The sequence below is a fragment of the Sorangium sp. So ce1504 genome, assembly GCF_051521635.1.
GTDB lineage: Bacteria > Myxococcota_A > Polyangia > Polyangiales > Polyangiaceae > Sorangium > Sorangium cellulosum_B.
Genome location: NZ_CP150365.1, coordinates 10,853,014 through 11,082,764, shown reverse-complemented (window position 1 = coordinate 11,082,764; position 229,751 = coordinate 10,853,014). Strand labels below are relative to the sequence as shown.

At 71.0% G+C, this 229,751-nt stretch carries 188 protein-coding genes, 1 other RNA gene and 4 pseudogenes (2 of these 193 only partly in view); 97 read left to right on the top strand and 96 right to left on the bottom strand.

What is annotated here, in order from left to right:
- Window positions 1-489 carry the 3' portion of a serine/threonine protein kinase gene (locus tag WMF39_RS41755; RefSeq protein ID WP_437742011.1) on the top strand. It extends 825 nt beyond the left edge of the window, so 489 of the gene's 1,314 nt are visible here — the last part of the coding sequence; its start codon lies beyond the left edge, outside the window; its stop codon occupies window positions 487-489.
- A gap of 397 nt (window positions 490-886) precedes the next feature.
- Here WMF39_RS41755 and orn read toward each other — a convergent pair whose 3' ends face one another.
- Window positions 887-1,450, bottom strand: coding sequence for an oligoribonuclease (gene orn / locus WMF39_RS41750; RefSeq protein WP_012240261.1), 564 nt, complete (start codon window positions 1,448-1,450; stop codon window positions 887-889).
- 120 nt (window positions 1,451-1,570) lie between these two features.
- On the opposite strand from orn, the gene WMF39_RS41745 reads away from it, so the two are divergent.
- Together WMF39_RS41745 and WMF39_RS41740 are read left to right on the top strand one after the other, a co-directional pair.
- Window positions 1,571-2,803 carry an acetyl-CoA C-acetyltransferase gene (locus tag WMF39_RS41745; protein ID WP_437742010.1) on the top strand — a complete coding sequence of 411 codons (1,233 nt, stop codon included), beginning with the start codon at window positions 1,571-1,573 and terminating at the stop codon, window positions 2,801-2,803.
- Window positions 2,800-3,912: a cation diffusion facilitator family transporter gene (locus tag WMF39_RS41740; RefSeq protein ID WP_437742009.1), complete on the top strand. Its 1,113-nt coding sequence runs from the start codon at window positions 2,800-2,802 to the stop codon at window positions 3,910-3,912. Before WMF39_RS41745 ends, WMF39_RS41740 begins: the two co-directional genes overlap by 4 nt.
- Window positions 3,913-3,942: 30 nt before the next feature.
- Here the strand turns inward: WMF39_RS41740 and WMF39_RS41735 are convergent, their stop codons facing one another.
- From WMF39_RS41735 to WMF39_RS41720, 4 genes are all read right to left on the bottom strand, one after another.
- Entirely contained in the window at window positions 3,943-5,478 is a 1,536-nt protein-coding gene (locus WMF39_RS41735) for a hypothetical protein (protein WP_437742008.1), read from the bottom strand.
- Window positions 5,475-5,858, bottom strand: coding sequence for a hypothetical protein (locus WMF39_RS41730; protein WP_437742007.1), 384 nt, complete (start codon window positions 5,856-5,858; stop codon window positions 5,475-5,477). The genes WMF39_RS41735 and WMF39_RS41730 overlap by 4 nt, the downstream gene beginning before the upstream one ends.
- The gene (locus WMF39_RS41725) at window positions 5,858-8,323 is read right to left on the bottom strand and encodes an Hsp70 family protein (RefSeq protein ID WP_437742006.1); all 2,466 of its coding nucleotides are present in this window, start codon (window positions 8,321-8,323) and stop codon (window positions 5,858-5,860) included. The genes WMF39_RS41730 and WMF39_RS41725 overlap by 1 nt, the downstream gene beginning before the upstream one ends.
- Window positions 8,324-8,488: 165 nt before the next feature.
- Window positions 8,489-9,646, bottom strand: a complete 1,158-nt coding sequence (locus tag WMF39_RS41720; protein ID WP_437742005.1) for a CAP domain-containing protein — start codon at window positions 9,644-9,646, stop codon at window positions 8,489-8,491.
- A gap of 105 nt (window positions 9,647-9,751) precedes the next feature.
- On the opposite strand from WMF39_RS41720, the gene WMF39_RS41715 reads away from it, so the two are divergent.
- The 3 genes from WMF39_RS41715 (at window position 9,752) to WMF39_RS41705 (ending at window position 13,980) form a co-directional block, all read left to right on the top strand.
- Window positions 9,752-11,224 (top strand): MlaD family protein, encoded by a 1,473-nt coding sequence (locus tag WMF39_RS41715; RefSeq protein WP_437742004.1) that lies wholly within the window; start codon window positions 9,752-9,754, stop codon window positions 11,222-11,224.
- Between the two features lie 65 nt (window positions 11,225-11,289).
- Window positions 11,290-12,966 (top strand): multiheme c-type cytochrome, encoded by a 1,677-nt coding sequence (locus tag WMF39_RS41710; protein ID WP_437742003.1) that lies wholly within the window; start codon window positions 11,290-11,292, stop codon window positions 12,964-12,966.
- A 96-nt stretch (window positions 12,967-13,062) separates the two neighbouring features.
- Window positions 13,063-13,980, top strand: a complete 918-nt coding sequence (locus WMF39_RS41705) for an alpha/beta fold hydrolase (RefSeq protein ID WP_437742002.1) — start codon at window positions 13,063-13,065, stop codon at window positions 13,978-13,980.
- Between the two features lie 113 nt (window positions 13,981-14,093).
- Here the strand turns inward: WMF39_RS41705 and WMF39_RS41700 are convergent, their stop codons facing one another.
- The 3 genes from WMF39_RS41700 to WMF39_RS41690 all read right to left on the bottom strand — a co-directional run bounded on the left by WMF39_RS41700 (window position 14,094) and on the right by WMF39_RS41690 (window position 18,551).
- A complete protein-coding gene (locus WMF39_RS41700; RefSeq protein WP_437742001.1) occupies window positions 14,094-16,082 on the bottom strand; it encodes a hypothetical protein in 1,989 nt (662 codons plus the stop codon).
- Window positions 16,083-16,215: 133 nt separating this feature from the next.
- Entirely contained in the window at window positions 16,216-16,821 is a 606-nt protein-coding gene (locus WMF39_RS41695; RefSeq protein ID WP_437295507.1) for a hypothetical protein, read from the bottom strand.
- Between the two features lie 101 nt (window positions 16,822-16,922).
- A complete protein-coding gene (locus WMF39_RS41690; protein ID WP_437742000.1) occupies window positions 16,923-18,551 on the bottom strand; it encodes an AMP-binding protein in 1,629 nt (542 codons plus the stop codon).
- Between the two features lie 62 nt (window positions 18,552-18,613).
- Between WMF39_RS41690 and WMF39_RS41685 the strand changes: the two genes are divergently transcribed.
- Both WMF39_RS41685 and WMF39_RS41680 read left to right on the top strand, forming a co-directional pair.
- Complete coding sequence (locus tag WMF39_RS41685) at window positions 18,614-19,393, top strand: ExbD/TolR family protein (protein WP_437741999.1); 780 nt, start codon at window positions 18,614-18,616, stop codon at window positions 19,391-19,393.
- Between the two features lie 735 nt (window positions 19,394-20,128).
- Complete coding sequence (locus WMF39_RS41680; protein WP_437741998.1) at window positions 20,129-21,184, top strand: hypothetical protein; 1,056 nt, start codon at window positions 20,129-20,131, stop codon at window positions 21,182-21,184.
- 3 nt (window positions 21,185-21,187) lie between these two features.
- Here the strand turns inward: WMF39_RS41680 and WMF39_RS41675 are convergent, their stop codons facing one another.
- The 10 genes from WMF39_RS41675 to WMF39_RS41630 all read right to left on the bottom strand — a co-directional run bounded on the left by WMF39_RS41675 (window position 21,188) and on the right by WMF39_RS41630 (window position 32,177).
- Complete coding sequence (locus tag WMF39_RS41675; protein ID WP_437741997.1) at window positions 21,188-21,760, bottom strand: DUF2085 domain-containing protein; 573 nt, start codon at window positions 21,758-21,760, stop codon at window positions 21,188-21,190.
- Between the two features lies 1 nt (window position 21,761).
- Window positions 21,762-22,853, bottom strand: coding sequence for a uracil-DNA glycosylase family protein (locus tag WMF39_RS41670; RefSeq protein ID WP_437741996.1), 1,092 nt, complete (start codon window positions 22,851-22,853; stop codon window positions 21,762-21,764).
- Between the two features lie 10 nt (window positions 22,854-22,863).
- On the bottom strand, window positions 22,864-23,823 hold the full coding sequence (gene trxB / locus WMF39_RS41665) for a thioredoxin-disulfide reductase (RefSeq protein WP_437741995.1): 960 nt from the start codon (window positions 23,821-23,823) through the stop codon (window positions 22,864-22,866).
- Between the two features lie 170 nt (window positions 23,824-23,993).
- Window positions 23,994-25,565 carry an OmpP1/FadL family transporter gene (locus tag WMF39_RS41660; RefSeq protein ID WP_437741994.1) on the bottom strand — a complete coding sequence of 524 codons (1,572 nt, stop codon included), beginning with the start codon at window positions 25,563-25,565 and terminating at the stop codon, window positions 23,994-23,996.
- 41 nt (window positions 25,566-25,606) lie between these two features.
- Complete coding sequence (locus tag WMF39_RS41655) at window positions 25,607-27,370, bottom strand: MXAN_5187 family protein (protein WP_437741993.1); 1,764 nt, start codon at window positions 27,368-27,370, stop codon at window positions 25,607-25,609.
- Between the two features lie 3 nt (window positions 27,371-27,373).
- Window positions 27,374-28,216 carry a hypothetical protein gene (locus tag WMF39_RS41650; RefSeq protein WP_437741992.1) on the bottom strand — a complete coding sequence of 281 codons (843 nt, stop codon included), beginning with the start codon at window positions 28,214-28,216 and terminating at the stop codon, window positions 27,374-27,376.
- Window positions 28,217-28,480: 264 nt separating this feature from the next.
- Window positions 28,481-28,673, bottom strand: a non-coding RNA gene (ssrS, locus tag WMF39_RS41645) — 6S RNA.
- A gap of 240 nt (window positions 28,674-28,913) precedes the next feature.
- Window positions 28,914-29,786 carry an inositol monophosphatase family protein gene (locus tag WMF39_RS41640; protein ID WP_437741991.1) on the bottom strand — a complete coding sequence of 291 codons (873 nt, stop codon included), beginning with the start codon at window positions 29,784-29,786 and terminating at the stop codon, window positions 28,914-28,916.
- Entirely contained in the window at window positions 29,783-31,270 is a 1,488-nt protein-coding gene (locus WMF39_RS41635; protein WP_437741990.1) for a UDP-N-acetylmuramate--L-alanine ligase, read from the bottom strand. Before WMF39_RS41635 ends, WMF39_RS41640 begins: the two co-directional genes overlap by 4 nt.
- A gap of 265 nt (window positions 31,271-31,535) precedes the next feature.
- Complete coding sequence (locus tag WMF39_RS41630) at window positions 31,536-32,177, bottom strand: ComEA family DNA-binding protein (protein ID WP_437741989.1); 642 nt, start codon at window positions 32,175-32,177, stop codon at window positions 31,536-31,538.
- Window positions 32,178-32,506: 329 nt separating this feature from the next.
- Here WMF39_RS41630 and WMF39_RS41625 point away from each other — a divergent pair, with 329 nt between their 5' ends.
- Complete coding sequence (locus tag WMF39_RS41625; protein WP_437741988.1) at window positions 32,507-33,607, top strand: DUF362 domain-containing protein; 1,101 nt, start codon at window positions 32,507-32,509, stop codon at window positions 33,605-33,607.
- A 120-nt stretch (window positions 33,608-33,727) separates the two neighbouring features.
- The gene (locus tag WMF39_RS41620; protein ID WP_437741987.1) at window positions 33,728-34,426 is read left to right on the top strand and encodes a hypothetical protein; all 699 of its coding nucleotides are present in this window, start codon (window positions 33,728-33,730) and stop codon (window positions 34,424-34,426) included.
- A 108-nt stretch (window positions 34,427-34,534) separates the two neighbouring features.
- Here the strand turns inward: WMF39_RS41620 and WMF39_RS41615 are convergent, their stop codons facing one another.
- The 3 genes from WMF39_RS41615 to WMF39_RS41605 form a co-directional block, all read right to left on the bottom strand.
- A complete protein-coding gene (locus WMF39_RS41615) occupies window positions 34,535-35,704 on the bottom strand; it encodes a serine/threonine-protein kinase (RefSeq protein WP_437741986.1) in 1,170 nt (389 codons plus the stop codon).
- A 280-nt stretch (window positions 35,705-35,984) separates the two neighbouring features.
- A complete protein-coding gene (locus tag WMF39_RS41610; protein ID WP_437741985.1) occupies window positions 35,985-37,712 on the bottom strand; it encodes an acyl-CoA dehydrogenase family protein in 1,728 nt (575 codons plus the stop codon).
- A gap of 65 nt (window positions 37,713-37,777) precedes the next feature.
- Window positions 37,778-39,694, bottom strand: coding sequence for an HDIG domain-containing metalloprotein (locus WMF39_RS41605; protein ID WP_437741984.1), 1,917 nt, complete (start codon window positions 39,692-39,694; stop codon window positions 37,778-37,780).
- Between the two features lie 514 nt (window positions 39,695-40,208).
- On the opposite strand from WMF39_RS41605, the gene folP reads away from it, so the two are divergent.
- Genes folP through WMF39_RS41590 form a run of 3 tightly spaced genes read left to right on the top strand, consistent with a single transcriptional unit; the run spans window position 40,209 to window position 43,382 of the window.
- Window positions 40,209-41,147, top strand: a complete 939-nt coding sequence (folP, locus tag WMF39_RS41600; protein ID WP_437741983.1) for a dihydropteroate synthase — start codon at window positions 40,209-40,211, stop codon at window positions 41,145-41,147.
- Window positions 41,140-42,447 carry a diadenylate cyclase CdaA gene (gene cdaA / locus WMF39_RS41595; protein ID WP_437741982.1) on the top strand — a complete coding sequence of 436 codons (1,308 nt, stop codon included), beginning with the start codon at window positions 41,140-41,142 and terminating at the stop codon, window positions 42,445-42,447. Before folP ends, cdaA begins: the two co-directional genes overlap by 8 nt.
- A complete protein-coding gene (locus tag WMF39_RS41590; RefSeq protein WP_437741981.1) occupies window positions 42,444-43,382 on the top strand; it encodes a CdaR family protein in 939 nt (312 codons plus the stop codon). The genes cdaA and WMF39_RS41590 overlap by 4 nt, the downstream gene beginning before the upstream one ends.
- Window positions 43,383-43,511: 129 nt before the next feature.
- On the opposite strand, the gene WMF39_RS41585 is transcribed toward WMF39_RS41590, so the two are convergent.
- The gene (locus WMF39_RS41585; RefSeq protein ID WP_437741980.1) at window positions 43,512-43,997 is read right to left on the bottom strand and encodes a nitrate reductase associated protein; all 486 of its coding nucleotides are present in this window, start codon (window positions 43,995-43,997) and stop codon (window positions 43,512-43,514) included.
- Window positions 43,998-44,097: 100 nt separating this feature from the next.
- Between WMF39_RS41585 and WMF39_RS41580 the strand changes: the two genes are divergently transcribed.
- Together WMF39_RS41580 and WMF39_RS41575 are read left to right on the top strand one after the other, a co-directional pair.
- Window positions 44,098-44,799, top strand: coding sequence for a hypothetical protein (locus WMF39_RS41580; protein WP_437741979.1), 702 nt, complete (start codon window positions 44,098-44,100; stop codon window positions 44,797-44,799).
- A 1,161-nt stretch (window positions 44,800-45,960) separates the two neighbouring features.
- A complete protein-coding gene (locus WMF39_RS41575) occupies window positions 45,961-47,415 on the top strand; it encodes a carbohydrate porin (RefSeq protein ID WP_437741978.1) in 1,455 nt (484 codons plus the stop codon).
- A gap of 96 nt (window positions 47,416-47,511) precedes the next feature.
- Here the strand turns inward: WMF39_RS41575 and WMF39_RS41570 are convergent, their stop codons facing one another.
- Entirely contained in the window at window positions 47,512-48,297 is a 786-nt protein-coding gene (locus WMF39_RS41570) for a UPF0158 family protein (RefSeq protein WP_437741977.1), read from the bottom strand.
- Between the two features lie 276 nt (window positions 48,298-48,573).
- Window positions 48,574-50,085, bottom strand: a complete 1,512-nt coding sequence (gene glpK / locus WMF39_RS41565) for a glycerol kinase GlpK (RefSeq protein ID WP_437741976.1) — start codon at window positions 50,083-50,085, stop codon at window positions 48,574-48,576.
- Between the two features lie 269 nt (window positions 50,086-50,354).
- Between glpK and WMF39_RS41560 the strand changes: the two genes are divergently transcribed.
- From WMF39_RS41560 to WMF39_RS41515, 10 genes are all read left to right on the top strand, one after another.
- Window positions 50,355-52,238: an adenylate/guanylate cyclase domain-containing protein gene (locus WMF39_RS41560; protein WP_437295481.1), complete on the top strand. Its 1,884-nt coding sequence runs from the start codon at window positions 50,355-50,357 to the stop codon at window positions 52,236-52,238.
- Window positions 52,239-52,360: 122 nt separating this feature from the next.
- A complete protein-coding gene (locus WMF39_RS41555; RefSeq protein WP_437741975.1) occupies window positions 52,361-53,314 on the top strand; it encodes an acetyl-CoA carboxylase carboxyltransferase subunit alpha in 954 nt (317 codons plus the stop codon).
- Between the two features lie 55 nt (window positions 53,315-53,369).
- A complete protein-coding gene (locus WMF39_RS41550) occupies window positions 53,370-53,771 on the top strand; it encodes a hypothetical protein (RefSeq protein WP_437741974.1) in 402 nt (133 codons plus the stop codon).
- Window positions 53,768-54,787: a Gfo/Idh/MocA family protein gene (locus tag WMF39_RS41545; protein ID WP_437741973.1), complete on the top strand. Its 1,020-nt coding sequence runs from the start codon at window positions 53,768-53,770 to the stop codon at window positions 54,785-54,787. The genes WMF39_RS41550 and WMF39_RS41545 overlap by 4 nt, the downstream gene beginning before the upstream one ends.
- A 209-nt stretch (window positions 54,788-54,996) precedes the next feature.
- Window positions 54,997-55,335, top strand: coding sequence for a gamma-butyrobetaine hydroxylase-like domain-containing protein (locus tag WMF39_RS41540; RefSeq protein ID WP_437741972.1), 339 nt, complete (start codon window positions 54,997-54,999; stop codon window positions 55,333-55,335).
- Window positions 55,332-56,099 carry a ribosome biogenesis GTP-binding protein YihA/YsxC gene (yihA, locus tag WMF39_RS41535; RefSeq protein WP_437741971.1) on the top strand — a complete coding sequence of 256 codons (768 nt, stop codon included), beginning with the start codon at window positions 55,332-55,334 and terminating at the stop codon, window positions 56,097-56,099. Before WMF39_RS41540 ends, yihA begins: the two co-directional genes overlap by 4 nt.
- A 207-nt stretch (window positions 56,100-56,306) precedes the next feature.
- Window positions 56,307-58,898: an NADH-quinone oxidoreductase subunit L gene (locus WMF39_RS41530; RefSeq protein WP_437741970.1), complete on the top strand. Its 2,592-nt coding sequence runs from the start codon at window positions 56,307-56,309 to the stop codon at window positions 58,896-58,898.
- A gap of 7 nt (window positions 58,899-58,905) precedes the next feature.
- Window positions 58,906-61,170 carry a complex I subunit 4 family protein gene (locus tag WMF39_RS41525; RefSeq protein ID WP_437741969.1) on the top strand — a complete coding sequence of 755 codons (2,265 nt, stop codon included), beginning with the start codon at window positions 58,906-58,908 and terminating at the stop codon, window positions 61,168-61,170.
- 3 nt (window positions 61,171-61,173) lie between these two features.
- The gene (locus WMF39_RS41520) at window positions 61,174-62,694 is read left to right on the top strand and encodes an NADH-quinone oxidoreductase subunit N (RefSeq protein ID WP_437741968.1); all 1,521 of its coding nucleotides are present in this window, start codon (window positions 61,174-61,176) and stop codon (window positions 62,692-62,694) included.
- Window positions 62,695-62,791: 97 nt separating this feature from the next.
- Entirely contained in the window at window positions 62,792-64,945 is a 2,154-nt protein-coding gene (locus WMF39_RS41515; RefSeq protein WP_437741967.1) for a beta-galactosidase, read from the top strand.
- Between the two features lie 84 nt (window positions 64,946-65,029).
- On the opposite strand, the gene WMF39_RS41510 is transcribed toward WMF39_RS41515, so the two are convergent.
- Window positions 65,030-65,719, bottom strand: a complete 690-nt coding sequence (locus WMF39_RS41510; protein ID WP_437741966.1) for a TM2 domain-containing protein — start codon at window positions 65,717-65,719, stop codon at window positions 65,030-65,032.
- Between the two features lie 143 nt (window positions 65,720-65,862).
- Here WMF39_RS41510 and WMF39_RS41505 point away from each other — a divergent pair, with 143 nt between their 5' ends.
- Window positions 65,863-67,053 (top strand): AI-2E family transporter, encoded by a 1,191-nt coding sequence (locus WMF39_RS41505; protein WP_437741965.1) that lies wholly within the window; start codon window positions 65,863-65,865, stop codon window positions 67,051-67,053.
- Between the two features lie 57 nt (window positions 67,054-67,110).
- Here the strand turns inward: WMF39_RS41505 and mrtC are convergent, their stop codons facing one another.
- Complete coding sequence (mrtC, locus tag WMF39_RS41500) at window positions 67,111-67,935, bottom strand: myxosortase MrtC (protein WP_437741964.1); 825 nt, start codon at window positions 67,933-67,935, stop codon at window positions 67,111-67,113.
- A 240-nt stretch (window positions 67,936-68,175) separates the two neighbouring features.
- On the opposite strand from mrtC, the gene WMF39_RS41495 reads away from it, so the two are divergent.
- The 5 genes from WMF39_RS41495 to WMF39_RS41475 all read left to right on the top strand — a co-directional run bounded on the left by WMF39_RS41495 (window position 68,176) and on the right by WMF39_RS41475 (window position 75,405).
- Window positions 68,176-69,591 carry an extensin family protein gene (locus tag WMF39_RS41495; protein ID WP_437741963.1) on the top strand — a complete coding sequence of 472 codons (1,416 nt, stop codon included), beginning with the start codon at window positions 68,176-68,178 and terminating at the stop codon, window positions 69,589-69,591.
- 191 nt (window positions 69,592-69,782) lie between these two features.
- On the top strand, window positions 69,783-70,775 hold the full coding sequence (locus WMF39_RS41490; protein WP_437741962.1) for a serine/threonine-protein kinase: 993 nt from the start codon (window positions 69,783-69,785) through the stop codon (window positions 70,773-70,775).
- On the top strand, window positions 70,772-72,154 hold the full coding sequence (locus WMF39_RS41485; RefSeq protein WP_437741961.1) for a serine/threonine-protein kinase: 1,383 nt from the start codon (window positions 70,772-70,774) through the stop codon (window positions 72,152-72,154). The genes WMF39_RS41490 and WMF39_RS41485 overlap by 4 nt, the downstream gene beginning before the upstream one ends.
- A gap of 52 nt (window positions 72,155-72,206) precedes the next feature.
- On the top strand, window positions 72,207-73,199 hold the full coding sequence (locus WMF39_RS41480; RefSeq protein WP_437741960.1) for a hypothetical protein: 993 nt from the start codon (window positions 72,207-72,209) through the stop codon (window positions 73,197-73,199).
- Window positions 73,200-73,287: 88 nt separating this feature from the next.
- Window positions 73,288-75,405 (top strand): ATP-dependent helicase, encoded by a 2,118-nt coding sequence (locus WMF39_RS41475; protein ID WP_437741959.1) that lies wholly within the window; start codon window positions 73,288-73,290, stop codon window positions 75,403-75,405.
- 27 nt (window positions 75,406-75,432) lie between these two features.
- Here WMF39_RS41475 and WMF39_RS41470 read toward each other — a convergent pair whose 3' ends face one another.
- Complete coding sequence (locus WMF39_RS41470) at window positions 75,433-77,097, bottom strand: nitrite/sulfite reductase (RefSeq protein WP_437741958.1); 1,665 nt, start codon at window positions 77,095-77,097, stop codon at window positions 75,433-75,435.
- Window positions 77,098-77,182: 85 nt separating this feature from the next.
- On the opposite strand from WMF39_RS41470, the gene WMF39_RS41465 reads away from it, so the two are divergent.
- The gene (locus WMF39_RS41465; RefSeq protein WP_437741957.1) at window positions 77,183-78,379 is read left to right on the top strand and encodes a trans-sulfuration enzyme family protein; all 1,197 of its coding nucleotides are present in this window, start codon (window positions 77,183-77,185) and stop codon (window positions 78,377-78,379) included.
- 77 nt (window positions 78,380-78,456) lie between these two features.
- Here the strand turns inward: WMF39_RS41465 and WMF39_RS41460 are convergent, their stop codons facing one another.
- From WMF39_RS41460 to WMF39_RS41380, 17 genes are all read right to left on the bottom strand, one after another.
- Window positions 78,457-79,014: a response regulator transcription factor gene (locus WMF39_RS41460; protein ID WP_437741956.1), complete on the bottom strand. Its 558-nt coding sequence runs from the start codon at window positions 79,012-79,014 to the stop codon at window positions 78,457-78,459.
- 7 nt (window positions 79,015-79,021) lie between these two features.
- Window positions 79,022-80,494, bottom strand: a complete 1,473-nt coding sequence (locus tag WMF39_RS41455) for a sensor histidine kinase (protein WP_437741955.1) — start codon at window positions 80,492-80,494, stop codon at window positions 79,022-79,024.
- A gap of 193 nt (window positions 80,495-80,687) precedes the next feature.
- Window positions 80,688-81,185: a cytochrome C oxidase subunit IV family protein gene (locus WMF39_RS41450; RefSeq protein ID WP_437741954.1), complete on the bottom strand. Its 498-nt coding sequence runs from the start codon at window positions 81,183-81,185 to the stop codon at window positions 80,688-80,690.
- 15 nt (window positions 81,186-81,200) lie between these two features.
- Window positions 81,201-81,887, bottom strand: a complete 687-nt coding sequence (locus WMF39_RS41445) for a cytochrome c oxidase subunit 3 family protein (RefSeq protein ID WP_437741953.1) — start codon at window positions 81,885-81,887, stop codon at window positions 81,201-81,203.
- Window positions 81,884-83,521 (bottom strand): cytochrome c oxidase subunit I, encoded by a 1,638-nt coding sequence (ctaD, locus tag WMF39_RS41440; RefSeq protein WP_437741952.1) that lies wholly within the window; start codon window positions 83,519-83,521, stop codon window positions 81,884-81,886. Before ctaD ends, WMF39_RS41445 begins: the two co-directional genes overlap by 4 nt.
- Before the next feature lie 19 nt (window positions 83,522-83,540).
- Window positions 83,541-84,485: a cytochrome c oxidase subunit II gene (coxB, locus tag WMF39_RS41435; RefSeq protein ID WP_437741951.1), complete on the bottom strand. Its 945-nt coding sequence runs from the start codon at window positions 84,483-84,485 to the stop codon at window positions 83,541-83,543.
- 30 nt (window positions 84,486-84,515) lie between these two features.
- On the bottom strand, window positions 84,516-85,358 hold the full coding sequence (locus WMF39_RS41430) for an SCO family protein (protein ID WP_437741950.1): 843 nt from the start codon (window positions 85,356-85,358) through the stop codon (window positions 84,516-84,518).
- A complete protein-coding gene (locus WMF39_RS41425; protein ID WP_437741949.1) occupies window positions 85,358-86,014 on the bottom strand; it encodes a hypothetical protein in 657 nt (218 codons plus the stop codon). Before WMF39_RS41425 ends, WMF39_RS41430 begins: the two co-directional genes overlap by 1 nt.
- 10 nt (window positions 86,015-86,024) lie before the next feature.
- Window positions 86,025-87,230, bottom strand: a complete 1,206-nt coding sequence (locus tag WMF39_RS41420; protein WP_437741948.1) for a hypothetical protein — start codon at window positions 87,228-87,230, stop codon at window positions 86,025-86,027.
- Window positions 87,227-87,832: a c-type cytochrome gene (locus tag WMF39_RS41415; RefSeq protein WP_437741947.1), complete on the bottom strand. Its 606-nt coding sequence runs from the start codon at window positions 87,830-87,832 to the stop codon at window positions 87,227-87,229. The genes WMF39_RS41420 and WMF39_RS41415 overlap by 4 nt, the downstream gene beginning before the upstream one ends.
- Window positions 87,829-88,596, bottom strand: coding sequence for a DUF3341 domain-containing protein (locus WMF39_RS41410; RefSeq protein WP_437741946.1), 768 nt, complete (start codon window positions 88,594-88,596; stop codon window positions 87,829-87,831). The genes WMF39_RS41415 and WMF39_RS41410 overlap by 4 nt, the downstream gene beginning before the upstream one ends.
- Window positions 88,586-90,019: an NrfD/PsrC family molybdoenzyme membrane anchor subunit gene (gene nrfD / locus WMF39_RS41405; RefSeq protein WP_437526711.1), complete on the bottom strand. Its 1,434-nt coding sequence runs from the start codon at window positions 90,017-90,019 to the stop codon at window positions 88,586-88,588. The genes WMF39_RS41410 and nrfD overlap by 11 nt, the downstream gene beginning before the upstream one ends.
- A complete protein-coding gene (locus tag WMF39_RS41400; protein WP_437741945.1) occupies window positions 90,016-93,015 on the bottom strand; it encodes a TAT-variant-translocated molybdopterin oxidoreductase in 3,000 nt (999 codons plus the stop codon). Before WMF39_RS41400 ends, nrfD begins: the two co-directional genes overlap by 4 nt.
- A complete protein-coding gene (locus WMF39_RS41395) occupies window positions 93,012-93,707 on the bottom strand; it encodes a cytochrome c3 family protein (RefSeq protein ID WP_437711930.1) in 696 nt (231 codons plus the stop codon). The genes WMF39_RS41400 and WMF39_RS41395 overlap by 4 nt, the downstream gene beginning before the upstream one ends.
- Window positions 93,708-94,040: 333 nt before the next feature.
- Window positions 94,041-94,826 (bottom strand): phytanoyl-CoA dioxygenase family protein, encoded by a 786-nt coding sequence (locus tag WMF39_RS41390; protein WP_437741944.1) that lies wholly within the window; start codon window positions 94,824-94,826, stop codon window positions 94,041-94,043.
- On the bottom strand, window positions 94,823-95,818 hold the full coding sequence (locus tag WMF39_RS41385) for an aldo/keto reductase (protein WP_437741943.1): 996 nt from the start codon (window positions 95,816-95,818) through the stop codon (window positions 94,823-94,825). Before WMF39_RS41385 ends, WMF39_RS41390 begins: the two co-directional genes overlap by 4 nt.
- Before the next feature lie 10 nt (window positions 95,819-95,828).
- Complete coding sequence (locus WMF39_RS41380; protein WP_012240189.1) at window positions 95,829-96,071, bottom strand: hypothetical protein; 243 nt, start codon at window positions 96,069-96,071, stop codon at window positions 95,829-95,831.
- A 129-nt stretch (window positions 96,072-96,200) separates the two neighbouring features.
- Here WMF39_RS41380 and WMF39_RS41375 point away from each other — a divergent pair, with 129 nt between their 5' ends.
- From WMF39_RS41375 to WMF39_RS41360, 4 genes are all read left to right on the top strand, one after another.
- Window positions 96,201-98,216: a SpoIVB peptidase S55 domain-containing protein gene (locus WMF39_RS41375; RefSeq protein WP_437741942.1), complete on the top strand. Its 2,016-nt coding sequence runs from the start codon at window positions 96,201-96,203 to the stop codon at window positions 98,214-98,216.
- A 55-nt stretch (window positions 98,217-98,271) separates the two neighbouring features.
- The gene (locus WMF39_RS41370; RefSeq protein WP_437741941.1) at window positions 98,272-100,377 is read left to right on the top strand and encodes a hypothetical protein; all 2,106 of its coding nucleotides are present in this window, start codon (window positions 98,272-98,274) and stop codon (window positions 100,375-100,377) included.
- Window positions 100,378-100,648: 271 nt separating this feature from the next.
- Window positions 100,649-101,536, top strand: coding sequence for a hypothetical protein (locus tag WMF39_RS41365; protein ID WP_437741940.1), 888 nt, complete (start codon window positions 100,649-100,651; stop codon window positions 101,534-101,536).
- A gap of 98 nt (window positions 101,537-101,634) precedes the next feature.
- Entirely contained in the window at window positions 101,635-102,831 is a 1,197-nt protein-coding gene (locus tag WMF39_RS41360) for a metallophosphoesterase (RefSeq protein WP_437741939.1), read from the top strand.
- Window positions 102,832-102,844: 13 nt separating this feature from the next.
- On the opposite strand, the gene WMF39_RS41355 is transcribed toward WMF39_RS41360, so the two are convergent.
- Window positions 102,845-103,537 (bottom strand): hypothetical protein, encoded by a 693-nt coding sequence (locus tag WMF39_RS41355; RefSeq protein WP_437741938.1) that lies wholly within the window; start codon window positions 103,535-103,537, stop codon window positions 102,845-102,847.
- Between the two features lie 133 nt (window positions 103,538-103,670).
- Here WMF39_RS41355 and WMF39_RS41350 point away from each other — a divergent pair, with 133 nt between their 5' ends.
- Window positions 103,671-105,041: an OmpP1/FadL family transporter gene (locus WMF39_RS41350; protein ID WP_437741937.1), complete on the top strand. Its 1,371-nt coding sequence runs from the start codon at window positions 103,671-103,673 to the stop codon at window positions 105,039-105,041.
- 99 nt (window positions 105,042-105,140) lie between these two features.
- On the opposite strand, the gene WMF39_RS41345 is transcribed toward WMF39_RS41350, so the two are convergent.
- A complete protein-coding gene (locus WMF39_RS41345) occupies window positions 105,141-105,935 on the bottom strand; it encodes a response regulator transcription factor (RefSeq protein ID WP_437741936.1) in 795 nt (264 codons plus the stop codon).
- 59 nt (window positions 105,936-105,994) lie between these two features.
- Between WMF39_RS41345 and WMF39_RS41340 the strand changes: the two genes are divergently transcribed.
- The 3 genes from WMF39_RS41340 to WMF39_RS41330 are packed head-to-tail and all read left to right on the top strand — an operon-like array spanning window position 105,995 to window position 108,439.
- A complete protein-coding gene (locus WMF39_RS41340; RefSeq protein WP_437741935.1) occupies window positions 105,995-107,092 on the top strand; it encodes a DsbA family protein in 1,098 nt (365 codons plus the stop codon).
- Window positions 107,089-107,865 carry a 3'-5' exonuclease gene (locus WMF39_RS41335; protein ID WP_437741934.1) on the top strand — a complete coding sequence of 259 codons (777 nt, stop codon included), beginning with the start codon at window positions 107,089-107,091 and terminating at the stop codon, window positions 107,863-107,865. The genes WMF39_RS41340 and WMF39_RS41335 overlap by 4 nt, the downstream gene beginning before the upstream one ends.
- Window positions 107,866-107,869: 4 nt before the next feature.
- Window positions 107,870-108,439 (top strand): hypothetical protein, encoded by a 570-nt coding sequence (locus WMF39_RS41330; protein ID WP_437741933.1) that lies wholly within the window; start codon window positions 107,870-107,872, stop codon window positions 108,437-108,439.
- Between the two features lie 25 nt (window positions 108,440-108,464).
- Here the strand turns inward: WMF39_RS41330 and folK are convergent, their stop codons facing one another.
- The 6 genes from folK to WMF39_RS41300 form a co-directional block, all read right to left on the bottom strand.
- Window positions 108,465-108,962, bottom strand: a complete 498-nt coding sequence (gene folK / locus WMF39_RS41325; RefSeq protein ID WP_437741932.1) for a 2-amino-4-hydroxy-6-hydroxymethyldihydropteridine diphosphokinase — start codon at window positions 108,960-108,962, stop codon at window positions 108,465-108,467.
- A 112-nt stretch (window positions 108,963-109,074) separates the two neighbouring features.
- On the bottom strand, window positions 109,075-109,440 hold the full coding sequence (locus WMF39_RS41320) for a hypothetical protein (RefSeq protein ID WP_437741931.1): 366 nt from the start codon (window positions 109,438-109,440) through the stop codon (window positions 109,075-109,077).
- A 55-nt stretch (window positions 109,441-109,495) separates the two neighbouring features.
- Window positions 109,496-110,452 carry a glutathione synthase gene (gshB, locus tag WMF39_RS41315; protein WP_437741930.1) on the bottom strand — a complete coding sequence of 319 codons (957 nt, stop codon included), beginning with the start codon at window positions 110,450-110,452 and terminating at the stop codon, window positions 109,496-109,498.
- 81 nt (window positions 110,453-110,533) lie between these two features.
- On the bottom strand, window positions 110,534-111,397 hold the full coding sequence (locus WMF39_RS41310) for an anti-sigma factor family protein (RefSeq protein WP_437741929.1): 864 nt from the start codon (window positions 111,395-111,397) through the stop codon (window positions 110,534-110,536).
- Window positions 111,394-112,029: a sigma-70 family RNA polymerase sigma factor gene (locus WMF39_RS41305; RefSeq protein WP_437545797.1), complete on the bottom strand. Its 636-nt coding sequence runs from the start codon at window positions 112,027-112,029 to the stop codon at window positions 111,394-111,396. The genes WMF39_RS41310 and WMF39_RS41305 overlap by 4 nt, the downstream gene beginning before the upstream one ends.
- A gap of 85 nt (window positions 112,030-112,114) precedes the next feature.
- The gene (locus WMF39_RS41300) at window positions 112,115-112,867 is read right to left on the bottom strand and encodes a polyhydroxyalkanoate synthesis regulator DNA-binding domain-containing protein (protein WP_437741928.1); all 753 of its coding nucleotides are present in this window, start codon (window positions 112,865-112,867) and stop codon (window positions 112,115-112,117) included.
- A gap of 96 nt (window positions 112,868-112,963) precedes the next feature.
- Here WMF39_RS41300 and WMF39_RS41295 point away from each other — a divergent pair, with 96 nt between their 5' ends.
- The 5 genes from WMF39_RS41295 (at window position 112,964) to WMF39_RS41275 (ending at window position 120,506) form a co-directional block, all read left to right on the top strand.
- Window positions 112,964-113,755, top strand: coding sequence for an ABC transporter ATP-binding protein (locus WMF39_RS41295; protein ID WP_437741927.1), 792 nt, complete (start codon window positions 112,964-112,966; stop codon window positions 113,753-113,755).
- A 134-nt stretch (window positions 113,756-113,889) separates the two neighbouring features.
- Complete coding sequence (gene nuoH, locus WMF39_RS41290) at window positions 113,890-115,827, top strand: NADH-quinone oxidoreductase subunit NuoH (protein WP_437741926.1); 1,938 nt, start codon at window positions 113,890-113,892, stop codon at window positions 115,825-115,827.
- Between the two features lie 133 nt (window positions 115,828-115,960).
- Window positions 115,961-117,685: a hypothetical protein gene (locus WMF39_RS41285; RefSeq protein WP_437741925.1), complete on the top strand. Its 1,725-nt coding sequence runs from the start codon at window positions 115,961-115,963 to the stop codon at window positions 117,683-117,685.
- Entirely contained in the window at window positions 117,682-118,851 is a 1,170-nt protein-coding gene (locus tag WMF39_RS41280; RefSeq protein WP_437741924.1) for a trypsin-like peptidase domain-containing protein, read from the top strand. The genes WMF39_RS41285 and WMF39_RS41280 overlap by 4 nt, the downstream gene beginning before the upstream one ends.
- Window positions 118,852-119,015: 164 nt before the next feature.
- On the top strand, window positions 119,016-120,506 hold the full coding sequence (locus WMF39_RS41275; RefSeq protein WP_437739457.1) for an IS4 family transposase: 1,491 nt from the start codon (window positions 119,016-119,018) through the stop codon (window positions 120,504-120,506).
- A 7-nt stretch (window positions 120,507-120,513) separates the two neighbouring features.
- On the opposite strand, the gene WMF39_RS41270 is transcribed toward WMF39_RS41275, so the two are convergent.
- The 3 genes and pseudogenes from WMF39_RS41270 to WMF39_RS41260 form a co-directional block, all read right to left on the bottom strand.
- Window positions 120,514-120,687 carry a hypothetical protein gene (locus tag WMF39_RS41270; protein ID WP_437741923.1) on the bottom strand — a complete coding sequence of 58 codons (174 nt, stop codon included), beginning with the start codon at window positions 120,685-120,687 and terminating at the stop codon, window positions 120,514-120,516.
- 64 nt (window positions 120,688-120,751) lie between these two features.
- Entirely contained in the window at window positions 120,752-121,630 is an 879-nt protein-coding gene (locus tag WMF39_RS41265) for a hypothetical protein (protein WP_437741922.1), read from the bottom strand.
- A 538-nt stretch (window positions 121,631-122,168) separates the two neighbouring features.
- Window positions 122,169-122,938, bottom strand: a pseudogene (locus WMF39_RS41260) (IS5 family transposase); the annotation flags it as partial.
- Window positions 122,939-123,116: 178 nt separating this feature from the next.
- On the opposite strand from WMF39_RS41260, the gene WMF39_RS41255 reads away from it, so the two are divergent.
- From WMF39_RS41255 to WMF39_RS41235, 5 genes are all read left to right on the top strand, one after another.
- On the top strand, window positions 123,117-123,431 hold the full coding sequence (locus WMF39_RS41255) for a hypothetical protein (RefSeq protein ID WP_437741921.1): 315 nt from the start codon (window positions 123,117-123,119) through the stop codon (window positions 123,429-123,431).
- 653 nt (window positions 123,432-124,084) lie between these two features.
- Complete coding sequence (locus WMF39_RS41250) at window positions 124,085-124,360, top strand: hypothetical protein (protein ID WP_012240164.1); 276 nt, start codon at window positions 124,085-124,087, stop codon at window positions 124,358-124,360.
- A gap of 580 nt (window positions 124,361-124,940) precedes the next feature.
- Window positions 124,941-127,322 (top strand): 3-hydroxyacyl-CoA dehydrogenase/enoyl-CoA hydratase family protein, encoded by a 2,382-nt coding sequence (locus WMF39_RS41245; RefSeq protein WP_437741920.1) that lies wholly within the window; start codon window positions 124,941-124,943, stop codon window positions 127,320-127,322.
- Window positions 127,323-127,331: 9 nt separating this feature from the next.
- A complete protein-coding gene (locus WMF39_RS41240) occupies window positions 127,332-128,513 on the top strand; it encodes a thiolase family protein (protein ID WP_437295392.1) in 1,182 nt (393 codons plus the stop codon).
- A gap of 124 nt (window positions 128,514-128,637) precedes the next feature.
- Window positions 128,638-128,895 (top strand): BolA/IbaG family iron-sulfur metabolism protein, encoded by a 258-nt coding sequence (locus tag WMF39_RS41235; RefSeq protein WP_437277255.1) that lies wholly within the window; start codon window positions 128,638-128,640, stop codon window positions 128,893-128,895.
- A 28-nt stretch (window positions 128,896-128,923) separates the two neighbouring features.
- On the opposite strand, the gene WMF39_RS41230 is transcribed toward WMF39_RS41235, so the two are convergent.
- Window positions 128,924-129,445, bottom strand: a complete 522-nt coding sequence (locus tag WMF39_RS41230; protein ID WP_437741919.1) for a DUF4215 domain-containing protein — start codon at window positions 129,443-129,445, stop codon at window positions 128,924-128,926.
- 445 nt (window positions 129,446-129,890) lie between these two features.
- On the opposite strand from WMF39_RS41230, the gene WMF39_RS41225 reads away from it, so the two are divergent.
- The 5 genes from WMF39_RS41225 to WMF39_RS41205 all read left to right on the top strand — a co-directional run bounded on the left by WMF39_RS41225 (window position 129,891) and on the right by WMF39_RS41205 (window position 137,218).
- A complete protein-coding gene (locus WMF39_RS41225; protein WP_437741918.1) occupies window positions 129,891-131,957 on the top strand; it encodes an OmpA family protein in 2,067 nt (688 codons plus the stop codon).
- A 59-nt stretch (window positions 131,958-132,016) separates the two neighbouring features.
- On the top strand, window positions 132,017-132,523 hold the full coding sequence (locus WMF39_RS41220; RefSeq protein ID WP_437741917.1) for a hypothetical protein: 507 nt from the start codon (window positions 132,017-132,019) through the stop codon (window positions 132,521-132,523).
- Between the two features lie 81 nt (window positions 132,524-132,604).
- Window positions 132,605-134,395, top strand: a complete 1,791-nt coding sequence (locus WMF39_RS41215; RefSeq protein ID WP_437741916.1) for an acyl-CoA mutase large subunit family protein — start codon at window positions 132,605-132,607, stop codon at window positions 134,393-134,395.
- A 305-nt stretch (window positions 134,396-134,700) separates the two neighbouring features.
- The gene (locus tag WMF39_RS41210; protein ID WP_437741915.1) at window positions 134,701-136,437 is read left to right on the top strand and encodes an ABC transporter substrate-binding protein; all 1,737 of its coding nucleotides are present in this window, start codon (window positions 134,701-134,703) and stop codon (window positions 136,435-136,437) included.
- 133 nt (window positions 136,438-136,570) lie between these two features.
- Window positions 136,571-137,218 (top strand): hypothetical protein, encoded by a 648-nt coding sequence (locus WMF39_RS41205; RefSeq protein ID WP_437741914.1) that lies wholly within the window; start codon window positions 136,571-136,573, stop codon window positions 137,216-137,218.
- A gap of 43 nt (window positions 137,219-137,261) precedes the next feature.
- Here WMF39_RS41205 and WMF39_RS41200 read toward each other — a convergent pair whose 3' ends face one another.
- From WMF39_RS41200 to WMF39_RS41190, 3 genes are all read right to left on the bottom strand, one after another.
- A complete protein-coding gene (locus WMF39_RS41200; RefSeq protein WP_437741913.1) occupies window positions 137,262-137,933 on the bottom strand; it encodes a c-type cytochrome domain-containing protein in 672 nt (223 codons plus the stop codon).
- Window positions 137,934-138,116: 183 nt separating this feature from the next.
- Complete coding sequence (locus WMF39_RS41195) at window positions 138,117-139,346, bottom strand: AAA family ATPase (protein ID WP_437741912.1); 1,230 nt, start codon at window positions 139,344-139,346, stop codon at window positions 138,117-138,119.
- 65 nt (window positions 139,347-139,411) lie between these two features.
- Window positions 139,412-140,350 carry an FKBP-type peptidyl-prolyl cis-trans isomerase gene (locus WMF39_RS41190; RefSeq protein ID WP_437741911.1) on the bottom strand — a complete coding sequence of 313 codons (939 nt, stop codon included), beginning with the start codon at window positions 140,348-140,350 and terminating at the stop codon, window positions 139,412-139,414.
- Between the two features lie 190 nt (window positions 140,351-140,540).
- Here WMF39_RS41190 and ppdK point away from each other — a divergent pair, with 190 nt between their 5' ends.
- From ppdK to WMF39_RS41150, 8 genes and pseudogenes are all read left to right on the top strand, one after another.
- Window positions 140,541-143,312: a pyruvate, phosphate dikinase gene (ppdK, locus tag WMF39_RS41185; protein WP_437741910.1), complete on the top strand. Its 2,772-nt coding sequence runs from the start codon at window positions 140,541-140,543 to the stop codon at window positions 143,310-143,312.
- A gap of 202 nt (window positions 143,313-143,514) precedes the next feature.
- The gene (locus WMF39_RS41180; RefSeq protein ID WP_437741909.1) at window positions 143,515-145,059 is read left to right on the top strand and encodes a hypothetical protein; all 1,545 of its coding nucleotides are present in this window, start codon (window positions 143,515-143,517) and stop codon (window positions 145,057-145,059) included.
- A 72-nt stretch (window positions 145,060-145,131) separates the two neighbouring features.
- Complete coding sequence (locus WMF39_RS41175) at window positions 145,132-145,878, top strand: PspA/IM30 family protein (RefSeq protein WP_437741908.1); 747 nt, start codon at window positions 145,132-145,134, stop codon at window positions 145,876-145,878.
- A 282-nt stretch (window positions 145,879-146,160) separates the two neighbouring features.
- On the top strand, window positions 146,161-146,862 hold the full coding sequence (locus WMF39_RS41170) for a hypothetical protein (RefSeq protein WP_437741907.1): 702 nt from the start codon (window positions 146,161-146,163) through the stop codon (window positions 146,860-146,862).
- A gap of 465 nt (window positions 146,863-147,327) precedes the next feature.
- Window positions 147,328-147,540 (top strand): annotated as a pseudogene (locus WMF39_RS41165) (DUF262 domain-containing protein); the annotation flags it as partial.
- Between the two features lie 41 nt (window positions 147,541-147,581).
- Window positions 147,582-147,968, top strand: coding sequence for a hypothetical protein (locus tag WMF39_RS41160; RefSeq protein ID WP_437748156.1), 387 nt, complete (start codon window positions 147,582-147,584; stop codon window positions 147,966-147,968).
- Window positions 147,956-148,315 (top strand): hypothetical protein, encoded by a 360-nt coding sequence (locus tag WMF39_RS41155; RefSeq protein ID WP_437741906.1) that lies wholly within the window; start codon window positions 147,956-147,958, stop codon window positions 148,313-148,315. Before WMF39_RS41160 ends, WMF39_RS41155 begins: the two co-directional genes overlap by 13 nt.
- A gap of 3 nt (window positions 148,316-148,318) precedes the next feature.
- Window positions 148,319-148,582: pseudogene (locus tag WMF39_RS41150) on the top strand (HipA N-terminal domain-containing protein); the annotation flags it as partial.
- A 111-nt stretch (window positions 148,583-148,693) separates the two neighbouring features.
- On the opposite strand, the gene WMF39_RS41145 reads toward WMF39_RS41150, so the two are convergent.
- Window positions 148,694-148,816: a hypothetical protein gene (locus tag WMF39_RS41145; RefSeq protein ID WP_437748155.1), complete on the bottom strand. Its 123-nt coding sequence runs from the start codon at window positions 148,814-148,816 to the stop codon at window positions 148,694-148,696.
- A 574-nt stretch (window positions 148,817-149,390) separates the two neighbouring features.
- Between WMF39_RS41145 and WMF39_RS41140 the strand changes: the two genes are divergently transcribed.
- Window positions 149,391-152,033: a DEAD/DEAH box helicase gene (locus WMF39_RS41140; protein ID WP_437741905.1), complete on the top strand. Its 2,643-nt coding sequence runs from the start codon at window positions 149,391-149,393 to the stop codon at window positions 152,031-152,033.
- An 837-nt stretch (window positions 152,034-152,870) separates the two neighbouring features.
- Window positions 152,871-154,400, top strand: a complete 1,530-nt coding sequence (locus WMF39_RS41135) for a hypothetical protein (protein WP_437741904.1) — start codon at window positions 152,871-152,873, stop codon at window positions 154,398-154,400.
- Between the two features lie 25 nt (window positions 154,401-154,425).
- Here the strand turns inward: WMF39_RS41135 and WMF39_RS41130 are convergent, their stop codons facing one another.
- Entirely contained in the window at window positions 154,426-156,864 is a 2,439-nt protein-coding gene (locus WMF39_RS41130; RefSeq protein WP_437741903.1) for a hypothetical protein, read from the bottom strand.
- A 560-nt stretch (window positions 156,865-157,424) separates the two neighbouring features.
- Here WMF39_RS41130 and WMF39_RS41125 point away from each other — a divergent pair.
- From WMF39_RS41125 to WMF39_RS41115, 3 genes are all read left to right on the top strand, one after another.
- Entirely contained in the window at window positions 157,425-159,200 is a 1,776-nt protein-coding gene (locus WMF39_RS41125) for a S53 family peptidase (protein ID WP_437741902.1), read from the top strand.
- Between the two features lie 70 nt (window positions 159,201-159,270).
- A complete protein-coding gene (locus WMF39_RS41120) occupies window positions 159,271-162,723 on the top strand; it encodes a poly-gamma-glutamate biosynthesis protein PgsC/CapC (protein ID WP_437741901.1) in 3,453 nt (1,150 codons plus the stop codon).
- Window positions 162,720-165,461 carry a hypothetical protein gene (locus tag WMF39_RS41115; RefSeq protein ID WP_437741900.1) on the top strand — a complete coding sequence of 914 codons (2,742 nt, stop codon included), beginning with the start codon at window positions 162,720-162,722 and terminating at the stop codon, window positions 165,459-165,461. Before WMF39_RS41120 ends, WMF39_RS41115 begins: the two co-directional genes overlap by 4 nt.
- 198 nt (window positions 165,462-165,659) lie before the next feature.
- Here WMF39_RS41115 and WMF39_RS41110 read toward each other — a convergent pair whose 3' ends face one another.
- Window positions 165,660-166,997, bottom strand: a complete 1,338-nt coding sequence (locus WMF39_RS41110) for an AAA family ATPase (RefSeq protein WP_437741899.1) — start codon at window positions 166,995-166,997, stop codon at window positions 165,660-165,662.
- Window positions 166,998-167,561: 564 nt separating this feature from the next.
- Here WMF39_RS41110 and WMF39_RS41105 point away from each other — a divergent pair.
- From WMF39_RS41105 to WMF39_RS41090, 4 genes are all read left to right on the top strand, one after another.
- Window positions 167,562-168,650, top strand: a complete 1,089-nt coding sequence (locus WMF39_RS41105; RefSeq protein ID WP_437741898.1) for a PEGA domain-containing protein — start codon at window positions 167,562-167,564, stop codon at window positions 168,648-168,650.
- A 50-nt stretch (window positions 168,651-168,700) separates the two neighbouring features.
- Entirely contained in the window at window positions 168,701-169,525 is an 825-nt protein-coding gene (locus tag WMF39_RS41100; protein WP_437741897.1) for a formylglycine-generating enzyme family protein, read from the top strand.
- A 253-nt stretch (window positions 169,526-169,778) separates the two neighbouring features.
- A complete protein-coding gene (locus WMF39_RS41095) occupies window positions 169,779-175,172 on the top strand; it encodes a hypothetical protein (RefSeq protein WP_437741896.1) in 5,394 nt (1,797 codons plus the stop codon).
- A gap of 206 nt (window positions 175,173-175,378) precedes the next feature.
- Window positions 175,379-176,554 (top strand): serine hydrolase domain-containing protein, encoded by a 1,176-nt coding sequence (locus WMF39_RS41090; protein WP_437741895.1) that lies wholly within the window; start codon window positions 175,379-175,381, stop codon window positions 176,552-176,554.
- A gap of 166 nt (window positions 176,555-176,720) precedes the next feature.
- Here the strand turns inward: WMF39_RS41090 and WMF39_RS41085 are convergent, their stop codons facing one another.
- From WMF39_RS41085 to WMF39_RS41070, 4 genes are all read right to left on the bottom strand, one after another.
- On the bottom strand, window positions 176,721-177,896 hold the full coding sequence (locus WMF39_RS41085; RefSeq protein ID WP_437741894.1) for a WD40/YVTN/BNR-like repeat-containing protein: 1,176 nt from the start codon (window positions 177,894-177,896) through the stop codon (window positions 176,721-176,723).
- Between the two features lies 1 nt (window position 177,897).
- On the bottom strand, window positions 177,898-178,176 hold the full coding sequence (locus tag WMF39_RS41080) for a MoaD/ThiS family protein (protein ID WP_437741893.1): 279 nt from the start codon (window positions 178,174-178,176) through the stop codon (window positions 177,898-177,900).
- Between the two features lie 282 nt (window positions 178,177-178,458).
- A complete protein-coding gene (locus WMF39_RS41075; RefSeq protein WP_437741892.1) occupies window positions 178,459-179,688 on the bottom strand; it encodes a flavin-dependent oxidoreductase in 1,230 nt (409 codons plus the stop codon).
- A 305-nt stretch (window positions 179,689-179,993) separates the two neighbouring features.
- A complete protein-coding gene (locus WMF39_RS41070; protein ID WP_437741891.1) occupies window positions 179,994-181,958 on the bottom strand; it encodes a S9 family peptidase in 1,965 nt (654 codons plus the stop codon).
- A 431-nt stretch (window positions 181,959-182,389) separates the two neighbouring features.
- Between WMF39_RS41070 and WMF39_RS41065 the strand changes: the two genes are divergently transcribed.
- Window positions 182,390-182,827: a hypothetical protein gene (locus tag WMF39_RS41065; RefSeq protein ID WP_437741890.1), complete on the top strand. Its 438-nt coding sequence runs from the start codon at window positions 182,390-182,392 to the stop codon at window positions 182,825-182,827.
- 378 nt (window positions 182,828-183,205) lie between these two features.
- Here the strand turns inward: WMF39_RS41065 and WMF39_RS41060 are convergent, their stop codons facing one another.
- The 9 genes from WMF39_RS41060 to WMF39_RS41020 form a co-directional block, all read right to left on the bottom strand.
- Window positions 183,206-183,814: a GyrI-like domain-containing protein gene (locus WMF39_RS41060; RefSeq protein WP_437741889.1), complete on the bottom strand. Its 609-nt coding sequence runs from the start codon at window positions 183,812-183,814 to the stop codon at window positions 183,206-183,208.
- Between the two features lie 73 nt (window positions 183,815-183,887).
- Window positions 183,888-184,130, bottom strand: coding sequence for a hypothetical protein (locus WMF39_RS41055; protein ID WP_437741888.1), 243 nt, complete (start codon window positions 184,128-184,130; stop codon window positions 183,888-183,890).
- A gap of 284 nt (window positions 184,131-184,414) precedes the next feature.
- Window positions 184,415-184,834, bottom strand: a complete 420-nt coding sequence (locus WMF39_RS41050; protein WP_437741887.1) for a hypothetical protein — start codon at window positions 184,832-184,834, stop codon at window positions 184,415-184,417.
- A gap of 367 nt (window positions 184,835-185,201) precedes the next feature.
- Window positions 185,202-186,065 carry an alpha/beta fold hydrolase gene (locus tag WMF39_RS41045; RefSeq protein ID WP_437741886.1) on the bottom strand — a complete coding sequence of 288 codons (864 nt, stop codon included), beginning with the start codon at window positions 186,063-186,065 and terminating at the stop codon, window positions 185,202-185,204.
- Window positions 186,066-186,607: 542 nt separating this feature from the next.
- Window positions 186,608-186,859 carry an addiction module protein gene (locus WMF39_RS41040; protein ID WP_437741885.1) on the bottom strand — a complete coding sequence of 84 codons (252 nt, stop codon included), beginning with the start codon at window positions 186,857-186,859 and terminating at the stop codon, window positions 186,608-186,610.
- Window positions 186,860-187,117: 258 nt separating this feature from the next.
- Window positions 187,118-187,513: a type II toxin-antitoxin system VapC family toxin gene (locus tag WMF39_RS41035; protein WP_437741884.1), complete on the bottom strand. Its 396-nt coding sequence runs from the start codon at window positions 187,511-187,513 to the stop codon at window positions 187,118-187,120.
- Entirely contained in the window at window positions 187,510-187,749 is a 240-nt protein-coding gene (locus tag WMF39_RS41030; RefSeq protein WP_437741883.1) for a hypothetical protein, read from the bottom strand. The genes WMF39_RS41035 and WMF39_RS41030 overlap by 4 nt, the downstream gene beginning before the upstream one ends.
- Window positions 187,750-188,145: 396 nt before the next feature.
- Window positions 188,146-188,988: a hypothetical protein gene (locus WMF39_RS41025; RefSeq protein ID WP_437741882.1), complete on the bottom strand. Its 843-nt coding sequence runs from the start codon at window positions 188,986-188,988 to the stop codon at window positions 188,146-188,148.
- 202 nt (window positions 188,989-189,190) lie between these two features.
- Window positions 189,191-189,688 (bottom strand): DUF4260 domain-containing protein, encoded by a 498-nt coding sequence (locus WMF39_RS41020; RefSeq protein WP_437741881.1) that lies wholly within the window; start codon window positions 189,686-189,688, stop codon window positions 189,191-189,193.
- Between the two features lie 113 nt (window positions 189,689-189,801).
- On the opposite strand from WMF39_RS41020, the gene WMF39_RS41015 reads away from it, so the two are divergent.
- Window positions 189,802-190,764: a LysR family transcriptional regulator gene (locus tag WMF39_RS41015; protein WP_437741880.1), complete on the top strand. Its 963-nt coding sequence runs from the start codon at window positions 189,802-189,804 to the stop codon at window positions 190,762-190,764.
- A gap of 173 nt (window positions 190,765-190,937) precedes the next feature.
- On the opposite strand, the gene WMF39_RS41010 is transcribed toward WMF39_RS41015, so the two are convergent.
- From WMF39_RS41010 to istA (WMF39_RS40985), 6 genes are all read right to left on the bottom strand, one after another.
- Window positions 190,938-192,044 carry a hypothetical protein gene (locus WMF39_RS41010; protein WP_437741879.1) on the bottom strand — a complete coding sequence of 369 codons (1,107 nt, stop codon included), beginning with the start codon at window positions 192,042-192,044 and terminating at the stop codon, window positions 190,938-190,940.
- Between the two features lie 636 nt (window positions 192,045-192,680).
- Window positions 192,681-192,992: a type II toxin-antitoxin system RelE/ParE family toxin gene (locus WMF39_RS41005; RefSeq protein ID WP_437741878.1), complete on the bottom strand. Its 312-nt coding sequence runs from the start codon at window positions 192,990-192,992 to the stop codon at window positions 192,681-192,683.
- Window positions 192,970-193,221, bottom strand: a complete 252-nt coding sequence (locus WMF39_RS41000) for an addiction module protein (RefSeq protein WP_437741877.1) — start codon at window positions 193,219-193,221, stop codon at window positions 192,970-192,972. Before WMF39_RS41000 ends, WMF39_RS41005 begins: the two co-directional genes overlap by 23 nt.
- 450 nt (window positions 193,222-193,671) lie before the next feature.
- Window positions 193,672-194,499: a TauD/TfdA dioxygenase family protein gene (locus tag WMF39_RS40995; protein WP_437741876.1), complete on the bottom strand. Its 828-nt coding sequence runs from the start codon at window positions 194,497-194,499 to the stop codon at window positions 193,672-193,674.
- Window positions 194,500-194,791: 292 nt separating this feature from the next.
- The gene (locus tag WMF39_RS40990) at window positions 194,792-195,553 is read right to left on the bottom strand and encodes an ATP-binding protein (protein WP_437589685.1); all 762 of its coding nucleotides are present in this window, start codon (window positions 195,551-195,553) and stop codon (window positions 194,792-194,794) included.
- Window positions 195,550-197,037: an IS21 family transposase gene (istA, locus tag WMF39_RS40985; protein ID WP_437741875.1), complete on the bottom strand. Its 1,488-nt coding sequence runs from the start codon at window positions 197,035-197,037 to the stop codon at window positions 195,550-195,552. The genes WMF39_RS40990 and istA (WMF39_RS40985) overlap by 4 nt, the downstream gene beginning before the upstream one ends.
- Before the next feature lie 515 nt (window positions 197,038-197,552).
- On the opposite strand from istA (WMF39_RS40985), the gene WMF39_RS40980 reads away from it, so the two are divergent.
- Window positions 197,553-197,699: a hypothetical protein gene (locus WMF39_RS40980; protein ID WP_437741874.1), complete on the top strand. Its 147-nt coding sequence runs from the start codon at window positions 197,553-197,555 to the stop codon at window positions 197,697-197,699.
- A 732-nt stretch (window positions 197,700-198,431) separates the two neighbouring features.
- Here the strand turns inward: WMF39_RS40980 and WMF39_RS40975 are convergent.
- The gene (locus WMF39_RS40975; RefSeq protein WP_437741873.1) at window positions 198,432-198,968 is read right to left on the bottom strand and encodes a hypothetical protein; all 537 of its coding nucleotides are present in this window, start codon (window positions 198,966-198,968) and stop codon (window positions 198,432-198,434) included.
- 6 nt (window positions 198,969-198,974) lie between these two features.
- Window positions 198,975-199,730, bottom strand: coding sequence for a transposase (locus WMF39_RS40970; RefSeq protein WP_437741872.1), 756 nt, complete (start codon window positions 199,728-199,730; stop codon window positions 198,975-198,977).
- 373 nt (window positions 199,731-200,103) lie between these two features.
- On the opposite strand from WMF39_RS40970, the gene WMF39_RS40965 reads away from it, so the two are divergent.
- From WMF39_RS40965 to istB, 9 genes are all read left to right on the top strand, one after another.
- Window positions 200,104-200,586 (top strand): hypothetical protein, encoded by a 483-nt coding sequence (locus tag WMF39_RS40965; RefSeq protein ID WP_437741871.1) that lies wholly within the window; start codon window positions 200,104-200,106, stop codon window positions 200,584-200,586.
- A 180-nt stretch (window positions 200,587-200,766) separates the two neighbouring features.
- Window positions 200,767-201,348, top strand: a complete 582-nt coding sequence (locus tag WMF39_RS40960) for a hypothetical protein (RefSeq protein WP_437741870.1) — start codon at window positions 200,767-200,769, stop codon at window positions 201,346-201,348.
- A gap of 173 nt (window positions 201,349-201,521) precedes the next feature.
- Window positions 201,522-202,961: an IS481 family transposase gene (locus tag WMF39_RS40955; RefSeq protein WP_437741869.1), complete on the top strand. Its 1,440-nt coding sequence runs from the start codon at window positions 201,522-201,524 to the stop codon at window positions 202,959-202,961.
- Between the two features lie 2 nt (window positions 202,962-202,963).
- Entirely contained in the window at window positions 202,964-203,800 is an 837-nt protein-coding gene (locus tag WMF39_RS40950; RefSeq protein ID WP_437741868.1) for an ExeA family protein, read from the top strand.
- Between the two features lie 14 nt (window positions 203,801-203,814).
- Entirely contained in the window at window positions 203,815-204,096 is a 282-nt protein-coding gene (locus tag WMF39_RS40945) for a hypothetical protein (protein WP_437277946.1), read from the top strand.
- A gap of 829 nt (window positions 204,097-204,925) precedes the next feature.
- A complete protein-coding gene (locus WMF39_RS40940; RefSeq protein WP_437741867.1) occupies window positions 204,926-205,327 on the top strand; it encodes a DUF6968 family protein in 402 nt (133 codons plus the stop codon).
- A 679-nt stretch (window positions 205,328-206,006) separates the two neighbouring features.
- Window positions 206,007-206,378, top strand: a complete 372-nt coding sequence (locus WMF39_RS40935) for a hypothetical protein (protein WP_437741866.1) — start codon at window positions 206,007-206,009, stop codon at window positions 206,376-206,378.
- Entirely contained in the window at window positions 206,375-207,874 is a 1,500-nt protein-coding gene (gene istA / locus WMF39_RS40930; protein WP_437741865.1) for an IS21 family transposase, read from the top strand. Before WMF39_RS40935 ends, istA (WMF39_RS40930) begins: the two co-directional genes overlap by 4 nt.
- Window positions 207,861-208,667, top strand: coding sequence for an IS21-like element helper ATPase IstB (gene istB / locus WMF39_RS40925; protein WP_437741864.1), 807 nt, complete (start codon window positions 207,861-207,863; stop codon window positions 208,665-208,667). The genes istA (WMF39_RS40930) and istB overlap by 14 nt, the downstream gene beginning before the upstream one ends.
- A gap of 887 nt (window positions 208,668-209,554) precedes the next feature.
- Here istB and WMF39_RS40920 read toward each other — a convergent pair.
- The 5 genes from WMF39_RS40920 to WMF39_RS40900 all read right to left on the bottom strand — a co-directional run bounded on the left by WMF39_RS40920 (window position 209,555) and on the right by WMF39_RS40900 (window position 214,709).
- Entirely contained in the window at window positions 209,555-209,959 is a 405-nt protein-coding gene (locus WMF39_RS40920; protein ID WP_437741863.1) for a DUF1428 domain-containing protein, read from the bottom strand.
- A 1,040-nt stretch (window positions 209,960-210,999) separates the two neighbouring features.
- Window positions 211,000-211,884 carry a hypothetical protein gene (locus tag WMF39_RS40915; RefSeq protein ID WP_437741862.1) on the bottom strand — a complete coding sequence of 295 codons (885 nt, stop codon included), beginning with the start codon at window positions 211,882-211,884 and terminating at the stop codon, window positions 211,000-211,002.
- A gap of 294 nt (window positions 211,885-212,178) precedes the next feature.
- Window positions 212,179-212,826: a hypothetical protein gene (locus WMF39_RS40910; RefSeq protein ID WP_437741861.1), complete on the bottom strand. Its 648-nt coding sequence runs from the start codon at window positions 212,824-212,826 to the stop codon at window positions 212,179-212,181.
- 42 nt (window positions 212,827-212,868) lie between these two features.
- Window positions 212,869-213,396, bottom strand: coding sequence for a hypothetical protein (locus WMF39_RS40905; RefSeq protein ID WP_437741860.1), 528 nt, complete (start codon window positions 213,394-213,396; stop codon window positions 212,869-212,871).
- 182 nt (window positions 213,397-213,578) lie between these two features.
- Complete coding sequence (locus tag WMF39_RS40900; RefSeq protein ID WP_437741859.1) at window positions 213,579-214,709, bottom strand: hypothetical protein; 1,131 nt, start codon at window positions 214,707-214,709, stop codon at window positions 213,579-213,581.
- A 280-nt stretch (window positions 214,710-214,989) separates the two neighbouring features.
- On the opposite strand from WMF39_RS40900, the gene WMF39_RS40895 reads away from it, so the two are divergent.
- Window positions 214,990-215,940 carry an integron integrase gene (locus WMF39_RS40895; protein ID WP_437748102.1) on the top strand — a complete coding sequence of 317 codons (951 nt, stop codon included), beginning with the start codon at window positions 214,990-214,992 and terminating at the stop codon, window positions 215,938-215,940.
- A gap of 372 nt (window positions 215,941-216,312) precedes the next feature.
- Here WMF39_RS40895 and WMF39_RS40890 read toward each other — a convergent pair whose 3' ends face one another.
- Entirely contained in the window at window positions 216,313-216,591 is a 279-nt protein-coding gene (locus tag WMF39_RS40890) for a helix-turn-helix domain-containing protein (RefSeq protein WP_437741858.1), read from the bottom strand.
- 168 nt (window positions 216,592-216,759) lie between these two features.
- Here WMF39_RS40890 and WMF39_RS40885 point away from each other — a divergent pair, with 168 nt between their 5' ends.
- The 6 genes and pseudogenes from WMF39_RS40885 to WMF39_RS40860 form a co-directional block, all read left to right on the top strand.
- On the top strand, window positions 216,760-217,413 hold the full coding sequence (locus WMF39_RS40885) for an RNA polymerase sigma factor (protein ID WP_437741857.1): 654 nt from the start codon (window positions 216,760-216,762) through the stop codon (window positions 217,411-217,413).
- 5 nt (window positions 217,414-217,418) lie between these two features.
- The gene (locus WMF39_RS40880; protein ID WP_437748101.1) at window positions 217,419-218,045 is read left to right on the top strand and encodes a JAB domain-containing protein; all 627 of its coding nucleotides are present in this window, start codon (window positions 217,419-217,421) and stop codon (window positions 218,043-218,045) included.
- A 287-nt stretch (window positions 218,046-218,332) separates the two neighbouring features.
- On the top strand, window positions 218,333-218,557 hold the full coding sequence (locus WMF39_RS40875) for an addiction module protein (protein ID WP_437741856.1): 225 nt from the start codon (window positions 218,333-218,335) through the stop codon (window positions 218,555-218,557).
- Between the two features lie 288 nt (window positions 218,558-218,845).
- Window positions 218,846-219,070: a hypothetical protein gene (locus WMF39_RS40870; protein WP_437741855.1), complete on the top strand. Its 225-nt coding sequence runs from the start codon at window positions 218,846-218,848 to the stop codon at window positions 219,068-219,070.
- Window positions 219,042-219,524 carry a DUF6036 family nucleotidyltransferase gene (locus tag WMF39_RS40865; RefSeq protein ID WP_437741854.1) on the top strand — a complete coding sequence of 161 codons (483 nt, stop codon included), beginning with the start codon at window positions 219,042-219,044 and terminating at the stop codon, window positions 219,522-219,524. Before WMF39_RS40870 ends, WMF39_RS40865 begins: the two co-directional genes overlap by 29 nt.
- A 78-nt stretch (window positions 219,525-219,602) precedes the next feature.
- Window positions 219,603-219,794 (top strand): annotated as a pseudogene (locus WMF39_RS40860) (JAB domain-containing protein); the annotation flags it as partial.
- A 59-nt stretch (window positions 219,795-219,853) separates the two neighbouring features.
- Here the strand turns inward: WMF39_RS40860 and WMF39_RS40855 are convergent.
- Window positions 219,854-220,558, bottom strand: a complete 705-nt coding sequence (locus tag WMF39_RS40855) for an NADPH-dependent F420 reductase (RefSeq protein WP_437741853.1) — start codon at window positions 220,556-220,558, stop codon at window positions 219,854-219,856.
- Window positions 220,559-221,462: 904 nt separating this feature from the next.
- On the opposite strand from WMF39_RS40855, the gene WMF39_RS40850 reads away from it, so the two are divergent.
- Complete coding sequence (locus WMF39_RS40850) at window positions 221,463-222,026, top strand: cysteine hydrolase family protein (protein ID WP_437741852.1); 564 nt, start codon at window positions 221,463-221,465, stop codon at window positions 222,024-222,026.
- A gap of 238 nt (window positions 222,027-222,264) precedes the next feature.
- On the opposite strand, the gene WMF39_RS40845 is transcribed toward WMF39_RS40850, so the two are convergent.
- Window positions 222,265-223,071 carry an SDR family oxidoreductase gene (locus tag WMF39_RS40845; protein WP_437748100.1) on the bottom strand — a complete coding sequence of 269 codons (807 nt, stop codon included), beginning with the start codon at window positions 223,069-223,071 and terminating at the stop codon, window positions 222,265-222,267.
- A gap of 147 nt (window positions 223,072-223,218) precedes the next feature.
- On the opposite strand from WMF39_RS40845, the gene WMF39_RS40840 reads away from it, so the two are divergent.
- Together WMF39_RS40840 and WMF39_RS40835 are read left to right on the top strand one after the other, a co-directional pair.
- Window positions 223,219-223,614 carry a winged helix-turn-helix transcriptional regulator gene (locus tag WMF39_RS40840; protein ID WP_437741851.1) on the top strand — a complete coding sequence of 132 codons (396 nt, stop codon included), beginning with the start codon at window positions 223,219-223,221 and terminating at the stop codon, window positions 223,612-223,614.
- Between the two features lie 327 nt (window positions 223,615-223,941).
- Window positions 223,942-224,166: an addiction module protein gene (locus WMF39_RS40835; RefSeq protein ID WP_437741850.1), complete on the top strand. Its 225-nt coding sequence runs from the start codon at window positions 223,942-223,944 to the stop codon at window positions 224,164-224,166.
- Between the two features lie 137 nt (window positions 224,167-224,303).
- Here WMF39_RS40835 and WMF39_RS40830 read toward each other — a convergent pair whose 3' ends face one another.
- On the bottom strand, window positions 224,304-225,083 hold the full coding sequence (locus WMF39_RS40830; protein ID WP_437741849.1) for a hypothetical protein: 780 nt from the start codon (window positions 225,081-225,083) through the stop codon (window positions 224,304-224,306).
- Here WMF39_RS40830 and WMF39_RS40825 point away from each other — a divergent pair.
- Window positions 225,082-225,261 carry a hypothetical protein gene (locus WMF39_RS40825; RefSeq protein ID WP_437741848.1) on the top strand — a complete coding sequence of 60 codons (180 nt, stop codon included), beginning with the start codon at window positions 225,082-225,084 and terminating at the stop codon, window positions 225,259-225,261. The genes WMF39_RS40830 and WMF39_RS40825 overlap by 2 nt on opposite strands.
- 121 nt (window positions 225,262-225,382) lie before the next feature.
- Here WMF39_RS40825 and WMF39_RS40820 read toward each other — a convergent pair whose 3' ends face one another.
- Complete coding sequence (locus WMF39_RS40820) at window positions 225,383-225,577, bottom strand: GxxExxY protein (protein WP_437741847.1); 195 nt, start codon at window positions 225,575-225,577, stop codon at window positions 225,383-225,385.
- 415 nt (window positions 225,578-225,992) lie between these two features.
- On the opposite strand from WMF39_RS40820, the gene WMF39_RS40815 reads away from it, so the two are divergent.
- Both WMF39_RS40815 and WMF39_RS40810 read left to right on the top strand, forming a co-directional pair.
- Entirely contained in the window at window positions 225,993-226,613 is a 621-nt protein-coding gene (locus tag WMF39_RS40815; protein ID WP_437741846.1) for a glutathione S-transferase family protein, read from the top strand.
- Window positions 226,614-226,987: 374 nt separating this feature from the next.
- Window positions 226,988-228,211: an MFS transporter gene (locus tag WMF39_RS40810; protein WP_437741845.1), complete on the top strand. Its 1,224-nt coding sequence runs from the start codon at window positions 226,988-226,990 to the stop codon at window positions 228,209-228,211.
- Window positions 228,212-228,220: 9 nt separating this feature from the next.
- On the opposite strand, the gene WMF39_RS40805 is transcribed toward WMF39_RS40810, so the two are convergent.
- The 3 genes from WMF39_RS40805 to WMF39_RS40795 all read right to left on the bottom strand — a co-directional run.
- Window positions 228,221-229,018 carry an alpha/beta fold hydrolase gene (locus tag WMF39_RS40805; protein WP_437748099.1) on the bottom strand — a complete coding sequence of 266 codons (798 nt, stop codon included), beginning with the start codon at window positions 229,016-229,018 and terminating at the stop codon, window positions 228,221-228,223.
- Between the two features lie 295 nt (window positions 229,019-229,313).
- Window positions 229,314-229,721, bottom strand: coding sequence for an HNH endonuclease (locus WMF39_RS40800; RefSeq protein ID WP_437741844.1), 408 nt, complete (start codon window positions 229,719-229,721; stop codon window positions 229,314-229,316).
- On the bottom strand, window positions 229,718-229,751 hold the end of the coding sequence (locus tag WMF39_RS40795) for a hypothetical protein (protein ID WP_437741843.1). The gene runs 182 nt beyond the window's last position; the window shows 34 of its 216 coding nt (coding positions 183-216); its start codon lies beyond the right edge, outside the window; the stop codon is at window positions 229,718-229,720. Before WMF39_RS40795 ends, WMF39_RS40800 begins: the two co-directional genes overlap by 4 nt.

Here is a 229,751-nt window from a genome sequence, read left to right as displayed (position 1 = left end):
CAAGCTGCGGCCGCCCCGTCGCTGCAGGAGTCGGCGCCAGATACGGAGCGGAGCGTGCCCGCTCCGGTGTCCCGCAACACGCTGCCCACCGGGACCCTCCCTCCGGAGGCCATGCGGCACCCCGTCGTCGAGATCGCCGCGCCGCGCTCGCGCAGCAACGTCCTGCTGGCCGGCGGAGCGCTGCTGCTCGTCGCGCTGACGAGCGCCGCCGTCGCGGTGCCGTTGAGCTCGTACATCGCCCGACATGGGATGCCGCCCCCACCCGCTGGGCCGCCGGCTCACGTGAGTGACTCACATCACAATGAGCCGACAGCTTCCCCGATGCAGTGCGATCCCGGCGCCTCCGAGGCGGCGGGTTCTGCCGTGGAGGCGCCGGCGACGAAGTCCGGGGTGACGCGCCGTGCTGAGCCCGCCCCGCTGGTCGCGACTCCCGCCGTGGAAGCCAAGGGTAGCCCCGGGCAACCGTGGTACGGCGACCAGCTGTTCTAAGGCAATCCCACAGGTCCGGTAGCAAACGACACCCCGGCGGATTGGGGCCGCCGGGGTGTCTACGCCGCAGACCTCGTGCCGGAGGCCTGGACGCATGGCTAGCCTACTCAAAGCATTGCCTCGATCGATCGTATTTTCTCGCATCGAGGACAATTTTTCTTCGATTGCCAGCGGAGCCGCCTTTCCGGCCGGATTTGGGAGGGCGGGCGGGGCGAGTTGCCGGGCGGTGAACCGACCGAGGTTGAGGGCGGGGCGCCGACCGACGGGTGAACCGACCGAGGTTGAGGGCGGGGCGCGGGCGCCGACCGAAGTTGGGGATGCCGGCGAGCGAGGATGCTGAACCGCAAGCCCGAGGACGCGGTCGGCCCTCAGGCTCCCCTCGGCTCACCGCGATCGCTCAGCGGAGCTCGTTCCCCGGGAGCGGCTGGAACACGTTTGCCCGGTACCACCTGAGCTCCTCGATCGACTCGCGGATGTCGTCGAGCGCGCGGTGGATCTCGCGCTTCTTGGGCGCGGCGCGCAGCGGATACCAGCGGCGCACGAGCTCCTTGAGCGTCGAGACATCCACGATGCGGTAGTGCAGGAAGGAGAGGAGCTCCGGCATGTAGCGCTGCAGGAAGGCGCGGTCCTTCCACACGGAGTTGCCGCACAGCACGGCCGTCCCCTTGTCACAATGCGCCTCGAGGAACGCGCGCGTCTCGGACTCCGCGTCGCCGACCGAGAGCGTGGACGCGCGGATGCGCTCGAGGAGCCCCGAGCGCTCGTGGAGATCGCGGACGAAGTCGCTCATTCCCGCGAGGACGCTCTCCGGCTGGTGGATGACGAGGCACGGCCCCTCGGCGACCACGGTCAGGTCGGGCTCCGTGACGATGGTCGCGATTTCCACGATCGCACACGAGCTCTCGTCGAGCCCCGTCATCTCGAGATCGACCCACACCATGCGCTGCGACCGGTCCGTCATCGGCGGCGAGCATAGCCGATCCGCGCCGGCTCAGGTCCACCGAGACCCGACGCGACCAGGCTGCCCCGGGAACGGGCGGTGTGCTAAGCACGGGCCGGACATCGGGCTCGGAGGCCTGTCATGCGAGACGTCTTCATCGTGGATGCCGTTCGCACGCCGCGCGGGCGCGGCAAGGCGGGCAAGGGAGCGCTCTCGGGCGTGCACCCTCAAGAGCTCCTCGCGCAAACGCTCAATCGCCTCGCCGAGAAGACCGGGATCCGCAAGCAGGACGTCGAGGATGTGGTCGTCGGGTGCGTGACCCAGGCGGGCGAGCAGGGCGCGTGCATCGCGCGCACCGCCATTCTCGCGGCCGGCTGGCCGGACGCAGTGACCGGCGTGACCGTCAACCGCTTCTGCGGCTCGGGCGCGCAGGCGGTGAACTTCGCGGCGATGGGGGTCATGTCCGGCCAGCAGGAGGTCGCCGTCGGCGGCGGCGTCGAGAGCATGTCGCGCGTGCCGATGGGCTCGGACGGCGCGCCCCTCGACGGGAACAATCTCGCCCTCCGCAAGAAGCTCGCGATGGTCCCGCAGGGCATCTCGGCGGACCTCATCGCCACGATCGAGGGCTTCTCGCGCGAGGACGTCGACCGCTTCGCGCTGGAGAGCCAGCGCAAGGCCGAGCGGGCCGCGGGCGAGGGGCGCTTCGCGAAGAGCCTCTTCACGGTCGTCGATCTCGACGGCAAGCCGCTGCTCGACAGGGACGAGCACCCGCGGGCCGGGGCGACGATGGAGGCCCTCGCGAAGCTCGAGCCGGCGTTCGGAAGCCTCGGGTCGACGCCGATGGGCCCCGCCGGCGAGACCGTGGATGCGCTGGCGCTGGCGCGCTATCCGCAGGTGGCGTCGATCCGGCACGTCCACACGGCGGGCAACTCGAGCGGCATCGTGGACGGGGCGGCCGTCGTGCTGCTCGCGTCCGGCGACTACGTGAAGGCGCACGGGCTCGCCCCGCGGGCGAGGATCCGCGCCACGGCGACGGCCGGCGCCGAGCCGGTGATCATGCTGACGGCCCCTGCGCCCGCGTCGGAGCGAGCCCTCAAGAAGGCGGGCATGCAGGCGCGCGACGTCGATCTCTGGGAGATCAACGAGGCGTTCGCGGCGGTGCCGCTGCAGACGGCGCGCAAGCTCGACATCGACCTCGACCGCGTCAACGTGAACGGCGGCGCGATCGCGCTCGGGCACCCGCTCGGCGCGACCGGGGCCTGCCTGATCGGGACGGCGCTCGACGAGCTCGAGCGCGCCGGCAAGGCGACCGCGCTGATCACGCTGTGCATCGGCGGAGGGATGGGCGTGGCGACCATCCTCGAGCGGGTGTGAGCCGCTCCGGCGCGGCGATGGGGGTGCGCGACGATCACGGGAGCGCCTCGGACGAGCACCAGCACGGGCGCGGCGCTCGGCGCGGCGAGGGGCACGATCACGGGCATCACCATGCCCCGGGTCACGACCACGACCACGATCACGACCACGGCGACCCGCAGCACCACGACCACAGCCACGATCTCCGGCACGCGCCGCTCCGCCGGCTGATCGCGGCGTTCGCCCTCACGGCGTCGTTCCTGGTCGTCGAGGCGGCGGTCGGGTGGTGGTCGAAGAGCCTCGCCCTGCTGGCCGACGCGGGCCACATGCTCGCGGACGCCGCGGCGCTCGGCATCGCCATCATCGCCCAGCGCATCGCGGCGCAGGCGCGGACGCGCGAGCGGACGTACGGCTTCCGGCGCGCGGAGGTGCTCGCGGCCTTCGCCAACGGCGTCGCGCTGGCGCTGACGGCGATCTGGATCTTCATCGAGGCGGCCCACCGCTGGCGCGCGCCCCAGGCGGTGCACGCCGAGGCGCTGGCGATCACCGCGGCGCTGGGGCTGCTCGTGAACGTGGTCGCGGCGCTGCTGCTCTCGACCGGCGAGCACGGGCACAACATCAACACGCGGGCCGCGCTGGCGCACGTGCTGTCGGACGCGCTCGGCTCGGTCGGCGCCATCGCTGCGGGCGTGCTCATCCTCGCCTTCGGCTGGACGCGGGCCGATCCGGTGATCAGCGCGGCCATCGGCGCCCTCGTGCTCTGGGGCGGCTGGCGGCTCGTGCGGGACACGTCCCGCGTGCTCATGGAGGGCAGCCCGATCGAGATCGATCTCGCCCACGTCGAGGACACCATCCGGAGCGTGCCCGGCGTCGTCGACTTCCACGATCTGCACGTCTGGTCGATCTCCGACGGCTTCAACGTGCTCACCGTGCACGTCGTCCTCGCCAAGGGGCACCACGGCACGAACGTGGCCGCCGCGGTGGCCCGGCGGCTGCGCGAGAAGCACGCGCTCACCCACTGCACGATCCAGCCGGAGCCGCTCCAGGAAGAGCTCCTGGTGACGCTCAGGCGGCCGGGCGGCGGGGCGCCGGGCGGGGACGGGCCCGCGGGCGACCGGAGCGGCGCGTAGGGCCCTACCGGGACAGGCCCTTCGCCCGCGTCAGACCCCGCACTCGACGTTGCCGCGCTGGAGCGCCGTGAGGCGCGAGTCGCCGAGCGCCTCGGCCTCGGCGAGGAGCCACCGGAACATCGCGTTCGCGATCACCCGCTCCTTGCGCGTGTTGAACAGCCAGACGGCCGCGTGGCACACGTCGGCGTGCAGCTTGGGGAACGCGAGGCGGCGGAACTCCCCGCCGACGAGCACCGCCGCGGCCTCGTACTGAGCGCGCAGCGACGTCCACTCGCGCCACTCCGAGAGCGCCGGGAGCTCGCGCCGCTCGTCGACGCGGCGGCGCAGGGCGTCGCACGCGATCTCCACCTCGGACAGGAGCTCGTCGCGGAGGCGCCGGCGCGTGCGGCCGATGGTCGCGCCGAGGTCGTCCCACGCTGCGCGCGGCACGCGCGCCGCGCGCAGCGTCGCCGCGAGGTCCTCCTCGACCGCGTGCGCCAGCGGGCCGAGCGCCGCCTGCGCCCCCGAGGCGCCGAGCGACGCCGCCCGCTCGCGGAGCTCGGCCTGCGCGCGCTCGTCGTCGAGCGCCGCGTCCCACGCGCCGCCGAGCCGCCTCAGGTCGTCGCCCGAGACCTGGCCCCGGGGCCGGAGCAGCAGCGCGGCGTGGAGCAGCACCGCCCGGCTCCACAGATCTCCCTCGGCGACCTTCGCGGCGCAGGGCTCGGGCGCCTCCGGCTCCGGGCGCGGCGCGCCCGCGCCCGCTGCCAGGGCCCGGCGCACGAGCGGGAGCGTGGCGCGGCGGCGGGGCGCGATGAGCCATCGGAGCCAGAGCCCGAGCGCCCCCGGCGCGGGCGCCTCGCCGAGCAGCCGCGCCGCGACGGCGCCGAGCAGCGACAGCGCCCGGCCGCCGCTCACACACGCGTATCCGCTCACGGCCCCCCAGTCGCCGCGGGAGGCCGCCTCGGCTGCGAGCCAGCCCGCGGCGATGCGGCGGGCCTCGTCGGGGCAGGCGCGCTCGTCCAGGCCGGCGACGCTGTCGAAGAGCGCCCGCGCGCCCTCCACGTCGCCGCGGTGCGCCGCGAGCATCGCGCCCGCGGCGATGCCCGCGCCGCGCAGCGGAGCGGCGCTCGCCGAGGAGGGCGCGGGCGCCGCGCCGACGCGCTCGATCCGCTCGCTGACCCAGGCCTCCACCGCGGCGTCCGGCTTCCGCGCGCGGCAGAGCGCCCACGCGGCCGCGAGCGCCGCGCCGCCGCGCCGGTCGGCGCGAAAGGCCCCGTCCGACAGCGACGCGACGAAGTACGCGGCGCGCGGCAGCCCGAGCGGGATGAGCGCGTGGCGAGCGAAGGACCAGGGCGCCATGAGCAGCGCGAGCGGCGCGAGCGGCACCGCGCACCAGAGCTGACCCCCGGCGAGCGCGAGCGCGAGGAGGAGCGCGATCGGCGCGAAGACGAACAGCACGACGACGTTCCAGAGGCCCACGCCGAGCATCTGGGGGCGCGGCGCCGCCCCGGGCGAGGCCCTCCGCGCGGCCGCCTCGCTGATCACCCGCACGAGGATGGCGAGCACCAGGAGGCCGCCCCAGCTCATCGTGCCCTCCAGCCGAGCGCGGACAGCGCCTCGGGCCACGGCGCTCGCGGATCCTCCCCGGGCGGCTCCGGCGGCGGCAGCTCGCCGAGGTCGTCGTCGAGATCGTCCTTCGGCGGCGGCCTCGGGTCGAGCCGCGCCCAGACCTCGTGCGCCAGGCGGCGCTCCGGGTCCCGCAGCGCCGCCATCGCCTGCCGCACCTTGTCGGCCGTCCGCGCGCCGGGGCCGACCGGCGTCGGGTACGCCGCGGCGCTCGCCAGCTTGAGCTCGAGCATCCCGAGCAGCTTCTGCCCCTCGCGCTCGATCTCTGCGCGGCTCGCGCTCGGACGCAGCCCGAGCACGTAGAACGGGTTGTCGCGGATGCGGCCGAGCGCGTCGTCCATCACCGCACCCCCGACTCGTGGCCGAGCCTGCGCTTCTGCGCGTCGACCGGCAAGAGGCGCCAGAGCTCCTCGGTGATCGTCCTGAGCGCCGCCGTGTCGCCGCGCTCCGCCGCGCCGCGCCCGTCGCGCACGAGCCGCTGCGCGCGGACCAGATCCGAGGCCTGGTGCGCCTCGGAGGCGGCGTCCTCGAACATCCACACCCACGCCTTCGGGTGGCGCTGGAACGCCGCGCTGCTCAGGTTGCGGACCAGCCGGAGCTGCCGCTGCAGCTCGACCTGGTTCTTCTCGGCGCGCGCCCGCGCAACGCCCTGCGCGGCCTCCTCGAGGAGCGCCTTCTCGGTGCTCGATCCGAGCTGCGAGATCCACGTCGACGCGCTCGCGACGGCGGCCTGGGCCTCGGCGTCGAGCTCCGGCCAGCGCTTGTCGGCCTCGGCCTGCTCGAGCAGGACGTCGAGATCGAGCAGCGCGCGCCGCGCCTTCTGCCCCGCGTCGGCGTCGCCGCCGCGCGCCGCGGCGGCGTCGCGCTCCACCTCGGCGAGCGCGCACTCCACGTAGGTGACCTTGCCGAGCGCGTGCGGCGCGTCCCTGCGCAGGGCGGCCTCGCGCACCGCGGCGAGCCGCTCGCGCATGGCGGCGATCGAGGCGTCGAGCACCTCCGGCGCCGCCTCGGGGACGAGGAGGTGCGCGACGCGCTCGAACACGAGCCCCTGCGACGGGATCAGCGCGCGCGCCGAGAGGTGCCCGCCCCGATCGAGCTCGAGCGTCAGCTCGATCGCCGAGCCCGCGGGCAGGGTCGCGGTGAGCCCGCTCCCGTCGATCTCGAGCGTCCCGACCACGCGGCAGAGGTGGGCGACGTCGAGCTCGCCCTGCACGACGGGGATCTTCAGCACGCACGCGCTGGAGCCCTTCGGGACGCTCTCCACGCTGTGGTGCACGAACGTCCGCCGGGCCGGCAGCGGCGCGCCCCGCTCGAAGTAAACGCGCACCGAGTTGTCCGCGAGCGCGACCCCGATCGTGCGCGACAGCGGCGGATCGCCGATCGTGAGCCCCTGGACGATCGTGATCGCCTGCGGGTGCACCGGCACCCGCGCGCCGCCGGCCGCGCTCGCCTCGATGTTGAACACGTTCGGCCGGCGCGGCAGCAGGTCGACGGTCACCACGAACGCCCCCTCGGCGTCGAGCGGCGCCTCGGCGCTCGTCCACCCGTCGCCCTCACGCGTGAGCCGGATCCGCTCGGGCGCGGCCCCCGGCCCCTCCATGACGCGGCCGACCACGTGGGGCGTGAGATCGCTCGACATGGCCGGATACTGGAGCCACAGCCGGCGACCCTCCTCCTTGGGCCGCGCGCCCGAGGAGGAGGCCCGCGCGTCGAGCCCCGCCGTCGCCGCGTAGATCGCGGCCCCCTGCGCGACGAGCGTCATCGGATCGAGCCCCTCGCCGAAGGGCGCGCCGAGCGCGTCCCGGACGCGCTCGCGCAGCGCCGGCATCACCGTCGGCCCGCCCACGAGCACGACGCGCGCGAGCTGCGACGCATCGAGCCCGTGCGCCGCGAGCAGCCGCCGGCAGACCTCGACCGAGCGGTCGATGATCGGCGCGCAGAGCGCGTCGAGCGTGGACCTCTGCAGGACCAGGTCGACGTCGACCGGCGCGCCGTCCACCTCGAACGCCGCGGGCACCGCGAGCGCCGCCTCGTCGGCGCGGGTGAGCTCGATCTTGATCTCCTCGACCGCGAGCTTGAGCTTGCGGAGCGCGGCGGCGTGCCGCGGGTCGGCGCGGCTCACGGTGACGCCCTGGGTGCGCGCGATCTCGGCGAGCGCCCAGTCGACGATCGCCCAGTCGAAATCGCGACCGCCGAGGAAGTTGTCGCCGTCGTGCCCGACGACGCGCAGCAGCCCGTCGCGCGTCTCGAGCAGGGAGACGTCGAACGTCCCGCCGCCGAGGTCGTAGACGAGCCAGCTGCCCGTCGACTCCTCGACCGTCCAGCCGGCGGCCAGCGCCGAGGCCACCGGCTCCTGGATCAGCTCGACGCGCTCGAACCCCGCGCGCCGCGCCGCTTCCGACGTCGCCGCGCTCTGGGGCAGCTCGAAGAGCGCAGGCACGGAGATCACCGCCGAGGCCGGCAAGACCCCGAGGTGCTCCGCGACGTCGGCGCGCAGGGAGCGCAGCACCTCGGCGGCGAGCTCCTCGGGCTTCTTCGCGACCTTCGCCGCCGCGAAATCGATCGGCTGGGCCGTCCCCATCAGCCGCTTGAACTCCGCGCGGGTGTTCTGCGGATCGCTCTCGAGGAACCGGCGCGCGCGCGCGCCGACCGTGATCGTCCCGCGCGCGTCGATCCGCACCACGCTCGGGGTGAGCGTCGCGCCCTGGGAGTTCCGGACGAGGGTGACCTTCTCGCCGTCGAAGGCGGCCGCGGTCGAGTTCGTGGTGCCGAGGTCGATGCCGACGTAAAGCGGGCGTGCAGCCATCGCTCGCAAGGATACACGCGCGGCACGGCGGCCGCCCGGCGAGGCATGGAACACGCCCGGCGAAGCCGCTGGCGCGCGGCGGGCGCCCGCCCGCTCGCCGCGAGGCGCGTCCGCCCTCGGGGTACGGGAACAGCGTACGTCAGCGCAGCGCCGCGGCGTCCGCGGTCACCCTGCGAACAGCTGCGTCACCCAGACCCGGCCGGTCGGGTCGCGCACGACCGCCACGCCGGTCCTCCGGTAGCGCCGGTCGAGCAGGTTGCCCCGGTGCGACGGGCTCGCCCAGATCGCGCGGTGCGCTCCCTCGGTCGTGCCCGAGCTGGCCACGTTCTCCCCCGCGATCGTCGCCTCGTACCCGGCCGCCCTGAGGCGCGCCGCCGGATCGCCCGAGCCCACGTCGTGGCCCACCATCTTCGCCTTGATCATCTCCTCGGAGTGCGCCCGCGCCAGCGCGGAGAGCGCCGCGTCGCGCGCGAGCGCGGGCAGGCGCTCCGACGCCCGCGCGGCGTTCATCATCCGCAGCATCGCATCCTCGCCGCCCTGCGCCCCCTTCGCGGCCTCCTCGCCCGGCGCCGCCGCGCGGACGAACCGGCCCGGCGGAGCGCTCCCCGCGAAGATCATCGCCTCCAGCACGGGCCTCGGCCCGGTCGACACCGTGGCCAGCACCTGCACGAGCCAGCTCCCCGGCTGGTCGACCGCGAAGCTCGAGCGGAGCCGCGCGCCCGACAGGGAGCTCAGCACCGTCTTGGGCGCGCCCCGCGGTCCCAGCAGCACCACCTTCGCCGCGGTCGCCGGGACCCGCATCGTCCCTTCGAGGGTCACCCATTGCCCTACCCGCGCGGTCGTCGGCAGCGGCGACAGATCCGCGAGCGCGTCCACCCCGATCGCGGACACGATCACCGTCCCGTCCGGCTTCCTCGCCTGGGCCACCCCACATCGCCGCACCCCGAGGGAGGTCCACCCCGAGAGCCACCCGTCGATCCGCGCCCCGATCTCCGCCGGCCCGAGCCCTCGGCCGGAGATCGACCATCCCCTCGGCCAGGCGTGCGGCGCGCCGGCGGCGCGCAGCGTGAACGCCAGCTCGTCGGGCGGCATGATCTCCCCGCCCTGGAGCTGCCGCTCGACGTTGCGCTGGGCGACCGCGGCGAGCGCCGTGTCCGCGCTGCCGCAGTGCGCCGCGAGCGCGGCGATCTCCGGCGAGACCGCCTTGGGGGGCTGTGGCGAGCGCGTCGTCGCCTCCCACGTGAGCGCCGGCGGCTCCGCTGCCGCCGCGGCCGCGGAGGCGAGCGCCGCGCCGAACACCCCGCTGGCCCACCATGACCGCATTCGACTCGGCTAGCAGCTTTCCCGCCCCGGCGCTCGTTCACCTGCGTCGCCGCGAAAGCCGCGCGGTCCCGCGGGCGGCTCGTGCTACCGTGGCCGTCGCGCAGCATGGCTGAGGTCTCCAAGGCCGCGAAGGTCGGCGTGATGACGATCGTGCTCGCGGGCGCGGCCTACGGCGGGTACCGCTTCGTCTCGCGCGACATCGGCGGCGGGAACGGCTACCGCGTCTGGGCCACGCTGCCCGACGCGATCGGCGTGTCGCCGCAGTCGCGGGTGATGATCTCGGGCATCCAGGTCGGCGTCGTCGACAAGATCTCGCTCTACAACGGGCAGGCGCGCATCGACATCAAGATGAGCCCCGACGTCCCGCTCTACGAGGACGCGGCCATCGGCAAGCGCGCGACGAGCCTCATCGGCGAGTCGTTCGTCGTGCTCTCGCCCGGCACCGAGGGCAAGCCGCGCATCCCCGACGAGGGGAGGGTCCTCTATTACATCGACGAGCCGACGATCCAGTCGATGCAGGGGCAGGTCTCCGAGATCCTGAAGGACGTCAAGACCGTCACCGAGACGCTGAGGAACACCGTCGGCTCCGAGGGCGGGCAGGAGCGGCTCGCGCAGATCCTCGACAACCTCGCCGAGGTCACCGAGCAGATGAACGCGACCGTGCGCGAGAACCGCGCGGGCGTCACGGAGACCATCAACAACATCAACCAGATCACGGGCGACTCGGGCCCGCGCCTGAAGGAGATCCTGCGCAACGTCGAGCAGGTGACCCGCGACATCCGCACGATGACGGCCGCGGCCGAGGTGCCCGGCCGGAACGGGCAGCCCGGGGAGCTCCGGAGCGCCGCAGAGCGCGTGGGTCGCGCGACCGAGAGCCTCGAGTCGGCGCTGAAGCACGTCGACAGCGTCGCCGCGCGCGTCGACCGCGGGGAGGGGACGCTCGGCCGCATCACCCGGGACGAGACGCTGATCAACGAGGTAGAGACGGTCGTCGAGAACGTCGGCGAGCTCGTCGGCGGGCTCAGCCGGTTCCAGACGGTGGTCGGGCTGCGGACCGACTACAACTTCCTGGCGAACACCATCAAGAGCTACGTCGAGCTCAGGCTCCAGCCGACGGAGGACAAGTACTACGTCGTCGAGCTGGTGAACGACCCGCGCGGCAAGACGGACTTCCAGCAGATCGACGTCGACACGACCAACCCGAACGAGCCCGCGCACTACCGCGAGGTCCGCACGATCACGACGAACGCCTTCCGGTTCTCGTTCCAGTTCGCGAAGCGGCTCGGCCCCTTCACGGGCCGGTTCGGCATCAAGGAGTCGACGGGCGGCCTCGGCCTCGATCTCCACCTGCTCGACGATCGGTTCGAGCTCCGCCAGGACCTCTTCGGCTTCGGCGAGGAGCTGTCGCCGCGCTGGCGCGTCGCGCTCGCGTACGAGTTCATCCGGAAGCTGTGGCTGCTCGGCGGGATGGACGACATCCTGAACGCCGATCGCCGGGATTACTTCATCGGCCTGCAGCTCCGGTTCAACGACGCGGACCTGAAGACGGTCCTGCCCTTCGCTCCGTCGGGCTTCTGATCGCGCTCCCGCCCTCTCGGCGCGGCCCCGGAGGTGCGCCCGAGCCCCTGTGCTATAGCGCGAGCATGAAGCGCTCGCTTCTTCGCGGAGTGCGTCGCGGATACGCGCTCTTGATCCCCTTCGTCGCGATCTCCGCGGCGGCCTTCGCTTCGGCCTGTCAGGGGTGCAAGCTCCCTGCGACGGCCGCCGTGAGCGCGGACGCGGACGTGGACGCGAACGTGAACGCGAACAAGCCGACGGTGCGGCTCTACGTGCTCAGCACCGTGGCGGGCGCGCTGGAGCCGTGCGGCTGCACGAAGGATCAGCTGGGAGGCATCGACCACCTCGCCGCCTTGATCGAGGCCCAGCGCGGCGAGGCCCCGGATCGGCTCGTGGTCGGCGCGGGGCCGATGCTCTTCACGGACCCCGAGGTGAAGCCGGAGCGCTCCTCGCAGGACGCGTGGAAGGCCGAGGCGATGGCGCTGGCGGCGAAGGAGATCGGGCTGACGGCGTGGGCGCCTGGCGAGAACGACTGGGCGCTCGGCGCGGAGGCGCTCGGCAGGTACCAGGCGCAGTCCGGGGCGGCGCTGCTCGGCAAGAACCTCGAGGGCGCGCAGGGCGTCCAGGGCGTCGTCGTGCGCGACGTCTCCGGCGTGAAGGTGGGCCTCATCGGCGTGAGCGACCCGAAGGGCCGCGCCGGCGCCTACCCCGAGGGCGTCAAGGCCGGCCCGGCGATCGACGCGATGAAGGCGGGCGTCGAGGAGGCGAAGAAGCAGGGCGCGAGCGTCTTCGTGGGGCTCGCGGCGCTGCCCAGGGGCGAGGCGCTGCGGCTCGCGGACAACGTGCCGGAGCTGCACGTGCTGGTGCTCGGCAAGCCGAGCGAGCGCGGCGACGGCAACGACGGCCCGAAGCCGCCGGAGATCATCGGGTCGACGCTGGTCGTGGAGACGCCGAACCACCTCCAGTCGGTGGCGGTCGTGGATCTCTTCGTTCGAGGCGGCGGCAGCGGCCCGCTCGTGTTCGCCGACGCGGGCGGCGTCGCGAAGGCCGGGGAGCTCATCAGCCTGTCGGAGCGCATCCGGGAGCTCGAGATCCGCCTCAACGGCTGGGAGGGCGACAGGCGGGTGGCGGCGAAGGACGTCGAGGCGCGGAAGGCGGATCTCGAGAAGCTCCGGGCCGAGAAGGCGCAGCTCGAGGCGGCGGAGACGAAGGTGACCGGCAGCTTCTTCCGCTACAGCTCGGTCGAGGTGCGCGAGAAGCTCGGGGCCGACAAGGACGTCGCCGGGCAGCTCCTCGCCTATTACAAGCGGGTCAACGATCACAACAAGCAGGCCTTCGCGGATCGCGTCCCCGAGAAGCCGGCGAAGGGCGAGGCCAGCTACATCGGCATCGACGCCTGCACGAACTGCCACGACGAGGAGCGCAAGGTCTTCGACGGCACCGCGCACGCGCGGGCCTACGCCACGCTGCAGCAGGATTTCAAGGAGTTCAACCTGGACTGCGTGAGCTGTCACGTGACCGGGTACGGCAAGCCGGGCGGCTCCACGGTGACGCACAACGCCTCGCTGCAGAACGTGCAGTGCGAGGAGTGCCACGGCCCCGGCTCGCTTCACGCGAAGGATCCCGAGAAGAAGGGGCTCATCGTGCTCTCGCCCCCGCCCCAGAGCTGCGTCACGCAATGTCACCACCCGCCGCACGTGGAGGGCTTCGAGCCCGTGTCCAAGATGCAGCTCATCCTCGGCCCCGGGCACGGCAGGGACTGAAGGAGGGGGGCGCGGCGGCGGCCCTCTCCCGCTGGTTCTTCTGGTTCTGGGCTGCGGCATTCCCGCGCCGTTTCGATCGCGCTACGGAATGCGCCTGTGACGAACGTCCACGCCGTCGTCTCCCGCCTGGGCCCGGTCGAGAGCGCGATCCTTGCGGAGCTCACCGCGGGCGCGCCGCCGTTCGCGGTGCACCGCCGCGCCGCGCTGAGCTCGACGCTCCGCTACCTGGAGGGCGGCGGCGGCTCGCCGGTGGTCCTCCTGCATGGCCGCGGGAACGCCGCGACGACGTGGTTCCCGCTGCTCCCCGAGCTCGCGCGGCGCCACCGCGTCGTCGCGGTGGATCTTCCCGGCTTCGGTCACGCGTCGTCTCCGCCCTTCGAGGGCGGAGGTTTCGAGGAAGGCCTCCGCTTCTTCGCCGATCCCGTGGAGGAGCTCCTCCTAGAGCTGGATCTCGGCGGCGCCGCCCTCGTCGGCCACTCCCTGGGCGCGCTGGTCGCGGCGGAGATCGCGCTCCGCAAGCGCGCGCGCCCGCGGAAGCTCGTGCTCATCGGCGCGATGGGGGTCGGTCCCGTCATGACCGCGTGGAGCCGCGCCTATTTCCGCGCCCCGCCGGAGCGCCTGGTGCGGGTGCTCGGCCCCGCGCTCTTCCGCCGCCTCCGTCCGCCGCGGCCGACCCCGCTCGGCGAGCGTCTGGCCGCCTTGCACGGCGAGTTTTACGCCGTGCCCGACGGCCGGGTCGCGCCCGTCGCCGCGTTCAACGCGCTGTTCCCCGCCCTCGGCGCCGTTCCCCATCGCCTCCCGCGGCTCGGCGAGATCGACGTGGAGACGCTGGTGCTCTGGGGCGAGCGCGACGACGTGTTCCCGGCGCCGATCGGCATCGCCGCGGCCGCGGCGATCCCGCGCGCCACGCTGCACATGGTGCCGCTCGGGCACGCGCCCCACCTGGAGGATCCGGCGCTCGTCCTCCCGGCGCTCACCGCGTTTCTCTCGGCCGGAGCAGCGCCCTCCGCGTAGCCCGTCTGGGCGCCATGACACGGCCGTGCCCTCCAGGAAGGGCCGGTGGGTGTCCAGGAACCGGGAAACGGCGTCCAGGAACGCCAGCGCGCCCCTGTCGAGTCCAGGGCCGCTCAGTGCACGCCGCCGACGAGCCACGCCTGCGCCGGGACGAGCACCTCTTCGGGCGAGCCTCCGCCCTGCGACGCCGGGCCGGTCGCGCTGCCGTCTGCCATCGGCGTCATGCGGAACCCGTGGTCGCCGAACACGAGCAGCAGCGTCCGCGGCGGCAGGCTGGCCATGAACCGCGCGATCACGTCGGCGACCTCCTCCGCGATGGCCTCGATCCGCTCGGCGAACGGCGGCCCGGCGGCGCGCAGGCGCGCCTCCACGAGGTCGAGCTTCATCAGCTCGCGCGACCCGACCCGCTCGCGCCGCAGCGTCGCGACCGCGCGCCCGCGGGCGATGGCGGGCTCCGCCTCGCTCGGGGGCATCGTCTCGCGGAGGCCGTCCGGCCCTCGGGCGAGCAGCGAGATCTGCGCCGTCGTCGTCGGCGGCAGCGCCGCCCAGAGGAGCGATCGCTCGACCAGGATGGCCCGATCCACCAGGATCTCCTTCAGGTGCGCGGCGACCCGCTCGCCGAGATCGAAGCGCATCGCGTCCACGAGCAGGAGCTTCACCCCGCGCGCCCCGTTGAGCCGGGCGATGCGGGCGGCGATGTCCGGGGCGTCGAACACCATGGGCGGCCGCTTGCCGGTCACGCGCAGCGCCGAGAACGCCTCCCGGTAGCTGTGCTCGAAGCTGGTCCTCCAGCTGTCGACCACGCCGCGCACGGCAGCGTCCGTCTCACCGGCGAGCGTCGCGCCGAGCAGCGGCGTGTAGTGGGTCGCGAACAGCTGCTCGATGACCCGGACCGGCTTCGGGCCGCGGGCGTTGTCGAGCTCGACGGCGAGCGCGCGCCACTCCGCCGCGCTGAGGATCCGGTCGCGCGGCGCCTTCCGCTCCCGCCGCGCCTGCGGGGGCGCGTCGGCGTCCGCCTGGGCTCCGTCGACGTTTGGCGCGTTCGGCGCGCTCGGCGCGGCCTCGTGCGCCCCTCGCGGCGGCCTGAGCGTCATCGCTGCGCCGCGCTCCTCGTGCGGCGCCCCCGGCTCGGCGGCCGGCGCGCCCGGCGCGCCGCTGGCGGGCGCCATCGCGGCCGTCTCGTCCGTGGCCGGCGGCGTGCTCGCGCCCGGCGCCCGCGCCGCGACGGCGCTTCTCCCGGCGACGGCCGCCGGCGCGTCCGCGCGGCGGATCCTCGAGGAGCGGGGGGGCAGCACGCCGCGCAACCGCCCGTCCGTCCGCCCTTCGGCGGAGGCGGGCGACGCCGGCGCTCCGTGCGCTTCGGGGGCCGTCGGCTTGGCCTCGTGCGCCTCGTCCGGGGCTGTCGGTCCGGCCTCGTGCGCCTCGTCCACGGCTGTCGGCCTCGCCGGGAGCGCCTCGACCGGGGCTCTCGCGCCGGCGCTCGGCTGCGCCGGCCCGACGGGGCGCTCCTCCCCGCGCGCCGCGAGGCTCCGCGCCTGCCCGCGCGGGGACATGGCGGAGACGCCGCCGTACCCGTCGCGCGTGCTCCTCTCGACGAGGTCCGCGAGGGGCACCGGCGCGAGCACCTGCGCGGACCTGTCATCCGCGTCGAAGACGAGGGCGAGGGGCGCCTCGCGCGCCGCGCCGAGCCAGGCGAGGAGCGTCGCGCTGTCGTCCGGGTGGAGCGCGCGCGGCGAGGCTGAGCGCCCGCCCGCGAGGCGCGGAAGGGCGACGGCGAGGCCCGCGGCGCCGAGCGCCCTGGCCCGGAAGATCTGGTCAGCGATCACCACCTCGACCGGCGCGCCTTCCTGGACCCGCGGCGGCAGCGCGCCGCGCAGGGCCAGCGCGAGCTCGACGGCCTCCTCGATCGTCGCGCGGAGCTGCCCGTCGGGCGCCGCCGGGGCGCTCGCCCAGAGGAAGCGCTGCGACCTGAGCTCGCGCTCGGAGTCGGCGCCCTGCCCGCTCGGGGCGAAGCGGGCCGTGCCGCACGGGGGCGCAGGGGGGGACGTCGGTCGGCCCTCCTCGGAGGCGGAGTCGAGGCGGGAGACAGGATCGAGGCGCATCGCGCGGGACCCTCGCAGAGCTCGCGGAAATGGGCCAAGTTTCGGCGAGCGAGCGCGCGACCGCCGAGCGCGCGACCGAAGGCCGCGCCGGCCGCGGGCCTCTCGCGAGGCCGCGGCGGGTCTCGGGTGGGGCCTAGCGGGACTCGCGCGCTGTCTCGGCCATGAGGGCGAGCAGGGAGCAGGCGATGGCGAACCGGGCGTCGATTCGCCCCTGGTTCATCGACAGGTCGAGCGTGAACTCCTTCACGAACCACCGGAACACCTGCTTCACCTTCGCGACCTCCTGCTGATGGAGCTCGATGTGCCACTTCCCGATGAGGAGCGGGAACATGCGGCGGAGCAGCGCGGCGCCGTCCTCCTGCATCAGCCCGACCGGCTGATCCGCGGGGTCGAGGATGTCCCAGGTGTCGCGGACGATCGATTTGAGCCCGCGCGAGCGGATGGTGCCGACGCGCTCGCCGGTGCGCGCGTCGAGGACGTCGAGGCACCGGTTGAGGGCGATGACCTGCCGCGAGCGGATCGTGAGCAGCGGCTGCGACTCCGACTCGTCCGCGAAGAGGGTGAACTCCTCACGCAGCTTGAGCAGCGGGTGCTTGACGAAGCAGACGAGAGAGCCGTCGGGCGCATAGACGTGGAACTTGCGGCCGAGCAGCGACCAGAAGGGCCGCTTGATCGTGTACGTGGGGTGCGAGAACGGTTGAACCGCGAGGCCGCCGTACGCGGCTTGGGCTTGGACCATGGGGCTGGCAGGCTGCATCGGCGTCGAGTAGGCCGGAGCCGAGCGCGTCGGTCAAGCAGCGACGACCGCGCGTCTCAGCGACGACCGCGCCTCTCGCGCGTCTACCGCGCGAGAGGGCCGCGCTCCTCCACGGCAATGCCCGCTGCGATGGCCTTCACCAGCTCTGGTTTGACGACCTTGCCCATCGCGTTGCGCGGCAGGGCCCGCACGACGATCGACTCGCGTGGGACCTTGTAGGGCGCGAGGCGCTCCTTCGCCCAGGCGCGGAGCGGTCCGGTGGCGCACTCCGCCTCTCGCCCGGGCGCGGCGACGACGACCGCGACGACGCGCTCCCCCCACGCCTCGTCAGGGACGCCGATCACCGCGACCTCGGCGATCGCGCCGTGCTCCCGCAGCGCCTCTTCGATCTCGAGGGCGGACAGCTTGTATCCGCCGCTCTTGAGGATATCAACCGAGGTCCGCCCGAGGAGCCGGAAGCACCCGTCGCTGGAGCGCTCGGCGACGTCGCCGGTGCGGAACCAGCCGTCCTGGAAGGCCGCGGCGGTGGCGTCCTCGCGCCCGAGGTATCCCTTGAAGACGCTCGGCCCGCGGATCCAGAGCTCGCCTCGCGCGACCGCGGCGTCGCGCGGCGCTGGCGGGTCGCCCGGCGGCCGTTCCCCCGGCGGTCGTTCCCCCGGCGCCCACGCGTTGCCCGCGTCGTCCGTGATGCGGGCCTCGACGGTCGGCAGCGGGAAGCCGACCCAGCCTGCCCGCCGCGCGCCTGGATCGAGCGAATTGCTCATGCCGACGCCGATCTCGGTCATCCCGAAGCGCTCGAGCGGGATCGTGCCGGTGAGGTCGCGCCAGCGCTCAGCGAGCGTCACCGGCAGCGCCGCGGAGCCGCTCGTCGCGAGCCGCAGGGCCTTCGCCCCCGCGGCGAAGCCGGGCGCGCCGCCCCGGTCGACGTGCTCGAACAGCCGCTGGTACATGGTCGGCACCGCCATGAACGACGTCACCGAGCGGCGCGCGATCTCGGCGGCGACGCGCTGGGCGTCGAAGCGCGGCAGCATCTTTGTCGCGCTGCCCGCGAGCAGCGACGTCATGAGCGCGATGACGACGCCGTGGAGGTGGTGCAGCGGCAGCGCGTGCAGCAACAGGTCCTGATCCGAGAAGCCCCAGGCCGCGCGCAGGAGCTCCGCCTGCACGGCCAGGTTGCGGTGCGTGAGCAGCGCCCCCTTCGGCTTGCCGGTCGTGCCGCTCGTGTAGAGCAGGAGTGCCGGATCGTCCGCGGCGATGTCGAAGATCGCCGCGTCTCTCCCGGGTGCGGCGCGCTCGAGATCCTCCACGCGGAGCACGGCGCGGCCCTGCGCGATCGGGGCGGCCACGGCGGCGAGCTCGCCGTCGGTGATGATCCGCCGCACGCCCGCGTCGCTCGCGAGCCACTCGAGCTCTGCCGGCGGATAGAGCGCCGACAGCGGCAGCACGATCCCCCCGGCGAGGAGGGCGCCGAGGAAGGCCGAGACCCACGCCGCGCCGGGCGACACGAGGAGCAGGATACGCTCGCCCTCGAGGGAGCCCGGGCTCTCGGCCTCACCCGCGCCGCGCCGCGAGCCGCCGGCGAGCAGCGCGCCGCGGACGCGGAGGGCTCGCTCCAGGAGCGCCGCGAAGGTGGTCTGCCCCCGCTCGTCCTCGACGGCGGTTCGGGCGGACGAGCCGAGCTGCGCGAGCCGTTCGACGAGCGGGGAAGCCATCGCGCGGACTCTCGCACAGCGGAGGTGCGCGGAGCCAGGCCGGTTGGTTACACTGCCGCGCCATGAGAGCTTCCTGCCTCCTTGTCAGCGCCTCGCCGCGCCTCGCGGTCGCCGCGGGCCTGATCCTGGCCGCGGCGGCGTGCGAGAGCGCGCCGAAGCCCGCCGAGCCTGGCGCGGTCGCCACGGCAGCCCCGAGCGCCGAGGCGCCCGTCGCGCCGCCGAAGCCGAAGGGCATGCCCGAGCTGCTCGTCGACTCCATGGGCCCCTACATCGGCGGCCAGCGCGTGGATCTGGCGCAGAAGGAGGGGCCCGAGAAGCTGACGAAGGTGATCCGCGAGCTGCCGATCGAGGGCAAGCCCGTGACGCTGCTGGCCGACAAGAGGGCGAAGCCGAGCGCCGTCGCCGCCGTCGTGACCGAGCTCGGCGCGGCCGGCGCGCCGAAGGTCGTCATCAAGACCGACGGGCGAGACGACCTCCCGAAGGAGATCACGGTGGTCCCCGAGGGGCGCGCGTCGAAGCCGCCCTCCTGCGCCGTCAGCACGATGGTGCTGAAGGACCTCGCGACGGCGATCTGGCCGTTCGGCGGCGGCATGGGCAAGAAGCAGCGCAAGGGGCTCGCCGGCCCGGATCTGTCGAACACCGGCGAGCAGCTCACGAAGGACATCGCCGCGTGCAGCGCGACGGTGGCGTTCTTCTCGGCGGACGACGAGGTGCCCTGGGAGATGGCGCACAACCTGGCCGGCACGGTCATGGCTTCCGACGCCAAGAAGAAGCTCGACACGCTCGTCCTGCTCCGCGCTGCCCCGGTCGCGGGGCGGCCTGTGCAGCTCGGTGGAGGCTGACGTGCGCGGCGCCGGGGGGCTCCATCGCGTGGATCGCCGTGCCTTCGGGGCGCACCGGCCGCAGGGGGCAGCGGGTGCGCTCGGTGCGCATTTTTGCGGAGGGGCTGTCGAACGCGGTGGGGCGAGATCGCGTGTGTGCTCGTTCGAGCGCGGGTAGGGTTGGCTGGGGTGACCGCGGCACGATTCGGCACAGGCGATGGTGCTGCGAAGGCACGGAAATGCGCGGGCGAGCGCTCGCCGTTGGGGTCGGCCTGGATCATGAATAGGGCGAGTCGCCGGTCCCCTGCGCCATCGGGGGCGTGACAATCACGGGAGGATGGTTCGGACATGTCGAAGCGACTTCTTGGATCGGCCCGCGCGAACAGGGGCCGAAGTCTCCGTCCCCGGGCCTCCCAGCCGCGGGTGTCGGCGGCGCCTGAGGGGCCGGCCGTCGCGACCAGGGACTCCGCGAGGCCGGTCGCGAGCGGCTCGGACGTCGTCGCCGAGGTAGCTGAGTGTTCCGCCGCTCCTGCGCTGGCAGCCAGCGCCGCGGACGACGCTCCCGCTGTGTCGCCGGCTCTCGAGGCGCCCGCCGCACCGATCGTCGCGGAGGTGGCCGCGGCTGCACCGGTCGTTGCGGCTGCACCGGTCGCCGTGGCTGCGCCGGTCGTTGCGGCTGCACCGGTGGCCGCGGCTGCACCGGTCGTTGCGGCTGCGCCGGTCGTTGCGGCTGCGCCGGTCGTTGCGGCTGCACCGGTGGCCGCGGCTGCACCGGTCGCCGTGCTCGCGCCGGCGTCCGAGGCGCTCGCCGCGCAGCGCGCCGTTCCAGGCGACACGGACGACGCGGACCCTGACAAGGCGCTGGAGCACGACCCATTGATCATGGCTCCACACGCCGGCGCCCTGAGCCAGCCGGGTACCCTTGCGTCCCCGCCCGATGAGCTGGCGTCCGACGAGGATGCGCTCGATCTGATCGACCCTTCCTCGCCCACGGCGGCGTTCTTTCGGCGCGAGGAGGAAGAGTCGTTCCCGCCGCTCGCCGAGGTGGCCAGCGGCCCCGACGATCGCGCTGACGAGCGCCTCGTCGTGGTTCATCAGCTGTCGCCCGAGACCCTCGCCCGGCGGGCGCGCCTTCGTCGGATCGTCGCGGCGGTCGCGGGGCTCGCCGGGGTGATCTCCGTGGCGGTCGTCGCCAAGGCGGTGTTCTCGAGCAAGCCGTCCTCACCTGCGCCGGTCGCGATGGCCGCGCCGGCTCCGAAGCCAGCGCTCGTCGAGACGAAGCTCCTGGCCGCGGCGGGCGCTCCCTCTCCGGCACGGGCGAAGACGCCTGCGCAAACCGAATCGGCGCTGACGGAGTCCTCTGCAAAAGGGGCCGGCGCCGTTCCCGATCCGGTGAAGGTGGAGGCCGACGCGGAGAAGGCCGAGGCAGAGAAGGCCGCGGCGGAGAAGGCCGAGGCAGAGAAGGCCGCGGCAGAGAAGGCCGCGGCAGAGAAGGCCGAGGCAGAGAAGGCCGCGGCGGAGAAGGCTGAGGCGGAGAAGGCCGCGGCGCCGGCGGCCGGCGCTGTGGACGCGGGCAAGCTGAAGAAGGAGGCGCTGAGCTTCCTCAACCGCGGCAGGTACAAGGACGCGATCGAGGCATCTCGCGCGGCCATCGCGGCCGATCCGAGCGACGCGCTCCCCTATCTCTACCTGGGCTCGGCGCTCCAGGACACGGGCAAGTGGAAGGACGGCATCGCCGCGTACAGCGATTGCGTTCGCAACGCCACGAAGGGCCCCGTCCACGAGTGCAGGGCCATGGGCGGCCGCAAGTAGCGCTCAGAGCGGGCGGCGTGCGATCTGCGCGAGGAACGCCGCGGCCGCGGCATAACCGAAGGCCACGCCCGTGGCGAGGCGGCTCGCATGCCAGACGGGGCGCAGCCCGAGGTCCTGGGTCGCCACGTCGACCGCCATCAGCGCGGCGAGGGCGATGAGGATCGGGCGCCACGCCGTCATCGCCAGGCGAGGGCGCGCGATCGCGGCGCCCGCCGCGAGCCCGGCGAAGATGCCAGCGCAGCGACTGCAGAGCGGCATGACGACGCCGTCGAGCGCGAGGGATCGCTCGGGCATCCGGTGGCACATCGGCGCGAAGACACGATCGAGCGCTGCGCCGAGCTCTCCGAGCGGCGCGCGGCTCCGCGCGACGGGGAGGCTCCAGGGCAGGGCGCCGAGGAGGACCAGCGCGCAGCGCACGATCGACAGCAGCGAGGGCCGCTCGGCCGTGCTCGATTCGCTGGGCGCGTGCGGCTCGGCGCCTGCGCCGACAGCGGCGAGCGCGTGCGGCTCCGCGCCTGCGCGGACGGCGGGTACCTGAGCCGCTGGCTGCCCGCGCCCGGAAGCGCACGCGGCCACCTCAGCCCCTGTCGGGCGCGCTCTTGCCGAGGTGGCGCATCACCTCTTTCAGGTCGCTCCAGACCTCTCGCTTCGCGCTCGGCTGGCGCAGCAGGTAGGCCGGGTGGAACGTGGGCATGATCGGGATCGATCCCTTGTAGAGCTTCCACGTGCCGCGGAGCTTCGTGATCCCCTCGCTCGTGCCGATCAGCCCCTGCACCGCGGTGGCGCCGAGCGCCACGATCACCTTCGGTTTGATCAGCGCGAGCTGAGCCGTGAGATACGGGCTGCAGGCCGCCATCTCGGCCGGCTCCGGCTTCCGGTTCTTCGGCGGCCGGCACTTCACGATGTTGCAGATGTAGACCTCGTCGCGGTGGTACCCCATCGCCGCGATCATCTTGTCGAGCAGCTGCCCCGCCGCGCCGACGAACGGCTGCCCCTGCTGGTCCTCTTCCGCCCCTGGCCCCTCGCCGACGAACACGACCGCGGAGCTCGGGTCGCCGCGCGAGAACACCGTGTGGGTGCGGCCCTCGTGGAGCGGACACTTCTGGCAGGTGCGGACCTCCTCCGCGAGGAGCGAGAGCCGCGCCGCGCGCTCCTCCTTCGTGTCAGGCAGCGTTGCGCTCGCGCGTGCAGCCGTATCCGCGCGAGGTGCCGGTGCGGCGCTCACGGCAGGCCGGGGCGACGGCTCGGGACCTCGCTGCGCCTGCGTCGGCGACCACGCCCCCTGCGACTCGAAGCCGCCGCGCTGCTCCGGCTGCGGAGCGCCACCGCGCTGCTCCGGATGCGGCAGGGAGGCGCTCGCGGCGGCTCCGCGCTGCTCCGGATGCGGCAGGGAGGCGCTCGCGGCGGCACCGCGCGGCGGCGGCGGCGAGAACGCCGCGCCGCTGCCCCCTCGCGCCACCGGCGGCGAGGGCGCATCCTGCCCGGAGAAGCCGCGCTCTGGCCGCCGAGGCGCCGGCGTAGCGCCGTCCGAAGAAGCCGCGCCCAGCGCCTCGTGGAGCGCAGCAGGGTGGCCCGGCATTCCGTCCGCGCCGGTCATTGCGTGCCATTCCAGGAACGCCCGGACCGAGGCGGTCAGATCGGCGAGCTCTTCGCGCAGCGCTTCGACCATGGCCGTCCTCTCAGTGGCCGCCCTGCTGCGCGAGCCAGCGCTCCGCGTCGAGGGCCGCCATGCAGCCCGTGCCAGCGGCCGTGACGGCCTGGCGGTAGTTCCAGTCCTGCACGTCGCCCGCGGCGAAGACGCCCGGGATGTTGGTGCGCGTCGAGCCCGGCACCGTCTTCAGGTAGCCGTTCGGGTGCGTGTCGAGCTGCCCGACGAAGAGATCGGTCATCGGCGTGTGGCCGATCGCGACGAACATCGCCGCCGCCGGCACGAGGTGGCTGTCGCCCGTCTTCGTGCTCTTCACGCGGACGCCCGTCACCATATCGGCCTTCACGTCGAGCACCTCCTCCACCACGTGGCTGTAGAGGATCTTGATCTTCGGGTTCTCGACCACGCGCTGGATCATCGCCTTCGACGCCCGGAACTCGTCGCGGCGGTGCACCAGCGTGACGCTGCTGCAGAGGCCGGACAGGTAGGTGGCCTCCTCCATCGCCGTGTCGCCGCCGCCGACGACCACGACGTCCTGGCCGCGGAAGAGCGCGCCGTCGCAGACCGCGCAGGCGCTGACGCCCTTGTTCTTGAGCTTGTCCTCGCTCTCGAGGCCGAGGTAGTTGGCGCGCGCGCCCGTCGCGATCACGACCGCCTTCGTCAGGTAGAGCGTGTCCTCCACCCAGACCTTGAAGGGGTGGCCCGTCAGCTCGACCTTGGTCACGTCCGCCGTCACGATCTCCGTGCCCTGATGAGCGGCCTGATCGCGAAAGCGCTGCATCAGCTCCTGGCCGGTGATCTTCTCGGGGAAGCCGGGGTAGTTCTCGACGTCGGTGGTGAACATGAGCTGGCCCCCCGGGATCAGGCCGCCGGCGCTGAAGCCCTCGATGAGGAGCGGCTTCAGGTTGGCGCGCGCCGCGTAGATGGCGGCGGTGAGCCCGGCGGGGCCGGAGCCGATGATGACCAGGTTGCGGACGTTCGATTCACTCATGGTGGAGGCATCTTATAGGCGCGACCGCCTTCCGCGTCGACCGCCCCGGCGGTCCGGCGCGCCTCCGCTGCGCCGCGGCTCCGCGCGTCCTGCGCTCCGCTCCACCACGCCGGAGGCACGCCGGAGGCACGCCGGAGGCACGTCGGAGCCACGCCCGAGCAGCCGCCCGCTCAGAAGCGCATGGTTCCGCTCAGACCGAACTCGTCCAGGCTGCTCTCGAAGCGGCCGCCGTTGACGCTCTGGATGCTGCGGTAGCCGCTCAGCGCAGCGCCGGATACGGCCTTGAGGCGCCCGTTCCCGCCGTTGTCCAGCGCACCGAAGGACGTGTGCTGAAACGCGGCTGAAATGTCGACCGGGCCGACTCGCGCGGTCACGCCGGCCCCGACGCCGATCCGGTAGCCGAGGTGGAAGTCGAGGTTCAGATCGGCGTCGTCCTGCCCCTTGTTCTCGAAGAAGCCGCCGGCGCGCAGCGCGAGGAGGCTCGGGAGCACGACGAAATCGCCGCCGAGCCGGACTCCCAGGACGTCTCGCCAGCGGTGCGGGACGTCGGCGTTGGGCGGCACCGTGCCCACGCTCGTGCCGCGCACGGGGATGCCCTCGCGGAACCGGACCTCGATCGCGTCGACCGCGCTGTTGTTGGCCCAGGTGAAGTCGAGCTCCACATCGAAGAGGTCATCCGCCATCGGGTCGCGGACGCGGGGCTCGGCGGCGGAGGCGCGGCGTGCGTTCACCGCGCGCCGCGCGCCGGCGCGGGGCATGTGGTACCGGAGGCCGAGCTTCGCCTCCATGGGGATCCGCATCCTGAGATCGCCGGCGCCCTGCTCCTCGGTGACGTTGCACTCCGGCGCCTCGCCCCTGCAGGGGTCCTCGTCCTTCGCCCCTGCCGGCGTCCAGTAGCGAGACTCGATGGCGAGATCGGTCTTCGCGCGCACGGCGTCCTGCCACTTGAACCATGCGCCCAGGTCGAGGTGAGCCGCCGCCGCCCAGCGCGCGCCGAGGACGAAGCCAGGGATGAAGAGGTCGGTCACCTCCGCGCGCGTGCGCAGATCGCCGTGCGCCTTGAAGTCGTCGCCCCCTTCGCCCGAGAGCGCCTCGCTGAAGTTGACGAAATCGATCGCCGCCGTGCCCCAGATGAAGCCGGCGCCGAGCGAGACCCCCTCCGCGGGGGTGAAGCCGACCGACAGCGTCGGCATCAACATCAGGGCGTCGAGCGACGTGAGCAGGTACCGCTGGGGCGACGGCTGCGTCATGTCGCCGAAGCTCGGGTGCGTGTACCGGAGCGACTCGGGCCACGCCCGCTCGCCGACGCCGTGCGGGCCGAGCACCGCGACGCCGAGGGCGAGCGCGTCGCTCAAGCGCAGGGTCGCCGCGAGCTGCGGGTTCGGGAACAGGCCGCCCTCGGCGCACACCTCGGGGTCGGGGCCCCCGTCGCTGCCGGGCGCCGGGATCGCCGTCGTGGCGCTCGGCGGGACGGGGCGGCCGCCGGGGCCGAGCCTCGTGAAGCACTGGGCCAGCTGGATGAAGTGGACGCCGCCGTGGGCGCCGCTCCGCTGCGCGGCGAGCCCCGCCGGGTTGAAGTAGGCGGCGAGCGGATCGTCCGCCCGCGCGACCCACGCCCCGCCGCGGCCGAGCTGGAGCACCCCGATGTCGGGCGAGTCGAGCCCCGACGACGCGCGCGCGGCGCCGGCGGCCACCATCGCAGCGAACGCGGCGCCCGCGGCGCCGGCAGATCCTCGTCTCATGACCCCCGTCCCCGCCGCGCGGCGATCCCCGCCGCTCGGCCTCACTTCACCGGAGACGCCTTGAGCGCCGCCTTGCCGTCCTTCACGTAGACCGTGAAGCGAACACGCGAGCAGTTGTGGCGAGCCACGAGCGCGTCCTTGTTGCGCTGCAGGGTCCCCTTGAACTTCTCGAAGGTGAGCGCGTTCGTGGGCTCCCCGCACTGCTGCTTGACCGACAGGAACTCGTCGTAGACGGCGTTCCATTCGGTGAGCTCGTCCGGATCTCCGGCGCCGTCCTGCCGCGCGGCCGGCGCTTCCGGCGCGCTCATCGGCTCGGGGAGCGGGTTCGGCACGGCGGGCGCCCCCGGCGCCCTGGGCGGCGGCGGCGGCGGCGGGCGCCGCGGCGGCGGGCGCCCGGGAGCGCCCGCGGGCTCGAGGGCGGAGATCGCCATCCCCGCGTCCGAGACCTCCTCGATCGCCTCGACCGGCTCCACGGAGTCGCGGGCCGGCGGCGGGCCGCTGAGCGGGTGCGAGCCGGGCCGCCGCGTGGGGCCGCGCGGGCTCACCATGGGCTTCGGGTACGAGGGGCGCGAGTCAGGGCGCGGCTCGCCGGGGCCGAGCGGCACCGAGAACGCGCTCATCGCCGGCTGCGTCGGGATCGGGCCGAGCACCTGCTCGAGGTCGGCGGCCTTCCGGGGCGCGCCGCCCTTCGCGGCCACCTTCTCGACGCCGTCGTTGATGTCGGCCGCGATCTTCCGGTAGGCGCCGCGGAAGCGGCTCGGCGCCAGCACGTCGACCTCGCCCTTGGAGAAGCGCGCCGCCTCGCCGCGGAAGACGTGGAGCGGCCGCGTGTGCTCCAGGAACGAGAGCACCAGCCCGATCGCGGCCATGGCGAGGACGCCGACCAGGATCAGCACCGTGGGCACCTCGCTCTTGTCGTCGTTGTTCGCCTTGTCGAGGAAGTTGAGCGGCGAGTCGACCGACGCCGCGAGGCGGCCGACCGCGTAGCCGGCGCCGAGCTCCCACGCCTCGCCGGGCAGCCGCGCGTAGACCACGCCGAGGTGCTGGCCGATGACGCGGACCTCCGAGCGCCCCTTCTCGATGTAGTCCTTGTTGTCGTCGAGCAGCTTCAGATCCTGCGTGATCTGGTCGAGGTTCGACTTGTCGAACCCCTCGGGCGCGCCGGAGGCGACGCGCGACCCCTCGGCGTAGAAGCCGACCGCGGCGCCGGTGCGCTTCGTGACGGCGCGGGCGAAGGTGTCGTCGATGATCTTGGCGCCGATCACGGCGCCGACCGGCTCGCCGTTGACGTCCTGCTCGACGGGGCGCGCCACGACGCGGAGGATGCGGCCCTTCCAGACCCACGCGTCATCGCGGATCCAGCCGTGGAGGGCGTCGGCGACCAGCGGGTAGCCGCCGAGCTCCCAGTCCTCGCGGTGCTCGAAGTCCACCGACGCCATCACCCGCCCCGCCGCGTCGACGGCCCACACGTGATCGAACTTGAGCTCCGGGGGCACCTCCGCGGTCGCGGTGCGCAGCGCGGTGCGGGCCTTCTCGCGCAGCTCGGCGCCGGGCTTGGCCTCGGCCGACGACTTGGCGAGCGCGGTCCGCAGGGCCGGGTTCAGCGCGACCCGGATGAGCGCGCTCGAGCGCTTCCGGGCGTCGTCGTTGAGGAACCACTCGACCGCGCTGGAGTCGGCGCTGAGCGCCTCGCTCATCGCGCGGTGGCTCGAGCGGTTGTAGAGCTGCGCGGCGACGAAGAGGATGAAGACCGCGGCGCCGAGCGCGAGCGCGAGCACCCCGTACCAGAAACGCGACAGCAGCATGGCCTACTTTCCAGCCTCCGCGCTCGGTCCGCCGGCCTCACCCACGACGACCGGGTCCTTGATGAACTGCTCGTCCGGCCCGGGCTTCACGATCGCCTCGATGGCCTTCCCGACCGGCTCGCCGTTGAAGTAGCCCTGCAGCGTGTACGTGCCGGCCTCGATCTCCATGGCGAAGTTGCCCTGACGATCCGGGTAGGCGACGGCCACCGCCCTCGGCTCGACGACGATCCACGACCGGACGCTCGGGGCGAGCTGGTCGCGGAGCTCGTACTTGCCGGGGCCTGGCGGTGTCCAGGCGCGGGTCTTGGCCGCGGCGATCTCGACCGGCTGGAGCCCTTTGTTGCCGACGTCGTAGATCTTGTGCGGGAACGGGTCCTGGTTCTCGAACTGGATCTGCTGGCCCTCGGCGACGACGAGCGTCACCGGGGAGGTGCGCCCGCCCGCGATGACGATCGAGCGCGGCGTCTTGAGCGGCGCGCCCTTCTCGCCGAGCGCGGCGATGCACAGCTCCTTCGGCGCGTAGCCGAAGAGCGCGCGGACATCGGCGCGGACGGTCGGGGACGGCTCGCGGAAGGTGTACCGGTTCGCCTTCGGGTCCTTGGCCTCGTTCCAGACCGGGTTCAGGAGCTTGGGCATGCCCGTGGCCCGGCCCTTGATCGTCACCGCCGCCAGGGCGGCCCCGGGCACGGTGAGGATCGCGAGCGTCAAGGCCAGGCGCCGGACGAAGCGCGAGCTGCCGGGGAGGCGGCGCGCGAGGTGGCTTGACGACCCAAACCGCGCTGCGCCGACGAGCGGGCGCTGCTCGTCGTGCTGCGCACCTGCAGATCGAGGGGATCTCGTATCCATCGCAGGCCCGAAGCTACCGGAAGGGGGATGAGAACGGAAACAAAAGCCGGGCCGTGCGCCGCGCGCCCCGCCCGCGCCGCCCTCCGGGCTCCCCGTTCCTTGTGCGGTGTGCTTGGCCTTGTCCGGTGCCGCGAGCGCCGCGGCACCGGACAAGGCGGGGGTACCCCCCGCCGTCAGGTGATGCCGCGGTGCGCCGGTCGCCGGGCGCATGTCGAGGGCATCAAAAAACTGCGGGCCGCTTGGACGGCCCGCAGGGGAGAGATGTTCCGTACCGCCGAGGACGTGGGCCGAAGGACTTGAACCCCTAGCATAGCTGCTAGGTGGGAGCCTAAGTACCGCTTCAGGCTTCCCGGTGAATGGTTCCGGGCCTAGCTCACCACGGTATCGTTGTTGGCTCCCTGGTTCTTGCTTACTCGGGATTCAATTGTCCAGCGCCTCACGAAGTCGGCAGAGGGAACAACCATAGGATAGTTCACTGGGCGGCTCCGTCAACAGCTCTTCCGCACGTGCTCATGTTTTGATGGTCGCGTTCGCCGGTCATCGTTCGCGGTTCGCGGTTCGCGGTTCGCATCGCTCGCACGGGTCATGCATGAATCGCGCAAGGATCTCGCCCGATTCACCCGTGAGTCCTGCACGCGTCATGCGTGAGATGCGCGAGAGCCTGATGGCGTACGGGTAGCCCCGAGCTGGCCGGCGCCTAGCAGGTCGGCGAGCCCGGGTGAGAGAACAGCGCGACGATGGGGGCATGGACGAGGCCGTTCGACGCCACGATGTTGCCTGTGTAGTAGTTCGGCGGACCGCCGTCGAGCGCGGTGATGACGCCGCCCGCGCCGCGCACGATCGCGCTTCCGGCGGCGACGTCCCATGCATGCAGCCGGCGCTCCCAGTACGCATCGTAGGTTCCGTCCGCGACCATGCAGAGATCGATGGCCGCGCTGCCGCAACGACGCACGGCCTGCGCGTTGCGCTTGACGGTCATGAAGGCGTCGAAGTTGTTGTCCGGCGCCCGGTCGCGGATCGGCGGGAAGCCGGTCGCCACCATCGCGCGCTCCAGCGACGCCGTGGCGCTGACCGCGCATCGCTCGCCGTTGCGGCGCGCCTCTCCGTCGATCGCCGCCGTGCCCACCGGCGCGCGAGCGGCGCCGCGCGGCCGGAAGCCCGTCCAGCGGAGCCCGAGCGCGGGCGCGACGACGGCGCCGGCGACGGGCACGTCGTCATCCATCAGGCCGACGGACACGCACCAGAACGGATGGCCGTGGACGAAGTTCGTCGTGCCGTCGAGCGGATCGACGTACCAGACGAGCCCGCCGCGCGGCTCCGCGCGGCGCGCGGCGCTCTGCTCCTCGCCGACGACGGCGACGCCGGGCGTGAGCGCGTCGAGCCGCGCGACGAGCAGGTCCTCGCTCGCCCGGTCGAACTCGGTCACGAGATCGTGCGGCCCCTTCTCCTCCACGTGCAGGCCGCGCGGCCCTGCCCGGAACCCGGCCTGGACGAGCGCTCCCGCCTCCTCGGCGACGCGCAGCGCGATCTCGGAGAAATCGAGCAGCTCGGCTGATCCGCGCCCGCTCATCGCGCCCCCGCCGACAGCGCGCCGCGGAGCTTCTCGTAGATGCCGCCGAACGCCCCGTTGGACAGGAGCGCGATCGTGTCGCCCTCCCGCGCGTCGCGCGCGATCGCGGCGACGATCGCTTCCACCGAGGCCGCCGCCTCCGCGCGCTTGCCCCCGCGCTCGATGTCGCGCACCAGCCTGTCGAGATCGAGCCGCTCGCCGGCGGCGATGTCCGGGCGCCCGAGCGGCGCAAGCACGACGCGGTCGGCCGCGTCGAACGCGCGCCCGTAAGGCTCCTGGTGGAGGGCGCGGCACGCGGTCGCGCTGCGCGGCTCGAACACCGCCCACAGCGCGCCTCCCGGGTGCCTGGACCGGAGCGCGCGCAGCGTCTCGTCCACCGCGGTCGGGTGGTGCGCGAAGTCGTCGTAGACGCGGACCCCGCGCGCCTCGAAGAGGAGGTCCTGCCGGCGCCGGACGCCCGCGAAGCCGGCGAGCGCCGTGGTCGCGGTCGAGAGCGGCACGCCGAAGCCCTGCGCCGCGGCCGCGATCGCGGCGATGGCGTTGCGCACGTTGTGGTGCCCCGGCATCTGCAGGGCGAAGCGCCCGGCCAGGACGCCGCCGGCGTACAGATCGAACGACTGGCCGCTCTCGCCGGCCTCCGCGGGCGCGGCGAGCCAGTGCGGCGGCTGCCCGTGCGTGTCGTCGCCCTCGAGCGCGAACCACGCCACCTCTGCGCGCGCCGATCGCGACACCAGCTCGACGACCCGCGGATCGTGCGCCGCCGCCACGAGGAGCCCGGTCTCCGGGATCCGCTCGACGAACCCGCGGAACGCCGCCTCGTAGGACGCGGCGTCGGGGTAGATGTCGATGTGATCGTGCTCCATCGACGTGACGACGCCCACCTCGGGCTGGTAGTGCCAGAACTTCGGCGTCTTCTCGAAGAAGGCGGTGTCGTACTCGTCGCCTTCGACGACGAACGGCGTCCTGCGGCGCCCAGCGCCCGCCTCGCCGAGGAGCGGCAGGCCGCGGCGGTCGCTCGCCGAGGAGGCGCTCCGGGGCAGGCGGAAGCTCGCCTCGAAGTTCTTCGGCAGGCCGCCGATGAGGAAGCCAGGGTCCCTGCCCGCCTCGTGAAGGATCCACGCGCACATCGAGCTCGTCGTCGTCTTGCCGTGCGTGCCGGCCACGACGAGCGGGGAGCGGCCGGTGAGCATGTGATCCGCGAGCGCGTGCGCCATCGTGGTCACCCGCATGCCTCCGTCGATCGCGGCGCGGGCCTCGGGGTTCGTCGGGCGGCAGACGTTGCCGATCACGACGAGATCGGGCCGGGGGTCGAGGTGCGCGGGATCGAACCCGGTCAGGAGGCGGATGCCCCACCGCTCGAGGGCCGGCCCCATGGGCGGGTAGAACGAGGCGTCGGAGCCCGAGACGTCGTGCCCCGCGGCCTTGAAGAGCCCCGCCAGCGCACCCATGCCGGTGCCCGCGACGGCGACGAAGTGGACGTGCATCGCGGCGCAGTGTGCCCGAGCGCCCCGGGGGGGCAAGGGGGCATCCGCGCGAGAGCTCGCCAGACCGCGCCGGTCCCAGGGAGTCGCCGCGCGCCGCGTCCGCGACGTCTGGAGTCGCGCGCGCGATCTCGTTGCGGGGATACCGAAGAGAACGAGCGCGCCTTGACTCGACATCTCGCGCTCCGCGCGTTGACCGGTCCTGGCAGACTCCCTGTCTGGACGGCTCGACCGAGGCGGCGAGCTGCGCTGCGGCTCGCGTCCAGCGTCAAGGCGGATCGACGAGCACGAGCGGCCTCAGCCGCTTCAGCGACCGCCGGCCCAGCCCCTTGACCCGGAGCAGGTCATCGACCTTCCGGAAGCGCTTGAGCTTGGCTCGCAGCGCCAGGATCGCGGCCGCCTTCGCCGGGCCGACGCCGGGAAGGCGCCGGAGGTCCGCCTCGGTCGCGAGGTTCAGCACGACCTTTCCGTCTGCGGTCACGCCGCCGCCCGCAGGAGCGCCGGCCCCGCCATCGCTGGGCGGCGGCGGCTCTACCGCTGCAGCTCCCGCGTCGGCGCCGGGCTCGGAGGTGGCCTGGGGCGGCGGGCTTCCGGCCTGGGGCGGCGGGCTTCCGGCGGAGCCGAGCGGCGCTGGATCGCCGGCGACCATCGCCAGCTCCGCGGTCGGGTCTGTCGGGCGGGCCGGGTTTGCCGGGCGGGCCGGGAGCAGGCTCAGCGCGTGCCCGGAGCCCACGAGCGCCAGCGCGAAGAACCCCGCAATGTAGGCCGCGACCTTGCCGCCCAGCGCGGTCCAGGCCGAGTCCCTCAGCGCTGCCAGCGCCCGCTCTCGCCAGGGGCGAATCACCTCGTTGTCCTGCACTGCATCGGCCGGCCCGGCGGGCGAGCCTGTCTCCTTCGATGTCGCTTGCATCGTGCCGCGTCTCCTTCCGGTCTTCCCGTCTCGTGCCAAGGACGTCGCCCTCCGCGCACCCGTGAGCGGCGTTCGTCTCGTCGGCGTCGCCGCCACCGCCAAGCGAGCGGCGTGCCGGCGCGCGCTTGCCAGGAAACCCGAGCAAATCCCGGGTGGGAGGCGCTCCGGGGCCTGGCGCCGCCATGGCGGAGGCGCGCGGCGCGGTCGACCTCGCCGCCGGGCGGCCGAGCGCCGTGTCTCGAGCGAGAAGCTCGGCTACCATCAGCGCCCCGGGCGCCCCGCGACCGGCGGCATCCGCCACCGCCGCGAGGCGCTCACCACGAGGTCTTATGCCCCACGATCCCCGTCGCTTCGTTGATCCCGGCCCCGCGGGGCGCTCGCGCCGAGGCTTCCTCGGCGGGCTCGTCGCCGGCGCCGCGGGCGCCGCGCTCCTCGGCCCGCGCGCGGCGTTCGCGGAGGCGCCCCTGAGCCTCGCGGCCGCGCCGCCCCCCGGCTTCACGCCGCTCTCCATTCCGGGGAAGATCGTGAAGGTCACGAAGTCGAACTCGATGCAGCCGAACGGCCTCTGGCCCGACGCGTCCGCGGCGAAGGTGATGCTCGAACGGGCGATGGCCGAGCTCACCGGGAAGGCCGACCTCGGGGCCGCCTTCGCGCGGTTCGTCCACAAGGACGACCGTGTGGCGATCAAGACCAACGGGATCGCCGGCCAGAAGGGGGCGACCATGGCCACCAACAAGGAGCTCGTGCTCGAGATCGTGCGCGGGGTGATCGCGGCGGGCGTCCCCGCGGAGAACGTGGAGATCTTCGAGCAGTACCCGTCCTTCCTCGCCGGCACCCGCTGCGCCGACCGCAGCGCCAAGCCGGCGGCCGAGTTCCCGGCCGGGATCCGCGCCGCGGTGCACGAGAACAAGGACGCGGTGATGCCGAGCATCTCGGTCTGCGGCATCCCCACCAAGTTCGTGCGCCCGTTCACCCAGGCGACGGCGGTGATCAACGTCTCGCTGATCAAGGACCACTCGATCTGCGGCTATACCGGCTGCCTCAAGAACATCACCCACGGCGCGACCATCAACCCGCACTCCTTCCACGAGCACACCGCGAGCCCGCAGATCGCGGAGCTCTACGGGCAGGACATCGTGAAGAGCCGTGTCCGCCTGCACATCACGGACGGCTTCAAGCTCATCTACGACCAGGGCCCGCTCGACAAGAACCCGAAGCGGCGCGTCCTCCACGAGTCGGTCTACGCGACGACCGATCCGGTCGCGATGGACGTGATCGGCTGGGGCGTGGTCGAGACGTGGCGCAAGGAGAACGGGTTGCCCACGCTGAAAGAGGCGAGCCGTGAACCTTCGTACATTCGCATCGCGGGCGAGCTCGGTCTGGGCGTCTTCGACAAGAATAAAATCGCGATGCGCGAGGTCGGATTGTAGCGGCGCCGCGGGATCCGCCCGCGTGACCGCCGTCGATGAGGCCGCTCGCCGAGGCTCGTGTTGCTCATGTCCTGCTCCAGGTCGACTGCGCGCTCGTCCACACGCCGGAGGGCCGCGCCGGTGGTCCCGGTCCTCGCGTCCCTCGCGCTCGTCGCCTGCAGCAGCACCCCCCCGACGAGGCCGCCGGGGTTGCCTCCGACGCCGGCGTCGGTCACCCGCGAGAACCCGGGGGGCGACGCGGCAGACCCCGAGCGGGCCGCGCTAGAGCGGCTGCTGGCCGAGCCGTGGGGGAGGCGGCAGGACCGGTTCAACACGCTCGACGTGCCCCTGGTCGACTGGAAGAGCTGGCGCAGGGTGCGGATCTTGACCTACCCGACGCGCGCGACCTTCCGGTACGGCGACGAGCACTACGCCGCCCTGTCGGTCGTCTACACGACCACCACGGGGCCGAGCGACCCCGACAGCTGCCTCGACGAGTTCTGGGCGAAGAACGCGCCGCTCGCCGACGGTTATGGCGTGCGGCTCGGGGAGGCGCAGATCATCCGCACGACGCAGGAGATCGACGGTGAGGTGCGGCCGCTCGTGTTCAAGGTCCTCCAGGGCAGCGTCGACTCGGTGCTTGCGAGCGACGAGTACGTCGGCGCGATCGCCGTCTACGAGTCGTGGCCGGGGACATGCCTCGTGGCCGCGATGGCCGTGAAGTCGACCCAGCACCCCGAGCTCGCGCGCCGGGTGCGCGACCGCTGGATCGACGAGGGCGCCCCGAAGCTCAAGTGGACGTCCGGCATCACCGACGCGCCCACGACCAGCGCGCGGTAACGGCGCCGCCGCGCCCTGGCGATGGCCGGCGATACCGCCAGGGCGGCGTCGCGGCGCCCCGCGAGATCACGGTCCTCCGGGCGCCGGGCTCTCCGCGGCCTCGAGCGATCACGGCGCGCCCTGAGCCACGCTGTGGAAAACAACGCAAGCGGCCGCGATGAGCAGGCCGACGGCGACCATCCAGGGGACCCGGAGCGGCGGCAGGACGCGGCTGTCCAGAACGACCTCGCTGTGCCGGTCGCACGAGGCGGAGGCGGGCTCGACGGCGGCGTCCGTCGCCGTGGGGCCGCCGAGATCGTTCGCCGGCGCCGCCAGCATGGCGGCCATGGTCGTCTGATCATCCATCGCGCAGCGAAGCGGGGCCGCGACCGCGCCTATCGCGCTCCGCTTCACGATGGCGCTCCGCTCGGACGGCGGTGGGACGGGGATCGCCCGCAGCGACTCCGACGACGGCAGGGAGGCCGGCACCTGCACGATCGCGGAGAACGCTTCCATCATCTCCTTGCCCGACTGGAACCGCGCCTCCGGATCGAACTCGAACGTTCGGGCGAAGAACGCGTCGATCCCGGGCGGGAGCTCCGGCGCGAGCTCGGACGCCTTCGGGAACGACGTCTGACAGATGTGCCTGACCAGCTCATTGATGTTGGCGCCCGCGAAGGGACACTGGCCGGTGATCGCGCGGTAGAGGATCACCGCCATCGACCAGAGATCGCTCCTGTAATCGACCTGCCTGGGCGCCATGGTCTGCTCGGGGCTCATGTACCTGGGTGTCCCGAGGACCATGCCCGTCTTCGTGATCCGATCGCGCGAGCAGGACGACTTCGCGACGCCGAAATCGACGACCTTGACCAGATCGTCGCCCGCCGAAGATGTGATGAAGATGTTCCCCGGCTTCAGATCCCGGTGGATCACCCCCGCGGCGTGGATCGCGTCGAGCGCCTTGCCGAGCTGCGTGAACAAGGCCGTCGCCTGCGCGAGCGGGATCCGCTCCTCGCGCTCGAGGCGGCGATTCAGGTCCTCTCCCTCGAGGTACTCCATGACGATGAACGCGCAGCCGCGATCGACGCCGTAATCGTAGGTCTCGATGACATAGGGGCTCCGGACACGCGCGGACGCGCGGGCCTCGCGCTCGAAGCGGGCGATGAGCTCCGGCTCCGTCGCCGCGAAGCTCCGGATGAATTTGATGACGACCCGCCGCCTGAGCTTGATATCGAAGCCCAGCCACAGATCACCCATCCCACCGCCTCCCAGCCTGCGCTCGAGACGGTACTTGTCCATGACGGCACGACCTTCAGCAGTCTCCTTCATGGCTCCGCACCTGCCACCCAATGCTCTAGCCTGGGACAAGTGATCACCTGATTCCTGTCGAAGGGCCCACCCCCAATACTACGCCTGATCAAACTATAGAGCAATCCGTCCGGGCGGTGAGCTGAAAACGTCCCGAAACAGAGCGCAGCTCACAATGAATGAGCATACTGCGCCGAAGCGCGCGTGGCGCGTGTGTGACTCTATGCGACTTGAGGTGAATCGATGTCCGTCGAGGTGCGGCGGACTGCGATTACAGGATGTCGAATGGGTAGGCGCGATCCGCATAAGCTCGCACCGCGATGGCCTTGCGCAGCTCGTCGTCGTTCTTCTGGAAGTCAGCGACGTGCTGCCTCAGCCGCTTCTGCGCGATGCCGGTGAACACGGTCGTGAGATCGATCTCCCGCCGCGCCCCGTCCTCCCCGCGCCGCTCGATGGCCCGGGTCGTGCGCGAAATGCATGCGGCCATGCAGTACAGGTCGATGGCCATCTCCGCGATGCGGCGCTGCGCGTACTGCATCTCCGCGATCTCCCGCCCGTGCTTCCGGAGCATGTCCTCGCTGTGGGTGGCGAGCTCGGAGGTGCAGTCCTCGAAGATCACCGCCTCCCGGCTGAGCAGCGGGTGCGCCTTCGACATCCGCTCGCGCCCGAGCACCGACCGCGCCTTGCGGAGCGCGAAATCGCTGAGCAGCCCGAAGCCCTTGATGGGCTCTCGCATCGCCTTCGCGACGTCCGCGAGCGACTTGCCCGGGCCGCTCATCCCGGAGAGCGCCATGAAACAGCGCAGGATCTCGTTCGTCCCCTCGAAGATCATGTTGATCCGCGCGTCGCGCAGGTGCCGCTCGTAGGGGTACTCCTCCATGTAGCCGATGCCGGCGGCGATCTGGAGCGTCTCGTTGACCACGAACCACAGGGTCTCGCTCCCCATGACCTTGCAGATCGCGCTCTCGATAGAGAAGTCGGGGACCTTGGCGTCGGCGAGGCTCGCCGTCAGGTACGTGATGGACTCGAGCGCGTACGTGTGCGCCAGCATCGTCGCGATCTTGTCCTTGATGAGCCCGAAGTCGCCGATGCTCCGGCCGAACGCGCGCCGCTCCTGGACCCGGTCGAGCGCCATCCGGATCAGCGTGTTGCACGCGCCCACGCACCCCGCCGAGAGCCCGAGGCGCCCGTTGTTGAGCACCTCGACGGCGACCTTGAAGCCCTTGCCGACCTCGCCCAGAACGTTCTCGCGCGGGACCTTCACGTCGTCGAAGAAGAGCTCCGTCGTCGAGGAGCCGCGGATCCCGAGCTTCTGCTCGTTCGGCCCGCTCTTCACGCCCATGCTCCGCTCCACGATGAAGGCGGTGAGCTTCGGCTTCTTGCCCTCCTCGAGCGCCGAGGTCCGGGCGAACACCGTGAAGACGTCGGCGAAGCCGCCGTTCGTGATCCAGATCTTCGACCCGTTCAGGGTGTAGTACGAGCCGTCGGCCGACATCTCGGCGCGCGTCCTGATCGCCGCGGCGTCGGAGCCGGCGCCCGGCTCCGTCAGGGCGAAGGCCGCCATCCACTCGCCGGTCGCGAGCTTCGGGAGATAGCGCTGCTTCTGCTCCTCCGTCCCGAAGAGCTGGATCGCCTTGAAGCCGATCGACTGGTGCGCGCCGAGGGTGACGGCGATCGACGCGTCGAGCCCGCCGATCTCCTGCATCACGCGCGCATACGCCATGTTGCTGAGGTTGGCGCCGCCGTGCTCGGCAGGGATCTGCAGGCCCATCAGGCCGAGCCTCTTCATCTCGGCCAGGACGCCCGGATCGATGGCGTGCTCCCGGTCGATCCGGCTGCTGTCGACGCTCGACGCGAAGAACCTCCGCACGCTGTCGAGCATCATCGACGTCGTCTCCCGGTCCTCGGCGGGCATCTCGGGATACGGGAAGATGATGTCCTCGGCGATGATGCCGTGGAAGAGGGCCTTCATGAAGCTCTGCTCTATCGTGGGAGGCATCGGACCGTCCTTTCCTGGAGCAGGCCGCTCGGCCTCCGCGGGAGCGCGCGGCGCGCCCGGCCTGCTCAGTGCGTCTTCCTCGGCGTCCGCACGGACTCCGCTGGGCTCTCGTCCTTCACGGGCCCACCGGCTTCGTCCACGACGACGGGCGCGACCGCGCCCCGCGCGCTCGAGGAGGACGGCGGCACAGCGCCCCGAGTGCTCGCGGGGGGCGGCGGGACAGCGCCTCGCGCGCTCGAGGAGGGCGGCGGGGCGGCGCTCCCGTCCCGACCCGGCGCGCTGGACGCGGGGACGGGCGTGGGCGTGCCGGGGCGCGTGGGGTGCGGCGTGACCGTCGGCGGCGCAGGCGTGTGCCCGGCGCGATCGCTCTCGCGCTGCCACGGGTACTTGATGCGCCCGTGGTACATGTTGACCAGCGTCGACGCCATCCGGCTCGTCATGATGCGCAGGTCCTCGATCGTCAGCCCGGATTGATCGAGCTGGCCAGACGCGAGCTTCGAGAACATCACCCGCTGGATCATCTCCTCGAACTTCTTGTGCTCGGGCGGCCAGATGGTCCGCGACGCCGCCTCGATGGAGTCGACGAGCATCAGGATGGCCGTCTCCTTCGTCTGCGGCTTCATGCCGGGGTAGCGGAAGTGCTCCTGCGTCAGGTCCTTCGGGTTCCCTTGCTCGACGCACTTGTGCCAGAAATACTCGACGACCTGCGTGCCGTGGTGGGTGTACGCGAACTCGACCACCGGCTCGGGGATGTTGCCCTCACGCAGGATCTTCGTGCCCATCACGACGTGCGCCATGATCGCGTCGGCGCTCACCTCCGGATCGAGCTCCTCGTGCGGCGATCGCTCGCCGGGCGGGAGGTTCTCGATGAAGTACTTGGGCTGCACCGTCTTGCCGAGGTCGTGGTAGTAGGCGCCCACGCGCGTCAGCAGCGCGTCGGCGCCGATCGCCGCGGCCGAGGCCTCGGCGAGGTTCGCCATCGCGCGCGCGTGCTCCCAGCTGCCCGGCGCCTCTGCCGCCATCTTCTTGAGCAGCGGCTGCTCCAGGTCGGTGAGGTCGAGCAGCTTGTCGCGGGGCACGTGCCCCATCGCCCGCTCGGCCGGCTCCCTCAGGCTCCGACCGAGCACGCCGACGAGCAACCCCCCGCCGATGCAGGCCAGCACGTTGGAGCCGAGCCAGCGCTTCAGATCGGCGCCGAGATCGAAGCTCCCCTCGAACAGCACGGTCAGCGCGATGAACCCGATCGCGCCGGCGATGCCCGCCAGGCTGCCCGCGACGAACAGCTGCCGCGAGCCCTTGCGCTTGAAGAAGAACATCGTCGCGGCGATGCCGCGCACGAGCAGCACCGACAGGAGCACGACGTCGAACCGGAGCAGCGACGACGCGATGAACGCGACCCCGACCTCGACGAGGAACGCGGTCCGCCGATCGAACGCGATCGCCACCCAGAGCGGGAGCGCCGCGACCGGCATCCAGAACTCGGGCAGCGCCGTGAAGAGCAGGAGGAGCTTCGCGACGATGAGCGAGCCCGTCATCAGGACGAACATGCCCACCTGCGTGCGGAGCAGCCGCACCCGGTTCTGCCCGAAGCGACGCAGGTAGACCGTCAGCATCAGGCAGACGATGAGGTAGATGGCGTACATGCTCGCGAGGCGCGCGCCGAGCCCGGGCCGCCGCATCCGCCGCACCGTCTCGTACGCCATCGCGGCGTTGTGATCCTCGTTGTGCTCCGAGAGGACCGTGCCGCGCGGCACGATCACGCGCCTGTGCTCGTACGAAAGCGTGAAGCTCCCGTCGTGCGTGTCGCGCACGATCCGCGGACCGTACGGGACGCGCAGCGTCACGGGCGCAGGCATGCCCATCTCGGGGCTGAGCGCAGGGATGAAGAGCTCGCCCACGCCGAGCACGGCGAAGCACGCCGCGAAGAGGGCGCTCAAGACGAAGCCGGCGAGGGGACCTGCCCGGATACGCGTGCGCAGCATGGAACCGCTCGGTCTCGTCCGCTGGTGCAGCCTGAGAAACGGTTGACGGGGCACGCTCGCGCGTGTCCCCGCCCGCACCGGACGACCGCGAGGGGCCGCCGATGTGAATGTGTAGGCGGGACCCTAGCAAAGAAGCAAGGCCGAGTCAGCGGCGCGCGGAGCGTGGGGGGGGGGACCCGGCGCCGCGCGCCGCTGACTCGGCCTTGCTTCCCCTTGCTTCCCCTTGCCTGATTGCCTCCGTTCTCTGCGTACCCTCCGTTCCCTCCGTACCGTTTCTTCCCCATGGTTCGCGCTGAGTCCCCGCCCGAGCGTGGGACGGCCGCCGGGAAGCCGGCGCCCGAAGCGAATGTGGACGCCGGTGCGCCGTCCAACGCCGGCGCGCGCCCGCCGGCCCAGCCGGCGGTTGGCAGAGCGCGACGCGCCGGACCCCCCTCGCGATGTTCCAATTGCTCCTGGAAAACATCGATTCGAGCAGACAATTGCCGTTCGGCGCAAAAGTTGCTACCCACAGGAAATGTCCCCGCTGCGCATGCTGCTCGAACGCCGCAGGAGCGTGGTGATCATGGGGGTCCTGAACCGCACGCCGGACTCGTTCTCCGACGGCGGTCGCTTTGCGGATGAAGATACGGCTCTCGCGCAGATCGATGCGATGCTCTCCGAGGGGGCAGACATGATCGACATCGGCGCGGAGTCGACGCGGCCGGGCGCGCGGCCCGTGCCGGATGACGAGCAGATCGCGCGCATCGGCGGGAGCGTGCGCGACGCGGTGAAGAGGGGAGCGGTGGTCTCCATCGACACGACCTCTCCCGCCGTCGCGGCGCGCGCGCTCGACGATGGCGCGGCCGTGGTCAACTCGATCTCGCTCGACAGCGCGGCGGAGCTCGGCGCGCTCTGCGCTCGGCGCGGGGCGTCGCTCGTGCTCATGCACAGCCGCGGCCCGATGTCGGCGATGGCCGGCTTCTCCGCGTACCCCGACGACGCCTACGACGACGTCGTGGCCGACGTGGCCCGCGAGTGGTCGAGCGCCGCCGCGCGGGCGCTCGAGGCAGGCTTGCCGGACGGCGAGCTCGTCCTCGATCCGGGCCTCGGCTTCGCGAAGAACGCGCGCCAGTCGCTCGAGCTGTGCGCCAGGCTGCACGAGCTCTGCGCCCTCGGCTTTCCCGTGCTCGTCGGGCCGAGCCGCAAGTCGTTCCTGGCGCGCGCCGCGGCCTCGGAGGCCGCGGGGGGAGGCGACGGCGGGGAAGCGCCGCTCGCGCCGCCCCCGGACCGCCTCGGCGGCACCGTCGCCGCCGCGATCGCGTGCGCCGCGCGCGGCGCCGCGGCCGTCCGTGTCCACGACGTCCGCCCCGTGCGCCAGGCCCTCGACGTGATGCGCGCGATCGAGCGCGCGGGCGCCGGCGACCGTCGGCGCCCGGACGGCCCCGTCGCCCAGGGGGCGCGCGGCGATGGTTGAAGGGTTCCTCCGACTCTTCTCGGTGAGGCCGGCGACGCAGGTCATCCGGGACTTCGTCGACATCTTCATCGTCGCCTACGTCGTCTATCGCGCGCTCCTCGTGCTGCGCGGCACCCGCGCGATGCAGATGGGCCTCGGGCTCGGCATCGTCTTCCTCATCTATCTCGGGGCGAAGATCTTCGGCCTGACGACGCTCCTCAACCTCCTCTCCTGGCTCCTCTCCTCGATCATCCTCATCGTGGTCGTCGTCTTCCAGAACGACATCCGCCGCGCCCTCATCCGCGTGGGCGGCAGCAACTGGTTCACGAGCGGCCGCGAGCAGCAGTCGCGCGTCATCGACGAGGTGGTGGCCGCCGCGACCGAGCTCGCCCGCCACCGCATGGGCGCGATCATCGCCTTCGAGCAGGACGCCAACGTGCTGGAGTTCGTCAAGAGCGAGGGGATCCACATCGACTCGGTCGTCACCCGAGAGCTGCTCGTCTCGCTGTTCGTCCCCGAGTCGGTGAACAAGCTGCACGACGGCGCGGTGCTGATCCGCGATCTCAAGATCGCGCGCGCCGGCGTCTTCTTCCCGATGCCGGAGACCAAGATCCTCGACGCCAGCCTCGGCTCCCGCCACCGCGCCGCGCTCGGGATCACCGAGGAGACCGACGCGGTCGTCGTCGTCGTCAGCGAGGAGCGCGGCACGATCAGCTTCTGCTTCAGCGGCAACATCGTCTCGAACCTCGATGGCCAGTCGCTGCGGCACGCGCTGCTCGGGCTCTTCGGCCGCTCGTCGCGCAGGCGGCGCTTCGCCAAGAAGGTCGCCCAGGTCGGCCGCGCGAGCCTCCCCACGCCGGCGGCGCGCGGCCCCGCCGTGGGCGCGACGCAAGGCGCCGGGCAGGCGCACGAGCCCGCCAAGCCCGCCGCCGCGAAGCCCGCGCCGATCGAGGCCAAGCCTGCAGCGCCGGTCTCGAAGACGTCCTCGATGATCAAGGCGGCCGTGGACCCCGACGCGCGGCCGATGGCGCGGATGTCGACGTCCACGCCGATGCGCTCGGGCGCCGAGGCGCGCGCCGCGACGGGATCCAGCGCCGACCTGCGCGCCGCGGCCGGGGCCGGCGCCGGGGGGACGGCCTCGCCGCAGGACGCGGATCGCCCGTCCGAGCGCGGCCGGCCGGCCATGGTCGACGTCCCCGCGGCGGCCGCGACCGACTCCCCCGTCCCGTCACAGCGCACCTTCGTCCCGACCGGGCAGGTCGCGGCGACCGCCGCATCCAAGGGGAGCGCGGAGGGGATGCCCCCGCGAGATGAGCCATGACGCTTGCCGGCATCCGCGAGGCGCTCCGCTCGGCGCTGCTCGACAACCTCAGCCTCAAGCTGCTCTCGATCACCTTCGCGCTGTGCCTCTACGCCTTCATTCACGGCGCGGAGAACGCGCAGCGCACGCTGATGCTCAGCGTCGTCTCGATCCTCCCGCCCGAGTCGAGCAACCGGCAGCTCATGACCCAGATCCCGAACGAGGTGGCGGTCACGGTGCGCGGCTCCCGGACGCAGCTCGACGACCTGCGCGCCGAGAGCCTCGGGACGCTGCGGCTCGATCTCCGCAACGGCACGGTGACGCACATCGACCTCGACGCGTCGATGTTCCACGTGCCAGCCGGGCTGATGGTCGAGCAGATGTACCCGTCGACGATCGAGCTCGGCTGGGACGACGTCGTCACCCGGGCCATCCCGGTGCACGTCCCCCGCACCGGGGACGTCGCGCAGGGGTTCCTCGTGAAGGGGATGGTCTCGGTCGAGCCGCCGATGGTCAGCGCCCGCGGCCCGCGCTCGGTCGTCGACGTGATGCAGCTCGCGCGCACCGCGCCGTTCGACATCAGCGGGCTCACGGAGGGCACCTACCAGCGGCAGCTGGCGCTCGATCGGCCGCCCAAGCTCGTGACGTACAGCTTCGAGAGCGTGATGGCGACGCTCGAGATCGGGCGCGAGCTCGCCACGCGGACGTTCGAGCGCAAGGTCGAGGTGATCGGCATCCCGCGCGCGACGGTCGCGCCGGCCGTGGTGCAGGTGAGGATCACGGGGACGCCGGAGGACGTGGGCGCCGTCAACGCCGACGCGATCGTGGCGCGCGTGGAGCCCAAGGCGGCGAGCCTCGATCTGAGCCAGCCGGGCAGCGACTTCCTCGACGTGCTCGTCGACGTTCCGCGCGTCACCGCGGAGGTCAACCCGTCGAAGGTCATGGTGAAGTGGTGAGCGCGGCGCGCTGACGCTCCGCCGCCGCACGTCAGCGCGAGAGGACCACGAGCTCGCCCCGCGCGAGCCGCGCGGACAGCGCGCTCCCCCGCGCCTTCGTCGCGCCCGGGATCCTCGCCGCGGCCTGGCTCACGGCGAGCGGGCAGCGCCGGCGTCCCGGGACAGCCCGAGCTCGCCGAGCAGCGCGCGCAGCTTCTCGGGCCCGCGCTTCGGATCGGCAAGCTTGACGATGGCGTAGCGCTCCTCCTCGGTCAGCTCCGCCAGGCGGCCGAGCGCGCCCTCGTCGAGCGCGCCGTCCGGGCCGAGCCGTTCGCGCAGCCGCGCGCTGACGCTGTCCCGATCCCAGGCCGCGCGGCGCACCGGCGCGCCCGCGAGGGGGGCGAGGGCGACCCCGGCGCGCTCCGCGAAGCCGCGGAGCACCTCGGCGTAGACGGCGACGTCCTCGTCCGTGTCGGCCGGCAGGTGACACAGGGCGAGCCGCTCCGCGCGCGACAGCGCCTGCCACCCTGCGAGCGAGATCTTGATCTCGGCGAGGTCCAGCTTCCGCCGCACCGAGAGCGGCACACAGTCGAGCAAGGTGTGGACCTCGCCCTCGAGCGCGAACTGCCTGTACATGGTGGCTCCATTCTATACCCGCTGCCCGCGCCCCGGGCGCTCCGCGAGCGCGGCGCTGCCCGGAATGGGATGCGCGGCGCGGTTGCGCTAGCCTGCCGATGTGCGCCGCTCCGGGCTCCTCACGACGCTGCTCGCGTTGCTCACGCTCGCGTCGCTGACGCCGAGCGCCCACGGCCAGGTCGCGCCGTCGGCCGCGGCGCCGGTGCCGCTCGACCGCGTCGTCGTGCGCTGGCATGCGCCGGAGACGGGCGGCGTGCGCCGGCCTCAGTTCATCTTCGAGCGGGAGCTCGCCTTCGAGGCCCGCCTCGAGGCGCTCGCCGATCCTGACGCGGAGCCCGGGCTGTACCGAGACAGGCATGTGCGCGCCGCGCTCGACAGGCACATCGCGGAGACGCTGCTCGCCAGCCTGCCGATCTCGCCGGCGCCGACCTCGGCGGAGGTGGCGCAGCGGGCCGAGGCCGCCCGGATCGCGCTGGAGCAGCGCGCTCGCGGCCGCGCGCGCCTCCTCGCCGCGGCGGCCGCCGAGGGGATGAGCTCCGACGAGCTCGACGCGCTGCTGCGCCGCCAGGCGCGCGCGAGCTTGTACCTGGATCGCATGGTCGCGCCGATGCTCGAGCCCACCGATTTCGAGCTCAAGATCGTCCTGCGCTCCGGCGCCACGCCGTTCAAGGATCAACGCTACGAGGAGGTCGCCCCGGCGCTGAAGCGCTGGTATGTCGGGCAGCGGCTCGCCCAGGCGCTCGACGCGTACTACCAGAACGCGCGGGCCCGGGTCTCCTTGAGCATCACGCCCGCTCGCTGAGCCGCGCCGAGCGACCGGCCAGCTGCGCGCCACGTCGAGCTGCACGCCCGGGCGGCAGGAGAGCAGAAGTCCATCTCGCGGGTCGATTCCACCTCTCGATAGCGAAGGACAGCACCAGACATCGTGAAGAGGGCTCACGAGCCGTTGCTCATGCAGAGGATGGAGGCCTCTCTTTCAACAACTCAGGCGTTCGGTGCGGCGAGCCGGTGGCATCGCGGCGCGCGCCGCTACCGCGCCCGGAGGCCCGCCAGGCACCAGCCGGCCTCGCCGAAGCAGATGGGATGTTTCGGGGCGACAGCGCAACGCCCTTCCTGGACAAGAACATGTCCACCCACGCTGCACTGCAATCGAGACTGACCCGCTCTGGATCTGCGTCGGTCGTTGCGCCGTTACAACGCGATGCGTTATCCTGTCGACCAAGGGCGATCTGCCTGCGCGGCCTGTGCTCCGCGGCATGGTCCTGCGCGCGCGCGCAGGATCCGCTCGCTGGCGCGGCGCGTTCGGTGCGCCGGCGAGCGTCAATGACGCTCAGCGGGGCCGACGGCTCGCCCCGGGTTCAACCCAGGAGAGAGACGAGCACCGCGGTGACGCCCCGGCCGGGTGTCGACATGAAAAGCCAGGTTCGTGGTCCCGAAACACGCGGCACATCGTCGTGCGCGGCGGCGCCATCACGCTGCGAAAGCTGCGAAAGCGCAGCTGGCCGGGGCTCGCCAATGCAGCCTTCCTGTCCGTGTCACGTGCGCGGCGCGCACCCGGTAACGCACCAGGGGGCACCCGTGAATTCTTCTGGCAACACTTCAGGCAGCGCGAGAGCCAGCGCGAGCCTGTTTTTGGTGCGACGCGTCATTCTAGGCCCCCGTTCCTGGCCCGAGGAAGAGAGCGGGTCCTGCTTAACCAAGTGATTTCGATTACTTAATAATAACGCGCCGCAGAAGATGACAAACTGCCGAAGGGTGTTCGGAGACCTTTGACATGAACAGAACGTTCCTGTTAACTGTGCCCCCCGCGGGCCCCGCATGTGTGGCAGCGGGTGGCTCTTTCCCACAGAGTCAACTTAGATTCTCTTGACAGGCCACTACCTCTGCCGCGCTTGGCCATCTGGCCGAATCACCTCCCATCACCCCAAGCACACTCCCAGAGAATGGATAGGAGCGTCGTTCGATGACATCACTTATGAGAGACAGGTCGTCGGTCCCCAGCAAGCGAATCGCGGGTCGGCGCGCCGCTGTCCGAGCCCTCGGGCTGCTTTCCGTCTCCGCCCTTTGCCTCACGGCGGCGCCGCGGTCGGCTCACGCGGTGGGGAGCGAGAATTTTGAGTGGCACTGGTACTCACGCCTCGGCATGGCGTGGTCCCCGGTCTACGGGCAGAACGTCCAGGGCGCGTCCCTGAACCTGCTCGGGTTCGGCATCGGCGGCCGCTACGAAGAGGGCGATTACTCCGAGCCGTCGTTCGTCGCGCACGTGGTGAAGGGCGCGACGCCGGATGACTTCTACGTGAAGTCCGAGATGACGTTCGCCATCTGGAACCAGTACGGCGGGCCGTTCATGCAGCCGTCCTCGAACGGCGGCCAGTCGATCACGGTGCAGTTCAACCAGGCGTACATCGAGGCCGGCAACTTCCTCGTCCCGGGCCTCAGCGTCTGGGGCGGCGCGAAGTTCTTCCGCGAGCAGTACGCGCCCATCGGCGACTACTTCTACCTCGACGATCTCAGCGGCCAGGGCGGCGGTATCAAGTACGGCGGCCTGCAGCTCGCGATCCTCGGGTATCGGGGCTTTGGAGCCACCACCCCCCCCTACAACGTCGACGTGAACGGGGACGCGCCGGGCGGGGGCCTCGAGCGCTTCCGCACCATCTTCGCCGGCAACTACAAGGCGGAGTTCGGCGGCGAGGCCAAGCACCACGTCAAGGTCCACGGCGAGTTCCATGTCCTGCCGGCCGCGAAGCTGGGCGAGGGCTACGCGGTGCCCGACAACGCGCCGGCGGACTTCGGCGGCGTCATCGGCGCGAAGCTGCACCTCGGCCTCGGCCAGGGCAACTTCAGCGACACGGCGGTGCGCTTCGGCACCGGCATCGCCAACGGCGCCGCCGGCGGCGCGAAGACGTACCAGACCTGGGGCACCGCGAACGACGAGGGCACCTTCGCGGGCTCCTTCGCCATCGAGGCGGTCGAGCACCTCGGCTTCCGGCTCGGCGACGCCGCCGCCCTGGAAGGTCTCGCCACCTTCCACTACACGAAGGCGGCGTACGAGGCCGAGGGCGCCGCGCCCCCCACGGCCCTCGAGAAGCAGATGGACTTCTCGGTCCAGGCGAACGCCACGATCTTCGCGCACAAGAACTTCCACCCCGTCGTCGAGGCCTCGTTCCAGGGCCGTAAGGACGGCGACGGCGAGCTGGGCACCGCGGTCAAGGTGTCGGTCGTCCCGACCCTCGTGCCGACCGGCGAGCTGAGCGCCGGCGCGCGGCCGCACTTCAAGCTCATCTACTCGCTGGCGATCTACAACGACGCGGCGAGGGATCAGGCGATGTCCGGCTACCTGCAGAGGACGGGCGCCGGTCCGGGCGTCGGCTCGAAGCTCGGCCAGTACATCGGCGCGCGCACCGACTGGTACTTCTAGACCGCTCGGCGCTCGAAGCCGCCGCTCCCTTCCGTTCCCTCACCCACCCTCAGGCCAGCGCCCCGGCGCCGCGATCGCGGCGCCGGCGGCGCGCCCTCACGCCGTGTCGCTGCGCGACTCGCTCGCGATCTCCTGCGAAGCAGGCCCGGCGTCGTCGTCTACCGGCCCCTGGGCCTCGTGGTAGTGGTGCGCGAACGAGCGCGCCGCGCGGCGCGCCTTCAGGAACTCCGCGAACGCCGTCAGCGTGTCGAGATCCCGCGGACCGAGCGCCTCGGCGATGTCGCGGAGGTTCTTGCGCAGGCTCTCCACGCTCTTGCCGCGGCGGGGCTCTCGCGTCTCCTCGCGCTCGCGCGCCGGCGGCTCCACCGCAGGGACCGCCGGGACGACCGGCTCCGGACGAGACGGCACCTCCGGCACCCAGAGCGGACGAGGGACCGGGTTCAGCGCGTGGGCGCTCAACCACGCCTCCATGAAGATCCGCAGCCGCTCGCTACGGAACGCGAACCAGCGCTCCCGCTCCGGACCGTAGGACATCAACACATCCTTGAAGCGACGGAACGCGCCCTTGCCATCGATCGCCTGGCTGAGCTTCGCCTGGAGATCCATGTCTTCCACCATCGGGATGTAGCGCTCCATCCACCGGTACTGCTCGCGCGAGCTCACGGGATCGATCCGGAGATAGTTCGCGTCTGCCGCGATGCGCGCGTGCATCTGCGGATCCGCCACGCCGTCGACCACCCGCAGCACGTCGCCCGTGCCGAGGTGCAGGTACGAGTGCACCTCTGGGGCGTTGTTCTCGAAGGCGTCCTCCAGCGCCTCCCAGTCGATCGGGATGTCGCGAACGGCCGTCCCGCCGGCTGAAGCATTCTCGGTAGTCGGCATGTCCTCCTCGTCTCCATCGAAAGCAGCGAGGCGGCGGTGGGCTGGCCGCGCGCCTCGGTTCAAGTGCACCAAGTTTGAACGGAAATGCGCCGTCGTCATAGCACTCTACGCTGGTTGGGGGCTTCTGGGCCTAACTCTCGCAACCTAGGGTTGATTCCTTGATCCGGAAGCCCGTTCGGCCGCCGAGCCGCGGCGCGATGACGGCTCGGGAGAGAGCTTCGGAAGACCTGGTTCAAGCGGAAAACAGCGTGGAAATTCAGGGGAATCGGCGAGTGCTCAGCTGCGCTTCGAGCGCGTGCGGGCGACGGCGTCGGCCCAGCGGTGGAGGTGGGCGGATCGAGCCGCCTCGCTCATCTCGACCTGGAAGCTCTGCCCCACACGGGACATGCGGGCCGCGTCCTCCTTCGTGAGGAAGAGGCCGGCGCCGACCCCGGCGAGCATTGCCGCGCCTCGCGCCGTCGTCTCCAGGTCGGTGGGGCGCTCGATAGCGACGTTCGCCACGTCCGCCTGGAACTGCATGAGCAGGTCGTTCGCGGCAGCGCCGCCGTCCACGCGCATCCGGCGCAGCGGGTGGCCCAGGTCGTCGGCCATGGCCCGCACGAGATCCGTCACGGAGAGCGCGATTCCCTCGAGCGTCGCGCGGGCGAGGTGCGCCGCGGTCGTGCCGCGCGTCACCCCGGAGATGATCCCGCGAGCGTCCGGATCCCAGTAGGGCGCGCCGAGGCCCGAGAGCGCCGGGACGAACGTGACGCCCTCGCTCGAGGGCACGCTGCGGGCGAGCGCCTCGATCTCCGCCGCGCTCTTGATGAGGCCCAGGCCGTCGCGGAGCCACTGCACCGCCGCACCGGCGATAAAGGCGCTTCCCTCGAGCGCAAAGACCACCTCGGAGCCGATCTTCCACCCGACGGAGGTGAGCAGGCCGAAGCGGCTCCTGAGCGGGCGATCGCCGATGTTGGCCAGCACGAACGCGCCGGTGCCATAGGTGCACTTCGCGTCGCCCGTCGCGAAGCAGGCCTGGCCGAAGAGGGCCGCCTGCTGGTCGCCCGCGATGCCGGCGATCGGGATGCCGTCGGGCAGGTGCGGGAAGCCGCGAGTCGCCGCGATGCGGCCCGCCGAGCCCACGATCTGCGGCAAGAGCGAGCGCGGGATCTGGAGCATCGCGAGCATCGCGTCGTCCCAGCGCAGCGACGCGAGGCCCATGAGCAGGGTGCGCGACGCGTTGGTGACGTCGGTCGCGTGCACCGGCGAGCCGCCGGCCGCGTCGCCCGAGAGCCTCCAGACGAGGAAGCTGTCGATGGTGCCGAAGCAGAGCTCGCCGCGCTCGGCGCGCGCGCGCGCGCCGGGCACGTTGTCCAGGAGCCACGCGAGCTTCGTGCCGCTGAAGTACGGATCGAGCACGAGGCCGGTGGTCTCCTCGACCGCCTGCTCGTGGCCCGCGGCGCGGAGCTCGGCGCAGCGCGCCGCCGTGCGGCGGTCCTGCCACACGATCGCGCGGTGGATCGGGCGCCCGGTCGCGCGCTCCCAGACGAGCGTCGTCTCGCGCTGGTTCGTGATGCCGATGGCCTTGATCGCGCTGCCGGCCACGCCCGCCGTCCTGAGCGTCTCGCCCACGGCATCCTGAACGCTCTGCCAGATCTCCTCCGGGTCGTGCTCGACGAGGCCCGGCTCCGGGAAGTGCTGGCGAAATTCGCGCGTCGCGCGGCCCAGCGTCGCCCCCGACGTGTCCATGAGGAGAGACGTCGTTCCGGTGGTGCCCTGATCGATCGCGAGGAGGTACGCGGAATCCATGCGGCCGACTAACGCGGCGGCATGTGGGCGCATAGCCGTTCCAGGCGACGCCTCCCTGAGATGCAGGGCCCGGTAAGCTAATCATCCGGTCAGGTATCCATGCGACAGCCGACGACAGCCGCCCCGGGCGGTCGGGCTCGGCGCAGGTGTTTCCAGCGGGCCGAAGGCGCATTTTGCGCGGCCCGGCACGGTCGCCTCCCGCGGCCGGCGCTGGACTTCGGCCGGAAAGATTGTCGGTCCGTGCCCGGCTGGGTAATCTGCCAGAACCGATGGCCCGCCTCATCCTGCAGACCGCCGAGGGCCAGCAGGCGATCGATCTGCGACCCGTGAACTCGCTGGGGCGCCACCCGAACAACTCCATCCAGTTGCTCGACAAGATCGTCTCCAAGGAGCACTGCATCATCGAGCAGCGGGGCGATCACTTCGTCCTGCGCGATCTGGGGAGCCTGAACGGCACGTTCATCAACAGCGAGCGTGTCCGGGGCGAAGCGCCGCTGAAGCACGGGGACGAGATCGCCCTGGGGTCCACGCGTGGCCGCTTCGACGATCCGGCCGCCCCGGTCGCGCCGCCCCTCGTCCCGGGCTGGCCGCCCGTGGTCAACCACCAAGGCGCGGCGCCGGCGCAGCCGCCGGGCCACGGGTATCCGCCGCAGCAGCCGCAGTACCAGCGCCAGCCGCCGCAGCCGCCGCTCCCGGGCACGCCGGTGGCGCCGCCGGTGACGCGGCAGCCGTACGTGCCGCCGCCGCCGCTGGGCGCCGGGCCGGGCGGGACCGCGCCGCTGCCGGGGCGCTCGGGGGCGCACGGAGGCTCGTTCGTCGCGCAGGGCACCCGCATCGACGTGAACGATCAGGCCCGGCAGATCGGGACGCAGATCGCCGCGGTCGACAAGGGGTTCCTGGCGTTCGATCGGATCGCCAACGACATGAACCAGCTGCGCGCCGACTACGAGCGGCTGCGCCTGTCGCACGAGCTGTCCCGCGAGATCGCCGCCGAGCGCGACACGACGAAGCTGCTCGAGAAGATCCTCACGAGCGTGTTCAAGTTCATCCGCGCCGACCGCGGGGTGATCTTCCTGCGCAACGAGAACGGCGAGCTCACCCCGCAGGCCATGCAGCGGCGCGACGGGACGACGGCCCCGATCAGCGTGTCGTCGACGATCCTGAACCACGTCGTCCACGAGCGGGCCGCGGTGCTGACGCACGACGCGGCGATGGACTTCGCGGCGTCGAAGGGCAAGAGCATGATCTTGAACCGGATCAGCTCGGCGATCGTCGCCCCGCTGCAGCACAACAGCGAGGTGCTCGGCGTGCTCTGGCTCGACTCGGAGACGCTCGCGCAGTTCCAGCCCAAGGACCTCGAGCTGGTGACGGCCATCGCCTACCAGGCGGCGATGTTCATCGAGATCAACATCCTCGGGAAGAAGATCGAGAACGAGATCGTCACGCGCGAGCAGCTGCGCCGGCTGCTCTCGCCGAACATCGCCGAGCGCGTGCTGAGCGGCCAGCTCGCCGTGAAGCAGGGCGGCCAGCACGTCGAGGAGTGCACCGTCTTCAACAGCGACATCCGCGGCTTCACGCGCATGGCCGAGAGCAAGCGGCCCGAGGAGCTCGTCGAGATGCTGAACCTGTACTTCGAGCGGATGGTCGACACCATCTTCCAGTTCGAAGGCACGCTCGACAAGTTCATGGGCGACGGGATCATGGCGCTCTGGGGCGCGCCGGTCGCCCACCGGGACGATGCGGTCCGCAGCGTGGAGTGCGCCCTGAAGATGGGCGAGGTGCTCGGCGAGTTCAACCGCGAGCGGCTCGAGAAGGGCGAGCTTCCGCTCGCGGTCGGCATCGGGATCCACACCGGCCCGCTCGTCGCCGGGTACATCGGGAGCTCGAAGGCGCTCAGCTACACCGTGATCGGCGACGTGGCGAACACGTCGGCGCGGCTCTGCTCCATCGCGCTGGCCGGACAGATCGTCATCAGCGAGAGCACGTACGCGCAGCTCGGGGGAAGGTTCGAGACCGAGGAGCTCCAGCCCGCCAAGGTGAAGGGCAAGGACAAGCCGGTCACGATCTACAACGTCATCCGGAGCCGGCCGATGTCGCAGGTCCCGGCGAACGCCTTCATCCACGCCGAGCCGACCAACGCCCTCCCCGAATGACCGAGGTGACGCGGCGCCTCGGCCGATCGGCCGGGGCGTGCGCGCGCGTCATCCCGTGGACGATGCAGCGCGGCAGCACAGCGCCGTAGCCGTCCGCCCGCTGCAGCGTTAGGGTCCGGGCCGTGGCTGCTTCGATCCTACCCTTTGAGAAACCTGTCGCAGAGCTCATCGAGAAGGTGCGGGAGCTGCGCGCGCTCGCCGCGGCGGACCCGCGGTTCGAGCCGGAGCTCGCCCAGCTCGAGGACAACACGGGCCGGCTGGCGCGCGAGATCTTCGCGGGCCTCACGCCGATGCAGAAGGTGCTGCTCTCGCGCCACGCGAACCGGCCGTACACGCTCGATTACATCAAGCGGCTGTTCACCGACTGGGTCGAGCTGAAGGGCGATCGGCGCTTCGCCGACGACTGCTCCATCGTCGGCGGGCTCGCGACGTACCACGGGCGGAGCGTGGTGGTGGTGGGCCACCAGAAGGGGCGCGGCGCCAAGGAGAACGTGAAGCGCAACTTCGGGATGCCGCACCCGGAGGGCTACCGGAAGGCCATCCGGCTCTACGAGATGGCCGACAGGTTCGGGCTGCCGATCCTGACGTTCATCGACACGATGGGCGCCTACCCGGGCATCGGCGCCGAGGAGCGCGGCCAGAGCGAGGCGATCGGCGCCGCGCTCGCCGCGATGGCGCGGGTCGGGGTGCCGATCGTGGCGACCGTCATCGGCGAGGGGGGCTCGGGCGGCGCGCTGGCGCTCGGCGTCGCCAACCGGGTGCTGGTGCTCGAGTTCAGCTGCTACTCGGTCATCTCGCCGGAAGGCTGCGCGGCCATCCTCTGGAAGGACGGCTCCCGCGCCGACGAGGCCGCGGCCCGGCTCAAGATCACCGCGCCGGATCTGCTGCAGCTCGGCGTCGTGGACACGATCGTCGAGGAGCCGACCGGCGGCGCGCACCAGGATCACGACGACGCCGCGGTGCGGCTCGACAAGGCGCTCTGGGCGACGCTCACGTCGATGGACGGGCTCGGGCCGGAGGAGATCGTCGACGATCGGTACCGCAGGTTCCGCGGGCTCGGGTCGTTCGTGGGTTAGGCGGCGCGCCGCCCCGGCTGGCTCTCCTCGAGCGCCGGGGCTATACGGCTCGCGGATGGACTACGGCAAGGCGATGCGGATGCTGCTGCTCGTGGGCACCAGCGCCGCCGCCGGCGGCGCGGTCCTCTGGACGCAATCGAGGTTCAACGCCTCGGACCGCAGGGCGGCGCTCGGCATCGTGCAGCAGTACCGCCCCGAGGGCGGCCGGAGCGTGCCGGAGGCGATCGGCGCGCGGCACCCGGGAAAGGCGCCCGCCTGGAGCGCCACCACCGAGTCGGCCTGCTTCCAGCACGTCCGCGTGCGCGCGACGATCGAGGGCGAGGCGCGCGCGCGGTACGACTTCCTCGTCGACATCAACGGGCCCTCGATCCACCCGGGCAACGCCGAGGGCGAGGCGATCCTCGGCGAGCTCACGCTCCGGCCGGCCGAGTCCGCCGCGGCGCCGGGGGCGCCGTGAGCGCCGCGAACGTCCGGGTCGCGCTGGTGGGCTGCGGGCGGTGGGGGGAGAAGCTCCTCCGCGCGCTGTCGGAGAACGCGCGGGCGCGCGTGGTCGCCGTGGCGGACGTCGACCGCGGCCGCCTCTCGCGGGCGCGCGCGCTCGCCCCGCGCGCGCGGCTCGTGCGCACGATCGACGAGGCGCTGGCCGCGCGCGTGGACGCCGTGATCGTCGCGACCCCCGCGGCGAGCCACGCCGAGCTCGCGCTGCGGGCCCTCGAGGCCGGCGCCGACGTCTTCGTGGAGAAGCCGCTGGCCCTCTCCGCCGCGCAGGCCGATCGCTGCGCTTCCCGGGCTGCGGCGCTCGGCCGGATCGGCATGGTCGGCCACCTGCTCCGCTACCACCCCTCCGTGGTGCACCTCGTCGCGCTCGCGCGCGAGCGGCGCCTCGGCGATCTCGTGAGCTTCAGCGCGGCGCGCCTGTCGATGAGCGCCGGCGCCGCCGGCGCCGGCGGCGGGGCCCGGTCGGCGCTCTGGACGCTCGGGCCGCACGATCTCTCGTTGCTCTCGGCGCTCGACTCGAGCCCGCTCGCCGAGGCGCGAGCCCACCTCGCGCCGTGCGGCGAGCTCGTCACGCTCGAGGCGCGCCTCGAGAGCGGCCTCGCGGCGCGGATCGAGCTCTGCTCGTCGAGCCCGACGAAGGAGCGGCGGCTGCGGCTCGTCGGCAGCGTGGGCGTCGCGGTCTTCGACGACGTGCGCGCGCCCGACCGCATCGTGTTCCTGGACGCGCGCGGCGCCGCGGCGGGCGCGCCGTCCAGCGAGCGCGCCGCGCACCTCGAGCTCGCGCCGGCCGGGCGCGAGCTCGAGGTGCCGTGGCGCGAGCCGCTCTCCGTGGAGATCGAGCACTTCCTCCGCTGCGTCGAGGACCGCGCGCCGCCGCTGACGCCGCTCGACGAGGGCGCCGCGGTCGTGCGGATCCTCGAGCGCGTCGAGGCGACGCTCGCCCCCGTCGGTGCGCGGGTGGTCGCCGCAGGGTGACGTGCGCAGCCGCGGTCCGCTCCCGCTCCGGCTAGCCCGAGGCGCCCGGGAGGGCGCGGAGAGCGCCGGGGCGGTCGAGCCCTGACGGAGCCCTGGAAACCTCGGAGACACCGCGGGATCCGAGAAAAGCGGAGCGGCGCCCGGTGGACGCGCCGCGGCGCTTTGCAGCGCCGGATCGGCGTGGTACTGCCGTCGCCTGGAAGGGCACGATGCCGCAGGATCCGAAGCTGACTCCCACTCAGGTCAAGGCGCCGCACGGCGCGCGGGTGATGGAGATCCACTGGGCCGACGGCCACCGCAGCGTCCTTCCGCACGAGCTCCTGCGCGGGTACTGCCCGTGCGCGAACTGCCAGGGGCACGGCGGCACGATCAACTTCGTGCCCGGCGGCGACCTGAACGTCCGCGAGATCGAGCAGGTCGGCAACTACGCGCTCCAGTTCACGTGGGGCGATCGGCACGACTCGGGCATCTACACCTTCCGGTACCTGCGCTCGCTCTGCCAGTGCGACGAGTGCAAGCCACAGTTCCAGCCGCCCCGCTCGAAGTGACCACCTCCCGCCGCGCCCCCAAGCCTCAAGCTGCTCCGACGGCACGCGCCGAGCGGCAGCTCGATCCGTTCCAGATCGTCGACTCGTCCTTCGTCGCCGGCGCGGGCTCGCTCGCGTCGCTCCCTCCGCCCGTCAGCGCGGAGGTGGCGTTCGCCGGGCGCTCGAACGTCGGCAAGTCGAGCCTCATCAACACGCTCGTCGAGCGCAAAGGGCTCGTCCGGACGAGCTCGAACCCCGGCTCGACGCGGCAGATCAACCTCTACGAGGCGCGGGCCCGCGACGGCGCGGTGTTCCAGCTCGTGGATCTGCCGGGGTACGGCTTCACCCGGCGCTCGAAGTCCGAGAAAGCGGCGTGGGCGTCGCTGATCGAGGGGTACCTGCGCGGGCGCGTCACGCTCGCCGCGGTGCTGCTCCTGGTCGATGCGCGGCGGGGCCTCGAGGAGGACGATCTCGAGCTCATCCGCTTCATCGAGGCGTCCCGCGACGTCGCGCGACGGCCGGTGGAGCTGCTGCTCGTCGCGACGAAGGTCGACAAGGTGCAGCGCTCGTCGGTCCGGCGCGCGCTGGACCAGCTGTCCGCGGCGGCCCCGCGCATGGCGGGCGGCGCTCTCCGCCGCGCGATCGGCTTCTCGTCGATCACCGGCGAGGGCAGGCGGGATCTCTGGCTCGCGATCCGGCGCGTGACGCAGCTCGGCGGCGCGGCGCCGTCATCGAGCGGCGGCGCCGCGCGCGAGGACGATGACCAGCGGACGACCGACGGCTGACCTCGCAGAGGTGCGAGATACGCGCAGAAACAGCGCGTCTCGCCGCGGAACAGGGCCGATGGAAGTATTGACCCGCCCTGTGACCCTCCATTAACGTGCGGCTCCTCCGGTTCCGCGGGGGAGTCACCAGAGCCGACTGACACGTCGCGGGGTCGTTGCAGAGCAAGACGCGCGTGCCGGCCCATGTTCTCACCGGCTGCCCCAACGATGCCCGACTACTCCGGCCAGGTCACGCACGTCCACACGGCGCTGACGCCACTCTGGTGGATTCCGCTCCTGCCGATGCTCGGCGCGGTGATCAACGCGCTGTTCGGCCGCGCGTTGCAGCGGAGCGCGTTCGGTCGCGACGTGTCGAGGCGGCTCCACATCGGGAGCTTCGGCGTCACGCTCGTCGCCGTGGGCGCCATGCTGGGCGCCTTCGCTCTCGGGCTCGCGAGCTTCGTCCAGCTCGTCGGGCTCGCTCCGGGGGAACGCGCGCTCTACAGCTTCGCCTGGCAGATGGTCCGCATCGGATCGCTCGACGCGAACTTCGCGTTCGTGATGGATCCGCTGAGCTGCCTCATGACGCTGATCATCACCGGCGTCGGCACGCTCATCCATGTTTACGCCGCCTCGTACATGGAGGCAGAGCCGGCGTACTGGCGATTCTTTACCTACCTGAACCTCTTCGTCTTCTCGATGTTGCTCCTCGTCCTCGGGGACAACTTCATCGTGATGTTCTTCGGCTGGGAGGGCGTCGGCCTCTGCAGCTATCTGCTCATCGGGTTCTGGTACAGCGACTACAAGAAGGCCTCCGCCGGCATGAAGGCCTTCGTCGTGAACCGGATCGGCGACTGGGGCTTCGTGTGCGGCCTGGCGCTCCTCTTCTGGGGCCTCGGCGCCAGGTGGCTCGACGACGGCCGGTTCCTCTCCGATTACCGCGCGCGCTTCATCGCGGTGGCCGCGGAGGCGCGCGGCGATCACGGCGCCTCCGCCAGGGCGCAGGACGGCGCCGGGGGCAAGGCGGGCGAGCGCAGGGCGAAGCCGCTCGCCGGGGCGAAGGGATACCTCACCTTCACCGGTCATCCCGGCGCGCGCGTGTACCTCGGTATCGCCGACGCCGCTCAGCTCGCCTCGAGCCCGCGGCCGTTCGGCGTGTCCCCCTTCATCCGCAAGGAGATCGACGCCGGGGCGCACTCGGTGGTGATCGTGCCGGGCGACGGCGCCGTGATCGGGGGCGACGGCGTCGAGATCGCCGCGATCGAGCGGATGCGCGTCGAGCCGGGCAAGGAGATCGTGGTGGCGACCGTGGGCTCGACGGTCACGTTCCGCGAGATCCACGATCAGCTCGTCATCAAGGACGCGAGCGGCAAGGCGTTCCTCAAGGATGCCCTCGAGTCGAAGACGGTGTGGGGCGGCGTCGCGCTGATCACGCTGGCTTGCCTCTTCCTCTTCGTCGGCGCCGCCGGCAAGAGCGCCCAGATCCCGCTCCACGTCTGGCTGCCGGACGCGATGGCCGGCCCGACCCCCGTCTCCGCGCTGATCCACGCCGCCACCATGGTCACGGCCGGCGTCTACATGGTCGCGCGCCTCAGCTTTCTGTTCTCGCTGAGCCCGGTCGCAGGCGGCGTCATCGCGCTGATCGGGGCCTCGACGGCGCTCCTCGCGGCGACGATCGGCTTCTTCCAGTACGACATCAAGAAGGTGCTCGCCTACAGCACGGTGAGCCAGCTCGGCTTCATGTTCATCGGGGTCGGCGTCGGGGCGTACTGGGCCGCCGTGTTCCACCTGATGACGCACGCCTTCTTCAAGGCGTGCCTGTTCCTCGGCTCCGGCTCGGTGATCCACGGGATGCACGCGGTGGAGCACGACGAGGCCGCGGCCCAGGACATGCGCAACATGGGCGGCCTCCGCCGCGTCATGCCGCTCACGGCGCGGACGTACCAGGCGGCGTGCCTCGCCATCACCGCCGCGCCCATCCCGTTCTTCGCAGGCTTCTGGTCCAAGGACGAGATCCTCTGGAAGGCGTTCGGCACCGAGAACACCGGCCCGATCCCGGGGCTGCTCCTCTACGGGATGGGCCTCGCGGCGGCGCTCGGCACCTCGTTCTACATGTGGCGGAGCTACTTCCTGACGTTCGAGGGACCCCACGCCCGCAAGGAGATCGAGACCCAGGTCCACGAGTCGCCGCCGGCGATCACCTGGGTGCTCGCGGTGCTGGCGGTCCTGTCGGCGTGCGCGGGCGCGGTGTTCGGCTTCTCCAGCCACTTCGTCGGCGGCCACGGCGAGCCCCTGCTGGAGGCGTGGCTCCATCCGGTGTTCGCTCACGCGGAGGTCTCGTTCCGGCGCCACGGGCTGGGGCTCGAGCTCGCGCTCATGGCGCTCTCCGTCGGCGGCGCGGTCGCCGCCTTCTCGCTCGCGCGCGCCCGCTACGGCGCGCGTCGCTCCGCGCGCTGGGCCGAGGAAGAGCGGCGGCTCCCGGGCTTCCAGCTCCTCTCGAACAAGTACTACGTCGACGAGATCTACGACGCGACGGTGGTGCGCGCCGCCCTCTCGCTGCGCCTCTTCTTCGCCGAGATGGACCGCTGGATCGTCGACGGCATCGTCAACGGGGTCGCGGTCCTGGCCCGGGCCGCCGCCTGGGTCACGGGCGCCATCGATCGGTACCTCGTCGACGGCGTCGTGAACCTCGTCGCCGAGGGCACGCTGAGCGCCGGGGCGAAGCTCCGCTCTCTGCAGACCGGGCGCATCCAGAGCTACGTCTATTTCCTCCTGGGCGGCGTCGCCTTGTTCAGCATCGTTCATTACTTCCTGCGGTGAACGGCCGATGTCGAACCTCTCCCTCGTCAGCATGCGCCGTGGATTCGCCCTCGCGAGATCGGCCAGGTCCACCTCGATGAAGCTCCTGATCCCCCTCCTGGTCGCGCTCTCCGTCGTGCTCGGGGCCGCGCCGCCGGCGCTGGCGCAGGCGCTCGATGCGCCGAGGGCGCCCGGGCCGCGCGGCCAGATCGCGCTGCGCGCGGAGCCGCCCGGCGCGCCGGTCGAGCTCGCCGCGAGCGGGCCGGATCACGTCGGCTCGTTCACGATCGAGAACCAGGGCGACGGCCCCTTGAAGGTGACGCGGGTGATCGTGCGGACGTCCCCCGAGGACCCGCGCGTCCCGCCGGGCGTCAGCGTGGAGCTCGAGGGCGGCGGCACCTCGGCGACCCTCCCGCCGGGCGCGAGCCGGAAGGTCGTGGTCCGGTGGAAGACCGCGGGCGTGCGCGCGCGGGAGCTCTACGGGCACGTCGTCGTCGAGTCCGACGCGGTGGCGGCCGGCGCGGCCGGCGTGCTGGAGGTAGCGCGGACCGTCGCGATGGGCATTCACGCGGAGCGCGGGAGCAGCCTTGGCTTCGTCGGCGACCACATCCTCTCGATCCTGACGTTCCTGCCGCTGCTCGGCGTGGTCGCGGTCTTCCTCGCGCACCTCTTGCGTTACCAGGACGACAGGAAGCTCCGGCTGATGACCGTCGTGCTGATGGGCGTGAACCTCGTGCTCGCGGCGTGGCTCTACGCGCAGTTCGATCGGGGCTTCACCAGGGCCGACGGGAACGACGGCTACCAGTTCATCGAGCACGGCGTGTGGATCCGCTCGCTGAACGTCGAGTACTTCGTCGGCGTCGACGGCGTGTCGATCTCGATGGTCCTGCTCACGGCGCTGATCTCGTTCGTGGGCGCCCTCGCGAGCTACAGCGTCCACGACCAGCTCAAGGGCTACTTCGCGATGTACAACCTCCTCGTCACGGGGATGTTCGGCGTCTTCATCGCGCTCGACCTGTTCCTCTTCTTCGTCTTCTGGGAGGTGATGCTCCTGCCGATGTACTTCCTCATCGGCATCTGGGGCGGACCGCGGCGCGAGTACGCGGCGATCAAGTTCTTCCTCTACACGCTGGCCGGCAGCGTCTTCATGTTGCTCGCGTTCATCTGGTTCTACCTGAACGCCGGCCACACCTACCTGGTCGACGGCCAGGCCACCGAGCGCATCTTCTCGATCCCGGAGCTCTCGCGGGTCGCCTGGGCGGCGCAGGGGCTCACGATCCTCGGCGTCGCCGCGGTGAAGGTGGTCTGGATCTGGCTCTTCGTCGGGTTCGCCATCAAGATCCCGATGTTCCCGTTCCACACCTGGCTGCCGGACGCCCACGTGGAGGCGCCGACCGCGATCAGCGTGATCCTCGCGGGGGTGCTCCTCAAGATGGGCACCTACGGCATCCTCCGCATCAACTTCACCCTGCTGCCCGAGGCGACGCAGTGGGCCGCGCCGGCCATGGCGGTGTTCGGGGTGGTCAACATCCTCTATGGCGCCTTCTGCGCCATGGCGCAGAGCGACCTGAAGAAGCTGGTGGCCTACTCCTCCGTCAGCCACATGGGCTTCACGCTGCTGGCGCTCGGCGCGATGACGCCGCAGGGCATCCAGGCCTGCCTCGTCCAGATGTTCAACCACGGCCTGATCACCGGGATGCTCTTCACCCTGGTCGGCGTGGTCTACGACCGCGTGCACACGCGCGACATCGACAGGTTCGGCGGCCTCGCCTCGGAGATGCCGCTCTACACCGCGCTCGTCGGCTTCGCGTTCATGGCGTCGCTCGGCCTGCCCGGCCTGTCCGGCTTCTGGGGGGAGGCGATGACGTTCATCGGCGCCTTCCCGCGCTACCGCGCCCTCACGATCCTCGCCGCCGTCGGCGTCATCATCACCGCGGCCTACCACCTCTGGGCCCTCCAGCGGATGTTCCTCGGCACGTTCCGCGCGTCGTGGCGGCAGAGCAAGTACCTCGAGCCGTTCGGCGGGAAGTTCCCCGAGATCAGCGGGCGAGAGCTCGCGTCGATCGCGCCGCTCGCGGCGCTGGTCCTCGTCCTCGGCTTCTGGCCGCGCCCGCTGCTCAGCCTCATCGATCGCGGGGCCCTCGACGTGCACCGCCTCGTCGACAGGCCGGGGCAGTCCCAGATCGCCGGCGCGCCAAGCGCAGACAGCGTGGGCGGCGCCGCGTACGCCCGCGCGGGCGCCCCGGAGGAGGGCGCCTCGCCGGGCCAGGGCGCCCTCGCCAGCGCCAGGTAAGCCGTGGAACCCCGCACCCTCGACAACGTGGCGAGCCTCGCCTACTTCGCGCCGGAGCTCGTCCTCATCGCGGCGGCCCTGCTGCTCGTCGTGTGGGACCTCGCGTCGCCGGCGCGCCTCAAGCTCGCCGGCCTCGTGATCCTCAGCCTCGCGGCGCTCGCCTGCTCGGGCGGGCTGGGCGCGTACTTCCTGGCGACGGACGCCGCCCCTCGCGCGCTCTTCCACGGGCTGCTCGCGTTCGATCGCTTCTCGAACCTCTTCCGCGTGATCTTCGCGCTCGTGACCGGGGCGATCGTCCTCTTCTCGGTGCCCCCGCGGGCCCCCGGGATCGAGCCCGAGCTCCGCCGCGACTCGGGCGAGTTCTTCACGCTGATCCTCGTGCTCTCGCTGGGCATGAACCTGATGGCGGCGAGCCGCCACCTGCTGCTCATCTACCTGTCGCTCGAGCTCGTCAGCGTCATCAGCTTCGTGCTGGCGGGCTTCAAGATCAACGACGCGAAATCGAGCGAGGCGGCGCTGAAGTACGTCATCTTCGGCGGCGTCGCGTCGGGGATCATGCTCTACGGGATGAGCTGGATCTTCGGCATCACCGCGTCGATGCGGCTCGACGAGTGCGCGGCGCGGATCGCCGCGCTCACGGCGCAGCAGGGCAAGCTGCCGGAGGTCGTGTTCGTCGGCACGGCCTTCATGCTCGCGGGCTTCGGCTACAAGATCAGCGCCGCCCCGTTCCACATGTGGACGCCCGACGTGTACGAGGGCGCGCCGACCCCGGTGACCGCGTTCCTCTCGGTGGGGCCGAAGGCGGCCGGCTTCGCGGTGCTGATCCGCTTCTTCTCGGACGCGCTCGGCGCCGGGAGCGCGCCGCCCGGCGTCGCGACGCCGTGGCCGGTGCTCTTCGGGTGCCTCGCGATGGCGACCATGACCGTCGGCAACCTGTCGGCGCTCGAGCAGGAGAACGTGAAGCGCATGCTCGCCTACTCGAGCATCGCGCACGCGGGGTACATGCTGCTCGGCTTCTCGGTGTTCAGCGTCGCCGGCGTCGCCGCGATCGCCTTCTACATCGTCACCTACTGCTTCATGAACCTCGGCGCGTTCATGGTGGTGATGGCCGTGGCCGAGGAGAGCGGCGGAGACGAGACGTTCGCCGCCTTCCGGGGGCTCGGGCGCCGCGCCCCGCTCGTCGCCGCGGCGATGGCCGTGTTCCTCGTCTCGCTCACCGGCCTGCCCCCGATGGCGGGCTTCATCGGCAAATTCTACCTCTTCTCGGCGCTGCTCGCCGTCGGGGGCGCGTGGAGCTGGGTTATCGCGATCGTCGGCGTGCTGAACAGCGTGATCTCGCTCTTCTATTACGCGCGCCTGCTTCGCACGATGTATCTCGACAAGAGCGATCGCACCGAGCCCACATCGGTGCGGCCGCTGCTCGGCGCGACGACGTGCGCGCTCGCGATTCCGACCGTGCTGCTCGGGGTCTACTGGGGGCCGGTTTACGACTTCGTGGCGCGCTCTGTGGCGATCCTGCGCTGAGCGCTGTGCCACGGCGCCGACGTCGCCCCATCCGGCGCGCGCTGGGCCGAACGCGGCGGTATCGATCTCCCCGCGATCCTTGCTAGTGTGCGCGCGCGTGGCCACGACCCAGGACGCGATCTCTCCAGAGGAACGTTTCGCGCGGGGGGTACGCCTTGTCCCGGGCGGCCTGGACATCGGCGGCAAGCTGGTCCCGCTGTACGCCGGCAGCGTGCACTACTGGCGGCTCGACCCGCAGCACTGGCGCGCCTGCCTCGAGGCCACGCGCTCGCTCGGCGTTCACCTGATCGACATCTATGTGCCGTGGGCCGTTCACGAGACCGGCCCGGGGCAGTTCGATTTCGGCCGGCTCGATCCGCGCCGCGACGTCGGCGCCTTTCTCCGCCTTGCGCACGAGCTCGGCTTTTACGTCATCGCCCGCCCGGGCCCGCACATCAACGCGGAGCTCACCTGCTTCGGCATCCCTGAGCGCGTCATCTGGGACCCCAGCTGCCAGGCCCGCTCGGCGCGGAACAACCCGGTCGTGCTCCCGATGTTGCCGTACGGGTTCCCGGTCCCGAGCTACGCGAGCAACGCATTCCACGACGAGGTCGCCCGCTATTTCAACGCGCTCGCCCCGGTCCTGAAGCCGCACCTCTACCCGGACGGGCCCATCGTGCTCTTGCAGATCGACAACGAGGGCGCGCTCTACTTCCGCGACGGGGCGTACGACCAGGATTACCACCCGGACGCGATCTCCCTGTACCGCGACTTCCTGCGCGAGAAGTACCGGACGATCGAGGCGCTCCAGCGCGCTTACGCGACGAAGAGGGTGGAGCCCAGCCCGGAGGGCGACGCGACCGAGGACGTCGGCGCGGCGCTCGTGCGCGCGATCGCCCGCGAGCGCGCGCAGGCCGAGGAGGGCGATCTGCGGTTCGCCACGATCACGCCGCCGGTCGCGTTCGACGCCGAGACGCCGGCCGATCTCGCGCGCCACCTCGACTGGAGCGAGTTCCACGAGCACCTCCTCGAGACCGCCATGGGGCGCTTCGCGAGGGCGCTCTCCGCGGCGGGCGTCGACGGCCTGCCCACGATGCACAATTTCCCGATGGGACAGGACGCGACGCCGCTCAACCCGGCGCGCATCTCGCGCGTCGTCGACCTCGTCGGCCTCGACTACTACAGCATCGCGAGCCCGAGCAGCCGGCAGATCATCGCCCGCCGGACGAGCGAGCTCGCCGTGCGCTGCGAGGCGCTCTCGCTGCCGCCCTTCGCGTGCGAGATGGGCGCCGGCTTCCCGCCGTTCTTCCCGCCGCTCGAGGAGCGCGACAGCGTGTTCGTGATGATGGCCGCGCTCGCGTACGGGCTGCGCGGGTACAACATCTACATGGCGGTCGAGCGCGACCGCTGGATCGGCGCGCCGATCGATCCGCGCGGCCGCCCTCGCCCCTTCGCCGCCTTCTGGCGGAAGCTCTCCGCGGCCCTCGAGGCGACGAGGTTCCACGAGCTCCGCCGCCCGGCGCCGGTGCGCATCGTCACGCCGCGCACGGAGCGCCGGCTCTCCCGCGTGATGCATGCGTTCGGCCCGCTCACCGGGGCGTTCTTCTCGATCATGAACTTCGGCGCCCGCGATCGCTGCCTCGAGGACGACCTCGGGCTCGGTTACCCGCTCGCGGTGGAGTCCGACACGTTCGTGCGTGCGTTCGAGGAGGCGCTCGACGCGCGCGGCGTCCCCTACGCCCACGTCGGCGGCGAGGATCGCGACATCTCGCTCGTCGGGGCGCGCTGGGTCATCTGCGCCACCTCGGGCGGCCTGAGCCCGGAGCTGTTCGCGTGGCTGGAGGCGACGTCCCGGCAGGGGACGCTGATCACGCTCGGCCCCCGCGAGCCCACCTTCGACGGCGCCTTCCGCCAGCTGCCGCGGCCCTACGATCTGAAGCGGCTCCTCGCCCCCGGACAGAACCTGCCGGCGCTCCTCCAGGACGACCCCGCCGCGGCCGACGCCGCGGTGTCTCGCGCCATCGACGCGCTCGGCCTGCCGGCCTTCGCGTGTGATCCCGACAGTGTCTTTGCGACGCTGCACGAGGATGCGTCGGGCACGCCGCGGGTGCTCTTCTTGCTGAACCCCGGAGACGCGGACGTGGTGGCGCGCGTCACCGTGAGCGCCCAGCGCGCGCGCGATGTGCTGGACGACGCGCACTTCGAGGCGCGGCGCGGGGCGCTCGAGGTGCGGCTCGTGCCTCGCTCCGTGCGGATGCTCGCGCTGGAGTAGCCCCGTCGCCGCGCGCTGCGCGGCGACGGCCAGCGAGGCTCGGTATCTCCGCTCGCTCCCCTCCTGACCCGGTGTGCCCCTCGATCAGCGCTCGAACCGCAGCGAGTTGCCCTCTGCGTCGCGGAAGCGGCCCATGCCGATCATGAGGATGTCGATCAGCGACCAGATACCGAGCCCGCCGCACGTCAAGAGCTTCGCTATGCCGAGCCCTGTCTGTCCCAGATAAAAGCGATCTGCGCCAAAGTAGCCGAGGAAATAGGAGAGCAAGAACAGCGTGGACTGGCTCTTGGTCGGGTGGCCGACGGGCGCGTCGCGCCTGAGCACGAGCCCCTGGGCGTCTCGCATCGATCCGGTGCCGATCAGGATCGTGTCGATGAGGCTCCAGAAGCCGAGGCCACCACACGTGAACAGCTTGAGGAGCCCGAGCCCCGTCTGGCCGAGGTAGAAGCGATCGACGCCGAAGGTCCCGAGAAACACGGCGAGCATGAAGGCTGTCGCCTGGTCCTTGTCGGAATAGGCCTGCGCCGGGGCGCCGTGAGGCGGTCCGCCGCCGTGAGCCGGCGGCGGGCCCCAGCCGCCTCCAGGCGGCGCGCCGTAGCCGCCGGGGGGCGCACCCCATCCTGCGCCAGGCGGCGGGTATCCGCCCGACGAGGACGCGCCGCCACCGCCGCCCGGCGCCACGCCCTGGCCGCCGGGCGGGCTCGACCCCCAGCCGCCGCCTGCGTTGCCCCAGCCTTCGCCTCCGGGCGGAACTCCGCCTCCGCTCGTGCTCATCCTCGTTCCCTCCAGCTGATGCGGCTGTGGAGGCGGGCCGTGCGCCCCGCGGTCGTCAGCCGAGCCTGACTGTATCCTGGAACCGCGGCGCCGCGCTTGCGCAACGCGGAAATCGCTGGTGGTTGCCGGAGGCCCACCCTACCTTGGCCCACGATGGGCCGCTGAGCGCGGCGCAGGAGCGAGCGCACCCGGCGATGCAGCAAGATTTTCAGTCCGATCGATGGCTGTCGTTCGCCCTCCGGGCGGGGCTCATCGCTCTGTTCTTCTGGATGGTGAAGGGGCTGCTCGTCCCCGTCCTGCTCGGCGGTCTGGTCGCGCTCCTCGTCTCCCCGCTCCAGCGCCGCCTCGCGCCTCGACTCGGCCGCTTCCGCCAGTTCGCGCCCGCGATCTCGACGGTGGGCGTGATCATCCTCGTGTGCATCCCGCTCGCGGTGATCATCATCGAGGCCTCCGCCTCGATAAGCCGCTTTTTCGCGCGCGATTGGTCGAACACGATCGAGCGGGTCCAAGGCCTCCTGAACGACGGGAGGATAACGGCGCTCCTCAACAGGGCTGGTCTGTCCGGGGACGATGTCCGCACGTACGTGAGCAACCTGTTCGAGCGGGTGGGCAGCTCGATCGCCGGCTTCGCGGGCGGCATGGTCGCCGCGGTGCCGCAGACGATCGTCGACGCGTTCCTGTTCGTCGTCGCGCTCTACTACCTGCTCCGCGACGGGGGCCTGCTGCTGCGCTGGCTGCTCACGCAGTCGCCGTTCAGGAACGAGGAGACGGACGTCCTCTTCGCGTCGATCCAGGACACGGTGCACGGCGCCGTCCTCGGCCTGCTCGCGACGGCGGCCGTCCAGGGGACGCTGACGACGATCGCGCTGTTTGTCTGCAACGTGCCGGGCGCGTTCCTGCTCGGCCTCCTGGCCACGCTGCTCTCGCTCGTCCCCATGATCGGCACCACGCCGGTCACGCTGGGCGCGGCCATCTACCTGTTCGTCGTCGGGCGCATCGGGGCGGGGATCGGCATGTGCGCCGCGGCGGTCCTCATCGGGCTCTCGGACAACGTGATCCGGCCGTGGGTCCAGAGCTCGCACGGCGGGATGCACCCGCTCATCGCGCTCCTCGCCATCTTCGGCGGGCTCGAGCTGTTCGGCGCGGCGGGGATCTTCATCGGCCCGGTCGTCGCCGCGATCGTCCTCTGGGCGGTCGACACGCGCGCGGGCATCTCCAGTTCGGGCCTCCCGCTGGGCCCGTACACGTCGCAGCCGCCGCCCTCGCTGACGTCGCCGACATCGCGACCGCCGCCGGCCTCGCGACCGCCTCCGACGTCGCGACCGCCGGTGTGACGCGGCGGCGCGCCGGAGCGCCGCGAAAGGCGCGCTCCGCGCCCTCGAGCGAGGCGCTCACGGCGACAGGCCGTAGCCGCGGGCGAGGGTGAGGGAGAGGAGGTTGCACGCCGCGTGGAACACGAGCGGCGCCCCGATTCCGCCTGTGCGCGCCCGCAGCCATCCGAAGAGGAGCGCGGGGAAGAAGACGGCGAGCCGGGCCGGGTGCTGGATCGTGAGCACGTGGCCGATCGCGAAGATCGCCGACGAGAGGAGCCACGCCGGGCCGAGCGTCGCGCCGGCGACGCGGAAGCGCGGCGGGAAGACGCGGTCGAGGGCGCTCTGGAGGTAGCCCCGGAAGAACGCCTCCTCGGGCAGCGCGACCACGAGCAGCTGCGCGGCGATCTCGTCGGCGAGCGAGGGCGGCGGGCGCAGCACGAACGGCGAGGTCGCGCCCCAGTACAGCCGGTAGCCCAGCCAGAAGAGCGGGAAGACGATCGCGGCGACCAGCGTCGCCCAGGCGACGGCGCGGAGCGCGGCGCGGGCGAGGCGCCTCGCCGACAGCGGCACGGGCTCCAGGAGCCCTCCGAGGGACAGGCCGTGGGCGCGGATCGTCGACTCGTCGTACCTCAGCACGAGCCAGGACGTCGCCGCGAAGAACGTGAGGCCGACGAGCGTGCCGGCGTAGCTCTTCGGCGCGGCGTAAGACACCGCCGTCACGGCGGCGGTCGTGATGCCAGCGGCGAGGAGCGCGCGCGCCGCGGTCGGCTCGGGCGGCCGCGGGCGCTCGCGCTCGTCGACGCCCGCATGCGCGGCGTTCGCGTCTGCCGGCGCGCCAGGTGTCTCGTCGCCCGCAGGTGCGCGTGCGTCTCGGCTCGGTTCGATGGGTGTGGGCGGCTGCAAGGCGTGTTCGTCGCGGAGGGGAGCGCGCGGTGCGGGGGCTTACGCGGGGATCGCGGCGACCAGGGGTCGCGGCCGCGCGCGCTCAGCCTAGCCGCCACGATGTCCCTCCGCGATGGTCAGCGCTCGGGGCGGCGCGATTCAGGTGCTGCACACGGGTCCAGCCACCGCCCATTTTCTAGCCTTCCAGCCCGGCCACGTTAGAGTGCGGCCGCTGTGGCGTTTTCCCGACTTCGCTGTCTGATGAAGCCGTTGGCCTGCGCGCTGCTTGCGTCCGTCGCGACGCTCGGTCCGGCGCCCGCGTCGGCCGCGTCGCCGTTCCTCACGACGCCGGAGGCGAGCGTCGCCGAGGCGTCTCCGGCGTACCGCTACGCCAACATGACGAACGAGGAGGCGCTGGCGGAGCTGGATCGCCGGAAGATCCTGTACCTCAAGGTCGACCACGCGCCTGGGGTGCGCGCTCCGATCCGGCTCACGGGTAGGCTGAACGGCGTGAACTTTCATTCGGTGCTCCCGCCCGAGCAGCGCGTGACGAGCATGTTCGAGATCCTGGACGCGCGCCTCGCGCTCGCCCTCGACGATTTCGCGGCCGTGCTCTCGAGGCACGATATCGACGAGGTCGTCCATTACACGATGTATCGACCCAACGTGCCGATGCGCGGCCGCGAGGGCGTGGACGGCGACGGAGAGCACGGGCACCCGATCGCTCATGCCAAGGCCGCTGACAGCGCGGTGCAACAGGCAGAGGCCGCGGACGGCGCTGCCCGCGAGGAATCGACGAGGCAGGCCTCGCCGGTCGAGCCTGCGCCGCCGGTGGAGCTCGGCAAGAAGGGCGCGCTCGATGGGACGTCCAAGGCACCTGAGGAGCGGCCGCGACGCCTGAAGGAGAAGGGGGCGGCGGAGGCCGCGTCGAAGGAGAAGGGCGCAGCGGAGGCCGGGCCGAAGGCGAGGGCCGCAGTGGAGGCCGCGCCGAAGCAGAAGGGTGCGGCAGAGACCGGGCCGAAGGCGAGGGCCGCCGCGGGGGCTGCGCCGAAGGAGAAGGGCGCAGCTGGCGCCGCGCCGAAGGAGAAGGGCGCAGCTGGCGCCGCGCCGAAGGAGAAGGGCGCAGCGGAGGCCGCGCCGAAGGAGAAGGGCGCCTTGGAAGCCGATCCAGGCGCCGCTTCCAAGGCTCCTGGCCAGCGGACGCGGACGATCGCTGCGCGCAGCGGGCCGGCCAAGAAGGCCGCCGGCAAGGCCGGAGCGCGCCGCGCTGCTCGGCGCAAAGCCGCGGGGCCGACCCGGGCGACAACGTCTCCGGTCAAGCACCGTGGCGACGTCGCGCTTCGCAGCGATGCAGCGCAGAAGCCCCGCGGCACGTGGGCTCCGCCGGGCACGCGGCACCCCGCCGGCCTGGCCGTCGACGTCGGTGCCCTCAAGAAGCGCGACGGCACCTGGATCAGCGTCGCGCGCCACTTCCACGGCCGCATCGGGGACAAGACCTGCGGTGAGGGGGCGCCCCAGCCCGAGCTCCCCGAGGCGCGCGAGCTCCGGTCCATCGTGTGCGAAGCGGCGGACCTCGGGATTTTTACATACGTGCTGACGCCCAATTTCAATGCGGCGCACGTCGACCATTACCATATGGAGATCAAGCCGGGCGTCCGGTGGTTCCTCTATCACTGAGCGAAGGCCGCGCGCCCCTTGTGCAGCCCTGAACGGCTCGCAGCGCGTCCCACTGCACATCCGTTGATTGCGCGTTTTTTGATGATCTGAGCGGTTTGTTCGCGCAACTTCTGCCACGAGAGCGACGATTCCCTTCCCGAACGAAGGCGCCGGCGCTCCGCCGCGCGCCCCCGCGAGGGAGGTCGACGGACATGGTGCAAAAGAAAGACGGACAGCCGCTGCCGGGGACTTCCTACCGTGTGCTCCGTCGGATCGGGGCAGGCTCGTGCTCGGAGGTCTTCGAGGTGACCGGGCGCCGCGGCCAGCTGCGGGCGCTCAAGCTGCTCCGCGCCATGCACGAGGGGTCGAGCGAGATCGGAGCGCGCCTGGTCCAGGAGGGGCGCGCTCTCTCGGCGCTGAGCCATCCCCACATCGTGAAGGTCGAGGAGGTCGGCGTGACGAGCGACGGCCGGCCCTTCCTCGTCATGCCGCGCCTCTTCGGCGAGACGATGCGCGAGCGGCTCGACGCGCGCGGGCCGCTCGCGACGCCCGCCGCCGTGCACATCGCCATCCAGGTGCTCGGCGGGCTCGCGGCGACGCACCGCGCTGGCATCGTCCACCGCGACATCAAGCCGGCGAACGTCTTCCTCGCGCAAGCGAGCTGCGCCGAGCAAGGCGTTGCCGATCTGGAGAGCGCGCCCGGTGTGCCCGAGGCCGAGCACGCCGTGCTCATCGACTTCGGCATCGCGAAGGTGAGCCGCGAGGGGCTGGAGCCGTCGACGGGCTCGAACGTCCTCGGCACGCCGCGCTACCTGTCGCCCGAGCAGATCCGCGGCGAGGAGGTCGACGCTCGCACCGACGTGTACGCGGTGGGCCTCCTCCTCTTCGAGGCGATCACCGGGCGCGGTCCGTTTCCGGTGGTCGACTCGATGGCGGTGATGCGGGCGCACCTCAACACACCGGCGCCGCGGCTTCGTTCGCTCCTCTGGGTGCCTCCGGCGCTCGATCATGCCGTCGCGCGCGCGCTCGAGAAGGATCCGGGGCTCCGCTGGCAGACGGCGGACGCGATGGCCGCCGCGCTCGCGGAGGCGCTGGGCGAAGGCGGGGGCAGGGAGACGCCGGCTCACGGCGGAGCGGGGCGCGCCGCGCCGCCGGACGGCGAGCGCAGCGCGCGGGCGCACCTCGCGGCCGGAGAGGCGCGATGAGCGGCGCGTCCGCCGAGTGCTCCGGGGCGCGCACGCTGCTCTACGCGCGCGGGGTGTCGCTCGCGCCGAGGGCGCCTTTCGCGCGGTCGCTCCGCGCGCCGGGCGAGGGCGAGGGCGAGGGCGAGCCGTCCGAAGGCGCGTGGCCGCTCCGCGCGCCGGGTGAGGGGGAGCCGCTCCCCGGCACACCGTATGTCGTGGTGCGCCTGCTCGGCCAGGGCGGCATGGGCGAGGTGTACGAGGTCGAGCACCGGGCGCTCGGTCGACGGTTCGCGGTGAAGGTGCTGCACCGCAGCCACGCCGGCCGCAGCGATCTCTCGGCGCGCCTGCGCGCCGAGGCGCGCTCGATCGCTCGCCTGCGCCACCCGGGTCTCCCCGACGTGTTCGATCTCGGCGTGACCGACGGTGGCCGCCCCTACTTCGCCATGGAGCTCCTCGAGGGGCGCGATCTCCGGACCGAGCTCGCGCGCCTCGGCGTGGTCGCGGTCCCGACCGCGCTCGACCTGGTCCTGCAGGCCCTGTCCGCGCTGTCGCTCGCGCACGCGGCGGGCATCGTCCACCGCGATCTCAAGCTCGAGAACCTGTTCCTCTGCGACGACGGCACGCTCAAGGTCCTCGACTTCGGCGTCGCGAAGCTCCTCCACGGCAGCGCCTCGCTGACCGCCCCGGACGCCGTCATCGGCACACCCAGGACGATGGCGCCCGAGCAGTGCGCCGCCCAGCCGATCGATCCGCGCGCGGATATCTATGCGATGGGGCTCGTCCTCTACGAGCTCGTCGCCGGGCGAGGCCCCTTCGACGAGCTGCGCGGCCGGGGCGACGCGCTCCGCTTCGCTCACTGCGAGCAGGAGCCTCCTCCTCCCTCGCGCTTCGCGCCGCAGCCGATCCCGGCGGCGCTCGAGCGGCTGATCCTGCGCGCGATCGCGAAGGCGCCCGAGCATCGCTTCCAGACGGCCGCCGACATGGAAGCCGCTGTGCGCCGAGTGCACGTCCGGTTGCACGACGGATCGCCCTCGAGCGCCGGGCCGGTGGTCAGCGCGACCGCGCTCACCCCGACCGCGGCCGACGCCGTCGCGGCCTGCACGCCTGCGCGCGGCGAGGCATCCGCGGAGGCGCAGCGCCGACCGCTGCTCGCCGCGTCGGCCGGCGCCGCGCGCCTCTCGCGCCGCCCGAGGGCGCGCTCGACGCGGCGCGCATCTCCGGCGTGGCCCGTCGCCCGTGCGGCGTCGCGCGCCTCCGCGCTCGCCGTCTGCGCGCTCGCCGTCGCGTCGGCCGCGCTCGGGCTCGCGCTGGCGCAGCGCTGGATCGCGGCGAGTGAACCCCCCGCGCCCGCGCCTCCGTCCGCGCACGCCGGGGCGCAGGCGCGCTCGGCTGTAAGGTAGCCTCGTCGCGCCCGTTCTCTGGTCGACACCGCAAATGCGGAGTGGAGGGACCATGAACCGGATGCGACGAATCGGGCTGGCTTGTTTGGCGATATCGCTCCTCGCGGGCACCGCCGGCTGCGGCGGCAGCACAGCGGCCCGGCCGGCGGATTCCACGGCAAAGGGGGGACGCGCGATCACGGGCGCTCCCGAGCCCTCCAGCGCACAGGGGTTCCAGGACGGCGCCGCGTTCGACGAGCCGGGCGCGCCCGCCGCGCCGCCGTCGCTCGACGCCTCGCCCGCGGCGCCTTCGGCCGAGATCGAGCGGCCCTCCGCCACGGGCGGCGCCTTGCGCGCCGAGGGAGCGGTGCGCAAGGCGCCGAGCAGCCAGGTCGCGCCGGAGCCCATCGATCGCCCGGGCCTCGGCACCGAGTGGGGCGAGACGCGCGTGTCGCGCATCTCGACCGCGCCGTTCGTCCGGGCCGACGTCAACCGCCCCTTCGTGGTCGCGAGCCTGTTCTACAACGACGCCGAGGGCGCCCGCGCCATGGCGAGCGCGTCCGGCTTCCGCCGCACGTCGCCGCAGGCGTTCACCTTGGCGGGCGGCGCCGTCGCGGTCGGGCTCCGCGGCGAGGGCGGCGGCTTCCTGAGCGGCTTCGTCGCCGGCGAGAAGAGCCACGTCATCGGCGAGGCCGGCCAGCGCTACAGCATCGTGCTGCGCAACCTCACGCCGACCCGGATCGAGTGCGTCGTCTCCGTCGACGGCCTCGACGTCATGGACGGCCAAGCCGCGACGTTCAGCAAGCGCGGTTACCTGATCGATCCCCACGGCGAGCTCGAGATCGACGGCTTCCGCCAGTCCGTCGACACGGTCGCCGCGTTCCGCTTCGGCTCGGTCCGCGGCTCCTATGCGAACCAGAAGCACGGCGACACGAGGAACGTCGGCGTGATCGGCGTGGCCCTCTTCAACGAGCGCGGGACGACGCCCTGGACGTTCGACGAGGTCCAGCGCCGCCGCGAGGCGAACCCGTTCCCTGGGCAGTTCGCCACGCCGCCCGGTATCTGAGCCTTTTCAGCGCCCATCCCGCGTCCGCGCCGCGCTCCGGTAAAATCAAGCTCCCGCTCCGCCGCGCGCCGGGCTAGGCCACGGCACGGTGTCGGACTTATTGAACCCGTCTCAACGTGCGGCCGTCGAGCACGAGCTCGGGCCAATGCTGGTGCTCGCCGGCGCAGGTTCCGGCAAGACGCGTGTGGTGACCACGCGGATCGCCCGCCTTCTCGATCGCGGCATCCCGGCGCGCTCCATGTTGGCGATGACCTTCACCAACAAGGCCGCCGCCGAGATGCACGAGCGCGTCGGCAAGCTCGTCGGCTCCAAGGTCGCGCGCGAGCTCAAGGTCTGCACCTTCCACCGCTTCGGGCTCGACGTCCTCGGCGCGGAGACCCGCGCCCTCGGCCTGCGCGGCGGCTCCTTCGCCATCTTCGACCAGTCCGACGCCCTGGGGGTCATCCGCGAGATCCTCCGCGAGCTCCGCGCCGGCAAGAGCTACGACGTCAGCGCGATCCTCTCCCGCATCTCGAACGCCAAGAACGCGTTCCTCGACGCCGAGACCTGGGCCGAGGCGCAGCGGCAGGGCAAGGGAATCGACGAGTACGACGAGATCTCGATGCTCGTGTACCCGCGCTACATGGCGGCGCTGCGCTCGTTCCAGGCGTTCGACTTCGACGATCTCATCTGCGAGGTGGTCCGCCTCTGGCAGGCGCGCGCCGACGTCCTCGAGCGCTGGCGGATGCGCTACCGCTTCGTGATCGTCGACGAGTACCAGGACACGAACCGCGCCCAGCTGGAGCTCCTGCGCCTGCTCTGCGGCGAGCACCGCAACGTGGTGGTCGTCGGCGACGACGACCAGTCGATCTACGCCTGGCGCGGCGCCGACGTGCGCAACATCCTCGATTTCGAGGAGCACTTCTCCGGCGCGAAGGTCGTCAAGCTCGAGCACAACTACCGCTCCCGCAAGCCGATCCTCGACGTCGCGAACGCGGTGCTCGCCAAGTCCGGCGCCCGGCGGCACAAGAAGTCGCTCATCGCCACCCGGGTGGAGGGCGACAAGGTGCGGTCCATCATCTGCGTGGACCCGGACGTCGAGGCGAGCTTCGTGGCCACGGAGGCGCAGCGCCTCCTGGAGCGGGAGGCCGCGCGGCCGAAGGACATCGCCGTGCTGTACCGCTCGAACCTCCAGGCGGCCGCGATCGAGTCGGCCCTCAAGGAGCGGCAGATCCCGATCCGGATGATCGGCGGCCAGCAGTTCTTCGAGCGCAAGGAGGTCAAGGACCTCATCGCCTACCTCCGCGTCGCGCTCAACCCGGGCGACGAGATGTGCCTGCGGCGCATCCTGAACTACCCGGCGCGGGGCATCGGCGACGTCGCGGTGGCCAAGCTCGGCGCCTACGCGACGGCGCACGACGCGTCGCTCTGGACGGCGGTGTCGCGGCCGCACGCCGTCCACGAGCTGACCGCCGCCGCGATCGAGGGCTGCCGCCAGCTGCTCCGGATCATCGAGGCCACGCGCGCGCGGTTCGAGCGCGGCGAGCCCTCCGCGGAGGTCGCCCGCGCGCTCCTCGCCGACGCCGGCTTCAAGGAAGACATCATGGCCGGCTCGTCCACGGCCAACGCCGCGGCGCGCCGCTGGGGCAACATCGAGGGCCTGCTCAACGTCTTCGCGCGCCGCGACGAGAAGGGGAAGGGGGACCGCGCGAGCTTCGCCGAGTTCCTGCGGCTGCTCGCCCTGCGGCAGGACTCCGAGGAAGAGGAGGCCACCGATCGGGTGACGCTCACCACGATGCACGGCGCGAAGGGGCTCGAGTTCCCGTACGTGTTCGTGATCGGCCTGGAGGAGGGGCTGATGCCCCACCAGCGCAGCCTCGACGAGCGCGCCACGGACGCCGCGCCGAGCGGCGCGGAGGGCGGCGACACGGGCGGCCACAGCATCGAGGAGGAGCGGCGGCTCTTCTACGTCGCGGTCACGCGGGCCCGCGATCGGCTCTACCTCACGCGGGCGAAGCACCGCGGCTCGCGCGGCAAGATGGTGCCGAGGACGCCGAGCCGGTTCATGCTCGAGATCCCCCCCGAGCTCCTCGAGGAGCGCGAGGAGCTCGCGCCGGTCGCTCCGGGGATGGAGAAGGTGAAGGCAGGCGCGGCCGGCGTGCTGGCCGCGCTGTCGATGAACCCGTTCGCTGGAGATCCCCCCCTCATCCCGCGCCGCCGCACCTGAGCGGGGCGCGGGACGGCGGGGGTTCGGTCAGACGGCGCCCTCGGCGGCGGCGAAGCCGGCGCGGGTGATCTCCTGCACGCCCTTGCGCGTGACGAAGTCGCGGAAGCTCTCGCCCTCGGCGCGGCCGGCCATGTAGAAGCGCGCGATCGCGGCGATGACCTTGGGCGTCTCCTCCTCGGGGATGCGGCCGTCGAGGCGCTCGCCGATGCGCGCGCTCGGGCCGCAGCAGCCGCCCACGCGGAGCGAGTAGTGCGGGCGCTCGACGCCGTCCTTGCCCTTCACCATCAGGCCCGTCATCCCGATGTCCGCGACGTGGTGCTGACCGCACGAGTTCGGGCACCCCGAGATCTTGATGTCGAACTCGCCGACCGCGCTGACGAAGTCGTCGGTCTCCTGGCGGCTGCCGTTCGGCACCAGGTGATCCCGGATGCGCGCGCCGACCTCCATGCTCTTCGTGATGGCGAGCGTGCAGTAATCGCCGCCCGGGCAGGTCACCACGTCGGTGATGTGCCCCGAGTCCGCCTCGGCGAGGCCGATCTGCGAGAGCTCGCGGTGCAGGTTGAGCAGCTGCCCCTCCGGCACCCAGCGCAGCACAAAGTTCTGGGTGTTCGTCGCCCGCACCTCGCCGTTGCCGTAGCGCCGCGAGAGGTCGGCCAGGCGCCTCAGCTGCTCGCTCGTGATGTCGCCGAGCGGCAGCTTGACCGTCGCCACCCGGTAGCCGGTCTGCTTCTGCGCGATGGTGTTGGTCCGCTTCCAGCGCGCGAACGCGCCGTCGCCGAGCGTCTCCCGCAGCGGCGTGAGCGGGGGCGGAGCGTTCTCCCGGTACCCGGCCACCTGCTCCGTCAGCTCGGCCGCGAGCGCCTCGCCGCGCTCCGCCTTGATGCGAGCGAACTCCTCGTCGAGCCTGCGCAGGAACTCCGCCTCGCCGATCTTGCGCAGCAGGAACTTGAGGCGCGCCTTCTTCCGGTTCTTCCGCTCTCCGTCCCGGTGGAACACGCTCACCACGGCCTCGCACACCGGCAGCAGATCGGACTCCGGGATGAACTCCTTCCAGAGGTGCGCGATCTCGGGCGTCGAGCCGAGCGAGCCGGCCACGTAGACCGCGAAGCCGCGCCCGCGGTCGCCGATCTTCGCGAGCAGACCGACGTCGTTGATCATGATCTGCGCGTGATCGCGCGCGCTCCCCGAGAAGGCCACCTTGAACTTCCTCGGTAGCCGCCGGTTGTGCTCGTGGAAGAGGAAATGCTCGGTGACGGCGAGCGCATAAGGCGTCACGTCGAACACCTCGTCCTCGACCACGCCAGCGAGGTGGGACGCGGTGATGTTGCGCAGCGTGTCCGCGCACGCGCCGACCGTCGTCACCCCCGCGCTCACGAGCACGCGCTGCAGGTCGATCGTCTCCTCGATCTCCAGGTAGTGGAGCTGGATGTCCTGGCGGGTCGTGACGTGCGCTAGCCCGCGACCCCACCGTTCCGTGACCTCCGCGAGGGCTTCCAGCTGCGCAGCCGTGAGCTGCCCTCCAGGAATCTTGATCCGCTGCATGTGCTTCACGTGCGCGAGCTGCGCGTAGACACCCATGGCCAGCCGCAGAGGGCGGAACTGGTCGGGGGTCAGCTCACCACGTTTGAATTGGGCGACGTTCTCGGCGTGTACGTCGATGGCCGCCGCAAGGCGCTCGACTCGTTGCGACATATCCGATGGTATTCCCTATATTTCCGACGCGTCAAGTGCGACAATTATCACTGCCGGTTCCACGAGGTATCCAGCCCCCAGCACCATGAAGACCGCTCTGCCGAACTCGACCGAAGCCGTGCACGCGGGCGTACTCCGCCAGCGCCCCTCCCACACCCTCGCGCCTGCGATCGCGCAGACGGCGACGTACACCTTTGCGAACACGGCGGACCTCGAGCGCTATTTCGCCGGAGGCGACGCGGATCCCGAGCGGCAGGAGTACGGTCGCTACGGCAATCCCACGGTGCGCGAGGTCGAGCAGCGCATCGCGGCGCTCGACCGCGCGGAGGATGCGCTGCTCTTCGCGAGCGGGATGGCGGCGGTGACGACCACGGCGTTCGCGCTCCTCAAGGCGGGCGATCACGTCATCCTGTTCCGCGACGTGTACCGCCGCACGCGGCAGTTCGTGATCAACGTGCTGTCGCGGCTCGGCGTCGAGCACACGCTGATCGACCCGGGCGCGTTCGATCAGCTCGAGGCGGCCATCCGGCCGCGCACCCGCTTCGCGCTCAGCGAGTCGCCGACGAACCCCTACCTCCACTGTATCGACCTGTCCCGCTTCGCCGAGATCTGCAAGAAGGCGCGGGTGAAGACGGTCGTCGACGCGACGTTCGCGACCCCCTGCAACTCCGACCCGATCGGCCGCGGCATCGACCTCGTGGTCCACAGCGCCAGCAAGTACCTGTCCGGCCACAACGACGTCCTGGGCGGCGCGGTCTCCGGATCGAGCGCGCTGATCTCGCTGATCCGCGACATGCGGAGCGTCCTTGGGGGCATCATGGATCCCCACGCCGCGGCGCTGATCGGGCGCGGGATGAAGACGCTCGCGCTCCGCATCGAGCGGCAGAACGCGACCGGCCTCGCCGTGGCGCGCGCCCTCGAGGCGCACCCCGCGGTGGAGCGGGTGTTCTACCCGGGGCTCCCGTCGCACCCGGATCACAAGGTCGCGGCGGAGCAGATGCGCGGCTTCGGCGGCGTCGTGAGCTTCACCGTGCGCGGCGGGCGAGAGGCGGCGTCGCGCGTCGTGGACGGAGCGCGCATCGCCGCGATCGCCCCGAGCTTCGGCGGCGTGGAGACGCTCATCGAGCAGCCCTGCATCATGAGCTTCCACGAGCTCAGCGACGAGCAGCTCGCGGCGATCGGCATCTCCCCCGCGCTGATCCGCCTGTCGGTCGGCATCGAGGAGACCGAGGACGTCGTGAGCGACGTCCTCGGCGCGCTCGACGCGCTCGGCGAGGCCTAGCCCCGCGAGCGAGCGCGCCGCCCGCGCGAATCCGCCGCGAAGCGGCGCAGAAGTCCGACCCTCCCTGGCGGGCGGAGCTAGCCCCCGAGCTTCTTCAGCTTCCGCTGCAGCGTCCGCCGGTCGATCCCGAGCAGCTTCGCCGCGGTGGCCACCACGCCGCCCGACTCCCTCAGCGCGGCGCGGATCGCCTCGCGCTCGAGATCGTCGAGCTTCAGGCTCCCCGGCGGCGGCGTCGGCGCCGCCGAGGCCGAGGGCGGGGGCCGCTGGCGCTCCCGGAGGCTCGCGGCCTCGCGCAGCAGCTTGTCCGCGTCGACGGGCTTGCTGAGCAGCGTGTCGGCGCCCTCGCGCATCGCCGCCACCGCGAGCGGGATGTCCCCGAACCCGGTCAGCATCACGATCGCCGCGTCGGGCTGCAGCTTGCGGTACTGGGCGAGCGCGCTGAGCCCGTCGCCGCGCGGCATGCGGTAGTCGATGACCACGAGGTCCACCGGCTCGTACTCGAGCGCCACGAGCCCCTCGTCGATCGTCGCCGCCGTCCTCGCCACGACCCCGCGGCGGCGCAGCGCGCCCTGCAGGGTGGTGCGGAACGCGTCGTCGTCGTCCACGAGGAGCGCCGTCTCGATCCGTCGCGTCATCTTCACCTCAGGCGGCCCCGGAGCGCTTCAGCGCGCCGGGCAGATCCGCGTCCATGGGGCCCGTGCCCCCGTCGAGGCGGAGGCGCAAGGTCGCCTTCGCGCCGCCGGTCTCGACGCTCTCCATGCGCAGCACCGCGTTCATGCGGGAGGCCATCATCGAGCTGATGTAGAGCCCGAGCCCCATCCCTCCCTGCGACATCTTCGTCGTCTGGAACGGCTCACCGAGCCGCCCGGCGATGTCGGGGTTGAGCCCCGGCCCGTTGTCGGAGACCCCGATCTCGCAGAGGTCGCCGCGCTCGACGACGCTCACCTCGATCCGCTGCTCGGTCGAGTCGGCCGTCGCCTCGGCGGCGTTGGCGAGCAGGTTGACGAGCACCTGGCAGAGCGCCGGCCGCAGCACGTCCGCCTGCACCGGCCGCGGCGTGTCGAACGCGAGCTCGCCGCGGTAGCCGAGCCGCGCGAGCTCGACCTTCGCCAGGTCGCGGACGAAGCGGGTGAGCTCCAGCGGCTCCATCCGCTGATCGAGCCGGATCTGGCCGCGCATCAGCCCGATGATGTCGCTCGCGCGCCGCGCCTCGCCGGCCACGGTCTCGGCCATGCGCGCGGCGTCCTCGGAGCCCGTCTCGCGGGCCACGTCGACGAGGTCCTTGCTCGCGAGGAGGATCGTCGCGAGCGGCGTGCTGAGCTCGTGCGACATCCCGCCGACCATGCGCCCGAGCATCGCCAGCCGCTCGTTCCGCTGGCTCTGCTGCCGGAGCTCCTCGAGCCTGTGCGCGTAGACGACGACGAAGAAGCCGAGGAACAGCGTCAGCGACGTGAGCGACACGAGGTCGCCGAGCCGCCGGATGCGCTCGCCGCCGAGCGGCGCCGCGTCGAGCGGCAGCGGCGTCGCGTACGTGAGCACGGCGATGGCGGCCAGCGTCAACAGGCCCACGAGCACGGTCGTGCGCCGCGGGCAGAGGAGGCCGGAGAGCGCGATGTGGAAGGCGAGGAAGACGGCGAAGGGGTTCGCCAGCCCGCCCGAGAACCAGAGCATCCAGGCGTTCGCGATCACGTCGCCCACGAGCTGGGCGCGCGCGTGATCCTGCGCGGGCTCGCGCGCCGAGGGCTCGCCCCCGTCCGGCCGGCGCGCGCGCCGGACCCGGAAGGTCCAGGCGACGTTGGCCGCCGCGATCGCGGCGATGCCGACGATCAGCGGAGCGAGCCCGAGGTCGGGGACGAGCTTCCTGCCCGCGACCGTGGTCGCGATCATCCCCGCGATCGCCCCCCACCGCAGCTGGATCAGCCACCTGTCGGCGGTGTCCCAGGACGGGGGCTTCGGCCCGGAGAGCAGGACCGCGAGCCGCCGGCGCGCCGCAGGGGGCGCGCCGCTCTTGGCGGGGTCGTGCCCTGCGTCAAGCGACCATGGCTGGAAGGAGGAGTGCATCCGCGCGCGGACAGGGGGGCTTTCCAGGGCGCGGTCGAGGCGTCCGGCGTCCATCCCGGAGCAACCTTCCGACGTTGCCTTGCATCCGCTCCCTTGTACCGCGCACGAAAGCCGCGAGCACGCGCGAGGTGCGCCCCGGCCCACATCCGGGGGGTGTCAGGAAAAACCCCAGCGAATACCGTGACTTGGAATTGTTGGCTGGGTTACGTTCTGCCTCGCGCCGGCGGGGCGCTCGGCCCCGGGCTGGTCACTTGGCCTCTTCGGCTCCGTTGCCGTGCGCGCCGTGCGCGGGCGGCGGCGGCGCCTTGTGCGCCCGCTTCATCCTCCAGTCGTCGGCGGCGCGCTTGCCGTCGAACGGCGCCTTGATGTCCGCCGGCCGCTCGCCCTCGATCCCCTCGGCCCGGCCGCGGTTGGCCGTGTCGAACATGGTGAAGCCGATGAAGATCGCCAGGAAGATGAGCGACGACGCGAAGATCAGGGTGTGGAACTTATGGTCCCACTTGAGGTGCATGAAGATGAGCGCCACGACGCCCGCCTTCATCGTCGCGATGAGGACCGCGATCGCCAGGTTGGCCGCGCCGAGGTCGACGTAGCTCGCGCCCACGGTGACGACCGTGAGCACGAGCAGCGCGAGCCACGTGGCGATGTAGACCTTGAGCGGCAGGACGTGAGGCACGTGGTCTGCGCCGTGGCCATGGCCGTGCCCGTGCCCGTGCGCGCCAGCTGCTTCTGCGTGTGTCGACATGCTGTCCTCTAGGCCTCAGCCCACCAAGTAGAGCAGGGGGAAGAGATAGATCCAGATGAGGTCGACGAGGTGCCAGTACAGCCCCACCCCTTCGACCGGCGAGTAGTAACGGCTCGAGAACTCACCGCGCAGGTTGCGGATGAGGATCCAGGTGATGAGCCCCATCCCGATGACGACGTGCAGCCCGTGGATGCCCGTCATCATGAAGTAGATGGCGAAGAACGTCCCCGCGTGGGCCGTGGTGAAGCCCTGGGCGGTGAAGTACTTCCCGGGCAGGAGGCCGTCGTGGAACTTGTGCTGGTACTCGAAGTACTTGATCACAAGGAACACGGCCGCGCAGAGCAGGGTCACCACGAGCAGCCGGGTGGTGGTCTTCTGATCGCTCCTCTGCGCAGACCGGACGGCGAGCGCCATCGTCAGGCTGGAACAGATGAGCACGATCGTGTTGATGCCGCCCATCACCTTGTCGAGGTGATGGTGGGCTTCCACGAACGAGTCGAAGAACCAGCCCCGGAAGATGGCGAACGCGCAGAACAGCCCGCCGAAGAGCAGGATCTCCGTGACCAGGAAGAGCCAGATGCCCATCCTGCCGGCGTCGAACTGCGTGTCGGCGGAATCGAAATGATGGGCGACGTGGAAGTCGGCAGACAGGGCGGTGCCTGCCTTGTTCGGCCGGTCGGCGGTCTCGGCGTGCGCGCTCATGCGTTCTCCGTGTCGAAGTCGTAGGCGCCCTTGGTCACGACCGGGGTGCGGACGAAGTTCTCGGTGATGGGCGGGGAGGCGGTGGTCCACTCGAGGCTGAGCCCACCCCAGGGGTTCGCCGGCGCCGGAGCGCCGGAGCGCAGCGATTTGATGAAGCAGATGATCATCACGAGGAAGCCGAGGCCCAGGATCCACGAGCCCACGGTCGAGAAGGCGTGCAGCGGCTGGAACTGGTCCAGGTAGTTGTAATAGCGGCGCGGCATCCCGCGGCTACCGAGGACGAACTGCGAGAAGAACGTGACGTTGAAGCCGATGAAGACCAGAACGCAGGAGATCGACGCGAGCCGCTCCGAGTACATCTTGCCCGTGATCTTGGGCCACCAGTGGTGGAGCCCGCCGATGTAGGCGATGACGGTGCCGCCGACCATCACGTAGTGGAAGTGCGCGACCACGAAGTACGTGTCGTGCAGGTGCAGATCGACGCTGAGCATCCCGAGGAAGACGCCGGTGAGCCCGCCGATCGAGAAGAGGATGAGGAACGACAGCGCGTACAGCATCGGCGCGCTGTAGCTGATGGAGCCGCGCCACAGCGTCGCGATCCAGTTGAAGACCTTCACGCCGCTGGGGATGGCGACGAGGAAGGTCAGGAACGAGAACATGATCGCCGCGAACTCGCTCTGGCCGGAGGTGAACATGTGGTGGCCCCACACGAGGAAGCCGACCAGGGCGATGGCGACGCTGGAGAACGCGATCGCCTTGTAGCCGAAGACCCTGCGCCGCGCGTGGACCGAGATGAGCTCGCTGATGATGCCCATGCCCGGCAGGATCATGATGTAGACGGCCGGGTGGCTGTAGAACCAGAAGAAGTGCTGGTAGAGCACCGGGTCGCCGCCGAGCGCCGGGTCGAAGATGCCGATGTGGAACGCGCGCTCCGCGATGAGCAGGAGGAGCGTGATGCCGAGGACCGGCGTGGCGAGGATCTGGACGATGCTGGTCGCGTAGATCGCCCAGAGCATGAGCGGCATCTTGTACCAGCCCATCCCGGGGGCCCGGAGCTTGTGCATCGTGACGATGAAGTTCAGCCCCGTGAGCACGCTGGAGAAGCCCAGGATGAACACGCCGAACGTGACGCTCAGGACCGACGTCGTGGTCACCGTGCTCGAGTACGGCACGTAGAACGTCCAGCCGGTGTCGATGCCGCCCGTGACGAGCGACGACAGCGTGAAGAGCGCGCCGATCCAGTAGAGGTACAGGCTGAGGAGGTTCAGCTTGGGGAAGGCGACGTCCTTCGCGCCGATCATGATCGGCAGGAGGAAGTTGCCGAGCGCGCCGGGGATGCTCGGGATGATGAACAGGAACGTCATCACCGCGCCGTGGAGCGTGAACATCTGGTTGTAGGTGTTCGCGCTCATCAGCGTCTCCTTCGGCGTCAGCAGCTCGAGCCGGAGGACGAGCGCGAACACCCCGCCCATCGCGAACGCGATGAACGTGCTGATGAGGTACATGAGGCCGATCCGCTTGTGATCGACCGTGGTGAGCCACGACATGATCCCGCTCTGGGCCCGGATGTAGTCCGTTCCGTGGCCGGCGTCGGGTGCCGTATTGACGTCGAGGGTTGTTACGGTCTGCGACATGACTGCTTCTCCCCGGCGCTCACTTCACCGACTTCAGATAAGCGATGAGCGCGTCCACTTCTTTGTCCTTGAGGAGCCCCTTGAACGACGGCATCACCGGCGGGTAGCCGCGCACGACCTGGCCGCCGGGGTTGAACACGCTCTCGCGGAAGTAGTTCTCGTCCGCGATGAGCTTGGATCCGTCCGCGAGCTCCTCCTCGCGGCCGAAGAGCCCCTTGAGCGACGGGCCCTGGATGCGCGTCCCGTCGAGCGAGTGGCAGGTCGCGCAGCTCCGCTTGGCGAAGAGCAGCTTGCCGAGCTCCTCGGGCGGCAGGTCGCTGTTGTTGTTGCCCTCGAGCCACTTCTCGAAGTCCGACTGCTCCAGCACCTTGACCGTGGCGAGCATGTCCGAGTGACCGGAGCCGCAGTACTCGGTGCACAGGAGCACCGTCTCTCGCGTCTCCGTCGCCTCGAACCACAGCGACGTGTACGACCCCGGGACCACGTCCTGCTTCACGCGGAACTCCGGGATATAGAAGCTGTGGAGGATGTCCTTCGAGCTCATGATGAGCCGCACCGGGCGCCCCCGCGGCACGGCGAGCTCGTTCACGGTCGTCGTCCCGTCGGGGTAGGTGAACGTCCACAGGTACATCTCGCCCGTGACGTTGATTTCGTAGGACTCGGCCGGCGCGACGGAGGCGTGCACGTAGCCGCGCATGCCCACGAAGAAGAGCGCGATCACGATGGCGAGCGGGATCAGCGTCCACACGACCTCGACCGTCGTGCTGTGGTCGATGGGGCTCGTCTTGTCGCGCTCGCTCCGCCGCTTGTACTTGATGGCGAAGAGCACCGTCGCCCCTGCCACCAGGATGAAGAAGAGGACGGAGACCCAGTAGGCCGCGTCCCAGCCGGCGTCGATGTGCTCAGCGAGCGTCGAGCCCTGGCGGGGCAGCCAGAAGGAGCCGAGTTCGATCGGGTTTTTCATCACCATAGTTGTGGCTCCGCCACCTTGTATCTAGGAAGCCTCGTTTACACGCGCCCTCGTGCGGGAGCGTTCAGTCCGCCAGAAGCGAATGAGCCAGAGCCCGATGAGCACGACGGTGACGACGCCTGACGCCATCATCAGCCGCCTCGTCGCCAGGACGTACCCTCGGGCGTTGGGATCGTAATGGAAACAGAACAAGAGCACCCGATCCCAGGCGCTCCCGACCTGCCCGCTGCCCGCTTCGCGCAGCGCGAGGCCGAAGTTCTTCTGTGGGAAGGAGATGCCGTACAGCGTGCGCGACAGGCGTCCGTCGGGCGTGAAGACGAACGCGCCCGCCGCGTGTGCGTACTGCTTGGTCGTCTCGTCCCACCGGTAGTGGAAGCCCACCGCGTCGGCGAGCGCGCGCACCGACGCCTCGTCTCCGACGAGGAAGTCGAAGCCGTCGCCGGTGACCGGCTTGCCGTACGCCTCGATGTAGTTCGCCCGCTTCTTGCGCGCGGCTTCGGGCGTATCGCGGGGGTCGAAGCTGACGACGAGGGCGCGGTACTCCTCGCCCGCGGTCCAGGCGCTCTCCTTCATGGCCTGGAGCACGCCGTTCAGGACCAGCGAGCACAGCATCGGGCACTCGAAATAACCGAGCACCAGGACGAGGGGCTTGTCGCCCGCCGCATATTTGGCGAGCTCGACCTCTTGCCCCGACTGGTCGCGGAGCCGGAGCTTCTGCGGGAGCAGGGCTCCCGGCCGCTCCTCGATGTCGATGCCGGCGAGCTCCGTCGGAATGGTCGTGTCCGCAGCTCGCGCGCTCCGCGCCGGGGTGACCGTGGCCACCACGAGCGCGAGAACGGCGAGCAGGGCAGACAGCGGGCGGGACATCACTGCTCCGGAGCGGGGGTCGCCGGGGCTGCGGGCTTGGGCGCCGCGCCTGCAGGCGCGGCGGGCTTGGCGTCCGCGGGCTTTTCGGGCTTCACGGCGTCGGCGGGCTTGGCCGTCTCGGCGGGCTTCACGGCGTCGGCGGGCTTGGCCGTCTCGGCGGGCTTGGCGGCGTCCGAGGGCTTCGCCGCGTCCTTGTCGCCCGGCTTCGCTGCATCTTCACCCTTCGAGGGCTCGCCGGCGGCGCCCTCGGCGGGCTTCGCCGCGCCGTCCGTCGGCTGCGCGCCCTCGGTCGTCGCGGCGGGAGCGGCCGCGGCCCTCACGCGCTTCTCCTGGTAGTCCTTCAGGGTGAGCGCGACGGCCTGATCGATCGGGATGCGGACGACGCCCTTCTTCTCGTCAGCCCACTGGTAGCGGCTGAGCCGCTCCTTCTCCAGGGCCCGCAGGGCGCGGACCCCGCTGCTCGGCGGCTCCAGCACCTTGGTCGAGATCTCGCGCTCCATCGTCGACTTGAAGATCTCGTTGACGAAGAGCACGACCACCACGATGGAGAACAGCGTGGCGATCACGATCACGAAGATGAGCGAGTTGTTCGGTCGATCCACCTCGGCCTGGGCCTCGGCGTGATCGGTCGCTGTGTTGTCGGTCGCTTCGCTCATGGCCGGCTCCTTACGGGTTGTCGATCCGAGCCGCTTCGGCAAGGTGAGGGTCGTTCAGGGGATACAGCGGGCTCTTGGCCGCCTGGAGCGCGAGCATCCAGGCTCCCACGCCCAGCGGGCCGAGCAAGCCGGCGAGGTCGATCCAGCTCAGGTGCGCGCCGTGGTGATCCACGTTCGGCATGACGAGCCAGTAGAGGTCGACGTAGTGCATCACGAGGAGGAGCACCGACGCCGCGCCGAGCACGAGCGGGCTCCGCTTCGCGTGCCGCGACAGGAGGACGAGGAACGGAACGACGAAGTGCCCGAACAGCAGGGCCAGGCTCACGACCTTCCACGAACCCTCCCAGCGGTGCTGGTAGAAGATCGTCTCCTCCGGGATGTTCGCGTACCAGATCAGGATGAACTGCGAGAACGCGATGTAGGCCCAGAAGATCGTGAAACCGAAGAGCAGCTTGCCGATGTCGTGCTGGCGCTCGACGTTGCTCACCTTGCGCAGGAGCCCCGCCTTGTGGAGCGCGATCGTGATCAGCGCGAGCGCCGAGAGGGAGCTCGTGGCCGAGCCGGCGAACACATAGACGCCGAAGATCGTCGAGTACCAGTGCGGGTCGATGCTCATCAGCCAGTCGAACGCCGCGAACGAGATGGTCAGGGCGAAGACGATGACGGCCGGGGCGGCCCCGGCGCGCATCCTCGCGGTGGGCCGGAAATCGGCGCTCTTGTCCTGCGCGCGGGAGGTCTTGATGAACCAGAGCGCGAGGCCCGCCCACGCCGCGAGGAACACCACGGCGCGGATGTAGAAGAACGTCGGGTTCAGGTAGGGCGCCTTCTGGTGGAGCACATGATCGTTCGCCGCGTCGGGCCCCATCCAGTGATGGTAGATGTCGTGGGCGAGCACCGCGACCGGGAGGAAGAGCACGATGCAGGCGGGCAGGATGCCGCTCATCCACTCCATGTGGCGGCGCGCGGCCGCCGACCAGCGCGCGCGGGTCAGGTGCTGGATGATCACGAAGAACAGCGCGCCGAGCCCGATCGTCACGAGCCACGTGAAGCCGGTGAGGTACGAGAACGCAAAGCGCTTCGCGTCGGAGACCGCCGCCGCCGCCGAGAGCACCACGCCGACGATCGCCAGCACCATGCTCCCCGAGACGAGCCGCTTCGCGACCGCCGGATCGAGGACCTTCGTGTCCTCGGCCAGAGCACTTCCGTGGGACTTCATGGAGTTCCGCTCTCCTTCGCGATGTTGCCCCGCTGGGCCTCGGGCACGTCGTCGACGCGCGCGTGCTGGCTGTGCTGCAGCACGCGCACCCACGTGACGATCGCCCACCGGTCCTTGACCGGGATCTGCTTCCGATAGGACGGCATGTTGCGCACGCCGTTCGTGATGACGTTGAAGATCTCGCCGTCGGGCAGGCCGAGGGCCCGGTCGGACGCGAGGTCGATGGGGGGCGGGTACCCGCGCTTCACCACCATGCCCTGGCCGCTCCCGCTCTGGTCGTGGCACGGCGCACAGTAGATGTTGAAGCGATCCTGGCCGCGTCGGATCACCGCCTCATCGACGGTGATGGGCGCGAACGCCAGGAACGTCTCGCCGTCCTTGCCGGTGCGGTAGGCCTCGCTCTCGTCGAGCGCTCCCTGCGGCACCGTGCCTTCGACGATCGGCCGCATCGCCCGCCCGTCGGGGAACAGGCGGGTGCCCTCCTCGGGCTGGAACTTGGGCTGCCAGTCCATGTCTCCGAAGAGGTGGATCGGCGGATCGCTGCTCGCCTGTCCGCGGCAGCCTGCCAGGACGACGAGGAGGGGAATGCACCAGCGCTTCACGAGGAGACCTCCCGGATGCCCTGGGCGCCGAGGCGCTGGAGGAGGTTGCGCGTCTCCGTGGAATCGAACTTCGGGTCGCTCGCCTCGACGCTGATGAAGAAGGCGTCGTCGGTCGCCCGCGGGAACGAGGGGTGCGTCATGGTGGGGTGGAACAAGGTGGGCAGGCGCCCGAGCGCGAAGAGCCCGAAGAAGCACGTGAGCGCCGCGAAGAGGACCGTGAGCTCGAAGAAGATGGGGATGAAGGCCTGGTACGAGAACGACGGCTTGCCGCTGATGATGAGCGGATAGTCGTAGTACTGCGTGTACCAGGCGAGCGCGATGGCGCTGGCGAGCCCCGCCGCCCCGCCGCCGAGCACGAGCCACGGCAGCGGAGACGGCTTGAGCCCCATCGCCTTCTCCAGCCCGTGCACGGGGAACGGCGTGTGCGCGTCGAAGCGGCTGTACCCGGCGTCCCGGAGCGCCTCGCACGCGTGGAAGATGTCCTTCGGGGTCGTGAAGAAGCCCATCATCCCGAACAGGGCCGACTCCCCGTCCGCCTCCTGCTCGACCTTGCGCTCCAGCTTGCGCTCGATCGCGAGCGCGGCCTGACCGTGCGGCCCGCTCTCGCGGGGCTCGTCGTACTCCGCGTCGTCCTCGGGCACGTGGCCCTGCGGCTTGATGTCGGGCTGGCTATCGCGCGCGGAGTCCTTGAGCGCTCGTGCCTCCTCGGCCGAGGCGGGCTTCCCGGAGCGCTTCTGGCGTCGAGCATCGCTGTTACGCTGCATGATGAGCCTCGTCGTTGCTGTGCGAGCCGTGAGGATCGGCCGCCGCCGTGACCCCCTTCACCTCGCTGATCGCGACCATCGGCAGGTAGCGGACGAACAGCAGGAAGAGCGTGAAGAAGAGGCCGAACGAGCCGAAGAACGTCGAGATGTCCCAGATGGTCGGGCGGAAGTAGGTCCAGCTCGAGGGGAGGAAGTCGCGGTGGAGGCTCGTCACGATGATGACGAAGCGCTCGAACCACATCCCGATGTTGACCAGGATCGAGATGATGAACATCGCGGGGATGCTGGTGCGCACCTTCTTGAACCAGAAGAGCTGCGGGAAGATCACGTTGCAGCTCACCATGGTCCAGTAGGCCCAGGCGTACGGGCCCAGGATGCGGTTCCGGAAGGCGAACTGCTCGTAGCCGTTGCCGCTGTACCAGGCGATGAAGAGCTCCATCCCGTACGCGTAACCGACCATGGTGCCGGTCGCGACGATGACCTTGTTCATGTTCTCGAGGTGCCGCATCGTGATGAGCCCCTCGAGACCGAACGCCTTGCGCGCGAACACCATCAGCGTGACGACCATCGCGAACCCGCTGAAGATGGCGCCCGCGACGAAGTACGGCGGGAAGATCGTCGTGTGCCAGCCGGGGACGATCGAGACGGCGAAGTCGAACGACACGATCGTGTGCACGCTGAGCACGAGCGGCGTCGAGAGCCCGGCGAAGATCAGGTAGGCCTTCTCGTAGTGGAGCCAGTGGCGGTGCGAGCCGCGCCAGCCGAGGCAGAGGATCCCGAAGACGATCTGCTTCGTCCGGGTCGTGGCCCGGTCGCGGATCGTGGCGAGATCGGGGATGAGCCCGACGAACCAGAAGAGGGTCGAGACCGTCGCGTACGTCGAGACGGCGAACACGTCCCAGAGCAGCGGGCTCTTGAAGTTCGGCCAGATGCTCATCTGGTTCGGGATCGGGAACAGCCAGTGGGCGAACCAGATCCGGCCCAGGTGGGCCACCGGGTAGATGGCGGCGCACGCGACCGCGAAGATCGTCATCGCCTCCGCGGCGCGGTTGATGCTCGTCCTCCACTTCTGGCGGAAGAGGAAGAGGATGGCGCTGATCAGCGTGCCGGCGTGGCCGATACCGACCCAGAACACGAAGCCGGTGATGTCCCACGCCCAGTTGACGGTGGTGTTCAGCCCCCAGATACCGATACCGGTACCGACGAGGTGAACGAGCGAGCCGGCGAGGATGAAGAGGATGCTGATGGCAAGGCACAGCAGGACGAGCCACCCGGGGGGGCGCTTGCTGAGGACGATGCCCGAGATCTTGTCGGTGAGAGAGCGGAAGTCGTCCTTCCCCTGCACGAGGGGCGCCTCGTCCAAGAGGGCGGCGCGGTCCGAGAGCCGGGGGTGGTCGACCTGGAGGGGTGCTGTGGCGCTCATGCGTCGGCGAGCTCCGGGTTCTTGTTGCGGATCTTGGCGAGGTAGGTGACCCGCGGCTTGGTGTTGATCTCGTCCAGCAATCTGTAACCGCGCGGGCTAGCGGCCGTCGCGGCCACCTGGCTCTTGGGGTCGTCGAGGTCGCCGAAGACGATGGCCTGCGTCGGGCAAGCGCCCTGGCACGCGGTCACGACCTCGCCGTCCTTGATGTGCTCCCGCCCCTCTCGCTTGGCGTCGATCTTGGCGTGGTTGATCCGCTGCACGCAGAAGGTGCACTTCTCCATGACGCCCCGCGATCGGACGGTGACGTTGGGGTTGAACTGCATCTTCCGCTCCTCCGAGTCCGGCTGGTTGTACTCGAGGAAGTTGAAGCGACGGACCTTGTAAGGGCAGTTGTTGGCGCAGTACTTCGTGCCGACGCACCGGTTGTACGCCATGTCGTTCAGCCCCTCGGGGCTGTGCGTCGTGGCGGCGACCGGGCAGACCTGCTCGCACGGCGCGTTCTCGCAGTGCTGGCAGGGGAGCGGCTGCGAGATGCTCTCCGGCTCGTTCGGGTCCGTGCCCTGGAAGTAGCGGTCGATCCGGAGCCAGTGCATCTCGCGGGTCTGCCGCACGCCGTCGGCGCCGACGACCGGGATGTTGTTCTCGGCCTGGCAGGCGACGACGCACGCGTTGCAGCCGAGGCAGGCGTTGAGATCGATGGTCATGCCCCAGGCGTGCCCCTGCCGCCGGTTCGGCTCCTTGAACAGGCTGAGGAGCGGCGGCACGTGGACCTGCTTCTGGGCGAACTCCGCGTCCTTCTGGAACTCGGCGAGCGTCCCCTCGCGCGCGAGCGGGCGGCCCTCCATCACGAAGTGCTCCTGGGTGCGCGCGAGCTCGACGACCTCGCCGGTCTTCTCCAGCGAGAAGCCGCCGGCGAGCTCGAAGGCGTCGCTCTTGCGCAGCGGGGTCGTGTCGACGCCGACGCCATGGCCGACCCGGAGCCGCGCGCGCCGCCCCTGGCCGACGGTGATGGCCACCGAGTCGTCCGCCTGCCCCGGCGCGACGAGGACGGGGATCCGCACCGACGCGCCGCTGCCCGTCAGCGTCACGACGTCGCCGTCCTTCAGGCCGAGCCGCGCCGCCGTCGAGGGCGAGAGGTTCGCGGCGCTGCCCCAGGTGAGCTTCGTCATCGGGTGGGGCAGCTCCTGGAGCCACCCGTTGTTCGCGAACCGACCGTCCCACGCGTGCACGTCGGGCCGGAAGGTCACCTCCAGGCCCTCGCCCACGGCGGGCGCGAACGCGCGCAGCGCCTCGATCGCGCCCTGCGCCGCGGCGGCCACCTGCTCGTCCGCGAGCTGGGTCCCCGCGACGAGGCCGTCGTGCAGCGCGCGGCGGAAGTCGTCCTCGGTGCGCTTCGCGCCCTCGGCGGTCAGCCAGGTCGCCCGCACCAGGTCGTACGCCGTCCGCGAGCCACCGAGCAGGAGCTCGATGACCTCGGCGTCGGTCCTGCCGCCGAAGAGCGGCGCGATGAGCGGCTGCGCGATGCTGGCCGTTCCGTCCTCCGCCCGCACGTCGCTCCACGACTCCAGCGGGTGGGCGCGGTTCAGGTGCCAGCGGGTGCGCTCGCTCGTCTCGTCGACGTGCGTCGAGACGTGCACGCTCACGGGCACCTTGGCGAGCGCGTCGGCGAAGCGCGCGTCCGCGGGCGCGTCGAAGGCCGGGTTGCCGCCCAGGACGACCAGCGTCTCGACCTCGCCCTTCTCGATGGAGCGCGCGAGCTCGACGAGCGCCTCGGGGCCCTCGCGCGAGTCGTCGAAGGGCGCGACGAGCCGGACCGCCTTGCCCGTGTTGTCGAGCGCGTGGTTGATGAGGTGCACGAGCCCGTGGACCTCCTTCGGCAGCGAGCGCCCGGCCACGACCGCGCCCTGACCCCGGTTGGCGACGAGGTCGGCGGCGATGGCGGCGACGTGCCGGGTCGCCTTGGCGTCGAGCCCTTCCGATTTGCCCTCGAGCGCGTTGAGCAGCTGCGGGTCGAGCGCGACCCCGCGCTTGCCGAGCTCGGTCGCGAGGGCGAAGGTGAAGGCGGGGATCTTGCGGCTCTGGATGCGGAGCCGGTGATCCGCGGCCGCGCCGGTGATCGTGAAGGTGCTCTCGACGGAGTAGAGGCGGTTCATCGCCTTCGGGTCCTTGTCGACCGCGCGGCCCGCCGTGAACGCGCGCCCCTGCTTGAGCGGGCTGCCGTCGGAGGCGAACAGGTCGGCGTCGATCGCGACGATCACGCGCGCCTTCGTCAGGTCGAGCGTGGTCTCGAGCGGCTTGCCGAACGCGAGCCGCGCGCCCTCACGCGCGGCGTCGCGCGAGAAGGGCTCGTACCGGACGACGCGCGCCTCCGGCAGCGTCTTGCGGAGATCGGCGAGGCGCGCGGCGAGCGTCGGCGACCGGTGCGCCTCGGTCAGGATCGTGAGCCCCTTGCCGCCGCGGCCGCGGAGCTTGTCGCCCTCGGTGCGCAAGAACGCCGCGGCGTCGTCCCACGACTTTTCGGTCGCGCCCTCGCGCGGCGACTTGCTGCGATCGGGATCGTAGAGGTCGAGGATCGTGGCCTGGATGTAGAGCGTGGTCCCGCCGACGCTCTCGGGGTGCTTCGGGTTGCCCTCGATCTTGGTGGGCCGTCCCTCGTGGCTCTCGACGATGACGCCGAAGGCCGTGCCCATCATCGGGAGCGCCGTCGCGAAGAACAGCGGCTTGCCCGGGATGACCTCCTCCGGGGTCCGCGAGTACGGCAGGATCTGCTCGACAGGCCGGCGGCAGCCCACGAGGCCACCGAGCGCGAGCGACGCGCCCATGAGGCTCAGGAACGTGCGCCGCCCCACGCCCTCCGGCGGCTCGAACGCGGCCGGCGGGAACTCGCGCCCGAGCGCGTCGACGAAGTCGGGCGAGCCGGAGAGCTCGTCCAAGCTGCGCCAGTAGGTCTTTCCAGAGAGGTCCTGGGCGAGGGGGAGAGGAGTTCGTTTACTCATCGGTGGCACCCCGAGCAATGAAGCGGCGCCTGCACCTGCCGCCCGGAGGAAGTGACCGCTGGCACGCGATCGTTGTAAGGCTCGTGGCTCGCGGGGATGCCGGCGCCCGCCATGGCGGCCGTCGCGGGTGCCATATCCATCTTGGTGACGTCGGCGGGATTGCGGAGGTTGGGCCCCGGATTGCGGTGGCAGTCCAGACACCATCCCATCGAGAGCGGCTGGACCTGCCGGACCTTGTGCATCTGGTCCACGCGGCCGTGACAGCTCACGCAGCCGACCCCTGCGGCCAGGTGGGCCGAGTGGTCGAAATAGGCGTAGTCGGGAAGGTTGTGGACGCGCACCCAGGGGATGGGTTGATCCGTCGCCCAGCTCTCCTGCACGAGGAGGAGCTTTTCGCTGTCCCGCCGCACCTTGGCATGACAGTTCATGCACGTCTCGGTGGGGGGAACCGCGGCGAAGCTGGATACCTCTACTGTGCTGTGACAGTAGCGGCAGTCGATGCCGAGGTCGCCGGCGTGCAGCTTGTGGGAATAGTCAACCGGTTGATCCGGCTGATACCCGACCTCGAGGTGTTTGTTGGTACCGTAGTACCAGAATCCGCCGATCACAGCGGCGCCGAGGGGCAGGACTCCGAAGAGCAGCCCCAGCGGAACCACTTTGTTGGCCCATCGTGGGAACAGGAACCGAGCCATAGGGTTGTGGTGGGCGTCGGAGGGACGCGCGGGCGCAGTTATGGCTTGCTGGCGGGGTGCGACAAGACGGCAAAGTGCCGCGTGACTGCGGCACTTTGCCGCTGTGGGTAATTGAGGCTCCATGCCGCGGCAGGTCGCCGCGGGGGCGCGGCAAGTTGCCGCGGGTGCAAGCGTCCGTCCTTACGACACGGTGGCGAACTGGATGCGACACCGGATCGAAAAATTCTCGAAACGTCGACGCCGGCCGGGGAACGTTCCGGGGAAGCCAGGGGAAGGGGAGGGCCTGGCGAGCGAGGGGCCGCCGACCGTGCCGAGGCCGCCTGCCCGGGGAGCTCAGAACACCGGCGTGAACGTGCGTGGGGCCTTCTTTTTCCTGAGGCAGCGGGTCGCCCTGCTGATGTAGCAGACGGTGAACGCTCGCCTCGGCTGGCCGCTCCGGTTCACGGCGGAGCAGTGCCAGAGGTAGTTGTGGATCAGCAGGGCCTCGCCCGCGCGCGCCGGCAGCGCGATCTTGCGGGCGTCCGCGTCGGCCGCGTGCACGCGGTCGCTCGGAATGACGCCGCCGAGCGGCGTCGCGAGCCCGTCGATGTGGCTGCCTTCCAGCACCTCCACGCAGCCGCCGCCGGCGGGCGCGTCGTCGAGCGCGGTCCAGATCTGCAGCTCGGGGTCGCGATCCAGCCCCCAGTAGCTGCCGCCGTCCTGGTGCCAGGGCAGCGGCGTCCCTCCGGACGCGGCCTTGTTGAAGAGCACGGCCCGGTAGATGGAGACCTCTCCGTCGATGAGCGCGCGCGCGATCCTCTCGAAGAGCGGGTTCTCGATCCAGGCGAGGAACAGCGGGTCCTTCTCGAGCTTCTCGAGCTTCCGGTATGACGTGCTCGGCCCCTGGTAGCCCTTGCCGTACGGCAGATCCTCGTAGCGGCCCGACGCCGCGTCGTGCTGGAAGAAGAGCCCGGGGTACGTGACGCGCCCGAGCATCAGGTCATCCGAGCGCGCGCGCAGCGCCGCGAGCCCCGCGTCGGTCATCACGCGCCCGAGGCGAGCGTGGCCGCGGGCGGCGTAGTCGGCCAGGGGGCCCGCGAGATCGAGGTCCCTGGCCCCGGGCAGCAGGAGCTCGATCATCGCGCGTAGCTCGCGTCGGTGCCCAGGTGATCGCGGTAGAGCGCGTCCATGCGCCGCGCCGCCTCCTCCGAGAGCGGGCGCCCGACGGCGTCGGCCGCCGCGTCGAGGTGCTCTGCCCGGACCGGGCCGACCAGGATGGAATCGACGACGTCCCGCCCCGCGAGCCAGGCGTACGACAGCGAGAGCAGGCTCATTCCTTCGTCCGCCGCCACCGCGGCGTAGCCGGCCGCGAGCTCGAACATGCGCCTGCTCCAGTACCGGCGCTGGTAGACGCCGTTGCGCTCGAAGCGCGAGCCCGCCTGCGTCGCCTCCGGCCCCGCGTGCCGCCCCGTCAAGAGCCCGCCGGCGAGCGGGTTGTACACCGCGGTGGCCAGCGCGTACCGCCGCGCGAAGGCGGCGTACTCGACGTCGAGCTGGCGGATCAGCGCGTTGTAGAGCACCTGAGAGACGGCGGGGCGCGGCTTCCCGACGGCGTCGCGGCGCGCGATGATCTCCAGGATCTGCCACGACGCGAAGTTGCTGATCCCGTACTGCAGGATCTTCCCCTGCTCGAGCAGGGCGTCGATCGCCGACAGCGTCTCCTCGAGGGGCGTCTCCGGGTCCGGCGCGTGGAGATAGCAGACGTCGACCCGGTCGGTGCCGAGGCGCGCGAGGCTCTCTTCGACGGCGCGGATCACGCGCTCGCGCCCGAGGCCCTCGGGCCTGCCCCGGACGCGGCGCAGGCCGACCTTGGTGGCGATCTGCGCCTCGGCCCGGCGGCCCCGGAGCGCCCGGCCGAGGATCCGCTCGGACGCGCCGTCCTGGTAGAGGTTCGCCGTGTCGAACGCGGTGATCCCTCGCTCGAGCGCGCGCAGGGTGATGCGCTCGGCCTCCTCGGGCGGCGTGCGGCCGCCGAAGTTCATCGTGCCGACGAGGATCGCGGGCGGCGCGCCCGGGCGCCGCTTCGCCGTCATTCCCGCCCTCACGTCGTCAGCCTTCACGTCAGGCGCCACGCCCTGCTCCTCACGCCCGCGCGACGAGGAGCGCGAGCACGTACACGATCAGCCATACAAGCCACAGGGTGCTCGTCCGCCGCCACCCCAGCCGGAAGCCGTACATCGGCGCGAGCGGCGGCACCACCAGCGCGACGAGCCCGCGCCAGCGGGGCTGGCTCCGGAGCGCGAGCCGCGCGGCCAGCGCGACGTGAGTGGTCACCCAGGCGGCGAACGAAAGGACGAGCGTCGCGGTCGCCGCGATATCCTTCACGGGGCGAAGCCTAGCGTCGCCGGCGCGCCCCGCCTCTGGAAAACGGCGACCCTGGGCAGCGCGGCGACCTCCCGGCGCGGCCCGAGCCCCCGCTCTGTCGCGCTACCAAATCCGGGCTAAGCTTGGCCCGTGCCTCTGCGCAACATGCCGTGTTTTCGTCCGGATTCCTTCCTCACAGCGCGCGCCGCCCCGCTCGTGACCCGCAGCGCGAGGGCGATCGCGGGCGCCGCCCGCGCCCTCGTCGACCGCGACGGCCGCCTCATCCCCCTGAGCCTGCTCGCCGGCGCGGTGTGCAGCGTCGCCGTCGGCGTCGGCGCGGCCCAGGCGATCTCCGCTCCGCCCGATACGTTGCCGCTCTCCGAGGTAAAGCCGGGCATGAAGGGGTACGGCCTCACCGTCTTCTCCGGCACCACGCCCGAGAAGTTCGACGTCGAGGTCATCTCGACGCTCCGCAATTTCCGACCGAACCAGGACCTCGTCCTCGTCAAGACGCAGCACCCGCGCCTCGAGGTCGCCCGCACCGTGGCGGGGATGAGCGGCAGCCCGATCTACCTGAACGGCAAGATGATCGGCGCCTACGCGTACGGCTGGCTCTTCGGCGCGGAGGCGATCGCCGGCGTCACCCCGATCAAGTCGATGCTCGACGAGCTCGCGCGGCCGCTCCCGCGCGGGATCGCCCCGAAGGTCGGCGGCCCGCTGCCCGCCCCGGTGAGCCGCGCCGGCGGCGCGCCGCCGCGCGCCGCCGCGCCGGCGCGCCTGCACGGGAGCCGCGGCTTCCTGGGGGCCGTCGACGCCTACGACCTCGCCGGCCACGCCAGCCAGGTCGCCGCGCGCGTCGCGCCGTCGCTCTCCCCGCCCGAGTCGACGGGCCTCGCGCGCGCCTCGACGCCGGTGATGCTCGGCGGGCTCGGCGGGACGTCGCTGCGCATCGCGAGCGATCTGCTCGGCCCCATGGGGCTCGATCCGATGCAGGCCGGCGGCGGCTCGTCCGCGAGCCCGGAGCCGGGCGCGCCGACCAGGTACGTCGACGGGGGGGCGATCGGCGTCGAGCTCGTGCGCGGCGACATCTCCGCGATGGGCATCGGCACGGTCACGCGCGTGTCGGGCGACAAGCTGGTCGCGTTCGGCCACCCGATGATGAACGGCGGCGTCACGAACCTCCCCGCCGCGATCGCGCGGGTCCACTGGATCCTCGCGAGCCAGAACCGGAGCTTCAAGATCGGCGAGGCGGTGCGGCCTCTGGGCACGCTGGTGAACGATCGGCAGGCCGCGATCGTCGTCGACAGCTCGGCGAAGGCGCCGGTCTTCCCGATGCGCGTCCAGATCGACGGCGTGGAGGGCGCGCCGCACCCGACGTGGAACGTCGAGGTCGCGCACGATCAGTTCCTCGCGCCCGCCTTCGTCTCGATGGCCGTCGGCAACGCCGTCGAGGCGACGACGGCCGAGCGGCGGGACATGACCTGGCGGGCGGTGAGCCAGGTGAAGATCGGGCGCTACGGCGCCATCTCGCTGGTCGACTTCGGCGCCGGCAACGGCACCCCGCTCAGCAGCGACGATTTCGTCCGCAGCCGGCTCGTACGGGCGATGGGGGCCCTGCTCAACAACCCCTGGGAGGACGTCTCGATCGAGCGCGTCGACACCCGCGTGAAGGTCACCTTCGATCGCGAGGTCGTGCTGCTGCGCGGCGCGAAGGTGCTCGAGCCGGAGATCGAGGCGGGCGCGCCCGCGCGGATCCGCCTGGATCTCCAGCCTCATCAGGGCCCCATCGAGTCGCGCGTCATCGAGGTGCCGGTGCCGCGCGAGCTCGCCGGCAGCCAGGTGGACATCGATCTCGCGCCCGGCTACGAGGTGGAGCGCCCGATGGCGACCCCGAACAACGTCGCCGAGCTCGTGGCGATGCTGCCGAGCCAGACCCACGACGCGGAGAGCGTCGTCGCGACGTTCCGGCTCCGGGAGAACGGCGCGGCGTACCGCGGCAAGGTCGCCTCGCGGCTCCCCCCGGGCGCGATGGACACGCTGCGCCCGAGCTCCGCGTCCGACGCGCCCGAGACCTTCGGCGCGCAGGTGCAGGTGCCGGTGTCCCTCAAGCGCTTCCTGGTCGGGAAAGACTCCGTGAGCGTCACGGTCCGGCCTATCCTCCGCTGAGCCCGCCGGTCTCCCGCCTCCCTCTCTTCCCTGACCCCCCTCCATCTTGCGACCCATGAGCACAGAGCGCTCTTCTGCCCATTCCCGATCGCCTCACCCTCACGCCGTCCCCTCTCCGCGCAGGCTCCTCGCCGCCGCCGTCGCCGCCGTGGGGCTCGTGGCGCTGCCGGCCCACGCGGTGGGCACGCGCAGCTTCGAGCTCCGATCGCTCGAGGACCTGAAGGGCGGCGATCTCACTGGCGTCAGCGTGGACTCGAACGGCGCCGTGCGCGCCGGGCTGACGCTCGGCGCGACGCCGCTGCCCGACGCGACGTCCATCTGGAGCTCCGTGGTGCTGCCGGACGGGACGGTGCTGCTCGGCACGGGCAACGAGGGGAAGATCTACAGCGTCTCGGGCGGCCGGGTCGCGCTCGTGGCCACGACCGGGCAGATGGCGGTCAGCGCGCTCGCGCTCGCGTTCGATGGCGACGTCATCGCGGGGACCTTCCCCGAGGGCAAGCTCTTCCGCCTGCCGCGCGGCGCGGGCAACGGCGGCCCGGCGAAGGTCTTCGCCGAGCTCCCCGACACCGAGGACGTGTGGGGCCTCGCGTACGATCCCAGGGCGAAGGCGCTCTACGCCGCCACCGGCTCGGAGGGGAAGCTGTTCCGCGTCGACGCCGCGGGCAAGGCCCAGGTGTACTTCGACAGCGACGAGCCGCACCTCATGTGCGTCGCCGTCGGGGACGACGGCGCCGTCTACGCCGGCTCGAACGGCAAGGCGCTCCTCTACAAGCTCACGGCGCCCGGGCGCGCGACCGTGCTCTACGACTTCGACGCCGACGACGTGAAGGCCATCGCCGTCGCGCCGGGCGCGAAGGGCGGCGCGATCTACGCGATCGCCAACAAGTACGCCGAGGCGTTCGCCCCCCCGAAGCGCAACCGGAGCGGGCCGCCGTCGCCGCAGCCGGCGCGCGCGCAGAAGCCCGGCAAGGGCGTGCTCATGCGCTTCGATCGGCGCGGCGTCGCCGAGAAGATGATGAGCGACGACGACACCCACTACGTCTCGCTCGGCCTCGGCGACGACCTGACGCCGTACGTCGGGACCGGCGCGGAAGGCCAGCTCTACACCGTGAGCGACAACCACGTCGCGCGGCTCGTCGCCGACACCGACGAGCGCCAGGTCGGCGCCTTTCTGATGGCGGGGCGGCGCAGGTTCGTCGCGACCACCGACCCCGCGGTCTTCCACGAGGTGAAGGGCGTCGGCGGCGCCGACGCGGTGTGGACGAGCAAGGTGCTCGACGCCGGGCTGCGGGCCACGTTCGGGCGCCTTTCGTGGCGCTCCGACGGCGCGCTGGAGCTCGAGACCCGGAGCGGAAACACCGACGCGCCGGACGGCACCTGGAGCCCGTGGTCCACAGCGCTCGCCGCGCCGGGCGACGTGAAGAGCCCGCCGGCGCGCTTCGCGCAGATCCGCGCGCGCTGGCGCCGCGATCCGGGCGCGGTGCTCCGCGAGGTGAAGCTCTCGTTCGTCACCGACAACGCGCGCGCCGTGGTCACGTCGATCGAGGCCGCGCCGAAGGGGCAGACGAAGCCCTCTCGATCGAGCCTCCCGCCATCGGGCGGGGAGGCGCCGAAGCCCGTGAGCGCGCTCCAGCTGACATGGAAGGTCGACAATCCAGACCAGGACGACCTCCGCTACCGCCTCTCCTACCGGATGGAGGGGCAGTCGACCTGGCGCAGCCTGCTGAAGCCGGGCGAGAAGGTGACGCGCGCCGAGCACGTATGGGACACGACCGCGCTTCCCGAAGGCGAGTACCGCATCCTCGTCGAGGCGAGCGACGAGCTGGCGAACCCGCCCGAGCGCACGCTGCGCCACAGCCTCGAGTCGGGAACCGTCCTTGTCGACAACACGCCGCCGGTGTTCCGGGCGCTCGCGCTGCAGGGGCGCCGGCTCACGGGCGAGGTCGCGGACGGCCTCGGTCCGGTCGCGCGCATCGAGGTCTCGATCGCGGGCCTGGAGGAGTGGCGGCCCGTCTTCCCGAGCGACGGCGTCTTCGACGAGGCCGTCGAGCCGTTTGAGGCGGATCTCGGCGCGATCGTGCCGCCGGGCGCGCACCTGCTCGCGGTGCGCGCCTATGACAGCGCGGGCAACGTGGTCACCCGCGACATCGAGGCGCGGTAGGCGCCATCACGCACCATCGCGCGAGGCCCGGCGCTCGGTGCGACACGGGCGTCATGCTTGCGCCAGGGATGCCCGCAGGCGAGGTGCCCCCGTGTGCGCGGCGCACAGGACGGCGGCGTCCTCACCCAGGCTGCGCTCGGCGCCCTGGCGACGACACACAGAATCGGCACATTCTGTGAATGCAGGAGGCGACATGATACGCTCATTCCGCTTGTGCTTTTCTGGTGGTCCTGGAATGAGCTCACACCGCGCCCGTCTGCTTTCTGGCCTCGTGGCGACCTGGGTTTTCGCGCTCTCCGCGTGCTCGATGGATGACTCGGCGGCGGGTGGGTACGAAGACGGCGGCGGGGTGTTCGGGAGTGGGGGGGGCGAGAGCGAGTCGGCCCAATCGGGCGGCAGCCCTCCGCCCGCGAGCGGCAGCGGCAGCGGCGGTGCCGGTGGCGTCGTGAACGAGGACCTCAACATCCCGGCGGCTCCGGAGGCGCAGGATCCCTACACCCGCTTCGCTTACCTGTGCGGCGATGGCTGCACCCCAGGCGGGGAGCCGACCGAGTGCTCGTCGGACGGCGGCGCGGGCACGGGGACGGGGCTCCCAGCCGCGCAGACGCTGCACTGCCAGCTCGTGCTCGACGACGGCGATGCGATCCCGAGCTGCCAGCCGGCGGGCCGCTTCGAGGCAGGCGGCCCTTGTCACAGCGGCGCCGATTGCGCGGCTGGCCTGGGGTGCGTGGCAGCCGACGGGGAGGGCGGCGTGTGCCGGCAGTATTGCTGTGGCCACGTCGAGAGCTGCGCGGCGGGGACGTACTGCGACGAGCGACCGATGGCCCAGTCGGTCGTCGAGGCGAGCGCTCCGGTCCCGATCCCCGTCTGTGTTCCCGCGATGAACTGCGAGCTCTTGAACGACAGCGTGTGCCCGACGGGCCTCACCTGCACGATCGTCCGCGAGGATGGGACGACGAGCTGCGTGGTGCCCGGCGAGGGGCGGGCCGACGAGCGTTGCCCGTGCGCGCCCGGCTTCGTGTGCTCGATGCTGACGAACCAGTGCAAGCAGCTCTGCCGGATCGACAGCAGGGCGCCGGAATGCGGCGCAGGCGCCAAGTGCCAGGGCGGCAGCGCGATCTACCCCGCCGGGTTCGGCGTGTGCGTGAGCACGTCGTAGCCGCCGTCCGCCCGTCGCTCCGTTAAGAAATGTTGTCGAGCCTGGCTCCGGCGTGGATCGGAGCGGCGGGCGCGCGCCGCCGTGGTCATGCTGGACGCGTGCAGCGGCCTCTTCTCTCCTTCGTCGTCTTCATCGCTGTCTTCAGCGCCATCGTGGCAGGCGTCCACTACTACCTCTGGCAGCGCCTGATCCGCGCGCCCGAGCTCGGCCCGCTCTGGCACCGCGTCGGCAGTGTGGCCCTGGTGGTGCTCGCGTCGCTGGTGCCCCTCGGCCTCTTGCTCACCCGCGCGCTGCCCCGGCACATCGCTGGCGTCGTCGCCGGCGTCGTCTACACGTGGGTCGGGCTCGCCGTCCTGCTCTTCTTCCTCCTGCTCACCTCCGAGTTCGTCCGCCTCGGCGCCCACGGCGTCACGGCGCTGCTGCACCAGCCGCTCGACGGCGAGCGCCGCACCTTCCTCTCGCGCGCCCTCGCGGGCGCGGCCGGAGCGCTCGCCATGGGCTTCGGCGTCGCCGGCGCCGCGAGCGCCCTCGGCGAGGTCGCCGTCCGCCCGGTGCGCGTCCGCTTGCGCCGCCTCCCCGCGGCCATGTCGGGCTTTCGCGTGGTTCAGCTGACCGACCTCCACATCGGCCCGACGATCGGCCGGGCCTGGCTCGAGCGCGTCGTCGCGCGCGTGAACGCGCTCGAGCCGGATCTCATCGCGATCACGGGCGATCTCGTCGACGGCTCCGTGGAAGAGCTCCGCGAGCACACCGCGCCGCTCGCCGATCTGCGCGCCAAGCACGGGGTCTTCTTCGTGACGGGCAACCATGAGTATTACTCCGGCGCCGAGGCGTGGATCGCGGAGCTCCGCCGGCTCGGCGTGACGGTGCTGCGCAACGAGCGTGTCTCGATCGGCGACGGCGAGCACGGCTTCGACCTGGCCGGCGTGGACGACTGGAGCTCCCGCGGCATGGGCCGCGGCCATGGCCCCGACCTCGCGCGCGCGCTCGCGGGGCGGGACCCTTCTCGCGAGCTCGTGCTGCTCGCGCACCAGCCCAAGCAGATCCTGGAGGCCGCGGAGCGGGGCGTGGGCCTGCAGCTCAGCGGCCACACCCACGGTGGCCAGATCTTCCCGTGGAACTTCTTCGTGCGGCTCGACCAGCCCTACGTGGCCGGGCTGTCCTCGCACGGCGACAGCCAGATCTACGTGAGCCGCGGCACGGGCTACTGGGGGCCGCCGATGCGCGTCGGCGCGCCGTCCGAGATCTCGCTGATCGAGCTCGAAGGCGCCGCCGCGGCGGAGGCCGTGGCGTGACCCGACCGGGCGCTCACGGGAGCGGGGTCGCCGGGTCTCTCTTGCAGTTGATGACCGGCGCCGGGTAGCTGCTCGGATCGGCGATTCGCTCCATGGCGAAGGTAGAGCCCTTGAGATTCAGGGGGAGCGGCCTCGCCGTGGTGCCAGTGACAACGCCACAGATGAAGTCGGCGGGCGCGCAGAGGGAGCCGCCGGTCAGCGTGATGGTGGCCTCGAGCTCGCTGCCGGAGATGGGGTTGGCGTCGCCCGGCACGACGAGCGTGGGCAGCTGCGCGGTGAACGTCCCATCGGCGGACAGCTCGAAGGGACCCACATCGAACGGCTCGCCCGTGGGCGTCTTGCGATCGGCGGCCACGAGCGGCTGGAAGGTGAGCGAGAAGCTCAGGCCGCCGTCGCTGGCCTGGGTGGTCAGGCTGGCCACGAAGAGGATAGGGGCCCGCGGGTTGAGATACGCCGAGAGGCTGAAGAGGAAATCGCCGTCGACGGCGCCCGCTTCCGGCAGGCAGTTGTCGCCGCCGCCTCCAGCGCCGCCATTTCCGTCGCTGCCACCACCACCCTCGCCGCTGCTCTGGTCTTCGCGGATCGTGGTATCGCGAGCTTCGAAGTCATCGTATCTGCCTGCCGGGTCGGCGCAGCCGATGAGGAGCGCCGTGGTGGTGAGGGCAGCTGAGGCGAGCGTTGTCCGGATGGTGCGGGAGAAAAGCATTTGACACCGTGCGAAAGGTGACATTTGACTTGATCGGGTAGAACCTTCCGACGTGGCAGGTGTTGCAACCCTACCATGCAGGGTCCGCCGCAGGCGCCGCATTCCTCCGCCCTCAGAACCGAGAACACCGGATATGTCCATCAACCGCCCCTGTTTCGCGATCTCCGTCGGCCTCCTCGGCGGTCTCGCCTGGACCGGATCCGCGCTCGCCGGTGGGTTCGCGACCGCGCGGTTTGGCGGCGAGCACGGCAACCCGATCACGAGCAATCCGACCGCGGTCTACTACAACCCCGCAGGCCTCGCCGAGAGCGAGGGGATTCATCTGTTCCTGGACGGAAATATCGCGCTGCGCGCCGCGTCCTACACGCACTCGGCGGCGGCGACCGATGACGTGACGGTGCCGCGGGCGAACACGGGGGAGGCGAGCCTGTTCAACGTGGCTGCCTCGCCGATGCTCGGCGCGTCGGCCAGGCTCGGCGATCTGGCGCTGGGCGCCGGCGTCTATGTGCCCTTCGGCGGCGCCGCGTCCTGGGACACGAACGCGGCGTTCGAGGGCAATCGCGAGCTCGCCGGGCCGGTGGACGGCGTGCAGCGCTGGCACTCCATCGAGTCTTCGCTCCAGGCGATGTTCTTCACGCTCGCCGCCGCCTACAGGATCCCGGCGCTCCGTCTCAGCCTCGGCCTCTCCGGCAACCTGATTCGAACCCAGGTGAACACCGTGCGCGCCCGCAACGCCTCCGGCGACAACCTCCTTGCGACCGAGGGGCGCTCGCTGCTCGAGGTGAGCGGCTTCCACGCGAGCTTCGGCGTCGGCGCGCTGGTCGAGGCGGTGCCGAAGCAGCTCTGGATCGGCGCGTCGTACCAGTCGCGGCCGAACGTCACGGGGGGAGAGTCGCTCGAGGGCACGCTCACCAACCGCTTCAGCGGCGTGTCGAACTCCCCGAGCGACGTGGAGCTGCACCAGGGCCTGCCGGATATCGTGCGGCTCGGCGCCCGCTTCGTCCCGGCGGAGCGCTTCGAGATCCGGCTCTTCGGCGACTGGACGCGGTGGAGCTCGATGGAAAACCAGTGCCTCACCCAGGTCGGCGCGGCGTGCGAGATCGACCGCGACGGCTTCGCCGGAGAGGGCGCCCGCGTGGTGCAGAACATCCCCCGCCGCTGGAACGACACGTTCGGCGTTCGCGCGGGCTGGAGCCACTGGCCGCGGCCTGCGATCGAGGTCTTCGGCGGCGCCGGGTACGACTCCAACGCAGTTCCGGACGAGACCCTCGATCCATCGGGCGTCGATTTCCACGATGTCTCGTTCGCTCTCGGCGGGCGCTTCCATGTCGCGAAGCAGCTCCACCTCGCCGCGTCGTATACCCACCTGTTCTACGTCAGCCGGGACACCACGGGGGACAGCATCACCGCCGGCCTGCACCCCAACTCGAGGGCTCCCGACTCCGGCGGGCACTACGCGCAGAGCATCGGCGTGATCAACCTCAACGTCGATGTCGCCTTCTGAGCGAGGAACCTGAGCGCGGAACCTGAGCGCGGAACCTGAGCGCGGCGCCCGAGCGCGAGCCCGCGTCGCGGCGGGGCCGCTGCGCCGCGGCGAGGCGCCTCAGGAGGTGCCTCGCCGGGTCCGGCGGAGCAGGCTGAAGATGCGAGCCCCCAGCTCGGGGGCGCGGAAGGGCTTCACCATGTAGTCGTCGGCGCCGCTGGCGAAGGCCTCGACCATGTCCTGCGAGGAGGCGTGCGCCGTCAGGAAGAGGACCGGGAGATCGCGGAGCCCGGGCTCCTGCCGCAGCGTCCGGCACAGGTCGATGCCGGTCATCTTCGGGAGGTTCCAGTCGAGGACCACGAGGTGAAACGGTGAGCCGCGGACCCGCGCCAGCGCCTCTTCGGCGCTGGCGACGGCGACGACGGCGAGCTCGACCGCCTCGAGCATCGCCGACAGGAGCTCGCGGATGTGGGGGTCGTCGTCGACCACGAGGACCCGCGAGCCTTTGCCCTTCAGCCGAGGCGGCGCAGGGGGCGGCGCCCGGCCCGCCGGGCCGGCGCCCTGGACGCCGGATGACGCGGCGGGCCCGGCCCCGTCCGCGGCGCGGAGGAGCGCCGCGGCGTCGGTGTCGGGCACGGATCCGGGGCGGGGCGCCTCCGTCCGCGCGAAGTGGGCGAGGCGATGCCAGTCGCGCGGCTCGAACGTGAGCCGCGCCCCCTCCGGTGAGACCGACGCGCACGCCGCGGCCGACGTCGCGCGGCGGTTTTCGCCCAGCTCGAAGATGGCGAGCACCCACTCGCCATCGGCCACGACCTCCCCCGCGGGCAGTCCGAGCTCGAGGTCACGCTCCTCCGGATCGCACACGATTTGCTCGAACTGCTGCAGATCCGGGAAGCGGTAGAGGACGCTCCGCACCTCTTGACGCTACACCCGCGCTAGCATCTCGCAAGGGGTCCGACTAAGCTCGCGCCGCGATGTCATTCCTGCGCTGGATGCCGCCGCTTCTCGCGTTGCTCGCGATCGGCGCCACGGGCTGTCCTGGGAACCCGAGCTCGAACGAGCCCAAACCGGCCGCGAGCCCGGAGGTGGCGGTCTCGCTGCCGGGCGTGGACACCTCCTCGCTGACCCCCCGCGAGCGCCGGGAGTGGGGGGCACAGGTCTCCGAGCTCCTCTCCCCTTGCCCGGACACGCCCGTGAGCATCGCGCAGTGCGTGAAGGAGCAGCGCCCGTGCAAGGCGTGCCTCCCCGCCGCGCAGCTCCTGCTCGATCTGGTCAAGGACGGCCGATCGAAGAAGGAGCGCGACGACGCGTTCCACATGCGCTTCGACGCGAACAAGGTGAAGACGCTCGCCACCGACGGCTCGCCGGAGATGGGGCCGCCCGACGCGCCGATCACGATCGTCGAGTGGGCCGACTTCGAGTGCCCGTTCTGCAGGCTGATGGCGCCGCTGCTCGAGGGGCTCGTGAAGCGCTTCGACGGGCAGGTGCGCCTCGTCTTCAAGTTCTACCCGCTCTCGGCGCACGTCCACGGCGAGCCCGCCGCGCGCGCGGCGACCGCCGCGCTCAACCAGGGCAAGTTCTGGGAGATGCACCACCTCCTCTTCGAGAACCAGGACAAGCTGGAGCAGGCCGACCTCGAGCGTTACGCGCAGCGGCTCAAGCTCGATATGGTGAAGTTCCGCGCCGATCTCGTCTCGACCGACACCAAGGCGCGCATCGACAAGGACAAGCTGCAGGCCGACGGGGTCGGGCTCGAGGGGACGCCCCTCGTCTTCATCAACGGCCGCGAGGTCAACCTCCAGCTCCTCTCGAGCCCCGGCGAGGACCTCGAGGCGTGGGTCAAGCTCGAGCTGGAGCTCCTCGGCAAGACGCCGCGGCCAGCGCCCCCGAAGCCAGGCGACGCGTCGCCCTCCGGCAGCGCGATCCCCGCGGCCAGCGCGACCCCAGCAGGCAGCGCGACCCCGGCGGCCAGCGCGACCCCCGCCGCCGGGACCAGCGCGCCGGCGGGCGGCGCGGCGCGCCCCGCGACCTCGGCTGCACCCGCCCAGCCCGCCAAGCCGAGGACGCCGTGAAGGTCGCCGACCCGTGCGGCTGCTTTCCGACGGGCCGGCACTACCCTGGGATCGCGCACCTCCTCAAGGTGCGCGCCGTCGGTGTCGCGTCGGAGATCGACGCGGGCAGCGCCTGGATCGACCAGCCCATCGCCTTCGTCGACGTCGAGACCACGGGGCGCGATCCGGCGGGCGATCGGATCATCGAGCTCGGCATCGTCATCGGCCGCTCCGGGGAAATCCTGACGCGCTACAACTGGCTCATCCACCCGGGGCGGCCCATCCCCGCGGAGAGCACCGCCATCCACGGGATCAAGGACGCGGACGTCGAGGGCAAGCCGTCGTTCGCCGAGGTCGCGGAGGAGATCCTCGGCTGCTTCAAGGGGGCGATCCCCGCGGCGTACAACGCCACCTTCGACCGCTCGTTCCTGCTCGCCGAGCTCGAGCGCGTGGGCATGCGCCCGCGCGAGCCGCCGCCCGCCATGCGGCGCGAGGTCGACTGGGTCGATCCGCTCACGTTCGCCCGCGAGCTCTACAAGAACGAGGAGAGCCGCGCCCTCGGCGACATGGCCGCTCGGCTCGGGATCTCGCTCGAGAAGGCGCACCGCGCGACGGACGACGCCGAGGCGGCGCTCCAGGTCCTGTACGCGCTCGCGAAGGATCCGCGTGTGCCTCGCGCCTATGGCGGCCTGATCCAGGAGCAGCGGCGGCTGGTCCGTCTGCAGGACGAAGCGCGGAAGTTCTGGCGGAAGGCTCCCGCCGCGGCGCCGCCCCCGACCTCGAAGCCCAGCTGACGTCATGGGGGACGCGCCGAAGCGACGCCTCCCGGTCGTCGGCAGCAGCGCGGCAGGCGCGGCGCCTCCTCGGGGCGGCGCGGCAGCGCCGGAGAAGCGCAAGCTCCCCGTACTGCAGAGCAGCGGCGACGACGAGGTCGAGGACCGGCCGCCGTGGCACTGGATCGCGCTCGGGACGGTGGCGATCTTCATCGCGTGGCTGCCGCTCGCGGGCCTCGTCAACACGCTGCTGCGCCGGATGATCGAGCGGGCGGGGGACGCCGGGGCAGAGGGCTCGGTGCGGCTCGCGATGGTGGGGCTCAACGCGATCGCGTTCGCGCTCGCCGGGGTCGCCGGCGGCTACCTCGTGGGGCGGTTCGGCGGGCGCGCCGGGCGGCGCGAGGCCGCCGCGAGTGGCGCCGTCGTCGCGGCGCTCGCCTGGGCGCTCGCCCTCGCCGAGGGCGCGCCGGCGGGCGCGCTGGGGTGGGCGCTGCTGCTGATCGTGGTGGTCACGATCGGCAGCGCGGCGTCGTACGCCGGCGGCCGCGCCGGCCTCCGATCCCGCGCCGCATCCGGCCCGCCGCGCTCGCGCTGAGCGCCGCGCCCGCGCGCCGCGTCGATCAGATCGGATCGAGCTTGCGAATGGGCGCGCTCGCCTCGGAGAGCGCGGCGTACGCGATGGCCGTGCGAGGGTCGCGCGCGTCGGGGGCGACGTCGAGCAGCGGCCTGAGCGCGAACACACGGTCGCAGAGCCGCGGGTGAGGCACCTCGAGATCCGGCTCCGCCACGACCTCGCCCTCGATCCAGAGCAGGTCCAGATCGATCGTGCGCGGCCCCCATCGCACCGGATCGGGGCGCGTCCGCCCGAGCGAGCGCTCCACGGCGAGGGTGCGCTCGAGGATCTGGCGGGCGGGCAGCGACGTGGCGACGAGCACCGCGGCGTTCACGTAGTCGCCCTGCGGAGGGCCGCCTGCGGGCGGGGACTCGTAGCGCGACGACTCGAGGATGACGTCGAGATCGGGATCAGCGCCGAGGGCCGCGATGGCGGCGCGGAGGGTCGTCAGGCGATCGCCCAGGCTCGACCCGAGTCCGATGACGACATGCCGGCGGGATCTCATGGCGAGAACCTACCACGCGCCGCGCGCATCCGGCGGCCCGCGGCGCTCCGCGCGGAGAGCGGGCGCCGCTCCGGAGATCGGCGCGAGGAGGGCGCCGGCGCGACGGTCGCGATCACTCCCCCGGATCGCTGGCGCGGCGTCCTGCGCCGATCCGCCGGCCCTCCGGCCGCGGGGGGAAGACGCGCCGATCCTCGGGGCTGCGGCGCGCGATGGGGGAGCGGCGCTCGACGGACGGATCGCGCTGCGCCGGCTGCGCGCTGCGCTGGAGCCCCACGAACAGCGCGCGCATCTCCTCGAACGTCTCCGGCATGGCGACGGCCACGGTCGCCGCGTGCGTCCGGCACAGGCTGAGCGAGCGCCCCTGGATGACCACGCGCGCCATCCGCGTCCTCGCGCGAGGATCCCCGGGCGCGCCGCCGTCCCGATCGCCCTGCTCGCCGTCGCTGCAGACGGCACACCGCTCGAATGAGTCGCCCATGGGGGAGCCTTCGCAGAGGCGGGCGCTCCGGGCCAACTTTCCGGAGCGGGGTGGCTCACGCGCGCGCGGCCTGGCCGCGCGCCCGCTCCTCGGCCCAGGCGATCACCCTCGCCGCCGGATCCGCGCCGGTGAAGCGCCCGAGCTCCTGGATGCCCGTCGGGCTCGTGACGTTCACCTCGGTCAGGCGCTCGCCGATGACGTCGAGGCCCACGAAGAAGAGGCCGTCGGCGCGGAGGCGAGGCGCGACCGCGCGGACGAGATCGAGCTCGCGCGGCGAGAGCTCCGTCGAGACCACGCGCCCGCCGACGTGGATGTTCGAGCGGTGATCGTCGTCGCGGGGCACCCGGAGGATGGCGCCGAGCAGCTCGCCGTCGAGCAAGAGGACGCGCTTGTCGCCGTGGACGACGGCGGGCAGGTACTCCTGGACCATGGCGAGGCGGTGCCCCTCGTTCGTCATCATGTCCGCGATGGCGCGCGCGTTCTTGTCGCGCTCGTTGATCTGCAGCACGCCGAGGCCGCCCGCGCCGTCGAGCGGCTTGATCACCGCCGTGCCGCCGAGGGCCCGCACGAACGCGTGGATCTGCTCGCGGTCCGCGGTGACCAGCGTCCTCGGCGTCCACTCGGGGAAGTTCAGCGCGTAGAGCTTCTCGTTGGCGTCGCGCAGCCCGCGGGGGTCGTTCACGATGAGCGGGCAGCGCCGCGCGCGCTCCAGGATCAGCGTCGCGTACAGGTAGCTGCGATCGAACGGCGGGTCCTTGCGGATGAAGATGGCGTCCACGTCCGCGAGCCGGAGCCGCTGCGCGCCCCCCGCCAGCGAGATGAACGGGGGCGCGTCGCCGATGAGCACCGGCGAGGCCGAGGCGTGCGCCTCGCCGCCCTCGATCGAGAGGTCGCGCGGCAAGCAGTGGTAGCTCTCGTGGCCGCGCGCCTGCGCCGCTCGGATGAAGGCGAACGACGTGTCCTTGTCGTGCGTCACGCGGCTCAGCGGATCCATGACGAAGACGAAGCGCATGCGGTCTCTCGCGGTAGGGTTGGTCGGGGTTATCGAGGGAGGGAGAGGACGGCGCCCGCTGTAGAGCGAGCGCCGGTGCGCTCACTGCATCGCAGCGAGGACGAGCTGCGTGCTGACGTCGTCGCCGAGATCCGAGGCGAGCGCGTAGCCGACGCCGCTGCGCTCGGCGGCGGCGACCGAGTAGCCGTTGATGTTGCCCACGTAGACGGGGCGCTCGCGCACGACGCGCGGCTGCAGGATCGGCTGCGCCTTCTGCACCGGGACCGCGCGCGAGTTGAACATGTAGACCGTCACGCGGTGGTTGCCCCGCACCACGAACTGGAGCAGCGCGGCGCGCCGATCGCGCATCGTGTGCACGCGGGCGCCCATGAAGTTCGCCGGTATCGACTGGAACTGCGGCCTGCGGACCGGGACGCCGACGAACGGATCGAAGCGCGGGAGGTCCTCCGGGTTGGTCGTCTCCGGCGGCAGCGGCTGTGCGTGCTGGGTGACGAGATCGTCGAGCAGGACCTCGACGCTCTCGGCGCGCGTGAGATCGGCCGCCGCCCTCGCGGCGTCCGCCTTCGCGGCCTCCGCCGGCGCGTCCGGCCGCCGCGCCACGCCCACGACGAAGACGACGCCCGCCGCCGCGGCGAGCGCGATCGCGTACCCCCTGTGCACGAGGCGCGGCCTCGCCTCGGCCGACTGCGCTGCGTCGCGCGCCTGCTCGTGCGCCACCGCCGCGGCGACGCGCGCCCGCAGCGCGTCCGGGCACCCTGACGGCCGCGCCCGCTTCAGGCTCGCCCGCAGCGAGCGCAAGAGCCTCACCTGCTCGAAGCACGGAGGGCACTGGACGAGGTGGGACTCGAGATCGATGGCGTGGTCCGGATCCAGCTCGCTGTCGACGTAGGCGGACAGCGCGTGGTCGAACCGCGAACAGCTCTCGATCGATTTCGCAGCGCTCATGCGGCACCCCGCTTCCGCTTGCGGTACGCGTCCAGGTCGGCGGGCGCGTCCTTCGCAGCGTCTTCGCTGACGATGCCCATCAGGACCGCGTGCTCGCGCAGCGTCTTCTGGAGGAGCTTGCGGCCCCTGTGCAGGCGCGACATCACCGTGCCGATGGGGCAGCCCATCGCCTCGGCGATCTCCTTGTAGGAGAGCTCCTCGATGTCCGACAGCACCACGGCCAGCCGGAACTCCTCGGGCAGGGCGTCGAGGGCGCGCTGCACCTCCGCCTCCACGAGCGGCGTGAGCGCCTGGGTCTCCGGATCGCGCATCGCGCGCATCGTCGTCGCGCCGACCCACGCATCGGTGAGCGGCTCGGCGTCGGGGCCGTCGAAGATGCCTCGCTCGAGGCCCCCGCGACGGTACCGGTTGATGAACGTGTTCGTCAGGATCCGAAGCAGCCAGGCCTTGAGGTTGGTGCCCGGCTCGAACTGATCCCGGGCTCGCATCGCCTTGACGATGGTGTCCTGGACCAGATCCTCCGCCTCCGTCGAGCTCTTCGTCATCCGGCAGCTCACGCCGTAAAGCGTGTCCAGATGACCCAGCAGCTCGATCTCGAAGGCGTCGGCTCGGCCACCATCGGTGCTGGCCAACGACAGGTCCTGCGCTACGGACGCAGGTTTCTTGCTGAAGAAGAACGGCATGGGCTCGCCCGGGGGAACAGAGGAGCGCCCAGGGCTATTCCAGCCTGCTCTCGCTCCCCTGACCCTCGCGACCCTCGCCCGCGGGTTCGTCCGCGCCGGAGCCCGTCTGGTGCGGAACCGCGCCCTCGATGGGTTCACCCGCGCGTCCCTGGAGCTTCGCCTCCAGCTCGTCAATGCGCTGCGACAGGCGCTTGACATCGGACTGGAGATCGCGGACCAGCCCGAGGCCCGGGAGGATGGCCCGGATGCGCTCGTCGACGGCCTGCTGCCATTGATCGAGCGTCTGCTTCGAGCTCTCGACGATCCCGCTCAGGCGCCCCTTCGCGTGGCTCGACCTGTCCGTGTCGAGCGGCGGGGGCGGATGGGACGAGGGCGACGCGGGCGCCGCCTGCTCCGTCCCCGGGGCGGGCGCCGTTCCTGGCGCCGCCACGCCGCCCTCGCCAGGGACCGCGCCGGGGATGAGCCGGCCGATCGGGCCCTCGCGCAGCTGCGAGAGCAGCCGCTCGCCACGCTCCTGGATCAGATCTCTCAGCGTGCCGAGCGGGACCGAGCGCGGCTGCGATTTGAGATCTTCCGAGATGATCAGCGCCAGCGTGACCTCGGTCTTGTCCTCCTTGGTCGCGTTGTCGATGATCTGGACCTCTTCGCCAGCCCGGACCATCTCCCCTATCTGCTGCAGGGTGACGTAACGACTGTCCTTCGTGTCGTAGAGCTTCCGATTGGAGTAGCGCTTAATAACGCGACGCGGTACCTCGCCGCCTCCCAGAGTCTCCTTCGCCGTTTCCATCTCCTCTACGCCTCGAGTCGATTGGACCACCGCAAGAAACCTCGCGCAAGGGAAGATCACTCGATATCACTCAAATCATTCGACAAAAGAGACCGCGTGCAGGGGCCGGCGATCGATCTGCGTGACGTGGCCGCGAGCTATCCCACCGGGAGGCTGGCGCTGGAGGGGATCAGCCTGGATGTGCGCGCGGGCGAGCTCTGCGCCGTCCTGGGGCCGAACGGCGCGGGAAAATCGACGCTGGTCCGGGTCCTCTCCGGGGCCCTGCGGCCGGCGCGGGGCGAGGCGACCCTGCTGGGGAGGCCGCTCGCCGGCATGGACCGGCGGGCGATCGCGCGGTGCGTGGCGGTCGTGCCGCAGGGGATCGCCTCGGCGCCCGGCTTCACGGTGCGCGAGGTCGTCATGATGGGCCGCGCGCCCCACCAGGGCGCGTGGATGCTCGCCGCCGGCCGGGACGAGGAGGCGGTCGCCCGCGCCCTCGACGCCTGCGATCTCGTGGGGCTCGCGGGGAGGCCGGTGGCCGAGCTCTCCGGCGGCGAGCAGAAGCGGGTGGCCATCGCCCGCGCGCTCGCGCAGGAGGCGCAGGTGCTGATCCTCGACGAGCCCGGGGCGCACCTCGACATCCGCCACTCGATCGAGGTCCACGAGGTCGTGCGCAGGGAGGTGGCCGAGCGGCGCCTCGCCTGCGTCGCGGTGCTGCACGATCTCAACGCGGCCGCCCAGTACGCCGACCGCGTGGCGCTCCTCAAGGCCGGGCGGCTGGTCGCCCACGGCACCGTCGAGGAGGTGATGACCTACCGCCGGCTCAAGGACGTGTTCGAGGCAGAGCTCTACGTGGGCGTGAACGAGCTCGACGGCAGCCGGTACTTCCTCCCCGTCCGAGGCCGGTAGGTAAGTCGGTAAGTAGTAGGTAGACAGCGCGAGCAGGAGCGCTTTTCTCCGCATTCTCGACCGCGCGAGCGGCGCGGTTTATAAGCGGCACCATGCGCGGATCTCCTCCCTGGAGAGCTCTCTCTCGAGGCTTCTTGCCGTGCCTCCTGGCCCTCCTCGCGCTGCTCGGCGCGGCCGGCTGCGCCGAGAGCAGGACGGCGCCCGAGCTCCTGAGCGTCGTCGACGTCGTGCCGCGCGAGGTCGACCTCGGCGACCGCATCGAGATCCTCGGGACCAACCTGCCCACCGCCGAGGCGAAGGAGGCGGTCGTCACGTTCCGCGGCACCCTCCGCCGCCCCGGCCAGGCGCCGCTCACCGGCCAGAGCATCGAGATCGAGGGCGCGCAGGTCAGCAGCACGAAGATCTCGCTGGTCTTCTCCGAGGGCCTGCAATCCCGCTTCGCCGGCCGCGGCGACGACGCGGTGCACACGACCTTCCACGGCGACGTCGTCGTCGAGATCCCCGCGACCGCGCAGGGGGCGCTCCCCGTGAACGGCACGGTGAGGGGCGTCACGATGGACTTCCTCCCGCCGACCCCGCGCCGCGCCGTCATCGAGGCGCGCGTGAAGGAGGGGGCGCGCGCGCTCGCGTTCTTCGGCGTCGAGGTCGCGGCCGAGTCGCCGCCCGCCGGCGGGCTCGTCGTGACGGGCGTGCGCGACGGGAGCCCGGCGGGTCAGGCAGGGCTCCAGCCCGGCGACGTCATCACGCGCTTCGAGGGCGTGAAGGTCCTCTCGAAGGGCGACGTGATCCCGAGCGGCCACGAGCGGCGGTCGGCGGTCGGGATCCGCCGGGGCGGCGCGACCCCGTCCGAGATCGAGCTCTCGACCGAGGGGTTCCACGCGAGCGCGCCCGCCGATCTGCTCGGCGCCGGGATCCTCCTCGGCGTGGCCGCCGCGATCATCCTGCTCTTCATGGCGCCGACCGCGGGGATCATCACCTGGGTCGAGCGCCGCGTCTCGGCGCGCATGCAGTCCCGCATCGGGCCGAACCGCGCCGGGCCGCAGGGCCTCCTCGTGTGGGTCGCCGACGGGATCAAGTCGATCATGAAGGAGGACATCATCCCGGCCGAGAGCGACAAGGCGCTCTTCCGGCTCGCGCCCTACCTCGTGTTCGTCGGCGTGTCGGCCACGTTCGTCGTCATGCCGTTCGGCCAGTACCTCATCGCGGCCGACCTCGACATCGGGATCCTCTTCGTGATCGCCGTGACGTCGCTGGTCACCATCGGCCTCATGACCGGCGGCTGGGCGTCGAACAACAAGTGGTCGCTCCTCGGCGGGATCCGCTCGGCGGCGCAGATCATCAGCTACGAGATCCCCGGCGCGGTCGCGATCGTGTGCATCGTGATGATGACGGGCTCGCTGCGGCTCCAGGACATCATCGGCGCCCAGGGCGGCGCCGGGCCCTCGCTCCTCGACGTGGGCGGCTGGCCCTGGCACTGGTTCGTCTTCCGCAACCCGATCACGTTCGCGCTGTTCTTCCTCTATTTCACGACGGCGCTCGCGGAGGGCAACCGCGCGCCGTTCGACCTGCCCGAGGCGGAGAGCGAGCTCGTGGCCGGCTACTCGACCGAGTACTCCGGCATGCGGTACCTCTTCTTCTTCTTCGCCGAGTGGGCGAACGTCTTCGTGATGTGCGGCATCGCGAGCGCGCTCTTCCTCGGGGGCTGGCAGATCCCCGGCGTCTCGCCGGCCCAGCAGGAGGCGAGCTTCGGGCTCCAGCTCGTCGGCGTCTTCCTCTTCCTGCTGAAGAGCTGGGCTCTCGTCTTCGTGGTCATCTGGATCCGCTGGACGCTGCCGCGCGTCCGCATCGACCAGATGATGAACCTCTGCTGGAAGTGGTTCGTCCCGCTGTCGTTCGCGGCCTTCCTTCTGACGGCGCTCTGGATGGTGATCGGCGTCAGCAAGACGGTCCAGCTCGTCATCAGCGTCGTCACCTTCGCCGCCTGGGCGTACCTGTTCATCCACTTCATCCGCAGGGTCCAGCACAACCTGCGGGAGGCCAAGGTTGCGCTCCACCTGAATCCGTTCCTCTGAGCGCAAACCGCGGTGCCACCTCGGCCTTGCGCTGAGGTATGCTGTCGGCGTGGCGGTCCCCTCGAGCCCGGCCTCCGACTTCTGCTCCGCGTGCGGGTTCCCGCTGCGTGGGCCGCGGTGTGAGGCGTGCGGGGTGGATCGGTCGCCTGTGCTCTCCGCCTCGCGCAAGCCGCCCGCGGACGCGGACTGGGACGGGAGCTCGATCGACGCCTGGCGCACGCGCGACCCGGTGCGCTTCGTCGCGCACTGCGCCTCCGCGGAGGCCGGGGCGAGCCTCCAGGCGACGACGCTGCAGGAGGGCGTGGGGTGGATCGTTCCGCTCGGGGCGATGACGCTCTTCGTCTCGCTCGACGCGGCGAACGAGCGGGTGTCGATCGACGTCCCCGTCGTGCGCGTCGCGGAGCGGCACCGGGTGCCGCTGCTCAGGACGGCGCTGGAGCTGTCGAGCGGCCCCGAGCCGTTCCGGCTGTGCATGCGGGAGGATCTGCTGCTGCTCCGCCGCGTCGGCCGCGTCGCCGCCTTCACGCCGGAGGCGCTGCGCCAGGCGTTGCGCGAGAGCGGCGAGGCGGCGCAGCGGCTCGGGGAGACGATGGGCGCGTGGTTCGACGCGCGGCCGCCGTTCTCCGAGGAGCAGCGGGCGAGCCTCACGTGGGCCTCCGCCGGCCGCGCCCGGCCGCTCAAGAGCTTCACGCTCCCGCCCGCGCCTGCCCGCCCGCAGAGCGCTCCATCGGTGCGGGCCGGCGCGCCGGCGACGCCGGTCTCGGGGGCGCGGACGCCGCTCGAGGAGCTGGCGGCGTGGGCGGCGCCCCCCTTGCCGCGCCTGCCCGAGTCGGTCGCGCGCCCCATCCGCGACGCGGACGCGATCCCCGACATCCTGTCCCCGTTCCTGGCGTCGGCGCCGATGCCGGCGCCGAGCGCCGCGTCGTCGAAGAACGGCGGCGCGCCCGCGCCCAAGGCCGGCATCCTCCCGCCGGCGCACGACGCCGGCGCGGCGTCGAAGGCGATCGGCGGCGTCGCGAGCCCGGGGTCCGAGGGCGGCGCAGCGAAGCCGGCTCCGGGGAGCGCGGCGGCCGCAGCGCCGCTGTCGGGTGAGCAGGCGGCGGCCGCGGAGACGCCGGCGCAGGTCAGCGATCGCCGCAGCGCGCGCACCGTGCCCTTTCGTCGCTCGTCCTCCATCATGGCGGCGACGCCGCTGTCGGTGCGCCCGCCCGCGCTGCCGGAGGTGGAGATCGAGCCTCCGTCGCGCCGGAGCATCCCGTCCCGCCCGGAGTCGGCGAACGCGGCGGCCGATCGGTTCTGCCAGCTGCTCCGGGACGCGCAGGTGCTCGGCGCGGCGCTCAGCTTCCAGGAGCGGCCGGGCGTCATGGTGCTCCTCATCCGGTGCACGGTCTTCCGCGCGATCTACGAGCACGGCGAGGCGATGCCCGACGCGGTGGCGCACCTCTACCGCTGCACGGCGGCCGCGACCCGCGAGCTCATCCAGGCCGAGGGCGGCGCGCGCCGCGGGAACACCGCGGGCGTCGCGGAGCCGGCGCTCCTCGCGATGGAGCGGCTCGTGGCGGTGCGCGGCCAGGTGCCCGAGGAGAAGCCGCTCCACATCGATCCGCTCACCACGGCGGCGCTCGCGCGCGAGCACCTCGGCCGCTACCTGCGCGAGATCGAGCGCGCGCCGGCCGACCCGATGCTCCGGCACTTCCTCGCGATCGGGGCCCTGTCCGAGCTGCTGGTGCGCACGAAGCTGCCCGCCAAGACCGAGCAGCGGCTGCGCGACATCGTCGCCTACGCGCAGCGGGACGGCGCCAAACCCGGCACGATCGAGCTGCTGATGACGGCGCTCTCGAGGATCGTCGCGCAATGACGTCGCAGCTGGCGGCGCACGGCGACGGCGATCTCGCGCTGCTCCACGAGCGCGTCGCCCGCGCCCGCCGCTCGGTGGTGGCGATCCGCGCCGGCGCGCTCGTGACGACTGGCTGGGTGGCGCTCGGCAACGGCGTCGTGGTGGCGAGCCGGCGCGGGCTCGGCTACCCGACGGAGGTCGCGCTGACGTTCGAGGACGGGCGGGGCATGGCGGGGCGGGTGATCGCCGCGGACGTGGGCCGCGACGTGGCGCTCGTCGCGCCGGCCGATCCGCCCGGCGTCGCGGCGCTCGCCGCCCGCGCGGCGGCCGAGCCGCGGCTCGGCGAGCGCGCCGCGGTGCTGAGCTGCCTCCCGGGGCAGAGCCTGCGCCTCGCGGTCGCGCGGGTCTGCCACGTGGCGCGCAAGGTCGACGGGCAGCTCCCGGCGTTCGAGCTCGACGTGGCGGCGCCCCTCGGCGCGCCGGTGCTCGATCCCGAGGGGCGGGTGATCGGCGTGGTCGCGGCGCCGTCCGGCGCGGCCGGGGAGCTCGCGGGTCACTGCGTGGTGGTCCCGGCGGGCGCGTTCCAGCCGCTGCTCGCCCTCGGGGATCGGACGCTCGCGGAGCTCAGGGACCGGGCGCCTGTGTACCGCTGCCCGGCGTGCGAGGAGCCGTTCGACGTCGAGTGCGACAGGTGCCTGGGCTGCGGCCGCCTGCTGCCGCACGCGTACCCGCCGTGCCCGGCGCGCGCGGGCGTCGAGCGGGTGATCCGGCGGGGCCTGTCGGCGCTCGGGCTCATCGCCAACCGGGTGCGTGTCGGTCCGAGGGCGTGGCGCATCGCGCAGCGGCCGTACCCCACGGCGGAGGCGGCGACGCAGGTGGACATCGAGATCGACGAGGCGGGGCGCCTGCTGACGCTGCGCGCGCCGGTCGTGGGGCTGCCTGCGGCGAACCACGAGCCGTTCTACCGGTTCCTGCTCACGATGAACGACCAGACGACGGGGGAGTTCCGCGTGTCGCTCACGGGCGACGAGGTGTCGGCGTCGTGCGTGGCGTCGCTGGAGGGCTGCGCGGACCACGACGTGGCGCTGCTCATCGATGGGCTCGTGCAGATGGCCGACGAGTACCGGAGGACGCTGGCGGAGACGTTCGACGCGGCGCCGAGGTTCGAGTCGGCGGCGGGGCGCTGAGGGGAGAGCCATCGGCCTTAACCAAGCGCGTTCAGGGCTCCCGCCCGCCTTCCAGCAGTCACCGTCGTGAACGTGGTCGTGGTCGTGAACGTGGTCGTGGTCGTCTGAGGATCCCGCACATCTTTTTTTGATCCGTTTCGGACCCGCCAAGCGTCTGGAATGTCATGGGAAATCCCGATGTGCCGGAAACGATGCCGTCGATCGTGCGCGAGTTCGAGACGGTGCAGCTGGGCGATGCGCGCCTGCATCAGCGGGTCCGGGCGGTGGTGGCACGGCTGAGCGTCGCGCCGGGCGAGAGCTTCCCGGACTCGCTGAAGACAGAGGCAGAGCTGGAGGGCTTCTACCGGCTCCTTGGCAATCAGCGCGTGTCGTATGGTGCGCTGGTGCAGGCCCACAGCGAGCAGACCCTCGAGCGGATGGCCGGTCACGACACGGTTCGCGCGGTGCATGACACCACCGCCGTCGCCTTCGACGGCGACGGCGACGGCGCACGCAAAGGGCTCGGTCCGCTCAACGGCAAGGACACCCAGGGCTTTTTGGCGCACGCGACGCTCGCCGTGGCCACCGACGCGATCAATCAGCCGCTCGGACTGCTGGGCCTTGCCTGCTGGGCCCGCAAAGCCTCCGCCCTGTCCAAGAGCCCACGCAAGAAGAACAGGACGGGCAGCGACTATGCGCGCGTGACCGACAAGGAGTCGACGCGCTGGCTGCGGCAGGTGGAGGCGGCCGAGCAGGCCGTGGGCGACCGCACGTCGCTGCTGCACATCATGGACCGCGAGGCCGACGCCTATCCGCTTCTGTGCGCCATGGTCGAGCAGGGCCACCGCTTCGTCGTGCGCATGGCGCGCGATCGGAACGTGTCGGAGCTGGCCGAGGATGAGGAAGAAGCGCTCGACGACGGCGCACGGCTGCGGCTGAGCGAGGCGCTGGTCGAGCTGCCGATCCGGCTCAGTCGCGAGGTCGTGCTCACCCAACGCCGCGCCGGCCCTGTCCCGGCGAGCAAGCGCGCGCACCCCGAGCGCTCGGAGCGGAGCGCCACGCTGGGCGTCGGCGCCCGGCGCATAGCGCTGCGCCGTCCGTACTACCTGCCCGAGCTGGCCGAAGAGCTCGCGGTCAACGTCGTGCTGGTGCAGGAGATCGACACGCCCGCGGGCGAAGAGCCGGTCGCGTGGGTGCTGGCGACCAACGAGCCCGTCGACACGCCCGACCAGATCGCAGCGATCGTCGACCATTACCGGGCACGGTGGCTCATCGAGGAGTTCTTCAAGGCCCTGAAGACCGGCTGCGCCCTCGAGACGCGCCAGCTCGAGAGCTTCCGGAGCCTGACGAACGCGCTGGCGCTGTTCGCCCCGATCGCGTGGCAGATGCTGCTGCTGCGCTCTCTGTCCCGCCTTGAGCCCAACGCGCCCGCGGAACGAGCCCTGAACCCCACGCAGCTGAAGCTGCTGCACCAGCACCAGCCCAAGAAGTTGCCGGCTCAGGGGGCGACGGTAGTCGATGCGCTCTACGCCGTTGCCGGTCTTGGTGGACATCTCAAGCGCAACGGTCCGCCTGGCTGGCTGACGCTCGCGCGCGGAATGCAGACCTTGCTCATGCTGGAGACGGGCTGGAACGCCGCCGTTGCCAACTCAGCGAAAACTAAGGGGGAAATGTGATCAATCCTCAGTCGTGGTCGTGGTCGTGAACGTGGTCGTGGTCGTGGTCGTCAACGGCTCGGTCGTGAACGTGAACGTCCCGCTCCGGCGTTCCGCTGCCCTCCGCGATGGGCGGAACGTTCACGTCTACGAACGTGTCGTCGACGACCACGACCACGACCACGTTCACGACCACGTTCACGTTGGTGACCGCTGGGGGTGGAGGGGGCAGGCTTGGAGCCCTCAGTGCGACCGACCGGGCTTGGTCAACACCGATGGGGGAGGCCTCGGTGAGCTGACCGGTCCGCGACGCGGTACCAGGGTGCGCGGGCGTTGGTTTGTGAGCCAGGTTGCTCGATGTCGGTCTCGTGGGTCTCTTCACCCGGCGAGATCGGCTGGGATGGCGTGGCCGTGGGCTTGCCCGGCTTGGGCGGCGCGGCGGTGGGCTTGCGCTGGCGCACCTTGCGGCTCGCGAGGCCGAGGCGGATGAGGTAACCGCGCTTCTTGATGACGGCGCGGGCCGTGGTCGACCACTCGTCGAACCAGGCGCGCAGCTTCACGAGCGCTTCGCGCCAGCGCGCGGTCTCCGGGAGCTCGGCCTGCTCGGGGAGAGGGGATGTCGGGCCGAGCGCGACGTCGACGAGCCCCTGGAGGCGCTTGCGCTCAGCCTTGTCGAGGCTGCGAGTCGCGAGGAAAGCGACTGCCTTCTTGTCGCTCTGCTTCGTTCCGGCGCGGCCCGGGTCGGTGCCATTCTCGAGGGCATCGAGCCTCGCGAGGAAGGTGGCCACTCCCTGGACGGCGGCGGTGCCGGTGGAGGGCGCGAGGTCCTTGAAGACATAAGCGTTCACATCGGGGAAGCGCCGGCGGAGCGCGGCGCCATGACGGGTGAAGTTGGGCTCGTCCCACTGATCGAGCTCCCCCGTCGCGGCGCGCTGCGCCCTGGCATCGTCGGTATCGGGCGGTGCGCCGATCTTGCGGGGAGCGGCGAGGACATCGAGGAGCAGAGTGCGGCCCTCCACGATATCGTCATCGGTCATCCCCGCCCCGGCCATCGACGTGCGAATCGCGGCGACAGCGCCGAGCCCCGTCAAGAACTTGGTGACGCGCTCCGGCGTGGTCTCGAGGACTTCGTCCGAATAATCCATGCTGAGTTCCTCCCCGCCGACTGGGGGATCCAGAAGGCGGCAATGAGAGCAGAAGCTACAATGGGTGTTTCGACGGTCGGAAGAGGATTGTTGCGCGGGCGGGCGTGAGAGACCGTTGGTTTTTTTGCTCTATCGGTCCGGTGCGATCGGCGCTCCGTGTGCCTGGCGGCCCTGGGGGCAACCGCGGACTCCGTCGGACGCGCGGGCGGACGCCCGGGAAAACCCTCACGGCGCGAAGCACGCGCGGCGTTCTGCCATGGGGGAGCTCGGCGATGGTTAGTGCGCTGAGGACGGATGAACGGCGTTCGGGGCCCTACACGGCCGAACGATGCCCCACCGCGTTGGTGTGGACGCTTGCAGCAGGCGGACGTGCGGGCGCGCGAACCGGAGCCCGGCCGATACGCGCAGCAGCGGGTTGCCCGGAGCGACAGGACGGCGACCGCGCTGCTCGGCGGCGTCGCTCTGCGGAGGCAGGCGCTCCTGGCGACGCAGGGCGATAAGAGCACCTAACAAAGCCAGTCTGGACGTAACTGAGGCCGATCAGGCAGACGGAGAGCATGAGGAACCCACGGTGAATGTCGGCTCGCCGCTCGTAGCGTACGGTCAGGCGCCGGAAGCGACGCAGCCATGCGATCGTCCGTTCGACGACCCATCGATAACGGCCGAGCTTCTCCGAGGACTCGATACCCTTGCGAGCAATGCGGGGTACGATGTGGCGCAGATGGCAAGCCAAGCGCAGGGCCGGGTCGTCGTATGCCTTGTCAGCGTGCAGCTTCTTGGGGCGGCGCCACGGTCGGCCGCAAGGACGCGCGAGCGGCGTCACCGCGTCCACCATGGGGGTGAACATCTTCGATGTCATGGACGTTGGCCGGCGTCATCTCGACGGCGAGCGGAATGCCGCTCTGATCGACCAAGAGGTGATATTTCGAGCCCGCCCGGGCACGATCTGTGGGGTTCGTGCCGGTCTCTTGGCCCCCTTTTTGCCGGAACCAAGGAGGCATCCAGCGCAGCACGATTCCAGTTGATTTTGTCGGCCCCGCCGAGTTCATCAAGCAATGCCTCGTGGAGCCGACCCCACACCCCAGCCTGCTGCCAATCGCGCAATCTGCGCCAGCACGTCATTCCGCTGCAGCCGAGCTCTTGCGGTAGATGTTCCCAAGGGATCCCTGTCTTGAGCACAAATACGATCCCCGTCAGGGCGGTACGATCAGGCGTACGCGGCCGGCCTCCCTGCGGCTTCGGCTCCGTTTTCGGCAATAGAGGTTCGACTCGCTCCCAGAGCTCGTCCGGCACCAACAGCTTGCCCACGCTGTATTCTGCAGCACGTTCCTCATCGCTCAAGCGAGCGGACAAACGAGCGGCGTCAGCGGGGTAATGTCAGGCGCTGTTAGCCCTGGGGATACAGGCCCCGCCTGCGTGCTGCCGCGTAAATACGCCTGCCCGAACTTCGACGAAGAGCTGAACACCAAGATTGAGTGAGAGCAAGATGGCCAAGGTCAAATTCGTGGAGCTCCACCTCGTCAGGGCGCACCAGGTCGTCGTCCCGCTGGCTCGCTTCGTCCTCGGGTCGGAGGGCCCCCCCGTGCAGATCGTGAAGCTCCACCCGAATTGCATGAACGCGGTGGGCGACATCCTCGAGCAAGGGCTGCCTAGCTACGAGCGCGTCTACAACCTCGAGGATGGGCTCGATTTCCTGAAGGCCTTGCGGCGAACCTATCGCTCCCTTCGGTACTACGCGACCGAGGTCGCCGAGATGGACGAAGAGGAGGCGCTCCGTGGCTGCGAGGACGGCGAGGGGTAACGCGCGCGGGCCCACCGCGTCCGCCTCAACGCATGATCGACGCCAGAGCCCGGCGGCTGCGGGCGCTCGTCCCTGTGGGATGCTTGTCGTGAGGAGGGGACGATGGCGACGGACATGGCGACGACACAGGTGAGCGAGGCGCCGCGGCAGGTGTGGGTCCGCTGGCAGCGCGAGCATGCGGACATGGGCCTGACCGCAGCGCAAGTGGGCGCGGCGGTGGGCCGCACCGACCGGGCCATGTTGTTGCTGAACATCGTCGTTGATGCCGATGTAACGACCTGTCTGTCTCGCTGGCGAACCTCATCGGAGCTCACTCGCCGTCGTTCTTCACGGAGTCGGTGCGCGCGGCGCCTCGCATGCGCCGGCCCAGCGCCCACGCCGCGCCCACTTTCCGCGCCGCTCTCGCAACGCCGTCCGAGCGCAGCGCGGACCCGGGGAGGCGCGGTAGCCTCGCCCGCTACGCACACCACCTGAAGGAAGTCAACCCACACGCCCCCACGCCGCCGCCGTCCGCAGGCGACGTCGCGCAGGTCCGTCCCGCACCGCCGCGCCACCACCCTCCGCGCCGTCCGCTCGAACCCTCGCCGAGCGGCGCGTGGTAGCTTCACCCGCGCCCGCACGAGGCCGTGCGGCCACCCGTCATCGAGGAGACCATGAAGCGAGAGAAGCGACTGACCAAGCGCGAGCGGAAGGCGCTCGCGCCCGCGCGCCCGGCGCAGCCCCACGAGCACAAGCACATCCACTGCGTCGCCTGCGGCAAGCACCTCGATCCGGAGGAGTTCCTGGCGCAAGGGTCGGCGACCTGGATCCAGTGCCTGCACAAGTCGCGCTTCGCCACCTGCACCGAGTGCGTCGAGATCTCGAAGCGCCTCCTCGCCGAGCACGACCGCACCGGACAGCCAGTTCAGTCCGCTCAGGCATGGCACTGAGCGATCGACACCAGCCGACGCGCCTGCGCGGCCTCACCTGAGCACGCCTGCGCGGCCTCACCTGAGCACGCCCGGACGGCCTCGCCTGAGCACGCCCGCAACGCAGGCGGGCGCCCTGGACAGGTCGTCCCAGAAACCAACTCCCCATCTCCCCCGCTCTCCCGGAAACGGAAACGCACCGAGGACGGCCAATCGCTGGAACGCACGGGTTGCCGGTAGTCCAGAGGACGCTGCCGCGTCCGCTCCACATGCGCCGTCCCTCATCCGGATGCGCCAGCCCTCATTCCGGGTGCGCCGCCCCTCATCGCAGCTTCCGCTCACACCACACACACGCGCTGGCCCGTGCGGTATCCCACGTGCGCCACCTCTCATTGCAGCTGTCGCTCGGTGTCGCACACCCGCGCTGGTCCGCCCGGCGTCCCGCGGCGCCCCGCCGCGCCCCGCCGATCAGCGCGCGCCCTCGGCGGCGACGCGTAACCTTGCTCGCTCTCCCGCGCGGCCGTCCACCCCGGATACGCTTGCGCTCGGGGCCCTTTCCGTCAATGGTTTGCGCCCCATTCATCTCTCTCGGAGGATCTGCATGACGAAACCAATCCGCCGCGCGGGCGTCATCGGCGCGGGCGTCATGGGCAGCGGCATCGCCGCCCACTTCGCGAACGCCGGCATCGAGGTCCTGCTCCTCGATATCGTGCCCCCGAACCTCACCGACGCCGAAAAGAAGGACCCGGCCGCCCGCAGCAGGTTCGCCGCAGGCGGGCTCGAGAAGGCCCTCAAGGCCAGGCCCGCCGCGTTCTTCCACCCGTCGAACGCCCGCCTCGTGCGCACCGGCAACACCGAAGACCACTTCGCCGAGCTCGCCCAATGCGATCTCGTTATCGAGGCGATCATCGAGAAGATCGAGCCGAAGCGCGCCCTCTTCGCGCGGCTCGAAGAGGTCTTGCGGCCTGACGCGATCGTGGCGTCGAATACGTCCGGGCTGCGCATCGAGGAGATGATGCAAGGGCGCTCCGCGGACTTCCGCAAGCGATTCCTCGTCATGCACTTCTTCAACCCGGTCCGGTACATGAAGCTCCTCGAGCTCGTCCTCGGGCCCGACACCGATCCCGCCGTCGTCGCCCGCGTGCGGAAGCTCGGCGAGGACGTGCTCGGAAAGGGCCTCGTCTTCGGCAAGGACACCCCGAACTTCGTCGGCAATCGCATCGGCACCCACGCGATGCTGACCGCCATCCACCTCATGGTCGAGGAAGGCCTCGCGCCGGAGGACGTCGACGCCATCACCGGCGTCGCCATGGCCCACCCGAAGAGCGCGAGCTTCAGGACAGGCGATATCGTCGGGCTCGACACCTTCGCCCACGTCGCCGACAACTGTTACTCGGCGCTCGAGCGCGACGAGGACCGCGACGTCTTCAAGATGCCCGCCTACGTCAGGAAGATGATCGAGGCGAAGCTGCTCGGAGACAAGACCAAGGGCGGCTCCTACCGCAAGGGCAAGGAAGGCCTGGAGACGTTCGACCCGGTGAAGCTCGAGTACCGCCCGCACGGCGGCGACGAGGCCATCAAGAAGGCCACGAGGTCGTGCGAGAAGATCGAGGATCCCGCCGCGCGCGTGAAGAAGCTCGCCAGCGACCCCGGCAAGGCGGGGCAGTTCGCCTGGAAGGTGCTCTCCCGCTCGCTCGCGTACACGGCGCGGCGCGTCGGCGAGATCGCCGACAGCATCGTGGCGATCGATGACGCCATGCGCTGGGGGTACAACTGGGAGCTCGGGCCGTTCCAGACCTGGGACGCGCTCGGCTTCGCCGAGACCGTCGAGCGCATGCAGAAGGACGGCATCAAGCTGCCCGAGTCGATCCTCCGCATGAAGCAGAGCGGCGCGACGTCGTTCTACCGCGCCGATGGAGCGGTGTTCGATCTGCTCAAGGGGCAGTACGTCGCCCAGAAGGTCGATCCGCGCAACGTGACGCTGGCCGGCGCGCGCGCGACCGCGAGGGGCGCGAAGGCCGTGCTCGCCAACGACGGCGCAGAGGCCTGGGACCTCGGCGACGGCGTGCTCGGCGTCACCTTCAAGACCAAGGCGAACAGCCTCGATCCGGACTCGATCGGGATGCTCTCGCTCGCCGCCGAGAAGGCCGAGCAGGACTTCCGCGCGCTCGTGGTCGTGAACCAGGGCGAGCACTTCTGCGTCGGCGCCAACCTGTTCCTCGTGGCCATGGCCGCGGGCAACAAGGATTGGGACGCGATCCGCAAGATGGTGAAGGCGTACCAGGACGCGACCCAGCGGCTGAAGTACGCGAGCGTGCCGGTCGTGGCCGCGCCCTACGGGATGACCCTCGGCGGCGGCCTCGAGCTCTGCTTCGCCTGCGACGCGGTGCAGGCCGCGGCCGAGACGTACGCGGGGCTCGTCGAGGTCGGCGTCGGCCTGATCCCGGGCGGCGCGGGGACGCTCAACATGCTCTGGCGCGCGCTGGAGGGGATCCCCGAGGGCGTGACGGTGCCGACGTACGACATCGTGACGCAGGTCTTCAAGAACATCGCCCTCGCCAAGGTGGCGACCAGCGCGGACGAGGCGAAGGCGCTCGGCTTCTTCCGCAAGACGGACGGCGTCTCGTTCGACAGGGCCCGCCAGCTGTACGAGGCGAAGGCGCGCGCGATCGGGCTGGCCGAGGCCGGGTACCACGCGCCCGTGCCGCGCGCCTACAAGCTGCCGGGCGAGAGCGGGATCGCGACGCTGCAGATGATGATCGACACGCTCGTCGCCGGCGGCCACGCCAGCGAGCACGACGCGAAGATCGCGCGCAAGCTCGCCGAGGTGCTCTGCGGCGGCGCTGGCGGCGGGGCGCGCGAGGTGACCGAGGACGAGATCCTCGAGCTCGAGCGCGAGGCGTTCGTCAGCCTGTGCGGCGAGCCCAAGAGCGCCGAGCGAATGCAGTACATGCTGATGAACAACAAGCCCCTCCGGAACTAGGTGAACGCCATGGTCGACGTCGTAATTGCAGAGGCCGTCCGCTCGGCCGTTGGCCGGGCCCACAAAGGGTCGCTCGCGCTGAAGCGCCCCGACGAGCTCGCCGGCGAGGTCGTCGCCGCGCTGCTCCAGCGCGTCCCCCAGGTGAAGCCGGAGGACGTCGAGGACCTCGTCCTCGGCTGCGCCATGCCGGAAGGCGAGCAGGGGCTCAACATCGCGCGCGTCGTCTCGCTCCTCGGCGGGATGGCGCAGGAAGGGTCCGCGATCACCATCAACCGCTTCTGCTCGAGCGGGCTCCAGGCGATCGCGAGCGCGGCGGGCAGCATCGCGATGGGATCGCTCGACATCGCCGTCGCCGGCGGCGTCGAGTCGATGACGATGGTGCCGATGACCGGCAACAAGCTGAGCGCGTCGCCGGAGGCGATGGAGCGGTGTCCGACGGTGTACACGCCGATGGGCATCACCGCGGAGAACGTGGCGAACCGCTTCCAGGTGAGCCGCGCCGACCAGGACGCGTTCGCGCTGAAGAGCCACCAGAAGGCGGCGGCGGCGCGCGCGGCCGGGCGCTTCGAGGACGAGATCGTCACCGTGAAGGGGGTGCGCTTCGAGAACGGCAAGCGCGCGACCTTCGACTTCCGCACCGACGAGCTGATCCGCAAGGAGACGACGGCGGAGGCGCTCGCGGGGCTGAAGCCGGCGTTCTCGGCGAAGGGGAGCGTCACGCCGGGCAACAGCTCGCCGCTGTCGGACGGCGCCGCCGCGGCGCTCGTGATGAGCAAGGCGAAGGCGGACGCGCTCGGGGTGAAGCCGCTCGGGTACTTCCGGGCGTTCGTGACCGTCGGCGTCGACCCCGCCATCATGGGCATCGGCCCGGTGCCCGCGGTGCGCAAGCTGCTCGCGAGGACGGGGCTGAAGATGGCCGACATCGACCTCTTCGAGGTCAACGAGGCGTTCGCCTCGCAGGCCGTCTACGTGCAGCGGACGCTCGAGATCCCCGAGGAGAAGCTCAACGTGAACGGCGGCGCGATCGCGCTCGGCCACCCGCTCGGGTGCACCGGCGCGAAGCTCACCGCGACCGCCCTCTACGAGCTGCGCCGGCGCGGCGGCCGGTACGCCGTCGTGACGATGTGCATCGGCGGCGGCATGGGCGCGGCCGGCCTCATCGAGCTGGCCGGCGCGACCGCGCGCGCCTGACCCCGCCGCGCCGATCCCGCCTCTCCCGTCCCGTCGCGTCGATCCCGTCGACATCGCGCCCCGCCGCGGCCCGAGCCTCGCGCTCCGGCTTTCCCGCGGCGGGGCGATGGCCTATAGAGCGCCCATGCCGAGCCACTTGACGACCTTTCAGGGGTCGATCCCCGAGGCCCTGAAGCGGGCCATCGAAGAGAAGATCGAGGGCTCCACCGCCGAGGTGACCGGCGGCGGGGGCCACTTCAACCTGGTCGTGACCTCGCCGGTGTTCGCCGGCAAGAGCATGCTGGAGAGCCAGCGGCTGGTCTACGGGGCGATCGCCCACCTCATGGCCGGCGACCAGGCGCCCGTCCACGCGATCGACAGCCTAAAAACCCGGACACCCTGAGCGGGGGCGCCCCCGCTCAGGGCGTGGATCAGCGGTGGGAGGCGGGGCGTCGGTCGCCCTCGTCGTGGCAGGTGCTGCTGCAGCCGTCGCCGTCGGTGGTGTTGCCGTCGTCGCACTCCTCCGGGCCCGCCTCGATGCTGTCGCCGCAGATGGGGGCGCAGGCGCTGGGCTCGCCGGTGCACTGGTAGCCGTGATCGACGTCGCAATCGGGGCTGCAGCCGTCGCCGTCGACGGTGTTGCCGTCGTCGCAGCCCTCGTTGCCGATGAGCAGGCCGTCGCCGCAGAGCGGGCCGCAGGCGCTGGGCTCGCCGTTGCACTCGTAGCCCGCCTCGAGCACGCAGACGGCGTTGCAGCCGTCCTCGTTCCGGACGTTGCCGTCGTCGCAGGCCTCGGCGCCCCGCACCAGGCGGTCGCCGCACATCGTCGACGCGGCGCTCGACCCGCTCGTGCTCGATCCGGACCCGCCGCCACCGCCGTCGCCGTCGCTCGCGCCTTCCCGTTCGCACGCGAGCAGCGCCGTGGCCGCGATCACCACGGCCGCCCAGTCCATCTCGTCAACAGCATGTGTTCCTCAAGGAGCGAGGTCCGCGAGCGACGGGGGCCTCCCCTCGACCCTCGAGCGCGCGTCGAGCACCTGTTGCCCCAACCTTCCACGGAATACTCCGCTCCGATCGTCCGGACAACTTCGCCCTACCCGGACGTCCCGGTGTTCGGCCGCGCGGCCCGCCGGCGCGCATCAGCGCGCATCAACTCATGATTCCGGCAGATCACGGGCCCTCGCGCGGGAGCGCCGGGCGCGCGCCGCTCCCGGGCTGAGCGCCCGGCGCCGGGCGCGCGGCGGGTCGCGTGGCACGTCCAAACGGGCGCCGCGATCGCTCGCGCCGCGAGCTGGCCGCGTCGTCTGTTTGACACCGGAATTCGCGCGGTGGTACGTGGCGCCGGGCGCCCCACGCGCTCGCCCGATAGCGACCTCACACGACCCCGAGGACCCTCCCATGACGCCTCGTTCCCCGTTGCTCCCCGCCGAACCGCTCCCAGGCGCTCCTGGGGCGAACGACGCCCGGCTCCCGGCCCAGGCGCGCCCCGGCCGAGCCTCCCGCCTGGGCGCCGGGCTGCTCTCCTTCGTCCTCGGCGCCGCGATGACCGCCGCCACCGCGGGCGACGCCGCGGCCCAGACGCGCACGGGAGACGGCGCCAACGGCGACGGCATGGACCTGCACCTGTTCCGGCCGGCGGTCGACTCCAAGGGGCTCTTCTCCGTCAACGGGGCGGACATCCTCGGCGCGAACGACATCAGCCTGGGGCTCGTGCTCGATTACGGGCACAACATCCTGCCGCTCACCGAGAACGACCGGGGAACGGAGGTGATGCTCAATCACGCGTTCCAGGGGACGTTCCAGTTCGACTACGGCATCGCCAACTTCCTGGTCGTCGGGCTCTCGGTCCCGGTGGTGCTCAACGGGGGCAAGCCGGTCGACGACATCGGCCCGGGCGGCAGCGCCAACTACAACGACGACTCGCTCGACGCGCAGGCGCTCGGCAACCTGGCCGTCCACGCGAAGGCGCGCATTCTCCGCCCCGATCAGGACGTGATCGGGCTCGCGGTGATCGCCCAGGCCGGGATCGGCGTCGGCGGGAGCCAGGACTTCGCGTCGGATCCGGGGTTCTTCTTCTGGCCGCAGCTCGTCCTTGAGAAGCGGCTCGGCACGACCAACCCGTTCCGGATCGCGGCGAACGTCGGCTACCGCGGCCACGCCGGGAAGAACCCGGTGTTCGGCCTGCGCCAGGACGGCGCGACCTTCCAGCTCGAGCACGGGGACCTCGAGTACTCCGACCTGATCACCGCCGGGGCCGGCATGAGCTACCGCGTCCTCACGCCGCTCGACCTCGTGGTCGAGACCTACCTGACCCAGCAGGTCGGCGGCGGCGACAGCGCCGAGCAGAAGCTGTCGGCCGAGGCGATCGGGGGCATCAAGCTCTTCATCGAGCGGAACAGCTTCCTCATGCTCGGCTTCGGGGTCGGGTACGTCCCCGGGTTCCAGGCCGCGGCGCAGCGCGGGACCATCGGGTTCGTCTTCGAGCCGTCCATCGGCGATCGGGACGGCGACGGCATCAAGGACGATCAGGACGACTGCCCCGACGAGCCCGAGGACTACGACGGCTTCCAGGACACGAAGGCGGACTCGCCCCCCGGGAAGTACGGCTGCCCGGATCCGGACAACGACGAGGACGGCATCCTCGACGTCGACGACCGCTGCCCGAACAACCCGGAGGACCGCGACGGCGACGAGGACGACGACGGGTGCCCGGAGGGGAGCGACGGCGATCGCGACGGCGACGGCATCCTCGACTCGCGCGACAAGTGCCCGGACGACCCGGAGGACCGCGACGGCTTCCAGGACAAGGACGGCTGCCCGGATCCGGACAACGACAAGGACGGCATCCCCGACAAGTCCGATCAGTGCCCGAACGACCCCGAGGACAGGGACGACTTCGAGGACGAGGACGGGTGCCCGGAGCCCGACAACGACAGGGACGGCATCCCGGACGTGGCCGACAAGTGCCCGAACGATCCGGAGACGTTCAACGGCCTCGAGGACGAGGACGGGTGCCCGGACAAGGGCAGCGTCGTGATCGAGGAGAACAACATCGTCATCCTCGAGAAGATCCAGTTCGCGACCGGCAGCGCCGAGATCCTCCCGGAGTCGTTCGGCATCGTGCAGGCGGTGGCCGAGACGCTGAAGCACCACCCGGAGTTCACGATGATCGAGGTGCAGGGGCACGCCGACGAGCGCTCGGCCGACGCGTACAACCTCAAGCTGACCCAGGCCCGCGCGGACGCGGTCGCCGCGGCGCTCGCGCAGCGCGGCGTCAACAAGAACAGCGTTCGCTCGATGGGCTACGGCGAGTACTGCCCGATCGATCCGGCCCACAACGCGGCCGCCTGGGAGAAGAACCGGCGCGTCGAGTTCAAGGTCGTGCGGACCGACAAGGGGCCGACCAACGTGGAGCTCGGCTGCGCCCTCGCCCGCTCCAAGGGCGTCAACCCGCCGCCGCCCTGAGCGGAACTGCGGCGCCGCCGATCTGGACAGGACCGGTCGGGCCGGGAGAGAGTGAGCCCATGAAGGCCCGCGCCAGGCGCTCCGCCGCCACCACGCTCGCCGCCGCGGCGCTCGCCATGATGGCGAGCGGCTGCATCAACACCGACGCGGCCGTGTTCGTCGAGCCGTCCATCGCGGCGCCCGAGGCGACCGTCTCGGCGAATGCGCTCGGGCCCGGCCTGACCGCGAGCTTCGCGCTGGAGCTGCACCTGGGCGCGCGGGCCAGCGGGCCCAGCCGCGTCGCGGTGCGCACCTTCGCGATCACGAGCGCCGATCAGAAGACCTCGATCGTCGAGCCGCTCCCCGTCGAGACCACGGCGGCGCTGCCGGTCGAGGTCGCTCCGGACAGCGACGTCGCCGTGGCGTTCACCGTCGATACCGGCGCTCAGGGCGGGACGCTCCCAGCCGACGCCGCGGCGGCGCTCTGCGCCGCGGAGGGGATCCGCATCACGGGCGCGATCGAGGACTCGCTGGAAGACGGGGCGACGCCGGTCGCTTCCGCGGTGTTCCACGCGGACTGCCCGTGATGCGGCGCACGCCCGCCGCCCCGGCGCGTTCGCCGGCATTGCCTGGCGTCGCCGCGCGCGCGCCGCGCTAAAATGCCGGCCATGGCGCCTCGAGAGATCACCCCCCCTCCGGAGACCGCGGCGGACCGAGCGGTCGGGTCCCCGGAAAACGCCGACGCGCTCCGCTCCACGAACGGCGGGGGCGGAGAGGGGCTCGCGCTCGACGAGGCAGGGCTCGCGGCGCTCCGGCGCGCGGTGGCCGCGTGGCGCGCGGGCCCGGTCGCCGAGGCGTCGGCGCGCTTCCCGCCGCGGAGCGAGCGCTTCACCACGTGGAGCGGCATCGACGTCCCCGACCTCGCGACCCCGGCCGACGCGCCGGTCGACCACGCGGCGGATCTCGGGCTGCCCGGGGAGTACCCGTTCACGCGGGGCGTCCAGCCGACGATGTACCGCGGCAGGCTCTGGACCATGCGGATGTTCGCGGGCTTCGGCACGCCGGAGCAGACGAACGCGCGGTTCAAGTACCTTCTCGCAGAGGGCCAGACGGGCCTGTCGACCGCCTTCGATTTCCCGACCCTCATGGGCTACGACTCCGACTCTCCGCGGTCGCTCGGCGAGGTGGGGATGTGCGGTGTCGCGGTCGACACGCTCCGCGACATGGAGGTGCTCTTCGACGGCATCCCGCTCGACCAGGTGACGACGTCGATGACCATCAACGGCCCCGCCGCCGTGCTGCTCGCGTTCTATATCGCGCTCGCCGACAAGCGCGGGATCCCGCGGAGCCGCATCGGCGGCACCGTGCAGAACGACTGCCTCAAGGAGTTCATCGCCCAGCACGCCTGGCTCGTCCCGCCGCGCCCGGCGATGCGCGTCGTGACCGACATGATCGAGTTCTGCGCGCGCGAGGTGCCGCGGTGGAACTCGGTGTCGATCAGCGGCTACCACATCCGCGAGGCGGGCTCGACCGCCGCGCAGGAGCTCGCGTTCACGCTCGCGGACGGGCTCGCCTACGTCGAGAGCTGCGTCGCGCGCGGCCTCGACGTCGACGCCTTCGCGCCACGCCTGTCGTTCTTCTTCGACGTCCACAGCGACTTCTTCGAGGAGATCGCGAAGTTCCGCGCCGCGCGCCGCATGTGGGCGCGGTTCCTCAAGGTGCGGTACGGGGCGAAGAAGGCCGAGAGCATGAAGCTCCGGACGCACGCGCAGACGGCCGGCGTGTCGCTGACGGCGCAGCAGCCGTACAACAACGTGGTCCGCGTCTCGCTCCAGGCGCTCGCCGCCGTGCTCGGCGGCACCCAGTCGCTCCACACGAACTCGCTCGACGAGACGTACGCGCTCCCGACCGAGGAGAGCGTGACCATCGCCCTCCGGACCCAGCAGATCATCGCCCACGAGAGCGGGGTCGCGAACACCATCGATCCCCTCGGCGGGAGCTATTATGTGGAGTGGCTCACGGACCGCCTGGAAAAGGAGGCCCTCGAGTACATCCAGCGGATCGACGAGATGGGCGGGATGGTGGCCGCCATCGAGAAGGGGTATCCGCAGCGCGAGATCGCCGCATCGGCCTACAGGTTTCAGCGAGAGCTGGAATCGAACGAGCGGATCACTGTGGGCGTCAACCGCTACGCCGCCGTGGGCGAGAAGACGATCCCCCTCCTCCGGATCGACGAGGGGGTGCAGCGCGTTCAGTGCGAGAACCTGGCCCGGGTCAAGGCCCAGCGCGATCAGGACCGGGTGCGGCGCGCCCTGGCCGACGTGAGGAGCGCCGCGCGCGGCCGTGACAACCTGATGCCGCCCCTCATCGCGGCGGCCAGCGCGTACGCGACCGAGCAGGAGATCTGCGACGTGCTGCGCGACGTCCTGGGGACCTACAGCGATCCGGCCGAGTTCTGAGCGCGCGGGAACGCGCGGGATGAAAGCGAGCGCGCGCGCGGCTTGCTGCGGTGCGCCGCGGCCCCGGCGTGCGCATCCGATCAGGTCGCGGGCGGCGCGGTGGCCGGGGAATCCCTCGATTCGTCAGGTTGACACTTCTCTACCTCGGCCGGTAGAGTGCGCCGGCGTCAGGTCGCCGCAGTCGCGGCTCATCCGTGGCGCCGCCGTACGGTCTGCTGTTGTCGCTGCGCTGCGGCGCTGCGAGCTGTCGGTCGAGTGAGAGGATCGTCGTGGGCGACCGAGGTCGCCGCGTAGGGAGCAAGCTTATGAAGAGTCGATCCATGTCGCGCCGCATTTTTGCCCTTTCGGCGCTCGTCCTATCCGTCGGCGCCACGGCGGCCTGCGACAACAAGGGGTCCGAGTCCGGTGGCACGGCGCCCGCGGGCTCGGCCGGGGCTGCAGCCGGTCCCGCTGCGAAGGGCGATGCGAAGGGCGGCGCGAAGTTCGTCACCATCTCCAGGGAGCAGCAGGCGTCCTGGGTACGCAACTTCAACCCCCTTCTCGGCGAGGGGGCCACGCGCTTCCCCACCGTCGCGGGCATCTACGAGCCCATGATCGTGTACAACACGATGAAGGGCGAGTACGTCCCGTGGCTCGCCACGAAGTACGAGTGGAGCGACGCGAACAAGAAGCTCACCTTCACGACCCGCCCCGAAGTCAAGTGGTCTGACGGACAACCCTTCTCGGCGAAGGACGTCGCGTTCACGTTCGGGCTCCTCAAGAAGTTCCCGGCGCTCGATCTCACGGGCGTGTGGAAGCTCGTCGAGTCGGTCGAGGCCAAGAGCGACAGCACGGTCGAGTTCATCTTCAAGGAGGCGTTCGTCCCCGGCCTCACCTACATCGGCCATCAGCCGATCGTGCCGGAGCACAAGTGGAAGGACGTGGCCGACCCGGTCACGTTCACGAACGAGAACCCGGTCGCGACGGGGCCCTTCACCGAGGTGAAGACCTTCCAGAACCAGATCTACGAGCTCGGCAAGAACCCGAACTACTGGCAGAAGGGCAAGCCGGCGGTCGAGGGGCTCCGCTTCCCGGCGTACCCGGGCAACGACCAGGCGAACCTGGCGCTCATCAACGGCGAGGTCGACTGGGCCGGCAACTTCGTGCCCGACATCGACAAGACCTACGTCGCCAAGGACCCGGAGAACAACCACTACTGGTTCCCGCTCGTCGGCGGCACCGTGACGCTCTACCCGAACGCCACGAAGAAGCCGTTCAACGACATCAAGCTGCGCAAGGCCATCAGCATGGCCATCGACCGCGCCCAGATCGCGAAGGTCGCGGTCAACGGCTACACGGTCGGCGCGGACGGGACCGGGCTCGACGACGCCTACGGGCGCTGGCGCAGCGACAAGGCCGCCGCGGCCGGCGACTGGACGACCTTCGACGTGGCCAAGGCGAACGCCCTCCTCGACGAGGCCGGCTACGCCAAGGGCGCCGACGGCATCCGCGCGAAGGACGGCAAGCCGCTGAAGTTCGACATCAACGTCGTGACCGGCTGGTCCGACTGGGTGCGCGCGGTCCAGATCACCACGCAGAGCCTGAAGGCCGTCGGCATCGAGGCCACGCTGAAGACGTACGACTTCAGCGCGTTCTTCGAGGCGCTCCAGAAGGGCACGTTCGACATGTCGATGGGCTGGACCAACACCGAGCCCACGCCGTTCAACTACTACCGCGATCTCATGGCCCCGGAGTTCGTGAAGGCCGTCGGCGAGGTCTCGAACCGCAACTGGCACCGCTTCTCCGCCAAGGAGGCCGAGCCGCTGTTCAAGAAGTTCGCGGCCGCGACGGATCCGGCGGAGCAGAAGAGCATCGTCGAGGAGCTGCAGATGATCTACGCCACGCAGGTGCCGGTCATCCCGCTGTTCAAGAACCCGTCCTGGGGCGAGTACAGCACGAAGCGCTTCGTCGGGTGGCCCAGCAAGGAGAACCCGTACGCGAAGCTGTCGCCGAACAACTCGCCGGATTACCTGCTCGTCCTGACCGAGATCAAGCCGAAGTGACGGCTCCTGCGCTGCGCGCCGGGCGTCCGGCGCGCAGCGTGTGTGTTCTCGCCTAGCAGCGTTTCTCTCTCTTTTCTCTCCGACTCAGCACAAACCTTGGCCGCCGGCGGCGCCGGTGCGAAGATCGCGCTGCATGCTCCCCTCGGGCGTCCAGATTGCGCGCTTCGCTGCGCTCCTCTCCGGAGTCTTCCTCGCCGCCTGCGGCGGCAACCAGCACGCTGGCGCCGCGGCGTTCTGGGAGGGCGACACCGTCGATCCCGCCGCGCCGGCGGATCAGGCGGGCGCGAAGAAGAAGGCGCCGCGCAGGGCTTTCGGCGCGTCCGACGATTTCGGCGGCGCCCCGTCGACGCCCGAGGAGCGGGCGCCCTCGTCGTGGGTGGGCGTGCGGCACGATCTCTCGCTCGCGCGCGCCGACTCGCGCAAGGAGCGCTGCAGCTGCCTGGCCGTGGAGGTGGGGGAAGCGCGCGATCCCAGGTTCCAGTGGGCCGCCGGCGCGCCGGAGACCTCGGCCAATACGCTGGCCATCGCGCTGAGCGCGCGCGGGGTGCCCTGCCCGGGCGGCGCTCCCGACGAGGAGAGCCGGCGACCCTCGATCTCGGCGGTCGATCAGGAGGGGAACGATATCGTCATCGAGGTCGAGGAGCTGCCCACAGGACGGCCGCTCGCGACGGGCGCCGTGATCCCGAGGCCCGCTCCGGGCGGGGCGATCTACGTGAAGGGGCGCAGCGCGAAGATCCCGTATGCGCGCGCCGCGGGCGGCGCGCGCTGCAAGGTCTACTGAGCGCCTGCGCTGCAGGGACAGGCGCTGAGCCGGGCCGAGGGGCTCACTGGGGAGCGCCGGCGCAGATCCAGTCGTTGATCTTCTTGATGCTGGCCTCGGGAAGGGCCATGCCCGAGGCCGGGGGCGGCATGCGCGTGTCGTCGCCGCAGAGGCCGGTGCCGCGCACCTTGTTGATGATGTAGCTCTCGCTCGGCTTGCCCGGCACGACGAGCATCTTGCCGGCGCATTCCGTGCTGTCCCCGTCGACGAGCTCGCCATGGGCCGCGTTCGCGCGGAGATCGAGGCCGGCGGCCGCGGGGCCGGCGTTGCCGTGGCACCCCGCGCAGTTCGTCGTCAGGATCGGCCGCACGTCAGCGAAGGTCGCGGTGTCCGCGCCGCAGAGGGGGTCGCTGGGAGCGGAGCCGCCTTCGCCGCCGGTGCCAGCGCCGCCGGTGCCGCCACCCTGGCCGCCCGTGCCGACATCCGCGCCGCCGGTGCCGCCTTGGCCGCCGGTACCGACATCCGAGCCGCCGGTGCCGCCGCCCTGGCCGTCGGTCCCGCCGGTGCCGCCGCCCTGGCCCGCGCTGCTGCTGCTGCTGGTGCTGCTGCTGGTCGAGCTGCTGGCGCTGGTGCTGGTGCTGGTGTCGGTCTCGCCACCATCGTCAGAGCAGGCAGCCGCCGAGAACCCGATGGTCAGACAGAGGACCAGTTGAAGTGCAGTTTTCTGAGAAAGCATGTGAGGACCTCTTTGACGCTGTGTTCGCGCGGCGAGCGCCGCGCTGTCGATTCGCGGAGGACCCTAGATGGCCTTGTGCGCAGCCACAACGCATTTCAAGAAAATGAAATTGGTTATCGTTATCGCGAGCCCGCGACACTGCAATGCAATGATAGAGCTGTACAGGGGGTTGGTTCGCCGCGTCTACGCGGAGAGCGCCTTCGAGGAGAGCAGCTCTCCGGGATCGCGCTCGGCCAGGTCCTCGAAGCGCGGGAGGTCGGCGAGGCGGCGCGTCGTCGTGGCGGAGGTCTCGGGGTCGCGCTGGAACGCGATCGCGCGGCTGAGGCCCTGCTTCGACACCCCCCTGAGCAGCGCGGGCGAGTGCGTCGTCGCCACGATCTGGCAGACGGAGGGCCGCGCCGCCCCCTCGAGGAGCTGCGCGAGCACCGCGGCGCGCTCGGGGTGCAAGCCGGCGTCCGGGTCCTCCACGAGGAGGAGCGACCCCTCCGGCGCGGTGAGCACGCCGGCGATCTTGCCGAGCGCGCGCAGCGCGCCGTCCGGGAGGCTCGGCGCCGGGACGCGGGCGCCGCCCTTCTCGACGAGCACCATCATGACGTCGCCGAGGCCCGTCTCGGCGAACTCGATATCTTCGATCTCGGGCGCGAAGATCGAGCGCACCCAGCCGAGCACATCGGCCTTGTGCTCGGCCTCCTGGCAGAGCCAGCGGAGCACGGCGGAGAGGTTCTGCCCGCCGGCGCCGAGGTTCTCTATCTCGTGCGGCACATAACCCCTCATCCGCGAAGGATCGATGTCGAGCGACAGCGCGCTCCGCATCGCGACCTGGAGCGCGTTGCAGAGCGCGATGACGTCCGCGAGGCTCACGTCCTCGCCGCGCCCGCGGTGGTGCTCTATCTGGCCGAGCAGGCTGCGCCGGGCGGGGTTGCGATCCATGGATGCGATCCGCATCGAGCGGCCCTTCTTCGACGCCGCCTTCATCGCTCCGCCCGAGGCGAACCCCTCGAGCCCCTTCAGCGCCGACGCCGGCGTGTCGAAGAGCGGGCCCCCGGCCGACTTCGCCTCGAGCGACTCGTGCTCCACGATCACGTCAGGCTCGACCTGACACGTGATCTTGTGTGTGAGCTCCTCCTTCCCGATCGCCCATCGGCTCTCGATGGTGAACGATTTGGCGCCCCTGTGCGTGGCCCCTTGCGTGCCGCCGCGCAGGCCCGGCCACACCTCGCGCCTGCCGTCGACGCGACCGCGGAAGATGTCGCACAGGGGTAGATCCAGCCCGACGCCCTGCAGGAAGCGCAGGGCGTCGAGGAAGTTGCTCTTCCCGGAGCCGTTGGCCCCGAGCAGCAGCGTGAAGGGGGACAGCTCCACCGTTTGATCGGCGAAGCTCTTGAAGTTCCTGAGTCGGATGGATGTCAGCATGCCTGGCCGCTCGCAGCCATCATGTGACCAGGCAGTCGGCCGGATGTAAAGCGCCGGCCGACGGTTCAGCGAAAGTCGATGAGCTCGACGTCGAACACCAGCATGCCGGCGGGCGCGCCGGGCCGTGTGGGCTTGTCGCCGTAAGCGAGGTCGGCCGGTATCCAGAATCGCGCCTTCTCGCCTTTCACCATCAGCTGTAAGCCCTCGGTCCACCCCTTGATCACGCCACCCACCGGGAAGGTGGCCGGCTCGTCGCGGACGATGGAGCTGTCGAACATCTTCCCGTCGGTCGTCCAGCCCGTGTAGTGGACGACGGCGCGGCTCGTCGGCTTCGGGTGCTCGGTGCCCGTGCCCTTCTGCAGGACCTGGTAGGCGAGCCCGGAGGCGGTCTTCTTCGCGGTCTTCGGCGCCGCCTTCACGTCCTTCGGCGCGGGCGGCGGCTTCGGCGCGGGGGCGAAGTCGAGCAGCTCGACGTCGAACACCAGCATTCCGGCCGGGGCGCCCGGCTGGGCCGGCGTGTCGCCATAGGCGAGAGCCCCGGGGATCCAGAGGCGGCGCTTCTCGCCCTTGCTCATGAGCTGGAGCGCTTCCGTCCACCCCTTGATCACGCCGCCCACCGGGAAGGTGGCCGGCTCGTTGCGGACGATGGAGCTGTCGAACATCTTCCCGTCCGTGGTCCACCCCGTGTAGTGGACCGTCACCTTGTCGTCCGGGCCGGGATGCGCCGTGTCCTTGCCCGGCGCCAGCACCTTGGACGCGAGGCCCGATGCCGTCTTCTGCGCGTCGGCGGGCGGCGCCGCGACGTCCGGCGGCGCGGGCAGGCCGGCGGGCTCGGGCGGCGGCTGCGGCGAGGCGGCGGGCTCGGGGGTGGGCGCCGGCGGCGGGGCCGGCTTGACCGAGGCGCTCACCGGCGCGTCGGCGATCGCCTGTGAGGCGGGCTTCTGGTCGCACGCGGTGAGGGGGACGGCGAACATCGCAACGAGGACGAGAGAGAAGCGCTTCATGCGCGGCTTCATAGCTCGTCCGCCGTCGAGAGCCGGTATTTTTGTGAGGTGCACGCGTGAGGTGCACGCCGCGGTTCCGACGGCTCTGGATCCGATAGGGGCCGTCGGCGGTCGGCCGTCCGTCGTACCTCCACTCCGCCGTTCGAGGGCTCTCGACCCGACTGCGAGGACGGTCTAGCGTGCGCCCGCCATGGGGAGATCGATATATTTCTTCGGCGCAGGGCAGGCGGACGGGGACGCACAGCAGAAGGATCTGCTCGGCGGAAAGGGCGCGGGGCTCGCCGAGATGACCCGCCTCGGCATCCCGGTGCCGCCGGGCTTCACGGTCACCACCGAGGTCTGCAACGCCTATTACGCCTCGGGCAAGGCGCTCCCCGCCGGCGTCGCGGACGAGATCAAGGCGGCGATCGGCCGGCTGGAGTCGCTGCGCGGCGCGGAGTTCGGCAGCCCCGAGGCGCCGCTGCTCGTGTCGGTCCGCTCGGGCGCGCGCGCGTCCATGCCGGGAATGATGGATACCATCCTGAACCTCGGCCTGAACGACGAGATCGCGCGGGGGCTCGCGCGGCGCACGGGCAGCGAGCGATTCGCGCTCGACGCCTATCGGCGGTTCATCCTGGCGTATGCCGATATCGTGCTCGGCGTGCCCCGCGACCGCTTCGAGGAGGCGCTCGGCCGCGCGCGCAGGCAGGCCGCCGCGAAGCTCGGCGTCGACGCGACGCGCCTGAACTCCGCCGAGCTCGAGCGCAAGGTGCCCGACTCCCAGCTCGATCCGGAGTCGCTCGCGGCCTTGATCCAGCGCCAGAAGGATATCGTCCTCGGGGCGACGGGCCGCCCGTTCCCCGACGATCCCTACGCGCAGCTCTGGGGGGCGATCGGCGCCGTATTCGATAGCTGGAAGAACCACCGGGCCCAGGTGTACCGGAAGATGCACGACATCCCGGAGGCCTGGGGGACAGCTTGCACCGTCCAGGGGATGGTGTTCGGCAACCTGGGCGACGACTCCGGCACGGGGGTCGCGTTCACGCGCGATCCGTCGACCGGAGAGCGGCGCTTCTATGGCGAGTGGCTCCCCAACGCGCAGGGCGAGGACGTCGTCGCGGGGGTGCGCACGCCGCACCCGCTGTCGAGGATCGGCGCCGGCGAGGGCGGCGGCGGCGTGGACGACGAGAGCTCGCTCGAGGCGCGGATGCCCGCGGCGTACGCGGCGCTCGTCGAGGTGCAGGGCAAGCTCGAGCAGCACTTCCGCGACGTGCAGGACCTGGAGTTCACGATCCAGCAGAACGAGCTCTTCCTGCTCCAGTGCCGCACCGCCAAGCGCACGGGCCGCGCGGCCGTGCGCATCGCGGTCGAGATGGCCAAGGAGGGCCTGATCAGCCAGCGGGAGGCCATCCTGCGGGTGGATCCGGGCTCGATCGATCAGCTGCTGCACCCGAGCATCGACCCGAGCGCGCCGAAGTCGCTGCTCGCGCGCGGCCTGCCCGCGAGCCCCGGGGCGGCGACGGGGCAGGTGGTGTTCAGCGCGGACGAGGCGGAGCGGCGCGCGGGCCAGGGCAGGGCGGTGATCCTCGTGCGGTCCGAGACGTCGCCGGAGGACATCCACGGCATGAAGGCGGCGCGCGGGATCCTGACGGCCCGCGGCGGCATGACGAGCCACGCGGCCGTGGTGGCGCGGGGGATGGGCAAGAGCTGCGTCGCCGGCTGCTCGGCCATCAGCGTGAGCCAGGGACGGATGGCGGTGACGATCTACGACGATCACGGGCGCGCGACCGGCACGATCACGGTGAAGGACGGCGATCTCATCACGCTCGACGGCGGCACCGGCACGGTCTACCTCGGGGCGGTGCCGACCATCCCGGCGGCGCTGAGCGGCGAGTTCGAGGAGCTCATGGCCTGGGCGGACGCGGTCCGGCGCCTCCGGGTGCGGTCGAACGCCGACACGCCGCACGACGCGAGGACGGCGCGCAACTTCGGCGCCGAGGGCATCGGGCTCTGCCGCACCGAGCACATGTTCTTCGACGAGGAGCGCATCCAGGCGGTGCGCGAGATGATCCTCGCGGACGGCGAGCTCGGGCGGCGGCGCGCGCTCGCGAAGCTGCTCCCGTTCCAGCGCAGCGATTTCGTGGGCGTCTTCCGGGAGATGGCCGGCCTGCCGGTGACGATCCGGCTGCTCGATCCGCCGCTGCACGAGTTCTTGCCACAGGACGAGGCGCAGCTCCAGCAGCTCTCGAGGGCGACGGGCGTCTCCGCGGAGGATCTCCAGCGCAGGAGCGAGGAGCTCGCCGAGTACAACCCCATGCTCGGCCACCGCGGCTGCCGGCTGGCGATCACGTCGCCGGAGATCTACGAGATGCAGGCGCGCGCCATCCTCGAGGCGGCGTGCGAGGTCGCGGCGGCGGGCATCGACGTGGAGCCGGAGATCATGATCCCGCTCAGCATGACCCGGCGCGAGCTCGCCCTCACGCGCGAGCTCGTCGAGGGGGTCGCCGAGAAGGTCTTCGCCGAGAAGGGGCGGCGGGTCGACGTCCGGTTCGGGACGATGATCGAGCTCCCGCGCGCCGCGCTCAGGGCCGGCGAGCTGGCCGAGGAGGCCGAGTTCTTCAGCTTCGGCACGAACGATCTCACGCAGACGACGCTGGGCATCTCGCGCGACGACGCGGGCCGGTTCCTCGGCGCGTACGTCGAGGCCGGCATCTTCGCGAAGGATCCGTTCCAGTCGCTGGACGTGCCGGGCGTCGGAGAGCTCGTGGAGATCGGCCGGGATCGTGGGCGCGCGGCGCGGCCCGGGCTGAAGCTCGGTGTCTGCGGCGAGCACGGCGGCGATCCGAGCTCGATTGCGTTCTTCGAGCGGGCGGGGCTCGATTACGTGTCTTGCTCCCCGTTCCGCGTCCCCATCGCCCGCCTCGCCGCGGCGCAGGCGGCGCTCGCGGCCGAGGCCGCGAGGGGTCCGCGCGCGACGGACTGACACCCACCCTCCGGCGACATATGCCCGGACAGGGCGTCGGGACATCCGTTCTCACGAGCGTGCTTTGATTACGCTCGTGCGAGCTTTGGTATCTCGCCAAGTCTGCTAAACCAGGAACCTCGCTGTTCATCGCCGGTGTCTCGCCGGGCGCGCCTGCCTGCCCGAGCCGCTCCACCGCGCGCTGGCGAGACATGGAGGTTTCATGCGTCATCTCGGCGTCTCCTCTGCGCTCCTCGCATTTCTCGGGGCCGCGACATCGGGTGCGTTCGTCGCGGTCGGCTGTCACGCCTCGGGTCCGCACGTCGAGATCGGCGCGAGCGGCGGCGCGCCCGGCGACGGCGGAGGCGGCGCGGGCGGCGGCGGCGCGCCCGAGGTCGGCAGCGGCAGCGGTGATTTCGTTCCGGATAACGGCCTTGGCGGGGCTGCCCCTGGCGACGACGACGCCGGCGCCGGCGATGCTGCCGTGAACCCGTGCGGGACCCAGTGCGGTCCCGAGGAGCTCTGCGATCTCAACCACCTCGGCCTCGACGACGACTGCGACGGTCAGGTCGACGAGACGTGCTCCTGCGTCGCGGGGCAGGCGCACGCGTGCTTCATGGGCGATCCGTCGTACCGCGGGGCGGAGGGGTGTTTTCCGGGCACCGAGCTTTGCAACGAGGTGGGCGTCTGGGGGCCCTGCGTCGGCGGCAGCCACGCGACCGAGGCGTGCTTCAGCGAGAACCCCGCGGGGTGCCACGCGCTGAGGGTGCCTCCGTTCGCGAACGTGGATCTGAAGGAGGGGACAGGCACGTTCAGCGTGGACGCCGAGCCTGGCTCGGAGACCTGGAGCGTCGTTTGCCCCGCGGGCATCGACCCGTGTCCGGCGGTCTCCGGGGCGAGCCCGGCGGATGATTACAAGCCGCTCCAGTCGGGGGAGTACAAGGTCATCTACACGAAGCGCCTCGCCGACGGCGCGACCGGCTCGTGCGAGTATGCCCTTTACGTCGGCGCGCCCGGCCTCCGGGTCGAGCTCGAGTGGGAGCACGACCTCGGTGGCGAAGGGGTGGATCTCGATCTGCACCTGCACAAGCCGGGCGACACGCGGCCGTGGGCGGTCGCCGGCTCGCCGGACGACTGCGGTTACAACAACTGCACCGTGGACACGCTGGGGTCGGATCCGGAGCTCCGGTGGTTCAGCGACGGCGCGTCGCCGCCGGAGCCGGTGAGCTGGTATCTGGACCCGGAGGAGGCCAAGAACACGTGTTATTACGCCCCTCGCGGCGCCGGGCAGGCGTGGCGCGATCTCGGCCAGGGTTGCTACAACCCGCGGCTCGATATCGACAACATCACGTGCGACCCCGACGTCACGGACCCGGACAGCGATGATTTTTGCGCGCCCGAGAACATCAACGTGGATTTTCCGCCGTTCGGGCAGTGGACGCGGATCGGCGTCCATTACTACTCGGCGCATGGCCGGAACTACGCGGTTCACCCGCGGATCAAGATCTTCTGCAATGGCTCCCTCGGAGCGGATCTCGGCCCGACGGGGTTCTACGACCCGGAGGCGCCCGTCACGTTCGCGCCGGCCGACGGGAGCACCCGGTACTGGCTGGTCGCCGACGTCGCGTTCGTCGAGGGGGGGGAGTGCGGGGAGGACACCTGCGTGGTGAGGCCGCTGTACGAGGACGAGACGCTGAAGACGCCGCTGCTGACGACGCGGTCGTCGGTGGAGTCGAGCTTCGGTCCGGCGTACCCGCCGCCGCCCTGATCGCCGGTCTCCCCGGGGCCGCGGGGGCGCCCGCGGCCCCGCGCGCGGGCGCTTTACAGGGGCGGCGGGGCGGTGCACGCTAGCGGCATGGGCATCTTCGACCGGATGGGAAAGGTCATCTCGAGCAACGTCAACGCGCTCCTCGACAAGGCGGAAGATCCGAAAAAGTCGCTGGATCTCATCGTCGAGGAGATGAAGGACCAGGTCCGCGCGGCGCGGAAGGAGCTGGTCGACGCGGTGGCGGCCGAGAAGGTGCTGCGCAAGAAGGTCGACGAGCTCGACGCCGAGGCGGAGAAGTGGGAGAAGCGCGCCGAGCTCGCGCTGAAGGCGAACGACGAGAAGCTCGCGCGCGAGGCGCTCGTGCAGAAGAAGCGGGTGGTGGGCGAGCGCGACCGCGCCGAGGCGATGCGCGCGGAGCAGCGCTCCGCGGTGCTCTCGATGAAGACCGAGCTCGAGCGCATGGAGGCCAAGCAGGAGGAGTTCCAGGCGCGGAAGGGCACGCTCGCGGCGCAGATCCAGCAGCAGCGCGCCGGCGGCGGCGCCGAGGGGCTCGGGGCGAGGGGCGGCCAGAGCGCCTTCTCCGAGTTCCGGCGCATGGAGGAGCAGGTCGAGGGACAGGTGGCGCAGGTCGCGGCGTCGCGCGAGATCGAGGAGGCGATCTCCGGCGGCGGGCTCTCGGCGGCCGAGCTGGAGGCGAAGTTCGCCCAGCTCGAGCACGGCCGCGGCAGCGCCGGCGCCGGCAGCGCGGACAAGCCGGGCGGGTCGGCGGTCGACGACGAGCTCGCCGCGCTGAAGAAGCGGATCCGGATCGGGTCCTGAGGGGCTGAGAAGAGCGGCGGGAGGGCGGGGAGCCGCGGCCGTCCTCGCCGGACGCGCGCCGCGGCGCCGGCGTAGCATCGAGCGTCATTCCGCGTCGGCGAGCATTCTTCCTTCGGTGGTGACGAAGGCTCCATGACGGAGCGGTGGGGGCGACCTCCCGCATTTCGGAGCGACCGCCGCGGGCGCGTCGCGAGAGTGCGGGTTCAGCCGTGCGGGCCGATATTTTTGGCGTACCTGTAGCTCATGTTACGCTACCGCGCGTCACAGAGAGCCGAGGTGCGCATGAAGTGGAGTTCGATCGTCTTTCTTGGGTGCTTGCTGGTTGCCTGCGGGGATGATGAGATCAGCTTTGGTAGCGGCGGCGCGGGCGGGACTGCCGAAGGTGGCGGCGGCGCGGGCACCGGCGGCAAGGCGGAGGGCGGTGGCGGCGCAGGCACGGGCGGCAGCGCCGAAGGCGGCGGCGGCGCGGGCACGGGCGGCAGCGCCGAAGGCGGCGGCGGCGCGGGCACGGGCGGCAATGCGGAAGGCGGCGGCGGCGCAGGCACGGGCGGCAGCGCCGAAGGCGGCGGCGGCGCGGGCACGGGCGGCAATGCGGAAGGCGGCGGCGGCGCGGGCGGCAGCAGCCTCGATACGACGGAGCTCGCGATCGCTTCCGACGAAGCCGCCACGGCGGGCTGCGCGACGTTCGTGGACGGGGCCTGGGGGGTCGGGGAGACCGACTTCATCGACGGTGAGCCCACGAACGACGATTGCGCCCTGGTGCCCGTGCTGGTCGAGGGGACTCCCTACTGGATCACGTCGGGTGAGTTCGAAGGGGACATCGAGCTCGACGGCCTGGAGCACTCGTTCTCGACCGCGGCGGCGGCGATCGACGAGGGGAGTTATTCGATCGTCCTCCGCAACTTCACGTTCGAGGAGCTCTTCACCGGAAGTATCGAGGTGGCGGACGTGACGGAAGACGCTGTCACCCTGTCGATCGAGTAGCGCACGTCGCAGATCAAGCAGCACGCCGCCGCCCGACGGAGGCCCCACCTGACGGAGAGTTGCGCGGCGCGGCGGCCGCGCGACCTCGCCGGACGCCGTGAGCTCGGGCCAGCCTGCGATGAAGCTGCGCCTCGAAAACGCGCCACGCTGGGCAACCGGACGCATCGGGGCGCCGCTCGGGCGCAGGTGGACGGCGATGCGACCCTCTGCCCAGCGGCGCGCCTGGGCAGGCGCTCCCCAGAGGGGCAGCATGCCGTCCTGCACAGCCGCGCCCCGACGACCCCTGTGAGCTCGAAAAGCCATGCCGAGAATACAGATTGGCGTGACCTGTGCTATCAAGCGGGAAGCGGGAAGCGGGAAGCGGGAAGCATCGGGGGACGCCTGGGAAGGGTCGGCCAGAACAGGGCTGTGCGCGTCCGCTTGCCGACTGACACGCGAGACGGAGCGGAATATACTCGGTGCGGCATGGCCATGCCCCGCTCCGCCGAGTTACCGCCGCAGCTCGATCGCCGTCCCGAGGCGAAAGCTTTTCAGATCGACGAGCTTCTCCCGAGGGTACAGGAGGGGAAGGTTCGTGTCCCCCCTTTCCAGCGTGCGCTCAGGTGGGAAGACTCCGATCGGTTAGATTTTTTCGACAGTATTTACCGTGGCTATCCGATCGGAACGCTGCTCTTCTGGCAGCGCCAGGCGCCCGCGAAGCCGCCCTACGGGAGACGATCGTGTTTCTCCGGCGGGATGCCGGTTTCGCGCACGTCGAGTTGCTGCCCTACACCTTGCCCATTGTGGTCCTGTCAAAGTTCTTTTACGAATTTCCGACGCCTCGAGATCGCAGTCGCCTGCTGCTGCGCCGTTGGTTGTGGCGCGGAGCGCTCGGCGCCCGCCTGACCGGAGCCACCGTGGGGATGAGGCAGCACCTTGCCTGTATCCGGAAGGACGACGAAGAGGGATCGGTCCAGCGGCTGCTGGCGCTGGCAGGTACCGCACCGGCAGAGGACGTCCAGCACCTCCGCAGCTTTCACTTCGCCAGGGCGCGTAGCAAGCTGCAGTGCTGCGCGCTCGCGTCGTTGGGTCCGCGAGACCTGATGAGCGCGAGTTGCTCGACGTGACGGCGCTCTTCTCCGCTCCAGGGGAAGAGAAGGTGCCTACCGTGCTGCGAGGCAGGCTCGCCGAGGACGAACGCGCTTCCGGCCTGGCGAACCGCATCCTGCACCCACGGCTACCGACGCGAGAATTGATCAAGGCCATCTCCACGACGAGCGATGAACCGACGCTCGCTTCGCATGCGATCTCAAGCGAGGCGCGGGCGGCTTTGCGCACCGGCGACGCGGCGCGGTTCCTCGCGCTCCGCGAAACGATCCTGTGCCAGACGGTCGAGCGCTACTTCCAGCGCCAGGGCGAGTGGAACGCTGACGACAGCCCGTCCCGCTCCTCAATGATCGTGAGCGAGGACTGAGCCATGATGTTGCGCGTTCTCCTCCGCGACGTTTCGGTAGGCATGATAGAGCGGCACCAGGACGGGCGGGTCGTCTTCCGCTTCGATGAGGCTTACCTGGCGCTCCCCGACCGCCCCGTGCTCGGCCGCTGGTTCGAGGATCATCTGGCCGCACCTCTGGAGTACACCGGACAGAGCGGCCGGCTGCCTCCCTCCTTCCAGAACTACCTGCCGGAAGAGGAAAGCGCGCTTCGCACGCTTCTGGCGCGCAAGGCGGGCGTGCGGGAAAATCAGGAGCTATCCCTCCTGGCGGTGCTTGGCGGTGACCTCCCTGGAGCCGTCGTCGTTCGCACTGAACATCCGGCGGCGGGTGGCGCGGAGCTTGACGAGCCGGCGCCCTCATCCCCGGCCGAAGACGATACCCTGCGGTTTTCTCTGGCCGGAGAGGATCAATGCGTCGCCCGAACTCACGAGCGACATCGTGTCCGAGGCTTCGTCGCGCGCGCGCGACGCGTGGTCCACGCTATGCGGATCGTTGCCTATCGCCCCCGGCGCGCGGAACGCGCTGGATCAGCACCTAAACACGAGCCCGCTCTAACCGCACGCGGGCGTAGCAGGTCGGCGCTCGCATCCTACGGAGGGCTGCGGGGTCGTGCAGGAGCGCGGCGTTCAGCTGAGCCGGGCACCGGGGGTCCGTCGTGCGGCGACGACCATGCGCGAAGTCCGCCGCCCTGAAGGCGCGCGGCAGGACGAGGGCGGCTGCCTCACCGAAGTGCGACTGTAGCACCAGCCCCTCGCGCCTCACCCGCGGCGGCGCGCAGCGACGGTGCGGAGAGGTTCCCCGGGCAGGCAGCGAGCTCCTGGAGCGGGGCTGCGCAAGAGGCCGCCGCTTGCCAGGCTCGCTCGCCGGTGCTCGAGCGGGATCGAGCGACCCGGTAGCTTCGTGCACGCTCGAGATCGCACGTCCTCCGCGCTGCGCGAGGGGGCTGCGCCGCGTGGCGTTCGATTTGATGAGAAATGGATGACTCCAAATGCAATGCTCGGCTCGCTCCTCTGGGCTGTTGCGATAATCCGGCGGCCGCGGCAAAGCTGCGCCGTGCGCCCTGCCTCGATCGAGCCGACCCGCTGGGATTCCCCGCGATGCGATGACTACGAAGATATCGACGCGGTCCGCCGGTACGAGCGCGAGGTGCGCGTCTGTCGAGCCCACAGCGAGCCCTTCTCCGTCACGCCGCTCAGCGGTCGAGTCGACGGCGACTACGCCGTGGCGAGCGGGAGCGGGGGGCGGTACGTCGTCGATCTCGTGGACGCCAGCGCGCGCCACGACACCTGCTCTTGCCCTGATTTCCTGGGCAATCAGCTCGGCACGTGCAAGCACCTCGAGGCGGTGCGCCGCGCGGTCGCGGAGCGTCCGGCGTGGCGCCGCGCGCTCGCCCGGATCGACGCACCGGCGCGGCCCACGCTCACGGTCGACGCGCAGGATGGCCTGCGCCTGCTCGCGGTCGGCGCGTGGCCCGCGTCGCTCCGCGAGGAGCGCACGCGCCTCGTCCAGGCGGGCGGCCTGCTGAGGATGGCGTCGGAGGGAGCTCTCGGGAATCACGCGCCCGCGTCCCGGATCGTCCACGCGGCGTTGCCGGCGGCGGAGCGGCTCGCGGGGGCGATCTGGCACAAGCGCCGCCGGCGCTCGCTAGAGGCGCAGGCGGGCCGCGAGCAAGGCGCGCTGGAGGCTCTCGGGCTGCCGCTCTTCCCGTACCAGCGCGAGGGCGTGCTCCACCTCTTCCGCAACGGGCGGGCGCTGCTCGCCGACGACATGGGCCTCGGCAAGACCCTCCAGGCGATCGCGGCGTCCGAGCTCTTGCGGCGGCGCGGCGAGGCGCGGCGGGTCCTCATCGTCACGGCGGCGTCGCTCAAGCACCAGTGGGCGCAGGAGATCGCGCGGTGGACGGGCGAGCGCGCCGCGGTGCTCGGCGGCTCTCCCGCGCAGCGCACGGGGGCGCTCGCGCTGGAGGCGGCGTACACGGTGCTGAGCTACGAGCTCACCTGGCGCGAGCTCTCGCGGCTCCAGGCGCTCGCGGCGGACGTGCTGGTGCTCGACGAGGCGCAGCGCGCGAAGAATTTCCGCACGAAGACGGCCGCGACGCTGCGCGCGATCCCGTCGCGCTTCCTGTTCGTCCTCACGGGGACGCCGGTCGAGAACCGCCTCGACGACCTGTACGCGCTGCTGCAGCTCGTCGACCCGGCGCTGCTCGGGCCGCTCTGGCGGTACAACGTCGACTTCCACCGCCAGGACGAGCGGGGCAGGATCGTCGGCTACCGGAACCTAGGGGAGCTGCGCCGCCGCGTCGCGCCGGTCGCGCTCCGGCGCGAGCGGGCCGAGGTGCTGCTCGATCTGCCGCCGCTCCTCGAGCAGACGCGGTACACGCCGCTCACGCGGGAGCAGCGCGAGCTCGAGGCGGACTACCGCGCGCAGGCGGCCCGGCTGCTCGCGATCGCGGAGCGCCGGGCGCTGCGCAAGGAGGAGCTGGACCGGCTCATGATGATGCTCATGAAGGCGCGGCAGGCGTGCAACGCGCTGGAGCTGTGCGAGCCGAGGCGCCGCAAGAAGGCGTCGCCGAAGCTCGACGAGCTGGAGGCGCTGATCGCCGAGGTGACGGCGCAGCCCCGGAACAAGGTCATCGTGTTCTCCGAGTGGGTGGGGATGCTCGAGCTGGCCAGCGAGCGGCTCGACCGGCTGCGCGTCGGCCACGCCATGCTCCACGGCGACGTGCCGACAGAGCGCCGCCCGGCGCTGCTCGACAGGTTCCGGGACGACCCGGCGGTGCGGGTGCTCCTGAGCACGGACGCCGGCGGGGTGGGGCTCAACCTGCAGGCCGCGAGCTACGTCGTTCACCTGGATCTGCCGTGGAACCCTGCGCGCCTCGACCAGCGCACGGCGCGCGCGCACCGCCTGGGCCAGGCGCGCAGCGTGAGCGTGACCTACCTCTGCGCCGAGGAGGGTATCGAGCGAGGCATCGAGGGCATCTTGGGCGAGAAGCGCAAGGTGCTGGTGGCGTCGCTCCGGGCCGACTCCGCGGTGGAGGAGCTCGCGGCGCCGAGCTTCTCGGTGGTGCTGCGCGAGATGCGGCAGGTCCTGGCGGCGGCGGACGAGAGGGCGGGGGAGGGAGGCGACGTGGCGGTGGAGGAGAGCGCCGCCGCGCCCGCCGAGGACGGAGGGGCGGCGGGCGCCGGTGTGCCGGCGCTGATGTCCGGGTGGCCGGGGGGTGAGGCGTCCCCGGCGAACGACGCGGCGATGTCGGCTGCCGCGCACGAGGTGGCGCCGGAGCAAGCGGCCGCGGAGGCGGGGGGCCATGGCGGGGGCGGGCGCACGCGGACGGCGGGCCCGCGGGCGATGGCGGCCCGGACGGCGGCCGAGGAGAGGCTCCGGCTCGCGCGGGTGGTGCTGGACGCCGGCTTCGCCGCGGACGCCGCTCGCGCGGCCTACGAGGCGCTCGCCGGGACCATCGCGGGCTTGCTGGAGGGGCCGGCGCCCGAGACACACGCGGCGCTCGTGACGGTCGTGTACCGCGACCTCGTGCCGGCTGGCGGGCTGCCTGTCGAGGCCCACGCGGTGCTCGCGCGGCTGCACGACCTCGGCTCCCTGGCGCGGGCGGGCGTGCCGCTCGACCCCGCGCTCGCCAGGGCGGCGGTCGACGAGGCGGGGCGCTGGGTCGGCCGGCTCGGGGGCGCGGTGCCCGGCTGACCCCCGGAGCGCTGGCCGCGGGGCGGGGTTCGCGTCGCTCCGACCTCCGCGGTCCGAGGGTTGCGGACGGGGTCGATCACCTGACATGTCTCGGCATCATCGCGTCTCGCGCGCAGAGCAGAGAGCGCGTGCGCAGGGAGCGGACTACGGTCCCGCGTCGGTCGCTGCCGCGCGGCGATCCTCCTCTGGAAGGCGCGTCGTCGCTGCTCGGCATGAATGTCTCGGCTGCGCGCCGCATCGGAGGGACGCGCACCGTATCGATTCGTGGTGCCCGGCGGGGACCCTCGGGCATCAAGATCTTGGCGTCTTATGGCGCCTTGGCGGCTCCCTCATTCCGGCGATCCCGCGGTGCCCGGCCACGGGGACCGCGGGGGCTCACGGCCTGATCTCTGCGGCCTGGACCATCCCGTCCCGACGAAAATGCGATGATTTACTAAAATGTATTGCCATAGTCGACGGACCCATATACAGAGTTAATCGTGGGAGACCGCGCGTGCATGACGCTCCCGCGTCGCGGGGGTATCAGGGCGATGGCGGACTCTCATGACCATTGGACCAGTCGCTCGGAGTCCGACCGCGCTTGACCCTGCGGTGCTCGGCCAAGGGAACCGCGGAGGCTCACGGCCTGATCTCTGCGGGCTGGCCCATCTCGTCCGGACCAGAATGCGCCGGATCAAGTCGCGCTAAATTACTAAATTGTGTTGTCAGTGGTCGACTGATTCATCTATAGATCTAATCGTGGGGGACTGCGCGCGCATGGCGCTTCCGCGTCGCGGGGGGTATCAGGGCGACGGTGGGCTCTCATGGCCATTGGACCATTGGCGGAGGGTATGATTCATGGACAAGCACATTCGATATGCTCTATCGACCCTGCTCGCGGCTGCGTCGCTGGGCATGGCGGGAACAGCTCACGCATACGTGACCATCACGGGGGATGTGTCGCCCGGAAACCCGAGTGACCCGTGGGATCTGGGGTCGGGCACCCTCCGCGTGGGCGGCGCGAGCAACCCCTGGGAGCCCACCTTCACCAGCGGGGAGGTGATCGTCGCGAGCGGCGGGCAGCTGCTCAGCGCGGGCGCATTGGTGGGGAATGATCGCAGCGGCACGGTTCAGGTCATCGGGTACGGCTCGAAGTGGACCAACAGCGGATCCATCCAGATCTGCGTCAGCGGCGATGATTGTCATGGGCTGCTCGTCGTCCAGAGCGGCGCCGAGGTGCTCACCGAGGATCTCGTGGTGGGCGATCGATCCTCGCAGAACCATGGGGTCCTGCGCGTCGAAGGGTATGACGCCACCGTGACGAGCCTGGGGGATACGTACGTCGGCCTCAGGGCGCAGGGCAGCGTCGAGCTCAAGCAAGGGGCGAGCTTCTTCTCGAACAATGTCTACATCGGCGGTGCGTCGGGCTGCTCGAGCTGCAACGGCCACGTGACCGCGGCAGGCTCAGGGACGAAGTGGGTGAGCACAGGAGAGTTCGTCGTGGGGATGTACAGCCTGGGCACGCTGGACATCGACCGGGCCGAGGTCTCCACGATCAATGCCAGGATCGGCTACCGAGACGCGCTGATGAGCCCCGCGGCCAGCGTGCGCGGTTGGGGTGGTACGTGGACCAACCAGGGGCTCTTTCGCGTGGGGACGGTGCAGGGAAATGGCGAGCTCGCCATCGGGGCATACGGGACCCTCGTGACGGAAGATACCGAGATCCATTCCGAGCTCGGCGGGGCCTTCATCAAGGTGAATGACGTCTACGCGTCATGGCTCAACAGCGGCGACGTCACCGTCTTTGCCAGCGGCAATCGGTCTCCGTCGATCGTGGTCGGCAAGGACGCCTTCGTGAGCATCGGCGGCCTCCTCCGGACCGCGCCGAAGGTCGTCGGCGTCTATCCCTACCTGGGGCCCTCCGTGCGCCTCGAGGACGGCGACCTCGTCGCGGGCGCCATGGAGGTCGAGGAGGGCGACCTCGACTTCGCCGGCGGGCGCCTCGAGACCGGCAGCTTCGTGGGAGATCTCGCCAACACGCAGTCGGGCGAGCTCTCGGTCGGAGAGGCTCACCCGGCGACGGCCATCGTCGGCAGCTACAGCCAGGGACCGGGGGCCACCCTGAGGATTGCGGTCGGGGGATCGAGCCCCTCGCCGCTTCTCGAGGTCGACGGGGATCTCCTCGTCGATGGGACGCTGGAGGTCGTGCCGGCCGACAGCTCCGTGTCGTTTCAGGTCGGGCATACCATCGCCCTGCTGGGCTGGGGCGGTGACCTCGCGGGGACGTTCGCCGCCGTGAACATCGCCGTGCCGCTCGCCCCAGGCCTCGCCTGGGACACCTCGGCGCTCTACACCACCGGCGAGATCTCCGTCGTGCCCGCGACCTGATCACGCCACGCCCCGGCGCCCGCGCCTACTTCGGCCCCGCCCTTCCGATCGCGATGACGTTCTGCTGCGCGGCGGGCTTGCCGCCCTCGTTCGCGGAAACGAACGCGCGCGGGTGCGCCCTGAGGAGCGTGACGGTGAGGGTGATGCCCCAGCCGTCGTTGGTCTTGAGCTCGGCGTGACCGTGGCTGTCCTCGACCGCCAGGATCAGCCGGCCGAGCGGCTCGAGGCCGGCCGGCGCGGAGCCAGGGGCGGTGAGCACGCGCTGGAGCGCCGACTCCGGCAGCCCGAGGCCGAAGCCGACGTCCAGGATCGAGAGCTGCACGCCCTGGGGCGCCTCGCGCACCGACACCACGGGGCCGTGGCCAGGGAGCCCGCGGCCCGCGACGTCGGTGAGGAACGCCTCGAGCACCTGCCCGAGCTCGCCGCGGTGGCCGAGGGCGTGCGTGGCGCCGCGGATGGGCTCGAGCCGCACGGCCCGGCCCGTCGCGCGGGCGGCGCTCGCGACGGCATCGGCCACGACGTCGCCGAGCTGGAAGGCGCAGAGCGGATCGGCGGCGTCGCGCACGGCGAGCGGCCGCACGTTGTCGGACACCGGGGCCGCCTGCTGGACGGGGATCAGCGCGGCGACGTAGCCCGCGATCCACGAGGAGCCGTCGGACTCGCGCCGCAGCGGGCGCACCGAGAGCACGGCCGGCTCGGGCGCGCTGACGCTCAGCTCGATGCCGTCGTCGCTCGCCATCACGCTGGAGAGCGACACGGCAGCGTCGCTCGCGGACGTGGCGCCGAGGACGTCGCCCAGCGTGAGCGAGCCGGGCGGGAGCGCCGCGCTCGCGCTCTCCGCAGGCACCGTGACGTCGCGCGCCCGCAGCCACTTCGCGAACTCGGGCGCGACGAAGCGGACGTCGCCGAAGGCGTCGGCGTACAGCAGCCCGACCGGCGCGCTGCGCAGCAGCGACCCGAAGAGCTGGAGGTCGTCGAGCGCGACGCGCGCGCCCTCGACCAGGTCGTCCTCCGGCGAGCGGCCGCCGCGCGCCTCGCCCGCGCCGCCGTGCGCCGTGCGCGCGAGGCGCTTCCTGCGCAGGAGCAGCGCGAGCTCGCGGCCGACGTGCTCGGCCCGCTCCGGCTCGCGCGAGAACGTCTGCTCGGCGACCGGGCCGCAGAAGAACACGTACCCCTCGATCTCGCCGAACGCGATGAGCGGGACCACGACCGCCGGCATGTCCTGCTTCGTCAGGAACCGGCGCGAGAGGCGGATCGCCGGCACGCCCTGCTCGCTGCTGTACGGGGGGCGGCGGACGTCGTTGCGGCGCTCGGCGACGAGGCTCTCGCCGCCGCCCTGCCGATCGTTCCAGAACCGGAGGTGCCAGCTCCCCGCGGGCAGCTCCGCGACGAGCACGAGATCGGCCGGGTGCGCCTGCTCCGCGAGGCGCGCCACGCGCGGCCAGAACTCCTCGTCCGGCAGCGTGTGGACGCCCTGCATGCGGAACAGCGCGGCGCGGTGGATGAGCTCGGCCGCGCGATCGACGGAGCGCTGGACGACGAGCCCGCGCACGATCATGACCCCCGCGAACGCGACCGCGAGGCCGAACAGCGCGCTCGGCAGCGCGATGAGGCTCGCCTCGGCCCGCGCGGCGAGCACGCCCTGCCCCGCCGCGAGCGCGAACACGCCGAGGAACAGCGCGGCCGTGGCGACAAGGCTCCCGTAGCGGCGGCGCGCGATCCACACGAGGCCGCCCGCGAGCAGCACGAACAGCGCCGGCACCCACGCCGGCGCCGAGGCGCGCCTGCCGCCGTCGAGCAGCCCGCCGAGCACCGCGGCGACGCCCCTCGCCGGCGGCAGGGCCGACGTCGCGACCGCCTGGGGCGCAACGCCGCCGGCGCCCACCGCGACCACGGCGACGCGGCCCTCGAGCGCGCTCGCGGGGACCTGGCCGTCCGCCAGATCGCGCAGGCTGACCGCCGGGACGCTCTGCGGCGCCTTCTTGAGCACCCAGGGCGCCGCCGAGACGCCGAGCGCGCCGAGCTCCGGCGCGCGCTCCCCCGCCGCGAGCGGGAAGAAGCCGACGACATCGCCGGCGCTCAGGCGGAGCAGCTCGGGCGGCATCCGGACGACCGGCGCGGCGCCCGCGGCGCTCGTGGCGCTCGCGGCGCCCGCGCGGCTCGCGGCGCCGCCGCAGAACGCGTCGGCCGGGGGGATCAGCAGCGCGCCGCGCGCGCGCCCGCGCTCGAGCAGCCCGGGGAGCGAGCGCTCGCAGAGCCCTTCGCGCAGCGCCTCGGGCGAGGCCGTGACGAGCAGCACCTGCGCGGAAGGCGCGGCGTCGGCGAGCGCGGACGCGGTGAGGCCGCGCGCCACGTAGTCGAGCCGATCGAGCGGCGCCACGGCGGCGATCAGCGCCCCCGCGACGATCGAGAGCACGTCAGGCGTGAGCCACCCGAAGCGCGTCGCCTCCGCCTGCGCGGCCATCGGGCGCGGGATGCGAAAGGGCTTGGGGATCCGCGGACGGTAAGTCTTCGCCATAATCGCTGAAGGCCGCGGCCCTCGAGGGGGGCGCGGGACGCCCCGGGCAGCCTGAGCGTCGCATCGTGGTCGAATCAATACAATTGTCCACCCGGGTCCGCCGCGCCAAAAACATCGGCTGTGCGACGAGAAGGTCGCTCCCTAGGGCCCCAGGCGCAGCCGTCGCGCCCGCCTCTATCGTCCTCCGGTGCGCCGCGATCTCCGACCTGGCCGTGGCGCCGCGGTGAATCCCGGGCCGCGGCGCCGCGGCGAAGCGGTTCGCGACAGGGTGCGACGTGATGCTCCCAACGCTCCGCCGACGCGCGTTGTGTTGCGGGCGGCGCACGTGTGATGCGACGTCAGCGCGCTGTGACGATTCGGCTGGATCGGCCTGTCGGAAGGGGTTTGAATCCTTGGTGCGTATGCGCCGTGCTTCACCTGTGCTTCGTGCCGCGCCCGTCCTTGGTCTGCTCAGCTTGGTCAGCAGCGTGGCCTTCTCGGCCTCTGGCTGTGGCTGCGAGTCGGGTGTGCAGATCGCAGATTCTTCGGGCAGCGGGGGCGCAGGCGGCGGCGCCAGCAGCGCGACCGGGAGCGGCGGCGGCGGCGCGGCCGGGAGCGGCGGCGGCGGCGCGGCCGGGAGCGGCGGCGGCGGCGCGGCCGGGAGCGGCGGCGGCGGCGCGGCCGGGGGCGGCGCCGGTGGGGCGGGCGGCGCCGGTGGGGAGGAGCTGCCGGACGAGCTGCCCGACTTCACCGAGGAGGAGCGTGAGCCCACCGAGGCCACCGACGGCATCCCGAGCCCGCTGCCGGGCGTGTACACCGACAAGGGCGTGGCCGGGGGCGACGAGGTGGTCCGCGCGCTGATGGGCTTCCCGATCCGCAACTCGGGGCTGATCGAGCAGCGGATCGCCGAGATCTACGACCCGGCGGGCCCGCGGTTCCGCCAGTACCTCACCCGGGACGAGTGGATCGCGGCGTACGCGCCGCGGGAGCGCGACGTGCACCTCGTGAAGCTCTGGCTCGAGGAGCAGGGGATGCAGGTGAACTTCACGGCCACGAACCGGCTGCTGATCCAGTTCACCGGCACGGTGAGCCAGTTCAACGAGACCTTCGACACGGAGCTCCGGGTCTTCGAGCGGGAGAACCCTCAGGCGGGGAATCCGCCCTTCGACGTCTTCGGCTCCCTCGGCCAGCTCACCGTGCCGACGTGGGTGTCCGATCGCACGACCGGCATCATCACCGCGGATCTCGCGGCGAGCACCCGGCCGCTCCCGGGCGAGGCCGGGGAGATCGAGCCGGATCCGCCGGCCGGCGTGGAGGGCGGGCTGACCCCCGCGCAGATCGCGGGCGCGTACGACGTCGACGAACTCTACGAGCTCGGGTTCACCGGCGAGGGCGTGAAGCTCGGGGTCACGATCGGCGCGACCTTCAAGTACAAGGACCTGCAGTCGTTCTGGCGGGCGCTCGGCGTGGAGCGGGCGAACCCGCTGGTCGTCCAGACCATGGAGCCGGTCTCGACGCGCTATGTGGAGTCGACGCTCGACGTGTCGTGGGCGGGCGGCCTCGCGCCGGGCGCGGACCTCGTGGTGTACCAGGGCCCCGACGCGCGCAACACGTCGATGGTCTACACGTTCAACGAGGCCATCGGCCGCGGCGAGGTGTCGGTCATCACGGACTCGTTCGCCCACCGCGAGGACTCCGAGCCCCCGGCCGTGCGGCTCCAGTACCACCGCTCGGCGCAGATGGCCGCGGCGCTCGGGATCACCGTGGTCGCGGCGACCGGCGACTCGGCGCAGACCGACACGCCCTCGGCGAGCCCGTACGTGACCGGGGTCGGCGGGACGTCGCTCTCGCTCGACGAGGACGGCGAGGTCGAGGACGAGCGCGCCTGGTCCGGCTCCGGCTCCGGCCCGACGCTCTCGTTCCCGATCCCCTCCTGGCAGGTCGGGGTCGTCGAGGGATCCGGCGGCAAGCGGGCGGTCGCGGACGTCGCCATGCACGCCGCGACCTCGCCGAGGCCGTACTGGGTCTACTACCTCGGCGAGTGGCGGACGTACGGGGGGACGTCGTTCTCGGCGCCCGCGTTCGCGGGGCTCATCGCCGTGGTGAACAGCTACCGCGCCGCGCAGGGCCTGCCGCGCGCCGGGTTCCTCAACTCGATCCTCTATACGACCCCCGCGGTGCAGGCGACGTTCCGCGACGTCGTGCGCGGCGAGACGGAGTTCTTTGCCGCGGGGCCCGGCTGGGACTACCCGACGGGCTGGGGCGCGCCGAGCGCGATCGGCCTGGCCACCTCGCTGCCGTAGCGCGCCCGCGCCGGCAACCGCGCCGGGCGGCGGCGCGCGCCGACCCGCCCCGCCGCCGCCGTCCCGCCGCATGCTCGAGAACCTGCCGCTCTTTCCACCGAACGGGCTCGATCGGAGCCTCCACACCGCGGTCCTGATCGGCCTCGTCTTCGGGACGTTCTTCACCGAGACGCTCGGCTGGACGTACGCGGGGCTCGTCGTGCCCGGCTACCTCGCGACGGTGTTCTTCGCGGCCCCGGTCACCGCGGTGTTCATCGTCGCGGAGTCGATCGTGACGTACCTGTTCGTCGCGCTGATCGGCCGCTGGATCACCCGGACGGGCGCGTGGTCCACGGCGTTCGGGCGCGAGCGGTTCTACCTGTTCATCGTCGGCGCGGTGATCGTGCGGCTCTTCGTCGAGGGCTTCGTCGTGCCCGAGGTCTCGGCGCGCTACGACTTCGTGCACTCGCGGGAGCTCTACAGCATCGGGCTCGTGCTGGTGCCGCTCATCGCGAACGCCTTCTGGAACAGCGGCCTCCTGCGCGCGGCGCCGCGGCTCGCGCTCGTCACGGCGCTGACGGCGCTCGTGCTCGGCGTGCTGCTCCGGACGACGAACCTCTCGGTCTCGCGCTTCCAGGTGCTCAACGAGAGCCTGTCGCTCGAGTTCCTCGAGCTGCCGAAGGCCCACATCATCCTGGTCATCGGCGCGCTGCTCGGCGCGCGCAACAACGTCCGCTACGGGTGGGACTACAACGGCATCCTCGTGCCCGGCCTGCTCGCCGTGGCGTGGTACGAGCCGACGAAGCTGCTCACGACGACGATCGAGGCGCTGGTCGTCTTCTACCTCTCGCGCTGGATCACCTCGGTCCGCCCGTTCTCGCGGATGCTGCTCGTGGGGCCGCGGCGGATGATCTTCGTGTACCTGCTCGGCTTTTTCGTGAAGATGGCGATCGGCTTCGCCATGGTGCGGTACGCGCCGGGGCTGCAGATGGTCGACTACTTCGGCTTCGGTTACCTGCTCCCGAGCCTGCTCGCCGTGAAGATGTGGAACAAGGAGCACGTCGGCATCGTGATCATGCCGACGATCCAGGTGTCGCTCACCGCGTTCCTCGTCGGCAACGGCGTCGGCTACGCGCTCGTGGCGCTCGGCTGGGGCGGCGCGCCGCCGCCGCCCGCGGCCGCGGCGAGGCCGCTGCCGCGCGTCGAGAGCGCCGCGCTGTCGCTCGTGCTGGCGGACACGGCGCCGCGGCCCGGCCCGCGCCCGAGGGCGGCCGCGATCGCCGCCGACATCGAGTCGCGGCGGATCGCCCACCGGCTCGCGCGCAGCGTGCTGCGCGACGGGCGGCCGGCGGACGAGCTGCTCGGCGCGGCGGAGCGCGCGCGGGTGTCGGTGGCGCGGGAGGGCGACGGCGAGCGGCCGTGGTACGTGCTGAGCCCGCGGTTCGACGATCCGGACGACACGCCGAGCGCGCCGCGGGCGGCGATCCGCAAGCGCGTCGGCCGGAGCCCGACGTCCGCGCCCGAGTGGCTGGTGCTGGCCGCGCCCACCGAGCTCGGCTCGGCGCTGCCGGCGGTGGCGCTCCGGGTCGCGGAGCTGCTCGACGCGGCGGGGGTCGTGCTCCTGTCGCGCCACGGGGCGATCCGGCGCCACGACGAGGCGTTCGTGGCCGCGATGATCGACGCCATGGAGAACCCCCAGGTGCTCCTCGTCGAGCCGGGCGGCGGCGACGGGCCGGAGCTCAGCGTGGTCGGCTCGCCGGCGGGGCTGCCCGTTGTGTCGATCGGCCTGGGGCTCGGCGCCGAGACGGCGATGACGTTCCGCCCGGCGGCGGAGCCGTCCACGCCCCTCGGCGACGCGCCGCGCTTGCACGTGCCGCGCGAGGTCGCCGAGGCGGTCGGCGCGCGCTCTCTCGGCGCGCCGGAGGCCGTGCGCTGGACCGGGACGCTGGAGGAGGAGCTCGCGAAGCGGATGGTGTCGTTGACGGAGGTCCAGCCGGGCCGCTTCCGTCCGCCGTCGCTCGAGGAGCTCAGGCTGTTCGACGCCGTGGTGGCGCCGCGGCTGGTCGCGGCGGCGACGCGCCCCGGCGGCGCGTCCGGCGCGGCGCCGCCGACCGCGTGGGAGCGGGCGATCCTCGGGCGCCTCGGCTTCCGCGAGGTGCGCATCGGCGGCACCGACGCGGCGCCGGCGGCGTGGGGCATCGCGGAGCCCGGGCCGGCCGAGGGCGGCCCGGAGCGGCGCGGGAACCCGGCGTGGCTCGTGCTGGCTCATGCGTCGGCGTCGCCGCCAGCGGCGTCGACGAGCGCCATCTTGCCCGCGGCGCCCTCGACGGAGGCGGTCAGGTCGCCGCTGACGGGCGCGATGCTCGTCGAGGTGCCCGCGCCGCGGTGGCAGATCGGGGCGTTCGGCGCGGGGCTCGCGCTCGCCGACGCGCTCTCGGCGCAGTCGCTGCTGCTCGCCGGGGCGGTGCCCACGGCGGAGCCGAGCGGGGCCGCCGACGTGCGGCGCGCCGAGGGGCTGCGCAGCTACTTCCAGCGGGCGCACGAGGTCTGGGTCGGGGACGGCGGCAACGCGCTGTCGGTGCAGGCGATCGAGGCGGATAGGACCTACGAGCGGGACGCGGTGATCTCGTTCGGGTACGAGGTCGTGCGGCCGGGGCACGTGCCGACGTTCGCGGGGCCGCTGCTGGAGACGCTGCGCGATCTCGAGCTGCGCGTGGGGATCTTCGACGGCACGCGCGAGCAGGTGCCGTTCAGCGGCGCGACGGACATGGCGATGGCCTACGCGAAGCGGTTCGCCGAGGGGCGGTTCGCGATCGTGTACCTGGGCAGCGCGATCCGGCGCTTCTTCGAGCTCCGGCGCTTCGTCGAGCCGGGGCAGGGGGAGACGCGCCTCGAGGCGCGGCTCGCGCGGCTCGGCGTGACGCCCGAGCCGATCGACGTGGCCGCGCGGGCTCAGGCGCTCGCGTCGTGCGCGGGGAGCGCCGGCGCAGGCGCGAGCGGGGACGAGCTCTGCCCGACCCGGGGTGTGACCGCAGCGTGCGATCTCTCCGCTGCGATAGAGCCCTTCCGGCGCTACACGACCGAGCGGAACCCGTATTACCTGAGGGCGCACTTCGCGACGCAGGCGACGCCGACGGCCGGGCCGGCGAAGGCGGACGCGCCGCGGGCAGCGGTGGCGGACGCGACGCGGGCCGGGTCGGACGCGTCGCGGGCAGCGGTGGCGGTCGTGCCTCGGGCAGGGCTGGCGGCCGCGGCGCGCGCCGCGGCGGCGGCCGCGCTGCGTGGGAGCGCGCCGGCCGCGCCGCGGCGCGAGGCGCAGTGCCATGTGGAGATCGGGCGCGACGTGATCACGGGGCGCCCGTGGGTCATCGCGGCGCGGCCGGGGGAGGCGCAGCTGCTGCCGATCGACGGCGCGCTCGTCGCGGTGCCGGGCGCGGCCGTGCCCGGCGGTTCGCGGCTGCGGCGCGCGGTCACCGTCGGCACGAGCGCGCTCCGGGTCGATGCGGCCGGGCCCGGGGCGGCGCCGCAGCGGGGGGCCCCGTGACCGCCCCGGCGAAGCGCCGCGAGCCGGCGGGTCGCGCGGCGCCCGCGCCGCCGCGCTCCCACGCGGCGCGGCCGCCGTCGCGGGCGCGCCTGGCGACGGCGGGGTTCCGCGCCCGCGACGGCGCGCCGCGCAGGGCGCTGAACCCGCGGTGGCTGATCGCGATGGCGCTGCTCGGGGTGACGGCGTTCGCGCTCTCGCAGCTGTCGAGCGCGCCGCCGCTGGGCAGCGCGCTGCCGGCCGAGGACGAGATCCTCGCCTACCACATCGAGCCGGAGCGGGACCTCGTGATCAAGGTCCCGGCCGAGATCGACGCGGTCGAGGTGACGACCTGGGGGAGCGTGAGGGTCGACGCCTGCGACGCGGCGCGGCGCTACCCGTACGGGTTCGTCGCGGCGTTCGTGAACGAGCGCGGGGAGGAGGTCGCGCGGCACGCGATCGATCTGGAGAGCCGGGTCAGCTGCGATCCGGATCGTCCGCTCGGCGAGGGCGAGTACGCGGCGCGGCTCGCGAGCGGCGGGGGCGCGGTGACGGACCCGCGCTCGACGCTGCTCATCACGCACGACGTGCTCCCGCAGGGCGGGCAGGTGCGGCTCCGGGCGAAGCCCGCGGTGGGGAGCGACGGCGGCGACGGCGCGCGCATGCCGAGCGAGCTGACGATCCTGTCCCGGCTGGAGGGGCGCTACCAGCGCAGCGAGGCGTCGCGCGCCGTCTACGAGCAGAGCCTCGACGCGGAGGAGCGGCGGCAGCTCGGGCTCCGGGCGTCGGCGCTCGGCTTCGCCGACCTGCCGGAGCTGGCGCGGAAGGAGCTGCTCCGGGGCTGGGCGCGGCGGCTCGAGGCGGGGGGCCGCGAGGGGGTCGACTACGAGATGTCGCGCCTGCTCTTGCGGCGGTTCCGGATGCCGTACCCGCGCGCCGAGGGGCGCGGCGCGTCCGAGTTCGTGATCGGCGAGCGCCGCGCGGCCGCGCTGAACTTCCGCGGCCCGCTGTCGCTCGACATCGAGGGCCCGCCGGGCCGCACGGTGCGGGTCGCCGACGGCGCGAGCGGGTCCGCGAGCGTCGAGCTCGGCCCGCTCGGGAGGGCCACGGTGCGGCTCCTGCGGGAGGACATCCGGACGGTGGTGGTCGACGGCGTCGGCCCGGATTTCGGCGTGCGGTTCGGCGCGCCGGAGGCGCAGGCGATGCAGCAGATCGGCGAGATCGTCCACCCGGCGATGCCGTCGCCCGCCGGCGCGGGCGGCCCCGGCGCCGCGCCGGGGGCGCTCCCGCCGGGGGCCGCCGCGGAGCCGTCCGCGGCGCGGGCGGAGGCGGCTCCGGCGCGGCTGCAGACGCCGCCGGACGTGCGGATCGTGCGCTACCTGGCGCTGGATCCGAGCGACCCGGTGATCGCGCGGATGGCGCCCGGGCAAGAGCTCCTCGGGCTGCTGATCCGGACCGAGATCGACGCGAGCGGGGGCGCGAACCAGGGCGACGCGACGGTGGTGGCGCGGTGGGGTCCTGGGCCGTCCGAGCGGGCCGAGCTCAAGGTGACGCTCCCGCGATCGCGGTTCGAGTGGTGGAACGAGGGGTTCGACGCGTCCGAGCCGCGGCTCGCGATCCTCCGGCCGCCGGCGGGGGTGGAGCGGATCGAGATCACGGGCGACGCGAGGACGCGCCTGCGGCTGCGCGCGATCGAGCCGGGCGTGAACGAGACGCTGTACCGGCTGCCGTACCGGGTCACGCTGGCCGAGGACGAGACGTGGCGCTACGCGCCGTTCGACGTGAGCACGTGGACGGACGTCCGGGCGTTCAACCTCGACGATCTGGAGCGGAAGGAGCGCTTCTCGGATCTGCGCGAGCAGGTGCGGATCGAGCGGGCGGGGGAGGGCGCGAGGTCGAACGCGGATCGGCCGGAGCGGGTGCTCGTCCCGGAGCACGCGCCGGTGCGCCGGCGGCTGCTGATGCCGGCGTGGCAGTCGGCGGGGGAGCCGTCGCCGGGCGACGCGTGGACGCCGCTGCTCGTGGCGAAGGACGTGCGGGTGGACGGGGCGGGGGCGCGGGCCGGGCGGCTGTCGGTGATCTACCGGGCCGCGCGCGCGTCGTTGGGCAAGGAGGTGGCGGTGCGCGTGGACGGCGAGGTGGCGCTGAAGGAGTCGATCGTGGCGCTGTCGGGGTCGCTGCGGGTGGCGGCGCCGGCGGGCGCGCGGCGGGTCGAGGTCGAGGGGCTGGGCGAGACGGGGGTGGCGTACACGGACGCGCCGCCGGCGAACGGCGGGGCGATCGTGCGCCGGCGCGACGTGTTCGAGCTGACGCGCGGCCGGCCGATGACGTACGAGTTCGAGCAGGAGGCGGGCGAGACGCTGCACCTGGTGCTGTTCGTGGTGACGCCCGGGGAGAACGCGGACTACCGGATCCGGTACCGGCTCGAGGGCGCGAAGCCGGCGTCGCGGGAGGCGGCGTTCTTCCGGCGGGTGACGATCCCGGACGGCGTGCTGGCGGGCCGCGGCGGCGACCTGACGCGCGCGACGCTGTGGGAGGCGGCGACGGAGAAGCGCGGCACGGACGGGGTGGGGCGCGCGGTGATCCGGCTGGGCGACGACCTGGCGCCGGGGGAGCGCGCGGTGCGGCTGTCGCTGCTGGGGGCGCAGCCGGGCGATACGGGGGAGCCGGCGAAGGCGGTCTGGGTCGGGGCGGTGCTGGTCGGGCAGAAGGCGCCGGGGCGGGACGACGGGCCGAGGCTGTGGGTGGAGGACGATCCGTGAGGAGGAGCGGGGGGCGCCGTAGCGCTCGGCTGCCGCACCCCGTGAGGCGCCGCGCACGGGGCGTTACGTTCAAGGCGACCTGGAGAGTGCGTCTTCCAGGGACCTCGGCAGTGGCGCTGTCGTACCGCTCGTGGCTCGATCAGAGTAGCAACGCATAGTCGGTTTTCCCCTCGGCGAAGAGCCCTGCACACAGATACGTCATGCCTCCGCGAGCTCCGCGGGGCTGGCTGTCTCCAGGATGCGCCGGAGCTCTGCTGTGGAGATGTACCGTTCGCGATCGATGACACCGACAGGCGCAACCCTGCGTACCCGTGTATGCCGGAGCCCGCTGCCCAGCCGTACCAGGTCGAGCGCCATGATGCACTCCGGGTGATCCATCAGGGCCGCGAGGACGACTGGAGAGTGGCTGGTGATCAGCACCTGCGCAGTGCCAGCGGCAGCCGATTCGGTGTCGCTGGCGACGGGGCGCTGCGTCGCCTCCAGGATCCGCTCGATGAGCGTCCGTACGCGCGCAGGGTGGAGCCCGTTCTCCGGCTCTTCGATCGCGATCAACGCGCTCGAGGCGTCTGCACGGAGCGCTGTCGAGAGCGCCAGGATGCGCAGCGTCCCGTCGGAGAGGACACGCGAGGGGAGGCGCTGGCCATCGGACGTTTCCATCTGCACGACGAGCGTGTCGCCCTCGACGACGACCTCGAAGGTGCGGACTCCAGGTACGAGGCTCGCAACGTCCGCCCGGATCTCGGCGATCGCGCCGGGGCTCTGCGCCGCCAGCGTAGCCGCCAGGTTGGCGCCGTCCGTTGAGAGCCTCGCTGGTGCGCCAGGCTCGCTCGGCTCGCGGATCCGCTGGGCTTCCAGGTGCAGGACGCGCAGACCGCTGAGCTCCTCGGCGACGGCGCGCAGGTGCGGCGAGCGAGCCTGCATCTCCGGCTCCGAGAGAAACGTTGCCTCGGGAACGTACTGCACGGTCGCTGTCATCGAGAACTGGGACGCGCTCGGATCCGCCACGGTCAGAGCCCGCTCGTACTCCACGAGCGCGCCGCCATCTCCATGGCGTAGGCGCGACGCAAAGGCTGGATGGCGCCTCAGCCATGTATCCTCATCCGACGTCATCGACCGCAGCACCTCGCGAACGACCGTCAGACGCTCTCTCATGGAGCTGAGCTGCTGAAGCTCGATGTTCACCTCATAACGGAGCCGCGTCGCCTGGAGCGGTACGTCGCGCAGGCCGACCCTCACCGCGGAACGCGGCAGGAGCACCTCGATCGCGAGCGCCATGCTGGCGAGGGCACCGAAGCCGCGTTCGACCGTCGTGGTCGGCTCTTCGTCCCGGCGACGGAACTGCTCGCGGATGCGCCCTCTCCCCTCTCCGACGGCTGCGGCGAGCGGGCTGCCCGCGAGCCGCGCAAGCAGCGAGAGCGCGTCGAGCAGGTTCGATTTTCCGGCTCCGTTCGGGCCGATCAGAACGGAGAGCGGCTCGAGATCGAGGGCGAAGCCCTGAAAAGACTTGAACCCGTCTATCTCGATGCGGGTGATCATCTCCGGCGCCCTTGTGGCAGAGCCTACAGCACATGAGTCCCGCGGGCCAGCGGTTCTCGGGGCTGAGCCGGCCATGCGAAGCGGGCGGCGCCAGCGGCTCTTGCCGGTGCGGTGTCGCCGAAGTCAAGCTGAGCCGGCACCCGGCTCAAGGGCGTGCGATCGGCCTGCCGAGAGCAACCGCGTCGACTGAGCACTCGGCCGGCGGCTGCTCGCAGCAGATGGCCAGGCGTTCTTCCGGCGGGTGATCCCTGCCGGTGTGCAGCCAAATAGGTCACCCGAAAGGGTTTATCGCCGACGGGAAGGCACTGGCACAGTGCCGCCTTGCATACGCCTCCGTTGTCGACATCGCCGCAGCTGCCGCAGTCCGTCGCTTCCCGGTGTACACGCACCGCGCGCCGCACAGCTACGTGGGAGCTACGTCGAGCGGTGCGGATGACCTCGGGAGGGGCTCTTCTCTTCAAGCCGAACCATGCGCTCGCTCATTGATGGGTTGGTCGTGCGGCCCTTTTTGTTGTAGGGTCTCCCCGCGCGCCCCCGCGGCTCGCTGCAGCGGAACGAGCACACATGGCGGAAACGACGACGAGCCCGCTCGGGAAATGCCTTGTTGCGGTGCCCATCCTTCGCCTCGCCGACACCCGTCGTGGCGCCAGCCGCGCGCGAGGCGCGCGCGCCTTCGTCTGCCTCGCGTCTGCGGTCGCGGTCGCGCTCGGCGGCGCGGCGGCGCACGCGCAGGAGTCCGCGCGCGACCCGGTGGCCGCGGAGGCGCTCTTCAAGGCCGCGCGGGCGCTCGTCGACAAGGGGGACGACGCGGCGGGGTGCCCGAAGTTCGAGGCGAGCCTCGCGCTCAACCCCTCGGCGAGCACCCAGATCAACATCGCGCGTTGCCGCGAGCGCGAGGGCAAGCTCGCGACGGCCTGGCACGATTACCATCGGGCCCTCGTCCTGAACCGCGAGACGGCCGGGGAGCAGCGGCGACGAAGCCTGGAGGAGGTCGCCAACAAGGGGATCGCGGCCCTCGAGCCGCGCGTGCCGAAGCTCGTGATCGTGGTCAAGGGCGCGCCCGCCGGCATGGAGGTGCTGCGCGACGGCACGGCACTCCCGGCGGCCGCGCTCGGAGAGCCCCTGCCGGTCGATCCCGGCCCGCACGAGATCCGCGCGAGCGCCCCCGGGCACCAGGCAGAGACCCGCTCGATCACGCTTGCAGAGGGCGAGACGACGACGGTCGAGCTCACGCTGCGACCGGCGGCTGCGGCCGCGGCCAGCGCCGCGACGCCGCCCACCAAGGCGAACGAAGCGCGAGGCGGGGGCACCCCGACCTGGGCCTGGATCTCCGGAGCCGCCGGGATCGCCCTCGCCGGCGCGTCGGTCGGGTTCCTGATCGACGACCTCTCCGCGATCAGCGCATTGCGCGAGAACTGCCGCGATGTCGCCGGCGGGACGTACTGCGACCCCGGCTATGATTTCGCGGCCGACAATGCGCGCAAGAACCGCGATTTCGGCCTCTTCGTCGGCCTCGGCGCCACGGGCCTCGTCGCGGTGGGGGCGGCGGTCTATGGGATCGTCCGGTCGGGCGGCGAAGAGGCGCCGGCGGCCGTCGCGCTCCCGTGGATCGCGCCGTCCGGCGCTGGCGCCAGCATCTCCGGGAGCTTCTGATGCGAACGGGCGAGACAAGACGCGTGGTGTTCTTCAGGGCTCTCTCAGCGATGGCGATCCCGCTGGTCGCGGCGGGCGCGTGCATCCCTGACGTGGAGCCCACGGCGGGCGTGGTGGTCGGCGGCCAGTTCAACCGCCTGAACGACGCGCGTTATCCGGCCACCGTGGCCGACTTCCAGCTCGATCGCTTCGAGGCGACGGTGGGCCGGTTCCGGCAGTTCGTCGCGGGGTACCCGGCGACCAGGCCGAAGGCGGGGGCGGGCGCTCATCCGCTCATCGAGGGCAGCGGCTGGGACCCGGCGTGGGATGCGAGCTTGCCCGCGGGGCAGGACGAGCTGCGGGCCTCGCTGCAATGCGACGCCAACTTCCGGACGTGGACCGATGAGCCCGCCGGCAATGAGGCGGCGCCGATCAACTGCGTGAGCTGGTATCTCGCGTTCGCGTTCTGTGCATGGGACGAGGGCCGGCTGCCCACGGAGGCGGAGTGGAACTACGCCGCGGTCGGGGGGAACGAGCACCGCGCCTATCCGTGGGGAGACGAGGCCCCGAGCCAGGATCTGGCGGTGTTCGGCTGTGACTCCACGACGACGGTGTGCCCGATCCCGTCCGTCGGGTCGAAATCCCCGGCGGGCGACGGGAGATGGGGACAAGCCGACCTGGCGGGGAGCTTGTTCGAGTGGGTCCTCGATTACCACGCCGACCTGACGAGGACGTGCACCAACTGCGCGACACTGACCGACGGCGGCTTCGGAAGGGGCTCCCGCGGAGGGGCGTTCTCCCACACCGAGGAGACGCTCAGTCCGACGTACCGTATCGGCGAGCTGCCCGAGAGGACGCTGTCTTTCTACGGGTTCCGCTGCGCGCGGGACGAGTAGGGGCGGCGACACGACGGTGGCGTCGAGGCCTGTGGTGCCGTCGACTCGATGGCTTTCAGGAACCGTTTCCGGTGCGCCGGAGCGGTAGGACCGGTCGGCCGGGAGCGTTTCCGGGGTCCTGCGGGCGGTCGGACGGGTGCCCGGGAACGCAGGCCCCCTCGCCGATCGCGTGCTTGCGCTCGAACCCGGAAATCGGGTAGCCCGGTAGGTCACGGCGCGGGGCGTAAGTGGGCATGGTGCAAGGGTAATCGCCGTGGATCTCGACGCCTTCCCCGGGGCCGCCGCCCGCCGCGCGCTGCTCGCCGCGGCGCTCGTGCTCGCCTTCGGCGTCGCCCACGGCGTCCCGGGGGCACGCGAAGCCGCCGCCGCTGAGCCGCTCGCCTGGGTGGCGCCCGAGAGCGTCCGCGTCGTGCCATGGAGCAACGGCCCGCAGCAGGGCGCTCCCGCTCCGGACGCGGCGCGCGCCGCGCCCGTCGCAGCCGACCCCGCCGGGCCCGTCGCGCTCGCCGCGGGGCAGCTGCTCCTCGTGCCCGTGGAGCCAGGCGACCGGCTGGAAGTGCGCGGCGACGTCGCGGGGATCGGCCTCGGCTCCGGCGTCGGGAGCGTGCCCGATGTGATCACCTGGATGCCGCTGCCTCCCGCCAGGGCCGGTGCGCGCGATTTCGCGGTGCCGACGTGGTCGAGCGCGCGCTTCGTCGTCGTGCGCGCGGCCGCCACGCGCGGCGCCGGGGGCACGCCGGTCGCCGTGCGGGTCGCCGCACGGGAGCGCGCGCCGCTGGCCTGGTACCGCCTCGACGAGGACGTCGCCGCATGGCTCGGCGGCCGCGCGCCCGCGCCGGCCACCGCGCCAGGCGAGGCGGGCGCGCTGCTCCGCTGGGCCGACGCCGCGCGCGCGGCGCTCTCCGCCCCGGCCGCGGCGGGCGCGCCCTCCGCGCGCCTCGACCCGGCGGCCGCGCGCCTCGCCCCGGCCGCGGCCGCATGGCTCACCGCGCGCTATCTCGAGGAGTCGCTGCTCCTCCGGCCGCTCGTCGAGCCGTACTTCGTGGCGCGCGGCGTCGAGCTGCACGGAGGCCGCGAAAGCCCCGATCTCCCGGCCGTCGAGCGCGCCACTCCATGGCGCTCGCTCGGCGCCGGGGCGCGGCTCGAGCTCCGCGCGCCCGGCGCGGACGTGCTGCGCATCGCCCTCCGGGCGCGCACCTACGGGACCACGCGCGTCGTGGTGCGCGCTGGCGGCGCCGTCGTCCGGGAGCTCGTCGTTCGCACCGGGTCGCGCCTCGCGGACGCCGCGCGCTGGAGCGAGCCGCGGTGGATCCGGGTGCCGCTGCCGGTCGATGCGCGCGCGGTGACCGTCGACGTCGTCGAGGGGGAGCTCGCCGTCGCCGCCGGCGGCTACCAGCAGCGCGCCGGCGTCGCCGAGCTCCTCGCGCCGCAGCGCGACCGCGCCGCCCTGCTCGATCGCGCGGCGCGGCGCGATCAGGCCGGCGACGGCGATCGCGCGCCGGTCCACGCCGAGGCGCCGCGGCTCCTCGCCGCCGCAGACCGGGCCGCCGCGCCGGACGCCGCGAAGGCCGCGCTCGACCTCGCCGCGCGGCCGGCCGTGCCGCCGCCGCTCCGGGCGCTCCTCCTCGCCGAGTCGGTGCGGTGGGCGCCCTCCTCCGGCGCGGCGTTCGCGCGCGCGGCGCAAGCCTACACGGCGGCGCAGGCGTCGGTCGCGGCGCAAGGTGATGCGGCGGCGCAGGGCCGCGCGGCGGCGGGCGCCACGTCGCTCCAGCGCGCCATCCTCGCGCGGCTCGCCGCCGCGCACGCGGAGCCGGGCCCCGCGGACGCGCCCTGGTCCGGGCCCGCTCAGCCCGGGGCCGCGGCGCCGCGTGAGCCCGCCGGAGGCCGCGCGCACCCGGACGACGTCGCGGCCGTGTCCGCGCTGGGCGCGGCGATGTCGCCGCCGCGCGATGGCCGCCGGCCAGCGGGGGCGCCGCTCGCGGAGCGTTACGCGCTCGCCCATGGCGACGTCGAGAGCGCGGCGCCGCTCGCGCGCACCGCCTGGGCGCGCGAGGCCCCGTGGGACGCGCTCGACATCCCCGAGGGCGTGGCCGCGTGGAGCGCGATCGCGACGCCTCGCGACGCGCTGCCGCCGGCGGGAGGCGGCACACCGGGGCGCGCCGCCGCGGACGGCCTCTGCGAGGTGGACGCGGAGTCCGGGCTCCGCTGGACGCTCCTCGACGCCGCGCGCGCGCAGATCGACGTCGAAGCGCCGCCGGGGGCCCACGCGCGGGTGCTCCTGCGGAGCGCCTCGAGCCAGGTGGTCCCCGAGTCGCCGGTGCTCATCGACGGCGCGCCGGCCGCGGTGCACGGCGGCGCCGGGCTCACGTCGGTCGTCGCCGTGGCGCCCGGGGCGCGCACGTTCCAGCGGCCGGCGGGCGCTCCGCCGGTGCTCGCGCGCATCCCGCGCAGCGGGCGCGCGCCGTGCGCGTCGCTGCGCGAGATCGTGCAGTGGGCCTGGGTCGACGGCTCCGCGACCTTCGCGCTCCCCGACCCGGAGCGCGCCACGTTGGCCCGCGTCGTCATCGCGCCGCCCGCCGTGGCGGGCGAGGCGGCGCTGGCATCCGGAGCGCAGGGCGCCGCTGCGCCGGCGTCCGGAGCGCAAGGCGCCGCTGCGCCGGCGCCCGGAGCAGCGGCGCTGGCGCCCGGAGCGCGAGGCGCCCCGCCCCCGGCGGACGGCCCCGCGCGCGTGCTCCGCGTGCGCGCTGGCGCCGCCGTCCACGAGGCCTGGGTGCGCGCCGGCGCCACGGGCTCGATCGAGGTCCCGGTCCCCGCCGGCGCGCACGAGCTGCGCGTCGAGACCGATGCGCCGACGCTGCTCCGCGCCTCGGTGCGCCTGCACCCCGCCGCGCCCGGCGCCCCGCGCGCCGTCAGGCCGGTGCGCCCGCCGGACGGCGCGCCCGTCGACGGTACGCTCGAGCAGATCCGGGGCGCCACGCGCGCCCTCCGCGCCGCGCCCTCACCTGCCCGCGGCGCGCTCCACGCGCAGCGCGCCGCGGCGCTCGAAGCCCTCGGCTTCCCGGCGCTCGCCGCGCTCGACCGCCCCGCCGAGGAGGATCCCTGGGACGCGGCGCATCTGCCCGGCGCGTCGACCGCGGGCGCGCCGCCGAGCACCGTCTTCTCGCTGCCGCCGGGCAGCCCGGTGGCGGTCCCGCTCGGCCTGCCCGCGCGTGTACCGCCGCTCCCGCTGCCCGACGACCGCGCGCCCCTCGCGGCCGCGCGCGGCGCGCGCGCCAGCGGCGACCCGCGGCGCGGCGTCGCGCTGCTCGCGGGACCCGCGGGCGACAGCTCGGGCGCGGACGCGCTGCTGCTCGGCCTCCTCGCCGAGCGCTCCAGCGAGGTGCAGCTCGCCGCCGACGCCTTCACCCGGATCGGGCTCGCCCACCGGTCCGCCGCGGCGCTCGCCCGGGCCGCGAACCTGGCCACCGACGTGGCTTCCGCCGCCCCGGCGCCCGATCGACGGCTCACGCTGCGCGCCCTCGTGCTCGCCGAGCTCGCCGTCCAGGAGGCCGCCCGCGAGGCCTCCGCCGGCCAGCAAGGCGCCGCGCCCGCGGCCTCGGGGAGTGCCGCGCAGGGCCCGGCCGTGGCTCCTCCCGCCGGCGCCGCGCCGCCGCCTGTCCAGCTCCCGCCGGCCGCCCTCGCGCGGCTGGCCCCGGTGACCGGCTGGGCCGTGCCGCCGCGCGCCGACGCCACGGCCGGCACGGCCACGCTCGAGATCCGGGCCAGGGCCGATCGCGATCTGCCGCTCCGCGTGCGGGTGCGGCGCGCGCTCGTCGATGCGCCGGAGGCGTCGCTCCTCATCACCGACGGCGCGCGCGCCGAGTTCCGGCTCGACCGCGCCGCGCCGGGCGCGATCGTGCTCGACGGCGTCTGCCGGGCGCTCGACCGCGAGGAGACCCCCTGCGCGTTCTCGATCGCGCTCGACGGCGAGCCGGTCGCGTGCTCCGCGGCGTCCGCGCCGATGGCCGACCGCTGCGTCGTGCAGGTGCCGCGGGGCAGCCACCGCATCGAGGCGCGGCCTCCGGCGGACCGGAGCGTCCTCGGCTGGATCCGCGCGACCGCGGCCGGCGCGGCGCAGCCCTTCTCGGGCCGCGTCCTGTCGACCTGGAACGACATCGACCCCGCGCGCCCCCTCGAGCTCGCGTTCGTCGGTCCGACCGTGGTGCGCATCCGCGCCCGCGCCGCCTACGAGTGCGCGTCGCCCCGCGCGCGCGCCGCGCCCGCGGACGGCGGGGATCCGGCTTGCCATCCCAAGGTCGCCGCGGCCGCGCCCTCCGGCCAGCTGCGCTTCTCGGTGGCGCCGCTCGACGGTGTCGGCGGCGACGCCGGCGGCGGCGCGGTGGAGGAGGGGACCCTCGCGCTCGACGCCTCCGAGGACCGCGCCGCGCGCCGCCTGGGCGTCACGCGCGAGCCGTTCTTCTGGCTCGGCGGTGAGGTCGAGTCCCGCGTCGCCGTCCTCCCCGAGGGCCCGCATGTGCTGCGCGTCGCCTCGCCCGGCGGCCGGGCGCTGCTCCGCGTCGAGCTCGCCGTCGCGAACGGCGCGCCCCGCCCCCGCGTGCCGCCGCCCGCGCCGCCGCCGCTGCCCGCGCCGATCGCGCCCGCGGACGAGCTGCTTCGTCCGGCGCCCCCGGTGGGAGAGGACCCGGACCCGGGGCCGCTCTCCGTCGGCGGCTACGCGCGCCTCGTCGACAGCGAGCTCGCCGAGGAGGACTCCCGTCTTCCGGTCCGCTTCCTCGAGCTCGGCCTCGACGTGCACCGCGAGCTGATCGAGCGGCGCGCCTGGATCGCGGCCGCGGGGTTCGGCCGCCTGCGCGACGGGCCGGAGAGCTTCGGCGCGGAGGCGCGCTTCGACCTGAGCTCGAGCGGCTGGGTTCCCGGCGGTTCGCTGAGCGGCCGCGTCGTGTTCCAGCCGGACGCCAGCGACGCCATGGGCGCCAGGGCGAGCGCGAGCGCGTTCTGGTCCATCCCGCTCGGCGGGCTCACGCTCTCGCCGTGGGCGGGCTTCACGTGGCTCTCGGTCGACGAGTCGCTGCGGGGCTTCATCGGCGCCGACAAGGACGTCTACACGCCGTACGGCGCCGAGCACGACACGCAGGCCTCGCTCGGGGCGCGCCTGCGGTACCGGCCGTTCGTCGACGCGCTCGTCACGGCGGGCACGTCGCTGCGCCTGAGCCCGGTGCCGTCGGCCCTCGACCGCATCGACGCGACGCTCGACCTCGACCTGCTCCCCGGCCGGGGGCTGTGGCCGTGGATCCAGCTCGGCTGGCTCGCGAGCTACCGGCCGGTGAACGAGACGCGCGACGAGGCCTTCCTGCGCGACGCGTTCACCGCGGGGCTCACGTTCTGGAGCTGGCTCGCGCGCGGGCACCGCGTCTCGCTCGGCGCGGAAGGGACGTTCCTGTTCGACGTCCCGAGCCCGGCCGAGGCCTCGCCGCGCGCCTCGCCGCGCGTCTCGGGGTTGGTCTTCCTCCGCTACGACTACACCGCCCGCCGCGGCCTCCGCGACTTCCCGCCGGCGTCGACGCCGTTCCGCGACCGGCAGGAGGAGGGGAGCGGGCGCGTCGAACGGGAGCGGCCGGCCGTCGAGCCCTCGTGGGAAGAGCCGTGAAGCAGGCTGCCCTGCCGGCGCGGGCGCGCGCCCTCTCGCCGGAGGACACGTGCGCCGCGTCCCACGCAGATTGACCGGCTCGTAGTGCAGGCCGCCACAGGCACCTGCAGCGGGAGGAAGCGAGCCGCAAATCTGTGCGATCGTGCGGCATCGACGAAATCGCAAGAACCATTGAACGGAAATAAGTCGAGAGGGAACGCACGAGCATGACACTCAGCAAGCCCTCGATTCCGCTCTTCTGCATGGCGTCGCTCCTCCTGGGTTGCCCGAGCAGCGCTCCCGAGGAGGGCGACACCACCTACGACGAGCTGCTCCAGCAAGGGGTGGACAAGATTCGCGCCGGCGGGATCGTCGCCGTGCATGCGGAGGTGCTCGACGGCGACCGACGGATCCTCGCCCGCAGCGGCGTGGCGCAGCTCGGCGGCGATCAGCCCATCGACTTCGACAGCTACTTCCGGATGGGGAGCAACACCAAGACGTTCGTCGCCGTCGTGGCGCTGCAGCTCGCCGGAGAAGGAGCGCTGTCGCTGGACGACACGGTCGAGCAGTGGCTCCCCGGCGTCGTGTCGGGCAACGGCAATGACGGCTCGCTGATCACGATCCGCCAGCTGCTCCAGCACACGACCGGCCTCTACAACTACACCGGTCAGGACGAGCCGAGCCTGGCCGCGCTGCGCTCCGCCGACGAGTACATGCAGCATCGGCTCGACCACATGGAACCGGAAGAACTCGTTGCGCTCGCCATGGAACACAAGCCGAATTTCGATCCGGAGACGCAGTGGGCCTACTCCAACACGAACTACGTGCTCGCCGGCATGATCATCGAGCGTGCCACCGGAAATCACTGGAGCGAGGAGGTCGAGGCGCGCATCCTCGATCCGCTCGGCCTGGACCGCACGTTCGAGCCCGGCGACGAGACGGATCTGCCTGCCCCGCACGCCGTGGCATACCAGCAGTACGAGGTCGGCGGGCCGCTCATCGACGTCACGATCGCGAACCAGAGCTTCGCCGACGCCGCCGGCTCCCTCGTCACGACCACCGCGGATCTCGCGAAATTCTGGCGGGCGCTGAGCGAAGGCTCGCTGCTCGATCCGGAGCAGATGGCGGAGCTCCGCGACACGGTCCCGGCGCCGGCCTTCGACTCGATCGCGCCTGGCTCCGGTTACGGTCTCGGGATCCTGTGGATCCCGACCAGCTGCGGTGGAGGATACTGGAGCCACGCCGGCGACACGCTCGGGTACTCGACCCGGAACGCCGCGAGCGACGACGGCTCGCGCGTCGTCGTGATGTCGCTGTCGACGTCGACCAACGACATCGAGGCCAGTTACGCCACGATCGTCGACACCTTCGAGATCATCGATCAGCTCATGTGCGCCGATTGAACTCGAGTTTATTTTCTGACCGTTGAATGGACAAGGTGCAACTTTCTTGCCCCACCTGGAGCGGTGCCCCGCCCCTCGCGGCGGCGGCGCCGGTCGCGTCGATAGGGCGGTGCGGGCGCGGGCCGGGGCGCCGCTCGCTTGCGCCCCGTGACCTCCATGCAACCTATCACGCCATGCGTACTGAATAGATCGGCGGTAGGTTATTGGCGACGGTCGTCCAGCCCTCTCCGCCGTCATCGCTCACGTAGAGATTGCCCGTGGTGGTGCCGAAGGCCACGGCGCCGTCTTTGTTGGCGAGCGCGTGGCGGTAGATGACGTCGTAGGCCTGCTCCTGGGGCAAACCCCTGCGGAGCTGCTCCCAGGTCTCACCGCCGTCCTTCGTGCGAGCCACGAAGAGCGCGCCGTCGACGGTGATTCGCTGCATGTCCGACTTACCGGGGACGACCCACGCCGTGCGTCCGTCCCTCGCGTCCGCTGTGATGGGGAAGCCGAAATGCACGCCTTGCTCTGGGCGGCTCACCTTGCGCCAGCTCTTTGCGCCGTCGCTGCTGTAGTAGATCCCAACGTGATTCTGCTGCCAGATATGGTCGGGATCGCCCTCGCATTGCTCGATGTAATGCGTATCGTGGCCCCACTCGGCGTCTGGTTCGGGCGTGTGATCGAGCCGCATGCCGTTGTTTCGCGGTTGCCAGGTCTCTCCACCGTCCGCTGTTTCGATGACGCCCGCCGTCGACACGGCGACGAGCATTCGCTTCGGGTCACGCGGGTCCACCACGATGGAGTGAATGCCCGGGGCGAACTCGCCACCCTCGGAGGCCGGCGTGCCAAACCATTTCGTCTCGCCTTTGCCCTCGCCTGTGAACAGATCACCCCCGCGTGATTCGTGGTTCCAGAGCGGTCGGTTGAGCTCGAAGGAGCCGCCGCCGTCGCGGCTGACGAACAAGCCACCCGGAATGGTGCCCACGTAGACCGCGCCGCCCGGGCCGAAGCCGATGATCCAGAGCTTTTGCACCGTGGCCGGGCGCGTGACGATCTTGATGCCGACGCCGAAGTCGCTGCCGGCGTCTTCGTACATGTCCTGGCCGATGTAGCGAGCGCCCTCGGGATATTTGATCTGGGCGGGGTTGTCATTCCAGGTCTCGCCTTCATCCGTCGAGACGGACAGCTTGGCCCCCCAATGGCCGAAGCCGAGCAGCGCCCAGAGCTTGCCCGTGTAGGGATCGCGCGCGACATAGTTGACGCCGCCGCCGGCGTGGCCCGCGAGGCGCGGCTTCCACGAGCCGTTCTTTTTCTCGACGATAAACGTGCCTTTTCGCGTGCCTACCAGGATACGGCTTGCCATTTCACCCTCCGCTCAACGCCTGAAGAATATGGACCTCGTCGTCGGCAGCGAGTGCGTCTGTGAGTCCCTTGCGGTCGCGGATCATCTGCTTGCCGACGAAAATGTTGACGTGCGTCCGCAAGCGGCCGCGCTCGTCGCAGATGTAGAAGCCGATGCCGGGCGCGAGCCTCTCCAGGGCCGCCACGACCTCACCTGCTGTCGACGCCTCGACGATGAGGTGTTGACCTTCGAGGTGCGGGAAGAAGGTGTAGAGGTGGCGCGTCAGGTGGACAGACGGCATGGCGTGCTTGCCATACTCCCGAGCTCGCCGCGCGTCAATTGGTTTTGCAAGGTCGGCAGGCAAGACGCAGCCACACGCAGAGCCCCGATGTCTTCAGGGCCCAAGCATTCCCGCGCCCGTTCCCGCTTCCGTTACCGCTACCACCTCCGCAGCCGCGTTGCGTCGAGGTAGGTTGATTCGGTGGGAGCGTGCGCCTTCATTGGGGCAGATGAGTTGCCGCTGACAAGGGGTAGGCACGATATGCCGGCTTCTCGGGGATCTCGGGCGCGCCGGGGGCTCTCGTCAGCGAACGACGGGCTCCGAGGCGTGCTTCAGGCCGGTCAGCACCCTGTAGCGGGCGGCGATGGCCTCCAGCTCGCCGGGGGCGAAGACGTCCTCGATGCGGTCGAAGCCGTCCGGCGCGCGCTCATAGGCGATCTGCAAGCACTGCTCCGGACCGTTGCGGCGATTGGCCGCGACGATGGCGGCGGTGGCGGGCAGGCGCTCGGCCTCGTAGGCGGCCAGCGCTTCCACCGGATCGGCATGGGCGGCGAGCGCGCGGACCAGGGCGCGCGCGTCCAGGATGGCCTGGCTCGCCCCGTTGGAGCCGTTCGGATACATGGGATGGGCGGCGTCGCCCAGCAGCGTCATGCGCCCATGGCTCCAGCGCGGCAGCGGATCGCGGTCGACCAGCGGGAACTCGTAGATCGCCTCGGCGCTCCGGATCAGGTCGGGCACATCCAGCCAGCCGAAGCGCCAGGCCTCGAACCTGGGCAGGAAGTCGGCGGGGTCGCCCCGCCGGTTCCAGTCCTCCCGTCGCAGGCTCCTGGCGAACGCGAGATCGGCGGCCCAGTTGATCCTCTGGCGGCCGTCCGGCCCCGGTGGGGAAATCGGATAGACGACGAACTTCTGGTCCTGATGCCCGGCAATGATCATGCTGGCGCCGGTGAGGAAGGGCATCGCCAGGCTGGTCCCCCGCCAGAGGATGTGACCGCCATAGATCGGCGGCCCCTCGTCCGGATAGAGGCCGGCGCGCGCCGCCGAGTGGATGCCGTCGGCGCAGATCAGGAGGTCGGCGGAGACCTTCCACGCCGCGCCCGCGCGATCGAGGAAGAGCGCATCGACGCGGCCCCCGCCCTGCTCGTGGCCCGCGAGGCGCCGATCGCAGAGCACCCGGCCTGTGCCCAGCCGCTCGACGGCGGCGTCGAACAGCACGCCTTGGAGGGCGCCGCGGTGGAGGGAGAGCTGCGGCGTGGCATGACCCGCGAAGCGGCCGCGGGGCTCGCCCCAGATGCGCTGGCCGAAGCGGTTGAAATTGATGAGCTCGCGGGTCGCCACGCTCTGGGCCAACAGGGCCTCGAGAAGACCCAGCTCGCCCAGCACCTCGGCGGCGTGGGGCAGGAGGTTGATGCCGACCCCGAGAGGCAGGATGGTGGGCGCCGCCTCGAACACCGTCACCTCATGACCCGAGCCGTGCAGCGCCAGAGCCGCGGCCAGGCCGCCGATCCCACCGCCCGCGACGATCACCTGCATAAGTCCTCCCGTAGACATGCGGCTCGACGCCGCCCCTTGTTGAAGCCGCCGCCCTCTCGATCTCCGGCACGGCGGCCGCGGAGGGTCATCATCGCGGCCGCCGAGCATTGAAGCGAGCGCGCCGAGCGGTCCACAGTTCCTTACCACGATGACCTCGCCGCCGCGCGAGGACAGCACGTACCTGGCGTCCAGCGCCGTGCCCGATATCCGCGCGGCGTGACCATGGTTCCCTCGGAGATGAAGGTGTTGGTCGGTCCGACTCTTCGTCGTGGATCGTGCCGAGCGACCCAGCCTGCGGGCCGCGGTCAGGCCGCGTCCGGAGCGCGGTCTCTCGCGCAGTAGCGCTCGATCCACTCGACGATGCGGCGGCTATAGAACACGCGGTGGCTCGGCTTGCCGTGCTCGGCGAGGTGGTGGTCGCCGCCCGAAAAGCGGATGAACTCGACGGGCGCCTTGCCCGAACGCGCGAGAGCCGCGAAGAGCTCCTCCGACTGGCCGATGGGGCAGCGGTGGTCCTCCTCGCCGCACAGGATCAGGGTGGGCGTCGTGGCCTCGCCGGCCAGGGACACGGGCGATAGCTTGCGGTAGAGCTCTCGCTTGTCGAACGGCTCTCCTCGCATGTCGTGGGGATCGACGTAGTAGCCGGTGTCGGACGTCCCGAAATGGGACTCGAGGTTCGCCACCGGCGCGCCGGAGACGGCGGCGCGGAAGCGCTTCGTCTTGCCGATCGCCCACGCGGCCATGAAGCCGCCGTACGACTTGCCCGCGATGGCGACGCGATCGCCGTCGACCGTGCCTTCGGCGACCAGCTCGTCGATGGTGGCGAGGTGCTCCGGCAGGTCGCGCTCGCCCCAGCGCCCCCGCAGGCGATCGGCGAACTCCTTTCCTTGTCCGGCCGAGCCGACCGGGTTCAAGGACAGGACGGCCCACCCGCGGGACACCAGCACATACCAGTACGGCCGGTACGTGAAGCCGAACTCGACAGAGGCGTGCGGGCCCCCGTGCACGTGGACGAGCAGCGGTAAGGGGCCCCCTCCGCCTCCCGGCGGCAGCATCAGGAGGCCGACGTTCTTCATCCCCGACGCGCCAGCGAACTCCCGCAGCGAGACGTCGGGCCACGCGCGATCCTCGCCCCACGCCTCGTTGACGTCGATGAGGAGCCGCGCGTCCGAGCCGTCCCAGCGCGCGCTCCCGAGCAGGCCGCAGAGGCGCATGGTGCTCCACAGGAACGCGATGGCTCCGGCGCCGGGCGCCGCGCTGATCTGCGTGATCTGACGATCATCCGAGATGGCCTTGCGGAGCGCGCGCTGCTCGACCGAGACCAGCGCGACCTCCGAGGTGCTTTCGGTCGCGAGCACCACCGCGAGCTCGCGCCCGTCTGCGGACCACGCCGGGGGCATCAGCTTGCCGAGCGGGAAGCTCGCGACCTCCGTGTCCTCCGAGGTGACCATGCGCGGCTCCGCCTCGCCGCGCGCGTCGACGACCCAGACGTGCAGCCGCGAGGCGCCGTCCTCGCGCGGGCCGTAGAAGGCGAGGGTGCGCCCGTCCGGCGTCCAGGAGGGCATCGTGGCGAGCGGGCAGCTGCGCGTCACCTGCCGGAGCCCTTCGCCCGAGGGCGTCATCACCCAGAGGTCGCTGCAGTGGGCGTCACGGGAGCCCTCCCGCGTCCGGCTGAACGCGATGAGGCGCCCGTCGGGCGACCACGCCGGGTCGCTCTCGTTCGCGTCACCGCGCGTGATCTGCCGCGCCTCGCCGCCGTCGGCAGGGACGATGAAGAGGTGCGTCCGGCGGTCCAGCACGAACCCCACCCCATCGCTCTTGTACAGGGCCCTCGTCACCACCCGCGGAGCCCCCGGCGGCGCATCGGAGGCGACCTTCGCCGAGAGGACCAGGGCAGCGCCGTCAGGCGACCAGGCGGGGAGGCCGGCGCCCGACTTGAGGTCGGTCAGCCGCCTCGCCTCGCCGCCGTCGATCCGGATCACATAGAGCTGCGCCGGGCCGCCGTCCCGATCCGACAGGAAGGCGATCCGAAAGGAGTCGGGAGAGAAGCGGGGGCTCTCGTTCGTGTCCGAGCCGAACGTGATCTGCCGGGGAGCGCCTCCGCTCGCGGGGATCAGCCACAGGTTGGAGACGTAGGTGTCTGTCTCGGCGTCGATCTCCTCGAGGACATAAACGATCCAGCGGCCGTCGGGCGAGAGGACCATCTCGGCGACAAGCTTGAACGACAGCAGGTCGTCCGGCTCGAAGCGGCGGGCGTGGGGATGTCGCATGGTACAGAAAGGCGAGCCGGGGGGGCGGATGTCAAGGCCTCCTCGGAGCGGCGAGGATCTCACGAGACCATGCGCCGTGTACGGTGGACGGAATGGCACTCAGGGAACTGCGCATCTCCCCGACAGAAGCGCCGACAGGCTCATGCGCTCGTCGCGGTCGACGGCGAGGGTGACGGGCTCGTCTTCAGACGCTCGGCCTCGTCCAGAGGCTCGCCGCAGCGTTGCTGCTCGGCCTGGCCGGCGCCTCGGCAGCACAGGCACAGACCGCGAGGTCAATCTCCTCGTCGTGGCCATCCCACCGTACAGCCACGCTGCACGTGCTGGTTGACATGGAGGACCTTCCGCGATCCGCGTTCCTCCCGGAAAAGTGACGCTGGTTCAGCAACTTATCGATGCATCGACGGGGCCGCGTCCACGCCACGGCCCGCGGGGTGAGCGCCGCGCTGCAACGGAGAGTCTTCGCCTGCGCCACCGATCTGTCACGAGCGCGGAGCACGCTGTTTCCCAGGAACATGCGGATCGACCCGCCAGCCACACTGGGACGACACACCGTGACCCTGTACCTCGGGCCGGTGGAGGACGACGGCCCCGAGGCCAGCGAGTCGTTTGGCGAAGCCATCTGGTTCGACCGCCGGGATCCACGATCCATTCGCCGCGCCCAGGAGATCCTCCGGGACCGGCTGCGACTCTCGGTCGTACCGACGCTGTGCGACGAGCCTTCGCCTGGCCTCGGGGCAGCGCTGGGCCGGATCCTCGCGGCCCTCGTCAACGTGCTCGAGCGCTGGCATCGGCGCAACACCGGTGAAAACCACCTTGCGCTCGAGCCTCGAAGGACGGGATCAGGCCGCAAGGCCTCTCCATCCTGTTAGAGCGTGTCGGCAAACCTGAACAAATAGGCGTTTCGGACTCCGAGAGATACGCGCAGGTGACCTCGTCCCACGGCCGAGTGCTGTCCTGGGAGCACGAACGCGGACTCGCCGCCCTGACCGAGCGGCTGGCGCCTGCCGGGCTCGTGGTCCCCTGAGCGGCATCGACGGCGCTCATTCAACATCCAGCTGGGCTACGGCGCGACGAAGTACGGCGCGCCGGAGCGTCTTTGGCTTTGAAGAAGATGCCGCCAATGCCAGTGACTCGTTTCATGGAACCTCCGAGGACGGGTGGTGGTGAGGGAGAGCGTGCTTCTGCGGCCTGACGCCTGAGTCGAGCCGTGCCGCGGAGCGGCCTCGGCTTGAACGATCTGGCAGTTATCACTCCATGGGCTGGCGGATGATGGTCTTCCACTTGGCCGGATCGGCGCGACGTATGTCGCTCAGATACACCTCATGGTGCTTTCCTGCAAGCGCCGAGCGCGCAACGATAAAATCATGGACTCGCTGAATGGTCGGTCCTTCTTCAGTGAAGGGGCCAACGTGAAGTATCTGGGCGCATGACCCTTCGGTGAAGTTCTCCAGCCTGACCGCGTCCAGCGCGGGGAGCGTCTTCTTTCGCCTCACTTCCACCATGGCCGCCTGAATCACCGCCTCCCCCACGAAATGAGGCTGCATGATCATCATCGTCCATCTCCACCTTGACCGATCGTTGGAGGTGAAGGCGGACATGTCATCCGACCACCAAAGGCCTTCGAGAGGCATGACCGCATAGTCGATTCCTTGCGACCCCTTCTTTATCATGAACTTCGTCGTGTAAGCAATGGAGAACAGCGCTTCCACTGCCTCGGCGTAGCCCTGTGATGTGTTGGGGTCGCCCTCGCCGTCGATCATGAGGAACCGAAATGTCGGCACTTCAACCTGAACCACCTCCTTCGCGGATGCCTGGTAGAGATGTTTGAGCTCCCTCTTGAGATCAACTTTCGACACGAATGCACCTGATCATGGCTAATGTGTTGCGCTTCAGCGGGGGCGCTTCAGCGCCGTCGGCTGGAAGCGCCGGTCAGGCGCCTCTTGCCGACCGGCAAAGCTCCTCCAGAGCGGGGTACGTCGACGCAAGATGCTCCCGCCACGCCGCCCCAGTCAAGGTGACGTCGCCGCAGCTGACCTCGACACCTGGAATTTCGCTCACGATCACGCCCGCGATGACCCAGAGCACGCGAACGCCGGGGTCGTTCAGCTTCAGCGTGATGCCACCGGGCCGCGCGTCGCGGTACGAGGACACGAACAGTCCGCCCGTCGTCATGGGTACCCGCTCGACTGTCTGGATGAACCATCCTGTACAGTCGGCGGGTACGCTATCGGGCTCCGCCGGTGGCCCGCCGTAGCCAACCCTTGTCAGAGAGCCAGCTCCGAAGATCTGCGGCGGAGCGGACGATCATGTTCGCCGTTGACCGATTGCCAGGGGGTTCCTGCAGGGGTTCGCGCTGTGAGCCTGACGCACAAGCTCACCTGCCCGGCGGGCGGGGGGAGCTACGAATCTGGAAAGCCTACAAACCCGCAAGGCGAGGTGCAGAGCCTCGCTCGGGCCTACCGGCTCTTCTCCGCGAACCAGCCGTTGTAGTCGAAGAAAGGGTGCCCCCGAACCCGGTGACCGCCCCGCAGCTCGTTCAGCGACCACAGGTGCGGCGTGTAGTCGTCCATCGCCGCCCCATTGAACCGGGACAGCAGCCCGGCCACGAACCCGGCCACCTGCGCGTCGCCGGGGTGCCGCCCGGACACCTCGGCGATCACGCATGCCGCCGGCTCGCCCCCGAACCTCTGGACGATGTCGGCCCAGTCCTCCGGCTCGTGCTCAAGAGGGCCGTGCCGGTACAGGTTGATGTACAGGCACGCGTCACCGGCCACGAACACGACCCACGGGTCCCGCTGCTCCGGGTAGGCGGCGTCGAGGTACGCCGTGACCGCAGACTCCATCGTGTCCCGCAGGAAAACAACGACCGATCGCATCGCGCCCCTACCGCCTCCGCTCGCCGAAGATACCGGCGCTCCAGCGGCGAGCGCAATCTCGTCCGCTGTAAGCGCTCGTTAGCCGCCGTACGTGATGCGCGAGCCGACGAACGGTACGAACGCCAGACCGGGCGCAATCAGCTCCGGAACCCGCCTGGATTCCGGTGGCTCCCAGAACTGCAGCGGGACCAAGAGCCCGCCCCGCTCACACTCCTCAACCGTCAGATCGGACGCACTGCTCGCACCAGACGCTTCTTCCCCCAAGAGACCTAGCTGGAAGGGCTCCTCCTCGAAGATGCGCGCTCCGATCGTCGCGAGGAGACGCTCCAGTCGCACGAACCAGGGACGAGCTCACGGTGCGCGCGTCCTAACGCAGCCCCTCCACGTGCCTGACGAAGGCGCTCATCAACGCGGCGCATTCGGCCGGATGGGTCTCCAGCAGGAAATGCGGGCCGTCGAGGATGTGCGCCTCCATGCGCGGGAGCGCCTTCATCCAGGAGAGGGTCTCCTCGAGATCGAAGAAGATATCGTGCCGCCCCCACAGCATCAGCGCCGGGGGTTGCCAGCGATCGAGATAATCGGCGATCTCCCCGAACCGCGCGACATGGCTGCGATAGTCGAGCACCAGCGCACGCTGCGTCTCGAGCCGGCCGGGGAGCGACATGATCCGCCAGTCCTCCTCCCACAGCCTGGGATCGATGCGCTCGGCGATGTCCCGGGGCACGCCGCCCAGATATTGGTCGCGCGTCCCCTCGAAGGTCAGGTGCGCGGTCGCCTCGGCTTCCCGCTCCGGCGTAGGATCGTCCCAGTAGGCCCTGGTCGCCGACCATTGCGGCCCCATCCCGCTCTCATGGGCATTGGCATTCTGGACGATGAGGCTGCGTATCCTGCGCGGCGCGCGCGTGGCGAGATGAAGTCCTACCGCCGTTCCATAATCGTGGAGGTAGAGGTGGAAGGACCCGGCTCCGAGCCGCGCGAGCAGTCCGTCGATCATGTCCGCGAAACGCGAGAATGAGGGGCGCTCGACCGGCTCGGAGCCGCCGAACCCCGGAAGGTCCGGGGTGATCACGAAGCAGTCCCGCGCGAGGGTGTCGATCACGTTCCGGAACGATTCCGAGGAGCTTGGAAAACCGTGGATCAGGAGAATAGCCGGCTTCTCCCGATCGCCCGCCAGGCGGACCGCCATTTCGGCACCTTCAATCTCGAACCTCACCAGCTCCGGCTTTGTCATCGCACCTGGTTCCTTCGATGCCTTCAATCGTCTGACGGGGCCTCCCGGCAGAAGGTGACACACCCTTCGCGCGCCGGCCACTGTCTCCCCCCTTCAAGGGGCCTATTTCGCCTGCCCTGCGCTGTCCAACGGCCTGCGGGTGAGCCGCGAAGCCCGCCGAGGCCGACGTCCCATCGTGCCACGCCCGTCCGACCTGTCGCAAGGCTTCAATCGTCCGCGCCGCAGGCTTCGTCGGCTCCAGCCGCTTGTTCGCCGAGCCCGGCCCCGGTCGTCATTTCAGCAGGGATACTTTGCATGCGCGATGGCGAGCACGAGCGTGTGCTCGGGTTGCATCTCGAACGCAATGACGTACGGAAACCGGTCGACGATCGCTCTGCGAATACTCTGTGGTGCAGGAGAAGTCCCTGGCCAGATCTGAAAAGATGTCGGGGCCTCTCCAATCTCATCGAGCATCGACGAGACCTCGGCGATGAACTGTCGCCCAGCCCGGAGCGCCTCTCGTCGTACCAAATGGCCGCCGTACGAAGCTCAGCGCGCGCGCTTCAGGATGAAGCTCGACCCGCACGCCGGTCCTCGAGCTCCATTAGGATCTCCGCCCGCGCCGTGCCCCAGTCGACCGTCTGGACCTTACCCTCCGCGACCTCGCGCGCTCGGCGCGTCAGCTCACTCGTCCACGCTGTTGCGACCTCCTCGGCGTCGGGCTCCTCAAGGCTGGAGAGCACTTCTTCTGCCAGCCGGGCCCGCTCGTGGCGGGGCAACAGCAGCACCTGCGCGAGAAGCTCCTCGGTGGACATAGGGGAACTGTAGCGTGGCTCGGGTCCGCCACCCACGGCGATGCGGCCTCCAGCTGGGAAGCGGACTGGGCCGGCGACGGCGGCTGGGGCACGCCGGGCCAGGGCGGCGGCGGCGGCCGCAGGGGCGGGCTCGGCGTGTGCGTCGCGGCGTCCAGGGGGGGCGCCGGGGGAGGATCGGGAGGGGCGGGCGGCTGGGCGGACGAGGCGGCAAGGGGGCGAGAACGGCTACCCGAGCATCGGCATCGTCGCGCTGCACGCTCATGCATCTGCCCAGATCACACGGACATCGTAGGGCGCCATGAGCCGATCGGCGGTGACGAGCTGGATGTCCTCGACCTGGGCCTGCGCGACCAGGATCCGATCCAATGGATCCTTGTGATGCAGGGGAAGTCCGGCGACCTGGAGGGTGTGCCGTTGCTCGATGGGCAGAGGAAGGTGACCGAGGGCGGCCATGCGAGAAGGAATGTATTCGGCAGGCGGGATGGGAAGGGAGAGCTTTCCGAGCGCGTGCTTGATGACGACTTCCCATGCTGTCGCTGCCGAGATGTAGACGTCAGTACCTTCTGCGACGAGCATCTCCACGACGTCGCGCCTGATCCTTTCGGGGTCGGCGACGAGCCAGAGCCAGCAGTGTGTGTCGAGCAGCAACCTCATGTCTCGCCATCGAACGCTCGCTGTAGGTCCTCCGGCAGCGGCGCGTCGAAGTCATCGGCGATCTGGACCGTACCCCGATCCATGCCAAGCGCTGCCCGCTTGTCGCGTGGCGCAGCCTTCTGCGGGGCGGTGATGAGGACGATCACCTCCGCTGGACCTTCTGGAAGGTCTGCGGGCACCTGCAGCTCTACCCGCCGGTCTGCGGGGATGACGATGGGGATCTTGGCGGCTTGCACGCTGCTTCCTCCTGCTCCGTTACCGGCGGACTCAGTCTAGCGTCAGAGCTCCCCGGCGTCACGCGCGATGCCCGAGGCGAGCCGCCCGGTGCGCGCGGCCCCGACGGACACGTCCGGCAGGCGCCGGCCCGACCCGGTGCGATGTGCCGGAACCTGTGCCTGAAAGACCGTACCCCGGTCTTTACCCGCCCAACGACTGCGGTTCTGCCGGCGAGTTGCGCGGCACTGTGCCGCGAGAAATCCGCCAGGATGGGCACAGGCTCAACCACCGAGGCCACGCCGCGTACGGTCCCGTGAAGACACCAAGCTGGGAGTCCGCATCGACGGCGAACCAGCGCACCAGAGTGCCTTCGATGTCCCGTCGAGTAATCATGCATTCATCTCCGCCCGCCGTCCTCAGGCCCTGCCGAGGATGCGGCGGAAGAAACCGGTCTTCGAGGGCGGCGCCTCGACGGGTCGCCCGACCAGCCAGCAGTCGGCGACCACGAGCGTCGCGCGCTCCGGGACCTCCACGGCGTCGGCCGGCGCGACGATGTCGATGGGACCGCCGAGGGTACGGACGCGCGTATGTACGAACCTGCTCCCGGTGATCTCGTTGCGTGCAAGGGTGACCGACTCGACGTTCCCCGTGAGCAGGGCGCGGGCGCGCGCGCCGAGCTGGCCCTCGGCGCCGAACATTCCGTGCGGCAGGAATGCCTGGTCCGCGAGGCGCATGGGCTTGCCGGGCTCGCGCGGGACGCCGGGCTCGGCATCGCCGAAGAGCGCCGCCTGCGCGCGCTCGAGGTCGTCGGGCGTGGTGCAGAGTGAAAGGGACGAGGCGAAGCCGACGATCACGACCTCGAACGTCCGCTCGTCCGCGAGCCAGGCCTGATAGGGCTCGAAGAACAGGAATTGCATCGCGGTCCGCGTGCACATCACGCCGGACGAAGGGTCGAGCACGTCGCAGTCCGCGCCGCTACAATGCAGGCACTCGCGATCGAGGTGCGGCGCGCTCGTGTGCACTCGCCAGCGCGTGCCGCCGTCGGGCGCGGCGAAGAAGGGGGTGATGCAATCGATCGCCTTTTGGTCGTCAAGCCGGGCAGCGAGCGCGGCGCCGCTCGCGTCGCGGAACCAGAGGTAGTGCGCCGCGGACGCGCCGAGGTCCGGCGGCGGAGCGGCGCGCTCGAGCGCGGCGCCGACCGTACGCCGCAAGTCGTCCTCGGAGGAAGCAGCGAAGCCGATCGCGGACAGGTTGCTCATGGGGGAGGTATACCCGAGATCTGTACGCGTGCGTTCATGCGCGCGATCTGGTCGAGGGCGTCACCTTCACGCTGGGGCCGCCGGGCAAGGGCGGCATCCGCTGGGACGACCAGGGCAAGATGATCTCGGGCGAGGACGGCGTCGCGGTGGCGATGCGCCGATTTTCCGGCTGCCGTCCACTCTATTACTCCAGCAGCCGTCTTCAGGCCGGCGACCGTTGAAACCATCGTTGCTTGAAAGAGCGCTTCGAGCCCACGCGGCCGAGGTGCGTGTCGCCGAACGCCGTCCCGTACTTGAGCCCATAGCCCAGCATCCGATCGAAGCCGATGTGCCCGACCCAGATCGCCGCGCCGAGCAGCAGCGCCGGCGAGCCAAGCGCGACCGACGCGACCGCGAGCAGCGCCGGAGCCAGATGGCTGTGCCCCGCGTTGTAGGCCACGGCGCCCACCCGCGGACCCGCGAGGTAGCCGAGCAGCGACAGGTCGGGCAGGAGGAACAGCGCCGCGAACCATCCCCAGCTCCCGCCCAGGTGCGCGTAGGCGAGCAGCGCTGCTCCGAGCACGAGCGCGCCCTCGAGGCGCAGGAGCGCGCGCGGCATGCCCGTGGCCCCGCCCGCCGAGACCTCGCAGGTGGGCTGCGGCACGGGGCGGCGGGTAGAGGGAGCAAGGTCGAGCGCAGGGAGCATCGCGGCGGTGGTCATGGTCGTTGTCCTCGTCGTGCGTACCGGCGCGGGTGCCGGCGACGGGGAGAGCATGGTCGCTGCGGGTGCTCATGAACATTGTACAAATGCGTCCATCCGCTCATCATCTTTTGATGAGCCCAGCCGAGCCCTCGTGGGACCTCTACGGTGCCTTCCTTGCCGTCATGCGCACCGGCAGCCTCTCCGGCGCCGCGCGTGCCCTCGACGTCGCGCAGCCCACCGTGCGCCGCCAGATCGAGCAGCTCGAGTCGCAGCTCGGCGTCGTGCTGTTCACCCGCGCGCCGAACGGCCTGGTGCCGACCGAGCTCGCGCTTGCCACGCTGCCCTACGCCGAGTCCATCGCCGCGAGCGCGCGCGCCCTCGTGCGCGCCGTGTCGAGCCCCACCGATGCCGACCGCGGCACCGTGCGCGTCACGTGCAGCGAGGTCGTTGGCGTCGAGGTGCTTCCCCCGATGCTCGCCGCGCTCCTCGTTGCTCATCCGCGCCTTCATATCGAGCTCGTCGCCACGAATCGCACCGAGGATCTCCTGCGCCGCGACGCCGATGTCGCCGTGCGCATGGCGGAGCCGACGCAGGCCGGCCTGGTGAGGCGCTGCGCCGGGCGCGTCGAGCTCGGCCTCTTCGCCACCAAGGCGTACCTCGCCGCGCACGCTGCCCCGACGTCGCTCGCGGGGCTCGTGCCGGGCCACGCCCTCATCGGCGCCGACGGCTCCCGCGCCATCATCGACGCGCTCGCCGCCGCCGGGCTCGTCACCACGCCGCGCGATTATGCGTTTCGCAGCGACAGCGACATCGCGAAGCTCGCCGCGGTGCGCGCCGGCCTCGGCATCGGGGTGTGCCAGCTCCCGCTCAGCCGGCGGCCGGTGCCGCTCGTGCGCGTGCTGCCCGCGCTCGCCTTCCACCTGGATGCCTGGGTCGTCATGCACGAGGATCTGCGCGCCGTGCGCCGCGTCCGCCTCGTCTTCGAGCACCTCGTCGCGCAGCTTGGTGCCTACGCGACCCAGGCACGCGAAACACGGCCGGTGGCGAGGAAGGCCCGGCCGCCGGGCACGCGGGGAAGGCCCAGCTCGGGCTGAGCGGCGAGGCCCCCTTCCTGACGACCGAGGTGGGGTCTCCCACCTGGCCCACGTTGACACTGCGCCCGCCCGCCGAACGTCGCGATCCGTCGCGTCGCAGGGCCTGGCGGCGGGTTATCGCATGCAGGCGGCGAGGCGCCGCGGCCAATAACGCTGGGGCGCTCGGCGGATCGTCACGGCCCCGTCACGAGACCCGAGATGTGGATCTGTACGAGCGGACCATTCGCCTCGTCGTATACCATCACACTCGAGCCTCCGATCTCGCGTCGGACGATCACGTCCTGAAACACCATCGGCCCCTCTCCGAACTGCAGCAGCGCGCCCGTCGCCTCCAGCGCGTGATGCCGGTGGGGAAAGACGGGCTGCACCGTGTACCCCGCGGGCACCGGTGGATACGAGCCGATGAGCGTCGCCGTCCCGGTCGCGTCGATCTGCCAAAGCTCGACTGCCCCGCTACCCTGGTCCGTGGCGAGCGCGACGCGGAACGAGTCCGGCGCGAGCGCGCGCACGGCGAGCAGCGGAGCGTTCGGCAGGCCGACGATCGGCACCGAGCTCGCGTTGGCGAGATCGACGACACGGTTCTGAGTGAGCGCGAGGTTCGAGTAGCCGAGGTGGACGAGCATGTCCTGCTCGTCGCCGTACACCATGACGCCGTTCGCGTCGTACCAGTGCTTGTTCCCGTCGCCGGAGCAGCTGTGCACCCACGATCCCCCGGGCCCCACCTTGATGTCCACGATCCAATCGTTGGGGACGCATGGCGCCGTCGGCAGGACGAGGTCGTTCGCGTCCGAGCCGTTGAGGTACGTGCCCACGTAGGGACATGCGTCGCACACGTACTCGCGAACCGATCCTGCGAGCACGTAGAGCAGCTTGCCGCCGTCCTGGAGGCGTGCGCTGAACTCATCGTAGGCGCCGATGAACCCGACGGCGGCCGTGTTCGGGTCGCTCCAGTGGGCCATGGCGTCGCGACCGCTGGAGCCCGGCTGGACCGTCCCCAGCAGGTAGACATCCGCAGGATCGAACACGTCGCTGATGTTGCCCGGACCGCCGCCGCCGCCGGCGCTGACCGCGCCTCCCGCCCCGCTGCTTCCGCTGCTCGCGTCCGTGGAGGTCGATCCGCCGCCCGCGCCAGCCGACGTCGATCCGCCGCCCGCGCCAGCGGAGGTCGCCCCGCCGCCCGCGCCAGCGGAGGTCGCCGCGCCGCCCGAGCCGGCCTGGGCGCTCGACGTGGAGCCGCCGCCGGGATCCAGGATGAAGACCTCGGACCCGCAGGCGCCCAACGTGAAAGTGCCGAGGATGAGCACCGAGGCGCGCGCGCCAACGCGCCGATGCCGAGGAGCGCCATCTCCTCGCGGAGCCGGGCCGACGTCGTCGCGACCACGGTCGTCTCGCTCGATATCATCCCCAGATCGCATCGGCCACCCCTCCGCCGTCCTGTTCAGCCGAGCTCCACGCTAGCGGTTTCGCGATTGCACGTCGAATCTTCCCACGCGGGGCGCGTGGTGGCGCTGCCGGATGGGCCATCCGCCTGACGGTTTGCGCGTGGGTTACTCCGCCATCGCTCCCCCTCCCGCAAGCCTCTCTCCACCGAGATGGAAGCTCGCGCCCCCGCCGTTCCCCTGCTCGAGCACATCGAGGAGCATCGGCGCCGCAGGACAGCAGCTTCCACGGACGTCGGCGACGAGACCCCGCGGAACCGAAACGGTCATGCGGGACGAGCTTAAGGGCCGACGGGCAAGGGCGGCATCAGCTGGGACGACCAGGGCAAGATGATCTCGGGCGAGGACGGCGTCGCTGTGGAGACGCTCCGGTTTCCTGAATAGCTGGATGGGAGCTCGCCCGCGCCCGCACAGCGCCTTGACAATCACCCGCAGCGCGAAGCCGCGTCGGGTGCATTGCCGTATTGCGCGGGCCATTCACAAGGCACGAGTGAGCCAGTACAGCGGACGTCGCTTTGCATGCGCGATGGCGAGCACGAGCGTGTGCTCGGGGTGCACCTCGAACGCAATGACATACGGAAAACGGTCGACGATCGCTCTGCGAATGCTCCGTGGTGCAGGAGAAGTCCCTGGCCAGATCTGAAGAGATGTCGGGGCCACTCCGATGTTATCGAGCATCGACGAGACCTCGGCGATGAACTCGTCGCCCAGCCCGGGGCGCCTCTCGTCGTACCAGATGGCCGCCGCACGAAGCTCAGCGCGCGCTTCAGGATGAAGCTCGACCCGCACGCCGGTCCTCGAGCTCCTTCAGGATCTCCGCCCGCGCCGTGCCCCAGTCGACCGTCTGGACCTTACCCTCGGCGACCTCGCGCGCTCGGCGCGTCAGCTCACCCGTCCACGCTGCTGCGACCTCCTCGGCATCGGGCTCCTCAAGGCTGGAGAGCACTTCTTCTGCCAGCCGGGCCCGCTCGTGGCGGGGCAACAGCAGCACCTGCGCGAGAAGTTCCTCGGTGGACATAGGGGAATTGTAGCATGGCTCGGGTCCGCCACGCACGGCGATGCGGCCTTCAGCTCGATGGCCCGCCGCGCCCGCGCCAGGCTGGTCTGCTCGCGGGCCAGAACAGGCATCAGGGAGGCCGGCTGGGAAGCGGACTGGGCCGGCGACGGCGGCTGGGACACGCTGGGCCAGGGCAGCGGCGGAGGCGACCGCAGGGGCGGGCTCGGCGTGTGCGGCGCGGCGTCCAAGGGGGGCGCCGGGGGAGGCTCGGGCGGGGCCGGCGGCTGCGGTGGCCGAGGCGGCAAGGGGGCGAGAACGGCTACCCGAGCATCGGCATCGTCGCGCTGCGCGCCAAGGTGACCGTGCGCGACAGCGAGATCGAGACGTCTGACGGCGGCCAGGGCGGCGACGGCGGCGAGCCCCAGCGAGGCGGACGAGGCGCCGGCGCGGAGACGGCGTGGGGGCGCGGCGTCAACCGAGCACGCCGAACAGCTCGCCTTCGAGCGGCCGCGAGCGGAACCCGTCGGGCCCCTGGGGCAGCTCGCCTGCGACGGTGATGCGGCGGACGGCGCGCGGCAGGTCGAAGTGGGCGTAGTCGATGGGGCCGGCGTGGGCGGTGGCCTGGTTGTCCCATACGGCGATCGCGTTGGGCGTCCAGCGGAAGCGCACCGCGTACTCGGGCCGCGTCACCTCGTCGGCGAGCAGTTCGAGCAGCGCCTGGCTCTCGCGCTCTCGCAGGCCCACGATGTGGCTCGTCGTCCCCGGGTTGACGAACAGCGATTTGCGGCCGGTCCGCGGGTGCACGCGCACGAGCGGGTGAAGCGCGGCGAACGGGCCGACGGCCTTGCGGCCCGGCCTGGGCTCTCCGCTATCGTAGCTGCTCGTGCGGTGGACGGCCTGGAGCCCGTCGACGAGCGCCTTGATCGTGGGCGACAGGCCGTCGTAGGCGCACTCGAGGTTGCTCCAGAGCGTGTCGCCGCCGTACGGCGGGATCTCCACGCCGCGCAGGATGGAGTACCTGTTCGGGTTGGCGACGAAGGTGATGTCGATGTGCCAGCCCTTGTAATCGCGCGGCGGCTTGGCGGTGGGGATGGAGAGGTCCGACCGGTGGTTCTGCTTGTACTCGGCGGCCTTTCGTTCCCAGATCTCCGGGTGCTCAGGGAGCCCCAGCGCGATCGGGTGGGCCGGCGTCAGCGGGCCGAAGGTGCGGCCGAAGGTGAGCAGCTGTTCGTTGGAGATGTCCTGCTCGCGGAAGAAGATCACCTTCCACTGGAGCAGGGTTTGCTCGATTGCCTGCACCGTGGCAGGGGGCCAGCGGCTTGCGCAGGTCGACGCCGTGGATCTCCGCCCCGATCACGGGCGTCAGCGGTCGTACATCCAGCTGCAGAGGGTAGGTCTGTTGTTCGGCAATGAGGGCGGACATGGCACTCTTCTCGCAGTCTTGAACGAGCCTGGACGCCAGCTCGCGGCTCGCCCTGTTGATGATCGCGGCAATCCGCGGGGATTCGGTGAAGTTCACCGGTGAAATCCGCGCCCGGTGCCGGTGAAACCCGCATCCGACGCCTGTGAAGTTCACCGGTGAAGAGGCGGCTCAGTGCTTCTTGGCGCGGCGCTGCTTGATGCGGGAGGCGCTCAGCTCCTTGGCTTCCTTGAGCCGGTAGCTCTCGGCCTCGATCTCGATCACCTCGGCGCGGTGCACGAGCCGGTCGACGAGCGTGACGACGCAGGCGGCGTGCGGGAAGACCTGGCCCCAGTCGGAGAATGCCTTGTTCGTGCTGAGCAGGATCGGCTTCTGCGCGTCGTAGCGACGAGTGACGACCTCGAACAGCAGGTCGGCGTAGCGGCCATCGTAGGAGAGATAGCCGACTTCATCGATGCAAAGAAGGGCGGGAACCGTGTAGCGGTGCAGCCGGCGCGCGAGCGCGGCCGAGGACTCCTGCGCGGCGAGGTCGGCAAGCATGTCGCTCGCGGTCGAGAAGCGGACCGTGTGACCGCGGACGACGGCCTGGTGGGCGACGTTCTTCAGGATCATGGTCTTGCCGACGCCGTTGGGGCCGACGAGCACGGCGTTGTGGCCGGTGGTGATGAAGCCGGGAGCGAAGAGGTCGTCGACGGCCTCGCGGTCGATCTTCTTGGGCCAGGACCAGTCGAAGTCGGCCATGGGCTTGAAGGCGGCTACGCGGGAGTTTTTGAGGCGGCGTTCGAGGCTGCGCTTGTGGCGCTCGCGCTCCTCGATGGCGAGCACCTCGCGAAGCCAGGGCTTGTCGGCGAGCTCCTCCCAGCACGCGAGCAGGCCAAACAGGCCGAGGCCCTTCAGGCGGGCCTTCGTCTCGGTGGGCGTTAGATCGGTCATGGCGTCGGGTCCTTCTTCAGGGCGTCGTAGGTGGCGAGCGAATGCGGCGTGACGACGAGGGCGGCGTGCTGGCCGCGCGTGACGGGGATCGAGACGGGAGGCGGCAGGTGGCGCTCGGAGCGGCGGCGGTCGATCACCTGGCGCACGGCGCCAACGTGGATGGTGTCGCGCTCGAGCACCTCGACGAGCGCCTCTTCGAGCTCGGCGGCGCCGACGGCGTCGAGCAGGTATAGAAGCCGGGCGATGGCGCTGCCGACGTTGTCTCCGCGCTCGGCGAGGATGCGCAGGAATGCCTGGCTGCTGCGGGCGGCGCGGGCGAGGCGATCGAGGCCGCGATGCTCGCGGGCGCGGCGCTTCTCATCGACCAAGCGCTGGATGTGCACGGGCTGCTCGATCTGCTGGCCGCGGTCCCACGAGCGGACATGGGTCGCGACGATCTCGTTGCCGTCGGCGATGCGCACCTGCTCGAGGTCGGCGAGGACGACGAGCGTGCGGCTCGTCCGGTCGTGGGGAACCGAGTAGTCGTTGAGATCGAAGCGCGCGTAGGGGGTCTTTCCGACCTCGACCTCGACGCGCTCGTGGGCTGGAAACGGCGTGTCGGGGGGCCCGAGCAGCACACTGCGCTCGTCGTCGAAGGCCTGGCGCACGGTGCGGGCGCGGTCCTCGACCCAGGAGCGATCGAGCGCTGCGGAGCTGGTCCACTCGGTCGCTTGTCGGTTGAGGTCGTCGAGGTCGGCGTAGGTCCGGGCCTCGAAGAACGCCTCGCGGACATAGCGGATGGCGCGCTCGACGCGGCCCTTCTCGTTGCCGCGGGCGACGGCGACAGGGCGCGGCTCGAAGCGGTAATGCGCCGACAGAGCCAGGAGCATGGGGTGGAACCGGATCGCGTCGCCGTGACGCTCCACGACAGCGCTCTTGAGGTTGTCGTAGAGCAGCACGCGCGGGACACCGTCGATGTCGGCGAACGCCTCGACGTGCCCGCGCACGAAGAAGGGCATCGCCGCGCTCGGGAAGAAGCGCAGGAAGATCCGCCGCGAGTAGCTGAGTACCATGACGAAGGCCCAGAGCGGGCGCAGCGCCCGGCCGACAGCCAGCTTGCCGAAGTGCGCCCAGTCGACCTGCGCTTGCTCGCCGGGCAGCGTGCGCAGCCGCTGGAATGCCTCTGCCGGCTTCTTGGGGCGGAGACGGCCGATCACCCGGCGCAGATGATCGGGACCGCCCGGATAGCCGCGCTCCTTGAGCATGCCGAAGAGGCGACTCGAGCGCAGCGAGGGATACTTGCCGAGCTGCTCGATGATGAAGGGCACGAACGGGTCGACCATCGACGGGCGCGGCGCGACGACCTTCGGGTCGACGCCTGCTTGCCCGAGCACGCGCTGCACGGTGGTGTGATGCAGCCCGAGCTGGGCGGCAATGGTGCCCACGGGCCACTTCTCGCCGTGGTAGAGGCGCAGAACCTCGGCCTCCTTCTCTTTCGCGATCACCGCCGCCTCCCGTCACCGCGGAGGGCTTCGTGGGACGCGGGGAGCGCGTCGGTGAACAGCTGACCGAGCGCGCCGCTCGCGCATGGCCCAGGGCGGAAGCCGCGCTCCGCAGAGCGAGCAGCGGCCGACATCTCGGATCCAATCGTCATCGTTGTCCTTTCGGCCGGGGGTGATCTCCGGCGCGAGCTGGGACATCGACGCGGCCGCGGCTTGTGTCACCCCGTGATGCGTCACTTTCTGCCCGGAGAACTTGTCCCGCTGCCGGTCGCGATACCGGGCCTGGCGAGCGGCATGGAGGCGGCGAGCGCGAAGCCGGGTCTGGTAGGCGGCGCCGGCGCGGCGGAGCGACTCACGACGCCGGAGCGGGCGGCAGTCGGGGCAGAGGCGCTGGCCGCGATCGCAGCGACGGCAGAGGCGAAGCTGGACGCGGCAGCGGGCGCAGTGGGCGAGGCGGTAGGCGGACGAAGACAACGGGCTCCATGCCGCCGCTTTCTGGACCTGGAGCCCGGCTTGTGATGAAGGTGAGGGACTCCGGCAACGCGGAGCTCCAGAAGGCCCGAGGGTGGCAGCCCTCGGGCCTTCGACTTTTCGGCGGGCGTAACGTCTACGCCGCGGAGGCGAGCGTGGCCCAGATCGGCGTGGGGGCCGGCGGTGAACGGTGAACGCTGGCGATCATGGGGCCGCGGTCTTCACCGATCGGACGCGGGACGCGATGATCATCGACACGCCCTGAGCATGCGCCGTTCCAGTCCGGTGACTCGAGAAATTCTTGTAGGGCCGCACAGCTCGGGGCATGGCCCCACCCCGCCGTGGCGACGCGGTCGCGCGGTCCGTCGCGCCGAGGGTGCGTGGGGCAAGGGGTTGCTCTCAACGATGCACGGCGAGGTGGCGGAAGCGTGATGTGCCGCCGCGCCTGTTCCGCGGGCAGCAGCCTTGCGGGTGCAGTGTTGCGCACGAAGCAGTCCCGGGGGGGGGCCGACCCGGAGGGAGCGACCCGGGAGGAGCGACGATCCGGGTCGATAGCAACCCGGCGGGGCAGCAGCCGCCCGCCTCGATTTGCCCTGCATGATCGGCGGCGGCAGCAGCTGGCAGCGGTTCCCCCGCGCGTGCCGCGGACTGCGGGCGCTCTGAGCTCCCGTGGGCTCGCCGAGCCTACGCCTGCCCCCGGGGCTGGGGACCCGGAGGTAATCGGCATCGCCTACCTCGACGAGGACCGGCTCACGGTCGAAGGCGTCATCTTCACGCTGGGGCCGCTTCACGCTGGGGCCGCCGGGCAAGGGCGGCATCAGCTGGGACGACCAGGGCAAGATGATCTCGGGCGAGGACGGCGTCGCCGTGGAGACGCTCCGTTTCCTCGATGGGCCGGGCTCGCCAAAGGATTCTTGCCCAGCGGGTCAGGAATCCCCGCGCTCGCGGTCTCCAGGGCCTTGCCTCTTGGATTTCAGCAGCGCAGGCACGCCTTCCGGCCAGTAGAGGAGCTCCTCCGCTGGCATGTCCGGCTCCGGTGTGTTGTCCCACCCGCCTGGCGGCGCCCTTTTCCCTTCCGCGTGGAGGATGGCGCGCGCGACCTCCGTGATCTCCGCGGGCAGTCCGGGAGGCGACCACGCTTCGACGAGCACACGGAGCCGCATCGCCAGAGGCTCGCGCTCTTCGTAGGGCACCGCGCTGAACTCTGGCGGCACATGCCGGTCACCGCGACGGACGTACGCGAGGTACCAGTCCACCATGCGGAGCAGGTGCTCGCGCGAAGGCATGCGGCTCATCCCCAGGAAGAGCCGCGGAACGGCGAGGGCGTGCACCCACAGCATGGCCGCCACGGAATCCTCGAAGTCGGAGAGCACAGAGCTCCCATCGGGCCTGCGCCTCGCCGCCTGCTCGAACGCCATGCGGAGGAGCATGTCGGTGTCAATGGCGTCATCATCGCGTGCCATGAGCTCTTATTCCTCGAGGGGCACTGGATTCTCGAGCAGCATGCATTTCTCGAACTTGCCAAAGATCTGAACATGCCAGATCATCTTGATTCCTATGATTTGTTTGTCGCGAACACAGGTATAGCTGCACCAACCCTTGTTGATGTATTTTGACAAGTCGATAAAATCGGGGCACACAGAGCATCTTCCCTTGTCGCATCCCGTGACCAGGCATGTTGCATACGTTTTGCCATCGTTGAAGTCACAGTATTGTTTGCGCCTGCAACCAAAGTCCCATTTGTCGACACACTCCTCTTTGATGCTGATCTTGGCCAGCTCAATCACAGCCGGATCGAGATCTTCGATCCACTGTCGCGCTTGCTCCCAAACAATAGGCGCGTAAGCATCGATGGTTTGCTGTATCAACGCCGGGTCCAGAGTGGCTGGATCCTGGCCCTGAGACTCGATCGTCGAGGCGAGCGCGTAGCTGGTATACTCCGTCTTGAGCTCCGTGAGGGCGAGCTCGTAGGGATCGGCGATCGCCAGCGCCTCCTCCAGCGCGGCGATCGCCTCGTCATCCCCCACGGCCGGGACTTCGGAGTCTCCGTCGTTGTCATCCTGGTCGCCGGCGACCTCCTCACCGCCACCAGGATCGGCCTGTGTATCGTCGATCCCATCACCGCTCCCTGGTCCGAAGCGGATCGTGCATGCGGGGACCACCAGCACGCCGAGAGCGCCAACGAATGACAGCGCTGCGATGTGCGACAAGAGCTTCTTCGACATGGCCTCCTCCAGTTCAGAACGGAATGCAAGCGTCACCCGAAGCATCACGGCCAGACGTCGTCTCCTCGCCGATGTCGCTGGTCACCTCGGCGTCCCCGGACCCCTCCTGGCCCGCACGCGTGAAGCAGCCGGACGGCACCGGCATCGGCGGCGCGGCAGCAAGCGCGATCGTTCCAGCATCGCCCCAGGATCTACTGATCCATACGCCCCTCCCGAACGCGACGTACAGGTGGGAGCCTTCGGCGTCTAGACCCGCCCGCAGGCTGCAGCGCGAAGGCGGCATCTGCTGGGCAGGTCGTCGAGGGCAGGCCTGGCGACCGCCAGCAGTCGCCGACCCCGACGCCGAACCCCAGCAACTACGGACGGCGGGGACGTGGCCGACGTGGGCTGCACGGACGGCGACTACGGGATCTACGGCGCGGGAGGCACTGTCGGCGCACCCGGCCAGGGCATCGGGCGCATCAGCGAGGCCGGCTGGGAAGCGGACTGGGCCGGCGACGGCGGCTGGGGCACGCCGGGCCAGGGCGGCGGCGGAGGCGGCGGCCGCAGGGGCGAGCTCGGCGTGTGCGGCGCGGCGGCCAAGGGGGGCGCCGGGGGAGGACCGGGCGGGGCCGGCGGCTGCGGTGGACGAGGCGGCAAGGGGGGCGAGAACGGCTACCCGAGCATCGGCATCGTTGCGCTGCACGCCAAGGTGACCGTGCGCGACAGCGAGATCGAGACGGTCGACGGCGGCCAGGGCGGCGACGGCGGCGAGCCCCAGCGAGGCGGACGAGGTGGCAGGGGCGCACCGGGCGGCGTGCTGGAGGACCGCTCGGCCGTACGCGTTCTGCGGACCACATCCGTATCCGTTCGGTAGAGCCCATCCTGACGCCGAGCAGGCCAGGGACATAGGCTTGAGCAGCGCCGGCAAGATGGAGGTCCCCGGGCGCCATCCTGAGCGCGTTCTTTGAGGGGCGAAAAACGAAGCCCCCTCAGAAAACTTGGTCGAAGTCCTCCGAGGGGGCTCGCCTCCGAGTTGCCAGAAACGGAGGAGCCCATGTTCGATCAATTCACGCTCAAGGGCGAGTTCTTCGCGACGTTGGAGGCCCTGGACCGGGCGATCGCTCGACGGGTGGCGGCGAGCCGGTGCCCGGCGTGCGGGGGCCCGCTGCACGTGGGCAACTTCGCCCGCAAGCCGCGGGGCGCGCTCATCGCGCCCGAGGGCGAGGCGTTCCTCGTACGCTTCAGCCTCTGCTGCGGCCGCGAGGGGTGCCGGAGGCGCGCTACGCCCCCGTCGCTTCGATTCCTCGGCCGGCGTGTGTACCTCGGCGTCGTTGTGATCGTGGCGAGCCTTGTCGCGCAGGCGCTCGGCACCGCCGGCGCGCAGCCGACCGGCGTCCCGCGAAGGACGACGCGTCGATGGCTCGCCTGGTGGCGCGGCCCCTTCCTCGCGAAGGAGGTACTGCTCGCGATCCGCGTCCGGCTCGTTGGCGTCGATGTCGGCGGGATCCCAAGGTCAATCATCGAGCGGCTCACCGGCACGGCCGACGAGCAGATGGGCACGATGCTCCACCTGCTCGCGCCGCTCACGACGGGCTCGGTCCTCGATGGATCACGTTTTTTGAGGGACATCGCATGACCACGGCGCCACGCAGAAGATGTCATTCGGCGTGGATTCCGCGGTGAGATAGGGTTTCCCCGCCCGGTAGGTCCGTTCGCCGACCGCGCAGGAGACCTCATGAGCCACGAGCACCGGACGCGCGCGCGCCCGCCAAGGGCCCGTCTGCGCCTTTCGATCCGGAGGAGGAATCGATGAGCCACGACGACCAGGCGCCCATGCGCCTGCGCTGGGCGCGGATGCGCTTCTCCATCATCAGCCACCTGCTCGCCTCTCCGCCGGAGCCCGGCGAGCTCGCGAGTCGGATCGCCGAGCTCGCCGCGAAGTCCTGGCGACACCCGACCAAGGGCTCGGTGATCCGGCTCTCGCCCAAGACCATCGAGCGCATGTACTACGCGGCGCGCAGCGCGGATGACCCGATCAGCGTGCTCGCGCGCAAGGTCCCGAAGCACGCCGGCTCGCAGCCGAGAATCACGACAGCGGTCGCGTCCGCGATCGAGAGTCAGTATCGCGATCACCCGCGCTGGACCTGGCAGCTCCACCACGACAACCTCGTCGCGCTCGCAAAGACAACCCCCGCGCTCGACCCGGTGCCCAGCTACACCACAGTGCGCCGTTTCATGAAGGCCCACGGCATGTATCGCATCCAGAGGAGGCGCCAAGGCAGGGCGGTCGAATCGGAGATCGTGCCGCGCGAGACGCGCTCGTACGAGCTGGCCTATGTCAACGCGCTCTGGCACTACGACTTCCACGAGGGCAAGCGAAAGGTCATCACGGCCAGCGGGGAGCTGAAGACACCCTATCTCTTCGGCCTGCTCGACGACTGCTCGCGGGTGTGCTGCCACGCGCAGTGGTACCTCGACTGCGAGAACACCGAGAACCTCGTGCACGGCTTCAGCCAGGGGATCCAGAAGCGGGGGCTGCCGCGCGGCGCCTACAGCGATCGTGGAGGTGCCATGAAGGCCGCCGAGATGCGAGAGGGGCTCGAGCGGCTCGGCATCGCGCAATATCTCACGCTGCCGAACAGCCCTCATCAGAACGGCAAGCAAGAGCACTTCTGGACGCTCGTCGAAGGGCGGCTCATGCCGATGCTCGAGGGCGAACCGAACCTCACGCTCGACTTGCTCAACACCGCGACCCAGGCGTGGGTCGAACAGGAGTATCACCGCACCGTCCACAGCGAGCTCAAAAAGACTCCGCTCGATCGCTACCTCGAAGGCCCAGACGTGAGCCGCCCGAGTCCAGACTCCGAGGCGCTGCGCCGGGCCTTCCGCATGGAGATCTCGCGCCACCAGCGCCGGAGCGACGGGACGGTCACGATCGAGGGCGTGCGCTTCGAGGTCCCCTCGGCCTACCGCGTGCTCGAACGTCCCCGGATTCGTGTCGCGCGCTGGGATCTCTCCAGCGCAGAGCTCGTCGACCCGCGCTCGGGCGCGCACCTCGCCACGCTCTTTCCGCTCGACAAGGAGAGGAACGCGGACCGCGCGCGTCGCGCGCTCACCGAGATCACCGCGCCGCTGGCTCCGTCGAGGAAGCCGCCCGGAATCGCGCCGCTCCTGCGACAGCTGATGGCCGAGTACGCGGCCACGGGCCTGCCGCCCGCCTACCTGCCCAAGAACACGGAGGAGGATTGACCATGATGAGTCGACTCCTGTCTCTCTACGGTTTGAAGTACATTCCCTTCCGCGCCGATGTACCCGCGGAGGCCCTCTACGTCTCGCCGCCCGTCGACGCCTTCCTTCGTCGCGTCGAGCTCGGTTTGGCCCACGGCGGCTTCGCCATGCTCACCGGCGATCCCGGAACGGGCAAGAGCATCGCGCTGCGCCTGCTCGCTGCGCGGCTCGGCGCCCTGACCGACGTGGTGGTCGGCACCATCGAGCATCCCCAGAGCAGGGCCGGCGACTTCTACCGCGAGCTCGGTGATCTCTTCGGGGTCCCGCTCTCGTCCAGCAACCGCTGGGCAGGCTTCAAGGCGCTTCGCGCGCGCTGGGCCGAGCACTTTGCCACGACGCTTCGGCGACCCGTGCTGATCCTCGATGAGGCGCAGGAGGCGAGCACGCCCGTGCTCAACGAGCTGCGCATCCTCTCCAGCAAGGACTTCGATTCGAGGCAACTGCTCTGCGTGGTCTTCGCCGGCGACTCCCGTCTCCCCGAGCGTCTCCGCACCGCCGAGCTCTTGCCGCTCGGCTCGCGCATCCGCCGCCGGCTCGTCCTCGACTACGCCTCTCGCGACGAGCTGCTCGCTTGCCTCGACCACGTGCTCGCCGCCGCCGGCAACCCCTCCTTGATGACCGCGGAGCTCAAGGCCACGCTCGCCGACCACTCCGCCGGAAACTACCGCGTGCTCATGAACCTCGCCGACGAGCTGCTCGCCGCCGCCGCCGAGCGCGAGCTGCCGCGGCTCGACGAGAAGCTCTTTCTCGAGATCTTCGGCGCGGCCCCGAAGCCCAAGTCCGCGAACCGCAAACGGTGAACCTGGAGGCGCCCATGCCACGCACCGCCAACGTCACGCTGCCGATCCCCGAGCCCCTCGCGTTGCTCGACGCGACGCTGCTTTTCCTCATCCAGGTCCTGCTCGCGCAGCACCCCGATCTGCTCGCGCCCCCCGAGGAGCCCGCGCCCCGCACTCCGGGCCTGCGCGCGGCCCGCCGCATCTTCGAGGCCGTCCGCGAGCTCCACGCCGCGCTCGACGGCTACCGCGCCTTCCTCCCTGCGGATCACTCGCGGGCGCTCGGCGACGAGCGGCCCGGCGACGACATTCCGTTTTGAGGTAACCCCGCCCGCGCTCGGCTCATCACGCCGCGCGTCCCTCGATCTTCGCGCTCAAAGGCCCTCAAACTTCGTGCTCGTGTCCGTCCTGGCGTCGCGGCCCGGCCACGACCAAGGCCTCGCCGGCCATGACGCCGCGCGTCCCTCAATCTTCGTGCTCGGCACCCCCTCAAACTTCGCGAGCACGCTCAGGCTTGCCGTGCGGTGAAAGTTGAGTGCGCCGGTTGCGGTGAGCAGGCCGTACTTCTTCGCCGTCCGGCGAAGAGAATTCCCCCGGAGGAGCCACTCCTCGATGAGACGCTTCGCCGGATGAGAGCAAATGACACAAGCCATCTAGCGTCAGAAAATAGGACGTCGGATGTTCACTTGACAAGCATTGCAGCCTATCCAATTGTCGATTCAAGTACAAATCGTATGGGGAGCGACCCGGCAAGGTCGTCCTTGACGTGGTCAGGGGCCGGGCTCCACGTGCTCCTCGGGGGAAGCACATGAGACGGCTGCTGTGCGTGCTGGGTCTTCTCGGAGCCACAGGTCTGGCGACGACGATGGGATGTGGAGCATCGCCAGTGGTGGACGAACCTGAAGCGGCCAGCGGCGAGGTCGAACGGCCAGACTCCCTGGACGAGTGCAACCGGGCATGTCGGAACGGACAGCAGGCGATGGAGCAATTTTGCTCCCAGCTACCACCGGATCCTCGCTTGAGGGCCGGTTGCTGGGCGGCAGCGAAGGGTGGATTGGTCGCGTGCCTCGGCTGGTGTTACTGGCACTACGGTACGTGAAGAGGGCGTCCGCTTGACACCCTGCGGGAAGGGGCCGCAAGGTGCGTCCTATGCAGGACGACACCCCGCTCGAACCCATTGCAGAACGCCGCCTCTCGGTCGTAGGCGAGCCCGGCCGGATGGTGACCGTGACCATCGGCAAGCCGGTGCAGAAGGCGTCCGGTGACTGGGCCTGTCCGGTAGATATTCAGGGAATTCCAGATCCCGTCCGAGACTCGGCCTACGGTGTGGACGCGGTCCAGGCGTTACAGCTCGCGTTCGAGACGGCTCGTCAGTCCCTCAAGACGGCTGGGCTTCCCGTCACCTGGTGCGACGGAGAGCCCGGAGAGACGGGTTTCCCGATGGCCGTGCCGTACATCTTTGGCCGCGCTTTCGAGGACAGGATGGAGCGTGTGATCGAGGATGAGATCGAGAAGGCCGTGGAGGCGAAGAAGAAGGGGGCGCCCGGCTGACCCCCCTCCCGGGGCACCCTGCTCCGAGAGGGGGCTGGATCGCGGGTGTCGATCACCGCTTGTGGTCTGAGGACGGGGCTACACCTGGCGCGGGTGTTAATGGCCACCCCGATCCGCAGATTTCTGCCCCTCACATCGTGACGCCTGGGGGCGGGCGCGGGCGGCCGGGAAGTTCGCCCCTGCGAGGCGCGGCGGTAGAGATCACGCCCAAGCGGCGCGCCGGAAAGAAGAAGGCCCTGGGTAGCGACCAGGGCCTTCCGGGGATCGGCGACAGACCGATGTTCGGCCTGTCTCGCACGACCCAGCCGCCAAGGGCAACTTCCCGGCGCGCTGGCCCGGGGACTCGTGCAAGACAGCTTCCGGCTCGCCCGCTGTGGGTGCTGCGCCGAGATGTTCTTCGTCTGCGGCCGATGTGATCGAGGGCAGGTCTACTGCGGCAGCGGCTGCCGCGCCGCGGCTCGCCAGCGGGCTCTGCGCGCGGCTCGGCTGCGTCACCAGCGCTCCGCTGAGGGGCGGCTCGATCACCGGGATCACCAGCGTGCCTACCGCGTCCGACGGGGCCGGCGCGTGATGGATACGGGTTCCGACAACTTGCCCGCATCCGCCAGCGTGTGCCCGCGGACCGGCGCGCCGACGTCGACAGACGACGTGGCCGCCGCCGGCCCGCGGGAGTCAAGGAATGGACGAACTCGTGATGACGATCTCCGCGACAGCGCGGGAGACGCGGGTGCTGCTGACGCAGGGGCCCGACGAGGTGATGAAGGCCCGGCTGCGGTCGGTGGCCACACCGGCGCATCGGTTCGCCGGGCCGATGCTGTGCGAATCGATGGCGCTCTGGCACGACCAGAGGGTCCGTGCTGTCGTTTCTGCGGAGTCCGAGGACATCTTGTTCGCGCTGGGTTTGTGCGACGGCCTCGGCGTCGCGCGCGCGACGCTGCACTACATCGTCGAGCCTCTCTTCATGGACGCCCCGCCCCGCCGCGGGCAACGCCTGCCGGGACTCGGTAACTTCCGTGGCGAGCATCGCCTTCGCAGGAGCCTCGGTCGATGACGATCGACCAGGCCAAGGAGGCGGAGGTTCGCCGCCTACACTTCGCCGAGCACTGGAAGGTCGGCACCATCGCGACGCAGCTCGGTCTGCACCACGACACCGTCGAGCGCGTGCTCGGCCTCGGCAAGGGGGCGCGCTCGCGGCCCGTCGTTCGCGACGCGGATGCCGCGGTGAGCGAGGTGCCTTTGCCGCTGCGCGGCTACGAGGCCTTCGTGATCGAGACGCTGACACAGTATCCCCGGCTCCGCGCCACGCGCCTGTACGACATGCTGGTCGAGCGCGGCTACGAGGGCAGTATGCGCACGGTGCGACGGCATGTCCGGCTCGTGCGCCCGGCGCCCAAGAGCGAGGCGTTCCTCCGCGTCGAGCCGCTCATCGCCGAGCAGGCCCAGATCGACTGGGCCTACGTCGGCAAGCTGCGCGTCGCGGGCGGCACGCGCCAGCTCTGGGCCTTCGTCATGGTCCTGTCGTACTCGCGCGCGATCTGGGGCGAGCTCGTGCTCGACCTGTCCGCGAGCTCGCTCCGCCGCTCGCTCGTGCGCGCGTGCCGCTACTTCGGCGGCGCTACGAGACAATGGCTGTTCGACAACCCCAAGACCGTCGTCCTCGAGCGCCACGGCGACGCCGTGCGCTTCCACCCGGACCTGCTCGCGGTCGCCGGTCAGCTCCGCGTCGCGCCGCGGCTCTGCGCCGTGCGGAAACCGCAGCACAAGGGCAAGGTCGAGCGGGCGATTCGCTTCCTGCGCGACCGCTTCTTCGCCGCGCGCACGATGCGTGATCTCGATCGCGGCAACGCCGAGCTGCTCGTCTTCCTCGACGAGATTGCCAACGTGCGCTCGCACCCCCGATGGCCTGAGCGGCGCATCGACCAGGTGCTCGCGGAGGAGAGGACGAGGCTGCTCGCGTTGCCCGACCCGCTGCCGGAGACGGATCTCGTCCAGCCCGTGCCCGTCGACAAGACCGCCTTCGTCCACTTCGACGGAAACCGCTACTCGGCGCCGTCGCTCCACCACGGCAAGACGCTGACGCTCGTGGCCAGTGACACGACCGTGCAGCTGTTGGACGGCGGCACCGAGGTTGCGCGGCACGTGCGCTGCTGGGGACGACGCCAGGTCATCGAGGCGCCCGAGCACCGTGCCGAGCTGCTCGACCACAAGCGCGCCGCGCGCGAGGCCAAGGGGCGCGAGCGGCTCGGTGCCGCGATCCCCGGCTTCGAGATCCTGCAAGAGCGCTGGGTGGAGGCCGGTCGCAACGTCGGCTTCATGACCGCCAAGGCCCTGCGCCTTCTGGACCTGTACGGCGTCGAGATCCTCGGCGCTGCGGCGCGCGAGGCCATCGCCCGCGGCACCCACGATCCCGGTGCCCTCGCCGTGCTCTGCGAGGAGCGTCGCCGCGCCGCCGAGGGCCCTGTCCCCATCGACATCGATCTCGGAGCCCACGTCCCCGATCGCGACGTGATTCCCCACGACCTGGAGTCCTACGATGCCCAACGATGACGTCGCAGATCTGATTCACTCCCTCGGCGTACGCGTGTCGCGCGAGGCGCTGCTCGCGCTCATCGCGCATGCGACCACGGCGCGCTTGTCGCCGGTGCAGACGTTCGAGGAGCTCGCCGCCATCGCCCGCCGCGAGCGCGCCGAGCGCAACCTCGCCGCGCGCGCCAAGGCGGCGACCCTCGGCACCTTCAAGCCCCTCGAGCGCTTCGACTGGAACCACCCGCGCACGATCCAGCGTGAGCTCGTCGAGGAGCTGATGACCCTCGACTTCGTCGCCAAGGGGCACAACGTCCTGCTCCGAGGTCCGAGCGGCGTCGGCAAGACCATGCTCGCCCAAAACCTCGGCATGGTCGCCCTCCAGCGCGGCTACACCGTGCGCTTTACGACGCTGTCGGCCGCGCTCGCGGATCTGCTCAAGCAGGAGTCGCTGCCGGCCCTCGAGCGCCGGCTGCGAAAGTACACTGCCCCGTCGCTGCTGATCCTGGACGAAATCGGCTACCTGCCGTGCAGCCGTCAGTCCGCCGATCTGCTCTACAACCTCATCAGCCGCAGGCACGAGAGCCGATCGCTCGTACTGACGACGAACCTGCCATTCAAGCAGTGGAGCACGGTCTTTCCGGGCGCGGCGTGCGTCTCGGCGCTGATCGACCGCTTCGTCCAGCACTGCCACATCCTCGACATCGATGCTGACTCGTGGCGGCAGAAGGAGTCGTTGGCCATGAGCGAGGCGCGCTCCAAGCCGACGGCGGAGGCCGCCGCGCCGCCTGCCCCGGCGGCAGCGAAGAGGCGCTGACCCGGGCGACGCCGGGTGCGATTTCCGCGGCGCCCGGGGGTCAGATTTCCGCGGGCGCCACGGTCACTTTTCTGCGGACGTGAGGGTCACGATTCCGCGGATCCTCGTGGCCAGATTCCTGCGGATCTCCGAGGCCATCTACACGCGGGAACCTGCCGCTGTTCGGCAGCCGTCGGAAGATCTCCGCGAAGCCGAGGAAGAAAGCAACAACGGCGTCATTTGTGGTCAGGCCGCCCCGTCTGCGTAACGATGGTGTATGAATGCCGTCGAACGTTGGACTTGAGCGGCGGGACCAAAGGGGCGAAGCCCCTTTGGGCACGTCCGCTCGAAGGACTGGTTAGACCGTTGCCCCGATGAGCAGGGACCCAGCCGCGTTGACCACGCGGCACGGAGCCCGAGATGCAGCGGCGCGCCCTGCCCTTGATGTGTTTTGCCTTCGACCACGCGACCTCCCCAGGTGCTGCTTTCGATTCTTGGGCGCTACTTTACGGCACGGCCTGTTCGACCTGAACCGCTCGCCCGCTGACCGCCAACGGACGGGCAGCCCGCACCGATGCAGGCGTGCAAGCCACTACGGAGCCGCCAAGCCGGCTCGTTGGAGCCCAACCAACGAGAACTTGGGCGGAGCGTCTGGCGTTCGCACGTGCCCGACGGGCACCGCCCGCCCGCTGACCGTCGAAGGACGGGCAGCCCACGCCGATGCCGGCATGCGGAGCCTGGCCGAAGCGAGGCCTTTTGCACGTGCCGTTCTAGCGAGCGCCAGTAAGCGGGCGAAGCTGTTGGACGAGCACACGAGCGACGTCATGCTGTTGCCACGAAGGCTCTAACGTTTGACATGAGAGGCGGCGCAAGGGCGCAGCCCTTGTGACGTCCTCTCGATGGAAGGGTTAGGCATCGCTTGCGCCGAGCATGGGCTTAAAGCCCCCTGCAATGAGACGCCTTCCATCGAAGGCGGGAGCCTGATCACCAAACTGCATTCGCGGGTCATTCGTTACTCTTTCCATGCCTGCGTCTCGTGTAGCTTTGTCGGGCCACTCGACGTAGGAAACAACGACAGTCTCGTCTGGTCTAGCACCTGCGGCCTTAACGAAGTTTCCGTATTCCACCTTAGCTTGCTTGGCTTCCGCTCCGTGATACGTCTCTGCGTCTGGTCCCGATTCATCGAGCCAACATTCCATGACGCTGAGCGCTCCGTGCTCCTTGACCACCTTTGCAGAAAGCCTGGCCAGTTCTTCATACGCGGCCTTGTTCGCGCGAGGGACCGGAGCGAGGAAACAGTCGACGTAGCTCATGCTGTTCTCCTTTGCGATGCCTAACGGCTTGGGGCTGTGCCGCGGGTGGGTGCGCGCAGCGCACCCACGCGTCGGTCACCAGCCCCTCGTTGGGCCGCATCCCGGCGACAGCGACGCCAGCGGTGACGACTTCGACGACTCGAGACGGAGGCCACGCCGTCACTGGCAGTTTGGACACAGATCCTCCCCACGATGGCACGTTCCGGAGCATCCGAGATTCTTGCAGATTATGGGACCATCACCCTGTCGAGTAGCGTGCTCCGGAACTGGCCCGGACAGAGCCGTTGGCGGGGACAGCCATCGTCGCCTTCGCCAGATATCCTGGAGTTCCCGCGTCGCGTTCCGGAGGCGAGCATCGTCCTCCTTCCGGGCTGCCGCCAGCTGGGCGGCCTCGGCCGCTGGATCGCGAATCTCAGGCCCACGCGGATTCGGCGGAGGCGACGCTGCCACTGGAGACACGTCGGCGTCGCACAGCGCCTCATGAGCCTGCGCCAGGTAGTCGAGGATCGTCGGGGAGAGATCCGCGGCCCGTCGCGCTCCATCAATTGCCTCGAGAGACAGGCGAAACCAGGTCTCCTGGTTGTGGTGGGGCGCGTCTCTGAAGGCCCGTCGCGCGTTCTCGATCAAATGGTTGATGGCAAGGAGCACCTCGCGCTCGCCATCAAGGGCGCCCGCGGTGGTAGCCCTACCGATGTACCACTGTGCTTTTTCGAATGACATGACTCGACTCTCCCCCACCGAAGTAGCTCACGCAGTCAGCCGACCCGCCAAGGGGCAACTCTCGTTCCACTCATAGCCGCTGTACGGCTGCCTTCAGGTGCCCTGGCCGATCCTCCACCGGCCCAACGGCTTGGGCTTCAGCCGCGGTGCCGCGCGCGAAGCGTGCCGCACTGTCGGTCTACAAGCCCTTGTTGGCCCGTGGGCGCACTCGTCACCAACGAACTGTCACCAGGGCATCTGGTTTCGCATTGACGTCGACATAATACAATCAATCGTGAGATTTGCACGATACAGGCGAGGCATCGTTTCCATCCATCAAATTATTCTAGCAAGATCCCGCTCGATTGATCTCTCAGCATCAGGCGAATCCGCTGCGGGTTTCCCAGGTCCACGAACAACCGAAACCGACTTGGTTCTCGGGACGTGGTCGCCCTAAAGTGGCGAGCGATTTCATCTACATGTTTTGAACAATAGCCATGGAAGCACACGACCTCCGTGCGGAAAGCATCTGCCTGCTCAACTGCGCGGATGCTGTCGCGCGAGGTCGCTTGGCCGCCGCCGGGGGCACGGTAGTTGGTGCCGTCCTTCATCTGGAGAAACATCGTGAGCCCAGCCTTTCTTGCCTCTTTTCGCTCCTCAGGTGTCGGTTGTGGCCCGAAGTGAAGGGTTGCACGAATTCGATATGGATTCAGCAGTTCGGGCCAATTGGCATGTACGATCTCCACCAATTGCTGTTCGGCAAACGCGTCGTGATCCAGCAGATCGATGAAGTAAAGTTCATCGGGTCGGACCATAACGAACAGGAGCTCCTTCATACCCCCTGAGAGCCCTTTCGGGCCACCTCCGGGCGGTCCGAGGTGAAGATGTTGGATGCTCCAGTCGTTCAACAGTAGGTCGTCGAAATCTGCATTCCAGAATTTGCGTGTCAGACGGTGGTTCAGGTTCAACCCACCCAGTGACTCCGCCTCGATCGTCTGGAGCGCGGTTACCTGATCAGTGGTCAAGTCTCGAGCGTTCAATTCGCGGGATCTCTTCACGATCCGAGAACGCATCGGTATGGTTCGTCCCAAGACCTTGAAGAGAATGATACACGCCTCGTTTGCGTCGAGACCTGCAGGCACAGCGAACCCCATGCCCGCGAGCGCGGCCACGAGCTGTTGCCGCAAATCCTCTGCAAATTCGTCGAGCGTCGAGAGCAGCGTCACCTTGGGTCCTTTGAGCCCTCGCGTCCGAGGCGAGGGATAGCGGCAGGGAACTGCGTCGGGTCCGTGGTGTCAAGAGGTCCGTCGCCGCGCGCCGCGGGTTGCGACCGTGACGTTCTTGGGCGTCGGCCCAACGATCGGCCGCTGTGCCGCGGGCCAGGTTGCCGAGCGGAGCGAGGCTGCCCAGACCGTCGGAACCAGCGGCTTGTTGGGCCGCCCCAGGTCAGAACGTCCGGCTGGCGTCACGTTCGCCCTCAGGCGAGCAGATCGCGTCTCTTCCGGAGAGCGCTCGGCGCTTCAACCGAGCCCCCATTCGCGCAGAGGGATTGGATCGCCAATCGGCCTCTGCGTGTTCGGTGCGTTCGGATGGCGGGCTGCTGATCCTTCGGCCCACATCACACGCAGGAACATGGCGTGCGCTTCCCCGTGCGCTGCGATGCCCCACGTGTTCACCTGGTCAACGAGCGCCTTGGCTGCTGCGAAATCTCCACCTCCGCCCTCTTTCCAGGAGATGATCTCCATGGTAGCGTGAGTCATTGCATCTGCCGCAACCTCGATTCGTGGACCGAAGACGAAATCGAGACCATTGGCGCGACCGAAGGCATGCATGATACCAGGATAGCCGCCGTTGCACGAGTAGAAGACGAAAGTCCAGGGGCCACTGGTCTGTTCGCGCAGAAGAAACGCAAGGTCGTGCCAGCGCACCGCATCATTCCGGACCGAGAACCCGGAGAGAGACGGATGCCCGTGCCCTCCGACAATGAGCACGTCGGGTACGTCGTTCGCCTGCCAGAGTCGGTCGATGCGCGCCCGCAACTGGTTGCCGTCAACGGCGTCGTCACGCACCAGGCGACGAGAATCGGACTGCCATGCATCTAGCGCGTCGCTCAACGGCGTACCCGCAGGATCTCCGACGTTGAAGCAGTTGATGTAGTGGACTCTCACGTCACAACCTCCGAACAGCTATCGTAGACGACGCAAATGAGGTCATCCGTGCCACTCGCACGGAATGCGTGCACACTCGGCCCAGTCGTGTTCCAACGTGATGCTGGCACCTTCATATGCTTGCGCTGGGTTTGCACGCCGGCTCCCGGCTTTCGCTTCGCTTAGCTTGGTATTTTCGCTCTTGAGGATCCACACGATCCTCGCCCGCCTTAGAACGGCCGCGATGTCGGACAGCACCGGATCCTCGCCCAGCGAGTAGATCAGGCGGGTCATCTCGTCGACGGTCGTGTAGTGCTCCCAATGGAAGATCTCCCGGTTTGGGTCTTTCATACCTCGCTTCTGCGGTTGGCAGAACCAGCAATACCGCCTCAGATCCTTGGCCAGTCCGTGTTCCCTTGCCTGCCTTTTCGCGGCCTTGGAGACGTTGACCGGGGCGACCTCGTCCACCTTCCTGATGGCGAGCGAGATCAACTCGTCGTAGCTCCGTGAGGCGTGCCCCTTCAGCCGGTCGCGTGCCTTGATCAGGTGCGCGATCGTTTCGGCAAAAACAAGCAAAACTTCGTCAGTCATGTTTCGGCTCCTCGTGGCGTGAGGTTTGGAAGCGCGCGGAGGCCAGGCGGGCCCAATGACTGCGGCTCTGCTGCGGCGCGCCGGGCCGCGCGGCGCGCGGCCCAGGTGCGCCGTCAGCAGCAGCCGATTGTTCGGCGGCTCTGCACGGAAGAGAGTGCCATGGCTCGGCGACGAGCGGTACATCAACGCATCAAGCCCGCAGATTCTAGAACTCGTCGCCTAAACTCCTCAGAGCGGACTTTGTCCTGCATCAGGGCCGCCAGTTCGTTCCCCTTTCTTGGTGCGCCGTCGCCGCTGAGGCAGTGCGTGGTGGACGAATAGGGATGAAACGGTGGAATCGAATTCACCAAGCGTCCGTCTCGCAGTCGCGTTTCCATGCCCGATCGAAAGACGCGCTCGGGGAATGGAACAGTCGCATGCGGATTGTGGATGATTGCCAGGCCGTCTGCCCAGAGTTCTCCGTCTGTAGTTGGGCGAACCACGTAGGCAAAGTACCTGGGCTCAAACGCACTCGGGTCCGGATCATATGCGGCCCCAACGTGTACGAGCGACACGGTGTCCTGATCGCAGTACCCGAGCTGCATCGCCATACGATGAAACTTGGCGACAGTCGCAGTCACTGAGTAGATGAGAGCGCTCACATGAAATGATTCCGGATTTTTAAACCAGCCATACCCGACGACCTTGCCGTCGACCTCTCGCTGCGTGACGGGCTCGAGTCGACGAATCGGCTCCCCCGACAATTTATCGCGGGTCTCGACGGGCTCGAATCCCCACACATATTGTTGGAGCTCAGAGTCAGAGTAATGCAGTGCGGTGGGACCATGGAACGGAGCCAGGGCGATCCCGACCGGCTTGCCCGCGACCCACGGTAGATCTTGATAGTTTTTTGCGACCTTCTTACGAACGGCACGCATGAGACGCAGCATGTTGATATCGCCGCCGCCTCTCACGTCAGCCGGCATCTCCGCATCGGGGGAGGGGCCGTCTTCGCCAGGGGGCGGGTTGGTAGTCACCGCCTCGATAAAGAACGCCTCGTCACCTTTATTGCCCGCGAAGTCTGGACGATTGTGAGTCGAGTCGATGGTGATGCCGGCCTCCCTGAAACAGGCGTACAGATACAGTTCCCAAAGACGCGCCTCAAACTCAGTAGTCTGAAAGCGTTTAACAAACTCTCCATCTTTGTCGCAAAATGCCGAGAGCAGTTCATCGATCAGACGGCGAGTCCCCTCGTGGGCGACGTGGTCATTGAGAAGCAAAAATCGCGAGTTGCATGACTCTCTCGGTACCGTCAGATCGAACGCACTCGTCACTTTGGTGTCCCTCCGTCAAGGGAAAACCTGCGAATTCTCACATGTGCGGCAGCTTGCTCTCCGTGGTGATGGCCCGAGCCGCCGAACTATGTATGGCCGTTGAGGGGCTTCGGACAGCGACGGTGCGCCGCGAAGCAAGATGCGCGCCTGTAATTGATTGCCTCGGGCGACTGATGTGCGGCCGAAACATCCGCCGGCCGCCGCAACTCCCGCCCGCCTTGCGCCGATAAGGGTCAATGCGGGTCCGACGAACCGGCCCCAACCACTCGGAATCATCCCCATAACGCTCATCGAGGCCGTACGCGCCACCATCCGACGCCTGCATTACTCTCCGCGCACCGAAGAATCGTGTGTCCACTGGAGCCGGCAATTCATCCGCTTCCATCACGGCAAGCACCCACGGCAGATGGGCGCGGAAGAGGTCACGGCCTTCCTCAACGATTTTGCGGTCGCACGCCGCACCGCGGCATCCACGCAGAACCAAGCGCTGTGCGCGCTCCTCTTCCTGTACAGACGGGTCCTCGACCTGCAGATACCCCGGCTCGAAGCGCTCGAACGTGCCCGCCGGCCGGAGCACCTCCCATCGGTCCTCTGGCGACAGGACGCTCTCACCTTGCTCGAGCACCTGATCCCACCTTTTCGACTCATCGGCGAGCTCCTCTACGGAAGCGGCCTTCGCTTCCTCGAAGCGCTTTCGATACGCGTCAAAGACGTCGACCTCGATCGACGGCAGATCATGGTGCGCCGCGGGAGAGGACAGCACGACCGGCCGGCCTTGCTCCCCGCTCGGGCGCGCGACGAGTTGCAGGCCCAGCTCGACGCCGTGGCGCAACGGCACAAGAAGGAGCTCGCGGCTGGCCGCGGCGAGGTCGACCTGCCCCACGCGCTGCGAGCGAAGATGCCAGGAGCAGCCACGAGCCTCGCCTGGCAGTACCTCTTCCCCGCCTCTCGCCCTTGCACCGATCCTGCGACGGGTCGACAGGTCCTCTACCACCTGCACGAATCGGCGGTGCAAAGGGCCGTGCAGGATGCCGGACGGGCGGTGGGGCTCACCAGGCGCGCGACATGCCACGTCCTCCGCCACAGCTTCGCAACCCACCTGCTCGAGGCGGGCACCGACATCCGGACGATTCAGACATTGCTCGGCCACAAGGATGTGCGGACCACGATGATCTACACCCACATCGTCGACCGCGGTCCTCTCGGCGTGATCAGTCGTCTCGACCGCTGACCGCCGCTTCCGCGTGGAGCGCCCTGAACTCCGACCCCACCCCCACGTGCCGCCCCCACGCATCGTGGAAAGGTAGCGTAGCCGACGGCTGCCCCATCTTGTCAAGGAGGCCAGCGCAGGACCGTGCGGTCTCTACACCGGATGAATGCGCGAGCGGGTCCTCGATGCCCTACCCCTCCGAAGCGACGGAGTGCCCCTGCAACCTCCCGGCCGATCTGCGACGGGGCTGTTCAGGTTGCCGCAGTTCGCCGAGTTCTCCACCACGCGGGACGGCGTCCGAAGCCGCAACAACGCACGCGCCGGCGATGCGCCAGGTGGAGAAGGGCGCGGATGGCCGCGGGCTGTCGAGGTGCGGACACTGGGGGTTGACTGTTAGGTGCCGGCGGGACGCTTGCGCGGCCGACCTCGCTTGATCTCCGGCATCGCGGCGCTGCGGAGAAGAACCCCAGGCGACACATCGAGCGCGTTCGCGAGCCTGACGAGCGTGCCGAGGCTCATGCTCTGCCGCCCAACCTCGATCGCCTGCATCGTCCGCAGCTCGATCCCGGCGGCTTCCGCAAGCTGCTCCTGCGTGATGCCGCGCTGCTGACGTAGACGCCGCAGGTTCGCCGCAATGTAGAGCAGAAGGGCATCAAGCGTGAGCGTTCGCACGCCCTTCGCGTACCCCCGCGCCGGGTTCAGAATAATGATCCAGCAGATCGGATTTCCTTGACCTGCCGGCTATCAGTTCGTAACGTGGCGAGACCACAAAAGTGCCGCCCGCGGGTGCTGGTAACACCCCGGGCGGCGTGGCCGAACCCCGCTTCCACGAGGTCCGACATGGAAACCGTACGTCTACGCCCTGACCAGGGCCAAGAGATCGATCCGCCCTCCCGTCGCCGCCCCCGCCCTGCTGCTCTCAACCGGCTCGCTCGCCCGCCCAAACCCCTCCGTCAGCAGCCACCGCACCCCGCCGTCTACCTCGACCCCACCGCGATCCTCGAACAGCGCCCGCTCATCCGCAGCACCCTCCGCGCCCGCGGCGTCCTCCCCGCCGATCTCGACGACCTCACCCAGGACACCCTCCTCGGCGCCTGGCGCAGCCTGCGCGCCGGCCGCTTCCGCCCGTCCCCCGCTCTCCCTCCCGCCGACGCCCTCCGCCGCTGGCTCGCCGGCATCGCCTCGCGGCAGGCCTCTCACTACCGCGACAAGGCCCACCGCCGCCACGAACTCCCCGCGGTCGACCCTGACCGCCTCTCCGCCTTCGCCGCCCCCTCTCCCGAGGCCCGCCTCGTCGCCCGCGGCCTCCTCCGCGCCTTTCACCGTCTCCGCCCCGAGCTGCGCGAGATCCTGTCGCTCGCCGCCACCGGCCTTTCCTCGCTCGAGATCGCCGCATCCCTCTCGCTCCCGCGCCCCACGGTCGCCACCCGCCTCCGCCTCGCGCGCCGCCTCTTCGCCCGCGCCCTCACCCGCTCTCGGAGGTGGCCCCGATGAGCCCGATGAGCCGCGCCCCCGTCGATGCCCCCGCCGAGACGGCGGCCGAGCTGCCGACCGCGACCGAGGCCGCCCTCCTCGAGATGGTGCTCGGCCTGCCCGGCGTCGGGCCGCGCATCCTCGGCACGGCCGCTCTCCCCTCGCTCGGCCGCCTCTCGCCCGCGGCGCTCGCCGAGCGCACCCAGATCGCCCTCTTCGACGCGACCCGGCTCGCCGCCGCCTTCGAGCTCGGCCGCCGCTACCACGCCGCCCGCGCGCGCCGGGGCGCGCTCCTCACCGACGCCGCCCGCGTGGCGCGGTACTTCGGCCCGAGGCTGGCGTCCCTGGTCCACGAGGAGCTCTGGATCGCCGCCCTCGACAGCCACGGCCGCGTCCGCGAGACGCGCCTGCTCGCCCGCGGCTCCGACGACGCCCTCCACGTCGGCCGCTCCACCGTCCTGCGCACGGCGCTGGACATGGCCGCCCACAGCTTCGTCCTGGCCCACAACCACCCCAGCGGCGACCCGACGCCGACCCGCGAGGACGAAGACATGACCCTGGAGCTGCGCCACCTCTCCGCGGAGCTGCACGTCCCGCTCACGGCCCACGTCATCGTCACGCCCAGCGGCCGCTACGCCGCCGTCCACGAGTAGGCCCTCGCGGCGCGCTGCGCCCCGCCGCCGGCGTGCTGCGCCCCTGTGCCTCCAGCCCGCCACCTCCCGCGCACCGCCCCCGCCGGGAGCTCCGCGAGCCCGGGCAGCGGCAGAGGCGCTGGAGCACGTGGAGCAACCGACCGTGGCGTGACTAGCCCGAGCTCGGTCAGGTCGCTCCGTGCCTGCGCCACGCCAGTCGACGTCGGCCATCGCCGTCGTCGCGGTATCTCCTCGCCGATGGGGAAGCGCGCCTGGGCAGCCTCCGAGCCGCGCGGTACAATCCCCCCGTGAACCTTCCTGAGCTGGAAGCCGAAGCCCTGAAGCTGCCCGTCGCGGAGCGCGCACGTCTCGCAGAGACGCTTCTGGCAAGCCTGGATGAGCTCTCCGAGGAGGAGCACAGGCGCCTCTGGACCGAGGAAGCGACGCGTCGGGACGCGGAGCTCGACGCAGATCCGTCCCGGGGGCGACCTGCCGAGGAGGTCTTTCGTGACGCCCGCGCGCGGCTCCGGTGACGCTCCCGGTCATCTTTCACGACCGGGCTGAGGTCGAGCACGACCGGGCTGAGGTCGAGCTGAACGATCGTGCGCCCGAGGCGCGACCTCGACCTGGATGGCGCGCGAGAAAGGCGCTCGCGAGGTCGGGCGGTGGGACCCACCTGACCGCTGCGACGTCCAAGGCGGGAGGACTGCGACGGGCGTACGCGCTCAGGGAGACGACAGCCGGCCGGCCTCGGGAGCCATGCTCGCTCGCTATCGTCGGGGATCACCACCGTGGTACAGTGGGTCAGGAGCCCGACGCCGATGCATGATCGCCAAGCCGAACGAACAGCGGCTGAACCCTCCGACGCCGAGAAGAGCTGGGATCAGCGGATACTCGAAAGGGTCCCCTCTGGCGTTGATGCATCGCTCATCGCCGAGAACCTGCGCTTGACTCCCACCGAGAGAGTCGAGCGGATGCGCAAGGCACTGGAGTTCATCGAGGAGGCGAAGGCAGCCCATGGTCACCGACTTTCGGCGCGTCGTTGAAGCGCTCGTCGGTGAGCGTGTCGATTTCGTGATCATCGGCGGGCTCGCGCTGGTAATTCAAGGCTCGAGCCGCACGACGAACGACATCGATATGTGCTACTCGCGCGATCGCGAGAACTTGCGGCGCCTCGCACGCGCCCTGGCTCCGTTCCATCCTACGCTTCGCGGGTTTCCTCCCGAGTTGCCCTTCTTCTGGGATGACCAGACGTTATGGAGCGGGCTCAACTTCACGCTGAGCACGGATATTGGCGCCATAGACTTGCTGGGCGATGTGCCTGGAGTGGGTAGCTTCGACGACGTTGTGAAAGGGTCGGAGGAAATCCAGCTCTACGGCTCCACGGTTCGAATCCTGGGGCTGGACGCCCTGGAACGCGCCAAGCGCGCGGCCGGTCGTGCCAAAGATCTGCTCGATCTCGGTGAGATCGCTGCGATCCGTGCGCGCCGATCCCCCTGATACTGACCGACGTCGACCTGCGAGAACGAAGCGACGCCGGCTACCGCAAGCCGGCTACCGCAAGCCGGCTACCGCAACCTGGGTCGGGTCACCCCCGGCGTCACGCCGCGCATCCTCGGCACGGCCGCTCTCCTCTCCCTCGGCCGCCTCTCGCCCGCGGCGCTGGCCGAGCGCACCCAGATTGCGCTGTTCGACGCGACCCGGCTCGCCGCCGCCTTCGAGCTCGGCCGCCGCTACCACGCCGCCCGCGCGCGCCGGGGCGCGCTCCTTCTGAGGATGCTGTGTCCTCGAGGCCGCCGCTGCGGCCGACGATTCCGCCTGCGCTCGGATCAGGTCGGGCTCTGTGACGCGATGAGCGATCGCAGCCAGTCGTCCGAGGCCTTGCGGTACTCGGGGATGCGGCTCCGCTCGGCCGCGGCGAGCGCCTCCTTCAGCCGAGGCGCGTCGAGGTCGTGGATGTAGCCGGGGGTACCCGGCTGCTGCCGCCACGAGTCCTCGAGGCCGCCCGCGTCGACCGCATCGAAGCCGAGCTCGTCGACGAGGCGCATGACCTTCGCCCGCGCTTCCGGCGGATCCCCCGCGATCGGGAGCGCGACGCGCCCCGGCGTGCCCTTCGGCTTGCCCTTCGCGAGCAGGCTCTCGAAGTAGATGTTGTTGAACGCCTTGACCACTGGCCGCCCGATCTGCTCGGCGACCCACGCGCTCTCGACCTGCCCCGCCTCGATGGCCGGGATGCTGCCGTCGCGGACCGGGTAGTAGTTGTTGGTGTCGATCACGACCACATCGGCGGGCACGCCGGCGAAGAGATCGTTCGGCAGGTCCACGACCGCGCGCTGGGGGATCGTAACGACCACGATCTCGCCGCCGCGCGCGGCCTCCGCGGCCGTGACGGGGGTGGCCCCGGTCTCGGCGGCAAGCTCGCGGAGCGTGTCCGGCCCGCGCGAGTTCGCGATCACGACCTGGTGACCGAGCTTCCCCAACAGCTTCGCCAGCGACCCGCCGATCGAGCCGGCGCCGATGATTCCGATCTGCATTCGTCACTCCTTCGAGCCGAGCCGCCCGCGATCGAGCGCGGACGCCGGCGGTCCAGGTGCATCGCCTGACGCAGACGGGCGATAGCTCGCTGAATGGTCGGTCCGCCTTGAACTCCGACCCACTCCCACGTGCCGCCCCAACGCATCGTGCAAAGGCAGCGTATCCGACGGCTGCCCCACCTTGTCAAGCAGACCAACGCAGGACCGTGCGGTATCTACACCGGACGAAGGCGCGAGCGGGCCCTCGATGCCCCATCCCTCCGAAGCGAAGAAGTGCCCCTGCAACGGCGCGGCCGATCAGCGGCGGGGCTGTTCAGGTTGCCGCAGCTTGCCGAGCTCTCCACCACGCGGGACGACGTCCGAAGCTCCGGCAAAACACGCGCCGACGATGAGCCACGTGGAGAAGCGCGCGGATGGCCGCGGGCTGTCGAGGTACGGACACCGGGGACTGGCTTTCAGGTGCCGGCGGGACGCATGCGCGGCCGGCCGCGCTTGATCTCCACTTCGCCCGCGCCCTCACCCGCTCTCGGAGGTGGCCCCGATGAGCCCGGTTGGCCGCGTCCCCGTCGGCGCCCCCGTCGAGACGGCGGCCGAGCTCCCGACGACAACGCAGACGAGCACGTGGCGCGTGCGCCGCGCGTCGGGCCATTGATGGTCGCGCGCCGCGCGTCGAGCGCACGGGCATGCCGATGAGAGGCGCACGCGTGGCGCGCCGCTGGACGCGAACGATGACGCAGGCGAGTATGTAGTTGGTACGTGTGCCGGTCGAGGGGCCATCGAGCGTCGTGTCTGAGGCAAGGCATGATCGCCGAGGGAGGGCAGAAGACTGCCCCGCGAACCTCGACGACCGTCTCGGCGTCGGTGTTCTATTGACGGTGGGCCGCCGGATGGAGAAGCTCGCACCATGAGCTGCGCGCTGATCGTCGGTGACCTCCAGGTCGGGATTCTCGACAACTACCCGTTCACGAAGGCCGTGGTGCCGCCGGTGACCGAGCTGCTGCCGCGAGCCCGCGCAGCCGGGGTGCTGGTCGTGTTCGTGCGTACCGCGTTTCGGGCCAACGGCGCGGACTTGGCGGGTGAGGTCTTCGCGGCCTTCCACCGGGCCGGCAACCTGTTCCACGAGGGTTCGCCGGGTACGGAGGTCGCGCTGGAGGTCACCGCGGACGACGTCGTCGTGCTCAAGCGGCGCACGAGCGCGTTCGCAGGAACGGATCTCGATCTGGTGCTCCGCGCCCGCGGCGTGGACTCGCTCGCGCTCACTGGTGTCGCGACGAGCGCCATGGTCGCGGCCACGCTGTACGATGCGTCGGACCGGGGCTACGAGCTGACGGTGCTCCGCGACGGGTGCGCCGACCCGGACCCGGCGGTGCACGAGCTCCTCGTCAACACCGTCTTTCCCAGCAGGGGAGCGGAAATCGTTACTTGCGCGCAGTGGCCAGCTCGTGGTGCGCGTACGGCTCCCCGTTGAACGGCTCGACCTCGCGGTAGCCCGCGGCGCGGTACAGGCCGATTGCCTCGCTCAGCACGCGGCAGATTTATCGAGTCGACTTCATTGTCGTCGGTGGCGTCGCCGCCGTGATCCAGGGAGCCCCGTCAACACGTTTGATCTGGACGTCGTACACGCTCGCACGCCGGACAATATCCAACGGGTGCTCAGCGGCTGTTCGGCGGGCGGGCGTTGTGCCGAGTGGGTCCGGTGTTTGCCGTCAAACGGTGGGCACAGTGCCCCCGTCGATCAGGTACTCGCTCCCATGGACGGACGCCGCCCTGTCGGAGGCAAGGAATGCGACGAGCTCCGCGACCTCTTCGGGCCATGCGGGACGCCCGATGGGGATACCACCGAGCGCGTTCATGATGCCCTGCCGGGCCGTGTCTTCATCCGTACCGGCGCCGTCGGCAAGGCGCTTCACCAGGGCGTCGGCTGCCGTCGTGCGGATCCATCCCGGGGCGATCGAGTTCACGCGGACGCCCTTCGGTCCCAGCTCCTTGGAGAGCGCCTTGCTGTACGTGGACAACGCGGCTTTCGCCGACGCGTACGCGATCGTCGCGTCGTGGAGAGGGAGCCGGCGCTGGATGGACGAAACGTGGAGGACGACCCCCGCGCCTCGCGCGATCATGTGCGGGAGGAGCGCGCGATCGAGACGCACGGCGGCCATGAGGTTGAGCGACAGCTCGTCGTGCCAGATGTCCTCGGTGAGCGACGCGAAGCCGCCGCCCGGCGCAGAGGAGCCGCCGACGCTGTGGACCAGGATGTCGATCCCGCCAAGCTCGCCCAGGACCGCGCGGACGACGGCGTCCACCCCTGCTACCGTGGCGAGGTCGGCCTGTACGAAGACGTTCGGCGACTGGCCTGCCGGGAGCGCAGAGCGCGCCGTGGTCGCCGTCACGGCGCCCGCCGCGCCGAGGCGGCGGACGATGGCCTCGCCCGCCCCCTTGGTGCCGCCTGTGACGAGCACGCGCTTGCCGGCGAACTCCTCGGGATCGATCGAGAATCTTCGGGAGCAGGCGAGCATGGCATCGACGCTCCGCGCGTTCTGCGCGGCGACGTCCCCTGCGAGCGGTTCAGGTACTTGCATGGGCGGTGATTCCTCCTGAGGGACGATGACTCGCGGCCCGGCGCGTGGGCCCCCTCGCGCGCAAAGTTGGGCTAGGCTCATCGGGTGGCAAGAACGCACGAAAAGGTGGGGTACGCACCTGAAGGTGAGTACGACGAGCCGACGACTCCCGAGATCGCCGCCGAGCGTGTCGAGCAGGCCCTCGAGCTCCTCAAGGGGCGCTGGAAGCTGGTGATCCTGTTCCGCCTCTTCGGAGGGAAGGTGCAGCGCTTCTCGGAGCTCGAGCGCGCCATCCCTGGCATCTCGCAGAAGATGCTGATCCAGCAGCTCCGGCAGATGGAGCGCGACGGGATGATCTGGCGCGTCACGCACCCCGAGGTGCCGCCCCGCGTCGAGTACGGGCTCACCGAGTGGGGACAAGCGCTCTGCCCGGCGCTGGACACGCTGCTGCGATGGGCAGCCAAGCGCGGCGCGTCCTCTCCCGTCGATTCGCGTTCGTGATGGCTGCCCCAGCGGCCGCTACGCCGCCGTCCACGAGGTTGCCCTCGCGGCGCGCAGCGCCCCGCCGCCGGCGCGCAGCGCCCCTGCGCATCCAGCCGAAAGCCTCCCGCGCACCGCCCCGGCCGGGAGGTCCGCGAGCCCGGGCAGCGGCAGAGGCGCTGGAGCACGTGGAGCAACCGACCGTGGCTTGACTAGCCCGAGCTCGATCAGGTCGCTCCGTGCCTGCGCCACGCCAGTCGACGTCGGCCATCGCCGTCGTCGCGGCATCGCCTCGCCGATGGGGAAGCGCGCCTGCGCACCCTCCGAGCGGCGCGGTACAATCCCCTCGTGAACCTTCCCGAGCTGGAAGCCGAAGCCCTGAAGCTGCCCGTCGCGGAGCGCGCACGTCTCGCAGAGACGCTTCTGGCAAGCCTGGATGAGCTCTCCGAGGAGGAGCACAGGCGCCTCTGGACCGAGGAAGCGACGCGCCGGGACGCAGAGCTCGACGCAGATCCGTCCCGGGGGCGACCGGCCGGGGACGCCTTTCGTGACGCCCGCGCGCGGCTCCGGTGACGCTCCCGGTCATCGTTCACGACCGGGCCGAGGTCGAGCTGAACGATCGTGCCCGTGCAGGCGGACGAGAACGCGCGCCCGGGCTCCGGGTCGTCACCGCCGCGGCCTGGGCGCGGCAACAGCATCACCTCGCGTCGTCAGTCCGAGAAGTTGATCGCCAGGTGGTACGAGGCGGTCTCGGCCTGGTCCACGATCACGCGCATCACCCGGTTGATGCCCGCGGTCGACTCGGAGAAGCGGAGCAGGACGCCTTCGCTGCCGATGTAGTTACCCAGCGTCTCATCGCTGCCGACGATCCTCTTCCGGAGAACGCGGAGCCGGAGCGAGCCACTCAGGACGTCCGTGTGCCCCTCTGTCGTCTTGGCGCGTCCACCGCTGCTGATGCTCCGGTTACCAGAGACACCCAGGATACAGTGGTCGGTTCCGGATGTGCAGAAGCGCGCGGAGAAGTCCGCCGCCGAGAACGCCGACGCCGCCGTACCGAGCTCTTCGGCGCGACCCGGCCCGCGGTCACCTGCGCCGTCCGGCTGCCCTTGCGTCGCCAGGGCCTCCGGGTTCGACAGAAGGTCGCCTCCGCATTCCGAGGCGATGAGGTCCGGCGGCGCCGGGCGATTCGTCAGGTGCGTGAACAGCTCGCTCGGCAGAAAGCGGCTGATCTGGATCCCGCGCAGCGGATCGAACCCTGTCTTCTCGAAGACGGATCCGATGAAGACGCCCCCCTCTTCATTTCGCAGAAACTCCACGTACCCACCCCCGTCGTAGTCGACTCGCGCGAGCAGGCCCGCCTGGGGGTCGGAGTTCACCTCGAAGTCGTCCTCCATCGTCCCGGCGCCGGCGCTGCAGCCGACAACGGATGCCCCGGCAAGACAAGAGATCATGAAGGCGAATGCGAACGTGAAACGTCGATCGATTTTCATGGCGATCCTCCGCGCTCATTCGACCTTGACCGGCGGTGAGATCGAGGCGCGCTCCATCTCGTCCCCCGGCCCGATGCTCCGCGGGCGAGCGGCGATGCCCGGCGCAACGAGCTCGATTCCGCAAGAGACGTTCCATGTGCAGGCGACGCACGGCGACGAGCTCGCCGCAGCACCGTGATACGGTCACCGCATACGAGCGCTTGGATGTCGCCCACGAGCAGAGCGAGGCGCAGGTCCGGTGCAAGATGCTTGCCCTTGTACACGAGCGGCACCGTCGTCTGGCGCACCACGCTGAGCCCTCACGACTCAAGTTCGAAGTCAAGCGCCTCTTCGTGGACGGTTTCGAGCAGCCCCGGACATCCAAGGCTGCGATGCACCTCGAACGCCGCATCGACGATCTTGGTTGTCCCATTCTCGTTCATTTCCTCTCCATCGTCCTGCGCCTTTGTGCCTTTGCGCCTTTGCGCCTTTGCGTTGAATTCTGGCTGCTCCACAGGATATGCGCTGTGCCTACGGATGGCGTCGCGGTCAGTTGGCGACGAATCCGGATTTCAGGGCAGCGTGGCCGCGTGTCCGCCGTCGTGTGAGACAGGTCGCGCCATGCTCGCTCGCGTCCAGGCCCTCCGCTGCGCTCCGGCCCGCTGCGCGATCGCCTCCCGGCGACGCCTCGCCGCACGCCGCCAGCCTGCAGCGCCCAGCCCCCGCCCGCATCTCCGTCGCCTCCGGCAGCCGCACGACGCGCTGGAGCACGCGGAGCCACCGGCCGTGGCTTGTTCCCCCAACCTCGGTCGGGTCACGGCGCCTCGGGCGTGACGTCCTTCAGGTGGAGCGCCGTCCACCGAGAACGAGCTCATGCGCGACGAACGAAGCCCCCTTGCGGCTCGCGCGCGGCGGAGTTCTGCTCGCCGCATGTCCGACCTCAAATTCTATTACGCCCCCATGACGAGCGCAGACCGGGTGCACTGGGCGCTCGAGGAGCTCGGCGTCCCCTACGAGAAGGTCAAGCTCGACCTCGCGGCGGGAGATCAGCGCAAGCCCGAGTACCTCGCGCTCAACCCGAACGGCAAGGTCCCGCTGCTGGTCGCGGAGGGGAAGCCGATCTTCGAGGGGCTCGCGATCCTGCTCTACCTCGGCGAGCGCTTCGGCGTGGACAAGGGCCTCTTCCCGCCGCAAAGCGCCGATCGCGCCGAGGCGTTCAAGTGGATGGCCTGGGGCAACGTCACGCTGTTCGAGGCGACGACGCGGCTCCTGCGCAACACCCTGGAGCGCTTCCCCGCCGACGAGCGCAACCCCAAGGTAGCCGAGGGCGCAAAGCAGGACCTCGCGAACGGGATCGGGATCCTCGACCGCGCGCTCGAGGGCAAGGAGTACCTCGTGGGCAACCAGTTCTCGCTCGCCGACGTGTCGCTCGTGACGGCGCTGCCGTTCCTGGCCCGCTTCGGCGTGGACCTCTCGCCTTTCGCGAACGTGAACGCGTGGATCGCCCGCTGCACGAGCCGGCCTGCGGCCCAGCGGGTCAGGCCGGGCTGAAGTCTCCGCCCTGGGGCCGCCCAGCCGCGCTGGCGGCTATCTCATGAGCTTCATGAGCGCCAGCAGCGGCGGCCACCCCAACGCCCAGGCCGACTGGATGAACTACCGGCTGCTCACCAGGCTGCGCGAACGTTCGCTCCGGACGACGTGTATCCGGAATATCGGATGCTCCCTTGCTGCGCCAGCACCAGGCGCGTGCTGCGCGTGTGCTGCTGGCGCAGCAGGCAGCGGGCGGCGCGGCGTGACGAGGCGGTCGCCATGGGCCTGCTCCGGCTCGGGAGCGTGGCTTGCAGGGCGCCCGCGCGGCAGCACCACCCGACTCGGCACGGCGGACGAACGCGCCGATCGACCGGCCGCTCGCCTCGGTCCGCGTGATGACACCTTCGCCGCCTCTCCCCCAGCGTTATCTCCTCGGCTTCATGGTGCTCGGCCTGCTCGCGGGCTCGAGCAACGGCGTGGCCAAGGTGGTCCTGCCGCTGTATGCCGCCTCGCTCCACGCCTCCCCCTGGCAGATCGGCCTTGTCGGCGGCCTGCAGTTCACCGGCATGGTGCTGCTCTCGATGCCGGTCGGAGGCTTGATCGACCGCCACGGCAGCCGGCCGCTGTTCCGATTCGGCGGCCTCGCGGGCGCGGCGCTGTACCTGCTCGGCTTCACCCACATGGATCGGCCCTGGCAGCTCATCGCGGGCGTGGTCCTCTTCGGGTTGCTCAACCCGTTTCGCATGGTCGCGACCCAGACCGAGTTCCTTCACCTGCTTCCTCGCCTCGGCCCGCGCAAAGCAGGCTGGCAGCGCGCGTCCCACTCGCTCGGCATGTTCTTCGTGGGCCCGATGCTCGGCGCGCAGCTCCTCGGCCTGCTCGGCTACACCGGCGTGTTCGTGGTGACCGGCCTCGGGCTGCTGGCGACGGTCTTCGTCGGCGATCGCGTGCTCTCCGGGGCTCCCCCCGGCCGCGGGCGCTCGGCCACGCCGCTCCTCGAGCGCCTGCGCGGGCAGGTCGGAATCATCCTGTCTCGCCGCGAGCTGCGCCAGAGCATGCTCATCGAGCTGTGTGGTCAGATGGCGATGTCCTACTTCGCCGTGTTCGTTGTGTTGATCGGGATCCGCGAGTTTCACCTCTCGGTGCCCCAAGCCGCGAGCCTGGTGACCCTCCAGGGCGCCGTGTTCGTGCTGACCTTGCTCCTCGCCGGGGGCGCCCTGTCGCCGCTGCGCGACGCTGCCCGCTACGCGATCGCCTTCTCGCTGCTGCTCGCGACCGAGCTCCTGCTCGCTTTCCCCCTCGGCGTCGCCTCGCTGTGGATCGGGGCGGTCTTGCTCGGGCTCGGGCTGGGCGTGCAGCACCTCACGAGCGTCAATCGCTTCGCGGCGCTCACCGCCGAGCTCGGCCGCGGCCGGGTGGGCGGCCTGTTCTCGCTCTCGGGACCGGCCGGGGGCCTGATCGGCGCGGTGGCGGGCGGCTCGCTCGGGCAGCGCTTCGGCCTGTTCAGCGGCTTTCGCGTGCTCGCGGCGCTCTATGCGGTGCTGATGGTGTGGCACGGGTGCGGCGTTCTGACCGACAACGACCAGCCCGTCGCGCTCGCCGAGGGCGAGTCGGAGTGACCGCAGCAGCTACGCCAGCTCACGCAAGAACGACAGGACCACCTCTCCCAGGCGCTCGGGTTGTTGAAACGGAAGGCCGTGGCCGGCGTCCTGTACCTGTTCGATTCGTACGCGTGGGTTGAGACCCCGCAGCTCCGTTGCCATCTCGAGCGTGACGACGGGGCTGTCGTCACCGATGACGAGCAGGCTCGGGACGTCAATCGCGCTCACCACGTCGCGGTACGCGGGGTTGGGCGGCGTGAGAACGTCGAGCGCGTCCATCCGGGTCTTCAGCCTCGCCTCGGCTTGCAGCTCGATGATCTCGAGCGAGCGACGCGGGTCTCGGGCTCGGGCCTTCGCAACGAGGTCGGACTTCTGCAAGGCGAGGGCCTGGCGGTGTTGATCGGCGACGTCGCTGGCGTGCACCTCGCGCTGGCGCTCGGGGCTCAAGAACGTCGGGTCGACAAGGATGAGGCCGCGGATGACCCCCGCCCCTCGGCTCGCCACCACCGCGGCGGTCATGCCGCCCATCGAGTGGCCAAGCAGGACCGGACGAGAGAGCGAAAGGCCGCGGATGAGGCCCACGACGTCGCTCGCGTGATCGTCGTACCGGTATCCGTGGTGCGGCGCGCTCGAACCGCCGTGGCCTCTGGCGTCGGGCATGACGACGTCGAATTCCCCTTCGAGCGCCCGCGCCAGGGGAGTCCAGCAGGCGCCGCTCCCCATCAATCCATGGAGCAGGACGACGGGAACCTTGGCGCCTCCAGTTCGGAGGTAGTGGATGGTGATGCCGTTCGTTTCGCAGACTCCGCTGATCCAGGTCGTCATGGAACTGTCCCTGCCTGCCGCAGCTTCGCACGTGTGATGAAGTGGTTCAGGTTCAAATGCGCGAGAATTATCGACATGAATGCTCCCGAGCGGTCCGCTCGGCGCCTTGAGTGATTGTTTAAACCTCTCGCCACGGACTGGAGCCAAGTGCCGAACTCATGCCGAGTACCCAGCCGTCGTCAACACGCACACGAGCGTGGGACGGATGCATACGCGGCTAGCTTCTTGCCGGCGTGCCGCGGCGCGGAGCGCCATCGGCAGCAGCGGCGTGCTCGGCGCGCGCCGCCGCGCCGCCTCACGGGTACCGGTTTCGGCGCAATAATAACGCACGCAGGCGAACTCGGTCCTCACCGTTCATGTCCAGGAGCTGGACTGTGGCGCGCCCCTCGGCCGTCAGGCCTTGAATGGTACCCTCAATCGCGACCGTGAAGTGCTCGCGCCAAGAGTGACACCTGGGGTGATACAGCGCCACGAGGATCCCAGTCTGTGGATCAATGGAGGCGATGTTAGGTCCCTTCTTCAGATTGCAATGGATGCAGCAAAGGCACAGATTGGCGACATCATCGGAGCCACGATGCTGCCTCCCGATGATGTGGTCGACTTGATGGGGAAGGATCGAAGCTTGTTGAGGAAGCCGGCAGTACTCACACGCGCCCTGAGCGCGCCGCTGCACCGCCTCCCGCACATCGTTCGAGAGCTTCACGAAGCCGCGCGCATCGTCCAGAACTCCTCG

What these genes read in the sequence shown, in the direction of transcription:
- WMF39_RS41540 (WP_437741972.1), top strand. Translation starts at nt 54,997, where the DNA reads ATGCCGCAGGATCCGAAGCTGACTCCCACTCAGGTCAAGGCGCCGCAC.
- WMF39_RS41715 (WP_437742004.1), top strand. Translation starts at nt 9,752, where the DNA reads ATGGCTGAGGTCTCCAAGGCCGCGAAGGTCGGCGTGATGACGATCGTG.
- WMF39_RS40960 (WP_437741870.1), top strand. Translation starts at nt 200,767, where the DNA reads ATGTTCGATCAATTCACGCTCAAGGGCGAGTTCTTCGCGACGTTGGAG.
- gshB (WP_437741930.1), bottom strand. Translation starts at nt 110,452, where the DNA reads ATGCGCTTCGTCTTCGTCATGGATCCGCTGAGCCGCGTGACGCACGAC.
- WMF39_RS40880 (WP_437748101.1), top strand. Translation starts at nt 217,419, where the DNA reads ATGAGCCGCGCCCCCGTCGATGCCCCCGCCGAGACGGCGGCCGAGCTG.
- WMF39_RS41220 (WP_437741917.1), top strand. Translation starts at nt 132,017, where the DNA reads ATGAAGGCCCGCGCCAGGCGCTCCGCCGCCACCACGCTCGCCGCCGCG.
- WMF39_RS40830 (WP_437741849.1), bottom strand. Translation starts at nt 225,083, where the DNA reads ATGAAAATCGATCGACGTTTCACGTTCGCATTCGCCTTCATGATCTCT.
- WMF39_RS41370 (WP_437741941.1), top strand. Translation starts at nt 98,272, where the DNA reads ATGAGCACAGAGCGCTCTTCTGCCCATTCCCGATCGCCTCACCCTCAC.
- WMF39_RS41190 (WP_437741911.1), bottom strand. Translation starts at nt 140,350, where the DNA reads ATGAAGCGCTTCTCTCTCGTCCTCGTTGCGATGTTCGCCGTCCCCCTC.
- WMF39_RS41120 (WP_437741901.1), top strand. Translation starts at nt 159,271, where the DNA reads ATGCTCGAGAACCTGCCGCTCTTTCCACCGAACGGGCTCGATCGGAGC.
- folP (WP_437741983.1), top strand. Translation starts at nt 40,209, where the DNA reads ATGTCCCCGCTGCGCATGCTGCTCGAACGCCGCAGGAGCGTGGTGATC.
- WMF39_RS40845 (WP_437748100.1), bottom strand. Translation starts at nt 223,071, where the DNA reads ATGCTCGCCTGCTCCCGAAGATTCTCGATCGATCCCGAGGAGTTCGCC.
- WMF39_RS41245 (WP_437741920.1), top strand. Translation starts at nt 124,941, where the DNA reads ATGACGAAACCAATCCGCCGCGCGGGCGTCATCGGCGCGGGCGTCATG.
- WMF39_RS40970 (WP_437741872.1), bottom strand. Translation starts at nt 199,730, where the DNA reads ATGTCGAAGAAGCTCTTGTCGCACATCGCAGCGCTGTCATTCGTTGGC.
- WMF39_RS40850 (WP_437741852.1), top strand. Translation starts at nt 221,463, where the DNA reads ATGAGCTGCGCGCTGATCGTCGGTGACCTCCAGGTCGGGATTCTCGAC.
- WMF39_RS41080 (WP_437741893.1), bottom strand. Translation starts at nt 178,176, where the DNA reads ATGCCGTCTGTCCACCTGACGCGCCACCTCTACACCTTCTTCCCGCAC.
- trxB (WP_437741995.1), bottom strand. Translation starts at nt 23,823, where the DNA reads ATGAGTGAATCGAACGTCCGCAACCTGGTCATCATCGGCTCCGGCCCC.
- WMF39_RS40905 (WP_437741860.1), bottom strand. Translation starts at nt 213,396, where the DNA reads ATGACTGACGAAGTTTTGCTTGTTTTTGCCGAAACGATCGCGCACCTG.
- WMF39_RS41625 (WP_437741988.1), top strand. Translation starts at nt 32,507, where the DNA reads ATGCCCCACGATCCCCGTCGCTTCGTTGATCCCGGCCCCGCGGGGCGC.
- WMF39_RS40980 (WP_437741874.1), top strand. Translation starts at nt 197,553, where the DNA reads ATGAAGGTGAGGGACTCCGGCAACGCGGAGCTCCAGAAGGCCCGAGGG.
- WMF39_RS41180 (WP_437741909.1), top strand. Translation starts at nt 143,515, where the DNA reads ATGCGTCATCTCGGCGTCTCCTCTGCGCTCCTCGCATTTCTCGGGGCC.
- WMF39_RS41070 (WP_437741891.1), bottom strand. Translation starts at nt 181,958, where the DNA reads ATGCGACATCCCCACGCCCGCCGCTTCGAGCCGGACGACCTGCTGTCG.
- WMF39_RS41640 (WP_437741991.1), bottom strand. Translation starts at nt 29,786, where the DNA reads ATGAGCGGGCGCGGATCAGCCGAGCTGCTCGATTTCTCCGAGATCGCG.
- WMF39_RS40815 (WP_437741846.1), top strand. Translation starts at nt 225,993, where the DNA reads ATGTCCGACCTCAAATTCTATTACGCCCCCATGACGAGCGCAGACCGG.
- WMF39_RS41445 (WP_437741953.1), bottom strand. Translation starts at nt 81,887, where the DNA reads ATGAGCGCGCACGCCGAGACCGCCGACCGGCCGAACAAGGCAGGCACC.
- WMF39_RS41690 (WP_437742000.1), bottom strand. Translation starts at nt 18,551, where the DNA reads ATGGCTTCCCCGCTCGTCGAACGGCTCGCGCAGCTCGGCTCGTCCGCC.
- WMF39_RS41310 (WP_437741929.1), bottom strand. Translation starts at nt 111,397, where the DNA reads ATGAGCGCTGCGAAATCGATCGAGAGCTGTTCGCGGTTCGACCACGCG.
- WMF39_RS41110 (WP_437741899.1), bottom strand. Translation starts at nt 166,997, where the DNA reads ATGATCACCCGCATCGAGATAGACGGGTTCAAGTCTTTTCAGGGCTTC.
- WMF39_RS41430 (WP_437741950.1), bottom strand. Translation starts at nt 85,358, where the DNA reads ATGTCCCGCCCGCTGTCTGCCCTGCTCGCCGTTCTCGCGCTCGTGGTG.
- WMF39_RS41210 (WP_437741915.1), top strand. Translation starts at nt 134,701, where the DNA reads ATGAAGAGTCGATCCATGTCGCGCCGCATTTTTGCCCTTTCGGCGCTC.
- WMF39_RS41460 (WP_437741956.1), bottom strand. Translation starts at nt 79,014, where the DNA reads ATGACGCGACGGATCGAGACGGCGCTCCTCGTGGACGACGACGACGCG.
- WMF39_RS41465 (WP_437741957.1), top strand. Translation starts at nt 77,183, where the DNA reads ATGAAGACCGCTCTGCCGAACTCGACCGAAGCCGTGCACGCGGGCGTA.
- WMF39_RS41320 (WP_437741931.1), bottom strand. Translation starts at nt 109,440, where the DNA reads ATGGGCGACTCATTCGAGCGGTGTGCCGTCTGCAGCGACGGCGAGCAG.
- WMF39_RS41420 (WP_437741948.1), bottom strand. Translation starts at nt 87,230, where the DNA reads ATGAAGTCCCACGGAAGTGCTCTGGCCGAGGACACGAAGGTCCTCGAT.
- WMF39_RS40870 (WP_437741855.1), top strand. Translation starts at nt 218,846, where the DNA reads ATGCATGATCGCCAAGCCGAACGAACAGCGGCTGAACCCTCCGACGCC.
- WMF39_RS41635 (WP_437741990.1), bottom strand. Translation starts at nt 31,270, where the DNA reads ATGCACGTCCACTTCGTCGCCGTCGCGGGCACCGGCATGGGTGCGCTG.
- WMF39_RS41450 (WP_437741954.1), bottom strand. Translation starts at nt 81,185, where the DNA reads ATGTCGACACACGCAGAAGCAGCTGGCGCGCACGGGCACGGGCACGGC.
- WMF39_RS40920 (WP_437741863.1), bottom strand. Translation starts at nt 209,959, where the DNA reads ATGAGCTACGTCGACTGTTTCCTCGCTCCGGTCCCTCGCGCGAACAAG.
- WMF39_RS41130 (WP_437741903.1), bottom strand. Translation starts at nt 156,864, where the DNA reads ATGGCCGCGCAGGCGGAGGCGACGCGCTTCGGGTGGCTCACGCCTGAC.
- WMF39_RS41720 (WP_437742005.1), bottom strand. Translation starts at nt 9,646, where the DNA reads ATGCGGTCATGGTGGGCCAGCGGGGTGTTCGGCGCGGCGCTCGCCTCC.
- WMF39_RS41730 (WP_437742007.1), bottom strand. Translation starts at nt 5,858, where the DNA reads ATGGACGACGCGCTCGGCCGCATCCGCGACAACCCGTTCTACGTGCTC.
- WMF39_RS41085 (WP_437741894.1), bottom strand. Translation starts at nt 177,896, where the DNA reads ATGGCAAGCCGTATCCTGGTAGGCACGCGAAAAGGCACGTTTATCGTC.
- WMF39_RS41015 (WP_437741880.1), top strand. Translation starts at nt 189,802, where the DNA reads ATGAGCCCAGCCGAGCCCTCGTGGGACCTCTACGGTGCCTTCCTTGCC.
- WMF39_RS41090 (WP_437741895.1), top strand. Translation starts at nt 175,379, where the DNA reads ATGACACTCAGCAAGCCCTCGATTCCGCTCTTCTGCATGGCGTCGCTC.
- WMF39_RS41495 (WP_437741963.1), top strand. Translation starts at nt 68,176, where the DNA reads ATGAAGCCGTTGGCCTGCGCGCTGCTTGCGTCCGTCGCGACGCTCGGT.
- WMF39_RS41195 (WP_437741912.1), bottom strand. Translation starts at nt 139,346, where the DNA reads ATGCTGACATCCATCCGACTCAGGAACTTCAAGAGCTTCGCCGATCAA.
- WMF39_RS41570 (WP_437741977.1), bottom strand. Translation starts at nt 48,297, where the DNA reads ATGCCGACTACCGAGAATGCTTCAGCCGGCGGGACGGCCGTTCGCGAC.
- WMF39_RS41135 (WP_437741904.1), top strand. Translation starts at nt 152,871, where the DNA reads ATGGACAAGCACATTCGATATGCTCTATCGACCCTGCTCGCGGCTGCG.
- WMF39_RS41300 (WP_437741928.1), bottom strand. Translation starts at nt 112,867, where the DNA reads ATGGAAACGGCGAAGGAGACTCTGGGAGGCGGCGAGGTACCGCGTCGC.
- WMF39_RS41490 (WP_437741962.1), top strand. Translation starts at nt 69,783, where the DNA reads ATGGTGCAAAAGAAAGACGGACAGCCGCTGCCGGGGACTTCCTACCGT.
- WMF39_RS41045 (WP_437741886.1), bottom strand. Translation starts at nt 186,065, where the DNA reads ATGACAAAGCCGGAGCTGGTGAGGTTCGAGATTGAAGGTGCCGAAATG.
- WMF39_RS41350 (WP_437741937.1), top strand. Translation starts at nt 103,671, where the DNA reads ATGTCCATCAACCGCCCCTGTTTCGCGATCTCCGTCGGCCTCCTCGGC.
- WMF39_RS41105 (WP_437741898.1), top strand. Translation starts at nt 167,562, where the DNA reads ATGGCGGAAACGACGACGAGCCCGCTCGGGAAATGCCTTGTTGCGGTG.
- WMF39_RS40935 (WP_437741866.1), top strand. Translation starts at nt 206,007, where the DNA reads ATGGACGAACTCGTGATGACGATCTCCGCGACAGCGCGGGAGACGCGG.
- WMF39_RS41590 (WP_437741981.1), top strand. Translation starts at nt 42,444, where the DNA reads ATGACGCTTGCCGGCATCCGCGAGGCGCTCCGCTCGGCGCTGCTCGAC.
- WMF39_RS41170 (WP_437741907.1), top strand. Translation starts at nt 146,161, where the DNA reads ATGAAGTGGAGTTCGATCGTCTTTCTTGGGTGCTTGCTGGTTGCCTGC.
- WMF39_RS41470 (WP_437741958.1), bottom strand. Translation starts at nt 77,097, where the DNA reads ATGTCGCAACGAGTCGAGCGCCTTGCGGCGGCCATCGACGTACACGCC.
- WMF39_RS40975 (WP_437741873.1), bottom strand. Translation starts at nt 198,968, where the DNA reads ATGGCACGCGATGATGACGCCATTGACACCGACATGCTCCTCCGCATG.
- WMF39_RS41550 (WP_437741974.1), top strand. Translation starts at nt 53,370, where the DNA reads ATGGACTACGGCAAGGCGATGCGGATGCTGCTGCTCGTGGGCACCAGC.
- WMF39_RS41660 (WP_437741994.1), bottom strand. Translation starts at nt 25,565, where the DNA reads ATGAGACGAGGATCTGCCGGCGCCGCGGGCGCCGCGTTCGCTGCGATG.
- WMF39_RS41275 (WP_437739457.1), top strand. Translation starts at nt 119,016, where the DNA reads ATGGGAAATCCCGATGTGCCGGAAACGATGCCGTCGATCGTGCGCGAG.
- ctaD (WP_437741952.1), bottom strand. Translation starts at nt 83,521, where the DNA reads ATGTCGCAGACCGTAACAACCCTCGACGTCAATACGGCACCCGACGCC.
- istA (WP_437741865.1), top strand. Translation starts at nt 206,375, where the DNA reads ATGACGATCGACCAGGCCAAGGAGGCGGAGGTTCGCCGCCTACACTTC.
- WMF39_RS41330 (WP_437741933.1), top strand. Translation starts at nt 107,870, where the DNA reads ATGGGGGACGCGCCGAAGCGACGCCTCCCGGTCGTCGGCAGCAGCGCG.
- WMF39_RS41025 (WP_437741882.1), bottom strand. Translation starts at nt 188,988, where the DNA reads ATGAGCAACCTGTCCGCGATCGGCTTCGCTGCTTCCTCCGAGGACGAC.
- WMF39_RS41410 (WP_437741946.1), bottom strand. Translation starts at nt 88,596, where the DNA reads ATGCAGCGTAACAGCGATGCTCGACGCCAGAAGCGCTCCGGGAAGCCC.
- WMF39_RS41735 (WP_437742008.1), bottom strand. Translation starts at nt 5,478, where the DNA reads ATGAGCTGGGGCGGCCTCCTGGTGCTCGCCATCCTCGTGCGGGTGATC.
- nrfD (WP_437526711.1), bottom strand. Translation starts at nt 90,019, where the DNA reads ATGAGCGCCACAGCACCCCTCCAGGTCGACCACCCCCGGCTCTCGGAC.
- WMF39_RS41725 (WP_437742006.1), bottom strand. Translation starts at nt 8,323, where the DNA reads ATGGCTGCACGCCCGCTTTACGTCGGCATCGACCTCGGCACCACGAAC.
- WMF39_RS41585 (WP_437741980.1), bottom strand. Translation starts at nt 43,997, where the DNA reads ATGTACAGGCAGTTCGCGCTCGAGGGCGAGGTCCACACCTTGCTCGAC.
- WMF39_RS41240 (WP_437295392.1), top strand. Translation starts at nt 127,332, where the DNA reads ATGGTCGACGTCGTAATTGCAGAGGCCGTCCGCTCGGCCGTTGGCCGG.
- WMF39_RS40855 (WP_437741853.1), bottom strand. Translation starts at nt 220,558, where the DNA reads ATGCAGATCGGAATCATCGGCGCCGGCTCGATCGGCGGGTCGCTGGCG.
- WMF39_RS41280 (WP_437741924.1), top strand. Translation starts at nt 117,682, where the DNA reads ATGACGTCGCAGCTGGCGGCGCACGGCGACGGCGATCTCGCGCTGCTC.
- WMF39_RS41390 (WP_437741944.1), bottom strand. Translation starts at nt 94,826, where the DNA reads ATGATCGAGCTCCTGCTGCCCGGGGCCAGGGACCTCGATCTCGCGGGC.
- WMF39_RS41395 (WP_437711930.1), bottom strand. Translation starts at nt 93,707, where the DNA reads ATGGCTCGGTTCCTGTTCCCACGATGGGCCAACAAAGTGGTTCCGCTG.
- WMF39_RS41700 (WP_437742001.1), bottom strand. Translation starts at nt 16,082, where the DNA reads ATGCGCCTCGATCCTGTCTCCCGCCTCGACTCCGCCTCCGAGGAGGGC.
- WMF39_RS41485 (WP_437741961.1), top strand. Translation starts at nt 70,772, where the DNA reads ATGAGCGGCGCGTCCGCCGAGTGCTCCGGGGCGCGCACGCTGCTCTAC.
- WMF39_RS41050 (WP_437741887.1), bottom strand. Translation starts at nt 184,834, where the DNA reads ATGCGATCGGTCGTTGTTTTCCTGCGGGACACGATGGAGTCTGCGGTC.
- WMF39_RS40805 (WP_437748099.1), bottom strand. Translation starts at nt 229,018, where the DNA reads ATGACGACCTGGATCAGCGGAGTCTGCGAAACGAACGGCATCACCATC.
- WMF39_RS41480 (WP_437741960.1), top strand. Translation starts at nt 72,207, where the DNA reads ATGAACCGGATGCGACGAATCGGGCTGGCTTGTTTGGCGATATCGCTC.
- WMF39_RS41615 (WP_437741986.1), bottom strand. Translation starts at nt 35,704, where the DNA reads ATGGACAAGTACCGTCTCGAGCGCAGGCTGGGAGGCGGTGGGATGGGT.
- WMF39_RS41560 (WP_437295481.1), top strand. Translation starts at nt 50,355, where the DNA reads ATGGCCCGCCTCATCCTGCAGACCGCCGAGGGCCAGCAGGCGATCGAT.
- WMF39_RS41455 (WP_437741955.1), bottom strand. Translation starts at nt 80,494, where the DNA reads ATGGACGCCGGACGCCTCGACCGCGCCCTGGAAAGCCCCCCTGTCCGC.
- WMF39_RS40825 (WP_437741848.1), top strand. Translation starts at nt 225,082, where the DNA reads ATGGCGATCCTCCGCGCTCATTCGACCTTGACCGGCGGTGAGATCGAG.
- WMF39_RS41655 (WP_437741993.1), bottom strand. Translation starts at nt 27,370, where the DNA reads ATGCTGCTGTCGCGTTTCTGGTACGGGGTGCTCGCGCTCGCGCTCGGC.
- cdaA (WP_437741982.1), top strand. Translation starts at nt 41,140, where the DNA reads ATGGTTGAAGGGTTCCTCCGACTCTTCTCGGTGAGGCCGGCGACGCAG.
- glpK (WP_437741976.1), bottom strand. Translation starts at nt 50,085, where the DNA reads ATGGATTCCGCGTACCTCCTCGCGATCGATCAGGGCACCACCGGAACG.
- WMF39_RS41055 (WP_437741888.1), bottom strand. Translation starts at nt 184,130, where the DNA reads ATGACGACGGGCGGACTGTTCGTGTCCTCGTACCGCGACGCGCGGCCC.
- WMF39_RS41650 (WP_437741992.1), bottom strand. Translation starts at nt 28,216, where the DNA reads ATGGATACGAGATCCCCTCGATCTGCAGGTGCGCAGCACGACGAGCAG.
- WMF39_RS40955 (WP_437741869.1), top strand. Translation starts at nt 201,522, where the DNA reads ATGAGCCACGACGACCAGGCGCCCATGCGCCTGCGCTGGGCGCGGATG.
- WMF39_RS41670 (WP_437741996.1), bottom strand. Translation starts at nt 22,853, where the DNA reads ATGGTCGAAGCGCTGCGCGAAGAGCTCGCCGATCTGACCGCCTCGGTC.
- WMF39_RS41510 (WP_437741966.1), bottom strand. Translation starts at nt 65,719, where the DNA reads ATGAGCACGAGCGGAGGCGGAGTTCCGCCCGGAGGCGAAGGCTGGGGC.
- WMF39_RS41265 (WP_437741922.1), bottom strand. Translation starts at nt 121,630, where the DNA reads ATGGATTATTCGGACGAAGTCCTCGAGACCACGCCGGAGCGCGTCACC.
- WMF39_RS41355 (WP_437741938.1), bottom strand. Translation starts at nt 103,537, where the DNA reads ATGCTTTTCTCCCGCACCATCCGGACAACGCTCGCCTCAGCTGCCCTC.
- orn (WP_012240261.1), bottom strand. Translation starts at nt 1,450, where the DNA reads ATGACGGACCGGTCGCAGCGCATGGTGTGGGTCGATCTCGAGATGACG.
- WMF39_RS41610 (WP_437741985.1), bottom strand. Translation starts at nt 37,712, where the DNA reads ATGCCTCCCACGATAGAGCAGAGCTTCATGAAGGCCCTCTTCCACGGC.
- WMF39_RS41630 (WP_437741989.1), bottom strand. Translation starts at nt 32,177, where the DNA reads ATGCAAGCGACATCGAAGGAGACAGGCTCGCCCGCCGGGCCGGCCGAT.
- WMF39_RS41100 (WP_437741897.1), top strand. Translation starts at nt 168,701, where the DNA reads ATGGCGATCCCGCTGGTCGCGGCGGGCGCGTGCATCCCTGACGTGGAG.
- WMF39_RS40940 (WP_437741867.1), top strand. Translation starts at nt 204,926, where the DNA reads ATGCAGGACGACACCCCGCTCGAACCCATTGCAGAACGCCGCCTCTCG.
- folK (WP_437741932.1), bottom strand. Translation starts at nt 108,962, where the DNA reads ATGAGATCCCGCCGGCATGTCGTCATCGGACTCGGGTCGAGCCTGGGC.
- WMF39_RS41205 (WP_437741914.1), top strand. Translation starts at nt 136,571, where the DNA reads ATGCTCCCCTCGGGCGTCCAGATTGCGCGCTTCGCTGCGCTCCTCTCC.
- WMF39_RS41200 (WP_437741913.1), bottom strand. Translation starts at nt 137,933, where the DNA reads ATGCTTTCTCAGAAAACTGCACTTCAACTGGTCCTCTGTCTGACCATC.
- WMF39_RS41225 (WP_437741918.1), top strand. Translation starts at nt 129,891, where the DNA reads ATGACGCCTCGTTCCCCGTTGCTCCCCGCCGAACCGCTCCCAGGCGCT.
- WMF39_RS40950 (WP_437741868.1), top strand. Translation starts at nt 202,964, where the DNA reads ATGATGAGTCGACTCCTGTCTCTCTACGGTTTGAAGTACATTCCCTTC.
- WMF39_RS41710 (WP_437742003.1), top strand. Translation starts at nt 11,290, where the DNA reads ATGAAGCGCTCGCTTCTTCGCGGAGTGCGTCGCGGATACGCGCTCTTG.
- istB (WP_437741864.1), top strand. Translation starts at nt 207,861, where the DNA reads ATGCCCAACGATGACGTCGCAGATCTGATTCACTCCCTCGGCGTACGC.
- WMF39_RS40945 (WP_437277946.1), top strand. Translation starts at nt 203,815, where the DNA reads ATGCCACGCACCGCCAACGTCACGCTGCCGATCCCCGAGCCCCTCGCG.
- WMF39_RS41425 (WP_437741949.1), bottom strand. Translation starts at nt 86,014, where the DNA reads ATGAGCGAAGCGACCGACAACACAGCGACCGATCACGCCGAGGCCCAG.
- coxB (WP_437741951.1), bottom strand. Translation starts at nt 84,485, where the DNA reads ATGAAAAACCCGATCGAACTCGGCTCCTTCTGGCTGCCCCGCCAGGGC.
- WMF39_RS40990 (WP_437589685.1), bottom strand. Translation starts at nt 195,553, where the DNA reads ATGACCGATCTAACGCCCACCGAGACGAAGGCCCGCCTGAAGGGCCTC.
- WMF39_RS41685 (WP_437741999.1), top strand. Translation starts at nt 18,614, where the DNA reads ATGAGAGCTTCCTGCCTCCTTGTCAGCGCCTCGCCGCGCCTCGCGGTC.
- WMF39_RS41020 (WP_437741881.1), bottom strand. Translation starts at nt 189,688, where the DNA reads ATGACCACCGCCGCGATGCTCCCTGCGCTCGACCTTGCTCCCTCTACC.
- WMF39_RS41340 (WP_437741935.1), top strand. Translation starts at nt 105,995, where the DNA reads ATGTCATTCCTGCGCTGGATGCCGCCGCTTCTCGCGTTGCTCGCGATC.
- WMF39_RS41000 (WP_437741877.1), bottom strand. Translation starts at nt 193,221, where the DNA reads ATGTCCACCGAGGAACTTCTCGCGCAGGTGCTGCTGTTGCCCCGCCAC.
- WMF39_RS41215 (WP_437741916.1), top strand. Translation starts at nt 132,605, where the DNA reads ATGGCGCCTCGAGAGATCACCCCCCCTCCGGAGACCGCGGCGGACCGA.
- WMF39_RS41255 (WP_437741921.1), top strand. Translation starts at nt 123,117, where the DNA reads ATGGCCAAGGTCAAATTCGTGGAGCTCCACCTCGTCAGGGCGCACCAG.
- WMF39_RS40885 (WP_437741857.1), top strand. Translation starts at nt 216,760, where the DNA reads ATGGAAACCGTACGTCTACGCCCTGACCAGGGCCAAGAGATCGATCCG.
- WMF39_RS41525 (WP_437741969.1), top strand. Translation starts at nt 58,906, where the DNA reads ATGTCGAACCTCTCCCTCGTCAGCATGCGCCGTGGATTCGCCCTCGCG.
- WMF39_RS41605 (WP_437741984.1), bottom strand. Translation starts at nt 39,694, where the DNA reads ATGCTGCGCACGCGTATCCGGGCAGGTCCCCTCGCCGGCTTCGTCTTG.
- WMF39_RS40810 (WP_437741845.1), top strand. Translation starts at nt 226,988, where the DNA reads ATGACACCTTCGCCGCCTCTCCCCCAGCGTTATCTCCTCGGCTTCATG.
- WMF39_RS41695 (WP_437295507.1), bottom strand. Translation starts at nt 16,821, where the DNA reads ATGGTCCAAGCCCAAGCCGCGTACGGCGGCCTCGCGGTTCAACCGTTC.
- WMF39_RS41575 (WP_437741978.1), top strand. Translation starts at nt 45,961, where the DNA reads ATGACATCACTTATGAGAGACAGGTCGTCGGTCCCCAGCAAGCGAATC.
- WMF39_RS41250 (WP_012240164.1), top strand. Translation starts at nt 124,085, where the DNA reads ATGAAGCGAGAGAAGCGACTGACCAAGCGCGAGCGGAAGGCGCTCGCG.
- WMF39_RS41745 (WP_437742010.1), top strand. Translation starts at nt 1,571, where the DNA reads ATGCGAGACGTCTTCATCGTGGATGCCGTTCGCACGCCGCGCGGGCGC.
- ppdK (WP_437741910.1), top strand. Translation starts at nt 140,541, where the DNA reads ATGGGGAGATCGATATATTTCTTCGGCGCAGGGCAGGCGGACGGGGAC.
- WMF39_RS41035 (WP_437741884.1), bottom strand. Translation starts at nt 187,513, where the DNA reads ATGAGGTTGCTGCTCGACACACACTGCTGGCTCTGGCTCGTCGCCGAC.
- WMF39_RS40865 (WP_437741854.1), top strand. Translation starts at nt 219,042, where the DNA reads ATGGTCACCGACTTTCGGCGCGTCGTTGAAGCGCTCGTCGGTGAGCGT.
- WMF39_RS41040 (WP_437741885.1), bottom strand. Translation starts at nt 186,859, where the DNA reads ATGTCCACCGAGGAGCTTCTCGCGCAGGTGCTGCTGTTGCCCCGCCAC.
- WMF39_RS41400 (WP_437741945.1), bottom strand. Translation starts at nt 93,015, where the DNA reads ATGAGTAAACGAACTCCTCTCCCCCTCGCCCAGGACCTCTCTGGAAAG.
- WMF39_RS41530 (WP_437741970.1), top strand. Translation starts at nt 56,307, where the DNA reads ATGCCCGACTACTCCGGCCAGGTCACGCACGTCCACACGGCGCTGACG.
- WMF39_RS41230 (WP_437741919.1), bottom strand. Translation starts at nt 129,445, where the DNA reads ATGGACTGGGCGGCCGTGGTGATCGCGGCCACGGCGCTGCTCGCGTGC.
- WMF39_RS41075 (WP_437741892.1), bottom strand. Translation starts at nt 179,688, where the DNA reads ATGCAGGTGATCGTCGCGGGCGGTGGGATCGGCGGCCTGGCCGCGGCT.
- WMF39_RS41235 (WP_437277255.1), top strand. Translation starts at nt 128,638, where the DNA reads ATGCCGAGCCACTTGACGACCTTTCAGGGGTCGATCCCCGAGGCCCTG.